At 34.1% G+C, this 177,253-nt stretch carries 173 protein-coding genes, 1 tRNA gene, 3 pseudogenes and 1 riboswitch; of the genes and pseudogenes, 86 read left to right on the top strand and 91 right to left on the bottom strand.

The genetic code is table 11. The features are described from left to right. From K0R77_RS13495 to K0R77_RS13455, 9 genes and pseudogenes are all read left to right on the top strand, one after another. Positions 1–406: RHS repeat-associated core domain-containing protein (locus K0R77_RS13495; RefSeq protein ID WP_300353292.1), on the top strand; the 406-nt coding region annotated here is incomplete at its 5' end. Further along, positions 351–878: a hypothetical protein gene (locus K0R77_RS13490; protein WP_300353289.1), complete on the top strand. Its 528-nt coding sequence runs from the start codon at positions 351–353 to the stop codon at positions 876–878. The genes K0R77_RS13495 and K0R77_RS13490, both read left to right, overlap by 56 nt. 9 nt (positions 879–887) lie before the next feature. After that, positions 888–1,328, top strand: coding sequence for a hypothetical protein (locus K0R77_RS13485; RefSeq protein WP_300353286.1), 441 nt, complete (start codon positions 888–890; stop codon positions 1,326–1,328). Between the two features lie 75 nt (positions 1,329–1,403). Further along, positions 1,404–1,586, top strand: a pseudogene (locus K0R77_RS13480) (RHS repeat-associated core domain-containing protein); the annotation flags it as partial. Between the two features lie 644 nt (positions 1,587–2,230). Then, on the top strand, positions 2,231–2,581 hold the full coding sequence (locus K0R77_RS13475) for a hypothetical protein (RefSeq protein ID WP_300353284.1): 351 nt from the start codon (positions 2,231–2,233) through the stop codon (positions 2,579–2,581). A 49-nt stretch (positions 2,582–2,630) separates the two neighbouring features. Next, positions 2,631–2,816, top strand: a pseudogene (locus K0R77_RS13470) (RHS repeat-associated core domain-containing protein); the annotation flags it as partial. After that, a complete protein-coding gene (locus tag K0R77_RS13465) occupies positions 2,814–3,497 on the top strand; it encodes a JAB-like toxin 1 domain-containing protein (protein WP_300353303.1) in 684 nt (227 codons plus the stop codon). The pseudogene K0R77_RS13470 and the gene K0R77_RS13465, both read left to right, overlap by 3 nt. Position 3,498: 1 nt before the next feature. Continuing rightward, a complete protein-coding gene (locus tag K0R77_RS13460) occupies positions 3,499–3,855 on the top strand; it encodes a hypothetical protein (protein WP_300353281.1) in 357 nt (118 codons plus the stop codon). Next, entirely contained in the window at positions 3,785–4,168 is a 384-nt protein-coding gene (locus K0R77_RS13455; protein WP_300353279.1) for a hypothetical protein, read from the top strand. The genes K0R77_RS13460 and K0R77_RS13455 overlap by 71 nt, the downstream gene beginning before the upstream one ends. 30 nt (positions 4,169–4,198) lie before the next feature. Here the strand turns inward: K0R77_RS13455 and K0R77_RS13450 are convergent, their stop codons facing one another. From K0R77_RS13450 to K0R77_RS13440, 3 genes are all read right to left on the bottom strand, one after another. Then, positions 4,199–4,420, bottom strand: a complete 222-nt coding sequence (locus tag K0R77_RS13450) for an XRE family transcriptional regulator (protein ID WP_300353277.1) — start codon at positions 4,418–4,420, stop codon at positions 4,199–4,201. A gap of 163 nt (positions 4,421–4,583) precedes the next feature. Continuing rightward, positions 4,584–5,753 (bottom strand): hypothetical protein, encoded by a 1,170-nt coding sequence (locus K0R77_RS13445; RefSeq protein ID WP_300353275.1) that lies wholly within the window; start codon positions 5,751–5,753, stop codon positions 4,584–4,586. 32 nt (positions 5,754–5,785) lie between these two features. Beyond that, a complete protein-coding gene (locus K0R77_RS13440; protein WP_300353272.1) occupies positions 5,786–8,356 on the bottom strand; it encodes a TonB-dependent receptor in 2,571 nt (856 codons plus the stop codon). A gap of 187 nt (positions 8,357–8,543) precedes the next feature. On the opposite strand from K0R77_RS13440, the gene K0R77_RS13435 reads away from it, so the two are divergent. From K0R77_RS13435 to K0R77_RS13425, 3 genes are all read left to right on the top strand, one after another. Next, positions 8,544–9,221: a response regulator transcription factor gene (locus K0R77_RS13435; RefSeq protein WP_300353269.1), complete on the top strand. Its 678-nt coding sequence runs from the start codon at positions 8,544–8,546 to the stop codon at positions 9,219–9,221. A gap of 46 nt (positions 9,222–9,267) precedes the next feature. After that, a complete protein-coding gene (locus K0R77_RS13430) occupies positions 9,268–10,299 on the top strand; it encodes an ATP-binding protein (RefSeq protein ID WP_300353266.1) in 1,032 nt (343 codons plus the stop codon). Positions 10,300–10,431: 132 nt separating this feature from the next. Further along, complete coding sequence (locus K0R77_RS13425; protein WP_300353263.1) at positions 10,432–11,037, top strand: hypothetical protein; 606 nt, start codon at positions 10,432–10,434, stop codon at positions 11,035–11,037. Positions 11,038–11,108: 71 nt separating this feature from the next. On the opposite strand, the gene K0R77_RS13420 is transcribed toward K0R77_RS13425, so the two are convergent. Further along, entirely contained in the window at positions 11,109–12,338 is a 1,230-nt protein-coding gene (locus K0R77_RS13420) for an FtsX-like permease family protein (RefSeq protein ID WP_300353260.1), read from the bottom strand. A 4-nt stretch (positions 12,339–12,342) separates the two neighbouring features. Between K0R77_RS13420 and K0R77_RS13415 the strand changes: the two genes are divergently transcribed. Continuing rightward, positions 12,343–13,539, top strand: a complete 1,197-nt coding sequence (locus K0R77_RS13415) for a DUF1343 domain-containing protein (RefSeq protein ID WP_300353257.1) — start codon at positions 12,343–12,345, stop codon at positions 13,537–13,539. 61 nt (positions 13,540–13,600) lie between these two features. On the opposite strand, the gene K0R77_RS13410 is transcribed toward K0R77_RS13415, so the two are convergent. The 6 genes from K0R77_RS13410 to K0R77_RS13385 all read right to left on the bottom strand — a co-directional run bounded on the left by K0R77_RS13410 (position 13,601) and on the right by K0R77_RS13385 (position 19,056). Next, complete coding sequence (locus K0R77_RS13410) at positions 13,601–13,807, bottom strand: hypothetical protein (protein WP_300353254.1); 207 nt, start codon at positions 13,805–13,807, stop codon at positions 13,601–13,603. A gap of 4 nt (positions 13,808–13,811) precedes the next feature. Next, entirely contained in the window at positions 13,812–14,420 is a 609-nt protein-coding gene (locus tag K0R77_RS13405; RefSeq protein ID WP_300353300.1) for a DUF3575 domain-containing protein, read from the bottom strand. 47 nt (positions 14,421–14,467) lie between these two features. Next, the gene (locus K0R77_RS13400; protein WP_300353252.1) at positions 14,468–15,643 is read right to left on the bottom strand and encodes a thioredoxin fold domain-containing protein; all 1,176 of its coding nucleotides are present in this window, start codon (positions 15,641–15,643) and stop codon (positions 14,468–14,470) included. 129 nt (positions 15,644–15,772) lie between these two features. Beyond that, a tRNA-Phe gene (locus K0R77_RS13395) sits at positions 15,773–15,845 on the bottom strand. Between the two features lie 108 nt (positions 15,846–15,953). Next, positions 15,954–17,795, bottom strand: coding sequence for a lysophospholipid acyltransferase family protein (locus K0R77_RS13390; RefSeq protein WP_300353249.1), 1,842 nt, complete (start codon positions 17,793–17,795; stop codon positions 15,954–15,956). 22 nt (positions 17,796–17,817) lie between these two features. Continuing rightward, positions 17,818–19,056 (bottom strand): aspartate kinase, encoded by a 1,239-nt coding sequence (locus tag K0R77_RS13385; protein WP_300353246.1) that lies wholly within the window; start codon positions 19,054–19,056, stop codon positions 17,818–17,820. Between the two features lie 237 nt (positions 19,057–19,293). Here K0R77_RS13385 and fbp point away from each other — a divergent pair, with 237 nt between their 5' ends. The 5 genes from fbp (at position 19,294) to K0R77_RS13360 (ending at position 27,281) form a co-directional block, all read left to right on the top strand. Further along, positions 19,294–20,310, top strand: a complete 1,017-nt coding sequence (fbp, locus tag K0R77_RS13380) for a class 1 fructose-bisphosphatase (protein WP_300353243.1) — start codon at positions 19,294–19,296, stop codon at positions 20,308–20,310. Continuing rightward, positions 20,311–21,315 (top strand): o-succinylbenzoate synthase, encoded by a 1,005-nt coding sequence (locus K0R77_RS13375; RefSeq protein WP_300353241.1) that lies wholly within the window; start codon positions 20,311–20,313, stop codon positions 21,313–21,315. Positions 21,316–22,018: 703 nt separating this feature from the next. After that, entirely contained in the window at positions 22,019–23,692 is a 1,674-nt protein-coding gene (locus tag K0R77_RS13370; RefSeq protein ID WP_300353298.1) for a glutamine--tRNA ligase/YqeY domain fusion protein, read from the top strand. 266 nt (positions 23,693–23,958) lie between these two features. After that, a complete protein-coding gene (locus K0R77_RS13365) occupies positions 23,959–25,122 on the top strand; it encodes an MFS transporter (RefSeq protein WP_300353295.1) in 1,164 nt (387 codons plus the stop codon). A gap of 128 nt (positions 25,123–25,250) precedes the next feature. Beyond that, a complete protein-coding gene (locus tag K0R77_RS13360) occupies positions 25,251–27,281 on the top strand; it encodes a TonB-dependent receptor (protein WP_300353238.1) in 2,031 nt (676 codons plus the stop codon). Positions 27,282–27,287: 6 nt separating this feature from the next. Here the strand turns inward: K0R77_RS13360 and K0R77_RS13355 are convergent, their stop codons facing one another. Both K0R77_RS13355 and K0R77_RS13350 read right to left on the bottom strand, forming a co-directional pair. Then, complete coding sequence (locus tag K0R77_RS13355; protein WP_300353236.1) at positions 27,288–28,280, bottom strand: S41 family peptidase; 993 nt, start codon at positions 28,278–28,280, stop codon at positions 27,288–27,290. A 51-nt stretch (positions 28,281–28,331) separates the two neighbouring features. Continuing rightward, a complete protein-coding gene (locus K0R77_RS13350; protein WP_300353233.1) occupies positions 28,332–29,294 on the bottom strand; it encodes a YpdA family putative bacillithiol disulfide reductase in 963 nt (320 codons plus the stop codon). A 126-nt stretch (positions 29,295–29,420) separates the two neighbouring features. Here K0R77_RS13350 and K0R77_RS13345 point away from each other — a divergent pair, with 126 nt between their 5' ends. Continuing rightward, positions 29,421–30,056, top strand: a complete 636-nt coding sequence (locus K0R77_RS13345) for a hypothetical protein (protein WP_300353230.1) — start codon at positions 29,421–29,423, stop codon at positions 30,054–30,056. Positions 30,057–30,083: 27 nt separating this feature from the next. On the opposite strand, the gene K0R77_RS13340 is transcribed toward K0R77_RS13345, so the two are convergent. From K0R77_RS13340 to K0R77_RS13315, 6 genes are all read right to left on the bottom strand, one after another. Further along, the gene (locus tag K0R77_RS13340) at positions 30,084–31,385 is read right to left on the bottom strand and encodes a glycosyl transferase family 1 (RefSeq protein WP_300353226.1); all 1,302 of its coding nucleotides are present in this window, start codon (positions 31,383–31,385) and stop codon (positions 30,084–30,086) included. A 91-nt stretch (positions 31,386–31,476) separates the two neighbouring features. Next, positions 31,477–34,020, bottom strand: coding sequence for a YfhO family protein (locus K0R77_RS13335; protein WP_300353223.1), 2,544 nt, complete (start codon positions 34,018–34,020; stop codon positions 31,477–31,479). Between the two features lie 61 nt (positions 34,021–34,081). Continuing rightward, entirely contained in the window at positions 34,082–34,303 is a 222-nt protein-coding gene (locus K0R77_RS13330; protein ID WP_300353221.1) for a hypothetical protein, read from the bottom strand. Between the two features lie 78 nt (positions 34,304–34,381). Beyond that, positions 34,382–35,428, bottom strand: coding sequence for a DUF6263 family protein (locus K0R77_RS13325; RefSeq protein WP_300353218.1), 1,047 nt, complete (start codon positions 35,426–35,428; stop codon positions 34,382–34,384). 17 nt (positions 35,429–35,445) lie between these two features. Beyond that, a complete protein-coding gene (gene rlmB, locus K0R77_RS13320) occupies positions 35,446–36,246 on the bottom strand; it encodes a 23S rRNA (guanosine(2251)-2'-O)-methyltransferase RlmB (protein ID WP_300353215.1) in 801 nt (266 codons plus the stop codon). Positions 36,247–36,336: 90 nt separating this feature from the next. Beyond that, on the bottom strand, positions 36,337–36,807 hold the full coding sequence (locus tag K0R77_RS13315) for a DinB family protein (RefSeq protein WP_300353213.1): 471 nt from the start codon (positions 36,805–36,807) through the stop codon (positions 36,337–36,339). 248 nt (positions 36,808–37,055) lie between these two features. Between K0R77_RS13315 and K0R77_RS13310 the strand changes: the two genes are divergently transcribed. The 10 genes from K0R77_RS13310 (at position 37,056) to K0R77_RS13265 (ending at position 45,681) form a co-directional block, all read left to right on the top strand. Continuing rightward, complete coding sequence (locus tag K0R77_RS13310; RefSeq protein ID WP_300353210.1) at positions 37,056–38,060, top strand: MoxR family ATPase; 1,005 nt, start codon at positions 37,056–37,058, stop codon at positions 38,058–38,060. A gap of 9 nt (positions 38,061–38,069) precedes the next feature. After that, positions 38,070–38,453, top strand: a complete 384-nt coding sequence (locus tag K0R77_RS13305) for a DUF2750 domain-containing protein (RefSeq protein WP_300353207.1) — start codon at positions 38,070–38,072, stop codon at positions 38,451–38,453. A gap of 2 nt (positions 38,454–38,455) precedes the next feature. Further along, complete coding sequence (locus tag K0R77_RS13300; RefSeq protein WP_300353204.1) at positions 38,456–39,322, top strand: DUF58 domain-containing protein; 867 nt, start codon at positions 38,456–38,458, stop codon at positions 39,320–39,322. Between the two features lie 50 nt (positions 39,323–39,372). Further along, entirely contained in the window at positions 39,373–40,269 is an 897-nt protein-coding gene (locus tag K0R77_RS13295) for a BatD family protein (RefSeq protein WP_300353201.1), read from the top strand. Next, complete coding sequence (locus tag K0R77_RS13290; RefSeq protein WP_300353198.1) at positions 40,262–41,254, top strand: VWA domain-containing protein; 993 nt, start codon at positions 40,262–40,264, stop codon at positions 41,252–41,254. Before K0R77_RS13295 ends, K0R77_RS13290 begins: the two co-directional genes overlap by 8 nt. Next, positions 41,254–42,261 carry a VWA domain-containing protein gene (locus K0R77_RS13285; RefSeq protein WP_300353195.1) on the top strand — a complete coding sequence of 336 codons (1,008 nt, stop codon included), beginning with the start codon at positions 41,254–41,256 and terminating at the stop codon, positions 42,259–42,261. Before K0R77_RS13290 ends, K0R77_RS13285 begins: the two co-directional genes overlap by 1 nt. Before the next feature lie 98 nt (positions 42,262–42,359). Then, entirely contained in the window at positions 42,360–43,100 is a 741-nt protein-coding gene (locus K0R77_RS13280) for a tetratricopeptide repeat protein (RefSeq protein WP_300353192.1), read from the top strand. Next, on the top strand, positions 43,100–44,836 hold the full coding sequence (locus K0R77_RS13275; protein ID WP_300353190.1) for a hypothetical protein: 1,737 nt from the start codon (positions 43,100–43,102) through the stop codon (positions 44,834–44,836). The genes K0R77_RS13280 and K0R77_RS13275 overlap by 1 nt, the downstream gene beginning before the upstream one ends. A 44-nt stretch (positions 44,837–44,880) precedes the next feature. Then, on the top strand, positions 44,881–45,483 hold the full coding sequence (locus K0R77_RS13270; protein WP_300353188.1) for a MarC family protein: 603 nt from the start codon (positions 44,881–44,883) through the stop codon (positions 45,481–45,483). Positions 45,484–45,486: 3 nt separating this feature from the next. Further along, complete coding sequence (locus K0R77_RS13265; RefSeq protein ID WP_300353185.1) at positions 45,487–45,681, top strand: hypothetical protein; 195 nt, start codon at positions 45,487–45,489, stop codon at positions 45,679–45,681. Positions 45,682–45,895: 214 nt separating this feature from the next. Here K0R77_RS13265 and K0R77_RS13260 read toward each other — a convergent pair whose 3' ends face one another. From K0R77_RS13260 to K0R77_RS13250, 3 genes are read right to left on the bottom strand one after another with little or no spacing between them, the layout of a single operon-like run. After that, positions 45,896–46,306: a hypothetical protein gene (locus tag K0R77_RS13260; protein WP_300353181.1), complete on the bottom strand. Its 411-nt coding sequence runs from the start codon at positions 46,304–46,306 to the stop codon at positions 45,896–45,898. A 13-nt stretch (positions 46,307–46,319) separates the two neighbouring features. Next, a complete protein-coding gene (locus tag K0R77_RS13255; RefSeq protein WP_300353179.1) occupies positions 46,320–46,877 on the bottom strand; it encodes a TlpA family protein disulfide reductase in 558 nt (185 codons plus the stop codon). A 30-nt stretch (positions 46,878–46,907) separates the two neighbouring features. Then, entirely contained in the window at positions 46,908–47,354 is a 447-nt protein-coding gene (locus K0R77_RS13250) for a hypothetical protein (protein ID WP_300353177.1), read from the bottom strand. Between the two features lie 216 nt (positions 47,355–47,570). On the opposite strand from K0R77_RS13250, the gene K0R77_RS13245 reads away from it, so the two are divergent. Beyond that, positions 47,571–47,927 (top strand): helix-turn-helix transcriptional regulator, encoded by a 357-nt coding sequence (locus K0R77_RS13245; RefSeq protein ID WP_300353175.1) that lies wholly within the window; start codon positions 47,571–47,573, stop codon positions 47,925–47,927. Between the two features lie 989 nt (positions 47,928–48,916). Here K0R77_RS13245 and K0R77_RS13240 read toward each other — a convergent pair. From K0R77_RS13240 to K0R77_RS13200, 9 genes are all read right to left on the bottom strand, one after another. Beyond that, positions 48,917–49,885 (bottom strand): chorismate-binding protein, encoded by a 969-nt coding sequence (locus K0R77_RS13240; protein WP_300353173.1) that lies wholly within the window; start codon positions 49,883–49,885, stop codon positions 48,917–48,919. Positions 49,886–49,909: 24 nt separating this feature from the next. After that, positions 49,910–50,782, bottom strand: coding sequence for an outer membrane beta-barrel protein (locus K0R77_RS13235; protein WP_300353170.1), 873 nt, complete (start codon positions 50,780–50,782; stop codon positions 49,910–49,912). Positions 50,783–50,792: 10 nt separating this feature from the next. Then, positions 50,793–51,899: an RNA polymerase sigma factor gene (locus K0R77_RS13230; RefSeq protein WP_300353167.1), complete on the bottom strand. Its 1,107-nt coding sequence runs from the start codon at positions 51,897–51,899 to the stop codon at positions 50,793–50,795. A gap of 4 nt (positions 51,900–51,903) precedes the next feature. Next, positions 51,904–52,965 (bottom strand): hypothetical protein, encoded by a 1,062-nt coding sequence (locus tag K0R77_RS13225; protein ID WP_300353165.1) that lies wholly within the window; start codon positions 52,963–52,965, stop codon positions 51,904–51,906. Between the two features lie 61 nt (positions 52,966–53,026). Beyond that, on the bottom strand, positions 53,027–53,482 hold the full coding sequence (locus tag K0R77_RS13220; protein WP_300353163.1) for a protease complex subunit PrcB family protein: 456 nt from the start codon (positions 53,480–53,482) through the stop codon (positions 53,027–53,029). Between the two features lie 112 nt (positions 53,483–53,594). Further along, a complete protein-coding gene (locus tag K0R77_RS13215; protein WP_300353161.1) occupies positions 53,595–54,029 on the bottom strand; it encodes a hotdog fold thioesterase in 435 nt (144 codons plus the stop codon). 46 nt (positions 54,030–54,075) lie between these two features. Then, the gene (locus K0R77_RS13210) at positions 54,076–54,669 is read right to left on the bottom strand and encodes a 1-acyl-sn-glycerol-3-phosphate acyltransferase (RefSeq protein WP_300353159.1); all 594 of its coding nucleotides are present in this window, start codon (positions 54,667–54,669) and stop codon (positions 54,076–54,078) included. Positions 54,670–54,969: 300 nt separating this feature from the next. Continuing rightward, positions 54,970–56,685: a PspC domain-containing protein gene (locus K0R77_RS13205; RefSeq protein WP_300353157.1), complete on the bottom strand. Its 1,716-nt coding sequence runs from the start codon at positions 56,683–56,685 to the stop codon at positions 54,970–54,972. A 12-nt stretch (positions 56,686–56,697) separates the two neighbouring features. After that, a complete protein-coding gene (locus tag K0R77_RS13200; RefSeq protein ID WP_047442550.1) occupies positions 56,698–57,027 on the bottom strand; it encodes a PadR family transcriptional regulator in 330 nt (109 codons plus the stop codon). 256 nt (positions 57,028–57,283) lie between these two features. On the opposite strand from K0R77_RS13200, the gene K0R77_RS13195 reads away from it, so the two are divergent. Then, complete coding sequence (locus K0R77_RS13195; RefSeq protein ID WP_300353151.1) at positions 57,284–57,874, top strand: HD family hydrolase; 591 nt, start codon at positions 57,284–57,286, stop codon at positions 57,872–57,874. A 68-nt stretch (positions 57,875–57,942) separates the two neighbouring features. Beyond that, positions 57,943–58,176, top strand: coding sequence for a hypothetical protein (locus tag K0R77_RS13190; protein ID WP_300353149.1), 234 nt, complete (start codon positions 57,943–57,945; stop codon positions 58,174–58,176). 61 nt (positions 58,177–58,237) lie between these two features. On the opposite strand, the gene K0R77_RS13185 is transcribed toward K0R77_RS13190, so the two are convergent. From K0R77_RS13185 to K0R77_RS13170, 4 genes are all read right to left on the bottom strand, one after another. Then, the gene (locus tag K0R77_RS13185) at positions 58,238–58,621 is read right to left on the bottom strand and encodes an acyl-CoA thioesterase (RefSeq protein ID WP_219971083.1); all 384 of its coding nucleotides are present in this window, start codon (positions 58,619–58,621) and stop codon (positions 58,238–58,240) included. Positions 58,622–58,733: 112 nt separating this feature from the next. After that, positions 58,734–58,915, bottom strand: a riboswitch (cobalamin riboswitch). A gap of 66 nt (positions 58,916–58,981) precedes the next feature. Further along, positions 58,982–59,803, bottom strand: coding sequence for a hypothetical protein (locus tag K0R77_RS13180; protein ID WP_300353142.1), 822 nt, complete (start codon positions 59,801–59,803; stop codon positions 58,982–58,984). Between the two features lie 9 nt (positions 59,804–59,812). After that, positions 59,813–60,475, bottom strand: coding sequence for an ATP-binding cassette domain-containing protein (locus K0R77_RS13175; protein ID WP_300353139.1), 663 nt, complete (start codon positions 60,473–60,475; stop codon positions 59,813–59,815). Between the two features lie 502 nt (positions 60,476–60,977). Beyond that, complete coding sequence (locus K0R77_RS13170; RefSeq protein WP_300353136.1) at positions 60,978–63,125, bottom strand: DNA mismatch repair protein MutS; 2,148 nt, start codon at positions 63,123–63,125, stop codon at positions 60,978–60,980. 330 nt (positions 63,126–63,455) lie between these two features. On the opposite strand from K0R77_RS13170, the gene K0R77_RS13165 reads away from it, so the two are divergent. From K0R77_RS13165 to K0R77_RS13155, 3 genes are all read left to right on the top strand, one after another. After that, positions 63,456–63,959, top strand: a complete 504-nt coding sequence (locus K0R77_RS13165) for a GNAT family N-acetyltransferase (protein WP_300353133.1) — start codon at positions 63,456–63,458, stop codon at positions 63,957–63,959. 78 nt (positions 63,960–64,037) lie between these two features. Continuing rightward, positions 64,038–64,670, top strand: a complete 633-nt coding sequence (locus tag K0R77_RS13160) for a hypothetical protein (protein WP_300353131.1) — start codon at positions 64,038–64,040, stop codon at positions 64,668–64,670. After that, a complete protein-coding gene (locus K0R77_RS13155) occupies positions 64,667–65,308 on the top strand; it encodes a uracil-DNA glycosylase (RefSeq protein ID WP_300353129.1) in 642 nt (213 codons plus the stop codon). The genes K0R77_RS13160 and K0R77_RS13155 overlap by 4 nt, the downstream gene beginning before the upstream one ends. On the opposite strand, the gene K0R77_RS13150 is transcribed toward K0R77_RS13155, so the two are convergent. The 3 genes from K0R77_RS13150 to K0R77_RS13140 form a co-directional block, all read right to left on the bottom strand. Then, positions 65,295–65,777: a hypothetical protein gene (locus K0R77_RS13150; protein ID WP_300353127.1), complete on the bottom strand. Its 483-nt coding sequence runs from the start codon at positions 65,775–65,777 to the stop codon at positions 65,295–65,297. The genes K0R77_RS13155 and K0R77_RS13150 overlap by 14 nt on opposite strands. Positions 65,778–65,782: 5 nt before the next feature. Then, a complete protein-coding gene (locus tag K0R77_RS13145; protein WP_300353124.1) occupies positions 65,783–66,277 on the bottom strand; it encodes a DUF456 domain-containing protein in 495 nt (164 codons plus the stop codon). Positions 66,278–66,349: 72 nt separating this feature from the next. Then, positions 66,350–67,525: a hypothetical protein gene (locus tag K0R77_RS13140; protein ID WP_300353121.1), complete on the bottom strand. Its 1,176-nt coding sequence runs from the start codon at positions 67,523–67,525 to the stop codon at positions 66,350–66,352. Positions 67,526–67,688: 163 nt separating this feature from the next. Between K0R77_RS13140 and K0R77_RS13135 the strand changes: the two genes are divergently transcribed. The 7 genes from K0R77_RS13135 to K0R77_RS13105 all read left to right on the top strand — a co-directional run bounded on the left by K0R77_RS13135 (position 67,689) and on the right by K0R77_RS13105 (position 75,070). Further along, complete coding sequence (locus K0R77_RS13135; RefSeq protein ID WP_300353118.1) at positions 67,689–68,951, top strand: mechanosensitive ion channel domain-containing protein; 1,263 nt, start codon at positions 67,689–67,691, stop codon at positions 68,949–68,951. Between the two features lie 57 nt (positions 68,952–69,008). Beyond that, positions 69,009–69,728, top strand: a complete 720-nt coding sequence (locus K0R77_RS13130; RefSeq protein ID WP_300353115.1) for a pyridoxine 5'-phosphate synthase — start codon at positions 69,009–69,011, stop codon at positions 69,726–69,728. Positions 69,729–69,736: 8 nt separating this feature from the next. Further along, on the top strand, positions 69,737–70,141 hold the full coding sequence (locus tag K0R77_RS13125; protein WP_300353112.1) for a hypothetical protein: 405 nt from the start codon (positions 69,737–69,739) through the stop codon (positions 70,139–70,141). A 6-nt stretch (positions 70,142–70,147) separates the two neighbouring features. Then, positions 70,148–70,942, top strand: a complete 795-nt coding sequence (locus tag K0R77_RS13120) for an alpha/beta fold hydrolase (protein ID WP_300353110.1) — start codon at positions 70,148–70,150, stop codon at positions 70,940–70,942. A 123-nt stretch (positions 70,943–71,065) separates the two neighbouring features. Then, positions 71,066–72,082: an NAD-dependent epimerase/dehydratase family protein gene (locus K0R77_RS13115; protein WP_300353107.1), complete on the top strand. Its 1,017-nt coding sequence runs from the start codon at positions 71,066–71,068 to the stop codon at positions 72,080–72,082. Beyond that, a complete protein-coding gene (locus K0R77_RS13110; RefSeq protein ID WP_300353104.1) occupies positions 72,082–73,842 on the top strand; it encodes a long-chain fatty acid--CoA ligase in 1,761 nt (586 codons plus the stop codon). Before K0R77_RS13115 ends, K0R77_RS13110 begins: the two co-directional genes overlap by 1 nt. A 169-nt stretch (positions 73,843–74,011) precedes the next feature. Beyond that, positions 74,012–75,070, top strand: a complete 1,059-nt coding sequence (locus K0R77_RS13105; RefSeq protein ID WP_300353102.1) for a diphosphomevalonate decarboxylase — start codon at positions 74,012–74,014, stop codon at positions 75,068–75,070. A 119-nt stretch (positions 75,071–75,189) separates the two neighbouring features. On the opposite strand, the gene K0R77_RS13100 is transcribed toward K0R77_RS13105, so the two are convergent. After that, complete coding sequence (locus K0R77_RS13100; protein ID WP_300353100.1) at positions 75,190–76,269, bottom strand: endonuclease/exonuclease/phosphatase family protein; 1,080 nt, start codon at positions 76,267–76,269, stop codon at positions 75,190–75,192. Between the two features lie 132 nt (positions 76,270–76,401). Between K0R77_RS13100 and K0R77_RS13095 the strand changes: the two genes are divergently transcribed. Genes K0R77_RS13095 through bla form a run of 3 tightly spaced genes read left to right on the top strand, consistent with a single transcriptional unit; the run spans position 76,402 to position 78,103 of the window. Further along, positions 76,402–76,839 carry a nuclear transport factor 2 family protein gene (locus K0R77_RS13095; RefSeq protein WP_300353098.1) on the top strand — a complete coding sequence of 146 codons (438 nt, stop codon included), beginning with the start codon at positions 76,402–76,404 and terminating at the stop codon, positions 76,837–76,839. Between the two features lie 7 nt (positions 76,840–76,846). Next, entirely contained in the window at positions 76,847–77,224 is a 378-nt protein-coding gene (locus K0R77_RS13090) for a VOC family protein (RefSeq protein WP_300353096.1), read from the top strand. An 18-nt stretch (positions 77,225–77,242) separates the two neighbouring features. After that, a complete protein-coding gene (bla, locus tag K0R77_RS13085; protein WP_300353094.1) occupies positions 77,243–78,103 on the top strand; it encodes a subclass B3 metallo-beta-lactamase in 861 nt (286 codons plus the stop codon). Positions 78,104–78,113: 10 nt separating this feature from the next. Here the strand turns inward: bla and K0R77_RS13080 are convergent, their stop codons facing one another. Next, positions 78,114–78,497 carry a DUF1634 domain-containing protein gene (locus tag K0R77_RS13080; RefSeq protein ID WP_300353091.1) on the bottom strand — a complete coding sequence of 128 codons (384 nt, stop codon included), beginning with the start codon at positions 78,495–78,497 and terminating at the stop codon, positions 78,114–78,116. After that, the gene (locus K0R77_RS13075) at positions 78,494–79,324 is read right to left on the bottom strand and encodes a sulfite exporter TauE/SafE family protein (protein ID WP_300353088.1); all 831 of its coding nucleotides are present in this window, start codon (positions 79,322–79,324) and stop codon (positions 78,494–78,496) included. Before K0R77_RS13075 ends, K0R77_RS13080 begins: the two co-directional genes overlap by 4 nt. Positions 79,325–79,411: 87 nt before the next feature. On the opposite strand from K0R77_RS13075, the gene K0R77_RS13070 reads away from it, so the two are divergent. Both K0R77_RS13070 and K0R77_RS13065 read left to right on the top strand, forming a co-directional pair. After that, positions 79,412–79,963: a DUF1543 domain-containing protein gene (locus K0R77_RS13070; RefSeq protein ID WP_300353086.1), complete on the top strand. Its 552-nt coding sequence runs from the start codon at positions 79,412–79,414 to the stop codon at positions 79,961–79,963. Positions 79,964–79,975: 12 nt separating this feature from the next. After that, positions 79,976–81,085 (top strand): 5-(carboxyamino)imidazole ribonucleotide synthase, encoded by a 1,110-nt coding sequence (locus K0R77_RS13065; protein WP_300353083.1) that lies wholly within the window; start codon positions 79,976–79,978, stop codon positions 81,083–81,085. A gap of 41 nt (positions 81,086–81,126) precedes the next feature. On the opposite strand, the gene K0R77_RS13060 is transcribed toward K0R77_RS13065, so the two are convergent. From K0R77_RS13060 to K0R77_RS13045, 4 genes are all read right to left on the bottom strand, one after another. Then, entirely contained in the window at positions 81,127–81,486 is a 360-nt protein-coding gene (locus K0R77_RS13060; RefSeq protein WP_300353080.1) for a hypothetical protein, read from the bottom strand. Between the two features lie 72 nt (positions 81,487–81,558). Then, positions 81,559–83,679 carry a cation:proton antiporter gene (locus tag K0R77_RS13055; protein ID WP_300353078.1) on the bottom strand — a complete coding sequence of 707 codons (2,121 nt, stop codon included), beginning with the start codon at positions 83,677–83,679 and terminating at the stop codon, positions 81,559–81,561. Positions 83,680–83,684: 5 nt separating this feature from the next. Further along, entirely contained in the window at positions 83,685–84,251 is a 567-nt protein-coding gene (locus tag K0R77_RS13050) for a hypothetical protein (RefSeq protein ID WP_300353076.1), read from the bottom strand. A gap of 110 nt (positions 84,252–84,361) precedes the next feature. After that, positions 84,362–85,270, bottom strand: a complete 909-nt coding sequence (locus K0R77_RS13045) for an EamA family transporter (protein ID WP_300353073.1) — start codon at positions 85,268–85,270, stop codon at positions 84,362–84,364. Positions 85,271–85,472: 202 nt separating this feature from the next. Here K0R77_RS13045 and purE point away from each other — a divergent pair, with 202 nt between their 5' ends. Beyond that, positions 85,473–85,976 carry a 5-(carboxyamino)imidazole ribonucleotide mutase gene (gene purE / locus K0R77_RS13040; protein WP_300353070.1) on the top strand — a complete coding sequence of 168 codons (504 nt, stop codon included), beginning with the start codon at positions 85,473–85,475 and terminating at the stop codon, positions 85,974–85,976. A gap of 54 nt (positions 85,977–86,030) precedes the next feature. On the opposite strand, the gene K0R77_RS13035 is transcribed toward purE, so the two are convergent. From K0R77_RS13035 to ahcY, 3 genes are all read right to left on the bottom strand, one after another. Continuing rightward, positions 86,031–87,569, bottom strand: coding sequence for a BspA family leucine-rich repeat surface protein (locus K0R77_RS13035; protein ID WP_300353067.1), 1,539 nt, complete (start codon positions 87,567–87,569; stop codon positions 86,031–86,033). A gap of 256 nt (positions 87,570–87,825) precedes the next feature. Continuing rightward, positions 87,826–88,218: an inner membrane protein YiaA gene (gene yiaA, locus K0R77_RS13030; protein ID WP_300353064.1), complete on the bottom strand. Its 393-nt coding sequence runs from the start codon at positions 88,216–88,218 to the stop codon at positions 87,826–87,828. A gap of 377 nt (positions 88,219–88,595) precedes the next feature. Then, positions 88,596–89,912 (bottom strand): adenosylhomocysteinase, encoded by a 1,317-nt coding sequence (gene ahcY, locus K0R77_RS13025; RefSeq protein WP_300353061.1) that lies wholly within the window; start codon positions 89,910–89,912, stop codon positions 88,596–88,598. Positions 89,913–90,071: 159 nt separating this feature from the next. On the opposite strand from ahcY, the gene K0R77_RS13020 reads away from it, so the two are divergent. Beyond that, positions 90,072–90,602 (top strand): HugZ family protein, encoded by a 531-nt coding sequence (locus tag K0R77_RS13020; RefSeq protein ID WP_300353058.1) that lies wholly within the window; start codon positions 90,072–90,074, stop codon positions 90,600–90,602. A 318-nt stretch (positions 90,603–90,920) separates the two neighbouring features. After that, entirely contained in the window at positions 90,921–91,535 is a 615-nt protein-coding gene (locus K0R77_RS13015) for a 4'-phosphopantetheinyl transferase superfamily protein (protein WP_300353055.1), read from the top strand. On the opposite strand, the gene K0R77_RS13010 is transcribed toward K0R77_RS13015, so the two are convergent. From K0R77_RS13010 to porU, 3 genes are all read right to left on the bottom strand, one after another. Then, positions 91,516–93,777: an FUSC family membrane protein gene (locus tag K0R77_RS13010; protein WP_300353052.1), complete on the bottom strand. Its 2,262-nt coding sequence runs from the start codon at positions 93,775–93,777 to the stop codon at positions 91,516–91,518. The two genes, K0R77_RS13015 and K0R77_RS13010, sit on opposite strands and share 20 nt — an antisense overlap. Before the next feature lie 181 nt (positions 93,778–93,958). Beyond that, a complete protein-coding gene (gene porV / locus K0R77_RS13005) occupies positions 93,959–95,122 on the bottom strand; it encodes a type IX secretion system outer membrane channel protein PorV (protein WP_300353049.1) in 1,164 nt (387 codons plus the stop codon). Between the two features lie 56 nt (positions 95,123–95,178). Further along, on the bottom strand, positions 95,179–99,072 hold the full coding sequence (porU, locus tag K0R77_RS13000) for a type IX secretion system sortase PorU (RefSeq protein ID WP_300353046.1): 3,894 nt from the start codon (positions 99,070–99,072) through the stop codon (positions 95,179–95,181). A gap of 164 nt (positions 99,073–99,236) precedes the next feature. Between porU and gldJ the strand changes: the two genes are divergently transcribed. Continuing rightward, on the top strand, positions 99,237–100,838 hold the full coding sequence (gldJ, locus tag K0R77_RS12995) for a gliding motility lipoprotein GldJ (protein ID WP_300353043.1): 1,602 nt from the start codon (positions 99,237–99,239) through the stop codon (positions 100,836–100,838). A gap of 61 nt (positions 100,839–100,899) precedes the next feature. Further along, positions 100,900–102,171: a UDP-N-acetylmuramoyl-tripeptide--D-alanyl-D-alanine ligase gene (murF, locus tag K0R77_RS12990; RefSeq protein ID WP_300353040.1), complete on the top strand. Its 1,272-nt coding sequence runs from the start codon at positions 100,900–100,902 to the stop codon at positions 102,169–102,171. Here murF and K0R77_RS12985 read toward each other — a convergent pair. Then, a complete protein-coding gene (locus tag K0R77_RS12985; RefSeq protein WP_300353038.1) occupies positions 102,164–102,775 on the bottom strand; it encodes an NUDIX domain-containing protein in 612 nt (203 codons plus the stop codon). The genes murF and K0R77_RS12985 overlap by 8 nt on opposite strands. Before the next feature lie 30 nt (positions 102,776–102,805). Between K0R77_RS12985 and K0R77_RS12980 the strand changes: the two genes are divergently transcribed. After that, entirely contained in the window at positions 102,806–103,195 is a 390-nt protein-coding gene (locus tag K0R77_RS12980; RefSeq protein WP_047442614.1) for a hypothetical protein, read from the top strand. A 144-nt stretch (positions 103,196–103,339) separates the two neighbouring features. Here K0R77_RS12980 and K0R77_RS12975 read toward each other — a convergent pair whose 3' ends face one another. From K0R77_RS12975 to K0R77_RS12965, 3 genes are read right to left on the bottom strand one after another with little or no spacing between them, the layout of a single operon-like run. Beyond that, positions 103,340–104,389 (bottom strand): anhydro-N-acetylmuramic acid kinase, encoded by a 1,050-nt coding sequence (locus K0R77_RS12975; RefSeq protein ID WP_300353032.1) that lies wholly within the window; start codon positions 104,387–104,389, stop codon positions 103,340–103,342. A gap of 9 nt (positions 104,390–104,398) precedes the next feature. Continuing rightward, a complete protein-coding gene (lptC, locus tag K0R77_RS12970; protein WP_300353030.1) occupies positions 104,399–104,995 on the bottom strand; it encodes an LPS export ABC transporter periplasmic protein LptC in 597 nt (198 codons plus the stop codon). Positions 104,996–104,997: 2 nt separating this feature from the next. Further along, the gene (locus K0R77_RS12965) at positions 104,998–106,290 is read right to left on the bottom strand and encodes a hypothetical protein (protein ID WP_300353027.1); all 1,293 of its coding nucleotides are present in this window, start codon (positions 106,288–106,290) and stop codon (positions 104,998–105,000) included. Positions 106,291–106,498: 208 nt separating this feature from the next. On the opposite strand from K0R77_RS12965, the gene K0R77_RS12960 reads away from it, so the two are divergent. From K0R77_RS12960 to K0R77_RS12940, 5 genes are all read left to right on the top strand, one after another. Beyond that, entirely contained in the window at positions 106,499–107,617 is a 1,119-nt protein-coding gene (locus K0R77_RS12960) for a DNA polymerase III subunit delta' (RefSeq protein ID WP_300353025.1), read from the top strand. Between the two features lie 289 nt (positions 107,618–107,906). Continuing rightward, positions 107,907–108,533 carry a TetR/AcrR family transcriptional regulator gene (locus K0R77_RS12955; protein WP_300353022.1) on the top strand — a complete coding sequence of 209 codons (627 nt, stop codon included), beginning with the start codon at positions 107,907–107,909 and terminating at the stop codon, positions 108,531–108,533. Continuing rightward, positions 108,517–109,830, top strand: coding sequence for a TolC family protein (locus K0R77_RS12950; protein WP_300353020.1), 1,314 nt, complete (start codon positions 108,517–108,519; stop codon positions 109,828–109,830). Before K0R77_RS12955 ends, K0R77_RS12950 begins: the two co-directional genes overlap by 17 nt. Positions 109,831–109,849: 19 nt before the next feature. Beyond that, a complete protein-coding gene (locus tag K0R77_RS12945; RefSeq protein WP_300353017.1) occupies positions 109,850–110,953 on the top strand; it encodes an HlyD family secretion protein in 1,104 nt (367 codons plus the stop codon). A gap of 117 nt (positions 110,954–111,070) precedes the next feature. Further along, positions 111,071–112,648 carry a DHA2 family efflux MFS transporter permease subunit gene (locus tag K0R77_RS12940; RefSeq protein ID WP_300353014.1) on the top strand — a complete coding sequence of 526 codons (1,578 nt, stop codon included), beginning with the start codon at positions 111,071–111,073 and terminating at the stop codon, positions 112,646–112,648. 124 nt (positions 112,649–112,772) lie between these two features. On the opposite strand, the gene K0R77_RS12935 is transcribed toward K0R77_RS12940, so the two are convergent. After that, complete coding sequence (locus tag K0R77_RS12935; protein ID WP_300353011.1) at positions 112,773–113,282, bottom strand: hypothetical protein; 510 nt, start codon at positions 113,280–113,282, stop codon at positions 112,773–112,775. A gap of 178 nt (positions 113,283–113,460) precedes the next feature. Here K0R77_RS12935 and K0R77_RS12930 point away from each other — a divergent pair, with 178 nt between their 5' ends. After that, the gene (locus tag K0R77_RS12930) at positions 113,461–114,012 is read left to right on the top strand and encodes a DNA-3-methyladenine glycosylase I (RefSeq protein ID WP_300353009.1); all 552 of its coding nucleotides are present in this window, start codon (positions 113,461–113,463) and stop codon (positions 114,010–114,012) included. 69 nt (positions 114,013–114,081) lie between these two features. Here K0R77_RS12930 and K0R77_RS12925 read toward each other — a convergent pair whose 3' ends face one another. The 5 genes from K0R77_RS12925 to K0R77_RS12905 all read right to left on the bottom strand — a co-directional run bounded on the left by K0R77_RS12925 (position 114,082) and on the right by K0R77_RS12905 (position 118,901). Beyond that, entirely contained in the window at positions 114,082–114,450 is a 369-nt protein-coding gene (locus K0R77_RS12925; protein WP_300353006.1) for a glyoxalase, read from the bottom strand. Between the two features lie 196 nt (positions 114,451–114,646). After that, positions 114,647–115,201 carry a hypothetical protein gene (locus tag K0R77_RS12920; protein WP_300353004.1) on the bottom strand — a complete coding sequence of 185 codons (555 nt, stop codon included), beginning with the start codon at positions 115,199–115,201 and terminating at the stop codon, positions 114,647–114,649. A 17-nt stretch (positions 115,202–115,218) separates the two neighbouring features. Next, a complete protein-coding gene (locus K0R77_RS12915; RefSeq protein ID WP_300353001.1) occupies positions 115,219–115,938 on the bottom strand; it encodes a hypothetical protein in 720 nt (239 codons plus the stop codon). 166 nt (positions 115,939–116,104) lie between these two features. Further along, positions 116,105–117,691 carry a patatin-like phospholipase family protein gene (locus tag K0R77_RS12910; protein ID WP_300352998.1) on the bottom strand — a complete coding sequence of 529 codons (1,587 nt, stop codon included), beginning with the start codon at positions 117,689–117,691 and terminating at the stop codon, positions 116,105–116,107. Between the two features lie 310 nt (positions 117,692–118,001). After that, positions 118,002–118,901, bottom strand: a complete 900-nt coding sequence (locus K0R77_RS12905) for a CorA family divalent cation transporter (RefSeq protein WP_300352995.1) — start codon at positions 118,899–118,901, stop codon at positions 118,002–118,004. Positions 118,902–118,979: 78 nt separating this feature from the next. Here K0R77_RS12905 and K0R77_RS12900 point away from each other — a divergent pair, with 78 nt between their 5' ends. After that, positions 118,980–120,002, top strand: coding sequence for a 3-oxoacyl-ACP synthase III family protein (locus K0R77_RS12900; RefSeq protein WP_300352992.1), 1,023 nt, complete (start codon positions 118,980–118,982; stop codon positions 120,000–120,002). 209 nt (positions 120,003–120,211) lie between these two features. On the opposite strand, the gene K0R77_RS12895 is transcribed toward K0R77_RS12900, so the two are convergent. From K0R77_RS12895 to pruA, 4 genes are all read right to left on the bottom strand, one after another. Continuing rightward, positions 120,212–121,372, bottom strand: coding sequence for a thioredoxin family protein (locus K0R77_RS12895; RefSeq protein WP_300352990.1), 1,161 nt, complete (start codon positions 121,370–121,372; stop codon positions 120,212–120,214). Positions 121,373–121,529: 157 nt separating this feature from the next. Beyond that, positions 121,530–121,787 (bottom strand): hypothetical protein, encoded by a 258-nt coding sequence (locus K0R77_RS12890; RefSeq protein WP_300352987.1) that lies wholly within the window; start codon positions 121,785–121,787, stop codon positions 121,530–121,532. An 86-nt stretch (positions 121,788–121,873) separates the two neighbouring features. Then, entirely contained in the window at positions 121,874–122,080 is a 207-nt protein-coding gene (locus K0R77_RS12885; protein WP_300352985.1) for a cytochrome C551, read from the bottom strand. Positions 122,081–122,257: 177 nt separating this feature from the next. After that, complete coding sequence (pruA, locus tag K0R77_RS12880; RefSeq protein ID WP_300352983.1) at positions 122,258–123,883, bottom strand: L-glutamate gamma-semialdehyde dehydrogenase; 1,626 nt, start codon at positions 123,881–123,883, stop codon at positions 122,258–122,260. 311 nt (positions 123,884–124,194) lie between these two features. On the opposite strand from pruA, the gene K0R77_RS12875 reads away from it, so the two are divergent. Continuing rightward, a complete protein-coding gene (locus K0R77_RS12875; RefSeq protein ID WP_300352980.1) occupies positions 124,195–125,208 on the top strand; it encodes a L,D-transpeptidase in 1,014 nt (337 codons plus the stop codon). Here K0R77_RS12875 and K0R77_RS12870 read toward each other — a convergent pair. The 3 genes from K0R77_RS12870 to K0R77_RS12860 form a co-directional block, all read right to left on the bottom strand. Next, on the bottom strand, positions 125,205–125,729 hold the full coding sequence (locus K0R77_RS12870) for a hypothetical protein (RefSeq protein ID WP_300352977.1): 525 nt from the start codon (positions 125,727–125,729) through the stop codon (positions 125,205–125,207). The two genes, K0R77_RS12875 and K0R77_RS12870, sit on opposite strands and share 4 nt — an antisense overlap. A gap of 1 nt (position 125,730) precedes the next feature. After that, a complete protein-coding gene (locus K0R77_RS12865) occupies positions 125,731–127,056 on the bottom strand; it encodes a PDZ domain-containing protein (RefSeq protein WP_300352974.1) in 1,326 nt (441 codons plus the stop codon). An 87-nt stretch (positions 127,057–127,143) separates the two neighbouring features. Further along, positions 127,144–127,782, bottom strand: coding sequence for an alpha/beta hydrolase-fold protein (locus tag K0R77_RS12860; protein WP_300352972.1), 639 nt, complete (start codon positions 127,780–127,782; stop codon positions 127,144–127,146). Positions 127,783–128,059: 277 nt separating this feature from the next. On the opposite strand from K0R77_RS12860, the gene K0R77_RS12855 reads away from it, so the two are divergent. Then, entirely contained in the window at positions 128,060–128,494 is a 435-nt protein-coding gene (locus K0R77_RS12855; RefSeq protein ID WP_300352969.1) for a hypothetical protein, read from the top strand. 69 nt (positions 128,495–128,563) lie between these two features. Here K0R77_RS12855 and tyrS read toward each other — a convergent pair whose 3' ends face one another. Beyond that, entirely contained in the window at positions 128,564–129,859 is a 1,296-nt protein-coding gene (tyrS, locus tag K0R77_RS12850) for a tyrosine--tRNA ligase (protein ID WP_300352967.1), read from the bottom strand. A gap of 149 nt (positions 129,860–130,008) precedes the next feature. Between tyrS and K0R77_RS12845 the strand changes: the two genes are divergently transcribed. Beyond that, positions 130,009–130,569: a sigma-70 family RNA polymerase sigma factor gene (locus K0R77_RS12845; RefSeq protein WP_300352965.1), complete on the top strand. Its 561-nt coding sequence runs from the start codon at positions 130,009–130,011 to the stop codon at positions 130,567–130,569. A gap of 109 nt (positions 130,570–130,678) precedes the next feature. Here K0R77_RS12845 and K0R77_RS12840 read toward each other — a convergent pair whose 3' ends face one another. After that, complete coding sequence (locus K0R77_RS12840) at positions 130,679–131,311, bottom strand: hypothetical protein (protein ID WP_300352962.1); 633 nt, start codon at positions 131,309–131,311, stop codon at positions 130,679–130,681. A gap of 108 nt (positions 131,312–131,419) precedes the next feature. Between K0R77_RS12840 and lipA the strand changes: the two genes are divergently transcribed. Next, on the top strand, positions 131,420–132,286 hold the full coding sequence (gene lipA / locus K0R77_RS12835) for a lipoyl synthase (RefSeq protein ID WP_047445627.1): 867 nt from the start codon (positions 131,420–131,422) through the stop codon (positions 132,284–132,286). A gap of 187 nt (positions 132,287–132,473) precedes the next feature. Here the strand turns inward: lipA and K0R77_RS12830 are convergent, their stop codons facing one another. Continuing rightward, a complete protein-coding gene (locus K0R77_RS12830) occupies positions 132,474–133,328 on the bottom strand; it encodes an AraC family transcriptional regulator (RefSeq protein WP_300352957.1) in 855 nt (284 codons plus the stop codon). Between the two features lie 131 nt (positions 133,329–133,459). Between K0R77_RS12830 and K0R77_RS12825 the strand changes: the two genes are divergently transcribed. After that, positions 133,460–134,656, top strand: coding sequence for an MFS transporter (locus K0R77_RS12825; RefSeq protein WP_300352955.1), 1,197 nt, complete (start codon positions 133,460–133,462; stop codon positions 134,654–134,656). 30 nt (positions 134,657–134,686) lie between these two features. On the opposite strand, the gene K0R77_RS12820 is transcribed toward K0R77_RS12825, so the two are convergent. Then, positions 134,687–135,067, bottom strand: a complete 381-nt coding sequence (locus tag K0R77_RS12820) for an STAS/SEC14 domain-containing protein (protein WP_300352953.1) — start codon at positions 135,065–135,067, stop codon at positions 134,687–134,689. A 108-nt stretch (positions 135,068–135,175) separates the two neighbouring features. Here K0R77_RS12820 and K0R77_RS12815 point away from each other — a divergent pair, with 108 nt between their 5' ends. Then, complete coding sequence (locus K0R77_RS12815) at positions 135,176–136,381, top strand: FAD-binding oxidoreductase (protein ID WP_300352950.1); 1,206 nt, start codon at positions 135,176–135,178, stop codon at positions 136,379–136,381. Between the two features lie 206 nt (positions 136,382–136,587). On the opposite strand, the gene K0R77_RS12810 is transcribed toward K0R77_RS12815, so the two are convergent. The 4 genes from K0R77_RS12810 to K0R77_RS12795 form a co-directional block, all read right to left on the bottom strand. Beyond that, the gene (locus K0R77_RS12810) at positions 136,588–137,781 is read right to left on the bottom strand and encodes a vWA domain-containing protein (RefSeq protein WP_300352947.1); all 1,194 of its coding nucleotides are present in this window, start codon (positions 137,779–137,781) and stop codon (positions 136,588–136,590) included. Between the two features lie 50 nt (positions 137,782–137,831). Beyond that, the gene (locus tag K0R77_RS12805; protein ID WP_300352945.1) at positions 137,832–139,427 is read right to left on the bottom strand and encodes a DUF4139 domain-containing protein; all 1,596 of its coding nucleotides are present in this window, start codon (positions 139,425–139,427) and stop codon (positions 137,832–137,834) included. 115 nt (positions 139,428–139,542) lie between these two features. After that, positions 139,543–140,472 carry a hypothetical protein gene (locus tag K0R77_RS12800; RefSeq protein ID WP_300352942.1) on the bottom strand — a complete coding sequence of 310 codons (930 nt, stop codon included), beginning with the start codon at positions 140,470–140,472 and terminating at the stop codon, positions 139,543–139,545. A 221-nt stretch (positions 140,473–140,693) separates the two neighbouring features. Continuing rightward, positions 140,694–141,269, bottom strand: a complete 576-nt coding sequence (locus K0R77_RS12795) for a hypothetical protein (RefSeq protein WP_300352940.1) — start codon at positions 141,267–141,269, stop codon at positions 140,694–140,696. Positions 141,270–141,401: 132 nt separating this feature from the next. On the opposite strand from K0R77_RS12795, the gene K0R77_RS12790 reads away from it, so the two are divergent. The 3 genes from K0R77_RS12790 (at position 141,402) to K0R77_RS12780 (ending at position 144,663) form a co-directional block, all read left to right on the top strand. Further along, a complete protein-coding gene (locus K0R77_RS12790; protein ID WP_300352937.1) occupies positions 141,402–143,183 on the top strand; it encodes a histidine kinase in 1,782 nt (593 codons plus the stop codon). A 57-nt stretch (positions 143,184–143,240) separates the two neighbouring features. Next, positions 143,241–143,975 carry a LytTR family DNA-binding domain-containing protein gene (locus K0R77_RS12785; RefSeq protein WP_300352934.1) on the top strand — a complete coding sequence of 245 codons (735 nt, stop codon included), beginning with the start codon at positions 143,241–143,243 and terminating at the stop codon, positions 143,973–143,975. 148 nt (positions 143,976–144,123) lie between these two features. Continuing rightward, positions 144,124–144,663, top strand: a complete 540-nt coding sequence (locus K0R77_RS12780) for a lipocalin family protein (protein ID WP_300352931.1) — start codon at positions 144,124–144,126, stop codon at positions 144,661–144,663. Positions 144,664–144,783: 120 nt separating this feature from the next. On the opposite strand, the gene K0R77_RS12775 is transcribed toward K0R77_RS12780, so the two are convergent. Further along, a complete protein-coding gene (locus K0R77_RS12775) occupies positions 144,784–145,260 on the bottom strand; it encodes a hypothetical protein (RefSeq protein ID WP_300352928.1) in 477 nt (158 codons plus the stop codon). 113 nt (positions 145,261–145,373) lie between these two features. Between K0R77_RS12775 and K0R77_RS12770 the strand changes: the two genes are divergently transcribed. The 10 genes from K0R77_RS12770 to K0R77_RS12725 all read left to right on the top strand — a co-directional run bounded on the left by K0R77_RS12770 (position 145,374) and on the right by K0R77_RS12725 (position 159,059). After that, a complete protein-coding gene (locus K0R77_RS12770; protein ID WP_300352925.1) occupies positions 145,374–146,624 on the top strand; it encodes a CinA family nicotinamide mononucleotide deamidase-related protein in 1,251 nt (416 codons plus the stop codon). A 190-nt stretch (positions 146,625–146,814) separates the two neighbouring features. Then, complete coding sequence (locus K0R77_RS12765) at positions 146,815–148,869, top strand: M13 family metallopeptidase (protein ID WP_300352922.1); 2,055 nt, start codon at positions 146,815–146,817, stop codon at positions 148,867–148,869. A 374-nt stretch (positions 148,870–149,243) separates the two neighbouring features. Continuing rightward, positions 149,244–151,337: a M13 family metallopeptidase gene (locus tag K0R77_RS12760; protein ID WP_300352919.1), complete on the top strand. Its 2,094-nt coding sequence runs from the start codon at positions 149,244–149,246 to the stop codon at positions 151,335–151,337. Between the two features lie 151 nt (positions 151,338–151,488). Continuing rightward, positions 151,489–152,025, top strand: coding sequence for a type VI secretion system contractile sheath small subunit (locus K0R77_RS12755; protein ID WP_300352916.1), 537 nt, complete (start codon positions 151,489–151,491; stop codon positions 152,023–152,025). A 21-nt stretch (positions 152,026–152,046) separates the two neighbouring features. Beyond that, positions 152,047–153,408 carry a DUF5458 family protein gene (locus K0R77_RS12750; RefSeq protein WP_300352914.1) on the top strand — a complete coding sequence of 454 codons (1,362 nt, stop codon included), beginning with the start codon at positions 152,047–152,049 and terminating at the stop codon, positions 153,406–153,408. Positions 153,409–153,695: 287 nt separating this feature from the next. Then, on the top strand, positions 153,696–154,742 hold the full coding sequence (gene mutY, locus K0R77_RS12745; protein ID WP_300352912.1) for an A/G-specific adenine glycosylase: 1,047 nt from the start codon (positions 153,696–153,698) through the stop codon (positions 154,740–154,742). Between the two features lie 228 nt (positions 154,743–154,970). After that, positions 154,971–155,528 (top strand): gliding motility lipoprotein GldD, encoded by a 558-nt coding sequence (gene gldD / locus K0R77_RS12740; RefSeq protein WP_300352909.1) that lies wholly within the window; start codon positions 154,971–154,973, stop codon positions 155,526–155,528. 73 nt (positions 155,529–155,601) lie between these two features. Further along, positions 155,602–156,525 (top strand): PfkB family carbohydrate kinase, encoded by a 924-nt coding sequence (locus K0R77_RS12735; RefSeq protein ID WP_300352906.1) that lies wholly within the window; start codon positions 155,602–155,604, stop codon positions 156,523–156,525. An 88-nt stretch (positions 156,526–156,613) separates the two neighbouring features. Next, positions 156,614–157,981: a peptidylprolyl isomerase gene (locus tag K0R77_RS12730; RefSeq protein WP_300352903.1), complete on the top strand. Its 1,368-nt coding sequence runs from the start codon at positions 156,614–156,616 to the stop codon at positions 157,979–157,981. Between the two features lie 88 nt (positions 157,982–158,069). Next, positions 158,070–159,059 (top strand): nitronate monooxygenase, encoded by a 990-nt coding sequence (locus K0R77_RS12725; RefSeq protein WP_300352900.1) that lies wholly within the window; start codon positions 158,070–158,072, stop codon positions 159,057–159,059. A 155-nt stretch (positions 159,060–159,214) separates the two neighbouring features. Here the strand turns inward: K0R77_RS12725 and K0R77_RS12720 are convergent, their stop codons facing one another. Then, entirely contained in the window at positions 159,215–159,580 is a 366-nt protein-coding gene (locus K0R77_RS12720) for a helix-turn-helix transcriptional regulator (protein WP_300352897.1), read from the bottom strand. Positions 159,581–159,805: 225 nt separating this feature from the next. On the opposite strand from K0R77_RS12720, the gene K0R77_RS12715 reads away from it, so the two are divergent. Both K0R77_RS12715 and K0R77_RS12710 read left to right on the top strand, forming a co-directional pair. Further along, a complete protein-coding gene (locus K0R77_RS12715; RefSeq protein WP_300352894.1) occupies positions 159,806–160,033 on the top strand; it encodes a hypothetical protein in 228 nt (75 codons plus the stop codon). Positions 160,034–160,078: 45 nt separating this feature from the next. Then, complete coding sequence (locus tag K0R77_RS12710; protein ID WP_300352892.1) at positions 160,079–160,915, top strand: GLPGLI family protein; 837 nt, start codon at positions 160,079–160,081, stop codon at positions 160,913–160,915. Positions 160,916–160,953: 38 nt separating this feature from the next. On the opposite strand, the gene K0R77_RS12705 is transcribed toward K0R77_RS12710, so the two are convergent. Then, positions 160,954–161,571: a hypothetical protein gene (locus K0R77_RS12705; protein ID WP_300352889.1), complete on the bottom strand. Its 618-nt coding sequence runs from the start codon at positions 161,569–161,571 to the stop codon at positions 160,954–160,956. 30 nt (positions 161,572–161,601) lie between these two features. Next, entirely contained in the window at positions 161,602–161,901 is a 300-nt protein-coding gene (locus K0R77_RS12700) for a rhodanese-like domain-containing protein (RefSeq protein WP_300352886.1), read from the bottom strand. A 105-nt stretch (positions 161,902–162,006) separates the two neighbouring features. On the opposite strand from K0R77_RS12700, the gene queG reads away from it, so the two are divergent. From queG to K0R77_RS12685, 3 genes are all read left to right on the top strand, one after another. Continuing rightward, positions 162,007–162,939, top strand: a complete 933-nt coding sequence (gene queG, locus K0R77_RS12695) for a tRNA epoxyqueuosine(34) reductase QueG (protein ID WP_300352884.1) — start codon at positions 162,007–162,009, stop codon at positions 162,937–162,939. A 373-nt stretch (positions 162,940–163,312) separates the two neighbouring features. Next, a complete protein-coding gene (locus K0R77_RS12690) occupies positions 163,313–163,996 on the top strand; it encodes a TIGR02117 family protein (RefSeq protein WP_300352881.1) in 684 nt (227 codons plus the stop codon). Further along, positions 163,971–164,654: a murein L,D-transpeptidase catalytic domain-containing protein gene (locus tag K0R77_RS12685; protein ID WP_300352878.1), complete on the top strand. Its 684-nt coding sequence runs from the start codon at positions 163,971–163,973 to the stop codon at positions 164,652–164,654. Before K0R77_RS12690 ends, K0R77_RS12685 begins: the two co-directional genes overlap by 26 nt. 350 nt (positions 164,655–165,004) lie before the next feature. On the opposite strand, the gene K0R77_RS12680 is transcribed toward K0R77_RS12685, so the two are convergent. The 11 genes from K0R77_RS12680 to K0R77_RS12630 all read right to left on the bottom strand — a co-directional run bounded on the left by K0R77_RS12680 (position 165,005) and on the right by K0R77_RS12630 (position 173,590). Then, a complete protein-coding gene (locus K0R77_RS12680) occupies positions 165,005–165,739 on the bottom strand; it encodes a hypothetical protein (RefSeq protein WP_300352875.1) in 735 nt (244 codons plus the stop codon). A 151-nt stretch (positions 165,740–165,890) separates the two neighbouring features. Beyond that, a complete protein-coding gene (locus tag K0R77_RS12675) occupies positions 165,891–166,262 on the bottom strand; it encodes a GxxExxY protein (protein ID WP_300352872.1) in 372 nt (123 codons plus the stop codon). A gap of 146 nt (positions 166,263–166,408) precedes the next feature. Next, the gene (locus K0R77_RS12670; protein WP_300352869.1) at positions 166,409–167,425 is read right to left on the bottom strand and encodes a bestrophin family protein; all 1,017 of its coding nucleotides are present in this window, start codon (positions 167,423–167,425) and stop codon (positions 166,409–166,411) included. A gap of 19 nt (positions 167,426–167,444) precedes the next feature. After that, the gene (locus K0R77_RS12665) at positions 167,445–168,071 is read right to left on the bottom strand and encodes a TMEM175 family protein (protein ID WP_300352867.1); all 627 of its coding nucleotides are present in this window, start codon (positions 168,069–168,071) and stop codon (positions 167,445–167,447) included. Positions 168,072–168,092: 21 nt separating this feature from the next. Continuing rightward, a complete protein-coding gene (locus tag K0R77_RS12660) occupies positions 168,093–168,770 on the bottom strand; it encodes a potassium channel family protein (protein ID WP_300352864.1) in 678 nt (225 codons plus the stop codon). A gap of 84 nt (positions 168,771–168,854) precedes the next feature. After that, positions 168,855–169,175, bottom strand: a complete 321-nt coding sequence (locus tag K0R77_RS12655; RefSeq protein ID WP_300352862.1) for a hypothetical protein — start codon at positions 169,173–169,175, stop codon at positions 168,855–168,857. A 159-nt stretch (positions 169,176–169,334) separates the two neighbouring features. After that, entirely contained in the window at positions 169,335–169,682 is a 348-nt protein-coding gene (locus tag K0R77_RS12650; RefSeq protein WP_300352860.1) for a DoxX family protein, read from the bottom strand. Positions 169,683–169,785: 103 nt separating this feature from the next. Continuing rightward, the gene (locus tag K0R77_RS12645) at positions 169,786–171,159 is read right to left on the bottom strand and encodes an aldehyde dehydrogenase family protein (protein WP_300352857.1); all 1,374 of its coding nucleotides are present in this window, start codon (positions 171,157–171,159) and stop codon (positions 169,786–169,788) included. A gap of 28 nt (positions 171,160–171,187) precedes the next feature. Beyond that, on the bottom strand, positions 171,188–171,874 hold the full coding sequence (locus K0R77_RS12640; protein WP_300352855.1) for a DUF2490 domain-containing protein: 687 nt from the start codon (positions 171,872–171,874) through the stop codon (positions 171,188–171,190). 136 nt (positions 171,875–172,010) lie between these two features. Continuing rightward, complete coding sequence (locus K0R77_RS12635; protein ID WP_300352852.1) at positions 172,011–172,760, bottom strand: type 1 glutamine amidotransferase domain-containing protein; 750 nt, start codon at positions 172,758–172,760, stop codon at positions 172,011–172,013. Between the two features lie 74 nt (positions 172,761–172,834). Further along, a complete protein-coding gene (locus tag K0R77_RS12630) occupies positions 172,835–173,590 on the bottom strand; it encodes an SDR family oxidoreductase (protein WP_300352849.1) in 756 nt (251 codons plus the stop codon). A 294-nt stretch (positions 173,591–173,884) separates the two neighbouring features. Between K0R77_RS12630 and K0R77_RS12625 the strand changes: the two genes are divergently transcribed. Both K0R77_RS12625 and K0R77_RS12620 read left to right on the top strand, forming a co-directional pair. Beyond that, entirely contained in the window at positions 173,885–174,484 is a 600-nt protein-coding gene (locus tag K0R77_RS12625; protein ID WP_300352846.1) for a DUF6624 domain-containing protein, read from the top strand. Between the two features lie 48 nt (positions 174,485–174,532). Beyond that, entirely contained in the window at positions 174,533–175,741 is a 1,209-nt protein-coding gene (locus tag K0R77_RS12620) for a serine hydrolase (protein WP_300352843.1), read from the top strand. 485 nt (positions 175,742–176,226) lie between these two features. On the opposite strand, the pseudogene K0R77_RS12615 reads toward K0R77_RS12620, so the two are convergent. Beyond that, positions 176,227–177,253: pseudogene (locus tag K0R77_RS12615) on the bottom strand (hypothetical protein); the annotation flags it as partial.

Raw genomic sequence — 177,253 nt, 5'->3', positions numbered from 1 at the left:
CAATGGCAAGGAGCTTCAGGAGACCGGAATGTATGATTACGGCGCAAGATTCTATATGCCTGACTTAGGAAGATGGGGTGTTGTGGATCCGTTGGCGGAGAAAATGACAAGATATAGTCCTTACAACTATGCATTTAATAATCCGATAAAACACACCGATCCTGATGGAAGAGAACCTTTAGATATAATTTTTAGAGGAACTGATAAGAAAGAATTAAGAATCATAGCTGCAGGACCGGATAAAGTTTATAATGTTCCTTTAAATCTTAAAGAAAATAAAACCATAGATATTGGAGCAAAAGATATTGATGTTAACCGCTTCGCCATAGGTTATACCGTACAAGCTGATATTGGAGCAGGAGCAAAATGCAGGTTTAGAAGCTTCTGTTGTTCAGTTTACAGATAAAACCTACGGTGGTTATAATTATGTTTATGCTGGAGGACATTTGGGTTCCTCTGGAGGAAACCAAGGAGGTCTTTCTGGTAGTGTTGGGGCTAGTCTTTTTGTAGCTTATAATAATTCTATAAGAGACATAGATCCAGTATCTTTTGAAGGGAAAACTATATCAAAAGGAGGTTCGATTGATGTGAAAGTAATTGCGGGAGGTGGTATTAATGCCAATCGTTTTTCAGGAACAGGAAATTGGACAGATCCAGGATGGTATGGATATTCTTTAGACGGAAGTATAGGAGTAGGTGGAGCGGCCAATTTAGGATCGGGTAATCTTTCGGTTTCTAAAACATACTTACTCAACCAAATGAAGCCAACCGCCCAAAGAGGTATTTTAGATAGAATTTCAAATGCTGGAAGTCCTATTGTTTCCGCTTTAAAGAATCCCAACCCAAGAAATATATATCATGCTCCTCAATTTGATTAAAAAAAATATATGAAATATTTAAGATTTATAATAATGTTTATTGTTTTTGTAGGAATGGTAATGTATTTAAAAAAAACTGGAACAGAGGAATATGTTGAAAAAAATAAAGTTTTAAAAAATGGGGTTGTACTTGAGGGAACTATTACAGATATAAAAATATCACGTAATCATAGTTTTGGTATATTAACCTTAAGCGTCAACAATTCAAATGTTAAAGATTTTTCAAAAAAATTAAAAGAAGGAATATATCCTTACAGGATCAAAGATAAACAGGCTGAAATTTACTTACCTATATTTGCTGAAAGACAGATTGGTGATAGCGTAAAATTAATTTCTGATAAGGAAATTATTTATTATAAAGGTGTAAAAACTAAAGATGAAGGAGAGGTTTACGTTATCACCAATTCTACAGATATTAATTTTGTAAAAGAGAATACAATATTTAAATAATTCCCCCGCTCCCCGCTCCCGCACGATTTTATCGTGTGGCAGATAATAAAAAACCTTGCATTTTGCGATGTTATTTACAATTATAAGTACAACGGTAAAGAACTGCAAGAGACCGGAATGTATGACTATGGCGCAAGATTTTATATGCCGGATATTGGAAGATGGGGTGTGGTTGACAACAAAGCTGAAAAATACTCGCCGATGTCTCCATATACTTATGCTGGAAATAATCCTATTGCGTTTATAGATCCAGATGGAAATGAATTAATTCTTTCGTTTGCTACGGCAACAGCGGAGCAATCTTATAAAGATTTAGTTAGAACCACATTAGTTCGAAAATATGAAGCTGTTTATACCCAAATTACTGGTACAAGTAATTATAAGGTAACTCTCAATATGATTAATAAAGATGTTTCGTTAACGAAAGAACAACAAGCTTTCTATAATAGCTATAATGATGTAGTTGGAGCAAAAGAAGTTGTTAGTCACGATGTTGTCGAAAATAGTGCTTTAGCAGATGGAGGTAATTTTCAAACAGGAGAATTAGACATAGCTGATGTATTAGAATTTGACAAAGCAGGAAAAGGAGGTACAAGCAGTGCGGGAGCTTTAATACACGAACATACTGAGCAATTGGAAAAGTCCAAAATGGGAATCGCAAAAGGAAGCGTAGGAAAAACAGAAACTGACGCTTCTGGAAATACTACATATCCTGATTTTAATAAAGCTCATGCAAAAGCATTTAAAAAAGAAGACAAGGTAAATGGGAATAAAAGAATAGAAACAACGGGTCCGATGAGTATCAATGTATTCGAAGAGAAAGATAAAACCAGAACCAATCAAGCTATTTGGCCAACTACTACTGGAGGAATAACAGTTCAAAAAAAAAACATTGCCATAATATGAAAAATATATTTTTTATTGTAGTATTATTACTATTGATTAATTGTTCTAATTCTGTAAAAAAAAGCAATAACGTATCTGTCAATGGAAGCTGTGTTGAAAATTTAGACTTTAAAGCAGAATATTTTAGAAGTATTCAAACTGTAGAAAATTACTTCTCTCAACAAGAAAGTCCAGAAAAAACTTATGATGCATTAAAATTTATTGCAAAATATTCTAAAGTTTCTTTTGAAGATATGCTAAACTATGCAAGAACTTATCCATATGCAACATATGAGAAAGACCGAAAAGGTTGGCTAGAATGGTATGAAAAAAATAAGTGTAATAATATACAGTTTAAAAAAAAATAACAACAACTAATTTATGATAATAAGTAACCTCGTATTTTATGAGGTTACTTACAATTATAAGTACAACGGGAAAGAACTTCAGGAGACGGGAACGTATGATTACGGAGCGAGATTTTACATGCCCGATATTGGAAGATGGGGTGTGGTTGATCCGTTGGCGGAAATGTATCAACCAATGTCTACTTATCATATGTCTGGAAATAATCCTATTTTCTATGTAGATTCTAACGGAATGAACTATGATGATTACGGAGTTGATCAGAATGGAAATGTTAGTCTAATTCAGAATACTGATGATAATTTTGATCGGCTTTATGTTGCAAAAAGTGATGAGAAAGGCAATACAGTAAAAGATGCAAAAGGCAACGCACAGAAAGCAATAGAAGGAGAAGGGAAAGAAAATAGGGACTATGTAAAAGTAAATAAAGAAAGCAAAGAAAGTGGAACGCTTATAAGCCAACTTTCGGGTAAAGATAGTAATGGATTAAGCCACGGAACAACCAATAATTTTACAGATGCCAAAAAAGTTTTCCAATTTGCAGCAGACAATAGTCGTGTAGAATGGTCAATTGGAGGGTTTAATATGGGAAGTAAGAAACCTACAGAATTTTTAGTTGGGACTACACATAGTGCAGATAGAGTGCAAGTTCCTTGGGCGTTTGGAGAAAAAGGACTTAACTACGAAAATAATATTTATTCTGGTCATACTCACCCATATTCAAGATATCCTCAACAACATGATCTAAATTTATCTAATCCTAATGCGTATAATTTTCTGTACTATACAGGTGTTGGAAATGGAACGAGAGAAAGTTATTTTATGCCGTTTAATATTAGCAAGGGCAAGGATGGTGAATTAAAATGGATTATGAAAAATGGGTATGGAAGTGTCAAACTACCTAATTTAATCAAATAATATGAAAAATATTATATTAATAGTTTTATTAATTGGAAACGCTTTATATAGTCAGGATAGATTATCATTTGTAAAAGATGCTACGATAAAGGTAGAGATGCAAAAGAGTATAGACTATTTAAACACAAGCACGTTAATTTCAAAAGATATTAAGAGTAAAGTTGTTTTTATCACTTTTGATTTTCATTATATATATGGTCAGGAAATAGAAGGATATGGGATTACCTATTCCACATATATTCCAACATTATTCTCTGAGTTAAATAAAAATGGACAATTTGAGGTAGATGAAAAGTTCGGAATTTTATTTTTTAACTATTCAAAAAAACATTGTTTTTGTATTTTTCAAAGGAGATAGATTTTTTGATCGAGATCAAATGAAACGATTGTCAAATGAAATTCAAATTAGTAAGGAAAATCTTACGAAATCCGAGTTTTTTAAATATGAAAAAGGAAAAAATGAACTTGCATTGGATAATGTAGAAAATTTCATATCCTTAAAAAAGAAAGACGATAAATTTGTTCCCATTCGAGTCAATACGTTTGATTTAAAAACGTTTATGGAAGTTTGGTACGGGTTAGATATAAAAGAAATTCCTGTTAGTCAGACAAAAGATAAAGGAACAAGTAAAAAGGATTCAAAATATAAGTTTCATACACATCCTAACTAAAAAAAACCTCGCAACTTGCGAGGTTTTTTGTTATAGAGCAGCTACATTTTTATTAAAGAAGTCTTTAAATTTTTTGGTGGTAAGCATTTTATCGATGATTTTAAAGACGGTGCTTTTGTCTTCTTCGTCGAGCTGTTGAATGAGTTCCATTTGTTCGAGAGTAGATTTATCTTCAATCACAATCTCTGTAGGAATTATATTTTCATTGTAATTAATAATCTGATCTGTAGTAAGATTAAAAAGTTTAGCCATTTTACTAAGTTCCAATATGCAAAGTAAATTCTTTTTTTATGTAAATAAAAAAATCTACAGGTGAATATAAAAGAATTTTTCACAATATCTTTGAAGAACAAAAAAATCCTTCAGGAAAATTTCCTGAAGGATTCAATTTAATATGAAGAAACTAATTACTTAATTAGATACCTGCCCAACCTGAAGCCCAAGATGGTGTTGCTGTACCATTTCCAGCTCCGTTAGCAGTAGTACTTTCAGTGTAAGTATTTGCTAATACAGTTACCGATGCACCTGCATTAGATTTTGCAGAAGCTTTTGTAGTTACTGTTTCAAATTTTACGTTAGTAATTTTGTTACCACCATTGAAGTAAGTTACAGAAGCATCATTCTCTACGTTGATCCCTGTTGTCCAATTAGATAAAACCAAGTTGTCAAAAGTTCCGTAAGTTCCAACTCTCAATTTTAAAGCATCAGCTTCACCAGTAGTACCGCCAATGAAAGTTGCATTTTTGATTGTAGGATTTGATCTAGGGTTTGCGTTGTTATCATTTGCGTTGTTATCTGCTTCGATACCTCTGTTACCTACACCTGAAGCTCTTCTTTTTGTGTAGATGTTAGTAGCTGTACCATTCCATCCTTCAGTCCAGTCAAAAGCATCATCTTCATTTCCTACAGAAATAATATTAGATACGTTTACTGTTCCACCGAAAAATTCGATACCGTCATCAGATCCGTTAATCATAGAAACGTTGTCTATTACTGTTCCATTACCAACTCCGAAAAGAGATAAACCGTTGAATTCTTTATCTGCCTGAAAAATTGCACCAGCATATTCAATTCTTACGTATTTAAGGATTCCTGAGTTATCAGAAGCATTTGTACCTCCGTAAGTAGCGTTACCAACTTCGGCAGTTGCGCTTGTACCCTTGTTAATAGGTGCTTTTCCACAGATTACCAAGCCTCCCCAGCTTCCTGGTGTAGGGTTGGGCGATGTAAATACAATTGGAGAACTTGCAGTACCATTAGCAAAGATTTTACCATCTTGTTCGATTGTAATATATGCCGAAGTACCACCAGAAGCTTCGATTCTTGTTCCTGCAGGAATCACCAAAGTACCACCAGCTTTTACAGCTACAGCTCCTGTCAGTTTGTATAATTTTGAAGGGTCTAATGTTACTGTTTCACCAGACTTTACTTCTCCTTTAAAATTGTTTGGGTCTGAAGCAATCCCAGTTCCTGGAGTCGTGATGATTGTGTCATCATCATCACCATCGCTACAAGAGTGAAATACAACAGCTGTAGTAGACATAATGAATGCAGCAGCTAATAATTTTAATGTGTTCTTTTTCATTTTACAATATTTTTATTAATTTATTTTTATAATTAGAATTCGTAAGAAACGCTAGCTCCTACACCAGCTCCTCTCTTATATTTTTTTGAAACAAGTTCTTTCCCCGATTCTGTATTGTCCTGTACTCTTGTGAAATAAGGATTAAGGAGATTTCTTCCCGTAAATGAGAAACCAAGACCGTTTCCTAATTTAAATTTCAATGTAGTATCTAAAGTGCTGAATGCCTTATCTACCATATTTCCTCTGCTTTGGAAACCTATTGCATATATGTTGTCTGAGATGTAAGAATAAGAAACTACAAAATCTGCTGTGTTTTTATTCCCGAATTTCTGCTCAACACCAAGATTAACGTTTGCCAAAAACTCAGAAGCTCCCTGTAGCTTATCTTTGTCTTTAAGGAAAGAAGTGGTGTAATTAGATTCTCCAATCCCAAGATTTTCTCTTCTTACTTTTTCACCATCCAAATCCATTTCAGTATTAAGGTAAGTACCGTTCATAAAAGTATAAAGTCTCGTTTTACCAGAGTCATAGATATCTTTTCTTATTTCGGCTTCTAAACCAAAGACTCTACCAGTGTCACCAACATTTACAACTGACGTTAAGTTAGCAGATGAGTTGATCGTTATTTTAGCAAGTGGGTTGTTAATTTGCTTACCGAAAGCTGTTAACGATATTAATTCATTTTTCTTTGGGAACCATTCCCATTTCAAGTCAACATTATAATTATCTGCCAAGTAATTAGATTGGTTACCTGCTAGTGTTTCATCTACATCTTCGTACTGATAAGGTGCTATTTCAAGTAAAAGAGGGTTTGTGTAAGTCTTTGATGCTGCCAATCTTAAATTATGCTGATCGTTGATGCTGTATTTGATGTTAAAAGCAGGTAATATTTTATTATAGTCTTTATCTCTGCTTCCTTCTTGTACTGCGGTATTATATGAAAGTTTCTGCATCAGGCTTTCGTATCTTACACCCGCCTGTACCGTTAATTTTTCGCTAAATTTGTAGTCAACATTTACATATCCAGCATGGTTAGTAACTTCTGATGTAAATGTCTGTGGAGCAAGTGCTGTATCAGGATTGAATTTGATATCTCCTCTGAATGTTACAATATCAAAAAATCCACCTGCCTGATAATTTGCTAAGTTAAAGAATGAATCATAGTTATTTGGATCCACATAATAAGTACCTTGTGCAGGTAAGATTCTAAAGTTATATTGAGTTGCTTTAAAATCACTGTCTTTATATCTTCCGCTATATCCTAATGTTATTTTTGCGTCACCTAGTTTGTAATCAGCATGCAAATCACCTACGAAATCATTTTCCAATAATCTGTCAAAATATCTGTTGTTAGCTCCAGGATTTGAGCTTGCAAAGAAATTATAGTTCTGCTGCTTGTCTAAAACAGTTACATTCTGCTGTCTATCTGGTCTTCTGCTATCAAGTCTGTTATAACCAATATTCCAACTTATTTTTAATGGCTCACTTAAAGTATGTTCACCTCTTAACTGATTAACAAGTAAATCATTCGTTCTGTAAGTAGCTCTTCTAAGTTGAGTTACATATCTTTCCTGATTCACGTCATTATCATAATAATCTCTGTTATATCCAGAATAGTTTCCTAATTTCTGCTCAGTTGTGTGAATATAGTTAGAAGATAAATTAATGTTATGGTTGCTATTTAGTTTGTAGTTGATGTTAATCAATCCCGTTGTATTGGTACTGTATTTAAACTCTTCAGCATCATTGTATAATCTTAATGGGTTGTCTTGTCCGTCATAAGCTCCACCTGTTGTTCCTGTGAAATATTCATAACTGTTATCAAAACCTCCAAATCCAAAAATGCTTAATTTTCCTTGATCACCTATTTTAAAATTAGTACCGAAATCAAAACTCAATGCAGAATTAAAAGGATTATTTACCTGCTGATCTTTCCATGATGTTTTGAATGCATAACCATTGTTGATTACCGCATTTTTAGATGGCTTATTTAATTGAGTAGAGCCAAAAAAGTTCGGCCCGTCCTGTAATAAATAATTATCTTGATTGATCGCATTAAAGTTAACAGAAGATCCTAAATTAACTTTGAAGTATGGTTTCCCGGTATATATTTTCGTTACGATATCTACATTGGCTCCCGACATATCTCCCCAAATTCTGGGATTGTATACTTTTTCCAAACCAATAAAATCGATCATATCAGTTTTGATGATACTCAAATCGATGTTTTTATACATTGGATCGTTAGAAGGGACCTGAAGCCCGTTGATGGTTGTTGAGTTGTTACGGTCACCAAGACCACGAATGAAAATTTGCCCGCTGCCTTCCTGTTTTTGGGAGCCTGTAGCTTTGGTAACTGCTATAGAAACGTCACCTACACCTTGTTTTTCAAGTTGTACAGAGCCGACTCTTTCAATAACTTCTACAGATTTTCTCTGCACACTTATGATATTTGCCTCACCTCCTTTTTTTGTTGTACCTTGAATGATAACACCTTCAATCTTTTTTTCTTTTTTTACGGTATCATTTTTCTCTTGAGCGTAAAATAAAGTTCCGGATGTGGTAAGGAACAAAACAGCGATACTCAGTTTTCTAAAATTCATTTCTTTTTTACTAATTACTTTCGGTGCAAAGGAATAAAAGATTAGAGGTTTATTTGGTTTAGTTAATTTTAAATTTTCCTTAACTAAATATTACGAAATAGCCTTTAATATTAAGTTTATGTGAATGAAAACTAATTATCGGTCATGTTGCTTAAATTTTGTTAACTTTGAATTGTAAAAATTGAAAATGAACCAAAAAAAGATTCTATTAATTGATGATGAACTGGATATTCTGGAAATTCTTTCATACAATTTAGAAAAAGAAGGCTATGACATATATACTGCCACAAACGGTAACGAAGGTATAGAAAAAGCCAAAGAAATTATCCCGGATCTTATCTTATTAGATGTCATGATGCCAGAAAAAGATGGTATCGAAACTTGTCAGGAACTTCGTAAAATAAAAGAACTTCAAAAGAGTCTTATTGTTTTTCTTTCTGCAAGAAGCGAAGAGTTTTCTCAATTGGCAGGTTTTCAGGCTGGAGCTAATGATTATATCGTAAAGCTTATCAAACCAAAAATTTTAATTTCTAAAGTAAATGCATTATTACAACTGACTTCTCAGGTCTCTGACAATGCAAAACTGATTGAAGTGGGAGATCTGATTATCGATAAAGATAACTTCAGGGTTTCAAAAAGCGGTCAGCAGTTTTTACTTCCGAAGAAAGAATTTGATTTGCTTTATCTTTTAGCTTCCAATACCGAAAAAGTTTTCAAAAGAGAAGAAATTCTTGAGAAAGTCTGGGGTAATGATGTCATTGTAGGAGAAAGAACAATTGATGTTCATATCAGAAGATTAAGAGAAAAATTGGGAATCAATACCATTCAGACTTTAAAAGGAATAGGATATAAGCTGATCGTTTAATTCAAAAAAATCCTACCTTTACTTATAACCCCTAAATTTTGTAAAATTGAAATTTTACAGACTCAGTTTCATTTCCTCATGTCTCTTGACTTTGGTGATGCTTATTTTAGTCATCATATTTGATGCACTTCATGACCGTTATTACCACAATTCGGTTTTCATAACCGGTATTGCGGTTAGTGTTTTGATTATGTTTGTGATCAATTACATTGTACTCGAATTGCTTTTTAATTATTATGCAAAAAAGCAGGTACGAAACATTTCTAAAATTTTGCCGGAAGAGATTGTTTATGACAATCAGGAAAACATTACCCTAAAGGAACTGGGCGAAAGGTTTTCTGATTTTAACCAGCAGAAAGTCACCGAAATGGAAGTGATGAAAAAAATGGAAAGCTACCGTAAAGAATACATCGGTAACGTTTCTCATGAGCTTAAAACACCACTTTTTTCAATTCAGGGATATGTTGAGACATTGAGTGAAGGTGGAGTGGAAAATCTAAACATCAGAGATAAATATCTCGAGAGAATAGGCATTTCAGTAGAAAGATTGATTGCCATTGTTAATGATTTGGATATGATTAACAGACTTGAAGCTGGCGAAATTAATCTTACCGTATCAAAATTTGATGTCAATATTCTCGTAAAAGAAATTTTTGACCTTCTCGATCTGGAAGCTGAAAAAAACAATACTGTTTTACAGCTACAGACTTTACACAGCCAGATCTTTGTGGAAGCCGATAAACAAAAAATTTCGCAGGTTTTCATCAATCTTATTTCAAACGCAATACATTATGCCAACAGGCAGGAAGCAAAGGTTGTTGTAAAAACCAGCGTTCTTAAAAATAAAGTACTCATCGAGGTTATTGACAACGGAATGGGAATCAAAGAAGAGCTTCTGCCAAGAATTTTCGAACGCTTTTATCGTGTAGAAACCAGCCGAAGCAGAAGACAGGGCGGTTCTGGTCTGGGACTTGCCATCGTAAAGCATATATTGGAGGCTCATAATGAAAACATTACGGTAGAAAGTGTATATTTGGAGGGAACTAAATTTAGTTTCATGCTCGAAAAAAGCAAATAGACCCTTAGAATGTAATCAAAAAAAAATTCTAAAAAAGTATTAAATATTCTTTTCTAAAATCTCATTTATTATATATTTGCAACAGAAATTGATCAATTAAATTAAGGCAAAAATAGAAATTGGAATAGTAGTATGGTTTACAAAATCCGTGTAATATTAGATACAAAAGAAGATATTTTCCGTGATGTTGAGATTAAAGGAAAACAAACACTCTGGAACCTTCATTTAGGAATCAAAAGTGCTTTCAACCTTAGTGGTGATGAGCTTTCTACTTTTAATCTCCTTGAAGAAGATGGTACGATTGTGAAAAGCGTTCCTTTGGAAGATATGAGTGATGAAGGTGATGGCGAAATTATGTCAGACGTTTACATCGATGAAGCATTCGAAGCAGCTGGCGACAAAGCACAGTTCCAGTATGGTTTACTAGATTTGTGGGAATTTTTCTGCGAGCTTGTAGAAGTGGTGGAGGAAACAAAAGGTGTTAATTATCCGATCACAGTGTACAGATTCGGGAATGCACCTCTGAAAGCTCCAAGCAAAAGTGGAAGCGGATCAGGTTCAAAAAATAAAAAATCAGCAATGCCTTTGTTGGATGATGATTTTGGTTTTGAAGATGATTTCGGCGGCAGCACCAGTTTTGCAGACGAGGATGATGACAGCTTTGATGATGACGAAGATGATGACTACAATGATGATGTCTTCGATGACGAAGATGACAGCGACGACGATAGAATCTGAAAAAAATACAAACCCTGAATTTTTTAAGTTCAGGGTTTTTTATTTATAAGAGTTAATTATTTTAGAACTAATTAACTGTATTTAATAGATTTCACAGGAGAAATTTTACTGATCAGATAACTTGGAATGATCAATGCCAATCCTGAAATCAATAAAATCCCTGCAGAGATTGAAAGAATTGCTACAGGATTTAAATCTACAGGAACTGTACTCACGTAATAATTTTCAGGATTTAGTTTAATGATTCCGAAAATTTTCTGAATTAATAAAAGTCCTAAACCGATTGCATTTCCGTAAAGCAATCCAGGAACCATAATAATCAACGTATAATTAATAAAAGTAGCTCTTATTTGAGCATTCGTAGCACCCAAAGTTTTCAGCAGACCGATTGAATTTGTTCTCTCAATAATCAAAATAAGAAGAACCATGATGATATTGATGATAACTACGATCAGCATAATGGAAATGATTAAAGCAATATTCACATCAAAAATACTGATCCAGTCATTGATCTGTGGGAATTTATCGGTTGCTTTTTCAGCATAATTTTTATAACCGATCAGTTTTTCAATTTTTGGAAAGTCTTTATCAATATCGTTTACATTCTTAAAGAAAATATCAATTCCGCCAATATCTTCCGGAGCCATATCCTGAATTTTTCTTACATGATTCACATCGCCGATCACAAACTGATCGTCAATCATTTTAATATCCGTTTTATAAATTCCAACGATCTGAAATTTTCTGTAGATCTGTTTCTGGTCTTCCTTTGCAAAGACTGTTACAATGCTGTCGTTGACTTTAAGATGAAGATCGTTCGCTATTTTTTCCGAAATGGTAACGCCATTGTTGTAACCTTGCTCGGTAATTTGGGGTGTTTTACCTGCAATCAGAAATTTTTTAAATCTTAAACTGTCAAAATCTTTTCCTATACCTTTAAAGATAATTCCGGCAAAGCTATGTTCGTTACGCATGATTCCTGTTACCATTGCATATTTCTGCACACTTTCCACGTCATCAAGTTCTTTCAGTTTTTTAATGTTTAAACCTTGATTATCGAGTATGGAAGTATTATATGAAGAATTTGAGCGGGTAGATTTTACGGTAATATGTCCGCTGAAATCCGCTAGTCTCTCTTTGATCGCTTTTTTTGAACCGAATCCTGTAGAAACAGTGATTAAAGAAACAATAATTCCTAAGGCCACCGAAAGTCTGCCGATGAAGATGATCACCCGTGATAGGTTATTTTTGTTATCTTTGGAAAACGCTATTTTTCTAGAGAAATATAAAGGAAATTTCAAGCTTATGAATTTAGATTTCAAAATTAAAACTTTAGTTCTTATTTGCCTAATTTTTTTAGGAGTATTCAGTCCATATTATTCTCAGACTCAAGATCAGGATTGTTTCAAAACCGGTGCAGACCGCCCGGAACTTTATTTACCATTATTAAAAGGTAAAACCATCGGAATTGTGACTAACCAGACAGGTTTGATGAAAGATAAAACTCATGTAGTTGATTATTTAGTAAAAAACGGAATCAAAATCAAAACAATTTTTGCTCCTGAACATGGTTTCAGAGGAGATGCAGATGCGGGTGAAAAAGTGAAAAATGGCGTAGATGTGAAAACAGGAATTCCTATCATTTCACTTTATGGGGCTAATAAAAAGCCAAAACCTGAGCAATTAAAAGGATTAGATATTGTTTTGTTTGATATTCAGGATGTTGGAGTTCGATTTTACACTTATATCTCTACTTTGACCTATTTAATGGAAGCCGGAGCTGAAAATAATGTTGAAATTTTAGTTTTAGACAGACCCAATCCGCATGACGGATACATTGACGGACCGGTTTTAAAGAAAAAATGGGAAAGTTTTGTCGGAATGCATGAAATTCCTGTTGTTTATGGTTTAACAATCGGGGAGTACGGAAAAATGGTTAACGGCGAAAAGTGGCTTAAAAATGGAGTGCAGGCGAAATATACTTTGATCCCGATGCAGAAATATCATAAGCAAAAACGTTACGCTATTTTAGATAAGCCTTCTCCTAACTTACCTAACGACAAATCGATCAATCTATATCCGAGCTTATGTTTCTTCGAAGGAACGCAGATTTCTGTGGGTAGAGGAACAGATATTCCTTTTCAGGTGTATGGTTCACCATGGACGAAAGATTTACCTTATCAATTCACTCCAAAACCAAATTTTGGGGCTAAAGATCCTTTTTTGAACGGAAAATTATGTTACGGTGAAAATCTTTCAAATTATTCTAAAGATTTAAGAGAATTAAATTTAGAATGGCTGATCAAAGCTTACAAAAATTATAAAAATCCTCAGCAAGATTTTTTCCTGAAGAATCTTTTCTTTGATACTTTGGCAGGAAGTGATGATTTAAGAAAACAAATCATTGCTGGAAAATCTGAAGTAGAAATCAAAGGCTCGTGGAAATCTGATCTTGAAAAATTCTCAAAAATCAGAAGTAAATATGTGATTTACGAGGATTAAAGATGTAAATTATCAGCTTTTCCGGGCGATTTTAAAATTCACAATCCACAATTTACTTTTTTTAATCAAAATTCTGTGGCGGATTTTTATCATCTTTCCCTTTATTAAAAATAAAAAGTCCGATTGACAAACCAATGACCCCTGCAAAAGCAATCATCAATGCTCGTTCTAATTTATCAGCTTCTTTATTCCCCAAATAATTCATAAAGAAAAGAATAGCAAAAGTAATTGCAGAGATAATAATGTGGTTTTTACCGAAAATTTTCATGATATTATTTTAATCTGTAAGAAATCATTACGCCGCCACGATAAGGAATAATCTCGCCGCTTCTGTTGAACCCATCCGCACTGTCATATCTTGCACCGGTTCCACGAACGTATCCTTTATAAAAATCTTGCGAAGTTCCAACTCCAGCAAAAATATCCATATTCCAATTATCTGCTAATCTAAACTGGTAACCTGCTTCGACTCCAAAAAGAAAAGAAAATCCTTTCTGATAAAGTTGAGAATTAATGTATTGACTGGGTATTCCTACTTGAGCATCTACATAAACGTTGTCGTTCCAATAATTAGGCTTTTGTACAATGTATGTTCCAAAAGAAACATTACCTCCTATATGCCATCCTTTAAAAGCTTCTTTAAAATAATATCTTCCTTCAATAGTTCCCATATAAATCTGTGCTTCATGTCCTGCAAAAGATTTCCAGGGAGATATTAAAACATCACCTTGTAGAGTAAATTTATTATTAAGCTGGTATTCTAATCCTGCATTAACTATTCCGATAGGAATAAGCAAAGCATTTCCTTTTATATAAAGTTTTTCAGATTTTGAATCATTTTCCAAGGTTTGATTTTCCTGAGCATGCATATTTATCATCAAAAATAAACTTAGTGCTGCAATAAAAAATTTATATTTCAAATTGTTTCCTATTTGATTTTATTTAATAATTCTTTTGCTAAAGTTGCGTCTTTTCCGGCTTGTTCAGCTATCGTTTTAGACATTTCTGCATAATTTTTAGCGATATCAGTAATGCCGAGATTAAAATAAATTTTTGCTAAAATATAAGTGTTTTCAGCAGTTTCACCTCTCATTACTGATTTTTCTGCCCATTCTGCTGCTTTCTTAAGAGAAGATTTTGTTCTGATGTGATCAGAGAAAATCCAGGCTGCTTTTAAAAGCTCGTTGGGTTCAAATGAATCAGCATTTTTATAATAATCCAAAGCTGCTTTTTCATATTCTGAGAAATTTGAATTTTGCTCATAGTAACTCAATTTTGTCTGGTTGAGTTTAAGAATCGCTGCTTCTTTTCCTACCAAAGGCTCTGCAGTTTTCATGAAGTAATCTTCATTGATTTTTTTATTCTTGTCGTCAATAGATTCCTGCACAACTTTAGCTAAAACCAATTGGTTATTAAACTCGTTATAATTTTCTTCAGGTAAAAATTTTATAATTTCAGCCTTTTGAGAAACAAAGGTTTTATAATTAACATCTTGTGTTGATTTTAAGAAATATAAAAGGAATCCTACATCTTCTTTTGTAAATTCGTCTGTCTTTTTTCTGTTTGCAAAATACCTTTCAGATGCCTGCTTTGCAAATTCATAATCAGTATTTGAATTAAGCTTCATGATGTTGATCAGAAAATCACGGTCTTTTTCTCCTTTGGCAAAACGTTCTTTCAGTGAGCCCTTTTTATTGTTGGGAGAATTAATGTCCTGCGCCATTGTCAGGAAAATACTTTCTTCCATATAGCCATAATTCTGAGAAACCAATTCACCATCTCCATTCAGGAATAAATAAGTAGGATAAGAACGTACACCGAATTTCTGCGCAACTTCTCTGCCTTCACCTTTTTCCATGTCGATTCTTGCATTGACAAAATTTTTATTGTAAAAATCACCCACAGATTTTTTTGTGAAAATATTTTTTTCCATCATTTTGCAGGGACCGCACCAGGAAGCGTATGCATCGATAAAAACGAGTTTATTCTCTTTCTTTGCTTTTGCAATAAGATCTTTCAAAGGAATATCCTCAAACTGAATTTCGTCCTGAGCAAATGTAAGTATGGTGATAAAAATAAATAATCCGGAGATGATCTTTTTCATTGCTTCTTCTAAATTTAATAAGCGAAGATACTTAATTTTGAGGGATTAGAATTGTTAAATAATTTTAAAAGTATGTAGGTTATATAAAAAACCACCTCTTAAAAAGGTCCTCTTAAAAAGGTGGTTTTGTGGTTTCTCCAGGAATCGAACCAGGGACACATGGATTTTCAATCCATTGCTCTACCAACTGAGCTAAGAAACCAATATATTTTTGTTTGTTCTACTTCGGTGTTTTAAAGTGATGCAAAAGTAGTAAGTTTTGATATATGAAGCAAGTATTAACGGTTTTTTTTTAACAAAAATTAAAAACTTACTGATTTTCAGGAGTATTATTTTCCTGCTCCTTCCTTATCTGTTCGCTCATTTCTTCTAATACAGGTTTTATCGTGCTTTCAGGAAGATCGCTTATTCTGATATACATCAATCCGTCAATAGCATCATTGAAGTTCGGATCTACATTGAATGCGATCACTTTCGCATTTTGCTTGATATATTTTTTAATTAAAACAGGCAATCTCAATTCCGGCTCAAGGTCATCGATGATTTTATCAAGTTTATTAAGATCAGATTCCATTTCATCGAAAAATAGATTTTTGTCTCTGTCACGGAGTTTCACTTTGTATTCGTTTCTCGGAGTAATGTACTGTGCAACAGCAGAATCGTAATAATTTGAACGCATAAACTCAATCATTAACGATTTTGAAAACTCTGAAAATTTATTGGAAATACTTACTCCCCCCATCAGAAATTTATGATCAGGATTGCGAAGGCAAACATGTACGATTCCCCTCCATAAAAGGAAAAGCGGAAGTGGTTTCTGCTGATATTCTTCACAGATGTATGCTCTTCCCATCTCAATAACCTTTTTGAAGAATGGGTGGATGTCTTGCTCAAACTCAAATAACGAACTGGTGTAGAATCCTTTGATTCCGTATTTCTTCATCACATCCTTGCCTAGAGCCATTCTGTAAGCTCCCGCAAGTTTTTCTGCAGCATTGTCCCAAAGGAAAAGATGATGATAATGCTTGTCGTATTCATCGAGATCAAAAGGTAAATTACTGCCTTCACCAACCGCACGGAAAGTCAGTTCACGCTGCCTCCCGATCTCTCTCATCACAGAAGGAATCTGTTCATAAGGTGTGAAATAAATCTCGTAATTACCATTACTGAAAAGCATTTTGTCGGTACCTTTCAGCTTGTTAATATCTTTTAAGATATCTTCTTTTGGAGTTTCATCGATAATATTCTGAACGATATTTTCTTCTCTTAATAGCTGAAATTTTAATGATAAATTTTTAAGGTTAATAACCTGTGCAAGAGATTTTCTTTTTTCATAGTAAGATTTCATCATATAAACCTTACGCCTCAGAAATTCTCCCAATTCTTCAATGGTTTCCATGTCATCCATTGCCTTTACGGTGATAGGTTTTCCTATTCTGATTCTGATGGGTTTTTCCCTGTCATTCATCATTTCTGCAGGAAGCAGTAAAGTCTGCAAATTTGGATGAATTTTTGAGACCTGATAAAAAAGCGTACTGTTTTTCGCATGGAAATACATAGGAACGACTGGTACTTTTGCCATTTTTATCAGCTTTAAAGCAGGTTTTTCCCACTCTTTATCAAGAATTTCTCCATAAGGATTGTTTTTGTTCGAAACTTCACCTGCAGGAAAAATTCCTACACAGCCACCATTTTCAAGATGCTTTAATGTTTCTCGCATTCCGGTCGAGCTGTTGCGGATTTCTTTCTTTCCTTCAAAGGGGTTTACAGGAATTACATAGGGCTCCATTGGTTCTATTTTCTCTAAAAGAAAATTACCCATCACTTTGAAATCGGGACGCACTTCTGACAAGACTTTGCACATCAGAATTCCGTCGATAGCACCAAGCGGATGGTTTGAAACCAATATGAATGGACCTGTCTTTGGTATCTTTGCCAAATCTTCAGAAAATGCGATATAACTTAAATTCCTTTCTCTAACAAATGAGTCGAAAAAATCTTTGCCTTCCTTTTCTCTTAACTTGTCATACAGTCTGTTTACTTCATTTATTTTGGCAAGGCTCATCACTGCGGACGCAATAGGATTCTTCAGAAATCCCAGTTTATTTAAGCCCGAAGCTTTGATTAAATCATTTTTCGAAATTAAGCTCATGTGTTTTTAGTCGTGATTAGTTTTATTGTGTTACCATTTGAAGCGTATTTTTTGCAATCTGCTCCAATAATACACTTTTTTCCTGGTAAAATTTACCGATGTTTTCCATTTTTGCATTCCTCACTGTAAATAAAGATACATTTTTTATTACATCAGTTTTAAATACTTTCTGAAGTTCTTCGTTCAGCTCATCAATTTTCAAAAATTTGTCTTCCAGACATAAAGCTAACGAAATTGCAGAGTTCTGCATTAAAGAAACTTTGATTTTGTATTTAGATAAATATCCGAAAACCAGACTCATATGATCTTCTGCAATAAATGAGAAGTCTCTTGTTGAGATTTTTAATAAGGTTTGATTTTCTTTTAAAATATAAGATTCTTCATTTTGATTTTTTTCAGAAGCTCCTACTTTTGTTCCGTCTTTTGTAGGATCTACGAAAGATTTTACATAAAAAGGAATATTTTTCTGCTGTAATGGCTGTAATGTTTTCGGGTGAATGATACTTGCTCCGTAATACGCCATTTCAATAGCTTCTTCGTAAGAAATATTGGAAAGCAACGAAACATCTTTGAATTTTCTTGGATCTCCTGTCATTACTCCCGGAACGTCTTTCCAGATGGTCATAGCTTCGGCATTTAAGCAATACGCAAAAATTGCAGCAGAATAATCTGAACCTTCTCTTCCTAAAGTTACTGTGAAATTATTATCATCTGAACCAATAAAACCTTGGGTTACATAAGAGATTGCAGGATTCAGTGTAGCGATAAATTCTTCTGTTTTCTGCCAATTAACAATTCCGTCTCTGTAAGAATCATCAGTTTTGATATAATCTCTTGCATCCAACCACTGATTGGTAAACTGAATGTCGTTCAGATATTCACTGACAATCTTAGTAGAGATCATTTCACCGCAGCTCACTACCTGATCGTATACGAAGTTGTAATTCGGAGACTTGTTTCTTCTTAAAAATGAAACAATATCATCAAAAAACAGATTGATTTCGTCAAAAACCAAATGATCGTTCTGGAAAAGCCCCTTAGCTATTTCAATGTGCTTCTGTTTTATCTTTTCAATTTCAGTTTGATAGTCTTCTTTTTTAAAATAGAGTTCTACTACTTTCTCTAGCTCATTGGTGGTTTTACCCATTGCCGAGATGACAAGCAGACATTTCTCAAAGCCCTGGCTTTTTAAAACCATTGACACATTTTTTACACTTTCGGCATCTTTCACGGAAGCTCCACCAAACTTGAAAATTTTCATTTAAGATTTAAAATAAAATTGTTAGATAAATAAAATTTTTTGAAACGTCAAAATTATAAATTTACGATGAGATATGAAAGAGCACGATTCGGTGATTAATAATTATGGCATAATTGTTTAAAATTCTAATGTTTAAAGGTTAATGTTTTGTAATTCAGTGATTTAAATGATTTTGAAGAAAATTCTTTCAGGTCGGATAATTTTTACGAAATTTGAAGCAAACGTAAAAGTATAAAAATGTCAGATCAACCATTACAGACCTTAGGAGAATTTTTAATTGATAAACAGGAAGATTTCCAGTATTCTACAGGAGAATTTTCACGTCTTCTAAGTGCGATAAGACTGGCGTCAAAAGTGGTCAACAGAGAAGTAAACAAAGCAGGAATTGTAGATATCACCGGTGCTGCCGGCAATCAGAATATCCAGGGAGAAGAGCAGCAGAAGCTTGATGTCATTGCCAATGATATTTTTATAACGGCATTATCGCAAAGAGAAGTTGTATGCGGTATTGCTTCAGAAGAGAACGATGATTTTATCGATATCAAATGTGGAGAAAACGGTCATCTGAGCAAATATGTGGTTTTAATCGATCCTCTTGACGGTTCATCAAATATCGACGTAAATGTTTCTGTAGGAACTATTTTCTCAATCTACCGACGAGTTACCGAGCCGGGAACACCGGTTCAGTTACAGGATTTTTTACAAAAAGGAATCAATCAGATTGCTGCAGGATATGTAATTTACGGTTCGTCAACAATGATCGTTTATACGACAGGGAACGGTGTTAACGGATTTACTTTAGACCCGTCTTTAGGAACTTATTATCTGTCTCATCCGAACATGACTTTCCCAAAAACAGGTAAAATTTATTCCATCAACGAAGGAAATTATATCAAATTTCCTCAGGGAGTAAAAAATTATCTGAAATATTGTCAGATGGAAGAAGGCGACAGACCTTATACATCAAGATATATTGGTTCTTTAGTTGCTGATTTTCACAGAAATATGTTAAAGGGAGGAATTTATATGTACCCGTCTTATTCTCAGGCACCAAACGGAAAACTAAGACTATTGTATGAGTGTAATCCAATGGCATTTTTGGCGGAACAGGCAGGAGGAAAAGCTACCGACGGTTTCAGGAGAATCATGGAAGTTGAGCCGACCGAACTCCATCAAAGAATACCATTTTTCTGTGGAAGTGTTGATATGGTAGAAAAAGCAGAAGAATTTATGCGAATTGACAGCGTAAAATAAATGAAAGCAGGATATTACAGATATTTATTAAAATTCAAACGCCCGAGTGGAACATCTCGTGGCGTTTTGTATGAAAAAGAAACTTTTATTCTGGAAATTTCAAAGGATGGAAAAAAAGGAATAGGAGAGTGCGCAATTTTCAGAGGACTGAGTTTTGATGACCGACCAGATTATGAAGAAAAATTGAAATGGTTGTGTGAAAATATTCAAAAAGATTCCGAATTTTTAAATCAAGAATTAAAAGAGTTTCCATCAATTTGGTTTGGATACGAACAGGCTGTTTTGAATTTAAAGCATGGGAGGAATTTGTATTTTCCAAGTGAATTTACGGATGGAAGATCTTCAATGATGATCAATGGTTTGATCTGGATGGGAGATATTGGTTTTATGGAAGAGCAAATCCATGAAAAACTTAAAGATGGATTTCATTGTATTAAATTGAAAATCGGTGTAGACTGGAAATCTGAACACTTAATTCTTCAAAAATTAAGAGAGAAATTTTCAAAAGATCAATTGGAGCTTCGTGTTGACGCAAACGGCGGATTTTCTAAAGATGAAGCTAAAATTGTACTGCGACAATTGGCAAACTTAAATATTCATTCAATTGAACAGCCAATAAAAGCAGTAGATTGGAAGGGTATGGCTGAATTGTGTGCCGAAACGCCGACTCCGATTGCTTTAGATGAAGAACTTATCGCAATTATTGATTTAAATAAAAAGAAAGACCTGTTAGAAACAGTTAAACCTCAATATATCATTTTAAAACCCTCTTTAGTTGGTGGTTTTACAGGTTCTGATGAGTGGATATCTCTAGCTGAGCAGAGAAATATTGGTTGGTGGATTACCTCTGCATTAGAAAGTAATATAGGTCTGAGTGCAATTGCACAGTACACTTTTACGAAAAATAGTCAAATGCCACAAGGTTTGGGGACCGGAAGTTTATTTACCAATAATTTTGAAACTAAATTAGAGCTAAATAATGATCGGTTGTTTTTTAAAGAATAAAGTAATTTTCTAATCTATAATTCAGGTTAAAATTAAACTTTGTGTGCTTAAATCACGTCTTTTCTGATGAACAATGCTTCCTTTATATATTCTAAAATATAAGAAAACTTTTTTTTAAGATTTTTCATAATATAGTTTGATTTAGTTTAAGGTAGTTGGCTAGTACAAATTTTGTGCCAATTTTAGTTATAATGTGTTTATTAGTGATATTTAAAATTTTCAAAGTTTAACCGCCTGCTCTTCCAAAATTTTGAAATAAAAGCATCGAAAACTTTGTAAGAAAGGTCAATATTCAATATATGCGAAGTAGACGATTTAAAATTGTCTATGAATGATTTTTTAAGATCAATAATTGTTAACAGTTTGTAATCTGAAATTTTTCTGTTGAAATAATCTTTTGCTTGGAGTTTAGGCTCTGCATAATTGCCAAAATTATATTTAGCGATCCTGATATTTAGGATTGAATATTCATCGCTAGATAAAGGTTCATTTTTTTTACCTTTATAACGAATGATCGTACGATTGCTGAGAATGTAGGCAGACATTATTAATAGTTTGTGAAAGTAGTTTGGTTGTATAAATTTCCGAAAAATTTTTTATTTGTAAATGAACTGAAGGTTAAAATATCGTTTTTTTTAAACCTTAAATTTTCTTAAATTTGCAGATTGTTGTATAAATTATGCAGCAACGTAAGTTTATTCTAATGGAAGAAGAAAAAAAGTCACTCAATTTTATTGAGCAAATTATAGAAGATGATTTGGCAAACGGTATGAGAAATGATCAGATCCGTTTCCGTTTTCCGCCTGAACCCAATGGTTATCTGCATGTAGGTCATACAAAAGCGATCTGCATCAACTTTGGTTTGGGTGAAAAATACAATGCACCCGTAAACCTTCGTTTTGATGATACAAACCCTGAAAAAGAAGAGCAGGAATTTGTAGATTCTATCATGAAAGATGTAGAATGGTTAGGTTTCAAATGGGATAAAGTTTTGTATGCATCTGATTACTTCCAACAACTTTACGATTGGGCCGTTCAGTTGATCAAAGACGGAAAAGCTTATGTAGACGAACAACCGTCTGAAGTGATTACCGAGCAGAGAAAAAATCCTGCTGAGCCAGGTATAGAATCACCTTATAGAAACCGTCCTGTGGAAGAGTCTTTAGATTTATTCGAAAGGATGAAAAATGGTGAGTTTGAAAGTGGTTCAATGTCTCTTCGTGCAAAAATCGATATGGTTTCACCAAATATGAATATGCGTGATCCTGTGATGTACAGAATTTTAAACAAACCACATCACAGAACGGGTACAGACTGGAAAATTTATCCGATGTATGATTGGGCTCATGGTGAATCTGATTATTTAGAGCAGGTTTCGCATTCACTATGTTCTTTAGAATTTGAAAATCACAGACCGCTTTATAATTGGTATCTGGAGCAGGTTTATGACGAATCTAAAGTAGCACCGAAGCAAAGAGAATTTGCAAGGATGAATGTGTCTTACATGATCACTTCCAAAAGAAAATTGCAGAGACTTGTCGCTGAAAACGTAGTTACGGGTTGGGACGACCCGAGAATGCCTACAATTTCCGGGATGAGAAGAAAAGGCTTTACACCGACTTCGATCAGGAATTTTATTGATAAAGTAGGAGTTGCAAAAAGAGAAAATCTTATTTCAATTCAGTTATTGGATTTCTGCGTGCGTGAAGATTTGAATAAAGTTTCAAAACGAGTCATGACAGTCGTAGATCCTGTAAAACTGGTCATTGAAAACTATCCTGAAGGAAAAGAAGAATGGTTAGAAACTGAGAATAATCCTGAACAGGAAAATGCCGGAACGAGAGAAGTTCCGTTCTCAAGAGAATTATATATTGAGCGTGAAGACTTTAAGGAAGAAGCGAATAATAAGTTCTTCAGATTAAAATTAGGCGGAGAAGTCCGTTTAAAATCTGCTTACATCATCAAAGCTGAAAGAGTGGAGAAAGATGAAAACGGAGAAATCACGACGATTTACGCAACTTATGACGAAAAATCTAAGTCAGGAAGCGGAACAGAAGAAAGTTTAAGAAAAGTAAAAGGTACTTTACACTGGGTTTCTGCGCAGCATGCAATTCCTGTGGAGGTAAGAATTTACGACAACTTATTTACTGTAGAGCAGCCTGATGCTGAGAAAGATGTAGATTTCCTGAATTTCGTCAACCCGAATTCTGTGTCTATAGTTCAGGGATTTGCTGAGCCAAGTTTGAAGGATGTTGCTGTGGGAGAACCGCTTCAGTTCCAAAGAATTGGATATTTTACCAAAGATCAGGACTCAACGGATACCAAAATGGTATTCAACAGAACCGTAACATTAAAAGACTCTTATAAGCCGGAGTAAAAATTTATTTATATCACTATAAATGAAACAGGGCTTAATTTTTTAAGTCCTGTTTTTTTTCGTCTGTTTGAGTGTTTTTATCCGCAAAGCGGTGAAAAATTTATCGAGAACCTGCGATAAAAAGACAACTCAGGAATCTCAAACTTCTTGATATGATTTTCTTTAAAAATCTACTCGAAGTGACGTTATTAATCATTAAAAGAAAAATTGTGAAACTTATACATATATATACAAGTTCATTTAAAGGACTTTCAAAAGAAAGCTGGATGTTGGCATTGGTAATGCTGATCAATCGTTCCGGCTCAATGGTACTTCCGTTTTTGGGAGTATATATGACTACACATCTGCATTTCAGTATAGAAAACACAGGAATTGTGTTAAGCTTTTTCGGAATCGGTTCAGTAATCGGATCATGGCTTGGTGGTTACATTACAGACAAAGTTGGAGAATACAAAGTGCAGTATGTCAGTTTATTGCTCAGTGTACCTTTATTTTGTTTAATTCCGATTTTTAAAACTGAAGTTGGAGTTGCTTTAATAATATTGCTTCAAAGTATTGTAAGCGATGCTTTCCGTCCTGCGAATTCTGTGGCAATTACAAAATATGCTAAACCCGAAAATATTACAAGAGCATTTTCACTCAACCGAATGGCGGTGAATTTAGGATTTTCAATCGGTCCCGCTTTAGGAGGAATTCTATCTGCAATTTCTTATGAGTTTTTGTTTTACAGCAATGCTTTAGCGGCTTTATTGGCTGGTTTACTCTATATTTCGTTTTTTTATAACAGAAATAAACTCGCAAAAATAAAAGCTAAAAAAGTAAAAGAAGTCATAGAAATTAAGAAAGAGAACTCACCTTATTTTGATGGTAAGTTTTTGATCTACTGTTTATTCTGTATGCTGTTTTCTATCTGTTTCTTTCAGTTATTCAGTACATTAACGATTTTTTATAAAGATACAGCCCATTTAAGTCAGCAAAATATCGGATTCATCTTGGGATACAGTGGTTTTTTAGTAGTTCTACTCGAAATGGGATTGGTACAGATCGCCGAAAAATATTTTAGTTTAGCGATTACCATGCTTATTGGGACATTTATTTGTGGATTTTCCTATGCAATGTTGGCTTTCGATTATAGCTTGATCGCATTACTCATTTCAATGACTTTGCTGTGCATCGGAGAAATCTGGACGCTTCCTTTTATGTCAACAATCACCGCTTTACGTTCCGGAGAAAATAATAAAGGAGCTTATATGGGCCTGAATGGAATCTCATTTTCAATTGCATTTATCATAACACCATATTTAGGAACATTAATTGCTGAAAAATTCGGGTTTAATATTTTATGGATCGGAACCGGAATTTTAGCAACCATCATTGCCATCGGTTTTTATTTTATTGTTCCGTGGATGATAAAGGACAAAAAAGTTTAAATTAAAATCAATTAAAAAAAGAAAGCCGTATGATATAATATCTGCGGCTTTCTTTTTATTTAAAATTAAACCGCAACAAATTCCAAAAACTGTACAATATTTGCTGATGCAAGTGTACAAACCATTTCATGACCAAATTATACTTTTTAGCATTCACTTTTTATACTTCACTAGTTCTTTCGCAAAAGAAAGATTCTGCGACATTAATTTCGGAAGTAAAAATTGATGCTTACAAAAAACCGACTTCATTCATTGCATCTACAAAATCGGTTTCTGTTGTTTCAGAAAATTTATTGAATCAGAATCCACCCGAAAGATTATTAGAATCTGTCAATCAGATTGCAGGAGCAAGAATGGAGGAACGCTCTCCCGGAAGTTATAGGATTTCTCTTCGTGGAAGCACTTTGCGATCGCCATTCGGAGTTCGAAATGTGAAAGTGTATTTGGATGATTTTATTCTTTCTGACGCATCAGGAAATACTTATTTTAATGTGATTTCTCCTGAGCTTATTAATAGAATAGAAATTTTTAAAGGTCCGGAAAGTGGTGATTTTGGGGCTGCAACCGGCGGAACGGTTTTATTACAAACACAGAATTCAGAAAACACTTCGGCTAATATTTCTGTTGGAAGTTATGGAACCTTTAATGAAAGCTTAAATTTTTCAAAACAATTTGGAAAACATTTTTTCCAGATTTTCCAGAATTATTACCGGACAGATTCTTACCGTGAACAGTCTGCGGTGGAAAGAAAACAGGTTTTCATAAAAGATAATTTTCAGTATTCAAAAAATGCTGAACTGAAAGCAATGATTCTCCTTTCTGATATTGATTATCAAACTCCGGGAGGACTGACCTTAGAACAAATGCAGCTCAATAGAAAACAGGCAAGACCAGGAACTGCAACTCTTCCCGGAGCAAAAGAACAGGATGCAGGAATTCGTAATAAAATGATTTTAGCGGGCATTTCTCATGAGTTGAAAATTATTCCAAATCTGTCGCATTTTGTTTTGGTTCAGGGTTCTTATGTTGACTTTGAGAATCCATTTATCACCAATTTTGAAAACCGTTTTGAGAATAATTTTGCATTGAGAACACACCTGAATTATTCTCAAAATTGTGAGAATATTGCTGCAGAATGGAGATTGGGTTTTGAAGGCGGAACGAATCATATTTTCATTAAAAACTTTGATAATAACAAAGGAATAGAAGGTAATCCTCAGAATTTTGATAAGCTTCAAAACAATTCAGGATTCTTTTTTGTTTCACAGAAATTAAATTTTAACAAAAAGCTGTTCTCGGATATTTCATTAAGTTTAAATTCAAATGCTTACGAATGGGAAAAGATTTTTCCAAGCTCTGAAAGTGGGAAAACGAAATTTAAAGATCAGCTTCTTCCTAATTTTGGACTGACGTATCTTATCGGAAAAGGTTTTTCGGTTCGCGGAAAAGTTGGTAAAGGAAATTCTGCTCCGACTAACGAAGAAATCCGTTCATCGAATCAGGAATTTAATCTAAATCTCGTTCCCGAATATGGTTGGAATAAAGAAGTCGGAGTAAGAAAACAGTTTGGAAATACATTATTTGCGGAAGCCAATTATTTTGATTTCAGAATGAAAGATGCGATTGTCAGAAGACAAAATGAGCGCGGACAGGAATTTTTTGTAAATTCAGGTGAAACAGTTCAGAAAGGTTTGGAAGTTCTTTTGGAATCTAAAAATTTCAATTTAAAGAATAATTTTTTCAGTAGCTTTAAATTCAGATTTTCAGGAAGTTTTTATCAGTTTAAGTTTAAAAATTATCAGCAAGGTGAAACAGATTTTTCTGGAAATGATTTAACAGGAGTTCCACAAACGACAGTCAACAGTTTATTAAGTTTTACTTTCTTTAATCAAATTTCAGTCGATTATTCTCATTTTTATACTTCAAAAATGCCTTTAAATGATGCCAATACTGTTTGGTCAGATTCAAATATTGTGGGAAATATCCAATTCAGATTTCCTGTACAATTTGAAAAAACAACAATGAATTTATTTTTTCAAGTTCAGAATTTATATAATACGGATTATGTTTTGGGTTTTGATATCAATGCTTTCGGAAACCGTTATTATAATCCTGCAGCTAAGCGAAGTTTTGTTTTGGGAGTGAAGGTTGATTTGTAATTCTTTTTATTCACCATCAATGTAGTCAAATGCCTTTTTCAGATAGGCTTCATTGTTTTTTGTTTCGTCAGTTGTATTTTCGATCTTGATATTTGGAGCAATTCCTTCGCCGATTTTAGAATATTCTTTTCCCGTTCTGTCAACGATATTGCCAATGGTTAATACAAGAAAAGATCCGTCCAATAATTTGTATTCCTGATTTCCCGATGTTAAGCCCTGCGTATTTGTTCCAATGATATTTACATTTTTTTGACCTACAAATGCAGCTGTGATGAATTCGGCAGAACTTCCTGTAACTTTATTTACCAATATTGCAATTGGTTTTTTTATGGTTTTGGGCTCATTCTGGGTCAACTGAAATAGTTGGGTTGCCGTTGAACCTTCATAAAACTTACCTTTTTTATAATTATAATATTCAATTTTTCCTTCAGCATCCTTTGTTCCTACTGCATTTTTACTATCTAAAAAAGGAGCAACAGCAGCATACATAGGATAAAGCATTCCTCCGAAATTTCCTCTCAGATCAATAATCCACCCTTTTGGATGATGTTTTTGTAAGTCATTAACTTTAGCGTAAAAAGTATTGATATACAAGTTCCAATCATCTTTGTTGAACGATCCGATGTCTGGTAAACTTATGTAGGCATACTGGTTTTTTAGCAACTCACCTTTAATTACCGGAAACTTCTGACCTGTTGCTTTGTAGCCCAACGTGTAAGCTCGTACTACTTCTTCAGGATAAAAATTAGAATGAGAATCGTTTAAAGAACTTAGTGCATTTTTAATAGCCGGATAAGTATCTTTAATGGTTTTTGCATTTGAAGATTCTTTTAAAGTTTTATCAAATATTTCATCCCAATTCAGCCTCGATTTATTGACCGATTTGTTTTTCATAATTTTCAGCGCTTTGGTAACATATATTGTAATGCTATCAGATTGAGCTAAAAGAGAATTTGAGGAAAAAAGTGTAATTAGAGTGATAATGATAAGTTTTTTCATATTGGATATTTAACAATTAAGGTACTTTACGATGGATTTACAATTAAAATATTACTTTGAAAGAATATCTCTTACAATCATTTCCGCATGAATTCTTGAATTTTCAATAAACCAGAGATGGGTGTCTTTTCCGCCACAAACTACACCCGCCAAATATAAATTCGAAATATTAGATTCCATTGTCTCTGGATTGTAAACAGGATTCAGACAATCTCCCTGAAGATCAATTCCTGAATTTTTAAGAAAATCAAAGTCGGGTAGATAACCGGTCATTGCTAAAACAAAATCATTTGCAATTTCCTGGGTTTCACCATGTTCATTCTTGAAAATAACAGAGTTTTCTTTAATTTCTAATAATTCAGAATTAAAATGAGCTTTGATACTTCCTTCATTAATTCGGTTTTCTATATCCGGTTTTACCCAATATTTTACGTTTTCGGAAATCTCCGAATGTCGAATGATCATCGTTACTTCAGCGCCTTTTCTATAGGTTTCCAATGCAGCATCTACCGAAGAATTACTTGACCCGACTACAACGATTTTTTGCTTGGCGTAAGGGTAAGGTTCTGTATAATAGTGTTGAACTTTACTTAAATCTTCTCCAGGAATGTTCATTAGATTTGGAATATCATAGAAACCTGTTGAGATGATGACGTTTTTTGCCAAATATTTTGATTTAGAAGTTTTAATTTCAAATATTTCTTCTCTTTTAGATACGTTTAAAACCTTCTCATACAAATTGATATTCAGTTTTTTCTGTCTTGCAATTCCCTGATAATATTCCAAAGCTTCTTGTCTTCCAGGTTTTGGAGCTGCAGAAATAAACGGAATTTCATTAATTTCTAACTTTTCGGCAGTCGAAAAAAATCTCATATACAGAGGATAATTGTAAAGCGAGTTAACAATTGTCCCTTTTTCGATAATTAAGTAGCTGAGATTGTTTTTTCTGGCTTCGAGAGCACAATTTAAACCGATTGGTCCGGCTCCGATAATGAGAATATCTAAAATTTCCATTTAACAAATTTACGAAAATACGTTAAGCAAAAGAGTTGGTTTTAATAGGAAAATAAATCACTCAAAAACACTTTTCGAACAACCCAAAGGTGGCATTGGTTTTGGACTTTTTGTGAAAATTTTAGAATGAGAAAACTTTTTGCAATACTTTTATTTTTATTTGCATTGTCATGTGAGAAAAAACAAGATAAAAATCCTGCAATTTCAACAGATAATCTCAAAAGATCAAACGAAAGAACCGATACAAAACAAGATGCTCTGTCTACAGAAGTTGCTTTGAAAAAAACTAATGATGAAGTTTTACAAGCTTTAAAAATTGGTTATTATGATATTTTTGCCAACTACATTCATCCACAAAAGGGAGTGAGATTTTCGATGTATGCTTTTGTCAACAAAAATGAGGACAAACATTTTTCAAGAGCAGATTTTGAAAAATACCAATCATCAAAAACTGTTTTTATCTGGGGATCGAGAGATGGGTCGGGTGAAATTTATAAAGCAACTCTTAATGCTTATCTTAAAGATTGGGTTTTCAAAAAGGATTTTACAAAATCTGAATATGCCTTCAATAAATTTCTTGGCGGAGGAAATTCACTCAATAATTTAAAAGAGATCTACCCAAATTCTGATTTTACGGAAAATTTTCTTTCAGGCTCAGAAAAAAACGGCGGAATGGATTGGAATTCTTTACGTTTTGTCTTTGAAGAATTTGACGGAAAATATTATATTGTTGCTGTGATCAATGACGAATGGACAATTTAAAATTCCATTTCTCTGAAAAATGAAATTTTACAGGATTTCAGAAAGTTGTTGGGTTAAATTTCTTCTCGAAAACTGCTCAATATTTCCAGTATTTTCTAAAAGATTTCCACTTTTCCAAAGATTAAATTTTTCAATTATGAAATTTTTTATAGCTTCAGAATCCTGATAGCTGAAATGTTTCCCGGCATTCGTTTCATCTAAAATTTTAGAGACATCGGCTTCATTAGGTCCAAAGGAAATAATGTATTTTCCTGTAGCCAGATATTCAAATATTTTTCCGGGAATAATTCCTTTTGAAGACTCATTCGGGAAGTTTGTAATCAGCAGCATTGAAGAATTTGCCATTTCATCAATTGCTTTATCGTGCGACAAATAGCCAAGATTGTCGATGTGATTTTTTAAACTTGAGCTTTCAATAGATTGCAAAATTTTATTATCAATCCTTCCCACAAATTTTAACCTGAAATTTTCAGCAAAATCTGCGTTTGATTTCACCAAATCATCAAGCGATTTCCAAAGATTTTCAGGGTTTCTCAATTGTTCTAAAACTCCGATATAACTCAATGTGAATTTCTCTTGTTTGAGACTTTGAGAGATTGAATGTTTTAGAGTCTTTTCAGCATCTGATTCATCAAAGCCATTTGTAATACAAACTGCATTGGCTCCGTTTTTTCTGAAATTTTCAGCATCGGTGTAGCTTGTTGCTAAAGTGATATCTGCATTTTTGAAAACTTCACTTTCCAGTTGACGGTGTTTTTTATCTGATTTATTCGTAAGTTTTAGATGTTTATAATAAGAAATTTCCGTCCACGGATCACGGAAATCGGCAATCCATTTAATATTTGGAAATTTATTTTTCAATCGTAAACCAATCAGATGTAAAGAATGTGGAGGTCCTGAAGTTACGACAACATCAATTGTATTAATCTTTAAATATTGCTCTAAAAATTTCACAGAAGGCTGCACCCAAAAAACTCTCGCATCGGGAATGAAAAAATTTCCGCGCACCCAAATGGATAATTTAGATTTCCAGCTTTGGTTATTTCCTACATCAAACTGCCCGGCTTTGAATTTTTTATTGCTTTTATTGAGTTTTTCTGCCAACTGATAAGGTTCCCAGATTTTAGTTTTAATAATTTCTAAGTTCTCAGGAATGTCTTTCACCAAACTCTCATCCAACAAAGGATAGCTTGGGTTTTCCGGAGTGAAAATGATTGGTTCCCAGCCAAATTCTGGTAGATATTTTGCAAACTTCAACCATCGCTGAACTCCAGGTCCACCTGCAGGAGGCCAGTAATACGTGATGATAAGGATTTTTTTTTGTTCCATATTCTTTTTGTCCTCCCGTAGGAATCTGGACAAAGTTTTTAAAGTAAATTTTTAAGAGTTGTTTAGATTCGTACGGGATGACAAACAAAATTTATACTTTTTCTGAAACTAAATTTTTTCTTTTGTCTTTTTTGCGATAAATAAAATATATTCCGAAACCGCTCAACACAATAAACAATCCGAAGCAAAGTAAAGAAATCCATTTTCCTGTAGCGATCACTTCAGGCTCAAAGATCATTCTGATGCTGTGTTCACCGGCAGGAACGTGTACTGCACGTAAAAGGTAATCTGCTTTGATGTAAGGAACTTCTTTTTCGTCAACAAACATTTTCCAGCCGTGAGGATAATAAATCTCTGAGATAATAGCTAACTGCGGAGTCTTTGATTGGGATTTAAATTCCAATTCGTTAGCTTCATACTTTGTTAAATTGATGGAAGCTGTAGAGTCTGCCTGAACTTGTTTTCCATTGAAATAAGCTTTATCAGAAGTGTTTATTACGGCCGTTTTTTTAGAATCAATATTTCCGAGTGATTTAATTTCTTCGTCCGGAGTATTGACAAATTTCAGATCAGCAACAAACCAAGCATTTCCATTCGCATTAGGATTAGGAACAACTTGTGGCTCTTGCGGATTTCCGAAAATCATGTATTTTGTATTCAGTAAATTCAGGATTTTTGGAGTTTTTACGCTATCTGCGTTTGAGATATATTCATTTAATAAATCATCATAACGTCTCAATCTTACTGCATGATAACCACCAATTGAGGATGTGAAATAAGAAGTATTGGTTTCGCTCGTCACACCTAAAATCTGATTGTAAACTCTGTAATGTTTTTTGTCTTTTTCAGCAATCGTTTCCAAAGTTTTATTTACCGGAATACTTGCTAAAATCGATTGTAAATTTGGATTATCTCCTACTTTTTCAGCTAAATAATCTGAACCTTCCGTTTGGAAAGGGTTTTCAGCGAAGATTTTATCAACATAATTTTCATCATTCAGATAACGTTTGTTGACCGTCCAAAGATCAAATAAACTTACTGCTCCGATGATAATCAAAGCAACATTCTGATTTAATTTCTGTTTTAAACTAAAGAATAAAACAGCTGCGGTAATTCCAACATAGAGCAATGTCTTTATCGCATCAATTCTGAATAATTTGAATCTTTCTTCCGTTAAATAATCCAATAAGAAAGGAGGTAAATAAGTCTTTTCATTATCGGTATGGAAACCTAATAATGATTTTCCGAAAAGAATAAATATTAAAGTTAAACCTAAAACTCCTCCGCTCACATAAGTAAGAACTTTCTTTTTATAATCTTCCTCTAATTTTGAATCTGTATAAAATCTGTAGAGTCCAATAATGGCAATTAAAGGGAATAATAATTCCACAACTACCAAAATAGAAGACGGCGCTCTGAATTTGCTGTAAAAAGGAATATATTCAATAAAGAAATTTGAAAGCGGCATAAAATTGCTTCCCCAGGCTAAAAGAATCGTCAGAATTGTTGCTCCTAAAATCCAGTAACGGTATTTTTTTGATGCAAAGAAGAACCCTAAAAGTGCTAAGAAACATACGATTGCTCCCTGATAAGCTGGTCCTGAAGTTCCCGGTTGGTCGCCCCAATAAGTAACGCTTCCGAAACCTTTGGAAATTCTGTCATATTCAGCTTGTGAAGTGACATTGTCTTGTACCAGCTGTTGTACTTTTTCCATCATTTCTGCGGCTTCAGGTTCCTGGCTTCCACCTCCCATTAATCTTGGGATAAAAAGGTTTAAAGTTTCCAGTTTACCATAACTCCACATCAAAATACTTTCTTTATCCATTCCTGAATTTCCTGCTGTGTGATTTTCGGTATTTAAAATCTGTTTTCCTCTTACTGTTTCTTTAATGTATTCAGAGTTGGCCATGATTCGCTGAGAATTCATGCCAACACCAATTGCTAAAGCTGAAGCAATAATTCCGGATGAGATCAGAAAATGCTTCATAGGAGTTTTCTTCAGAATGGCTCTGATTAATTCAGATAAAAATAAAAATCCTAGTCCCAAAAATAAATAATAGGTCATCTGAGGATGATTGGCGGCAACCTGTAATCCGAAGAATAGGGTAGTGACGATAAATCCAAGAACATACTTTTTTCGGATATAAACCAATAAAATTCCTGCTAAAAGTGGCGCAAAATATTCTATGGTATTAACTTTTCCGTTGTGTCCTGCTGCAATAATAATATAAAAATAGGTTGAAAGTCCAAAAAACGTGGCTCCCAGAAGTGCGTATTTCCAATTCCTGACAGCGACCATTCCCAAAAGGAAAAACCCTGAAAATAAAAGAAAAAGATAGTTGACAGGTCTCGGAAGAATGTTCAGATAGCTGTCTAATTTTTTTATAATATCACCCTCAAAACGGCTACCCATTTGATAAGTCGGCATTCCTCCAAACATAGAGTCACTCCAATACGTTTCTTTATCGAAGCTATCTCTGTAGTCGATAAGTTCTTTTGCACCACCTCGATACTGAACAATATCATGCTGGAAAAGTTGCTTTCCTGTAAATACAGGTGTGGAGTATAAAAATGCTAAAACTAAGAATGCAACGATGGAAATTGCAATGTAAATTAAGTTTTTATTTTTTGCCATTTTGGTTATCAGTAGATATTAAATTTTAGATGTTTTTGAGATTAAGAAAATACTTAATAAACTATCTTTTCTCTTTCACTTCCTCATAGTCCACAGTTTCTGCGTCCCACTTTACTTTTTTCTCAATATTTGTTTTTTTGGTTTCCTTTTCCTGATTGTTGTTAGGTCTGAAACCAGTATATTTATAAAATTTGTTGAAGAATATTCTTTTCAAAATATTCCAGACAAAGAAAATAATAATGGTAGCGAGAACTACCTCAAAAATACCTTTAATTAAAGACATAATTATTTATATTTAAAATTCAAGATTCAAAGTTTGATTATCATCTAAATAACGCTAAAACTCTCAAACCCTAAAACTCTATTTTGCTGCAGGATTCACCATCACAGAAGAATTTGAAACACTTTTCATGCTCTGAGACTGCTTTCCGTCTGAAATCGTTTCGATCTGAGTGGTTTTTACAGTAATATTCTGATTGGTAATCCAGCCTGTATTTTGGTCAAATTTAATGGTCCCATTTTGCGCCAGTTCGCTGCTCATGCTGTGTGTCATTTCACCCTGAGATTTTTTCTCTTCTTTTTTCGGAATTCCTCCCGTTACAGAAATTTCGGCAATTCCGTTTCCTACACTTTTCAGAACGTAGTTTGAGGTCACTTTATATTTTCCGCTTTCATCTGCGCTTTCACTTGTAGTCCATTTTTCACCGATCTTCACTCCTTTTTTCGGAATTATCGTCAGGTTTTTAGAAAACTGATCTTTTAAAACTTTTTCGTTAAAGCTTTGTTTAAGACCTGCGACAGCGCTTGCTTTTTGGTTGGCATCTTTTATAAGCGTACCAAGTGCATTTGAAATTTTTGTGTAGATAGCATCAAAACCTGTAATAGAGATCACATTTCCTTTGCTGTCCATCTTCATATTCAGTTTGTTACCGGTCAAGGCACGGTTTACATTCCAGATCATTTTAAGATTATCTTCTTTAGGAATTGCCTGTTTTGTATCTACAACAATGGTTTTTCCGTCTGCACTCTGAGAGTTTCTCTTCCCTATGAGGTTGATGGTGATGTCGTAAATTCCTCCTTTTACATCATTTACCGTAAAAGTCATTTCGTCTGTAGATTCGCTTGTTCCGTTCAAAGTTTTCCCTGATGGGTCAGTCATCGTTTTCACATCTCTCTGATAGGTTGTCAAAGGATATGTTTTTCCTTTTTCAAGTTTAAAAGATTGCGTAAAAACTCCTAAAGAATCTTTGATGGCAGGGTTTGCTTTTACTTCAGCCACAGAATCAGCAGGAACTTCTACCGTAATGGTTTTTCCGGTTTTAGGGTCTACTTTTGTGATGGTTGCCGTCTCTTTTTTACAAGAAACGATGGCTAAAGAGATCAGTGCTATTGCTGCTATATTTTTCATAAATAATTTTAATACTGTTAATTAATTTTCATCAATTTTTGTCTCATTGCTTCGTAAAGAATTGCTCCACAAGCTACAGAAACGTTAAGTGATTGTGTTTTTCCTTCTATCGGAAGTTTTATTTTTTCGTCTGAATGATGTAGAACCTCTTTTGAAATTCCGGTTTCTTCATTTCCCATTACGATAGCGCAAGGTTCAGTGAAATTAACATCGTAGATCAATTTTTGTGCTTTTTCAGTTGCCGAAAATACAGAAACTCCGCTTTGCTGTAAAAAATCTACAACGTGAGCTAAATTATTTTCCTTACAAATTTTGATATTGTACATTGCTCCTGCAGAAGTTTTTATCGCATCAGAATTGATTGGCGCTCCACCTTTTTCCGGAATAACAACGGCGTGAATTCCTACACATTCTGCTGTTCTGCAGATGGCTCCAAAGTTTCTGACGTCAGTCAATCTGTCTAAAATGAGTATAAAAGGCACTTTTCCTTCTTCAAATAATTCAGGAATAATATTTTCTATTTTGTGAAAAGGTACATCTGAAATAAACGCTACTATACCTTGGTGATTTTTTCTTGTAAAACGGTTCAGCTTCTCAACAGGAACGTAGTTGGGGCGGATTTTGTATTTTGCTAAAACAGCTTTCAATTCTGCATAAATTTCTCCTTGCAAAGCATTTTGCACAAAGATTTTATCGATTGTTTTTCCTGCTTCAATAGCTTCTAAAACCGGACGTAGCCCGAATATAAAATCATCTTTTTTGTTGGGTTCTGAATTTCTGAATTCAGGTTTTGGGTTTTTATGTTGAAAATCTTCCAAAATTTTATTTTTTATATTTTTTAATTGAATAAACTTTGTTATTCAAACTTATTTTTTGCTTAATTCTTTTTACTTTTTCTTGGCTCTTTTTTAGAATTTTTCTCCTAAAATTGCTCTTTTCTGCGCCATTGCATAACCATAATGCAGGCTTTCGTGCAAATTATTAAAAATAATTGCATCCTGAATGCTTTTCAAATCCATCCCAAAACTTGTGGTATAGGGTGTGTAGTCTGAAAAGAAATCACTGTCGTAATCTTTCATTAAAATCTTTGAAGTTTCGGTTAAAAGAAATTCAAGATCTTCCACTTCAGACTTCTGGACATTCAGATTGGGCATGGTTCCTTTTTTATAAGTTTCGATCCAGTATTTATCAATTCTGAAAGGATTTCCGCTCAGATAATAATGCAAAAGCTGCTGTGTGGCAACAGTATGTGCAATATTCCAGTACATATTGTTATTAAAACCATCGGGAATTAATAAGAGATCTTCATGAGAAGTGTCCTGCAAGATGTTCAAAAGGTTTTTTCTGACCTGTCTGTGAGCTTGAAAATGATAATTCATATTTCAAAAATTTAATCACCAAAAATAGTTTAATAAACTGAAAATGACAATTTTTGAACAGGGCTTTAAAGTAAAATTTATGTATTTTTATGATTTTAGAATTAAAAGAAATGCAATTTATGATTTAAGTCATTCCGAATCTGTCAGAGTGGCTGGAATATTTAACAAATTTTAACTCAAAAATGGCATTCATTGTGTTGATTAATGCAAGTATTTATTAGAAATTTACCAATTATTTAATTTAAACTATGTCAGATTCATATCAAGCAGAAGACATTCGTCAGCTCACGGAAAAAGTAAGAGAACAGAATTATTTCTTTTCACTTTTGAGGCAGGAAATCAACAAAGTAATTATCGGACAGGAATACATGATCGACCGGCTTTTGGTCGGACTTCTCGGTAACGGCCACGTTTTGCTGGAAGGTGTTCCCGGATTGGCAAAAACTTTAGCGATAAAAACTCTTGCAGAAGCTGTACATGGTGATTTTTCCAGAATTCAGTTTACTCCCGATCTTCTTCCTGCAGATGTTGTGGGAACGATGATTTATAATATTAAAGAAAACGATTTTTCCATAAAAAGAGGTCCTGTTTTTGCAAATTTTGTGCTTGCAGATGAGATCAACAGAGCTCCGGCAAAGGTACAGTCGGCTCTTCTGGAAGTAATGCAGGAAAAACAGGTGACCATTGGTGACGAAACAATGCATCTTCCAAAACCATTTTTAGTTTTGGCAACACAAAACCCGATCGATCAGGAAGGAACTTATCTTTTACCGGAAGCACAAAGCGACCGTTTTATGCTGAAATGTAAGATTGATTATCCGGAATTTGAGGATGAAAGAAAAGTAATGAGAATGGTTTCTACTTCACATCAGCCGGTGGTAAAGCCTGTTATTTCTTTAACTAATATTACCGAGGCAAAATCGATTGTCAATCAGATTTATCTGGACGAAAAGATTGAAAAATACATTCTTGATATGGTTTTTGCAACCCGTTTTCCTGAAAGGTATGGTCTTTCTGAATTGAAAAATTATATCAGTTTCGGAGCCTCACCGAGAGCGTCTATCAACTTGGCAATTGCTTCGAGAGCGTATGCATTTTTGAGAGGAAGAGCGTTTGTAATTCCTGAAGATGTAAAAGAATTGGCAAAAGATGTCTTAAGACATAGGATTGGGTTGACTTTTGAGGCGGAAGCCGAGGAGATTACATCAGAAGAAATTGTGAATAGAATTTTGGCTAAAATACAGGCACCGTAAATTTGAGTTATGCACGTAAAAGAAATTGAAACTGTTTCAAATTTAGAACCATTTGAGAGATATAATTATTTTATAAAAAAGATTGCTGATTTTGAAATATTATACTCATTAAAAAGTTTGGAAGGAAACTTTGCAATTTCTGAAACAAATAATAAATATATGTTTCCAATATGGTCTCATGAAGAATTTGCAAAATTAAACTTAAATAAAGAATGGGAAAATTTTGAAATTTGCGAAATTTCTTTGGAAGAATTGGAAGAGGGAATTTTCCATTTTATTTTGGAAAATAATTATTTGATAAATGTTTTTCCAATGAATAACAAAACTGGCTTTGTTGTTAATCTTGAAGAATTTAAAAGAGATTTATCAATAGAATTAGAAAATTATCAATAGAGATGTTACAAACGAAAGACATCATAAAAAAAGTAAAACAGATAGAAATCCGTACTCGAAAGAAGACGGAGGCTTCTTTGATGGGACAATATCACAGTGCTTTTAAAGGACAGGGAATGACGTTTTCTGAAGTTCGCCCTTACCAATTTGGTGATGAAATCCGTAGAATCGACTGGAATAAAACTGCACGTTTCCGTGAGCCATTCGTAAAAGTGATGGAGGAAGAACGTGAACTGACCATGATGATTTTGGTTGATATTTCTGCTTCAATGGATTACGGAACGAAGAATCAGCTGAAAAGAGAATACGTTGCTGAAATTGCCGCAAGTTTAGGATTTTCGGCAGCAGGAAATAATGATAAGGTTGGTTTGATTTTATTTGCGGATAAAGTTTATAAGGTTATTCCGCCACAAAAAGGAAGAAAACATATTTTGTCAATCATCAGCAATATTCTGACAGCAGATTATGTTCCGGCAGTTTCTAAAATTGATAAGGCATTAGAATATATGATGGGAATTTTCAAAAGAAAATCATTAGTATTTATGCTTTCAGATTTTGGAGATGCCTATGATTCTAAAATGCTTCGTGTGGCATCAAAGAAACATCATCTTCTGGGAATGAGAATTTTTGATGAAAAAGATAACGAAATTCCGGATGTTGGTTATACGCTTTTCCACGATGCAGAAACAGGAAAACAGGTTTGGGTCAATACATCAAATGCAAGATGGAGATATACTTTCGCCGAAGCGCAGAAACAAAAAGTAAGAGCATTGGAAGAAGATTTCGCCAACAGTTCGGCAAGCTTTATGAATATCAATACCGGCGATGATTATGCGAAATTATTGTATCAGTATTTTCAGAAGAAATAAATTTAGATTTAAAAATAAATTAGGCTTTTGCCAAAATTGATCATTGAGAATTGAAAAAATTATTATTACTTATATTATTTTTTGTCTGTGCAAATGCTTTTTCACAGATACTTTCATCGAATCTTGAAAAGAAAACTTTAGCTCTTGGTGAAGTCAACCGTTTTACCGTAAAAATTGACAACCTGAATAATCAGGAAGTAAAAGCTGCTGCCAAAGATCAGTTGTTACCTTTTCATTTTGAAGAAATTAAAGACAGCATCGGTGTGCAGCCCAATTCTTATGAAAGAAAAATTGAATTTTCGGTTTTCGAAGAGGGAACTTATACGATTCCTGAACTTGAATTTAAAGTTGGAGATAAAATTTTAAAAACGATTCCTTACGAAGTTGAAGTGGTCAACACTGCCCAAAAAGGTGACGTGATTAATGATATCATGAATAATAAAGATGTCAAACTGGATGTTACAGATTATTGGCAGCTTTATAAATGGTATGTTTTAGCTGCTTTGGCTTTGATAGCTTTAATAATCGCTATTTTTATAATTGTTAAATATGGCAGAAAATCAAAAGATTCTCCGGTTGTGGCAACCAATCAGACTTTAAAAGAACTAGATTCATTAAAAAAGAAAAAATATATCGAAGAAGGAAATTACCGTTCTTTTTATGTGGAGCTGATAGATATTTCAAGGGGGTTTATTGCAAAACAATATAGAATTCCTGCCGATGTTTTGTTAACCGATGATCTGATTGAGCTAATGAAGAAGAATAATACCATTTCGGAAGACAACGAAAAAGTAGTTGAAGATGTATTCTTCAGAGGTGATCTGGTGAAATTTGCCAAAACTTTCCCGGATCAGCAGACGATGGAAAAAGATTTTAACGAGATCAAAGACTTTGTGAAAAGATCATCAAAGGATATAGAATTTGAAAACCTGAGAAAAGATGTTTAATTTTGAGTTTTACAGTCCGTGGTTTTTATTTTTATTTCTTTTGTTTATTCCGTTATTAATCAGAGATATTAGCAGGAAAAAACTGAAAGGAATCAAGGTTCCTACTGTTCAGAATATGAATAGCAGCAACGGAATTTTACCTGTTCTTTTTTTACTTAAAGTTTCAAAATACATCATTCTTTCATGTCTTTTTGTAGCGATGGCAAGACCGAGAACGTTTACGATTTCTCAGGACAGAGACGACACGAAAGGCGTAGATATTATGTTTGCGGTAGACGTTTCATTAAGTATGTTGTCCAAAGATCTTTCACCCGACAGATTGACGGCACTTAAAGAAATTGCCATCCAGTTCGTAGAAAAACGTCCGAATGACAGAATTGGCGTAGTTACCTATGCTTCCGAAGCTTTTACCAAAGTTCCTGTAACTTCAGATCATCAGGTTGTCATTGATGAGTTTAAAAATCTCAATACTGCCGAACTTTATCCCGGAACAGCAATCGGGGAAGGGCTTTCTGTTGCGGTAAACCACCTTCGTACAAGCAAGGCAAAGAGTAAGATCATTATTCTGATGACTGATGGGGTGAATAATGTTGAAAATGCAATTCCTCCGCAAGTTGCAGCCGAATTGGCAAGAAATAACAATATTAAAGTATATTCAATCGGTGTAGGAACAAATGGTATTGCATTGATGCCTACTCAGGTTGATGTTTTTGGAGATTTGGTTTTTACCGAAACGCAGGTACAGATCGATGAGCCAATTTTGAGAGAAATCGCTCAGGAAACAGGTGGCAAATATTTCAGAGCTACCTCAAACAGCAGTCTTGAAGAAGTGTACAGCGAAATCAATCAGCTTGAAAAATCTGATGTAAAAGTAGCCAAGCTTTACAATTATCAGGAATATTTTAAAATTTTCCTTTGGGTTGCTTTGGGAATGCTGGTTTTTGATGCGTTATTGAGATGGGTATTATATAAATTTTTAAGCTGATGGAATTGTATTTAGGAAATTATTGGTACTTATTATTGTTGCTGCTTTTACCGGTCTTATCTTTTTTTCTCATTCGATATGTAAAATGGAAAAAGAAAAGAAAGGAGATTTTTGCCGACAGCCGTTTTCATGAAGCTTTATTTGAAAAAAAATCGGGTTTTATTAAAATTTTTCCGGCTCTGTATTTTATTGCGACATTATTTTTGATTTTCTCGATCATTGATTTGCTGAGCGGTTCAGAAGAAGTGACAACCAATCAGAAATTTAATAATGTGATTTTTATGTTGGATGTTTCCAACTCGATGAATGCAGAAGATATTGAGCCGAGTCGTTTGGTTGAAGCAAAAAATCTGGTGATTCAGACAATGCAGAAATTGAAGAATGATAAAGTTGGGATGATCATTTTTGCAGGTCAGGCAACTTCAATTATGCCTTTGACCACCGATTATAATTCGGCAGAAACCTATATTAATGGTGTTGAAACCGGTTCAATAAAAATTCAGGGAACAGACTTTCTGAAAGCTATGGAAACCGCCGTAGACAAATTTAAAAATATCAATAAAGGTGCAAGGAAAGTCATTTTATTGAGTGACGGTGAAGACAATGAGGGAAATGACAATGCAGCCATTAAATTAGCCAACCGGGAAGGAATTATAGTTACGTCAGTGGGAATTGGTTCTGACGAAGGCGCACCTGTTCCGGAATACGAATTCGGGCAATTAATGGGGTACAAAAGTGATATGAACGGACAAACCGTTATTTCCAAAAGGCAAACAGAAGCTTTAATGAAGATTGCAGAATCTACAGGCGGAAGCTACATCGACGGGAATAACATCAACGAAGCGCCGGATAGAATTGTAGAAGCTTTAAATAAAAAAGCATCTTCCACAGAAACTCTGGTCAAATCTCAAAATGCCAATCATTATTATCAGTACTTTCTAGCAGTTTCGATATTTTTTTTCCTGATCATTTTTCTCTTTAATCCGAAAAGAGATTTTAATATTTAATTTGCTTTTATTAAAATCTTACTCTGGTGAATACTTTAACCCAATTTTAACAAATAATAGACTGTTTCTTAACATATAAAGGAATAATTTTGCAAGTGATGAATACTAAAATTTTATTTTTATCGTTGATGATTGCTTTCTCGTTCTCAAACGTATTGTTTGGGCAGAAAAACTATAAAACTTTGGTATATGAAGGCAATCAGAAATTCAACGGTAAAGATTACGACGGTGCATCATCAAGATATATGGAAGCGGTAAAATCTAACGAAAAAGAATTTACAGCTCATTACAATTTGGGAAACGCTTTGTATAAAAGCAAAAAATACGAAGAGGCAAAAGCTGAGTTTGAAAAAGCACAAAGCCTTTCACAGACCATTCCCGATAAGGCGGCAGCCTTGCATAATCTGGGGAATACATACATGCAGATGAGTCAGCCCGAGAAGGCGGCCGATTATTACAAACAATCATTAAAACAAGATCCTTACAATGAAGCAACAAGAAAGAATTTTGAGATTGCCAAATTGAAGGAGAAAGAAAATCAACAAAAGAAAAATCAGGAAAGTAAATCCGGTAAAGGTGGCGGAGGTGACGACCAGCAGAAAAATAAAGACAAAAATGGTGATCCCAAAAATCAGGATCAGGGACAAGGACAGAAAAACGAAGGAGAAAGCCCGGAAGGTGACCAACCTGACAAGGATAAAAATAATCAGGGCAAAATGCCTAAAGATATTGAGAACGCCATATTGAATAAAGTAAGCGAAAAAGAAAAAGAAACCGCCAGAAGAATTTTAAACAAAAATTCTTATTCGATGCCGCAAAGCAACGAGAAAGATTGGTGATGAAACAAAAATTATTTTACATACTGTTGACTTTCGCATCCGTAATTGCTTACGGACAGGTAGAACTTACTATGAGACCTGATAAAAGTGATTACAACGGTAAAGACATTGTAAATCTTACCATTATCTTAGAGTTGAATGGCGATAATCTTGTACAGCAGAGTAAAATTCAGCTTCCTGATTTGTCTAAATTTAATATGATTGGCAATGGCTCATTTAGCCAGGCTGTAAGAGATCCTGAATCTAATGTTGCTGTAGAACAGTATGTTACCAGAATTGCACTTGAACCCAAACAAAAAGGTAAAGTAAGAATTGGTTCTGTACTGGTAACTGTCAATAATAAAATTTATAAAACCGAACCTTTTGATATCTTCATCCGTGATATTGAGAAAAAACCTGTCGCTAAAAATGCCGATAACGATGTCTATCTTAATATGGAAATTGAAGACAGAGAAGTTTATCAGGATCAGCCAACGGTTGCGGTTTTAAGGGTTTATTCGAAAAGTATTGATAACCTGAGAAAGGTAAAAAATATACATCTTCCCGAACAGGATAATCTGAATGTACATCCAATCAGCTTTCACAAATCTGAAATCGATCCTTCGGGTTACTCAAATATGCCTTCGCAGATACTTGCAATGTTTATTGTGTTTCCAAATGAATCGGGATACGTTGAAGTTCCGTCTGTTTCGGCTTCGGTTAATTCTTATGCCCATAAAAATAAAATTGTTTCCAACAAAGTAAAGCTGAATGTTAAAAAACTTCCGGAAGGTTCGCCGGAAAGCTTCAAAAATGCAGTAGGAAATTTTAAAGTGGATGTTTACCACGAAGCTAAAGAAAAGATTGAGGCCAAAAAACCTGTCAATGTTGTTCTGAAAGTTTCGGGTGAAGGTAATTTATCCGATATGGAATTGCCGAAAATTGAAACATCACCTGATTACGAAGTATTTGCCCCGAAAATCACATCAAGAGTGAAAGCAGGCGTAGAGGGGATGAAAGGGTATATTTTGGCTAATTATGTTTTAATTCCCAACAAAACAGGAATTCTCAATATCAAAACTGAAGAGTTTGCATTCTTTAACCCGGCAGATAAAGAATATGTCAATTTAGGACAGGAAACACTCAGTCTTACAGCATTTTCTCACGATCAGGTTTTGGAATCCCGTTCTACTGTCGAGAAAGTGAATGAGTATACCAATACGCTTCTGGAAACAGTAAACAGTCCGGTTTTGAAGACTACAACGTTTAAAGTAAAAGAAAAAAGCAAATTTAATTGGCGAATTCTTTTCATCAATTTTGGAATTCTTTTAGGATTATTCATTGCTTATTTGTTATTTAAAAATTGGCAAAAAAAACGTAATATAGTTAAGGAAAAATCAGCTTCAAGAGATCTTGGATCAGTCGCTGAAACCGAAAGAGAAATCAGAGAAAGTCTGAAAACTGATGTTGGAGATTACTTTACCTATCTTGAAAATCTAAAAGACAGTCAAAGCTTTGATCAGTTCTTCAAGACAGTTGAAGAATTGGATTCTGAAGTGAGAAATCAGTATTTCCAAAGTTCTAAAGATGATTTCAGACAGTTTCTGGAAAGTTACAAAGGAAGTTCTGTAGCAGAAGAATACAGAAATCTTTCCCAAAGAATTCAGATAGAAAAATATACTCCGGTAAAATCTGAAGAAGGAATTGGTGAACTTCTGAAAGATATTATCAATTTGTATTCTCAGATTAGTAAATAATCATTTTTTATTCATAATTTTGCGAAATTAATAATTATTGAATAATGGAGATTCTTCAGGATTTTTCTTTCAAAGAAACAATGACTTGTTTCATGGTGCTTTTTGCGGTGATCGACATCATCGGATCTATTCCTATTATCGTAAGTTTAAAGCAGAAGTTCGGACAGATTGAGGCTAAAAGGGCTTCAATTACGGCAGGATTGATCATGATCGTTTTTCTTTTTGTAGGAAATAAAATCCTGAAATTCATTGGGGTAGATGTCAATTCATTTGCGATTGCGGGGGCATTTGTCATATTCATTATTGCATTAGAAATGATTTTAGGTATCGAAATCAATAAAACGACCGAGGCGAAAGCCGCATCGATTGTTCCTATTGCCTTTCCATTGGTTGCAGGAGCGGGAACTTTGACGACTACCTTATCATTGCGTGCAGAATTTCATGACATCAATATCATTCTTGGGATCATTCTCAATACAATTTTCGTATATTTGGTGCTGAAATCAGCTCCTTGGCTGGAGAAGAAAATGGGAGAGGCGACTTTATCGATTCTTCAGAAAGTTTTCGGAATCATTCTTTTAGCGATTTCAATTAAATTGTTTACAGCAAACTTTGCACAATTGGTGCAGAATTATATAAATTTTTAGATCATGCAGAAGTTTTATAAAGTATTTTTAATTGTATTTATCATAATTATCGCTATCAATATTTATGCGATAGACTGGCATTCTGAGATTTCATCAGAAGACAATATGAAATTTGTAATTTCAATTATCTGTGGTGTGGTTGGGCTTTTCTTGCTTTTCATCATGAATACCTGGAGTAAAATCGGAGTAAAGAAATAATTATTTTTCATAATAAAATGTCAAAACCCCCTTTCAAATAGCTTTGAAAGGGGGTTTTGATAAAAGAGTAATCACCATTTAGTTTGTCATTCCGGAGGAATCTTTTGCATTACATCTTACTGTTGTGATTCCTCCGGAATTACAAAGTGAATGCTATCTATACTTGAAATTTATTAAAGAAATCCTTTCAGAATGACTTCTGAAAGGATTTCTGCTAACGATTGATCGTCATTAAAGCTTCTTCTGAAACTTTATATTCACCTTTTTGATAAGTATCTTTACTTGAAAGTAAAACTTCATAAGTATATATACCTTTCGGCAAGTTGTATGTGCACTCTTTTTCGTCTTTTTGAATGACGAATTCCTTTTTTACTTCTTCATCTTCTATTTTCCCGTTGAGCTTTATGGTAATTTTCTCATCCATTTTGTTCTTGAAACAAAAACTATCAACAGTTTTAGCATTTGGATCAACAGCTTTTGTTCCGTTTCCCTTTAAAGCCAAATAACCTTGCACTAAAATATTACCGATTGCTAAACCTTTGTCTAAACCGGACATTGTGGTTTGAGATTTTAAGTTGACATTGAAAAATAAAATCAGAAATAGAACGAAAACTTTGATTCTCATTTCTGCTAAAATCTTAGTTCTTCTGTAGTTCCGTATTTAAAAATCGAGATATATCATGATAATCAATTAATCCATTATATTCTTTGATCATTTTTTTATCTCTAAAAATTAAAGTTTTTGGAATATCAAAAGAGGTAACTTGTATAATATCTGAATTTGAAGTTTTGTTATAAAGAACATTCTCCAAAAGCTTTCTGTATCTGAGATTTTCAATAGTTACATCATTCCACTCAAATTTTTTAGAGGCTACAAATTGCTTTAATTTTTCAGTATCACTTTTGCTATCAATTGAGTAAGAAATAAACTCTAATTCATTCCTATTATACTCTTTTTTCAATTTGTTCAATTCAGGAATTTCTTCCATACATGGTTCGCACCAAGTTGCCCAAATATTTACTACTACAATTTTTTTAGAATTATAATATTTCTTGTAAAAAGGTGAATCTTCGAATTTTAACTTTTCATCATTGAATGTGATGGTCGTATTTTTTCCAATTTTTGAATTGAAAATTATTACTCCAAATAATACAATTGAAAGGATAAGTAATAACAGATAAATTGATTTTCTCATGATTTAGTTTATTAAATTTTAAATATTTTGCTATTTAGCCTTTTGTAAGTGAAAAGCATAATATTTTATACCTTCAAATTCAAAAACTTCATAAGCGGCATTTGTATCAATTACATAGTCTTCTCCTTCATAATCCCAAATTCCACTTTTGATAATTTTCATATTTTCAAGATCTTTAGAATCTTTTACATTCAATTCTTTCATTAATTCTTCTTCTTTTACGTATAAGTATTCTATTTTCCCGTCATCTTGATTTTCAGCATTTTTGCTCCATATCATTAGTGGTAAACCATCAATTTTTACTAAACAACCAGTTACATCTGTATCCACTGTTATTACACCAATCCCTACCGAAACATGAAATTTTTTACAGTAGATAACTTCTATTCTATGTTTCTTGTCTTTCTGAGATTGCCCAAATGCTAAACCTCCTGCTAAAAATGCAATAATGCATACAAATTTAAATAAATTTTTCATAATTTTTTAATTGTTAAATGTTTTTTAATTAATTTTTTTTATACATTTATGTTTTCGCGAGAACATTTTACAAAAGTAGAGTAGTGATTTGCTTTTTCAACAATCAAAACTGACAAAAGATTAGTCAATTGTTAACAATTCTTAGTCATTTTTGAAAATCGTAGTTTTGATAAGGTTAATAAAATTTAATTACCTTTGTTAAAAACAAATAGTAAGATGAAAATAGGTCAAAAACTAAAAGGAATGAGAATAGAAAAAGGGTTTTCAACTATTGAAGTTGCTGAGAAATTAGACATTTCAGAATCAACTTACAGAAGATATGAAAGCGACAAAAGCTTCCCTGACATTTTTATTTTAGATAAAATTGCTAAAATCTATGATAAAACATTAAATGATTTATTACCTGAAGGATTGACCGTAATAAACAATAATAACGGAGAGTATTCTAACAATGCAGGTTATATTGTAAATCAATATCTTTCAGAAAAAGTGATAGAACAATACGAAGAAAGGCTTAAAGACAAAGATGAGCAGATTTCTTTGCTAAAAAGTCTTTTAGATAATAATAAATAATGAATCTCCGCTTTTAATCATACGCTAAAATCAACATCATGTTTGTCATTGACTACGTCGAATCTTCGATTTCCGTAGGAATCTAAACATGGACATTCATTAATCAATATTCAATTTAGATTTTAAAAAGAACATATAAAAAGAATCCTCTTTCAATTTCTGAGAGAGGATTTTTATGTTTAGTGAGAATTACTTTTTGCGTACTAACGCAATCACAAAATCAATTATAATCAACATCATGTTTGTCATTGACTACGTCGAATCTTCGATTTCCGTAGGAATCTAAGCTGCTTTATTTTCAGTGTATTGAGATTCCTCCGGAATGACAAACCAACCGTTGAAAATTAAGTTATTACTAATTACAGACATTCTTAATAAATATTCAATTTAGATTTTACTTTTTGCGTACTAACGCAATCACAAAATCAATTATAATCAACATCATATTTGTCATTCCGGAGGAATCTAAACTGTTATGGACATTCATTAATCAATATTCAATTTAGATTTTAAAAAGAACATATAAAAAGAATCCTCTTTCAATTTCTGAGAGAGGATTTTTATGTTTAGTGAGTAATTACTTTTTGCGTACTAACGCAATCACAAATCAATTATAATCAACATCATGTTTGTCATTCCGTAGGAATCTAAGCTGCTTTATTTTCAGTGTGTTCAGATTCCTACGGAATGACAAACCAACCGTTAAAAACTAAGTTCTTACTAATTACGGACATTCTTAATAAATATTCAATTTAGATTTTACTTTTTGCGTACTCATGCAATCACAAAATCAATTATAATCAGCATCATGTTTGTCATTCCGTAGGAATCTAAGCTGTTTTATTTTTCAGTGTTGAGATTCCTCCGGAATGACAAACCCACCGTTAAAAACTAAGTTCTTACTAATTACAGTCATTCATTAATAAATATTCAATTTAGATTTTACTTTTTGCATACTACGACAAAGTCGGTGCGTTACTTAAAATCTATTAATTTATAAATGACAGATTTTTCAGAACCGCTTCAGATTTCAGTTCGGTTTCAATCCATTCTTTTTCCGGGTTGCTTTGAGCGGTAATTCCGCCGCCAACGAAAAGGTGTACAGCATTACTGTAGAGTTTTGCACAACGTAAATTCACAAAATATTGGATGAAATCATCGGTTTCAATTCTGATAAATCCGGCATATAATTCTCTCGGGAATTTTTCAAATTGCTCAATTTTCTCCTTACAAAAATCTTTCGGAATTCCGCAAACAGCAGGTGTCGGATGAAGCTCTTCGATGATGGCGTCAAGATCTTCAGGATTTACTTTCAATTTAAAATCGCTTCTCAGATGTTTGATGTTTCCCGAAATATGATCATGAGTTTCCGATTCGTAAATATCATTCTCTGAACTGAATTTTTCCAAAACGTTTCGGATGTAGGAGGAAACCGGTTTTTGCTCTTCGATCTCTTTTTCAGACCAGTTTTCAGAGACAGGGATTGTTCCTGCCAAACTCATCGTTTCAAACTCGTGGGTAGTTTTATTAAATTTTCCTAAAACTTCAGAAAAAGCGCCAATCCATGAGTCTTTACCATTAATGAAAATATATCTGAAGGCATTCGGATAAGCATGACAAAGGTGTTTAAAACTTTGGTATAAATTGATTTCATTAAAGTCTTTGAAAATTTTTCTTCTTGAAAGAACCAGTTTGGGCAGATTATTTTCTTTAATAACATGAATGACTTCCTCAAGTTTATTCAGATATTCTTTATGAGTTTCTGCAGAAAAATCAGCTTCTTCTTTAGCTAATAATTTGCCGGAGAATGTATCCTCTATATCATTTACCTCAATAATATTTCCATTGAAACTGATCTTTTCCGACTGATCAAACGACTGAAAAATGACTGCATTTTTATCTGAGTTTTCGTCTGTAGAATAGAGTTTTTCGTCAAAAGGAAATTTGAAGTAAATCATAAGTTGAATGCTTTATGAAAATCTTTATTTGGAAATAAAATAAGAAATTCCCAGATTCAGTTTTCGTTCAGCAAAGGTATTATTAGTCTTAAAAATGTCAAAATCAAATGAGCTGTTTTTTAAAGATAAGTTGTTTAAAGAATACTGATGATAATCTGCAGTAATCAATATTTTTGGCAAAATGCGATATTGCAGCCCGAAAGAAAACCCAATGTTGAATTGTTTGCTTTTAAAATCATCAAGTTTATTTAAAACATTGCTTTCAGGAACTAAAAATTGCATTTTGTAAGTGTTTTTACTCACTGCAAATCCTACGAACGGTCTGAATTTTCTCCATTCATACAAGACTTTTAGCTGTGCTGTATACTCAAAATGTTTATTATTAAATCTCTGAAAAAGCAGTGGCTTATTGTCTTCTGTGAAATAAAATCCGTTTAAATAGGTGTCTTCTTTGTTGGCATCCAGATCAAAGGTAGAATTCCAATGGTAAATATTGGCGGATAACATGAGATATAAATTTTTACTTACACTCTTAGAAATCCATATTCCTAAATTTTCCCCGAATTGTTGTGTGTCATTATTCAATTCCTTTGCCCAACTGCTGTTTTTAAAGCCGATTCCACCCTCAATACCATATTGAAAACCCTGGATAAAACTTTTTTCCCGAGTTGTAGTTGTCTTTACTTGAAAAATTCTGTTCTCTATGATTGGACCTTTTAGAGTTGGAAGAGAAATTTGTACGTCGTTTATTCTGCTTTTCACTGCTTTTTCTAAATAAATCGTATCGTAGATAATCACTTTTTCATAGACCACTACAGTATCTGCTTTCGTTTTTTGCGCCTGTATGATTTGCAACGATAATACGGTAAAAATGAAAATGATGTTTCTGAAAAGCATGTTTCTGGTATTAATTTTCTCTTTCGATAAAAATAGTGTCTCTCTGAATGACTTTTTTTACAATAATAACTTTTTTAGGTGAAATTTCAGCAGAATCTTTTGAAGGTACTTTTTTTTCTTTGGCAAAAGTTGCTTTTACAGCAGTTTCCTGATTTTTTATTTCTTGATTTAGATTCTTGATTTCGCTTGATTCCTGATTTTGAAAATTAGTTTTTTCAACAATCTCAGGTTTTAGTTCTGACGGAGAATCATTATTTAAATCGATTCCTATCTCATTTTTTATTGAAGATTGGGCTTCTGAAAATTTTTGTTTGAATACTTTGTTTTCTTCAAATGCTACGACCGAAATGATAAGAGTGATCAGTAAGGTAGCGGAAATAATCAGTTTTTTCCTGAAATTTTTATTGGTGCCTGAAAATGAAACAGTATTAGTATTCAAAGAAATATCATCAGAAAATGAAAGATTTTTTGACGGAGCAATTTTAAAATCTGCAAATTTACTTTGAAAAGTCTGTGCCCAAACCAATCCACCCAACCCCAGAAAAACCAATAATTGTGTAATCTTTTTATTGTTTTTCGGTGTATTTTGATTGACGAAATTGTTTAATAAATAATTCTGAACAGATTTTTTTGCTCTCAATAAATGTGATTTTGAAGTGCTTACATTGATGCCCAATAGTTTTGCAATCTCCTGATGAGAATTGTTTTCGATAAAATACAGATTAAAAACAGAACGGTGATGTAATGGCAGACTGTCGATAGACTTCAACAGTTCTTCTCTGGTGAAATCATAGGCTAAAACGTGATTTTTTTCTGTGGCAGAGTTATTCATTTCGATCAATGGTTCCGGGATTTCTGATATTTCTGTAGAGACGAAAATTTCTTTGGAGCTGCTTCGTAAGTACTGTAAAGCATTATTCACAACAATGGTTTTGAGCCAGCCAAATAAAGCTTTTTTATCTTTCAGCTGATGGCTTTTTTGCATAGCGATAATAAAACTGTCCTGCAATAGATCTTCTGCCGTCTGCAGATCTGTAATATACCTGCGACAAATCCCCAAAAGTTTTGGGGATAAATCGACATATATTGTATTCCAATCTGTTTTTGTTTTAGGCATTGGTTTAGTTTTCTACTACATAGATGGAGTTGAAAGTTGCAGTATAATTTATAGTTCCGTTTTGCAAACCGTTTATATTTTGAGATTCTACACCATTGATAAACACTTTTCCGTTGTAGGAATTATTTTGTATGTTATATTTTATCATGTAGATGTCATTATTAAGAACAAACAAATCCTGAATGAAAGGCAAAGCTGAAAACGTTGGATTAATTACCGTGCTATTTTTGAAATAGCTCATTCCGTTGTCATAATATGTTGTATATAAATCGTTTGTCGATTTGTCGGAAACAATTTTCCCGTAAAAAGGAAGTGATGCTGTATAATCACCAATTAATGTTTCTGCGTTTGTATTGATGTTTTTAGAATAATACTTAGAATTTTTCTTATAGAGAATGTGTAATCCGTTATTGTTTTTTGCAAAATTGAAAACGTAATCAGGATTATTCAGTGAATTGTATGTTGTATTCTTAAAATATCCCCTGTCAATGTTTTGATTATTATCTACAACCAAAGCAGAAACATAAACATCTGAACCGTTAATAAAAATACCTTCAGCAGATGGAATAAACTGACCTTTTCGAAGCAAAGTTTTCACACCGTTTTTCCAATAGCAAAGCTCATATCGTTCTAACGAACTTGCTGGGATTGGGTTTTCTACGTAACCGGCAAAATAGATGTCTCCATTATTTACTGCAAAGCCTGTTATATCGTGCTGTACGTTATTTTGAATATTCAGATATTGCTTGATTTCAGTCTTTACATTATCTTTCCAAAAATACTGTATTGATTTATGTGATACTGGATTGATCCCCATGCTTCCTGTCACATAAACATTGCTGTTTTCAACCTTAATCTCTATCGGAAGTAAATTGTCACCGTTAGTAAGATCAGTTTTTATATTGTTTTTCCAAAAGCAGGCTTTGCTGTTTTCCCGACCTGCAACATATACATCATATGATTGAGCAGTATTTTTTTCTGCGCCCTCACTTATATCGGAGTCATTGCTGCAAGAATTAAAGATTGATAAGATTAATAAAAGAAAAGGTAAAAGTAGTTTTTTCATAAGTTTTTGTTTAAAAGTTTATCTTGATAAGATGCAAAAAGATAAAAAGGTTGCAGTTGGTTTATTGAAATAAAACAGGTTTTGTACTTTTTGATATTTTCACAATATGATAGGGTTGTGTAACAACGGATGTTGCGTTTCCTGTCAGAAGTTTTTCAAGATCTACCACGATGCTTTGCGGGTTTTCATCCACCGTGATAATATCAACTGAATGTCCGCCATTTGGGAAAACTTCATCAAATACAGCAATAACCATAAACTGATTAAAGTCGATATTGGTTTCTGTAAAACCACCCGAAATATTATTAACAGAGTCTAAAGTATTAAGAAAAGCATTCCACTGCGTAGTGTTTGTAATCACTGTATTTTGCTGTGAAACATAGCTTCCAGAAAGATTTCCTTTGCCAATTGGCTGCGTAGCTATTGGAGTTTTATACTCAATGTTGTTTTCATTATCACTGCACGAGTTTAAGATAAAGAAAATCGAACAAAAGAACAGAAGTAGGTAATTTTTCATAATTGATAATTTTTTGGTTACAATTATAAGATGAAAAAAACTCAAAAGGTTGCAGCAAGTATATAAAAAAAGACTCAAATAATTTGAGCCTTCAGTATTTTTACTTTAAATATTATCTGTTAATGATGTTATTCGTCATTGTTGTATGATTGATCAACTGACCTTTTTCGTCACGTATTTCAATTTCAGAGACGTGCATGGTCTTTCCTTTTCGGATAAATCTTGCGACGGCAGTTACGGTTCCGTCTCTTTTACTTCTCAGGTGATTTGAATTGATATTTGTTCCTACTCCGAAATATTTGCTTCCGTCAATAAAAATATTAGAAAGGCTGGAACCCATTGTTTCTGCCAAAACACAACTTGCTCCGCCGTGCATAATTCCGAATGGCTGATGGATTTTTGGTGAAACCGGCATTGTTGCGGTTAATGTTTCATTCTCAAGATCAATATCGATGAATTGTATATCAAGGGTTTTTGCAAAAGTTTCTTCACCCCAATTATTGATAAATTCTAATATTTCTTCTTTTGTTTTGCCTTCTGTATACATTTTTATGGAATAAGTAATTTTGCTTCTAACTTCTAACTTCTAACTTCTAACTTCTAACTTCATCATTTCCTATGATATTAGGATTCCAGTTAGAAGGAATTTTCGGACCAATATCGTATTTAATATAATAATTCTGGATTTCTTCCATGATTTCAAGGAACGAAGCCGATGCTATTCTCTCATAAGGAATCGTATAACCAAGGTAGACGATGTTTCTTTTAAAATCTCCGGCTGCTAAAACGATTGGAACTTTCGCGGCTAAAGCCATGTGGTAAAAACCTTTTCTCCATTTCGGAACCCAGCTTCTGGTGCCTTCAGGAGTAATCACAAGACTGAAATCATCTTTTTTAAATTCATTTGCCACAAAATTGATCAGATCATTTTTCTGGCTTCTGTCGATACCGATTCCTCCTAAACCTCTCACAATAGAACCGTACCAAGCTTTGGTGTGGGCATCTTTGATGATGATTTTCAGAGGTTTTCCTAAAGTCCAATAGGCAAGGTTGCCCAGAAGATATTCCATATTGTGCGTATGAGGTGCTACAACCAGAATACAACGGTTGAGGCTGTTGACATCGCCCTGTAACACAACCTTCCAACCCAGCATTTTTAAAAGTAATTTGCCAATCAGCTTTTTCATGAATTTAAATTTAAAACAAAAAAGTATAACCAAACAATGGTTATACTTTACAAATATATTGAAATATTATGGCTCTTAAAATAACCCGCTGATTAAATCTGCGATTTTTATTGCGATTTCTAAAACTAATTGTACCATGATTATTGTTTTTTGTGTTGGTTAATTTTTTACGAAGATAAGACAATTTTAATATATAAACCACTAATTAATGAAGAATTTATAGTTTTTTTGAGAGTAGAAGAGTGTGGGTTTCAAACTGTTGCTATTCATCCACACCTTCCGCCACTCTCTCAAGTTTAATTATTTGGTTTTGATAGAAAATTCTTTTTTACCATCTTTTATTTTGATGTCGACATCTTTCATTTTCTCAATATCCATCTTCATTGTATCCATGATCTTGTCGGCTTGGTTCTTAGGATATTTCTTTCCGTTGATAATTACGCTGTCTTTATCATTTTCATTGTATTCGATAGTAGAACCGTTGATTGTAATCTTATTTTTTTCGATCTGAATATTTCCGTTCTCATCATCGTTCTCTTCTTCTTCATTATCGTTGATTCCGTTTCCGTCAGTATCACCGTCAAAATTCATTGAGTCCTTCTTTAGAGGAATTACCACTGCATTTTGAGGAATTACCAGTTCGTAATCAATATTGTAATCTCTGAAACGATGTTCGTAAGGATATTTGATATAATTCGGAAGAATCACTTTATTACCAACGATTTCCACAGGAACAGTTGCATTAAGCGGAATGTTATATCCTTTCGCCTCTTTTTTAATAATTAAATATGGCGTTTTGATATCTGCTTTTCTTGTTACATCAACATGAATCCAGTCTTTTTCATAAACTGAAATCTTGTCTGAAAATAAATCATCGTCGTATGCTGTGAAATTTTGAGGAATTACTACACTTTTCATGTCAACATAGATGGTGTCTGATAATGTATTGATTGCAACTTCTTCAGTGTCTTCTTTTTGTCCTTTCAGGAACATTTCTCTTTTTGCCATGCTCACTCCGAAATAAGTACCTAAAGCGATTACGGCAAGAAAAAGAAGTCCGATTACCCAACCGATATTTCTCAGCTTAGTTTTTGGAGAGAAAATCTTGATGCTTAATAAACTGAAGAGGATTGCTGGAATCAAAGAACCAACGATAATAAGCGCAGCTAGAACATTGTACAATCCATCGTCATCAAAAAAGAATTTCATTTCATTGGCTCCTGGAAAGTTTGAATCTATTCCGAAAAGACCGAATAAAACAAATACTCCGATGATGCTTCCGAATGCCATCAATGCAAAGAAGCCGCCTATTAAGTATTTTAAAATATTCCAAACTCCGCTTCCTGCATTGTTAATGTAAGGTTTGTTTTCGATATAAATCTCACCTGCTCTTGTCGTCGTTTCATTTGCAAATTGCACAATTTTACTAGATTCTTCTTTCAGATTATCAAAATTTAAAGGTTTACCTTTCATTTTTAAAAAGTCTGAAGCTGTTTCTGCTTTTGGTAAAACAGCCCAAAGAATAAAGTATAAGATAATTACGAGAAAAGATGATCCAGGTGCGACCCAAAGAAATATAAATGCACCAATCCAGATGAGTCTCATCCAAGTAATTTCCATACCAGAATAGGCTGCCAAACCTGCACAAACACCGGCGATCTTTTGTCTTTCAGGATCACGGAAAAGTTGTTTCTTGTCAGTGTAGTGAGTTCCTGAGCTGTCTCTTTTTGTATTTTTTTCAGAATAATAAGCTTCTTCCTGTTCTTCAATTTTTTCAGGAGAACCAATTTGAGCGATTACTCTTTCTACGTCTGTATCATTGATTACTTCGCGTTTTCCTAAAGAATCTCTGAAGATCTCAACCATTCTGATTTCTATGTCGTGCATTACCTCATCTGCTTCAGAAGCATCTAGTGAGCTTCTCAGTGCATTCAGATAATCGCTGAGCTTTATGTATGCGTGTTCTTCTATGGTGAAAGAAAAACCTGCGAGTCCTATTGAGAGTGTCTTGTTCATAGCTTTTGTTTTTTAAATTTTTTGAGTGATTTGGTTTACAGAATCTGTCAGTTCTTTCCAGGTATTTTGCAGTTCAGCTAAAAAAGTTTTGCCTTTTTCTGTGATTTGGTAATATTTTCTTGGCGGTCCTCCCGTAGATTCTTCCCATCTGTAAGAGAGAAATTCTCCGTTTTTCAATCGGGTCAAAAGAGGATAGAGGGTTCCTTCCACTACATCCAGTTTTCCTTTTTTCAGTTCATCTATTAAATCAGAAACGTACATTTCGCGATTGTTGATGAGGCTTAAAATGCAGAATTCCAGAATCCCTTTTCGCATTTGCGCTTTGGTATTTTCAGTATTCATCTTTATAAGTTTGTTAATTAGTTATATCAAATCAGTTTTTGTTTCTAGCTAGTTAAACTTTCTCTGATTCTACATTACAAAGATATGTAATTAAAATGGTAATATGCAATACAAAGTAGTGAAATTATTTTTAGTATTTACTTAAATATTTGATAATCAGTAGAATAAATTTAAATTCATATTTTTAAATAATTTATTTTTGTTCTATTCTTATTCTAAAAACTGAGATTTTCATGATAATTCTTATTTTTGAGGCATGAAAATTCAAAAAGAAATTGATTTTATCGTCGCAATTGACGCTTTAAAAAACGTACAAAGAAGAAATTACAATGCTGACGACTCCAGAAGGGAAAATACAGCCGAACATTCATGGCAGATTATAATTTTGGCTCAGATTCTTTTTCCCTACGCTAAAAACAGAGCAGATATCGATTTGTTGAGAGTCATCAGAATGCTTTCAATTCATGATTTGGTTGAAATTGAAGCAGGAGATACCTTTCTTTTTGACGAAGCCGCAATGGTTGGGAAATTTGAAAGAGAAAAAATTTCTGCCCAAAATATATTCGGAATTTTAGACGAACCTATTCGTTCGGAGTTTTTTAATCTCTGGCTCGAATTTGAGGAAGAGCAAACTCCTGATGCGATTTTTGCCTGTGCCATTGACAGAATAATGCCTTTCATTCTCAATTCACACACTTCAGGAAAAAGCTGGACAGAAGCTGCAGTAACCGAAAAACAGGTAAGGAATATGCTCGAAAATGCAATCAGCAGGGCTTCTGACGAAATGGGAGAGGCTTTTCAATTTTTAATGATCAAAAATCTTGAAACCGAGAAGGTTTTGAAATGAGTTTTTCTGAAAATTCCGGTTAAACCTAAAACTTTGGTGTACAGATTGTTGTATAGCTTAAAAAAGTTATGCAGACAAAAGATTATAACAGAGAAGAGCTAAACTACCATCAAAGTGAAAATAACTATACACTTTTGATCCCTAAAAAATTTTTGAATGTAAAAGATATTAACATTAAGAAAAAAAATCCGGACGGAAGTTTTTCTGATGCCCACGTAGAAATGCGGGAAGAAGAAAATAATATTCTGATCATCACTACGATTCCTATTGATATTCGGCTGGAAATTTCAGATGATATCTAATTTTTTAAAGTTTTTAAAAATAAGGTTTCGGCGGGCAAAGCCCGCCGAAACCAGCCTGAATTTATAGTATTTGAATTGGTTTCTTAAATTCATCAATCGCCACAAAAGTAAAATCACCTACGATAGCTTTTTCTCTTTCGTAAGAATACATTTGCTCGGTGTATATTTCCACATTGACTTTCATACTGGTTTTTCCAACGTGTGCTACTTTTCCGATTAGCTCGACAATTGTTCCCGCGGGAATTGGTTTTTTAAAATCGATTTTATCGCTGCTTACGGTTACCACTCTTTTTCTCGCAAAACGGGTCGCTGTAATGAATGCAACTTCATCCATCAGCTGCATTGCCGTTCCACCGAAAAGGGTGTCGTAATGATTGGTCGTGTTTGGGAAAACCGCTTTAAAGATTCGGGTCTCGGAAGCTTCAATTCTCTCTTCTGTAGTCATATTTCATTATTAATTAAAGCGAAAATGAAATATATTGAAACAAACAGACAGATCAGGAACAAGAAATTCCTGAAGTAAGCTATGAGATCAACAAACTTCAAATCGCGAAAGTTTTTTGTCTGTAGAAAATGGCAGGTCTCCTGACTTGTAACATCTTTATTTCCTTCCCATGCGTTTTGCACAGTGGTTTTTAATAAAGACTTTGGTTACTTTACAGTTGCGCGACAGTTCGTGACTTTCACACGATTCCCTTTTCATCTGCGGTTAGGCAGAACCAATTTCCCGGAAAATTATCAGCAAGAAGCATTATATCAAAAGCTAAAGACTTTCCGGATGCAAAAATAATGATAAATAGGTGAATTATTCAGGATTTTTAAAAATAATCTGGCTGATTACTTTTCCTTCCTTGATAGTCCAAAGCGACGTGTATCTATTCGCTCCGGAACCATTGATCATATAGAGGAAGATATGATCGTCGTCGATAGAAGTTACTCCGATGTTTTCAAAATCCATAGTAGGCTGGAACATATTTTTAATGGCTTCTCTCACAAAAACAGAACCTCTTCCGGGTTGCTGTACTCTGATCGATTTGATTTCGGTCATTCCTTGCGGCAATTCTTTATCAATTCCCCATGGTTTTACTTTATCGATGGTTTTGATGTTTCCGGCTGCATCTTTTTCCTGTTTCCGGTAGCTTGCATTTGACGGATAAATATCAATGACAACCTTACTTCTTTGTGCAGTAGGAATTTTAGGATTGTTATTGTCTGTGAAAATGATTGACTTCCCGTTTTTAGACTTTGTAGGAGTGTATTGTGGAAGCTGGTCGATAAAAGCGATACGGTCTTTATTGACCATACCTTCTTTCGTCAGACTGTCATATCTTACAAATGGTTTTTCGATTTCACCTTTTTCGGGATATTTGATCCAGATCCAGTCTGTTTCGCCGGGAGCAGGTTTCACATAAACAAAAACATCTCCTTTTTTCATTCGGATTTTGTCTACGATTTTTCGATAATCTTCTTTATGTACACGCACCATCGCATAACCTTCCGTGGCTTTTACCACTCCGAAAGGAACTTTATTCTGTGCATTAATTAATGAAAAAGAAAAAATACTGAATATCGATAAATAAATCGCTTTGTTGATGAAAGTCATTGGGAAAGAATATTTATAGTTCAAAGATATAAATTAAATGTTTTTCGGAAGATAATTATATCTTTTCAATTCTGTTAAATCTTTTATTGGTTTTAAATGGCTATCTGAAAGCAGATAAATACTTTCTGAAACATCCAGAACATCCAGATATTGATGATCTGAAATTAGGAAACCTTTATTTTGAGACTGTTCTTTGATGATATTTTTTATCTCGGAAACAACTTTCGGTGATAGACTGTGAAAAGGCTCATCAAGTAAAATAAATTCGGCTTTTGAATAAATGATTAATAAAACTTCCAAAACTCTGAGCTCACCACCGGAAAGCTGTCCAGGAATTTCATTAATGAAAGGTTGAAGCAATTCTGAATATAAAAGTTTTGCTGAATTTTCCTTATTGCAAAATAATCCGATGAGCTTTTTGATCTTAACATTTTTAGGTAAAAAAGAAAATTGTGGTAAATATGAGATTCTGTTTTTGTGATCAGATTGGTTTTTTAAAAGAATGTCATTGAATTTTATATGTTGAGTTTCACCTTTCATAATCCCGAATATAATTTTGAAAAGCGTTGATTTGCCGGAACCGTTTCTTCCCAGAATTCCTACAATTTCACCGGTTTTACAACCTAAATAAATATCCTGTAGAATTTTCTTTTCACCAAATGATTTTGTGATGCTGTCAATATGAAGCGTACTCATAAAAAACGTGTGATTATTTTTATAATTAAACCGAAAGATAAAGTTATAATCCAAAGAAATAATTTTGAAAACCCGAAATTAGCATAGAAATGATATTCGTTTTTAAATCTCAATTCATAAATAAAATAATGAAAGCAAGGAAGAAGCACAATAAAACACAATCCGAAACTTTCATAACTGATTCCTATCTGAAATGCCATCAATACAGAAAACAATACCGCCGGAATCAGCAGCTTTCGGTAAAAAATCCATAAAATTTTAAAATCGTTTAGCATTTTTCAAAAGTAATAAAAAAGAGAGTGCTTGTAAACACCCTCTTTTTTGTATTATGGGAAGTCATTTTTGAAATGCTACCTACGACTTCTATAAAAGCATTCGAGGATTGGGTGAAAAGCACGCCTGCATTTTAGAAAAGCTGGCGTCCATTTCGAAAAAGCTGGCGTCCGTTTTTAAAAATCACACATGCTTTTTTATTCCTCTCTAAAATGAGCTATTTCGTTCATTAAATTCTTTCCAATTCATCAGAACTGATCACGGTTTTAAAGCTTCCGTAATTGACAGTCACTTTGTTTTTAGAAATCGTTTCAATAGTTCCGACACTTGTACTTCCTGTAATTCTTACACGTTGTCCGATTTTCATCCACACAGCACGGTCGGTTTTACGTTTTTCCTCAATTTTATCGTTCGTTTCAGAAATTTTTTCAATTACATCTTCTTTTTTTAATTGTTGAGTGATTTTTCTTTTGACAATCTGAAGACGTTTTGTTTCATCTTTATCAGCCCCGATTTTTCTGAACTTTTCCTGCTCAAGAATTTTTACAAAATCTTTCACTACATCTTTTCGTGATTTTCCTTTTACGTAACTGTCGATAAAACCTTCAATCTTTGTCCCGAACTGAAGTTTTCTGTGCTCATCTTCATACAGTTTCTGGAAATTGAAAAGTTTTTGCTGAAGCTGCTCGTTCAGTTTCTGAAGATTGTCGCGTTTATCTTCCACAGAACCTTTCCTTTCGGCAAGATCGGTTTTCAGTTTTTCAACTTCATATTTTTCCTGTTGAAGTTTGACGATGGTTTTATCTAAATTAACGATGTCATGTTCCACTTTTTTCTTCGCAGAATGAATGATAAATCTTGGGATTTTATTCTTTTCCGCAACTTCAAAGGTGAATGAGCTTCCGGCTTGCCCGACCTCGAGTTTGTACATCGGTTCCAGAGTTTCCTCGTCAAAAAGCATTGCTGCATTAATAGCATTTGGAAGCTGTTCTACAACCAATTTGATGTTGGTGTAATGCGTAGTAATGATCGCAAAACTCTTTTTGTCATAGAAAAACTCAAGGAAACTTTCGGCTAAAGCACCACCCAGTTCAGGATCAGATCCTGTTCCGAACTCATCGATCAGTAAAAGTGTTTCCGGATCAGATTCACGGATGATTCCTCCCATTTTCTTTAATCTTGAAGAGTAGGTCGAAAGATGATTTTCAATAGATTGATTATCACCAATATCGGTCATGATTTTATCAAAGAAAAACATCTCGGATTTTGGATGCGCAGGAACCAGAATTCCGCTTTGAATCATCAGTTGAAGCAATCCTACAGTTTTCAGTGTAATTGATTTTCCACCAGCATTCGGTCCGGAAATACAGATGATTCTGTTATGCTCCGTCAAGCTTAATGTTTGTGGGAAAATAGTTTTATTTTCAGCTTTATTTCTCAACCATAGTAATGGATGATAAGCTTCTCTCAGCTTTAAAGTTTTATGACGGTTAATTTTCGGTAAAATACCATTCACCAACTCGCCGAATTTTGCTTTGGCTCTCGTTAAATCTAAATCAAAAATATAAATCTGATATCTCCAAAGCTGTGGCTGGAAAACCGCTAATTCTGCGGTAAGCTGCCTCAGGATTTTGTCAATTTCTTTCTTTTCTTCTTCCTGATCTTCACGGAGCTTGAAGTAATGCTTCACAACGCTGTCCGGCTGAATAAAAGTAATAGATCCTGTTTTTGAAAGTCCTAAAACTCTTCCCGGAACCCGTTTTTTATAAGCAGATTTTACCGCCAAAACTCTTTGGTCTTCAATAATACTTTCACGGATGTCATCCAGAAAATCACTCTGACTGTAATTGAATAAGACTCTGTTGAAATTTTCCTGAATTGCTTTTTTCGACACCTGAATTTCGGCTCTCAAGGTTTTCAGAATTGGTGAAGCTTCACTTTTTACTTCTCCAAAACGGTTAAAAACTTTGTCAACTTTATCAATGATTTCTTTTTTATATTCCAAAGCAGAAGCATCATTCATCAGATTCGGAAAAGTATCGGGCATCGTTGGGAAAAATTTCTGAAGTTTTCCTATTTGTTCGGTAAGGGTTTTTATTTTGATGAAAGCTGAGTTTTCGAGACGGTAATTCTCAATCAGCATTAGTTTCAGTTCGCTCTCAATATCTTCATATTCATCAAACGGGATCGCATTTGAACTTTCAAAACTCGACAGGTATTCTGAAGTTTTTTTCAGCGAAAGTTCAGCCTCATCAATTTTCATCGGACGAAGCTCAAGGATTTTTTCTCTCGTTTTCGGAGAATATGCAAAAGGAGCAATTTCCGCGAGTAATTGCGGAAACTCTAATTCGTTTAAATCTTCTTTATTTATATACACAGTGCAAATTTAGTGAGAAAATGTGAATGTGATGTTGTGGTGTTTGAAAATGAGTTTCTTTACATTTTATTTAACCACAAAAATTTCAAAATTTAATACATTAGTTTTTTTTAAGTTAAATTTTTACCACACAGTTTGTCATCCCGTAGGGATCTCGGCTTAGTATTAGAGAATAGATTGGAAAGATTCGAGTTTAGATCCGTACGGGATGACAAACTTTATGTTTAATTTATCTGGATCACAAAAATAAAAAATTAAATAAGTTTTATTTTCTAATGTATTTATAAAAAACTTTTTCTCTCATGGTTTAGTTTTTATTAAATTTGAGATATGAGAATAGAAACCGATCGTTTGACTTTAAAGGAAATTGATGAAAGCCATGTAGAGGATATTTTAAAAATCAGAAGCAATGAAATTGTCAATCAATTTGTAAAAAGAATTCCACCAAAAACAAATTATGATGCGCTTGACTTTATTTTAACGATCAAAAAAAGGATTCGGAATAATGAATCTCTCTATTGGGGAATCTCATACAATAATCAACAAAATCTCATCGGAACAATTTGTCTCTGGAATTTTTCTGAAGACCGAACAGAAGCAGAAGTTGGTTATGAATTATTGCCCGATCATCACCGAAAAGGAATCATGTCTGAAGTTTTGACTGCCGTTTTAAATTTTGGTTTTAATGAATTAAATTTGCAGGAGATTTTAGCTTTCACCAATAAGTTTAACGAAAACTCGAAAGGACTTCTTCTGAAACACGATTTTATTTTGCAAGAGGGAAGAACTGATGAGGGTTTTCCGGATAATTTGGTTTTTAGTTTGAAAAAATAATACTTTATTTTTGTCATTCTGACGAAGGATAAACCTTTATCTATTTTGGCTCTGGTTTTATATACATTTGCATATCTTATGAAAAAAATATTACTTTTATTTTTACCTGTTTTGTTTTTAGGACAAAATCAGAACCAATCACCAGATTTAATGAGTTTGGCGATGAAGAATATTCAAGATAAAGATTTCGAAAATGCAATTATTAACCTTGATAAGTCACTAAAAATAAATCCTAAAAACCTGGCTGCATTATATTTTAAAGGATACTTACAAATTATAATTGGTGAAAAGGAGAATGGTTGTAAATCTTTAACTGATGCAATTTATCTAAATAGTAATAGCGCAAAAGAGTTATTTCCAAATAAATGTTTGGATTATAATCCCAAACTTAATGCAGAAAAATTTAAAAATGGAAAATTCACTCTGCAAATTCTAGGATACTCTTCATTATATAATTTTGAAAGGAAAGACAACATGCAGTATGAAACCTTTGAAGGAAAGACTTACAACGGTAAAATAACATGGTATGATTATGGAGACTACACAGTTGTTCCCACAGGAGATAGTGTGGAATTATTGAAAGATAATCCTGAATTTTTGGTAAGAATTCTAAAAATTGAAGATGAGACATATTTATATGAAAAAATTGAGAATGAACAAATCCAATTTGGAATAGTAAAAAAGTTGACAAAAAACATAAAGATTAAATGACCTGGACCGAAATTTTAGCCCCAATAAAAAGCACACCTTACTTTACCAATCTTTGGGAAAAAGTAAAACAGGAATACGCAACCACAAAAGTTTTCCCACCAAAAAAACAGATTTTCAGAGCATTAGAAATTACGCCTTTTGATGAGGTTGAAGTGGTGATTATCGGGCAAGATCCTTATCACAATGATTTTCAGGCAAATGGTTTGTGCTTTTCGGTCTCCGAACAGGTGGCTGCACCGCCTTCGCTTAAAAACATTTTTATCGAACTGAAAAGTGATCTCGGAATTGAAAGAACTTCAAAAGAACTAGACGATTGGGGGAAAAAGGGCGTTTTATTATTAAATGCAACATTAACTGTTCGTGCACATTCTCCGAATTCTCATAAAGATCTCGGCTGGGAAACATTCACCAATTATATCATCAAAGAAATTTCAGACAAAAAAGAAAATGTAGTTTTCGTTTTGTGGGGCGCTTTCGCACAAAAAAAAGCCGAACTCATCGATCCGGCTAAACATTTTATATTAAAATCTGCACATCCGTCACCGTTTTCTGTTCACAGAGGTTTTTTCGGAAGCAAACCTTTCTCAAAAATTAATGAATATTTAGTTTCAAAAGGCAAGAAACCTATCTCTTGGTAGAATCTTCTCCGCCTTTCACAATGACGATTCCTATTCGGTATTTTCCGGAAAGTGCTTTTGCTCCTTCTCCTGAAGTAGGTGCAGGATTTACTTCAACCAGAGAAATTGTATATCCATTGAAAAAAGTTGATTTGTGATAGCTTCTTCCTGCATTTTCTGTCGTTGCTAACGGAATTGTCATTGGTCTTGTCGTTGTTCCCATAAATTCGATATTGGCAACGGCTGCCCCTTCCCAAACACAGGTTACGCCTTCCGGGCAACGGCTGTCTTCAGCAATGTTTTTGAAAGTGACATTCATTTGGTATTCGCTCAGAAATTTATTTTCTCCTTCAGTAAAGTAAATAATTTTTCCTTCCACATTCTTGTTGTTTTTTGTAGCCACTTTTTCAGCACTTTTTGTTTCTTTTTGAGTATTGCAGTTTGATAAGACCAACAAAGCAAAACCTGAAATTATAATTTTGTAAAACATATCTGTTAAATTAAATTAGTCGTCATATCCAAAACTACAACAAATAACATTGCCAAGCCTACTACAAGACTAAAACCTGTTCCGTAAATAAATCCTATGAAAGCTCCTTTTGTTGAGCGTAATGCTTTGTTCATATCTTTGCTGTCATGCAAAAGTTCACCAATGAAAACTCCGGCAAACATACCCACTAGAAATCCTAATGGAATAGGAAGAAAAATGCCGACAATGGTTCCGATAATTGATCCGATGCTTCCCCAACGCGTTCCGCCATATTTCCGGTTGGTTTTTGCAGGAATTACATAATTTAAAACCGCTGAAGCAAGCGTGAGAATGACAAATGCCCAAATATAGATCATCGACATATCTGAATCTGTTCCATATTTGTAAATCAAAAGTCCTCCAAGACTCAAAACCAGTCCGGGCAAAACGGGCAAAAAAGTTCCCAATATGCCTAAAACAAGTAAAATAATACTGATGATCGAAATTAAAGTATGATCCATAAAATTAATTTTAATAAAAAAAGTGACTTCTAAAAGCCACTTTTGTTAAGTATCAATTTTCAAGCCGATTTTCTAAAGATTAACAATCACGTATTGTAAGATTACTCCGGCATTACCAATGTTTCCTGAAGCGTGATTATGAAAAGTAGTGTAGTAAATATAACCACTTCCTGATGCGCCTGAACACGGACCTACTGTCGCTCCTAAAGCTACTAAGTAAGGAACTGCAACGGTAGGAACAGAAATGCTGATCTGAATATTTCCCGGAAGTGTAATACAAACGGTTGTAAATGCTGTATTTGGAGCATTTCCTATTGGTGTAGTCGGAATTCCTGTTGCGGTAAACTGATTGGTTCTGAGCATCAGTGCATCATTGGTAGTAGCATCTTTTACCAGAACTTCCCAATAGGCAGGATCGTAAGTAATGATTTTTTGCCATGCTCCCAAATCATAATCAATATTTAATGAGTTGAAACCCAGTGCTGCAGTTAAACCTGCATTATTTACACTTGCAGCAACTAAACCAGATGATCCCAGATTTTTTGAGCATAATTTTGAATCGGGAACAAAACCTCCTGAAACTCCACAATTATCTGTATTATTGGTTCCTCCGACAAGATAAGCAACATCCCAGTCTGAAGCATAAATACTTCCGCCATTAGCTACAAAAATTGCCAGATTGGCATCAATTGCCGGATAAAGTGCTTGATTGACTGTATAATTTCGTGAACCGCAGTTAAGAAAAACAATATCATATTGGGCAAGTGTATTGATATTGGCAAGATCAGCATTGGTGATTTCTGTTGCAGTGTATCCCAAGTTTAAAATGATGTCTTCAATCTTATCATACGAACCTTTCACATATGCAATTTTAGCAACCTGATTAAGTTTTGTCTGATTTGCATTGAGATTGACCGTTTCGTTGTCTTTAATCGTTGCAGAAATCTCTGTACGGAAATTGCTTCCATTTCCTGTCTGAATGTAAACGGTACGTGTACCAACGGGAGCTTCCAAAATAAAATTACCGTCAGAATCTGACAAGGTGTGGTAAATTTTGTATTTTTCATCAAATGTAAAAACTGAGGCTCCCCCAATTGGTTTGCTTCCGTTTTGTGACATTACTTTTCCGGACAATTTTCCGGTTTTCATAACAGTTGATGTGATCTCTGCCGGAGTTTCAGATTCGGAGCGACATGCTCCCAGAGATAATAGAATAATAAAAATTAAAAGAAGATTAAAGTTTCTCATAATAATAGTTTTATGGTTTAGACTACTAAATTAACAAATTTATTATTAAATATATCTAAATTTTCATTTTAATTTGTTGAATTTGTAATGATTTTAGAAAATAGTTATTGAAATTTGTTGTGGTAAAGGTTTTGCTGATTCTAATTTTATTAAATTTGCTATAATGAAAGACGAGTTAAAAGATACAAAAGATTTTTTGCAGAACATAAGCGATCAGATTCACTATTTTGTTAAAGATAATGTTTACTCTGACCTTGTTCTTACCGTTCAGATTTTACTTAAGTTTATCTTTTTGGCTGGACTTATTTACACGCTTGATTTTGTTTTCAAGCTTTTGGTAAATCTTATATTCAAGAGATTTTTTGATAAAGAAAAATATCCTGTTTTCAAATCTATCTATCAATCAAGAATCACAAATTCAATAGTTCATCTGTCTGCTTTGGCATTCGCCGGTTCGGCTCTTTTTTCCGTATTTTACAGACATCCCAAAAGTTTTACATTATTGGAAGTGATTGTGAATCTGTCAATCATCTTTGTGATTGCAGGAATGCTGTTTAGGGTATTAAATACATTCAGGAATTATTTTGTGATCAAGCAGGACTTTTATAAAATAATGGCTCTCAATGCTATTTCTGAATCGGTGAAAATTTTTGGTATTTTTATTCTGACTGTTATAGGCATTTGTACTGTATTTGGTATAAAAGGCGGTACAATTCTGGGAAGTTTGGGAGCAATCACAGCGGTTTTGGTATTGGTTTTCAGAGATACGATTTTGGGATTTGTCACAGGTCTTCACGTAGCAACTTCACGAAGTCTGAAAGTCGGTGACTGGATCGGAATTCCAAAATATAATATCGAAGGAAATATTCTGGAGATCAATCTTTTGACTACGAAAATCACTAATTTTGATAAAACAATTTCGTCAATTCCTACTTACGATTTGCTGACCACGGAGATCAAGAATCTTCAGGTGATGTCAGAATCCAACACGAGAAGAATTAAAAAATCAATTTTCTTTAATATCAATTCATTTAAATTTTTAAATAACGAAGAAATTGAACGTTTAAAAGAGATCAATCTGATCTCGGATTATCTGAATGAAAAAACTTCAGAGATCACATTAGAAAAAGAGAAAATAGAGCATAAAGATAAAATTATCAACGGAAGACAATTGACCAATGTTGGTGTTTTCAGATATTACACACAGAAATATTTAGAAAACGATCCCGAGATTGATAAAGAAAGCCCGATCATGGTTCGTCAGCTGGAGATTACCACCCAAGGTCTTCCAATGGAAGTTTATTGCTTCGCAAATGACTCGAAATGGGAAAAATTTGAGCAGATTCAGGCAGATATTTTTGATCACCTGCTGGTTGCTTCAAAAGAATTTGATCTTCAGATTATGCAAATCGGTTTGCCGAAATAAATTTTAAAATAAATAAGATTCAAGATAAGGAATATCTGAAATCTAATAGCTATAATAATGACAAAACTAAGCGTAAATATCAATAAAATTGCGACCATCAGAAACGCAAGAGGCGGAGAAACACCGAGCGTTACAGAAGCTGCAATCAAAATTCAGGAATTCGGAGCACACGGAATTACCATTCATCCAAGACCCGATGAAAGACACATCACAAGAAAAGACGTTTATGATCTGAAACCTTTGGTGACAACAGAATTCAATATTGAAGGAAACCCACACAGAGATTTTATCGATATAGTTTTGGAAGTAAAACCCGAGCAGGTAACTTTAGTTCCGGATGCCGATGATGCAATCACCTCAAATGCGGGGTGGGATACCAAAAAGCACTTTGATTTTTTGAAAGAAATTATCTCTGAATTTAAAAATGCAGGAATCAGGACTTCTGTTTTTCTTGACCCGACTCCTGAATTGGTGGAGTATGCTTTCAAAACAGGTGCTGACAGAATAGAACTGTATACCGAAGCTTACGCAAAAAATTATACAACCAACAAAGAACAGGCAATTAAGCCTTATTACGAAACTGCTGTCGTTGCCAACGAATTTGGTTTGGGAATCAATGCAGGTCACGATTTAAGTTTAGAAAATTTAAAATATTTCGCAGATAATATCCCGAATTTGTTGGAAGTTTCCATCGGCCACGCTTTAGTTTCTGAAGCGTTGTACATGGGCATGGAAAACACAGTTCAGGCGTATTTGAAGAGATTGGCAAAATGGTAATTTTTTAGATGAAAGAATTTTGCACACCTTTACCGGAAAATAAAAAACAGTACATCAAAGATGTAGGAACTGTTCTTGTAAATGATTATGGCAAAAAAGATTTCTACAAGCCGGGAGAAATAAAAAAAGCCAATCAAAAAACCTTGTGGGGTACTTCTGGAACAGATTTTTCTTGTTGGAGCATGTCTGTATTTTCTTCACATGAAGATTTTGATGCTTATCACAGAAGCGAAGGCGAAGTTTGTGATTATGTAGAAATGAAGCAAATCATGTTGGAAGGTATTTCAGGAAATAATTTTGATTTTAGTTTTTTGGAATATTCAGATTCAGACATCAATATAGACTCATCCTGGTTAGATTTAAGTGATATATTCGGAGCCATCGGAGATTTTTTCTCAGCATTTTTAGATTAATAAATAATGGAAAATAATATACTACATTCAAAAATATTCGGCGAAAATTTATCGTCAACACCGCTTTTAGTATTTCACGGTTTGTTTGGAATGCTTGATAATTGGGGGAGTTTCGGGAAAGAACTGGGCGAGTTTTTGCCGGTTCATTTGATTGATCTTAGAAATCATGGAAGAAGTTTTCATTCTGAAAATATGTCGCATGACAATCTGGCGAATGATATTGCTAATTACATGGATCATTATGGCATTGAAAAAGCTCACGTTTTGGGACATTCTTTAGGTGGAAAAGCGGTAATGCAGTTTGCGTTGAGCTATCCAGAAAAAGTTGAAAAACTGATCGTCGTTGATATTGGTCCAAAAGCATATCCTCCACATCATCAGGGAATTATTAAAGCTCTTGAAACGGTTGATTTTGATACTGTTAAATCAAGAAATGAAGTGGAAGCGGTTCTCAGTCAATATATTCCTGAAAAATCAACCATTCAGTTTTTAGCTAAAAATTTGTACTGGGAAGAAATTGGTGATACAAAGAAACTTAATTGGAGATTCAATTTGAAAACACTTTCAGAAAAATACAATCAGTTTGTTTCAAATGCGATTAAATTCGGAGTTTTTGAAGGTGAAACTTTATTTATTGCAGGAGAAAAATCAAATTATATTTTACCACAAGATGGTTTTGCAATCAAACAGCAATTTCCAAAAGCTCAATTTGTGAAAATTAAAAATGCTGCACATTGGGTTCAGGCAGATAATCCTGTGGAATTCAGTGAAGTGGTGAGGAATTTTTTAGGTTTAAATTAAATCAAAATTGATTTCAGAAATCACCCCAAGATAATAATATCATACAAATTCAATCAAATAACCGCATAAAATTTGCAAATTTGCAGGAATTTGTAATTCACTAATCAAGCAGGAAATAAATTCATGGTTTTTGTAACAGGAGCAACAGGAATTTTAGGCAGAATTGTCGTTTTGGAACTTTTGAAAAAAGGTAAAACGGTGCGTGCTGCAAAAAGACCTGCAAGTGATATTGATGAAGTGAAACATTCTTATCAATTTTATACAGAAAATCCCGAAGTTTTTTTCAATAAAATTGAATGGACGAATGTTGACTTTGACGATATTCATTCATTACAAAATGCCTTGAATGGAATTACCGAAGTTTATCATTGTGCCGCCAAAGTAAGTTTTCATCCGAAAGATGAAAAAGAAATGTATCACACCAATATCAAAGGCACAGAAAATCTTTTATTTGCGTGCGAAAACTCAAGCGTGCAGAAATTTCTTCACGTAAGTTCGATCGCAGTTTTGGATGGAATGAATGAAAAAGGAGAATTGGATGAAGGATCAGATTTCAATCCTAAAACAGAACATTCTGCTTACGCAATTTCAAAACATCTTTCTGAAATGGAAGTTTGGAGAGCTTCTGCGGAAGGATTAAATACAATCATCATCAATCCGGGAATGATCGTAGGAACAGGAAACTGGAAACAGAGTAGTGGTGAACTTTTTTCGACTTTTGAAAAAAACAGTTTTACATTTTCAGGCGGATCGGCTTATGTAGATGTTCGTGACGTTGCAAAGATTGCAGTTGATCTGATGGAAAAAGATCGATTCGGAGAACGGTTTATTCTAATTTCTGAAAGTAAAAAATACGCAGAAATTGGAAATCAAATCAGAAGAAAATTAGATTTAAAGGATGTGAAAATTCTTTCCAAATTTATTTTAAATATCGGAAGATGGCTCAACATATTTTTGGGTTGGCTGATTCCGCAGTTAAAAATGGCAACAAGAACCAATATCGAATCGGTGACTTCTTCAAGTATCATTTCAAATCAGAAAGTGAAAGATACCCTGGATTATGATTTTATTCCGGTTCAGGAAAGTATAGATTTCCATCTCAACAATTATATTAATGACAAAAAGCTGAATAAATTATAATGAATCTTGCAGAGGCAATAATCAATAAAAATGCGGAAAAGCATTCTTTCAAATCAGCAGTAGGTTTCAAAAAGAAAGAAGGCTGGAAAGAATTGAGTTGGAAAAAATTCAGCGAAATTATTTTTAAAACGGCAAACGCATTAAAAAATAACGGTGTTGAAGAAAATGACAAAGTCGCCATCTATGCAGACAATTCTGCTGAATGGATGATTTTTGATTTGGCAGCGATGTCCATCGGAGCCATTACAGTTCCTATTTATTCTACCAACAATGGCGAACAGGCAGAATATATCATCAACGATTCTCAATCCAAAATTATTTTGGTCGGAAATCAGGCGCAGTATGATGCATGTTTAGAAATTGTACAAAAAGAAAATAGTCTTCAGACTATCATTGTTTCTAAAAAAGCAGTTTGGGTAAAAAAAGAACATACTTTTTATTTGGAAGATTTTATTGCTAAAACTTCCCCGAAACTTGAGATTGTCAAAAAAGAATTTGACGATTTAGCAACCATTATTTATACTTCAGGAACGACCGGAACGCCAAAAGGTGTGATCCTGACCCACGGAAATTTTATTAAATCTTTTGATGCTCATTTTGAATATTTTAAGTTTAAAAACTTTGAAGACGAACTTTCATTGGCATTTTTGCCCTTGACTCACGTTTTCGAAAGATGCTGGAGCTTACTCTGTCTTTACGGCGGTGCAAAAGTTTATTTTCTTGAAGATCCGAAAGATATTGCTGCAACTTTGGAGGAAGTGAAACCGACGATGATGTGTGCTGTTCCGAGATTTTTCCAGAAAGTGTACGCTGGAGTTTTAGAAAAAGCCAAAGAAGGCTCATCATTTAAGAAAAAAATCTTCGATTGGGCTCTTGAAGTTGGAAAACAAACTGCAGAATTAAAAAGAATAGAAAAATCAGCTCCTTTAGGGTTGATGGTAAAACACTCTGTTGCCAATGCTTTGGTTTTTAATAAAGTAAAACAGAAAATGGGTGGAAGACTTTGGTTCATGCCGTGCGGTGGCGCTTCCGTTTCGCCTGATGTGACACAATTGTTTGAAGCAATGGGACTTCATATCACAGTTGGTTATGGTTTGACAGAAACTACGGCGACATTAACAGCTTTTCCTTTTACTCATTTTGAACATGGAAGCTGCGGAAAACCTTTACCGGGCGTAGAAATTCGTATCGGAGAAAATGATGAAATTCTGGCAAAAGGAAACGGAATTATGAAAGGTTATTACAATAAACCTGAAGAAACGGCAAAAGTTTTCACTGAAGACGGTTGGTTCAAAACCGGAGATGCAGGAAAATTTGACGAAAACGGAAACTTGTTTATCACAGACCGTATCAAGGATCTGATGAAAACCTCGAATGGGAAATACATTGCACCACAACAAATTGAGAATCTTTTAACCAATAACAATTTTATTCAGCAAATCGTTTTAATTGCGGAAGGACGACAGTTTGTTTCAGCGTTGATCGTTCCGAATTTTGAGTTTTTGGGAGATTATGCAAAAAAGAACAATATCTCCTCTACTAATCGTGATGAATTAGTTCAAAATAAAGAAATTATTGATTTTTATAAAGATAAGATTAAAGAATTGCAGCACGAGCTTTCAGATTTTGAAAAGGTGAAAAAGTTTACTTTAATGCCATCTGAATTTGAAATCAGCAGTGGAGAAATTACTCCGACATTGAAAGTAAAACGAAATGTAGTGCTGAAAAAATATGCAGATTTAATTGAAAAAATGTATTAGATCTTTTTAAATTATATATAAATCAACATAGAGTTTGTCATTCCGTAGGAATCTAAATTACGAATTTTGCATTGTTGAGATTCCTACGGAATGACAAACTTTGAATTTATTAAATTTTAATAATTAAATGAAACCTTGTGGTCAGAAAGACCATTTCAATAAGTAAACTATGGCAACACAAGACTTCTTAGGAAAAAAAATATATAATATCAGTTCAGAAACGGTTTCAGAAAGCTGTCCGTCAAATATTGCCCTGATCAAATATTGGGGGAAATACGACAATCAGATTCCGGCAAATCCGAGTATCAGTTATACTTTAAATCACTGCAAAACCAATACAGCAATAGAATTTCTGGCAAACGAAACGTTTTCTGTTCAGACTTTTTTATCAGGAAATGAAGAAGCAAAATTTGCCGGGAAAATTGAAAAATATTTTAAAAATATTGAACAGTATCTTCCGTGGATTTTAAAAGGAAAATACATCATCCGAACTGAAAATACATTTCCTCACAGTTCGGGAATTGCAAGTTCAGCTTCCGGTTTTGGGGCTATTGCAAAATGTCTGATGAAATTAGATGAAACTTTTTCACAGAAAAATTCAGAAGAAGAATCTTTAAGAAAAGCCTCATTTTTAGCAAGATTAGGAAGCGGAAGTGCTTGCAGAAGTTTGTACAATGGTTTGGTTGTTTGGGGTGAATCTGATGAGGTTGAAGGAAGTTCTGATTTGTTTGCTGTAAAATATCCTGATGCTGAAATTCATGATGTTTTCAAAGATTTTAATGACTGGGTTTTATTGATCCATGAAGGTGTAAAGAGCGTTTCCTCAACAGTTGGCCATGGTTTGATGAATACCAATCCTTACGCAGAAAGAAGATTTCAGGAAGCAAAAGAAAATTTTGTTCCGATGAAAGAAATCTTGAAAAATGGTGACTTGAATTCTTTTATAAAATTGATAGAACACGAAGCTTTAACGCTTCACGCCATGATGATGATGAGTGATCCCGCTTTTATTTTAATGAAAACCGGAACTCTGGAAGTCATTAATAAAATCTGGGATTTCAGAAGAGAAACTTCTTTATCATTGTTCTTTACCTTAGATGCGGGTGCAAATGTACATTTGCTGTTTCCAAATGATGGCTCAGAAGACAAAATAAAAACTTTTATTGAAGCAGAATTGCTGCAGCATACTCAGAAAAATGGGATGGTGAAGGATGTGATGAAGTTTTAATAGAAAGAATATTGATATAAGCGGACTTAGTCCGCTTTTTTATTGATGAATAATTTGACTTTTAGTCAAAAAAACTATTTTTTTTAATTTAGATTCTTCGGAATGACAAACAGTGTGTATTAATCCTCCTTCACAATAGCATCACGCTCTCCGTCTTCCTCTTTACCTTCTTCGATAATTTCTTCAGCTTCTTCTATTTCTTCAGAATCAGCTTCTTCCACACGTTTTTCCTGATCGTCATTGTGATGATCTATGAAGAATTCGCAATATACAGGAAGGTGATCCGAACCGAAATTTTCCAAAGTTTTAAGGTCTTTAATGAAAATGTCTTCACTGTGGAACATCAGGTCAATCGGGAATCTGAACAGACGGTATTTTGCATGGAAAGTAGAAACGAAAGAATGACCAACTCTTGGATCGATCAGATGACTCGTTTTTCTGAATAAAATAGACGATTTTGACCATGCCACGTTATTGAAGTCTCCAACTACGATCAAAGGTTTTTTAATTTCCTGAACACGTTTTGCAGTACTCAGAAGATCGCCATCCCTTTCTTTTGAAGTTTCTTCTTCTGTCGGACTCGGCGGCGGCGGATGAACTCCAAAAAATACAAACCTGAAACCATCTTTCGTTTTCAGATGCGCTTCAATACTTGGAATGTCATCGGCTACAAAAAAATGTGTTTTTGATTCTTCAATTTCCATTTTAGAATAGAAGTGCATTCCATAAGTATTTTCCAGAGTTACTTTATGCTGATATGGATAATCTTTTTCTAAAACCTGCAATGCTTTTTCCCAATCGCTATTGCTTTCCATTGTCAGGAAAATTTCCGGTTTATTTTTGTTGATGAGATTGATAAATTGATTGTAATCTTTATTAAACTGATAAACGTTTGCAGAAATAAAATGATATTTCTCTGATGAATTTTTACTTTGCGGATGCTTTTTTACCGGATAAAGTGGTGTATATCTTATTAATATAATTCCATGATAAATAAAGATTGCCAATAACAAACCCTGATAGTACCAAAAATGTTTGAAGCTGATAAAAAAACCAAAAACAAACACGATTAAACTAATGTATGTGATCTGAATTTTACCAAAATCAGGTACTCTGAAAATCCAATGTGAACTTGGGATTTTTGGTAACACCGTTAAAATCAATAATAAAGCGACAAAAATAAAATAAACTTCCCACATATTTTTTAAAATAACAAGTAAATGTAAGATATTTTGATACAATTTTGCCTCTGTTTTTATTTAAAATTTGTTAATAAAAGCTCTTCAGGAGCAATATATTTCTTACTTTTAAGGTTATAAAAATAGAGAAGTATGAATAAATATTTGGGAATTTTTATTTTGCTGAACTCATTGTGTTTCGGACAAACATCTGAGAAAGATTTGGTTAAACAAACCGTAGAAAATCTCTTTACCGGGATGAAAAATGCAGATGCCGAAATGATAAAATCTACTTTTTCAGAAGCTCCGATTATGCAAAGTATAACAAAAGACGGAGTTTTAAAAAATGAAAATATAGGTGATTTTATCACTTCTATTTCCCAACTTTCAAAAAATGATGCAGACGAGAGAATAACTTTTGAAGCCATTCATATTGACGGAAATTTGGCAAGTGTTTTTACTCCTTACGAATTTTATTTTAAAGGAAAATTCTCGCATTGCGGAGCCAATAGTTTTCAGTTGGTGAAGCAAAATAATATTTGGAAAATTCAGTATTTAATTGATACAAGAAGGAAAGACTGTGAAAAATAATTTAAAAATGAAAATTCATCATATCGCCATTATCTGTTCAGATTATGCGATTTCAAAAGCATTTTATACTGATGTTTTAGGGTTAAAAATTCTACGTGAAGTTTATCGTGAGGAAAGACAATCTTACAAACTTGATCTTGGTATTGATGATCATTATGTGATTGAATTGTTCTCATTTCCAAATCCTCCAGAAAGACCTTCAAGACCTGAATCCTGCGGATTGAGACATCTGGCTTTTTCAGTGGAAAATGTAAATGAAAAGAGAGAAGAATTAATTGAAAAAGGCTTAAAATGTGAAGAAATAAGGATAGATGAATTCACAGGAAAAGAATTTTTCTTTACCCAGGATCCCGATCAATTGCCGCTGGAATTTTATGAAATTTAAAAATAATCTAATTTATTAATGAAAAAATATATCGTTGTTTTGGCTTTTGCACTCATGAACTGTCAGTTTCATGCTCAAACTGTAAATGAACCTAAAAATCATCCTATAGAATGGTCACAACCTTATGAGCCTTTCCGGATTGCCGGTAATTTGTATTATGTGGGAACTTATGATCTGGCTTCATACCTTATAGTAACCAAAAAGGGAAATATTCTTATTAATACAGGATTGGCAGATTCTCTTCCAACAATTAAAAATAATATAAAGAAACTTGGTTTCAACTATAATGATACTAAAATATTACTGCTTACACAGGCGCATTACGATCATTTAGGCGCAATGGCTGCAATTAAAAAAGAAACCGGAGCAAAATTGTATGTCGACAAGGCAGATGCTGATGTTCTGAAAAGTGGCGGAAAATCTGACTATGAAATGGGGAAATATGGGGTTACATTTGAGCCAATCAATCCTGATTATGTTTTAAAAGATAAGGATTTTGTAACGCTTGGTGATACTAAATTGATGATGTTGCATCATCCGGGACATACGAAAGGCTCATGCAGCTATCTGCTCGAAACCAAAGATGACAAGAGAAAATATAAGGTTTTGATTGCCAATATGCCTACAATTATTATTGATAAGAAATTTTCTGAAGTTAAGCTATATCCTACAATTCAGAAAGATTATGAATATACTTTAAGAGAGATGAAAAAACTGGATTTTGACATTTGGGTGGCTTCCCACGCAAGTCAGTTTGATATGCATGAAAAACATCAGCCAAAAGATGTATATAATCCTGATGTTTTTATGAATAAAAAAGAATATCTCGACCAGATTGATTCCTTAGAAAAAGAATATCTTAATAAATTAAATGAATAAAAAAGATATATCAATGCGCATATCCGGTCACAAAACTGATAACCATAATGATTAAAACAATTGATGAGATCAGGACATAGAGATAGTCTTTTTCTTTAAGATAGCCTATCAAAGCAAAAATAATTCTCATCAGGGGAGTGAAAATAAGCATCAGAATTCCTAGTTGAATAATCGCCATTCCTTCTCCCTTACAAAGAGTTTCCCAAAAATGTCCCCAAACTTTTTCCGAAGAGGTCCCCATGTCGAGAAGTTTGTATTTTCTCGGCATTTTAAATCCTTCTGTAAAAAGTTTAACGAAACCTATAAGCGAAGTAATTACAGATAAAATAACGCCTAATCTCAGTAAGTTTCCAACGGAACGGTTCAGATCAACATCAGTGAAATTTTTTCTCATGAGAAATTGCTTCTTATACCGTTATACATCATATAAATTGAGAGAATCGTGATTACGATAGCAAAAAATGTTTTCAGTTTTTTTGTTTTGGAAACCATTAAAGTTTTGGATCCGATAAAACTTCCCACCACAACTCCTACCAAAACAGGAGCTACAATGACAGGGATAATTTCGCCTCTCTGGAAATAAATTAATGAACTGGCAACCGCCGTTACACCAATCATAAAATTACTAGTCGTTGTAGAAACTTTGAACGGTAATCTCATCATATTGTCCATTGCCAAAACTTTCAGCGCACCGGAACCGATTCCTAAAAGTCCGGACATTGCGCCTGCAAACATCATCATAAAAAAACCTGGAACTGTATTTCTTGCAGCATAGCTTTTCATTATGCCTTTATCCGGGAAAGTTCCGTATAATTTAAGCTTATCCTCCAAACTTCCTTTAATCAGCGATTCCTGATGATCAGGTTTTCCTTTAAGATTTAAAACTACGGTAAGAAGAAGAATACTTGCGAAAATAATTCCGATCGTATTAGGATTAAGCATTCCAGACACTAAGGCTCCAACGATCGCACCAGCGGTCGTTGCAATCTCTAAAAACATTCCGATTCTCATATTGGTAAAGCCCTCTTTCACAAAAGCTACGGCTGCTCCTGAAGAAGTACCGATCACAGAAATAAGTGAAGCACCGATTGCATAATGCATTGGAACACCGAAACCTAGCGTTAATAGGGGGATGATGATAACTCCTCCTCCTAAACCTGTAAGTGAACCCAGAAGACCTGCTGAAATAGCGCCAAGAAAGAGAATGATGATTTCTGACATGCTACAAATATAAAACTATTGGCGTTTTTGGGCAAACTTTAATGAAAGATTATTTTTTGACGTATTTTTGCAAAAATAAAATTCAAAATGAAATTATTTTATATCATTCTCGGTGCGACTCCAAAGGGAAGGAATATTGAGCAGCATGACATATTTTTCGGAATCGCAGAAAATCTTAAAGATTTAGTTTCGGATATAAAAAATTTCTGGACAGAAGCGGAAGGAAAAATTCATCTTGACGGTTATCAGGAAGTGAAATTTGCAGACGGATTTGAAGTGAAAATCGCCGAAAAAACTAAGCAAGCTCAGGAAAATCAGTTATATTTTGTGAATTTGGGAGGCTACAAAAGAGGTTTTTTTGAAGAATTTCATCAGCAGCATTTGATGGTAGGAACTTCAATGGGCGAAGTTGTAAAAAAAGTAAAGAAAACCGAATTTTACAAAACGATGGGTTTTGAAGATGCGGTAAGCCATATCGACGACAAGCATGGAGTAGATATCGACGATATTTTTAATGTCAATGATATTTTGCCGGAAAAAATGAAAGAAAAATATTCTATAATTCTTGAAAAAAGTGAAGAATTGAATCAGGAAAATTTTTCAAAAGTGGGATATTTGAAAATTGATAAAATAAATTAATCTAATAAAATAATGAAAATAGGAATTTTAGGAGGCGGACAATTGGGAAGAATGCTCATTCAGGAAGCTTTAAAATATGATGATGAATTTTATACTTTAGATCCGGCTTCGGATGCGCCTTGTCATAATATTTCATATTTTACACAAGGAAGTTTCAATGATTATGAAACCGTTTTAAATTTCGGAAAAGATAAAGACGTTGTAACGATTGAAATTGAGCACGTCGATGCAGATGCTTTGGCAGAACTGGAAAAGCAGGGTGTGAAAGTAGTTCCGAATGCTCAGATTATTAAAACCATTCAGCAGAAAATCCTCCAGAAAGAGTTTTATAAAGCACACGGTATTCCGAGTCCGGATTTTGAAATTATGGACGGAAGTTCAGATGAAATAAAAATTCAATTCCCTTTTGTGCAAAAATTAAATACAGGAGGTTATGACGGAAAAGGTGTACAGATTATCCGTTCGTCTGAAGATTTGAGAAACTTATGGACTGAAGATTCGGTTTTGGAAAATCTGATTGATATTGATAAAGAACTTTCTGTGATTGTTGCCATTAATGAAAATGGTGAAACCAAAACTTTTCCTGTGACAGAAATGGTTGCTGATCCGAAATTAAACTTACTTGATTTTAATATCTGTCCGGTTTTTTTAAGTGAAGATATTGAAAATCAAATCGATTCAATTACAGATAAGTTTTTGAAAGCTGTCAATTCTCCGGGGCTTTTTGCTATTGAATTATTTTTGGATAAAGAAGGAAAGGTCTGGGTTAATGAAACAGCTCCAAGGCTTCACAATTCAGGACATCAAAGTCAGGAAGGAAATGCCAATTCGCAGTTTGAGCAAATGTATCGTGTTGTGAAAAACTTACCTTTAGCCGATACGGACGCCATTATTTATAGTGGAATGCTGAATTTGGTTGGAGCAGAAGGCTTTTCAGGAAAAGTAATTTATGAAGGCATGGAAGAGGTTTTAAAACTTCCTGAAACCTACATTCACCTTTATGGAAAAACAGAGACGAAACCCGGCAGAAAAATGGGACATATCAATGTTTTGGCAGATTCCAGAGAGGAATTGATGGAAAAACTGGTAAAAGTTAAAGCAATGGTAAGAGTGATTGCTTAGAAATATGAAAGACTGCTGAAAAAAAAGCGGTCTTTTTTTATCTAATTACTGAAAATTTCAGGAAAATCAATCGTCCATTTCCTTTCCTGAGAATTCCATAGTAAATACGGACCATTGAAACCGTCAATGTAAACAAGCTCAAAATTTCCATTTTTATCAGATGTATAAATTGGGTTTGCAGACTCATCTTTTTTCAATCCTAGTTTTTCTAATGTTTGCCAATCATTATTTTCCGGCAGTTTTTGATTGGTCTTTTTATACTCTTCGATGCTATTGATCAGCTCATTTCCAAATTTGATGTCGGATTTTCTGGTGATTTCAATAGGTAAATTCCAATAGATTGCTATTGACAAGATGATAAGAACGATTAGCGATAGAGAGATAATGAGTGCTTTTTTCATATTTAAAATTATATTATATAGAACCTTCTAAAGTTTAAATATCATTACCAGAAAAAATTTCAGGTATTTAAACTATTTAAAAATCCTTTTAATCACATTCCCGATTTCCATAAAATCATCATGATTTCCCACTGAGCGTTTCTCAGCGTCATTTTTATCATATCCAGAGTAAGGGAAAATAAGGAGATAATTGTTGTCTTTCAGGCTTTTGTTGAGAAGATCGGGAATTAGCCTCATTCTCGGAATATAAGATTGCATTCCTCTTTTTGCCATAAAAAGAATCAGTGCCTCATCTTCTTTTAATTGAGCTGCCGTTTTTTCTCCATCTTTCCACGTATTCATAATTATAAATTCGGCTTCAATATTGGCTTTTTTAATGATCTTTTGAAGAATATTGAGAATGGTTTCGGGAGCATAAAAAACAAGCGTTGCGCCGGAATTTCTCGCAATATTCCAGACTCTTAAGAGTGAATGGAAAAATCCTGCTTCTTTGTGAGCATTTTCCGGAATCATCACTGCATATTTTTTGATGGTGGAAAGCGGTTGTGCAGCATGATAAACCAGAACATTCACATCATCATTCTGAAGATAACCGTTATAAAGATTATAAACAAATGAAGGTGAAAAACCCTTGTCGTCTTCAAGCCCGATAATTAAATCTGTGATTTTCTGTTCTTTAATGACATTATTAATGCCGTTTATGACATCGTTGTCATATCTTTTTAATGCCTGAAGTTTTACGTCGGCTGCTGCCGCAGTGTCACTTGCATGATGCAGTACTTTCTCTGCATTTTTCACAGAAGATTCGTTTTTATCTTCATTAATGATATTTAAAGCAAAAAAATCTTCGGTATTCGAATGTGCTTTAATCAAAATTCCGAGGTTGACCATTCTTTCAACAGTTTTGTCATAATTGATGGCCAAAAGTATATTTTCTTCTTCGTGATTATTGCCGGAAACCGTGTCTTCATTATCACTTTCTGCAATTTTTTGTGCACTTGCCATTGAGATAAATGAGGAAATGGTACATGAAATTAAAATTAAAAGAATGCTTCCGTTCAGAACGTGTTCGTTTAATAATCTTACGGGTTCACCGTTTTCACTTTCAGAAATAATAATGTTGTAACCCACCATTACAGAAGCTAAAGTTGCCGCTGCTGAAGCTGAACTCAAACCGAAAATGAGTTTTCCTTCTTCTTTTGAAAGCCTGAATGTTTTTTGTGTGGCTACAGCTGCCAAATATTTTCCGCCGATCGAAGCGAGGAGCATGATAGCTGCAACCAAAATGGTGTCCCAACTTTTAAAGAATGCCTGGAAATCAATCAACATTCCGACACTTATTAAAAAGAAAGGAATAAAAATGGCATTTCCTACAAACTCTACACGATTCATCAAAGAAGAAGTGTGTGGTATAAGTCTGTTTAAAGCCAAACCGGCAAAAAATGCTCCGATAATGGCCTCCATTCCGGCAAGCTCTGCAAGCAGTGCAGCCAAATAGATCATCACGAGTACAAATATATACTGCGATATTTTATCATTTACTTTTTTAAAAAACCAGCGACCAATCAGTGGAAAAAGAAAAAGTACGATCAATCCGAAAATAATGAATGATACCGAAAGTCTCACCCAAAAAGCCGTACCTACATCACCTTGCGACATCCCTACAATTATTGCCAAAACCAAAAGCGTCATCACATCTGTAATCATTGTTCCGCCTACAGTAATATTGACAGAGAGATTTTTTGTTATTCCGAGTTTACTTACTAAAGGGTAGGCAATCAAAGTATGAGACGAAAATAAACTGGCAAACAGAATGGAAGTGAGCATCGAAAAGTTTAATAAATAATATGCTCCAATAAATCCCAAAACGAAAGGTGCAGTAAATGTATACAGCCCGAAAGTGAGACTTTTCCATTTGTTTCGTTTAAAGTCGCCCATGTCGATTTCCAGTCCGGCAAGAAACATGATGTAGAGTAATCCTGTCGTTCCTGTGACTACAATACTGCTGTCTCTCGCAAGTACATTAAATCCGTTTGGACCAATGATGGCTCCTGCGATAATCAATCCCAGCAAATGTGGAACTTTTATTTTATTGAGTAAAAGCGGTGCTGCCAAAATGATGATCAGAACCAGCAGGAACTTCAGTACAGGATCTTCGATGGGAAGACTCAGGTTGTGTATGCTTAGAATCATAAGTGTTATTTTTGAATGCGGGTAAGCTCTACAGAAAACCTTGCAGTACAGTTATTATCAACCGTTACCGTTCGTATTCCTCTGATTTTGTTGGGTGAAATTTCGTTAAGCAAAATATTCATTTCTACATTTTTCTGGGCTGTAGAATCTGTTTTGTAGTTCAATTTTACTTCATTATTTTCAAATTTCCCAAGATAGGTTCTTATGAGATTATTGTTGTTGATGATTTTGGTTGAAAGCTGAATAGAATCGCTGTCAAATTCCCAGTTGTCGATGCGTTGATCTCCCACTGCATAGTCGCTGCAGTTAGATTCTGTGCAGATCACTTTTCCGCTCCATACTCCGGCAACTTCCTGGGGCCATAAAAGTATTTGTACAGAATCTTTTTTATTGAAAATACTGTCACGCATTTTTAATAAAGCCTGATATTCTGACTCTTTTTTTGCGAATAATTTTTCTTTTTCGAGAAGCTTTGTTTCTCTTTCCGTCAGTTGTTCCTGTTTTTGTTTATCATCACAGCTTACAGAAAGTAATAGGACCAACAGAAAAAGGAAGGGGTGTTTTTTTAGCATAATATCAAGAATTATTCTAAAAATATAGGCAAAAAATATGGAAATAAAAAACGGAAAATTGCTAAATCCAGCATTTTGGACAGAATGTCTAATGATTTTTTCTAAAAAAATTAAGACTCAATGCGCTGTCTTTTAAATAATTCGGGATTATAATTTATGATAAATACTCCGGCGATAATTAAAACTGCGGCAACGATAAATTTAGCAGAAATGATTTCATCTAAAATCAGCCAACTCAGGAAAATGGAGATCACCGTATTCACATAAGCCAAAATAGAAACCTGAACCGGAGAGATTTTGGTCAAAGCATAATGAAAAGCAAAAAAAGCTGATACAGAGCCGAAAATTGCTAAATAAAGCATTGCAGAAATACTTTTGATACTCCAGTTTCCGAAATGATAATCTTCTGAAAAAAGGAATGCAAAACAAAGCTGCACAATTCCTGCGAAAGCAAACTGGTAAAAAAGATTTAATGAAATATTTCTGCTCTGAATATTTAATTTTTTTGTAAAAATAGTTCCCGAAGCCCAACCTCCGATAGCGATAAAAAGATAAATGATTCCTAGTCGGTAATCGGGATTTGCCATGTCTGACAAGCCGTCCCAAAAGATGAAAAGAATTCCGCTGAAACACATTAATACCCCAAAAAAAGCCCTGAAGGTAAATTTCTGCAAACCAATCGCAACACTTCCAAGGAAAACAACGATAGGAGAACACGCACTAATTAATGAAGTAAGGCTGCTTGTAACATCTTCTTCAGCTACGGTTGTCATTCCGTTGGCGACAATCAACATTAAGGTGGAGAAAATCAATTGATACCCTAAATTTTTCCAACCGATCCATTTGAATTCTTTGCGATAGAGCAGGATCAAAAGCATGATAATCGCTGCCAAAAACTGACGGATTCCTGCTACAAACCAAGCCGGAATAGTTTCTACGGCAACACGAATCGCCAAAAAGGTTGTTCCCCAAACAATGGCAACGGTAAGAACAGCAAAAATAAGTTTGTAATCTTTCAAAATAGTGTGAAATGATGGTGTAAAGATATTTATTTTAATATGAAAAATGATGCCAATGTATTCTGAAAGTGAATATTTGAATCATCCTTTATTAATAAATCAGAGGTGTGAAATTCACGATTAACAATTGACTTACAAAGCAAAATTGACTTTTCTCTTTTTTAAAATTCTTATCTTTGAATAATCTAATAAAATTGAAGAAATGGTAGGAATTATCATGGGAAGTCAGAGCGACTTGCCAATTATGGAACTGGCAGCAAATTTTTTGAAAAGTTTAGACATTCCTTATGAATTGACGGTGGTTTCGGCTCACAGAACACCTGAAAGAATGTTTGACTACGCAAAACACGCAAAAAGAAGAGGTTTAAAAGTCATTATTGCAGGAGCGGGTGGAGCAGCACATCTTCCGGGAATGGTTGCAAGCTGTACAACTTTGCCTGTGATTGGAGTTCCCATTTTATCAAGTAATTCTATTGACGGTTGGGATTCTGTGTTATCGATCCTTCAAATGCCGGGCGGAATTCCTGTAGCAACTGTTGCCTTAAACGGAGCTCTCAATGCCGGAATTTTAGCTGCAAAAATATTAGGAACAGGAGACGAAAACGTAGCTGAAAAACTTCAAATCTACCAAGATACTTTGAAAGATAAGGTTTTGGGAACGGTAGATGATATCAAAGCCAAACATCCGAATCTTTACGATTTATAATAATTCAGATTTAATATAAAAAATGCCTCGTGATTCTGCGAGGCATTTTTGTTTTTATTTTTTAATGAATTTAAAAGTCTCAATTTTTTCTTTGGTAACAATTTGCAAAATGTAATTTCCAGGCTCTAGATTTTGGATATTGATTAAATCTTTTGTCAAAGCATCTTTGGTGATCATTCTTCCGCTCATATCTGTTATGATGTAGCTTTTTGCATCTTTGATATTTTGTAAATAGATAAAATTTTCAGCAGGATTAGGATAGATGGAGCCTGTGTTTTTTACTTGACTTTCGTGAGTAGATAATTTTCTGCATTCTCCTATCGTGTCACCACTTATAGTCCAGCCTTTGTTGAGAAGAATATTTCTTTTCGGATTGATATCGACTGAATATGTCAATAAAACGGGTCCAAGATTAATATTATTTGCTGTATTGGGATTATCTGCCCAACCTGCAAGTGTGTCGCTGTAATTGTCACAATCTAAGCCCGAACCTGTAAGAGCAACAAAACCATTGGTAAGCGCAGGAAGATTCCATATTTCAAGGCTTTGATTAAAATTTGTTGCTCCTTGAAATATGGTATTGAAATCTGTCACAACACTTGTATTCCAGCTATCCAATGGTTGATTGAATGCTGTACAGGCATGGAACATATGAGAGATGTTTGTGACTTTAGAAATATTCCAGTTATTCAGGGGCTGATTAAAATTTGGATTAAAATGAAACATCCACATCATGTTGGTCACGTTTGATGTATTCCAGTTATTTAAGGGCTGATTAAATGCCTGAGTTCCGGAAAACATATAGCTCATATCTGTAACTTTCGATGTATTCCAACTATTCAAATTTTGGTTAAATGCAACTCTGTTTTCAAACATATATCTGAAGTCGGTTGCGTTGGATGTATCCCACGAACCGATGGGAGCATTAAAAGTATCAGGAATCTGAAATAAGCTAACGTGTGAAAACATATTTCTAAAATCTTTAATGCCTGAGGTGTTCCAGTTCGCCATAGAAGCGTGTCCTGTTAACGAATTGGCATTATAAAACATATATGATGCGTCTTCTACGGAAGAAAGATTGGGAGAATCTGTTGCATTGATCTGTACATATCTGCAATGTGAAAACGCATTATGCATAGATTGCCACTGAATATTACCCCACTGTTCTATTGCAAGCAATTTGTCTGAATTACCGGGATATGTCCATAATGTCCCGGCTTGTGTGACGGTCATACTTGCAAATTTTATCTGGTTAAAAACTCCGTTTCCATTACTTACTTTCACTCTGTAAGTAGCCTGACCAGGATTTGGGTTAAGATGTGTACCGAAACTTATTAAAGTCTGACCTATCGAAGTTACATTGGTCAGTGTTCCGTTATGTTGTGGATAGTTTACTTCTTCCCACTGAATTGTGTAATTAATTCCTGTGCCCGGAAACCAGATCTGACTTGATGTAGATGGATTCTGACCGGTAACATTAGTGATGAAATTTGGATTAATACCGCTCGGTTTCCAAATGGTGATAAATTCATTTTGAGCTTGGGTAATCTGAATAGACAGTGTTAGAATGATAAAAAATATTAATTTTTTCATAGGATTAATTTTAAAAATTGGTGTTTAAGGAAAATAATATTCTAAAACTTATTTATTCTTTGATGAATTAAAAGTTTAAGCAATTTATATTATAAGTATTCCTAATGATAATAAATTAATTTTGTGATTTCGTTAATTATATATAAATGACAAATATAAGAATTTTTCAAACATATCAATATTTTGTGAAATAAATATTGCAAAATATAAATGCTCACCAATTTTGATGAGCATTGATGATTTAATTTTTTATTAATTAATCTTCCATCATATTATCACGGGTATTCTTCTGGACGGCAATTGCGCCAAAAAGGGCGAGCAAAAATGCAAATGCATAAAAACCTTTTTCACTCGGCAAAATGGTTGCATTAAATAGCCCAATTGTCAACAAAACTATAGATGATAATGTAGCAAACCAGCAGATTCCGTAGTAAATATCTGTGACTTTAATGTTTTCCATTCTGTCACGAACAGCTTTTTGCAATGAAACTACAGCAAATAACCCGTAAAGAAGAATTGTGAAATAGTATCCTTTTTCATTCAGTTGCATCTCTGCTCTTACCAAACCTACAATGTAACCGATCATTCCTGCGCCCAGAGCAACCCACGAAGCTGCGACGAATGCGTTTGATACTCCTTGCTTTTTCATTTATTATGTTTTTTTAATGTTAATTGATCCAAATATATTATTTTTTAATGAAAGTCTATGATTTATCTTGGTTTTTATCACTAATCTTTGATGAAATTTGACGACTCTCTCTGTAAAGATGTGCAACTTCATAGCCACGATAGAAGCGGCATCCTTTTTTTGCGGTTCCCGGAGCAAAGCGAAGGGAACCGCAAAAAAAGATACAGCGGATAGCGTGATTAAGCTCCTGATTGTATTTGAAATTTAGAGATTTGAGTGATGAGAAGTTTTGAGATTTAATTTATTCTGTGATAAAAAAACGCTCCAGAAAAATTCTGAAGCGTTCTACTATTCTTTATCAGCAATTACTCATTGCTGATTATATTATTTACTAATAACTAGTATCTGTAATATTCTGGCTTGTAAGGTCCTTTCACATCAACGCCAATATATTGAGCTTGTTCAGTAGAAAGAACTTCTAGCTCAACACTTAATTTTTTAAGGTGTAAAGCAGCTACTTTCTCATCCAAATGCTTAGGAAGCATATATACTTCGTTTCCGTAAGCTTCAGAATTAGTCCAAAGTTCGATCTGAGCCAGAGTCTGGTTAGAGAAAGAATTTGACATTACAAAACTTGGGTGACCTGTTGCGCAACCAAGATTTACCAATCTACCTTCAGCAAGAATGATTACTTCTTTACCTTCTTCCAAAGTATAGATATCAACTTGTGGCTTCACTTCAGATTTTGTGTGACCATAGTTTTCGTTCAACCAAGCCATATCAATTTCGTTATCGAAGTGACCGATGTTACAAACGATCGCTTTATCTTTTAATTTTAAGAAATGTTCTTTTCTTACGATATTGAAGTTACCAGTTGTAGTGATTACGATATCTGCGTTATCTACAACAGTATCTAGTCTTTTTACTTCAAAACCGTCCATTGCAGCTTGAAGTGCACAGATTGGATCAATTTCAGTTACAGTAACGATAGAACCCGCTCCTCTGAAAGATGCAGCAGTACCTTTACCAACGTCTCCGTATCCGCAAACTACAACTCTTTTACCAGCCAACATAATGTCTGTAGCTCTTCTTACAGCATCTACTGCAGATTCTTTACATCCGTATTTGTTGTCAAACTTAGATTTGGTAACAGAATCATTTACGTTGATGGCAGGCATTACCAAAGTTCCGTTTTTCATTCTCTCATATAATCTGTGAACTCCTGTAGTTGTTTCTTCAGAAAGTCCTTTGATATCTTTTGTGAATTCTGGGTATCTGTCAAATACCATGTTTGTTAAATCTCCACCGTCATCAAGAATCATATTCAATGGTTTTCTGTCTTCACCGAAGAATAAAGTCTGCTCAATACACCAGTCGAATTCTTCTTCGTTAAGACCTTTCCATGCATAAACAGGGATTCCTGCAGCAGCGATTGCCGCAGCAGCGTGATCTTGAGTAGAGAAAATATTACAAGAAGACCAAGTAACTTCAGCTCCTAAAGCCACTAATGTCTCGATAAGCACAGCTGTTTGGATTGTCATGTGAAGACAACCCGCGATTCTTGCACCTTTAAGCGGCTGAGACGGTCCGAATTCTTCACGGATAGCCATCAAACCGGGCATTTCTGCCTCAGCAAGAGTAATTTCTTTTCTTCCCCATTCTGCCAGAGAAATATCCTTAACTTTATAAGGAACGTATTGTGTTGTAGTACTCATATGTATGAATAAGTTTAAATTCAAATAATTAAATGCAAAATTACAACATATAATTAAGATAAAAAAACAATGTCTATGATAACCATCAGGAAATAGAATATGCAAGAATTTTATTTTTATTTATTCTAAATTATGTATTTTTGCAAAAATAAATCTATTATGAATCATACTCACACGCAGGAAGAAGCGCAAAGACAAGCAAAACCTGTTGCCCCAAAAGTAAAAGAACTGATCGCAAGAACTCAAAGTATCATTCTTGCAACGGTAGATGCAGAAGGAACTCCCAACTCCAGTTATGCACCGTTTGTAGAAATTGATAACAAATTTTATATTTTGGTTTCTTTCATGGCAAAACATACAAAGAATCTTTCTGAAGGTAGAAAAACCTCTATGATGTTCATCGAAGACGAATCTGCTACAAAACAGATCTACGCTCGTGAAAGATTAACGATCGAAGCAACAACTACTCAGATCGAAAGAGATTCTGAAATCTGGAATCAGGTTGTAGGTTTGTTGAAAGAAACTCACGGTAAAGTGGTAGATGTGATTTCTGAAATGAAAGATTTTATACTGATCGCATTAAATCCTGTGAAAGGAGCTTATGTAAACGGATTTGGAAGTGCTTATTTTGTAGATGAGAATCTCGAAATTATGCAACATAGAAACGATCAGAATCATCAATCGAAGTAGGATGCATGACTTGGGTGATGAAAGTTTACATTTGCACCTTAAGTTTTCAGCTTTTTAAATAATATTGAAATTCACTTAAGTTTTAGGATTTAAGTGAATTTTCTTTTCAAAGTGAATTGTAAAAATTTCTATGATTTCTCTTTGGTAGTCTGTTTGTCATTCCCGAGGAATCTAAACTAAATTTAAAAAAAACGGTCGAGATACTTTCAGCATAAAAAACTGTGCGATGAAAGATAACTCACTACCTGAAAAACTTCTATTATTAATCTCCGAACTTCCAGTCAAAAAAATTACTACTTTTACGCAATAATTTTAATTATGCCTCTTTACCGCGATTTTTCTGATGACAAAGCTACGATTCTCGTATGGAAATATGAGGAAGATGAAGAGTTGAGTCCTGATGAACTTCTGGAGCCGGAAAATATCGAAAAAGTAAAAGATTATCATCCGAAAAAATTACTTGAGGTATTGATGGTGAGAAAACTTCTCAAAAGTTTAAAGCCTGATTCAAAAATCTTATATAAAGAAAGAGAGCCATTTCTTTCCCCAAAAGATGCTGAAGTTTCGATCACACATTCTTTTCCGTTCGCTGCAATTGCCATTTCTAAAAGTAAAATAGGGATTGATATTGAAAAATTTAATCCTAAAATTTTAAGGGTAATAGATAAGTTTACTTACGAGAACGAGAGAGGTTTTATACCTTTTGATAATGAGGTCACTTTTTATACAATTATCTGGAGCGTGAAGGAAAGTATGTACAAAATTCACCATTCCAAACATTGGTCACTGAAAAAACATTACGAAGTAAAGCCTTTCGAACTTAAATATCTTTTTGATATCAGGTGCAGAGTACATGATGATCAGATTTCAGATGAGTTTAAAGCGAGAGTGAAGTTTTTTGACGATTATTGCTTTACGATTGTGGAAGAGTAGTGGTTTCTGCTCTGTACGTCTGAATTACTTTCCGCTGTTCTTTTGCGACGTCATAGATCAATTCCAAAACATCATGGATATTTTTGAGTTCCGTTAAATGTGAAATTTTATTCGGGTCTCTGCGGTCAAAGATTTCATTTTCTAAAAGTTCAGATTTTCTTTGAAGCAGTAAATTTTCAATCGATGAATCTTCCGGCTCAAGACGGCTTTCCATTTTTAATGTTTCTGTAATTTTTTCGCCATTCAGCAATACGGAAACCTGATTCATCTCAGCTTCTATTTTTTTTGTCCAGCTTTCAGAATCTATTTCCGGGTATTTTTTATTGTTTTTAGAATATTGTGAAAGTGAAGCTGTATAAGCTGTGATCAAATGTGATGTTGCCACAAACTGATGCACGACTTCCAGTTTTTTCTGCTGATTTTTGGGATCGGAAATCATTCTCTGAAAATTATCCGAAAGATTAGCCAATGAAATAATGGCATTTTTTCTTTTAACCTTATAATCTTCAATATCAAAATCTTCATTCAGAAATTTAGCCATTACGCTGTGAAAATAGGTGAGATTAGATTCTGCAGATTTTTTCATTAATTCTAAATTCTGTGTATGTTCCCAAACCGGAAGCACAATATAAGAAACCAGAAAAGCGATAATTCCTGCAATAATCGTATCAACAATTCTGTCTTTAAAAATGACATTAATGTTCCCCGGATTTAAAAAATTAAAACTCATAAAAACATACATCGTCATAAAGAGAACTGCCCAAAAATATCTTCCCTTCAATAAACTGAAGCATAAAATCATGCTCAGTAAAAGAATTGCAAAAAGGATAGCGTTGATATTGACAAAATATAAAATGGCATAAGCAATAACCGCACCTGCAACTGTACCGTAAAAACGAAGAAGGTTTCTCTGTTTGGTAATGGAGTAGGCGGGTTTTAAAATAGCAACAATGGTAATCAAGATCCAATACGTGTGACCAATCACTAAAAATGGTAAAAGAGAAACCAGATATCCTAAAAATAAAGCAACAGTAATTCTTATTGCATGACGAAAATGTGATGAGGTAAGCGAAATATTACTTTTTAAAACTTTAAAATTAATTTTCTCCTCATTCGGCATAAATTTTTTCAGATCAAGACCTGTTGAAAGGCTTTTTGCCAGTTTTACATTTTGGGCAAATACTTTGTAAATTTCGTTGATCTCTTTTGTAATCTCATTGATGCGCATCATGATCTGTCTCAAAATCATGAAATTTTCGAGATTATCGGGAGTCATTTGCTTATTTCTAAGCTCAAAATAATGAATGTTCAGATCCTGCGAACGAGCTTCAAGATTAAAAATAGGTTTTGCCCGGGTGCTGCTTTGAAGTGAAATTCCGATATTGGCAATTTCCTCGGAAAGTATATTTAAATAATCATGAATGTTAACTAAAATGGTAGAATCTTCAAAACTCTGCTGCAGTTTTTTGTAGTCACTTTCCGAAGTCATCAATTTTTCATGCAGATCCATTGAATTCAAAAATGTCAACATCAGAAGTCTGCTTATGGTGGTAGATTCGTTGACGATTGTTCGGGTTTTAAAAACCGTCTCACGGGTTTCTTCCTGAAGGTTTTTAATTTCTATCTGTTTTGCAATTACCTGAGTGTTTAATCTGTCAAAATCAGGATTTTTCTGATAAAAATTTGCTTTAATTTTCAAAAATTCGGCAAGCTGCAGATAATTTTCACCAATCATCTGACTGGCCAATTTATAAGGCTGAATGGTTGTTACAATTAAGAAAATCAATAAAAACCAGATACAGCCGGCCGCGAAAATCAGTAAACTTTTTAAAATATTGGCTCCCGTTAAATGTCCGTCTATAAAAATTGCGAGAACAACCAACGCCAAAGATCCGACTGCAGCAAGTCTCTGACCATAAACGCCAATCAGAGAGAAAAACATTCCGAAAATGATAATTTCCGAGATGACCAAAGGAATTATTCCTTTGACTAAACTTGCAATCGATGAGACGATCACGAAACAGAAAATAGCAAACGTTAATGAATTTCTTCTTCGAATAAATGGCCCGGGTTGATCTGTCAATGCAACGAAACTGGTCCCAAGAGGAAATAAGAAATATTCTTTGAGCAAGCCGAAATAGGAGAGTATCAAACACGGAATAACCGTTGCCAATGTAATTCTTATCGAAGAATATACATATTGACTGGTTACGATCTTTTTTAGCTCCGCAGAATAGTTCATACTACAAAAATAATTATTGAAAAACAAAAAGCCCCATAATTGCAAGACTTTTGTGAACATATTTTGTTAATGTTTCATTTGTAAGGTGGGTTGTGGATTTTCCTTCGGGACTGAATTGTTAATTTAGATCAACAAAAAAAGCTCCAATGAATGGAGCTTTTGTATCTTATGTTTGATATTCTTAGTTATCTACATTAGAAGTTTCTTCACCGATGTTCCAAGTAAGACCGAAACGTAGTGTATTGTCCAAAGCAGTATTGATTTTAGACATATTGATCAAATAAGAAATGTCTAATCCGAAAGAACGGTATTTTAAACCAATACCTGCAGTTGCAAATTGTCTTGCTCCCTGCACATCACTTTCGTGGAAATAACCTCCTCTTACAGCAAATGCATTGTCATAAGAATATTCCAGCGCACCACTGTACATGATTGACTCTGGATTTTTGAAAGATTTTCCGATTCCGGACATTACTCCTACGTTTGGTACAGCATAAATTGGTTGTCTTGTGTTCGGATCGTTTCCTACGAATTCTGATCCCGGTACTAAGATTTTTGAACCTTCAACGCTCAAACCAACTCTGTTTACATCATCCAGATACATATCATAACCAATACCCAATCTTGCCATGGTAGGAAGATAAGATCTTGATTCTTCATCTCCTGTATAATCTAATTTAGGACCTATGTTAGTCATAGCAAAACCAGCATTAACTTTACCATCATATCCTCCAAAGCTAGAGAACTTAGGTGAAGTATAGTATGCTGAAATATCTACTGCAAAGCTATTTGCAGGTTTAAGTGTCGTATCTGTGTTGAATCCACCGGCCAAATCTGAACGAATAAATCTACCAGTTACAGCTCCGGAGAAAGAATCAGAAAGTTTCAGACCGTACGCAATATCTACTGAGAATTCGTTTGGCTTAGAAGTACCGTTAGAAGTTACCTCATTTCCTACAAGTGATGTAAGGTCAACCTCACCCATATTAAAATAATAAATACTTGCGGAAATTGTAGATCTTTCTTCCTGACCTAAAAATTTATGGAAAGCTCCATACAGTAAAAATACATCATTTGTAAGTTTTCCCATGTATGGTGTGTAGTTGATACCTACAGAAGAACTTGTTCTGCTAAAAGGATATTTTGCTGCATTCCAAAATTGAGAAAAAGCATCCGGGGAAGTAACGACCCCTTGATCCCCCATACCACCCGATCTTGCATCTGGTGCAATTCTCAGGAATGGAGCTCCGGTTAATACAGGTCTTACCTGACTCAAATCCTGTGCATAGCCTAAAAACCCAGCACTCAAACCAATCCCCAAAAGCAGTTTAGTAGTTAAATTCATATGTTGTCTTTTATATATTATCAGTTTTTTATTGATATTCTTAATTTCTTATTATTTTACTTCAAAAGTACCATTTTTTCTACAGCTGTAGCACTCCCTTTGCATTTTTCTTGATTTTGACTTTTTGCAAATATCTTAAAAATATACGTACCTTTTGCAACTGTGTCACCAAAATCGTCTTTTCCGTCCCATTCTATTGCCTGACGAGGCGTTCTAAAGCCCTGTAGGAAGGGTTCTGCAACCACCGGCTGACTTAAAGTTCTTACTAATTTTCCTGTAATGGTGTAGATCTGAACATTCACATCTAAAATATCATCACAATTGTGCTCAAAATGGATATACGTTTTGTTTGTAAAAGGATTTGGCCAGTTTAGTGGTCTGTTGATTACTAAATGCTGATCTGCTTCATCTTTAACTTCAAAGTTTAACGTTTCTGTTGTCGAATTATTGTTTATATCCCAAACTTTAAATGTCAACTGATGCTGTCCTATTGCTAAGTTTCTGAAAGGATAACTTACATTTCCCTTTTGATAATCGGCCAAACTCGGATTAAGACATCCATTTCCTTCACCTGAAGCGAAGAAATCATTTAAAACAACGGTGTTAATAATTTGTCCGTCCAAATATACAGTAATATCGTGACCAATACCAGACCCTGTAGAATTTATTCCGGTATCATCTGTTACACAGGCAAGAAGCACAGGATGCTGATCGGTAATTCCACCGTTGGCAAAATTGGTGTTGTTCATATACAATTTTACTTTTGGAGGCTCGTTATCGTTGATTCCGTTAGGATTGATATCACCTACCTGAACTGCCTGATTGTTGAATACATCAATAGCTTTATTGTCTGCATATCCTAGTAATCTTCCTTCACCTACAGCATAATTGATGTCTTTAGGTACATAAAATTCTACTGTGAAAACTCCATTTACAGCAGTTCCTGAAGCTTTCACGATTGCGCTTCCTTCTTCTGTGTAATTTAATGTTGGACTTAAAGCTCCGTCATTATTCAAAGTTGCCTTATTAAGCCTTTTGTCAAAGATATTGATCACAACTCTTCCGTTAAATGTTGTATTGGTGGTACCATTGTTATTATTAATATGACCTGTTATTTTCACAAAATCCAATCCTCTGATCAATCCAGGAACCGGTGTTTCTATAGCATCAATCATCAATAATCTTTTTGGTCTGCTCAGTTTCATAGCAGGATCTCCAAGAAAATTTACTTTTAAATGATTGGAATCTGCACCCCTTGCTTTTTTAGCATTTAAATGAGAATCACCCAATGATACAAAATCATCATTGACCATTTTAAAAATATCTTTAGTATAATCATCCGTAAAAAGAACTCCATAGCCAACACCTACTGCACGGCTTGAAGTAATCATTGCAGCTGCACCTCCCTGTTTCAATTTCATCAGCTGTTCTCCGGCAGAAGATGTTCCCGGTTCATCCCAAAGCGTAAATTCACAGGTAATGGTTGATACAAATGGAAATCTGCTGTATACCGGAGAAAAATTATTGGCATTTTGAATTTCATCTAAAGTGAAAACTCTTTCCTGTGCCCAACCGTTGATCCCTCCATGTCCGAAATAGAAAAGATACAAACTGTTGCCCATATCATTTGAAATCGCCTGATTTACCTGAGGAAACCTTTGTCCACCGGCTGTACTTTGTGCCTGAAATGCATCAAGATATAATTTTCTTATATTATATTCCTTAAGAGTAGTTCCTGTTTCAAATATACTCGCCAAAGTATTGTTCATTGTTGTATGAAAGGGTGTTCCTCCCGGAAAATTATCATTGTCATCATCATCATCTACTACAAAATCAAGTTTCATCCTCCATTCTCCAAAAGGTGTTGACTGTCCCGATAATGAATTGTAGTATGCCAATGTCTTATCTATCATATTGGCGGCCTCTGTAGGGTTTGCTGCAGGAATTCTTCCTACAGGGAGATCAGGTAAATTGTTGGTAATGAAAGATGTTGTCTGAGGTTTTGTCATGACAATATAATCATCAGTGACAAAAGACGAGATAAAATCACTTGAACTTTCACTCTGATAACTTGATACAACATTAGAATTATTTGGAATTCTGTTTTTGTAGTCATAAGAGGTATCACCTAATATGAAAACATATTTTAAACTTCCAAGCGGAGTATTCAGTTTCGTGACAAAATCTCTGATTGCCGTAAGATCTCTGCTTCCACTGCCAAATTCGTTATAGATTTTTGATGGATCTACGATCTGAACATTAAAGCTGTTTTTTGTCTGGTGGTAATTTGCCAATCTCTGAGCCTGCGACATCATTTCTGGTGGTGCGATGATCAGATAATCTACATTTTGTAATGCAGAAAGATTTTGGTTACTGATTTTCTCAACAAATTGTGGAGTATATGCTGCATCTGCTCTGAATGCTACAAATTCATTATTAAAATTAGGATCTGCAGTTGTGTAGGCAAAATTAAAAGAACCTGTTCCGGCAGCTTTGTTTACTCTTCTGTTGGCATTGGTAATGTCGGTAACGTCCCACACCTGCTCCATTCCGGCTGTGTTGGAAATGCTGAAGCCATAATTGGTATTTGTCCCACTTTCAAGCGAGAAATCTCTGAAATTCATCTGACTTCCGTTGAATTTAAGATCTTCTTTATATTGAATTTCTATAAAATCTAAATAAAACAAACCGTTAGGATTTGTTGTAATGCTTGGTTTGTAATTGATAGAAATTTGATTTCCACTTAAATTACTGATCGTACCATCATATCTAAAAGGTCTGAAATCCAAATCATCAGATGCGGATGATAATGTAATTGGGTTTTGACTATTAATGTCAAATCCGATATTATTTCCTTGAGATCTATAACCAATGACCTGTGTCAGATATTTAATGTTATCTCCTCCCTGAATTGGAGAATTTAAATTAAAAGTCACCGTCTTATCAGTAGTAAATGGAGTTTCCTCTACCCAAGTTCTTCCAACTTTGATCAGATTCTTTTGGTCATTATTAATAACCTGATAATTATCATATCTTGTAATTGGAGCTGTCGCAGGTAAATTTAAATCAATATTCTGAACTCTTTTTCCGGCACCTTTGTCATAATTGATGTAGTAATAAGCAAAATCTTCGTAGATATTTTTCACGTTTTCACTCCTTTCAAATCTGGTGTCTCTCCGCTTAAAGCCATTTCCGTTACCCATGTTATAAAGATTATAACCATTTGGACCCTGTGCATAAAATAGTGCGTAATCAGCATCATTCCAAACACCATCATCTTCACCTACAACCTGAATGGAGTTTTCCTGCAATGCGCTGTATTTTATATCCTGATTATGTTCGGGAAGCATAATTCCTCCGTTTCCGTAAATTCTGAAGTTTTTAGGATTTACATTTGAAGGGTTGATTCCAATATCTCTTAAAAACTGTGCAGTGATTTTGAAAATTCCGGATTTATCAACTTTAATTTTATAAAAACCACCATTTGCTAAAGGATTTGCCGTTGATCCTACTTTCTGTGCACTAAAATTGGAAGGCAAATTAGAAGAAGTAAGTTCGAAAGAAGAAAGTCTTTGGATTCTTCCTTTTACATTTTTAAATAATCCTACAGTTGTGTTGGCAATTCTTTCGCCTTCGAGATAATAATAATTGATATCTGTAATATCATAATTGGGCAACAGATCTTTGTTGATGTCGAATAAATCTTTAGCTGAGACCGGTTCCCATACAAGATTGGTAACTCTTAACTGGCCTTCTCCTGTTTTTTGTTTGTTTTGGATGAAGATATTATTTTGGCTGTAAGAAAAACCCTCATTTTTAAAGTTGGGAAGATTCCTTTTTATGTCGCCAAAGTCTTCGATTTTTGCACCATTCCATTCTATGGTGATTCTTTGAGCCCAAATCGTTGATACAAAAGCAAATAGGAATAAAAGAGTTATTTTTAGTCTCATGTTTATTTTTGAAATTTCTAAATTACAAAATAAATGAAAATTTTATAATAAGTAGCGATACAATAAAATTAATTTGCAAACGTTTTTCAAAAAAATCAAATCTTTATTTGATTTATTGAATAATTTATTTTTTCTTTGTACTTTGAATAATATTTATATCGACTATGAAAAAACTAAAGTTGTTTTCATTAATAGCATTAAGTTCTACACTTGCATTAACCAGCTGTGGAGGGTCTAGTACCAGCAAAGGAGGCGGTACTAAAAAATTTGTCAGCAAGACAGGTTGGAAACCAAACGAAAAACAAGGTTGGTTTTTTGCAGGAAAGCAACAAAAGCAGAAAGGTTGGCCAGGAATGGTATATGTGGAAGGTGGAACTTTTACCATGGGATTAGTGAAAGATGATGTTATGCACGATTGGAATAACTCGCCTCGCAGAATGCAGGTAAGTTCTTTCTTTATCGGTGAAACAGAAATTACTAACTACGAATACCGCGAATACCTTACATGGTTGAAGTATGTATTTCCTCCAAGTGATCCAAGTTTCAAGGAAATCTACAATGGTGCCTTACCTGATACTTTATTATGGGATAATAAATTATCTAGAAATGATCTTAATGAGACTTATTTCAGAGATCAGAACTATGATTATTATCCGGTAGTAGGAGTTTCTTGGACACAAGCCAACAGATACTGTGAGTGGTTGACAGACAGAGCGAACGAAAAAGCTTTAATGCAAGCAGGTATTATTGCAAAAGATTTGTACATCAACGAATCTAATAACCAAGGTGGAACTGCATTCAATATGGACAAATTCAAATCGAATGATCCCGAAATGCAAGGATACATCAACCAGCAGAGAATGGCACAGAAATCTGGTATGAAAACGACCAACCAAAGATTGCTTGCTGCCAACAGATCTCCTAGTTCGGCAATGGTTACGAAATTCAGACTTCCTACAGAAGTAGAATGGGAATATGCAGCTCTTGGTATGGAAAAAAATAGAGAGTATAACAACTATACAGAGAAAAAACCACAGATCGATAAACTTAGAGGTACTAAAGGTAAAGATAGAGGAATGATTTTAGCTAACTTCAAGCAAGGTAGAGGAGATTATTCAGGACCTGCAGGTTGGAAAAATGATGGTGCTGCTCAAACATCTGATGTAAGACAATTCCCTTCAAACGATATCGGTGTATATGGTATGTTTGGAAACGTTGCAGAATGGACGGCTGATGTATACAGACCAATCATTGATGAAGACTTCACAGATTTCAATTATTACAGAGGAAATATGCCTCAAGCTATCGTAAGAAACGGTGACGGAACTTACAAAATGGTAGATGAAGGTACTATTAAATATGATACTTTAGCTGACGGAAGATTGGTTTACAAAAACTTACCAGGTCAGTTTGAAAGAGAAACAATCGGTGATTACAGAAACTATAGAGATGGTGACAGAATGTCTTCATTAGATTATAGAAACGCAAGTGATTCTTCTGCTGCTTACAATATGTACAACGCTCCTACAACAAGATTTGTAGTTGACGGAAACGGAAAAGTAATCTTGCAGAAAGATACTAAAGACAGAACATCAGCGATCACTAATGATATCAGAGTAATCAAAGGTGGTTCTTGGCAAGATTCAGCGTACTGGTTAGATCCGGGACAAAGAAGATACAAGAAAGAAGATTCTGGTTATGGATGGATTGGTTTCCGTGTAGCACAGGATGCAAGAGTTAGCGATAAAGCTAGAACAAGAAGATAATATTTCAAAATACTTATAAAAAACCTCCCGATTTTTCGGGAGGTTTTTTTATTTTTGATGAATGAATGTAGAACAGTTTTATCCTTTATTTTTAAAAGCGGAAAAAGTAACAATTGATAGCAGAAAAATCAATGCTGGTGATATTTTCTTTGCCTTTTCCGGAGATAATTACAATGCAGCATCTTTAGCTGAACAAGCAATAAGTGATGGAGCCTTAGCAGTGATTGTTGAGGACGAAAGTTTTGAAAATAAGGATAAAAATATATTCTATGTACCATCAACTTTAGATTTTCTGCAAAACCTTTCTATACATCACAGAAATCACTTACATATCCCGATTATCGGGCTGACCGGAAGTAATGGTAAAACTACTACAAAGGAGTTAATTCATGCCGTTCTTTCACAAAAATTCAATGTTCAGTATACCTATGGAAACTTAAATAATCATATCGGAGTTCCGCTTACGATTTTGTCGATAAAACCTGAGCATGAGATGGCGGTTATCGAAATGGGAGCCAATCATCAGAAAGAAATTGAGCTTTTATGCACTTTAGCAAAACCGAATTTCGGATATATTACCAATTTTGGAAAAGCCCATTTAGAAGGGTTCGGTGGTTTTGAAGGAGTTATAAAAGGAAAATCTGAGCTGTACGATTATCTTAAAAGTAATCAGCAAAACATTTTAGTGAACGAAAATGATCATATTCAGGTAGAAAAAACGACCGATTATCTTTCAAAAATAACCTTTGGTAAGATCACTTCTGATTATTTTTTTCAAATATTTTCGCATGAACATTTCGTCGGTTTAGAGTATCAGGATACAAAAGCATTATCACAGCTTACGGGGGATTATAATTTTACTAATCTTTGCGCTGCTACAAGTTTCGGACTTCATTTCGGGATTGAGATCAATCAGATAAAGAAAGCGATAGAAAGTTATACGCCTACAAATATGCGTTCTCAAATTGTAAAAAAAGGCAATAAAACTTTGGTGTTAGATACTTACAATGCAAACCCAAGTTCTATGACCGCTTCACTGTATAATTTCATCACATTTGAAGGTTCTAAAACGATTGTTATCGGGGATATGCTTGAGTTGGGAGAAGAAAGCACGGTAGAACATCAAAATATTCTGAAAACTGCTCACGATCTTGGTTTCAACGAAATCATCACTGTGGGAAAACACTTTAAGGCAGTCAATGATTCATCAAAATCGTTTGAAAATACAGCAGAATTGATTCAATACCTCAGTTCAAACAAAATTCAGTCAGAAAATGTTTTGTTAAAAGCTTCAAGAGGCATTTCATTAGAAAAAGCGATTGACTTTATTTAGCCTTCGTTGCCCAGAATTCTTTGATTATCAATTGAATATTTTTAAATGTACTTGGAAAAACTTCGCTCTCAATTTGCGAGGTGTTTTTCCATGCGACTTCAGTGATACCTTCTTCAATCTGAGGTTTTGAGGTATCTTCGCCATCAAAGTTCATTTCAAACCAATGGGTATATTTCAGTACTCTGTCGCCATTTCTCTCAATATAAATGTGGTAAGTTGTGTTGATAAAATCTAAGAGTTCTACATTTTGCAGGTTTGTTTCTTCTTCAATTTCCCTTACAGCAGATTCTTCACGGGATTCTCCTTTTTCCATTTTTCCCTTTGGCAGATCCCATTTCCCTAATCTTTTGATGAAAAGGATGTCCCCATTTGGTCTGTTGACGATACCGCCCGCTGCTTCAATGATTCTGAAAAGTTTTTTAAATTCTTCCCAAATTTTGTCAATCTGTTCTCCGTATACATTCAGTTCCTTTACCGATGTATTCTGAAGAAGATCAAGCGCAATCTCTAAAGTTGTGAAACTGTCATATTTCAGATTTTTTTCTAAGTCTTCAGACTGCTTAGAGAGTAATAATTTTTTTTCGTTCACAAAAACTTTATACATTTGTAGGAATTTAAATACAAAAATAAAAAAATGAATTTAGAAGGACGAAAAATTGTTGTCAATAAATCATCTAAAGAGTTGTCAGAGTTGCTAAAAACACCGGAAAACTACAAAGATTTTATGCCAGACGGTCTTCAGAAGTTTGAAAGCAGAGAAGATGGGTTCAAATTCGGACTTCAGGGAATGCCCGAAATCGCTTTAAAGATCGATGAAGTAACTGAAGAAAAGGCTGTTTTAAAGTCTGCAAGCTCAAGTTTAGACTTTGCTCTTACGGCAACTTTAAAGCCTCTCAGTGAAAATCAGACAGAAGTTCAGATGCTTTTTGAAGGAAAATTTAATCCTTTCATCAAAATGATGGTTGAAAAACCATTGCAGAATTTCATCAATACTTTGACAGATAAGATTGAAGCTTATAAATAAAGATCAAAACCTTCAGAGATGAAGGTTTTTTATGCAATTTTATAAAGCCATGTTTGTCATTTCGTAAGAATCTAAATATCGCTTACTGTGTTGAGATTCCTGCGGAATGACAAACATAGTGTGACATAAGTGGTAATTAAGATTTTATGCAATAATTCCGGAGCTGTGATCTTGGGAACTTCCTGTCGCAGAAGAAAGCACATTGATTTCATTGTTAATTCTCAAAACTCCCATAAAAGCAAATATCAAAGCTTCTTTGAAATCAATTATTTCTTTTTCAGGGATTACAATTTCTGAGTTTGTTTTTTCCTTTATTTTTTCAATTAAATAAGAATTGTAAGTTCCGCCGCCTGTAAACAACACTTTTTTCAGTTGATATTGATTAAAAATTCTTGAAATCTGTTCAGACGCATGTTCTGTAAATGTTGCTAAAATATCTTTTGAATCTAACTTTTTAAACAAAGGAAATATATTTTCATTACACCATTCAATTCCAAGTGATTTCGGATGAGAAAGGTTGTAAAATTCCAATGAATTTAGCTTGTTGAGTAATTCTGTATTTATTTTTCCTTTCCGTGCTAAATCTCCGTTTTTGTCGAAATTCTGATTACAGTTTTGAGCGATTTTATTTAAAATAATATTGACAGGTGCAATATCAAAAGCGATTCTTTTGTCATTAAATTTTAATGAAATATTTGAGAATCCTCCTAAATTCAGACAGGCATCATATTCTGAAAACAGTAGTTCATCACCAATCGGAACCAATGGAGCTCCATTTCCACCCATTAAAACGTCCTGTGAGCGGAAATCATAGACAACGGGTAATCCGTTCTCGATTTTAATGGCTCTTCCGTCACCAATCTGTAAGGTAAATTTCTTTTGAGGTTGATGAAAAACGGTGTGTCCGTGTGAAGAAATGAGGTCAATATTTTCAATTTGATGTTTTGAAATAAAATTCTTAACTTTTTTCCCCAAGTAAAAACCGTATTCTGAATGGAGTTCTAAAAGTTTTTCAGCAGATAAATGAATAGAATTTCTAAGTTGACCTTCTAAATCTTTTGTGTAAGGTATTGTTTCAGCCTTTAAAATTTGAAATTTCCAGACTGAGTTTTGTTTTTCAAACTTTGCCAGACAGATATCCAAACCGTCTAAGCTTGTTCCTGACATCAATCCGATTGCCTGAAAAGTTATCATTTTTAATCTTTATTTTTTAGATTCTGCAATTTTGGTCTTGCTGATATCAAGATCACCGGAATTGTTATAGAAAGTATATTCCGAAAAGTCGTCTTTTGCGGTCATTCCGTTGGCATGAACCAGGGTAGAACCGTCTTCCATTGTTGCGTAAACTGTATCTCTTGTATAGATTCTTTTCTTTCTCTGATCCCAAAATACACTTTGGGTCGCAAATCGTTGTCCGTCACTTGTTAAAATTCGGACATTTCCACGGGCTTCAAAAAACTGCTTGTAATCATATATTTTTGCATATCTTGCAGTAATATTTCCGGGGTTTTTCGGCTTTTTCTTGTCAAAAAATTCAATTTTCATTCCCTTTCTTGCCACCGTATACTGACTGTCTATCAGTTCATATTTTTCGATGATAGGAGCAGTAGCTCTTAAAGAAACAAATCCTGAATCTCTTTGGATGATTTTAGCATTTTTGATGATCTGCGAAGGGAAATTTTTACTTTGATTTTTATCTTGTTTGGTCAAATCTTCTTCGCAGGAAGTGAACACAAAAAATATAGCACAACTAAAAAGGTATGCTATATTTTTATATGATATGTTTGAAATCAAATTCATGATTAGTTGTACAGAGATTTTCTAAACCACTTATCAGCAAAATTGAATCCTACTTTTAAATTAACGTAATTCTGATTGATCAGATTGTTCTTCAGAGTTCCTCTTTTTCCTAATTCCACACCAATTTCAAGACCACTCATTCTTGTGATGCTGCTGGTTTTGAATGGAAGCATAACTCCTGCAGAAATTCCGAATTTGTTGATATCGTTTCCTGCAATCTTTAGATTTCCTTTTTCATAGAATGCGCCATAACGGTAAACCATTCTTGAAAAATAACTTCTGAAGTTATTGTAATTTGGCAAATACCAACCACCTGCAGATATTCTGTAAGAATCATTAAAGTCAAAAGTATTTCCGAAGTAGCTTATGGTTTCTCCTTTTTTATAATCTACCTGAGCAGATAAGAACCACTGGTTTTCGCTTCCGTAACCAACTCCTAAAGATGCCTGTAACGGAAGTAAGTTTTTAGAACTCGTGTTTTTTTGCTCTATGGTAGTCTGTGCTTCTTTTACATCACCGTCCGAATAGTAATAGGTACTGTTCAGATATTCTGTGGTCATATTACTTGTATTCCCAAAAGTAGCTGTCGCACCTAATGTAAACTTACGGTCTGTACTTGTATTAAGATTTTGATAGCTTGTCCCTAAAGTGAAATTAAAATTCCTGATACTGTTTTTAGTCTCATATCCGTTGATTAATTCAGCATCAGATCTTGTAACTTCATTCGTGTCATACAAATTTCCAAAATAGTAATTGGCGCGTGCACCAACTGCAAACTGAGAATTTATTTTGTATGATATAGCAGCTTGTGCGGTATTCAGAGTTCCGCTACCTGTAAAACGCTTTCCCTCAATGGTTTCTTGACCTGTTTGGGTATCTTTTATAGTTTCTGTATTAATAATGTCATAGCTTTTCGAGCTGTAAGGTTGATACAGTAATCCCATTTTTATTTTCGAAGAAATAGGAAAAGCCAATGAGATATTAGATAAATACGTAGAATGTTTTGTAGACTTTGTATTGTTATAATCAGTTTTAAAGTAATTATTCTCGTTTGTAGCTTCAAGTTTGATGCTTGTCAGTTCGAAATTGTTGTTGTTGGCAGGGTTTCCGAAATTAAAGTTACTTGTGAAGTCACTGATATAAGCAGTTGAGATACCTCCCATAGAGGAAGTTTCAATCGTATTATCATATTTTACATCACCAATTCCATAAGTCGCATAAGGTGAATTGCTCAAACTTTGCGCGTTAAGGAAGTACCCAACAGAAATGAATGATAGTACAAAAATTTTTTTCATTCTAGATTTTTAAAATAATGCGCAAATATCTTAAATATTAATGAATTGTAAAAATTTAGCGAGGTTAAAGTTTGTTAAGGGGATTTTCTGGTGAATAATCAATTATGAATCCGCTTCGCTGTCAATTTTTAAATTCACAATTCACTTGTGAAGCAAAATTGATAATTGACCAATTCCCATTTCCGTAAAATTCTTTTATCTTTGAAACATGAATTGGGAAAACATCGCCGGACAGGAAAATCTTAAAAAACTTCTTCGAGACAGCATTGCCGAAAACAGAGTAAGCCACGCCCAACTTTTCATAGGAAAAGAAGGTTACGGAACGATGCCGTTGGTTTTAGCGTATGCAAGAGAAATCCTAAAAGGTGAAAACGAGCACGCTGCTTCAAAGGTCGAGCACCTTAATCATTTGGATTTACATTTCAGCTTTCCCGTATTTACCGACAACAAAAATTCTTTAAGTAAAAATAAATTTGATCAGTTCCGGGAAATGATGTTGGAGTCGCCGTATGCAAGTTACGATGATTGGACGGCATTTTTAGATTCAGAAAATAAGCAGCTTTTTATTTCTGCAGATGAAATTGATGATCAGAATCAGAAATTTGCTCTAAAAAGTTTCGAAGGCGGAACCAAAATTCTCATCGTTTGGCGAGCAGATAAAATGAATGTTGCAGCTTCAAATAAATTCCTGAAATTTCTGGAAGAGCCACCGGCAAAAACAATCATTCTTTTAACTGCGGAAAGTACCGACGATATTCTCCCAACAATTATTTCAAGAACTCAGATCATTGAAGTTCCCAGAATTGCAGATCAAGATTTAATGAATCATCTAAAAAATCAATTCTCGGCTTCTGATGATCAGGCAAAAGCTGTTGCTCATGAAGCACAAGGAAATTTGAATGAAGCGATAAAACTTCTGAATGCCGAGATCAAAAATCCGGAATTTGAAAGACTATTTGTACAATGGGTTCGTGATGCTTTTCAGGTTAAAAAGAAACCTGAATTTCTTAAAAATATTATTATCTGGGCAAAAGAAATTGCAGGATGGAACAGGGAAAAGCAGAAGAATTTTCTGAATTATGCTTCCGAAATCTTCAGATTGGCTTTGCTGCAGAATTATCAGTCAGAAGAACTGGTGTACAAAAAAATTGATGCTAACGGATTTAATTGGGCTGGTTTTTCAAAATTTATCAGTGGTGCAAATATCATCAGTATCTTAGAAGAAATCAATGCTGCAGATCTTCATTTAACCAGAAACGGAAATCCTAAAATTGTCTGGACGGATCTGGGAATTAAGCTTTCAAGATATATTCATAAGAATTCATAAAAAATCTTGACACGATTATTGGATTTCGTTTTATTTTTTCAAATTTAACATAGATTTTTCTTTTTTTTCTAAATTATTCTCAAAGTTTGTCATTCCGTAGGAATCTAGACTCTTTTGTTTTTACTGTGTTGAGATACCTACGGAATGACAACGATTGTGTTTATTTACGCTTATACAAGAATAATTTTCAAAATTAATTAACCAAGATTAAAATTAAATTAAAAATCAATCAATCGTTTGATTTTATCAAAATCTTGTGTATCTTTGCCCCTTCAAAAATGAAAACGTAATGATTTCAAAAGAAGAAAATATATTATTTGCCGCTGAGAAGCTTTTTGCTGAACATGGTTTTCAGGGTACTTCAACGAGAGAAATCTCCAAAGCGGCGAACGTCAATATTTCAATGATTTCTTATTATTTCGGCTCAAAAGAAAAGTTGTATGAGAAATTAGTTGAGTACAGAATGACAGAAAGTCAGTTCTTTTCAAAAGATATTTTAGAAAGAACAGACATCAACGAATGGGAAAAAATAGAGAAGATTGTAGATCAGTTTTCAGGTAGAGTAAGACATCACAAATGTTTTTACAGAATCATGCAGAGAGAGCAGCTTCACACAGAGAATCCTCAGATTGTAGAGTTTCTTAAACAGACAAAACTCGGATTTATTTCTATGTATTCAAAAATTCTGGAAAGTGGTCTTCAAAAAGGAATTTTTACCAAAAATCCACCGATTTATCTTTTGCATTCTACAGTGAGCGGAACATTATTCTACGCATCCAATGGAAAAGAGATGTATAAAGAATTTTTGAATAATACCGAAGATGAAGAAGTTTTTGAGGAAAAATATTACACAGAGCTTAATAAACATATAAAATACATTTTAAAAGACCTTTTAGGTTATGAAGAGAATAAATAACTCAGTTATTGCTCTTTCCTTGTTCATAGGAATCGCAAACGCAAATGCTCAGGAGAAAAAGCAACTCAGCCTCGATGAAGCCGTACAGTTGGGAATCCAGAACAGCAAAAGTTTAAAAATAGATGCTGCCAAAATAGAAGAAGCTACGGCTGATCTTTTGGCTGCAAAGAACAGACAGCTTCCGGATCTGTCTGTTTCAGGAAGTTATCTTTACCTTCCGCTCAAACCTACCATCGACTTAAAAATTCCCGGAGTTTCATCTGCAGGAGGACCGGAAGTTCATCAGGTTGCTTACGGATCAGCTAATTTAAGTGTTCCGATTTACAGTGGTGGAAGAATCAAGTACGGAATTCAGTCTGCAAAATATTTGGTGGAAGCATCAAAATTAAGTACAGAAAATGATAAAGTAGCCATTGCTTATAATGTTGCACAGGCTTATAATAATTTATTTAAAGCCAATCAATCGATTAAAGTTTTAGAAGAAAATTTAAGTGCTTCTCAAAAAAGAGACGAAACTTTTCTTAAGCTTGAAAACAACGGAGTAATCGCAAGAAATGACCGTTTAAAGGCAAATCTTCAAACTTCAAACATTGAATTACAATTATTAGAAGCTAAAAACAATTACAATATTGCTAACATCAATATGGATTTGCTTTTGGGACTTCCCGAATCGACCGAAATTGAAGTTGATCAGCAATATATCGATGAAGCAGATGATGTAAAACCTGTTGATTTTTATTTAAATGAAGCCAGAGAAAACCGAAAAGATCTTCAGGCTTTGGAGCAGCAGAGAAAAGCAGCAGAATTGGGAACAAAATCTGCAAAAGCAGAGAATCTTCCTTCAATAGCGTTTACAAGTGGTTATGTTGCAGCAGATATTCCGAAATTTTTAACGATTTATAATGCAGTAAATGTTGGAGTAGGAGTTTCTTACAATCTATCAAATCTCTGGAAAGAAAATTCTGCATTGAAGCAGTCGAAAGCAAGAGAAATGCAGCTATCAGCAACCAATGAATTGTTGAATGACAATATTAAATTAGACGTCAACAGAGAGTTTCAAAACACCGATTACTCTAAAAAGAGAATTGCGGTTTTCGAAAAAGCGGCTGTTCAGGCTAATGAAAATTACAGAATTACTAAAAATAAATATGATAACGGTCTTGCTACAATGACAGAATTACTGGATGCAGATGCGGCTCAGATTTCTGCAAACGTCGGAGTGATCAATGCTAAAGCAGACGCAGCATTGGCTTACAGAAAGCTTTTACAGACTACAGGAACTTTAACAATTAAATAAACGAAGAACTATACCAACAATGGAAAATAATAATACACAAGCGACTGAACCTAAAAAGAAAAAAAGTTTAGTTTTCCCGATTATATTAGCGGTAATCGTTATCGTAGGAGGAATTTACGGTTACAGAACTTATTCTTACGGACAGATTCATGAAGAAACCGATGATGCACAAATTGCTTCAAACTTGAACCCTGTAATTTCTAAAATCTCAGGTTACGTTGCAGAAGTGAAAGTAAAAGATAACCAGTTTGTAAAAAAAGGAGATACTTTGGTTATTTTAGATGATAAAGATCAGAAAATGGCTTTGGAACAGGCTCAGGCAGCTTTGTCAACTGCAAAAAGCAATATTTCTTCTGCTCAGTCATCTACCAATGCAACTTCAAAAAACATCAACAGTTCTCAGGCAGCTGTAGCAACTGCAAATGCACAAATTGAAGCGGCTAAAGTAAATGTTTGGAAGACTTCTCAGGATTTGAAAAGATATTCGGTTCTTGTAAAAGACCATTCGATTACAGAACAGCAATACGAGCAGGCTTTAGCAGCAAAACAGTCTGCAGATAAGCAGTTACAGGTTTTGGTTGATACAAGAAATCAGATTGCACAGCAAACCGGTATCGCTTCTTCTCAAACTGAAGCAAGTTCTCAGCAGATTTCTGTTGCAGGTTCTGTGGCTAAACAAAGAGAAGTAGATGTGGAAAGTGCAAGATTAAATCTTTCTTACACTGTAATTGTTGCTCCTGAAGATGGTTTCGTAGGAAAAGTTCCGATTCAGGCAGGTCAGTTTTTACAGGCAGGTTCTCAATTGTTCAGCTTGGTTAAAAACGATCAGAAATGGGTCATTGCCAATTTTAAGGAAACTCAGGTTGCCAAAATGCTGGAAGGTCAAAAAGTAAGAATCGAGATCGATGCTTTTCCTGATACAGATTTTGAAGGAGTAGTAAGTTCATTTTCTCCGGCTACAGGTTCTACCTTCTCAATTTTGCCTCCGGATAATGCAAGTGGAAACTTTGTAAAAGTAGTACAGAGACTTCCGATCAAAATCGATTTTGTAAATCTTGACAAAAACATTGCAAAAAGATTAAGAACCGGTATGAATGTGAAAGCAGAGGTTTCTTTAAAGTAGATTAAATCATTAAAAGATTTGAACATTGAAAGATTACAGGACGTATAAACAATAATAATTATGCGAGTCGGTAATCTTTTAATCCTTTAATTTTTTAATCTTTAAATTAAATATCAAATGCAAGATTCATTAGTAGAATATGGAGCCCGAAGAGTGATCATTACGATCACGGCTATTCTTTGTGCTTTGCTTGAAATTGTGGATTCCACGATTGTGAACGTTGCCCTGAACGAGATGAAAGGTAACCTGGGAGCCACACTTTCCGAAGTGGGTTGGGTAATTACAGCTTATGCAATTGGTAACGTAATTGTAGTACCGATGACGAGTTGGCTTTCGCAGCAATTTGGCAGAAGAAATTACTTTGCAGCCTCCATCGTTATATTTACCATTTTCTCATTTCTCTGCGGAAACGCAGATAATATCTGGGAACTGGTGTTTTTCAGACTCTGTCAGGGAATAGGAGGTGGAGCATTGCTCGTAACCTCACAAACCATTATCACCGAATCATATCCGGTAGAAAAACGAAGTATGGCTCAGGCGATTTATGGTTTGGGAGTCATTATCGGTCCCACTTTAGGTCCGCCATTGGGAGGGTATATTGTAGATAATTTCAGTTGGCCATATATTTTCTATATTAATATTCCGATCGGGATTGCGGCTACTTTGATGACTTTACAATTTGTGAAAAGTCCGAAATTTTCCGAAAAGCGTAAAGCTTCGGATGTTGACTGGCTTGGAATTATGTTGTTGGCTTTAACGGTTGGCTCATTACAGTTTATTTTGGAAAGAGGTCATGAAGAAGACTGGTTTGAAAGCGGAATGATCGTAACCTTTACTACAACGGCAGTTTTAGGATTTATATGTTTCCTTTGGCGCGAATTGACATTTAGATATCCTATTGTAGAACTTCGTGTTTTGAAGAACGGAAACCTGAGAATTGGAACCGTCATGTCCTTTGTTTTAGGATTTGGTTTGTATGGTTCTACATTTATCGTTCCATTATATACGCAAAGTATTTTGGGTTGGACGGCACTTCAGTCAGGAGCATTGATGATTCCGGCGGCGTTGACGACCGCATTTATGATGCCGATTATCGGTAGATTACTTTCAAAAGGAGCAAAGCAGCAGATTTTGGTTTCATTAGGATTATTTATATTCTTTGTTTACAGTTTCTGGGGTTACAAAATTCTGACTCCCGATACAAGTAAGGATGCGTTCTTCTGGATGCTGATTGTAAGAGGAATGGGATTAGGATTATTGTTTATTCCAATTACTTCCTTGTCATTAAGTACCTTGAAAGGTCAGGAAATCGGACAGGGAGCAGCATTTACAGGAATGATGAGACAGCTTGGAGGATCTTTCGGAATCGCTGCCATTACTACCTTTATTGCCAATGCAAGCCAGAAATACAGGGTGAATTTAATTTCGCACTTAGATGCAGACAGTTTTGATGTTCAGCAAAGATTAGCAGGATTGAAAGCCAGTTTCATAGCAAAAGGAATGACTCCCGATGCAGCAATGAACGCTGCCTACAAAGTTATGGATATGACCGTAACGAAACAGGCAACCGTACTTTCATATATGGATGTTTTCTTATACTTGGGAATTGCATTTTTAGTTTGTATTCCATTTATTCTCTTCATCAGAGAGCGGAAGAGCAAAGAAAAAATAGACCTGAGTGAAGCAATGCACTAAAAATATAAACCTCTGAGATTTTCAGAGGTTTTTTTTTGTTAATCTTAAAAAAAAGTGTTGTCTGATTTCCAGACTTAGTAATGATTTGCTTTGTCTGAATTTGTTTAAAACTTAATATTAATTTCTATCTTAAACTTCTCACATTCACTTCAGGTTTTTCTCCTGCAGGAACAATAAAAATGGCATCATCACTGATTATATCTCCAGAATCAAAATAATAACTTCCGATCACAGGAAGAATATTAGTAACCGACTTTCCGGACTTATCATAAGAAGAATAACTTACATTGATCATCTGGGTTTTCATTTTAAGCTGAATCTTTTTTGATGTCAGTTTTGCTCCCGTAGCATTCATACAGTCGAGTTCTACAATTCCTGTATCTAAAACAATTTGCGGATAAGAAGTCAGACGAATGTTATAAGATTTGTCTGATGTGTTTTTTACCGAAGCCGAAACTTTGTAGCGGTCAAAAGCTTTTCCGCCAACCTGTACGCTTTCTTTATTGGTAATATTAAAACTGACTTTCATACCATTGACATCTACAGTTTCTCCGTCAGCAATTTTTTGAGCATGTACGAATGTTCCGAAGCTCACTACTGATAATATAAAAAGTAAAAGGATGGAATTTTTCATAATAATTTGTTTTTGGTGGTTTTTATGCTAAACGAAATTAGTTAAATTACTTATAGCTTGGCTTATAATTATAAAATTTTAAGCTTAAATTTTTCCCTGCTGACTAACAGTTGTCACAATCACATCTTATCTTTGCATATACTTTAAATAAATTTAACCAAAACAGAAATCTATTCTAATGAGTTATTGTTCAGTAATCGAAAGAATGCAGCCCGAAAGCCGAAAAGAACTGCATAAAAACTATCACGACAACCATTATGGTTTTCCGATTCATGATGATAATGAGTTGTTCGGAAGACTGATTATGGAAATCAATCAGGCAGGGTTGAGTTGGGAAACAATTTTAAAAAAGGAAGAAGGTTTCAGAAAAGCGTATGATAATTTTAATATTCAAAAAGTTGCCGCTTACACTGAAGAAGACAGAGAAAGATTATTAAATGACACCGGAATTATAAGAAATAAATTAAAAGTAAACGCTGCGATTGAAAATGCAAAAACCATTATCGAACTGCAAAAAGAATTTGGCTCATTTGAAAAATGGCTGGAACATCATCATCCGAAAAATTTACAGGAATGGATGAAACTTTTCAAAAAAACTTTCAAATTTACCGGCGGAGAGATTGTGAATGAATTTCTGATGAGCATTGGCTTTCTGAAAGGCGCTCATGCAGAAGATTGTGTGGTGAATGAGGAGATTTTGAAGTATGACCCGATGTGGAAGAAAGAATAATCTTCATAATTTGTCATTCTGACGAAGAAAGAATCTCTAGAATTTTATTTTCAAATTCAGTTTTTTCATTTACTTCATCTGATTTTTCAACCTTTCTATCAGCATCGTGATGATTCTTTTATTGAAAACTTTGCTGTCAGAGTGGTAAGTCTCCAGCTCCTCTAAGGTAAACATCCCTATGGTCATCCCAATGAAAGTGTTTTTCAGCACAGCATCTTTTTGCAGACTCTGTTCGATAAATACTTGCTTTTTAAAAGCCGAGAGTAAACTGAAATCTGCTTTTTGTCGTAATGCATAGTTTATAAACAGCGACAGATATAAATCATTCTGTAATTTTAAAATGGGACGTAGGGTTTGGTTTTGAAATATTTCTGCGGGAGTGGTTGTTTCTGAATTGGGTAGGTTTAAATTTTCTCTTAAATCTAATTTGGTAGTCATATTTTGTGTTGATTAATTTCAGTTAATAAAATACAAATCACTGTTTGCCATTCTGACGAAGGAAGAATCTTGGCTATTTTAATTGCCCAAGACTACATTAATTCTTCTTTCAGCTTCTTCTTTAGAAATCTAAACAACCGAATCGTTTAGTTCCTGAGCCTTGTAGAATTGCAATAAAGCCCAATACCGACAGATGTTATTCTGGATACTCTTTAAAATTTGCAATTATATTTTCAATATTTTGGAACCAATTAAATATTTTTAAATCTTCTATTATTTCTAATTCTTTCTCTTTTGGAAAAGGTTCAACATTTTCAATCATTCCAAATTTAAAGTCGGTTAGTTTATTAGAAGTAGAAATTAGAACAATTTTTTTTGATTTATATTTATCCCAAACACAAAATCCTTCAGCTGCTAATTGAGTTGAAATCATAATGTGATCATGCTCCATCTCACTACCATGAAGAACCATAGCAAAGACAATATCGTTAACTGTTCCGTATCTCCTAGCAACAAAATAACCATTTTTATCTTTGTAACGATCCCAAAACTCAAAAAAGGTTTGCCCAAAAACTCTTCTTTCAAAACGACTTAATGAGAGTAATTCCGTTGCGATTTTAATATTATTTGAATCACTTTTATAAAGAACTTCTCGTTTTACAAATTCGTCAACAAAATAGCTTACTTTATCTTCTTCCTTTTTGTTTTCAACTTCTTTCCGTGATAGATAATTTTGCCACTTTCCGTCCATTTGAAGAAATGAACCACTTACATCATTTGAATAGAAATTTTTACTAAAGTTTCTTCCATTAAAAAAAAGTCTGCTAACAAGTCAAGTTCACTACCAGAAAAAAGGATGGACTGTTTATTTTCGTTTATAAGAGAACTGTTATATTTAAAAAAAGAGTCATTGGTTTCCGTATCCCAATCTTCTTCATTTCCTAGCATCATAACAAATTCTTTCCCTATAAAAGTTGCTTCTCTTTTGACCAAATAACTTATGAAATCTGGTATTGTATCAAGTTCATTTACTAACCCAAGAAATGAATGCCAATTGAAAATATGACAGAATTCTTGATTTTTTGTTTCAATGCCACCAGGATGGAATAATGGTACAGTATTAAGATTTATAATTAAGCGATGAATACTATCATAGGAATTTGGATGGAAATCAAAAATCCCAGTTTCTGGATGACTAAATTTCACAAGAGAATTTTTATTTAGGAGTTTGCGTTCTGCGCCATGGATTTGTGAAACAGCTTTTTCAAGTGTAGATTTAAAGTATCTTTCATAATTTCCTTTAAAAGAATAGTTTTTAATGGATATTATCAAAAGATGGTTTTGAAAGCATATTAGTAAATCACAAATCTCCTTTTTGTCTCCAAAATCATCTTTTGGATTTGGAAAACACCAATATTTTAAATATGTATTAAATGCTAGTTCATTCACTGCTTGTTCTCCCTCAATTCCAATCTTGTTGCTATCCATGTTTTGTATTATTTTTACGAACTAATTTGAAATGAATAATCGCTCTACTCAATTTCTGGTGAATAAAAATCTTTTATTTATCACAAGATATAAATAATTGGTCAAAAATAAGTCTACTTTATCTTTAGGAAGTGATTTTGCTTTGTGAGATAAAATTCTTAAAAACTCACCCCACCGTCTTCGTATCCTCTTCCTTCAAAATCTTTTTCTCTTTCATGGCTACCATCATTCTTTCGCATTTGTATTTTGCCCAGTCAAATTGATTCAGGAAATCAAGGGCGGCGATAAATCCGGCGTTGAAGAGCTGTTCTTTTTCCTCTCTTTTCATAAAGAAATTGAGCCAGCTGCTCGTTCCGCAATTGACTGTTTTGATGCTGTAAAGATTGTAAAAAGAGTATTTGGTCAGAAATGTTTTGTCGTTAAAACCTTTTAAAGTTCCGATGATATTTCCGGCGTAAGAGAGGGGAGTTTTCAGAATTTGTTCACTTGTTTTTCCTTTTTCGCCTAAAATTTCAGAGTCACTCGTTAACTGTACCCCGAACAAAGGAAGTCTCGGATAGAAAATGTCATTCATGTGAAAAAGATCGATCGGGAAATTGGAGAGCGTACCGCCATCAATGAAAATCCCGACGGGATAAATGTCCTCTTTTGGGGTATTCATCCAGAATTTCCAGGCGTATTTTACAGAGTCATCGTCTTTATTAATGAGCTTCTGCATGGGTTCAAAAAAGAAAGGTACAGACATCGAAGCCCGCACAAACTCAGCCGGACTGATGTGTTTCAGCTCTTCTTCAGACCAATAGAGATTTGCCATTGTCGGGAGTTCAACTTTTATTTTAGCATTGATATCGGTAGTGATAACAACATATTCCGACTGCAAACCATAGAACGGATTGTTCTTGTAATAATCATTGTTTTCGGCGCTTTCGAAAAATATGCGATAACGGGTTTGGTCAATATGTTCGAGATTATTCATTTTGATATCTTCAATTCCGTTGAGCGCATTGGTATAATATTCCATGCTATTTCCGTAACGGTAGTTGAGATTCATCTTGTCTTCCGTCTGAATAAATTTCTGGTTGAGCTCGGCAACGGTTTTAATGCCGAATCCATTCATTACATCGGTCATCTGTTTCAGAAAAACATTTCCGGGATTGAGCCCGCTGTTGCTTTTCTGAAAATTCAGGTAGAGTTTTTTGATGATAAATAGGATGATAATTAAAGGAATGAGCGGTATTAAAAAATAAAGTTTTGCTTCCCTTGTGCTTTCTGAAGACAGAATGAATGGTAAACTGATCAATGCGACGGTAAGAATAATGGCAATAATTAAATTGATCCTGAAAAAGTTTTTATTATTGAGCATCGCATGAATGGTCGTTTTCACATAGCTTTTCCCATCCATAAAATCTGAAAAATCCCAGTTGAAAAGAATATCTTTGATTACATCGCTTTTCGCTTCTTCTTTGGTTTTACAGGCAGCAATGAGCATTGTATTGATCGCTCCGGCACTGGTTCCTGCCACTTTCAGAAAACGTATTCCGAAGATTTCCAGTGCGTAAAGATAACCGACCAGTGCACTTCCCCAAACTCCGCCGCCTTCCTGTACAAACTCCACATACTGATTTCCTTCAGCATCCAGAAGATCAGAAAATTCTTTGGTGGAAATGTTTTCATGCAAAGCGCTCAGCTTTTCTTTTGATTCCTGAGAAAGTGCTTCATCTTCAAGGATCTTTTGAAGGATTTCGGGTTTCATGATTTTGGTGTGGTGATTTTTGTTGGGTTTGAAAGAATTACTTAAAAAATATAAGCTCAGTTTGCTATTCCATAGGAATTTAAACTTTTAAAATTTTTGCTGTTGAGATTCCTACGGAATGACAAACATATTATATATTTTGATTTTCATGACTTTGGTTTGGTGTTTAGTTTCGATTAATTATTAAAAATCTACGCTAGTTTATCATTGACTTCGTCGAATCTTTGATTTCCGCAGGAATCTAGACTTTACAATTTTTGCTGTTGAGATTCCTACGGAATGACAAACACTATTTATAACTTAAAATGAATTACCATTGCTTTCTCCTAGCATAGATAAATGTACAAATCACAATCGCCGCCATAAGTCCTAACGTATAAAAATAGCCGTGTTTTGTATGCAGTTCGGGCATATTGTCAAAGTTCATTCCATACAATCCTGCAATAAATGTGATTGGTAAAAAATAAACAGAATAGATTGCTAAAACTTTCATCACCTGATTGGCTTTCTGATCAGAAAGTGCTAAAAACATTGAAATCAAGTTGGTAATCTGGATATTTAAATGATCAAAATCAGCGACAACATCTTTTTGCTTATCCTTTAAATCGACTACTTCAGAATCTTCGAGATCCAACAATTTAAACTTGTCAATTGCGTCATTTGAAATCGTTAAGACTCGAGAATTTAATCCTGATTTACGTTTTAATTTATACAGTCTCCGGATTTGGGTGGTGTGATTGGTATTTTTAAGGAAAATTTCATTTTCAATATTATCCATCGTTTCAAAAAGACTGATGGCTTCATCATCAAAACTTTTCATAATGACCAATGAAATCATCAGTGCTATTTTATGGGTATGCACTTTATCCTGACTTTCTGTAAGTGTTTTTTTGGTTTCCGCGATACTTTTTGCTTTCATCCTGTGCACCGTGATGATGGTTTTTTCTAAAAGGAAAATCCCTATTTTGGTACTGATGTCACTGATGGTGTTGAGGTTTTTACGCTCAAGCTCGGTGCTTTCACGCAAAAGGAAAAATTTCACATTTCCGTCTTCCTCATATTTGGGTAAATGATTGGGGTCTAAAGTGTCTTCCAAAAGGAGATTATTGATCTCATATCTTTCATGAAGGTACTTCATATCTTCGTCCGTAGGCGCTTCTACGTCTATCCACTCGCATCCCGAATCTCTGTAAATTGTATTGATAGGCATAAAGTAAAAATACTATAAATTTTAAAAAAACCTATGTGTAAAATAAAGTTTTATCTTTACCAAAATTAAACAAACTATATGATTAAAAGTACAATAAAAGGGATCGGATTTCATGTTCCGGATCATGTTGTCACCAATGATGATTTAGCCAAATTAATGACCACAAATGATGAGTGGATTACAGAGCGAACTGGCATCAAAGAAAGAAGACACAGAATCAATAGGAATGATGCACAGGAAACCACAGCATTTCTTGGTTTTAAAGCTTCTGAAAAAGCACTTCAAAAAGCTGGTTTAACGGCAAAAGATATTGATTATATTGTATTTGCTACACTTTCACCGGATTATTATTTTCCTGGCTGTGGCGTTTTGCTTCAGGATATGCTGGGTTGTGATACGATCGGTGCTTTGGATGTGAGAAATCAATGCTCTGGTTTTGTGTATGCAATGAGTGTTGCCAATGCTTTCATAAAATCCGGAACCTATAAAAATATTCTGGTTGTTGGAGCAGAAGTTCATTCTTTCGGACTCGATTTTTCTGATGAAGGAAGAGGAGTTTCTGTAATTTTCGGAGATGGGGCAGGAGCAATTGTACTTTCTGCAACTGAAGATGAAAATGCGGGAGATATTTTAGCTATGAATATGCATTCTGAAGGCAAATATGCAGATGAACTGTGTACACAGTTTCCGGGATCTAAATACGGATGGAGCGACAGAATGAGAAAAGAGCCTGAAAATGTAACTGATAAAGAAGTTTATCCGATTATGAACGGGAATTTTGTATTCAAACATGCGGTTACAAGATTTCCTGAAACCATGATGGAGGCTTTAAATAAAGCAGGAAAGACGGTTGAAGATTTAGATATGTTTATTCCACACCAGGCAAATCTTAGAATTGCTCAGTTTGTACAGCAGAAATTTGGTTTGCCGGACGAAAAAATTCATAACAACATCCAAAAATACGGAAATACAACCGCAGCGTCTATTCCGATTGCATTGAACGAAGCGATCGAACTTGGTAAAGTTAAAAGAGGTGATTTGGTGCTTTTATCCGCTTTCGGTAGTGGATTTACGTGGGGAAGCGTGTTGTTTGAATATTAATTGATAAGAAATACGTGTTGAAATTTTTAAGATTCGTTATTTCGAGTAGGTTTTTGAAGAAAACCGTATCGAGAAATTTTCACTGTGTAACCGAGGGTTCTCGATACGCTTCGCTACTCGAACTGACGATGATTTATAATGGGTCAGTAAATAAAAAATCCGCTGAAATTTATTTCCGCGGATTTTTTATGTTTTTAGATTAAAGCAGCTTATAAACTCTTTAATATTTTTTCTGTATCTGTGGTATCTTCGCCTGAAGCTTTTCCTAATGCGACAGACTTTTCTGCCCAAAGTTTAGCATTTTTCTTGTCACCAACTTTGTTGTAAAGATTAGCTAAAGTATCTGTATTAGCATAATTTTCATTTTTCTTTACAGATTCTTGAGCCCATTTCACAGCAGTTTCAAGAGAAGATTTTGTGTTGACGTTTTCAAAGAAATTCCATGCTAATGAATTTAATTCTTCTGAGCTTGCTGCAGAGTAATCTTTGTAAAGATCAAGAGTCATTTTTTCATATGTCGCAAAATCTTTGTCTTTTAGAGCTCTGTTTGATTTTGCTTTCTTTAATAGTTTTTCAGATTCTTCTTTTGTCAAAAACTTCTGAGTTTCAGCATAAAAATAAGCATCGTTCCATTTTTTTGTATCTGCACTATACGTTTTTTTCATGATCGTGGTCAGCTTGATATTTTTATCAACCATTTCGTAACGTTCAGCTGGGAAAACTTTGATGATTTCTTCCTTTTTGTTCTGAAAAATCTTATATAAAGGACTTTCTGTACTTTGTGTTCCTGAAAGAATCATCTGAACATCGTCTTTATCTAAAGTTGTTTTTGCACTGAAATAACGGTCTAAAACTCTTCCTGCAAAGTCTGCATCATTGTAAATCGTAAGACCTGCAAGGTTTTTAAGGAATTCAGGATCTTTTTCACCTTTTTCAAATTTCTGCTTCAGAGCTGTCAGTCTTTTGTTCGGATCTTCAGCATCTTTTGCAAACTGAATGAAATCATTTTCTTCTACATATCCTAAAGTTCTGTGAACTTCCTCGCCGTCACCGTTGATAAATAAATAAGTAGGGAAAGCTTTTACATTATATTTTTTTGCAAGCTCAATTCCCTCACCTTTTTCCATATCAATTTTTGCATTGATGAAATGTGCATTGTAATGATCACCAACTGGTTTCAGTGGGAAAATGTTTTTCACCATCAATTTACACGGTCCGCACCAAACTGCATATGCATCTACAAAAATTAGTTTATTTTCTTTTTTAGCTTTTGCTAAAAGACTTTTAAAATTACCTTCTTCAAATTTGATTCCCTGTCCGAATGCAATTACTGCAAAGAAAAGTAATGATAATATTGCTGTTTTTTTCATGAAATATTTTTATTGATGCAAATGTAATAATTATGTCAACATAAGGCTTTATAATTATCAATAATTCAATTCATAAAATTTAGTTAAAATCTTTAGAAATATCTGTATGAAATTGTCTTAAACTAAAAAAATCCACAGAATTTCTGTGGATTTTATCTTATCGTGAACCTCCTACTTTTGTGTTCGGACGTGATTCTTTGCTTTCGTAATCTGTTGGTTTTTTAATGGTATCGTTTGCTAAATTTGTAGTATCAGCAGCATTTTGTTCGGAGTTGGCTACTGCTGAATCTCCCATATCATTTCTGATCGAGTCTTTGTTATGGTCAGCTTTGAATTCTTCTCTATTCTCTTTTTTATCTGCACAGCTTGCAAAAACTAACAATCCTAAAACTGTTCCTATCCATAATTTTTTCATAGTAAATTTTTTAATGTTTATAATTCAAATATAAAAAAATCCGCAGAACTTTCATCTGCGGACTTTCCATTTTTACGTTAGACTTTTTATCTGGTTGCAGGAGCTGCCGTAGTATCTACTTTCATAGTATCTGCCGGCATTGTTGTCATCGTATCTGCTACAGGTGGCGCAACTTGCATTGTTGTATCTACCATTGTAGAATCTGTGTTACTGGATGACATTTGCTTTTCTTTTGTACCGCAGCTTGCTGCAATAAATCCTATTCCTAAGGTTAATAACAATAGCTTTTTCATAATATTTATTTTTTTATGGTGTATAACGGTATATTCAATAATTATTCCGAAAAGTTTTTGTTTTATTATTAATTAATTATAAAAATATTAAATTCTTGTTAAATTCTGATCAAAATAAAAGCCCCGGAATAAATTCCAGGGCTTTCTTTATTTTAATGAGCTGTTACTTATTAATAATTATCCTAAATATGGATATTTGTAATCCTTAGGAGAGACAAACGTTTCTTTAATGCTTCTTACAGATGTCCATCTTAATAAGTTCATTTTAGAACCTGCTTTATCGTTAGTTCCTGAAGCTCTTCCACCACCGAAAGGTTGCTGTCCTACAACTGCACCTGTTGGTTTGTCATTGATATAGAAGTTTCCTGATGCATTTTCCAACGCTTTGAACGCCTCTTCTGTTGCGTATCTGTCTTGTGAAAATACAGAACCGGTCAACGAATAAGGAGAAGATGAATCTACGATTTTAAGTGTTTCTTTCCAATCCTGATCTTCGTAAACATATACTGATAAGATAGGTCCGAAGATTTCTTCAACCATACTTTCGTATTGAGGATCAGTTGTTTCAATCACGGTAGGACTTACAAACCATCCTTTGGAATCGTCACATTTACCGCCAATAATTACATTTGCATTACTTGATAATTCGGCTCTTTCGATATACCCTTTACATTTTTCAAATGAGTTTTTATCAATTACCGCATTCACAAAATTAGAAGGATCTTCCGGAGAACCAATTTTAATTGAAGCGATTTGGGTTTCCATTACTTTTTTCACATCTGCCCAAAGAGATCTTGGAATATAAGCTCTTGAAGCAGCTGAACATTTCTGTCCTTGATACTCGAAAGAACCCCTTACTAAACCTGTTGCTACAGCTTCTACATTTGCAGAAGGGTGAGCAATGACGAAATCTTTACCACCTGTTTCTCCAACGATTCTCGGGTACGTTCTGTAGTTGTGAATATTGTCTCCGATCATTTTCCACATTCCCTGGAAAACTTTTGTAGATCCTGTAAAGTGAAGTCCTGCAAAATCTCTGTGAGCCAGAACTTTCTCAGCAGTTTCTTTACCGTCTGTAAATATCATGTTGATAACTCCTGCAGGAAGACCTGCTTCTGTTAAAACATCCATAATTACTTTTGCAGAATAGATTTGTTTGTCTGAAGGTTTCCAAACAACAACATTTCCAAGCATTGCCATACAAGCCGGTAAATTTCCGGAAATTGCTGTAAAGTTGAAAGGAGTAACCGCAAAAACGAAACCTTCTAGTGGTCTGTATTCTACACGATTCCAGATTCCCGTGTCAGAAACCGGTTGCTCAGAATACATTTCTGTCATGAATTCTACATTGAATCTCAAGAAATCGATGAACTCACAAGCAGCATCAATTTCTGCCTGATGAACATTTTTAGACTGTCCGATCATTGTTGCAGCATTGATTACATCTCTGTAAGGTCCTGCCAAAAGATCAGCAGCTTTTAAGAAAATCGCTGCGCGGTGTTCCCAACCTAGTTCGTTCCATTGTTTTTTAGCAGCCAATGCAGAATTGATGGCATCTTCTACGTGCTGCATTGTTCCTCTGTGATAAAACCCGAAATCGTGAGCGTGATCCTGAGGAGACTGAAGCTGTACTTTATCGTCAGTTTTTACTTCTTTACCATTGATAACCATTGGAATCTCAATTTTTTGTGCCCACATTTTTTTGTACTGAGCGATCAGAGATTTTACTTCCGGAGAACCCGGTTCGTAAGAATTTACCGGTTCGTTTACTGCAAATGGTACTTGCGAAATTGCTTTTGACATATTACGTTGTATTATTTTTATATAATTTGCTAATGTTACAAATTTACAACTTTTATTCAAGTCTGCTGTCAATTTTGGAAAGACTGATTTGGATGATTTTCTGCTTGAATTTATATTAAAAAAAACTTTTTCATTTATCTGAGATCAATAAATGTTATAATTAAAATCATTAATTTAATTCGTAAAATTTTTAATTTCAAATAAATACAAGATGTAGGGAAATATTTTTCTATTTTAAATATTTTTAGGTCTGATATTTGTATCTTTAGTTCAAACTCAATGACCTCTTTATATTTATGAAAAAATTATTTTTGAAACAATCACTTTTATACACTTTATTATTTGCGTTATTGCTTACTTCATGTAAGAAGGACAACGAAAAAATAGACGATCAACAACAAAATACTTCTTCAGGAACTTTATCAGACGATGAAAAACCAGATTCTTTAGCAACCAAAGCTGAAGTGAAAGAATCTGTACCTCCTGCCATACAGGAAAATGGTTTTTACAATGCATTTCCAATTCCAAAAGATAAAAAGCAAAGAGATTCTCTATATGCAATTTTCAGTAAAAAATATACAGAAAGAGAGCGATATGCAATTTTAGCATTAAACAGATTAGATTCAAAAAGCAAATGGAATTCCGATACATTGGTTGTTCCTGCAAAAATCGATACCACTTTGATGGCTTATTCACCTTTTCCCATGCAGCTTGACGTGTTGAGTGATGTGAAGAAATTTGTTGTTTTCTCTTATCCTATTCAGGCTTATGCGGTGTATTCCAATGGGGCTTTGGTGAAATGGGGACCTACAAGTATGGGTAAAAAAACTGCTCAGACAACGAGAGGTTTGATGTTTGCCAACTGGAAAAAGAAGTTAGCGATCTCTACCGTAAAAAGTGAATGGAAATTACCTTACAATTTTAATATTCACAATACAGGCGGAATCGGATGGCATCAATATGATCTTCCGGGTTATCCTGCTTCACATTCTTGTTTAAGATTATTGATGAATGATGCAAAATGGTTATATAATTATGCAGATACATGGATTTTAAATCCGGGCGGCGCAACCAAAAAAGCAAATGGTACTCCGGTAATCGTTTTCGGAGATTATCCGTGGGGTAAGAGAAAGCCGTGGAGAAATCTTTTAAACGACCCAAACGCAAACAATATTTCTGTTGAAGAAATGACGAATTTGATCAAACCTCATGTTGAGAAAATGGTTGCTGAGCAAACTAACAGAGAAAAAGTTGCAGATTCTATACAAGCCGCTAAAGCTATGGAAGTAAAGGCTCCGATTGAAGAACCGGAAGCTTCCAACTAGATTTTCTTTTCAAACTGAAGTGTAGATTCTTCAGCAAATTGTCTTAGTTTTTTCATCTCATTTTTGGCTTTAGCCTGCCCGAATCTTGCTGCGGCATATGTCGCAGCTATACAGAACAGCATGACAAAAGAAGCATTCAAAGCCCATGGATATTCGAAACTTTTGATTTGCTTTTCAACATAATACATGGTGAAAAATGTCATCCATAAAATTGAAAAAAGGAAATACAGAAACATAAAAAATGTCCATACAGCAGAACTTGGTCCAAAAACTCCGCGAATGACAGTTTGCTCGTCTTCAATTTCTGTACGAAGTGACAATCGGGGTTTCCAGTAATTATCGTATTCAGTTTCCACGCAAATTGTTGCCATCTCTTTGTTGATGTTTCCTGTAAATTCACCTTTGTGCTCAGCGAGATATTTTTTCAGATTCTCGGCATACGTTTCCTTGCTCAGATGAGTAAACATCTTGAATCTCGGGCGGTTTCTTATTTTATCTAATGTCGTTTCCTCTGTTTGCATATTATTCTTGGTAAGGGATTGGGTCTTCTAATGTAAAGCCGAGGCGAAGTTCCTGATTTTTTCTCAGAATAACCATATTTATTGTTTTCCCTTCATCAGATTTCATCATATCCATTATTTTATGAAGGGTCATTTCTGAGGTTTTTCTTCCATTGATTGAGATCAGCTGATCTCCTTTTTTCAATCCTCCTTTATCAGCCGGCGAATCTTTTCTTACACCCGCAATCGAAAATAAGGGTTTTAAAACAAATTTATATTGCAAACTGTTGTTAATTAATTCAACTCCCATTGTGCCATTGTCTTTCCTTTTAGTTTCAAGGTTTACAAGATCTTTTTCCCACTGCATACCGTCCTGCTGAAAATCTAAGCCACTCATATTAAAATGAAAAGGATCATTATAATTTCCGTTTTTCTTTAAATATAATTTTTGATTAGGATAATCAAAAGCTGCAGTAAATCTTCTCATGATTTCCCCACCTACCGAACCTTTTCTGTCACCGACTAAACTCACATGCTGAATCGAAAATTCGTCAGGCATCGCCGTTAATGGTTTTTCAAATTTAAAATCACCCAAATAAAAATTGTGAATCCTGCTTCTTTTACCATAAATATCTCCGTTGAAACCTCTTCCGAGAAAATCATCAATATTTGGTCGATTGTAAACAAAGTTTTTGATGAGAGTAGGGAAGAGCCATATTGCATCACTGTTTCCAAGATCTATTAAAAGTTTTGAGCTTTTTCTTTCATTCGTCATTTCGACATCAGTAAAAATGTAAGGTTTATTTCTTTCAATAGAAATCGGAAGTTCATCAGACTTTTTCACTTTTTTTCTGAACATTTCTCTATCCTGATAAACCGTAATTTTTTTTGATGCATAATCAATCACAACCGGATGATTTTTGAAAAAATGATATCCGATAATTCCATTCACAGGAATGCCGATGTGAGATGAAATATTAAAATCCTGATCCAGAATTATAAATAACGTAAAAGAATCATTAACGAAGTGTTTCCCGATCTTTCCAAGATTATGGTCAGATTTAAAGCCTTCTATGCTTTCGCTTCCTCCAAGTCCGGAAAATCGCATTTTTTCTAATGGTGAAAGCCTCATTTCTTTATTCTCAAGACTGAAAATGGTAGTTTCGGCAACTCCTGTGTCTAACATAAATGTGAATTCAGCACCGTTTACTGTGATTGGAATGAAAATTAAATTGTTGATTAGCTTAAAAGGAATCACCACTTTTTTAGCATCTTTTATTTCAAAACTATTTTGAGCACTTGTGAAAATGCTAAAAAAAATAATGAATAAAATTTGCCGAAGTTTCATCTAATGAAAGTAGTGAAATAATTCATACATAAATAAAAAACATTCTCAATTGATGAGAATGTCTTAATATTATTGATGAAAGCTCTTTTATTTTGAAAAGAATTCCATTAAATCTATATAGTTTTTTTGGTTGACTCCATGACCGCTCATATATTCTCTGAAAGTGAAATAACAGCTTAGATCATATAAAAGATCGGCAGCTTTTCTTCCCCATTCCATAGGAATGATCGCATCGTCAGTTCCGTGAGACACAAAGAATCGAAGTTTTTCCAGTTTCTTTTTGTCTTTCACAATGTCAGTTAACAATTTTTCTTCGGGATAGCTGCTCAGGCAGGCAACATAATTGAAAAGATCAGGGTATTTTAATGCCAAAGTGTAACATAAAATTCCACCCTGGCTAAATCCGCAAAGATGTGTTTTGTTTTCAGTAAGTCCGTATTTATTGGTGATTGCCATGATATTTTCCAAAACGCTTTCCAGTGCTTCTTTTGCCTGATCAATATCAATAAACTGTTCAGGGTTATTAAAATCGATGTTAAACCATGAGTAACCCTCAAATTGAGTTGTTTTGGGAGCTCTGAAACTCACCAGAATCCAGTCAGTTGGAAGACTTTCTCTGAAACTGAACAAATCTTGCTCATTGCTGCCATAGCCATGAAGCATAAAGAGAATAGGTGTTTTCGAATTGATATTCTCAGGTTCTCTTACAATGTAATCTAAATTCATATGATAGGAATCTATTTTTTAATTATTTGGAATCGCTTTCTTCTAAGGATATTTCTGCTTGTCTTTTTCAGCGATTTTAAGGAGCAAAGATAATTAATAATGATTTATTTTAATTTTAAAAGCTTGCTTGGAAGATTTAAATTTTAAAATTTGTCTGCCTCAGAATCTTTTATTGATTTGATATTGTTTGTAAATCTTTATTGGAAAATTTTCATAAAAGTTATTTTTATATTGATAAAAAACCTATATTTGAAACATTAAAAATCTATTTGGAGAAATGAAGCAAATTTACACATCAAAAAAATTACATAGACTTTCATTTTTAGTAGTCGCATTATTTTCAGTTATTTCATTTATGAATTCTTGTAAAGAAGACGACGAAGACGAGTTTCAGGAACATTTGGTGCAATTTGAAGTAAAGGCAACAAAGGGAACAGGATCGGGAGATCCGGTTTTAAGAACAATCATTACACAGGTTGGTGTAAGCTCGAATACTATTTTTGATCCACCGGGAGTAAGTTGGAAAAGTGATGAGTTTTTTGTGAATTCCAGCCAGTCTCAGCTTAACTTAGATGCAAATGCAGTGTTACCAAATCCAGATTCTCAATTGATTGTTACTCTTTATGTTGACGGTGTAGTTGCTAAATCTGATACTGCTACAGGATCAGGAACACAGGATGCATCTATTGATCACAGCTTTTTAGAATTATAAGAAAAGATTAAAATAAAAATAAGAAAAACCGCCAACAGGCGGTTTTTTGTTTTGTATATCTTTAAAGAATCAAATCACTTTGATAATAAAATAATTCTTTTTTCCTTTTTGAAGAAGCAAAAATTTTCCGTCAATCAAGTCTGTTTCGTTAGCGGTGTAGACTTCATTTACTTTTTCTTTGTTTATAGAAATGGCATTTCCTTTCAATTCTCTTGTTGCTTCACTTTTAGATTTAAGAAATCCTGATTTTTCAGAAAGTAAATCAAGAATGTTTACTCCCAAAACATCAGCTTTTTGTATCTCTTTTTGAGGAACACCATCAAAAATTTCTAAAAATATTTCTTCATCAAGGCTTACCAAATCTTCCGCAGTAGACCTACCAAAAAGAATTTCAGAAGCTTTTACAGCTCTTTCATATTCTTCTCTACCGTGAACCCAAACAGTAACTTCCTCAGCTAATTTCTTTTGAAGTTTTCTTTCGTGTGGAGCGGTTTGATGTTCTTCAATTAAATTTTCAATTTCTTCTTTTCCTAAAAAAGTATAAAATTTAATAAATCTTTCAGCATCAGAATCTGTCGCATTCAGCCAAAACTGGTAGAATTTATAAGGTGAAGTTTTCTTTTTGTCTAACCAATAGTTTTCTCCGCTTTCAGATTTTCCGAATTTTGATCCGTCTGCTTTTGTAATCAAAGGTACAGTCAGTGCAAATGCTGTTCCCTGCGCTTTTCTGCGGATCAGTTCTGTACCTGTGGTAATATTTCCCCATTGATCAGAACCTCCCATTTGAAGCTTTACGCCATTGTTTTGATATAAATGAAGGAAATCATATCCCTGAATTAATTGGTAAGTAAATTCTGTAAAACTCATTCCGTCAACACCTGCTTCTCCGGAAAGTCTTTTCTTCACAGAATCTTTTGCCATCATATAATTGACAGTGATGTTTTTTCCAACATTTTTAGCAAAATCAAGGAAAGAAATTTGTTTCATCCAATCATAATTGTTCACCAATTCTGCGTTGTTGGTTTCATTCCCTTCAAAATTTAAAAATCTTGAAAGTTGGTTTTTCAGGCAGTCAACATAATGCAAAAGGGTTTCCTCATCAAGAAGATTTCTCTCTGCGGATTTTCCTGAAGGATCGCCAATCATTCCTGTTGCACCACCAACCAAAGCAATCGGCTTGTGACCATGCTGCTGAAAGTGAGCCAGAATTTTGATCTGAATAAGACTTCCGATATGTAAAGAATCTGCGGTAGGATCGAATCCGATATAGGCAGTGGTCATCTCCTTATTCAGTTGTTCGTCGGTTCCGGGCATCATGTCAGAAAAAAGACCTCGCCATTTCAGTTCTTCAATAAAAGAGTTCATATTTTTTGTTTAAAATTTAAGGTGCAAAGATAAGTAAAATATGGAATGTTAAATAACAGACTGTTCTGCAACTAAGTTTAAATCTCTAAAATCCAATTTCTTTTAATTTTTAATTCTTTAATCTTTTAATTTTAATAAATTTGTTAGTAATGAACCCCGAACAATTATTTTCCCTCATTCAAAAGGCAAAAGATAAAGACCAGAAAGCGCAGACAAAGCTCATCAATGTTTTCTGGCTGGATGTTTTTTCTTTTGTAATGAAAAAAGTACGTGATGAAAATGATGCTGACGAGATTACCGTCAATGTTTTTTCAAAAGTTTTGTCAAAACTCGATATGTACGATCCTCATTTTCAGTTCAAAACCTGGATTTTAACGATAGCTCAAAATACAATTATTGATTTTTGGAGAAAAAGAGCCAGAGAAAATCAGGATCCAACAGAAAATTTAGAGGAAGTTAAAAACCAATATGCAAAATCTCCGGAAGAATTGATGATTTCGGATGAAGAACAGAAAAAAATCATCAAAACCATTGAGTCATTAGATGCTAATTATCAGGATATTATTAAGCTCAGATTTTTTGAGGAAAAAAGTATCAAAGAAATTGCAGAAGAATTGGGGATTTCTGTTGCCAATACAAAAGTTCGTGTGATGCGTGCAAAAAAAGTTTTAGCGGAATTGTTGAAGAATAATGATTTTGAAGATAATTAAAGTGAAATGATTACAGTTTTATTTATAAAGTTTGTCATTCCGGAGGAATCTCAATAAAGTATTAAAAATAAAGTTTAGATTCCTTCGGGATGACAAAATGAGTTTTAAATTATAAATATACTTTTTCTTTAGTCTTAGGAAGTACAATTTCTCTTTGTTTTTCCTGATTTCTGTTTTGAAGATTAATTTTCAATCCCTTTTTAATAAAAGTTTCCTTTTTAGATTTACCATATTCAGATGTATTTTCAACTTCTTTTTCAAAATTAAGTTGCCCAGTAGAAAGATTAAATTCTACAGTTGAAAAATATTCTTCAGGTTTTCCAGAGGTAGAATCATAACCAATTAATTCAAAACGTCCGTTTTGAAATCTGTATTTATCTGTATATCCCCATTTCCAACTGCTTCCGCCGGCTTGGGTTATTTCCAAAATCCCTTTTTTTATTTGGGTGTCCTGATAAGGATCGCCCATCATTCCGCCACCATTACTTTCAAGAATTGCTTTTGTAGATTTTTCCAGAATTGTCCATTTTCCATTAATTTTTTTCAAAATCTGGATTTCACGGATATTTCCCATGTCGGTCGTATCTTTTGTATTATAAATAATCACTTTTTCAGGGATTTTATCACCGTCTAAATCACCGTCAATCGATTCTATTATCGTTGAACCTGCGGGTTGAAATTCTTTTTGGGCGAAGCAAAATGTACTGAAAATAATTGATAGAAAGCAAAATGTCGTCTTCATGAGAAAAAATTGTGGTTTAAAATTACGAAATTATATGTTTCATCAATGTCTGTCTTTGATTGTTTCGATAAAAAATTCACTAACTTTGAAGCTCAATTTGAGAAATAAATGGAGAATTTAGTTCAAGATACTACTGTTCAAAAACCAAAATGGATTCGCGTAAAACTTCCCACAGGAAAGAATTACAGGGAATTAAGAACTTTGGTTGATAAATATAAATTAAATACGATTTGCCAAAGCGGAAGCTGTCCGAATATGGGTGAATGTTGGGGAGAAGGAACGGCAACTTTCATGATTTTGGGGAATATCTGTACCAGAAGCTGTGGATTTTGTGGGGTAAAAACCGGGAAACCAATGGATGTCAACTGGGACGAACCAGAAAAAGTAGCCCGTTCGATCAAATTAATGAAAATCAAGCATGCCGTTTTAACTTCTGTTGACCGAGATGATTTGAAAGATATGGGATCAATTCTTTGGGGTGAAACCGTAAATGCCGTAAGAAGAATTTCTCCCGGAACTACGATGGAAACCCTAATTCCTGATTTTCAGGGATTGACAAAGCATTTGGACAGAATGGTTGATGTAGCACCGGAAGTGATCTCTCACAACATGGAAACTGTAAAACGTCTGACAAGAGAAGTAAGAATTCAGGCGAAATATGAAAGAAGCCTTGAAGTTTTAAGATACTTAAAAGAAGCTGGACAAAATAGAACGAAAACAGGATTAATGCTTGGTTTGGGAGAAAATAAGGATGAGGTTTTTCAGACTATTGAAGACATCAGAAATGCGAATGTAGATGTTATTACAATGGGGCAGTATTTGCAGCCGACTAAAAAACATTTACCTGTGAAAAAATTCATAACACCAGAAGAATTTGATGAATTCGGTGATTTTGCAAGAAGTTTAGGTTTCAGACACGTTGAAAGTTCGCCTCTTGTAAGAAGTTCTTATCACGCAGAGAAACATATTCATTAAAAAAATATAAATCGCTTCATTTTTGGAGCGATTTTTTTATGGTTAAAGATTAAATAGAGTCAAAGATATGTTTGTCATTCCGGAGGAATCCAGACAATGATTTTCCCAAAAAGATCTCGAATACATAAGCTTAGATTCCTACGGAATAACAAACTGGAGAAATTTGTTATTTAAATTTTATTTAAAATTAATCTTCAATCTTATTCAAATGCTTTTTCTTAAAAGCAGTCGGCGTTTCTCCGATGTAATTTTTAAATAATTTATTGAAATAGGAGAGACTTTCAAAGCCTACCTGAAAAGAAACTTCACTAATGCATAAATTCTGCAGCAATAGCATTTTTGCCTGATTGATTCTGTAATTATTCACAAAATCTGTAAACGTCATATTGGTCTGCTTTTTAAAATATCGGCAAAATGCAGGTGTACTCAGGCTTACTATTTCGGCAATCACATTCACGTTCGGGTTTTTATCATAATTTTCGCTGATATAGTCATAGATGGTTCCCATTCTTATTTTATCATTTAAAAACCATTTTACACGGGTATCTTCTTTATTCAGCTCTCTCACTTCGGTTGACTGAGAGAGAATCTGCAAAACTTCCATCAGGGCAATGAAAGATTCAAAATGATTTTTTTCTTTAATTAAATAAAGTTTTTTTGCAACGATTTTTTTTGTCTCTCCGAAAAAGGATAACCCTAAATAGGAACGGTCTAAAAGCTTTTTAATATCATCAAATTCAGCAACAGGAAGAATGATTTCCTGCATGAAATTTTCTTTAAGCTGCAATACGATTTGTTTATATTCGGTTTCAATTCCGTAATCAAAATTAAGGTGCGGAACATTGGAACCTACCAAAAGAAGATCACTTTCCATAAAGGCAGAGATATCTTTGCCTACATGACGGATTCCGTTGAGGGCTTCCACATAAACCAGTTCAATTTCAGGATGATAATGCCAGAAAAAGCGGTGTCTCATCGATGGTTCAAAAATTTTGAAAGACTTATTTTCTTCAAAATGAATGTCTTCTTTCTGAATTTTCATTAGGTTCTATTTTGATTAATTTGATTCTGTAAATTTATTCAAAATTGTCAATACAGAGCAAGAATCAATCATTTCAGAACAAATAAAAACCATTATTTCTCTCGAATTTTGCATTTTGAAATAGGAAAGAGATGTTTGATAAAAGAATTTTGCCATTGGCAATTGGTGGTTTGGCGATCGGAACTACAGAATTTACGATTATGGGATTGCTTCCCGATATTGCAAAAACTCTGCAGATTACTATTCCGCAAGCGGGACATTTGATTGCGGCGTATGCTTTTGGAGTTGTTATTGGAGCGCCTGTTTTAATTGGCTATTCTGTAAAGTTTCCACCTAAAAAAGTTCTGATTGTGCTTATGGTTATTTTTACCATTTTTAATGTACTTTCAGCAATTGCTCCCGATTATAATTCGATGTTGATCATCAGATTTTTGTCGGGTTTACCACATGGTGCATTTTTCGGAGTAGGAACTGTGGTTGCTTCAAGAATGGCAGGAAAAGGGAAAGAGGCACTGTATATTTCGTTAATGTTTACCGGATTGACTGTTGCCAATCTTGCAATGGTTCCTCTAGTTACTTACATAGGTCAGGAATTTCACTGGCGTTGGTACTTTGCAATTGTGGGAGTGATTGGTCTTGCTGCTTTATTGTCTTTAAAACTTTGGCTTCCTGCAATGGAAAAAAAAGAAGACAGTCATTTCCTGGAAGAATTAAAATTTCTGAAAGGCAAACAGTCGTGGTTGGTTTTAATGATCACAGCAATTGGTTTTGGTGGATTGTTTACATGGCTCAGCTACATCACACCTTTAATGACCGTTGTTTCAAAAATTGAAAGCAGTTACATGGCTTACGTAATGATTCTTGCAGGCAGCGGAATGGTTGTAGGGAATTTGGCAGGAGGTTTTCTTTCAGATAAATTAGGTCCCGAGAAAACCTGTGTATTATTACTTTTTCTGATGATGTTTTCTTTATCGGGAGTATTTTTCTTTTCAGAATATCAAAGTATTTCTTTGGTTTTAACCTTTATCTGTGGAGCATTGTCGATGTCGGTTGCAGCTCCTATTAACATGATGATGATGAAAGCTGCGCCAAAAAGTGAAATGATGGCCGCCGCTTTTATGCAGGCAGCATTCAATATTGCCAATGCGATGGGTGCATTCTTAGGCGGAATACCTTTAGAACATGGTTTACCTTATAATTATCCTTCGCTTGTCGGAGTAGGGATGACGGTTATTGGGTTGGTAATAAGTATTGTTTATATGTATTTATACGGGGTAAATTCAAAAGAAAAAGAAATTTCTGTAGAATGTGCTACCTGTGATCAATAAAAAAGAGAAGCAATGGCTTCTCTTTTGTTACTAACTTTCAACTTCATTTCCGTTTTGACACCAATATAGAGCGTTATAAAGGTTTTCTTTCGGAAAAGATTTAAATTCTCCAGGCATCAGAACGCTGAAAATATCAGTAAAATTCTGTACACCTTCTTTGTCTGTTACAATAGCTGCTCTGTTCCATTTGGCAATGTTTTTTATTCCTAAAAATGCATCCTGAAGCCATGCTCCCATTGTGAAATTACTTAGATCAGTATCCAAGTAAAGTAAATAGTTCAATTCATCAAACTTTTCCACTTTACTTTTCACATACGGAATCACGAGGTTTTCAAAATCTTCTTTGGTTACATCACCTGTTGCATTGAAAGCTGCTACATTTTCCGGAGCATCATTAATAATTGATATCATATTTTAAATTTTAAATGGTTGGGTGATTTTAATTTATCAATAATTAAACCAGAATCACAGAATTACCCATTAAGGCGCAGTTATTGATTGTGTTTTGAAAAATATTCTATGGACCTGAAATCTAACGAACCTTTCTGGCTTTTAAAAAATGGGCTTATTTCTTCCTATCCTTCCCTGAAATCTGATGAAGAATGTGATGTTCTCATCATTGGTGGCGGAATTACAGGAAGCCTCATTGCCCACCAAATGATAAAAGACGGATACAAAACTATTTTAATTGATAAACGTGAAATCTGCAACGGTAGCACCTCAGCAACAACTTCAATGCTACAGTATGAAATAGATACTCCGTTATACGAATTGATTGAAATGATTGGCGAAAAAGGTGCGGTAGAAAGTTATAAAGCTTGTTCAAAATCAATAGATGATCTTGAGAAACTGACAAAAGAAATAAAGGCAAGATCAGGTTTTAAACGGAAACAATCTCTTTACTTCGCTTCAAAAAAGAAAGATGCAATATGGCTTGAAAAAGAATATGAATTGAGAAGAAAAGCAGGATTTGATGTAACCTGGTTGGGTGATGAAGATATTGAACAAAAATTTGGTTTCCAAAATACATATGGTGGAATTTTATCAAAGCAGGGAGCAAGTATTGATGCCTTTAAATTCGCTCATGAGTTACTGAGATTTAATGCCAATAAGGGTTTGAAAATTTTTGATAAAACAGAAATGAAATCGATTAAATACTTGAGAGATCATAATCTTGCATTGACGACTGACGGTTTTAATATCAAAGCAAAAAAAATAATTTATTGTGTAGGATACGAAAGTAAAACAATGATTAAAGAACATTTTGTTGATCTGAAAAGTACTTTTGCAATTGTTTCTGAAATTGATAAAGCCCAATTTAAAAATATTGAGCACACGCTCGTCTGGAATACTGATGATCCTTACATTTATATGCGTTCGACTGATGACGAAAGACTTTTGATTGGCGGCGGTGACGAAGATTTTTCTGATCCTGAAAAACGAGACGCAATGTTGCATAAAAAAGAAAAAGAAATTCTCAAAAATCTTAAAAGAATAAAACCTGATTATCATTTTTATACCGATTTTGTCTGGGCTGGAACTTTTGGTGAAACCAAAGACGGACTTCCGTACATCGGTACACATGAAAAGTTCAAAAACTCCTATTTTGTTTTAGGATTTGGAGGGAACGGAATTACTTTTTCGGTAACAGGAATGGAAATGACTTCTGCTTTTATGAAAAATAAACAACACAAACTTTCTGAATATTTTAAATTTGGGAGATAATTTACTTTAAATTTTTCCGGGTTAAAAAAAATCACTGAAAAAGTTTCGGGGCTAGGCTTTGCCTAGCCCCGAAACAAAAAATAATAAACTAAGCATTTTATTTACAAATCTAAGTTTGTACCCAGTACCAAAATAGAACTGTTATATCTTTCGATACTAGAGTTTGAGTCTAGCACGTCTACCAATTCCGAATTTCAATTTTAAAACTAAAAACTATACCCGTTCTTCTTACCAAGTTCCAAAATAGATTTCTCGATTGCCTTTCCCAAATCATCACTTTCAGAACTTCCACGTTTTTTCGTTTCAGTATCGATGAACTCTTGTCTTTTTCTGGCGAGAATTTCAATTTCTCTCTGAATTTTATCCCGGTCTGCAGATTTTTGAGCTACAATTTTATTGATTTCATCTTTGCTTTTACCTTTCAGTTCATAGGGCAATTCTTCTTCTTTTATTGATGAAATGTAGCTTTTGTCTTTTTCAACTTTATCCACCAGATCCCAATGGTCGTTTTTGTAAGCATTTTTCTTAGACTTACTTACGGCTCTTTCTACAGCATTAGAAGCAGATTGAGATTCTGCATTCACGTCCTGAACAGCCTGTTTGTTTTTCATTTCAGAACCTCGACTTCCGTAAGAAATATAGGTGTCATTCAGTTTTGAATTGTATTGTGAAATTTTCACATCATATGGTGTTTCAATATAAATCACTTTTCGGTCGCTGTCGATATTGAAAAATTTTCCGTCACCAAGATTGGCTCCGTTTTGCCAGAATGTTTGAATTCCTTCATCACGGCTTCCGCAGAAAATTGTATTTGTGTAAATGTTTTTACTTTTCGCTTTGGCAATCACATCTTTGTAACTGATTTTTCCCTGATCGAAAGGTTCGTTTCCGGCAATATAAATCAGCTTCATGCTTTTTTCATTTCCGTCCCAATTCAGATTCATTGAAGCATCACGAATTACGGCTCCACAATATTCGCTTCCGCCATTGGTTCTTAAAGCAAAAAGTTTTTCTGAAACCAGATCTAAATCTTGAGTCAATGCTGTAACCTGTCTGATATAATTTTCATCTTTCAAACCGTCATTTCCATATTCATATAATGCAATTTCTACTTGAGGAGCTTGTCCGTTGTACTTTAAGGTCGTTAAAGTATTGACGATATTCCATAGTCTGGATTTTGCCTGATCGATCAATCCATCCATACTATTTGACGTGTCCAAGAGCAATGCGACCTGAATTTTATTATCTTTTGAAACTGTTATTTGCGGTTCTGAGGAAATATTACTTTCCATCACTTCTCTGTCGTTGGCTTTATTACTACAACGAATATCTGAGATTTTTCCTGCGCTTAAAAAAGCAATTGCACTTGTTGTTAATGTTAAAAATTTTAAGGTATTCATACTATATGTTTTTAATAATTAATATTTAATTTTCTCTAAGACTCTAAAACTTATCTGCTGTAATACTGAATCTGCATCTCCTTCGGATATTTTACTTCATAAGAGAAATTGATTTTATCTGAAACTCCGCTTGTAATTTTTCTGTTCCAGAGAATACTTCCGGTTTTCTCATCATAAATTCCATTGCCGATTTCTAAAGATTTTACTGTAATTTTTGAGTTTTCGCTTAAAGGAAGTTGGTCAAGAATTTCAAGTTCGATATTTTCTTTGGTATTATTTCTCACCGAAATTTCATAAGATTCTGTTTCCCATTTATTGGAGTTGAAAGTTTTCTGTGAAGTTTTATCTTCGAGCTTGATTCTTTTTACAACAATTCTTTCGTCAACTCCCAGAGAAATTGGGAACTCTTCTTTTACATAAGTGCTTGTAATATTAGTTTTTCCGATATAATTATCTTCAAAATAAATATTCGCTTCACCTGAAATCAAATTTAGATTCTGCCAGTTTTTCACAAATGCCATTAGGAAAACCTGATTGTTCAGCTTCGGAACGGTGTGATATTTATACGTTGCATCGACTTCTTTCTTATCCAGAATCACATATTGTTCTTTTTCCTGACTGACGATGGTTTGGTTAAATTTCAGTTCATATAAAACATTCATCTGATTATCAGAAACAGTTGCCACAGGAATCTGACTTGGTGCTGCAACTTCAGCACGCATTTGATAAGAGTTGGTAAGAGCGGCTTTTTCTTTTTTTACATAACCCATTGTTGCGTCATCGTAATTGTGAGCTGTATATTCTGCAACATACAGCGGTGACAAAATCGGTCTGTCCTGATTATAAGACGGTCTGTACGTCGAAACGAAAAGTTTTACGTTGTTCCAATCTTGTCCGGTTTTCTGATAAATCTTTCCTTTGTAGACAATTTCCAAAGGTTTTTTCGTTGACAAAGCTCTCAAATCATAAGACGGAACCCAACCTGCATTAGAAACAATATAACTCACTCCAAGATTCAGATTCATCTCGTTTTCAGCAAGAATTTCTAGAATAAGTTCTTTCTTATTTTGATTTTTGTGAGTCTGTTCTTCAGAAAATTGGTTGTTGATTTTGGCAATGCTTTCATCCAATACAGTTTTTTGTTCGTTCAGTAAAAACACCTGATTATCAATTTCCAGCATTCTTTTTCTGTAAAATTCTGTAAGTTTTACCAACTGTTCCTGTGGCGTAGATTTGTCGTTGGTAGAGACTTTTAAATTATCATTAATGATATTTTGTTCGCCTGAAAGATTTTTAATCTGAATATTCAGCAAATTGACCTGTCTTTGAAGTTTTTTCTTTTCATCATCCAGTTTTTTTTCTCCATCCGACATTTCATCATCTTTCAGATAATTGCTTTGTGGAGTGATGGAGAGAAGTGTCGTATTTTTCTCAAGATTGATTTTGTAGGTGTTTTCGTCCAAATCATTCGGAAGATTGATGATTTTAACTACATTTCTTCCTTTTTGAAGATTCACATTTGTGCTTCCAAAAACTTTAGCACCTTGTAGAAAAACAGTTGCCTGTTTTACGTCGATTTCTTTTCTGATTTCCTGAGATTTTAAAAAGGAAACCGAGAGAATTAGTATTAAAAAATAGTGTCGCATTGTTTATTATTTTTTGATTTCTAAAGTAAAATTACCGTATATATCGAATGAGATTTTACAGACTTGGTGAAAATGAGTTCTGACTTGGTGAATCGATTATTTACTGCGATTACCATTAATCTGTCAAAATGTGAAATTGGTTCTGCAATGCATTCATTTTGCTATAATTAATAACTTTAGCATTAATTATTTCATTATTGAAAGAAAAAATAATTGTATTGTCTTTCTTATTTTTCACGAATAAATGTTTGGAAACATGATGTTGATCATCTTCGAGAATAATTTGATTATCAAAAGAAATATCATAATGATAAACGATCATTTTTTCCGAAGATTTTTCCCTAAAAATCAGGTATTGGTCTTTATGGAAAAATAAATATTGATATTTGCTTTCGTGAGAAGTTACATGATAGGCTCCGGCTAAATTCAATGAGTTTTTTTTATCTTCATTATTGAAATGTGGTATTCCTATTTTGATAAATAAAATTCCTAAAATCAGTATTTTAATAAAAGCTTTAAAAGGCAGAAATATAGCTTGATCAAAAAAAGCTTTTTTTGGAAGACTGATAATTTTCAGAATGAGTTTCCATCCTTTTTCTCTCACAAGAAGTAAGCTCATTAAAAGTAAAATCAACGAAAAGAATTTCACTGAAATATCAAACCCGATATTGATGATGAAAATTTGACTAAAACAGATAATAGCCAATAATAATCCGAAAAACTGAGAACGCTTGAATAACAATAAAATTCCAGTAAAAAACTCAATAGATCCAATAATCAAATTGTAGACTTTTGAAGTTCCTATTGTACTCCAGAATAAAATATCTTTATCTAAATTTCCAAATCTTGTAAACAAAATATTAGATTCAGGTTCAGGAAATTGGGTTTTAAAAATTTTGTCTGTACCGTATTTTATCAGAATTACAGAAATATATAAAACGCATAAATATTCTATGATCAATAAAAAATTATTTCCCCATTTCTTCTTTATAATGAAACTGAAAATGGAAGATGTGAACAACAAGATGATGATTAAAACCAACATTGAACAGCTGTCTGAACTGTAATCAATTCTGACATTATTTTTGTTGAAAAAATATTCTAAAAGAAATTGAGTGAAATCTCCAAATATAAAATGAGTAATTTTTAGCTGAAAATCATTCAAAAAACTCAACGGAAAAAAAAGAATAAATTGTAAAAAGAAAACACCAAAAAAAGCAGTAATCTTTTTTAAGATAATTGATTTGCGGTACACTTTTTAAAATTTTAACGATGTTTTTTATAAATATAAAGAGACGCAAAAACGGCGATGCTTACAACCAACAAATACATCATTTCCTCTTTTGATTTGGAGCTTTTAACTTCCGCAGATTTTATGGATTTTTTAGAAGGAATTGATTTGTATTTTTTCGTTTTGCTATCATACTTAAGAAAGACGGTACTGTCAATATTATTTTGAAAGTAGTAATTTTTCTTGAGTATTTTTTTTACACTATCAATATTTTCGCTTGAAAAAATCGCATGATTATAAACTGTATCTCTTCCGGCTTTCCATTTTTCAGTATTTCCGTTTCTTCTGTTTTTGCAGAATAATGAAGTGACCATGACGCTTTTTTTGCCATCGATGATAATTACACTATCTAATTTTGAATTGGTCACAAATCTTTCCGGCGCCATTCCAAGATTGGAATAATTGGTGTTGTAGCTGTCTTCTACAATACTTTTTTCAAAATATTTTATATCACCACTATGGCTTTTATATGAAATTAATTTGGTTTGAGATTGCAGAGTATAGCTCCAAAATAACAGAACAAAATGAATTAAAAATGATAAATTTTTCATGATAAATAAGTTTAAAATTATGATACAAACTTAGCGTCATAATCACGGGCTGAAAGAGCAAACTTGGTGAAACCTATTTTTCACTTGGTGAATAGTTGTTTGACAAATTATATATATGTATATCTTTGTTTTATGAAAATATTTCAGGTTTTTGCGCTTCTTTTTTTTATGACTTTTGGGAATATGCTGTATTCTCAGAATACAAATGTTGTAAAAGAAGTTCAGGCAGAAACTAAAAAACTGAGTAAAGCCGTTGACAGCAAAAACGAATCTGCACAAGCAGAATCTTATTACAATATAGGAGAAACCTTTTTCAACGACGGCAATTTTTCTAAAAGTGAAGAATATTTTATTAAATCAAAAAACATCTACGAAAAGCTGAATGACAAGCAGAATCTGGAAAAAGTAACCCGAAAACTGGCTCAATCTCAGGAAAATCAAAATAAGCTTAAATCTGCGGTCAGTAATTATGAAAAAGCATCAAATATTGGATATTCAAAATCGAAAAAAGTTTTAAATTCCAATGATGCTTCAAGACTTTCATCGCCGGTGACAGAAAATAAAGCAGAAGCCATCCAGAACAATATTCAGATCAGCGAAAAGGAAAATAATAAAGAAGATCTTGCAGCTGGTTATAGCCAAATGGCAGATGTTAATATTGAAAATAAAAATATTCCCAAAGCTGAGGAAAATCTCAATTATGCGTATAGAATTTCAAAAGATCAGGCTCCGCAACAGGCTTTGGCAATCAATCAGAAACTAACTGATTTTTATGTTGAAAATAAGAATTTCGATAAAGCTATCGAAGCGAAAAAATCAGTTTTAAAAGAAGATTTCGTCAAAGATAATTCTCGGAAAAAAGTAGAACAGATTCAGGAATTGGCAGAAATTTACATCAAGAAAAATGATCCGAAAGAAGCGATTATTTTATTAAAAAACGCTTACGATATTGCTTTAAACAAAGGTCATACTTTGGAAGCTCAGAAAAGTGTGAAAAAACTCGACAGCTTATATTCTATTTCTGAAAATACTGCCGCTTCTGTGAGTCTTTACCGTGATTTTTTAGGAAGACTTCCCGATTTGGTTTCAAAAGACCGAAGTTTGGTTGATAACAAAATTCTCGAAGATACCGAACAGCGAATTTCACAACTCGAACAGGAAAAAAAGCTAAAAGATGAACTAATTCGCAAGAAAAATATTTTTAATTACAGTTTAATTGGAGCTTTGCTGATATTGTCAGTCTTAATATTTTTTATATTCAGAACCTTGAAAAAAGTCCGGATCAAGAATAAGAAAATTGCTCTACAATCATTGAGAAGAGAGATGAATCCTCATTTTATTTTTAACAGTTTAAATTCTGTCAATCAGTTTATTGCCACAAATAATGAATTGGAAGCCAACCAGTATTTAACAAAATTCTCAAAACTGATGCGAGGCGTGATGGAAAATTCTGCGGAAGATTTTATTCCGTTTCAGCAGGAATTAGATTTATTGCAGAATTATATGGCTTTAGAAAAAACCCGTTTCGCAGACAAATTTGATTACGAAATTTTTGTTGATGAAAATTTAAACCAACAAAATCTTCAGATTCCCGGAATGATGGTTCAGCCATTTTTGGAGAATGCAATTTGGCACGGATTGCGTTACAGAACTGAAAAAGGATTTTTAAAACTTAGTTTTAAAAAAGAAAATCAACATCTGAAAATCACCATCGAAGACAACGGAATCGGAATCGAAGAAAGCAAAAAACAGAAAACCATTCACCAAAAAAACCGGGAAGGTCGTGGAATGAAAAATACGTTGGAGAGAATCAGACTGCTCAATGATTTATATAAAAAAGAGATTTCGTGTTCCATAAAAGATTCTGAAAATGGTGTTATGGTCGAAATTACGTATAAATTAATCAGTTATTAAATTGATTTTTCCAAGAGTCAGCTTTGAACTCGAACTTTAAACCCGAAACCTGCAAACATGAAAATAAAATCAGTAATCATAGATGACGAAAAAATTGCAAGAGATGTTCTCAGAAATTATCTCACAAAATATTGCCCGCAAATTGAGATTTTGGGTGAAGCGGAAAATATAAAAGATGCCGTTCCTTTGATTGCTGAAAAGCAGCCGCAATTGGTTTTTTTGGACGTTGAAATGCCTTTCGGAAATGCTTTTGACGTCTTGGAAGCAACTAAAGAATTTTCTTACGAGACAATTTTTATCACGGCTTTTTCGCAATATTCTTTACAGGCTTTGAATAAATCTGCAAGCTATTATATTTTAAAACCAATTGATATTCAGGAGTTGATTTTGGCGGTCAATAAAGTTGCTGAAAGTATTGAAAAGAATGAAGAACTCAACCGAAATAAAATTCTTCTCGAAAATTTAAAACTAAAGCCCGAAAAACAACAGTTGATTCTCCCCACTTTACAAGGTTTTGACGTTGTTAAAACAGAAGATATTGTTAGGCTTCAGGCGGATGGGAATTTTACTCAGGTTTATCTCATAGATAATTCTAAAAAAATGGTTTGCAGGTTTTTGAAACACTTTGATGATTTACTTGAAAGTCCTTTTGTAAGAGTTCATCGTTCGCATATTATCAATACCAATTTTGTGAGATCTTATCACAAAAGCGGTACCGCAACATTATCTGATGACACTGAAATCGAAGTTTCCTCAAGTTTCAAAGATCAGTTTTTGAAAGTTTTTTCTTGAAGTTTTTTGGGCAGCTTTTCCGCCTTCCGCTCCCGCTTTTTTGTTTCACAAAAAGAGCTCCGCTCAAGTCGGGCTGCAACGATTCGATGTTAAAATTACTGTGAAAGGCATCATTTTTGAATTTTCATACCAACAAAAATATGTCAATATGAAAACTTTTCAGAAAATAGCCATTCCGGTTTCTTTAGCTGTTGTTGGTTTTTTAATATTCAATTCCTGTTCAGTAGGAATTCCGAAAGGAGCAACGGCAATCAAAAATTTCAACTCAGAAAAATATCTTGGTAAATGGTACGAAATTGCCCGTTTCGATTACAAATTCGAGAAAAATATGGATAATGTGACTGCAAATTATTCATTAAATTCTGATGGATCGATTAAAGTTCAGAACAGGGGTCACGATTACGTCAAAAAAGAGTGGAAAGAATCGATCGGCGAAGCAAGATTTGTAAATGATAAATCTGAAGCAAGGTTAAAGGTTTCTTTTTTCAAACCAATTTGGGCAGGTTACAATGTTATCGATATTGATGATGATTATCAAAATGCATTGGTTGTAGGAAACAGCACAAAATACATCTGGATTTTATCAAGAAATAAAGAAATTCCAAATAGCATCAGAGAAAGATTTTTAGCAAAAGCTCAGAAATTAGGCTACAATACAGATGATTTGATTTGGGTAAAACATAATTAATCGTCATTACCATGAGCGAAGTAATTTGGAAAAGGTATACATACAATTTGTCATTCCGTAGGAATCTAAATAACAATTATATTCTACGCTTAGATTCTTACAGAATGACAAACTAAACAATCAATTCAAATTTTTATACTCTTTCCACTCCAAAAAACGATGATCAATAATCTGCTTCATTAGATCATAATTTTCATAAGTGTCTTCAATGTGATAAAAGGTTTCATATTCAAAATCATTTTCTTCAGCCACACTGTCAAAAATATTGATGTAGTCTGTAGCAAATGAACTGAATTTATCTCCGAAATCCGTCTCATCAACATAATAATCTTTCGCAAAAGCGTTTCCCAAATCATTCAGATCATATTCAGAAAATTTTCCGTCTAGGGCATCGATGACAAATTCTGCACCTGTGATTTCACGTTTTTTTAAACTTTCAATTTCATTTTCGTGGTCTTCATTAAGTTCATCGGAATGTAAATTGTTGTTAATGCACCAATTGAGAAACATTCCGATGTGGGTTGCGCTGTTTTTCTCAGGAATTCCTTCTGGGAAATCTCCGCCATAATGCCATGAGGCATCATCATATTTAGTCATAATCTTTATTATAGTAGTCGACAGTTCAAATCAAAGATATAAAAAATCATTTTCTTTTGTTCACTATCGAGATTTTCACGTCATTTGTAGGGAATTTATTCAAAATTAAACGCATGCAAAACGCAGTTCTTATAACCATTGGTGACGAAATTCTTTCCGGAAATACCGTTGATACCAATTCAAATTTTATTGCAACCGAACTCAAAAACATAGGAGTCAAAGTGGTACAGATTTTTACCATTTCAGATGAAATTGAAATGATTAAAAATACTTTAAGATCAGCTTTCGAAATCGGAGATTTAGTCATTACCACAGGAGGTTTGGGTCCGACAAGAGATGATAAAACCAAAAAAGCTTTAGCCGAATTTTTTGATGATGAAATTGCATTGGATGAAGTTACTTTTGAACATCTAAAAGGATACATGGAACGACGTGGTCGCATCGAAATTTTAGAAAGAAACCGCGAACAGGCTTTTGTTCCGACAAAATCTACCGTTTTTCAAAATCATTATGGAACTGCACCTTGTATGATGATGGAACAAGATGGAAAATTGTCTTTCAGCTTACCGGGCGTTCCTTACGAGGTAAAACCTTTGATTAAAGACCAAATTGTTCCTTATTTAAAAGATAAATATAATCTCAATTATATTTCTACAAGGATTGTTTCCGTGGTTGGGATTCCCGAAAGCATTTTGGCTGACCAAATCGAAAGTTGGGAACTCTCTCTACCGGAAAATCTCGCTTTATCTTATCTTCCCGTTGGAACAAGGGTGAAACTGAGACTGACAGCAACCGGAACTGATGAAAATCTGCTGCAATTCCAACTTGAAAATGAAATTCAGAAATTATTTCCGATTATTGGTGAGAATATCATTGCAACGTCTGAAGATAAAATTGAGAAGATTTTAAGTGAAATTTTAACCCAAAAAGGATTCACAATTTCAACAGCCGAAAGCTGCACAGGTGGAGAATTATCTCTTTTATTAACTGCAGTTCCCGGAAGTTCAAAATATTTTGTAGGTGGAATTGTAACGTACGCAACACAGAAGAAAATCGATCTCCTTCATGTTTCGGAAGGCACAATTGAACGTTTTACTGTCGTAAGCGGAGAAGTTTCACGTGAGATGGCAGAAGGTTGTCAGAATTTATTTAAAACAGATATTTCGCTTTCCACCACAGGAGTTGCCGGTCCCGGAAAAGGTGAAGATGGCAAAGATGTCGGCCTGGTTTATTACACGATCAAAGTCAAAAATGAATCTGAAACTTTCAAACTTTATCTTCCGCATCTGGAAAGGCAGGATTTTATCTATTTTGTGTCTCAGAAAATCATTCAGGATCTGGTCGGAATTTTAATCCGTAAATAAAAGGAATTCAGTTATTATTTTTTTGGAAATTCAATTCATAAAATAAAATTAACTTTACCGTAACAAAATTTAAATTAAATATACTTATTGTATAAAATATTATCATAATGAAATCGCTATGTTTTACTGTGAATAAAATCACAAAAATATTGGCGATTGCATAAGACCTTAAAAAAATAAAAGTTTTCTTATGAAAAAATTAACGCTTTCTTTGTTTTTATTGGCAGGAATTTGTTCGCAAAATACGCTGAACGCTCAGGCTAAATCTACCAAAACAGCAATTACAACCGACAAAGGCTTAGACCTCAGTTTGATGGATAAATCTGTTCGTCCGCAAGATGATTTCTACAATTATGTGAGCGGAACGTGGATGAAAACTGCTAAAATTCCTTCTGATAAACCAACATGGGGAAGTTTCAACAAATTAGCAGACGATACAGACAACAACTCGATGACGATTTTAAATTCTCTTCTTAAAGATAAGTTTGCAGACGGAAGTGAAGGTAAAAAAATTCAGGATCTGTATGCTACATACATGAATATGCAGAAGAGAAATGCTGACGGAATCAAGCCTATTCAGGAAAACATCAGTAAAATTGATGCGATTAAAAGTCTTACGGATTTACAAAATTATTTGGCATCTGTTACCAAAGACGGCGACAATACATTCTACAGTTGGGGAGTATATTCAGATTTGAAAGATTCTAATATGAATGCGGTTTACCTGGGTGATGCTGCATTGGGAATGGGAAGAGATTACTACCAAAAAGTAGATGTGAAAAACACTGAAGCTCTCGCAGAATACCAAAAGTATGTTGCTTCAATGTTGAAGGAATTAGGCTACAAAAATGCTGACGCAGCTGCAAAAGGAGTGGTTGATTACGAAAGAAGTATCGCTAAAAACTTGTTGACAAACGAGCAAAGCAGAGATAATACACTTCAGTACAACCCAAAAACGATTGCTGAGCTTTCTTCTTTAGTAAAAAATGTAGACCTTGCTTCTTATCTTAAAAAAGTTGGCGTAAATACAGACAGGGTGATCATCGGTGAAATCGGATATTACAAAAACTTTGATCAGTTGGTGAATGAGAAAAATCTTCCAGTAATTAAAGATTATCTTAAATTTCACATGATCAATGGTGGTGCTTCTTATTTAAGCGAAAAATTAGGTGATACAAAATTTGCTTTTTACGGTAAATATTTAAGAGGTCAGCAAGAGCAGAGAGCTTTGAACAAAAGAGGGTATGAGTTGATCAACGGTTCTTTGGGTGAGGCTTTTGGTAAATTATATGTTGAAAAATATTTCCCGGCTGAAGCTAAAGCTCAGATGGTTGAACTGATCGATTATTTAAAGAAAAGCTTCGCAGTTCACATTAACGGTTTGACGTGGATGTCTTCTACTACAAAAGAAAAAGCAATGACCAAACTGAATAAATTTACAGTAAAAGTTGCTTATCCTGATACCTGGAAAGATTATTCTAAATTAAACATCGTCCCTGAATCAAAAGGTGGAAATTTATATGCAAACCTTCAGAACATTGCAGAATGGCAGTACAATAAAGATTTGGCGAAAATCGGAAAACCTGTTGATAAAACAGAATGGGGAATGACTCCACAAACTGTAAATGCTTATTATAATCCGGTATATAACGAAATCGTTTTCCCTGCTGCGATTCTTCAGCCGCCATTCTTTAACCCAAATGCTGATGCAGCTGTAAATTTTGGTGGAATCGGTGCGGTTATTGGTCACGAGATCAGCCACGGTTTTGATGATTCGGGTGCACAGTTTGATGCAGAAGGCAACCTGGTTGACTGGTGGACTCCAGAAGACAAGGCAAACTTCGAAAAAGCTACAAAAGCTTTGGCTGCTCAATATGATAAGTACGAACCTGTAAAAGGAACTTTCGTCAACGGAACTTTCACCAACGGTGAAAACATTGCAGATTTGGGTGGTGTAAATATTGCTTATGACGCATTGCAAATGTATTTGAAAGATAAAGGAAATCCTGGTGTAATCAGTGGCTATACTCAGGATCAGAGATTCTTCTTAAGCTGGGCAACTGTTTGGAGAACTTTATCAAGTGAGAAATATATGGTAAATCAAGTGAAGACAGACCCGCATTCTCCTGGATATTTCAGAAGCTTTGGTCCGTTAACCAATGTTGATGCTTTCTACAAAGCATTTGATGTAAAACCTGGTGATAAATTATACAAGAAACCGGAGGAAAGAATTAAAATCTGGTAATCAATAAAAAAACCGTTCAGAAATGAACGGTTTTTTTATTTTAAATTTTAGTAAATAAGAAGCATTTTCAAATAAATTAAATTTTTAGTTCGATGTAAGTTCAAAAAAATATTCATATTGTTTGTCATTCCGCAGGAATCTCAATGATGATAAAATTCGATATTTAGATTCTTACAAAATGACCAATCTTATTATAAAGTATAAATAAAAAAATAAATTTTTGAAACTAAAATTCAATCAAAATATTATGAAAACTTAACCTGATTACTCCAATTTAGAGTTAATATCAGCCAGATTAATCTATAAAATCATCATATTGATTTAACATAATTTCTTATATTTGATCAAACTGATTACAAATCAAAATTAATTTAATGAAAAAACTAAATATTGCAGTACTTGCATTCTCAGGTATTGTATTTTTGAATTCTTGTGGAACAGCAAAAAATATGGAAACTTCGAAAGCCGAAACAACAGTCGTGGTTACAGAGCCGGTAAAACAGGAAACTAAAGAGGAGGGACTCAACTTATCTTACATGGATACCACGGTTCGTCCGCAGGATGACTTTTTCAGTTATGTGAACGGAAATTGGGTGAAAACCACTCAGATTCCTTCTGATAAAGCAAGTTGGGGGTCTTTCAATGCATTGCGGGAAAATGTAGATGATGCTTCTTTAAATATTTTAAATAAGATTTTAACTGAAAAATATGCAGAAGGTTCTGAAGGTCAGAAAATTCAGAATCTGTACGCTTCATTTATGGATGTCAGTAAAAGAAATGCAGACGGTTTAAATCCAATTAAAGGAGATTTGGCAAAAATTGATGCCATTAAAAATGTAAATGATCTTCAGAAATATCTTTTAGAAGCAACAAGATTAGGCGATAATTCGTTCTATGGATGGAGAGTAGGGGCAGATATGAAAAATTCTAAAATGAATGCTGTATATCTTGGCGGTCCGGATCTTGGTTTGGGGAGAGATTATTACCAAAAAGTGAATGAAGCCAACACCAAAACTCTGGCAGAATATCAAAAATATGTAAGTCAGTTATTTGGAGTTTTAGGGTACAAAAATTCTGATGCTGCAGCAAAAAACGTGGTTGATTTTGAAAAGCAACTGGCCAATTACCTGCTTACTTTAGAGCAGAATAGAGACGCAAATTTAAGGTACAATCCTAAAAATGTATCTGAATTATCCGGTTTGGTGAAAAATGTAAATCTTGCAAAATATTTAAAAGATGCAGGCGTAAATACAGATAAAGTGATCATTGGTGAAATGAAATATTACCAGAATATGGATCAGTTTATCAATCAGAAAAACCTTCCGTTGCTGAAAGATTATCTTAAATATCATGTAATTAACGGGAATGCAAGTAATTTGGGAGAAAGTTTAGACAATATCCGTTTTGATTTTTATTCCAAATACCTACAGGGACAAAAAGAGCAGCGAGCAATGGATAAACGAGGTCTTGCTCTTGTCAATGGCGTTTTGGGAGAAGCTTTCGGGAAATTATATGTAGATGAATATTTCACTCCTGAGTCAAAAAAGCAGATGGAAATCTACATCGATTATATTTTAAAATCGTTTAAAACCCATATCAATGATATGGATTGGATGTCTCCTGAAACCAAAGTCAAAGCTCAGGAAAAACTGTCTAAATTCACAGTCAAAATTGCTTATCCTGATCAGTGGAAAGATTATTCTAAATTAAAGGTGGAAGCTCCTGCTCAAGGGGCAACTTTATATTCAAACTTACAGAACGTTTCGGCTTGGCAATATCAGAAAAGTCTTGAAAAAGTAGGAAAACCAGTCGATAAAACAGAGTGGGGAATGTCTCCACAAACGGTAAATGCATATTACAGCGGTTCAAACAACGAGATTGTTTTCCCTGCTGCAATTCTTCAGCCTCCTTTTTATAATCCGAAAGCCGATGCAGCAGTTAATTTTGGTGGAATCGGTGCCGTTATCGGTCACGAGATTTCTCACGGTTTCGACGACAGCGGTTCAAGATTCGATGGTGACGGAAACCTGAATAATTGGTGGACAGAACAGGACCGTAAGAATTTTGATGCAAAAGTCGGACAATTAGCAGCTCAATACAACGCTTATGAACCTGTAAAAGGAAGTTTTGTTAACGGTAAATTCACAAGCGGCGAAAATATCGGTGATTTAGGTGGAGTAGCGGTCGCTTACGACGCTCTTCAGATGTATCTTAAAGACAATGGAAATCCCGGACTGATCAGCGGATTTAATCAGGATCAGAGATTTTTCATGAGCTGGGCAACAGTCTGGAGAACCAAATCTACAGATCAGTATATGATTAATCAGGTGAAAACAGATCCGCATTCACCCGGTTATTTCAGAGCATTCGGACCTTTGGTAAATCAGGATGGCTTTATGAAAGCTTTTGAGATCAAACCTGGAGATAAGCTCTATAAAGCTCCCGAAGAAAGAATAAAAATCTGGTAGGATTTTAAACAAATGTTAATACGGAAAACGCATCGAAAGATGCGTTTTTTTATTTATTTTTCATAGCTTAGTGATACCAAAAGTTTAATAATCATTCAATTATCTGTGGTAATTTTGATTTATTTAAAGAAATATCATTACAAAATTTTGTATGTTACAGTTTTTTTATAAATTTAAACAATGGATTGGTCAAAAATTTGCTAATCCAAACCAAAATCAACAATCTCAAAATAATAATAATATGGCAATGTTTAATTACGGTGTTGGCGGTAACGAAGTCAAGGTCGACGCTAATGAAGCTATTCAGGAAATCCAGGAAAACAAATCCCTCATCGTAAGTCAGCTTACAACAGATGAATCTTATGTTCCCGAAATTGTAACAGGACTAAAAACTGTAGACGACGTCTTCAGACATTTTCAACCCGCAGTTGCTGTACAGCACGAGACAGAAGATGGAAATGTAGTTGAAGAAGAATTCCGTTTTCAGAATCTTGCAGACTTTACTCCCAAAAATCTAGTTCAGAAATCAGACTATCTGCAGCAGCTCAGTATGGAGCAGGAGCAGTACAATAAAATTGTACGTCAGCTGAAAACCAATAAAATTTTGCGAAATATGCTCGAAAATGAGCAGACAAGAGCTGCATTTATTGAAGCCTTAAAGGAAGTGGCACAAGAACTTGAAAAATAATAAACACCTACACAAAATATTATGGATAGTAAGTTACAGGCTGCAGAAAGCCAACAGCATAATCAACAGCAACAATCTGGAAAGCCAAAAGGAAGTCCTGTTGAAGAATTAAATAAGATCGGTGGTTTTGGCTTTATAGAATCTGTTGTAGATGGAATTGCCAATATGAACCCGACCAGAAAAGCAAGAAAAGAAATTTTCCTAAACGATGGAAATAAAGCAGACGAAAGAAAAGAACTTCTTCAGAAAATCAACCTTTGGGTTGAGCTTTTAGGAAGCAACGAATCGGCAGAAAAAATGGCAGATACCTGCAAAACAAAAGCACAGGCTGCCGAACAAAACTTAAAAACAAATCTAAAAAATACACTTGATTCAGTTCGTCAGTTAGAAACAAACTACAGAACGGTTGCACAGTTTTATAAAAATACCGAGCTCGATAAAGTCGATAATGTAAGCATCGTCAATGCAAGTCTTGAGCAGGTTTCAGATTTGGATAACCCTTTGTTTATTGAAGCAATTGCTGAAGAATTTAAACAATATTATGACCGTTTGGATCTTCGTGATAACTACTCAATTTTAGCAATTCCGGGATATTTAGGATCAAATAAAGTCATCGAAAAATGGGCGAAAATCTGTAACGAGAACAAAGTAATGATGGTTACCGATTTTGCGAATCTCGACAAACCGGATGATGTGGTAGATTTATTCCACTCTGCAAATCTTACGGGTGGTGAATTGCACAGAAGTAATGTGATCATGACGTGTAACTGGCTTGTTGGCCGTGGAAGAGCTGAAGAAGTAGGTGAGGAAGAAAATGTAGAACTTCCGCCGTCAACTTCATTGGCAGGAAAAATTCATAAAACATTAATGTCTCAGGTTGCCGCAGGTAAAAAACACGGTAATATCAACGAGGTAGACGCTGTAAAATTCGAGTTGAAGAAAAGTGAAATTTCTCAGTTAGAAAAAATGGGTCTTGTGCCGATGGTGAACGAATACGGTAAAATCATGGCATTCTCGGCTAAAACATTGTTTACAGGAGATAATATCGGTCTTCAGACCTATTCTGTAGTTCGTGTTTTCGATTATGTAACTAAAGTTTTATTAGATTTCTTAAACAGAAGAGCCTTCGAAAACTGGAACGCAAGAAACGAGGACGATTTGAGAAGACAGATCGTAACATTCTTAGACGGTATTAAAGGCGCAGATAAATTGATCGAAAAATTCAAAATCGTTCGTTTTGAACAGGATAAAGTCAATAAAGACAGAGTTTGGTTAGACATTCGTCTGACTCCATATTTCCCGACAAAAAGTTTTGTGATAAAACTGGATGGTCATAAAGGAGATGACGGTAACGAATGGGATGCTGAATATATTCAGGATTAATCATTTTAAAATAAATACAAAACCGATGTTCAAAAAGCATCGGTTTTTTTGTTGGGTAAATTTCAGATAAACTTTCAAAACTTTTCGGCTCCGTAGGAGCGAAATGTTTGTAGTACAAAAAACGTTCGCAAAAAGCGAGCTCCGTAGGAGCGATAAATTTGTAGCTTTTAAAAAACATTCAAATCCTTCATTTGAATTTCATCCTATTTATTCAATTTCATATTTTAAAATCATAAAAACACGACAAATAATAATTTATCTTTGCGAATATAAAATGAGACGGCTTTTTGGAAAATAACAAAAAAACATCAGACTTTCTTCACATCGGGAACAAACTTTTGAAATGGTATGATACAAATGCAAGAGATTTACCCTTCAGAAATACAAAAGATCCCTACAAAATCTGGATTTGTGAGATTGTCTTTCAGCAGACCAGAATTGCTCAGGGATTAAATCATTATAATAATTTTATTAAAAGATTTCCCGATGTTCAGACTTTGGCAAAAGCTGAAGAAGATGAGGTTTTATTATATTGGAAAGGTTTAGGTTATTATTCACGAGCAATTAACATTCACAAAGCTGCACAGCAAATCATCAATGATTATAACGGAATTTTCCCTTCTGAATATGAAGAAATCTTAAAGCTAAAGGGTGTTGGTAAATATACAGCGGCTGCGGTTTCAAGTATTTGTTTTAATGGAAAAATGCCGGCTGTTGACGGAAATTTCTACAGAGTTTTAAGCAGGATTTTTGCGGATGATTTTGATATGTCAAATTCCAGAGCATTTAATTATTTTTCAGAACTGGCACATTTGATCATGCCGGAAAATGTAGGTGATTTTAATCAGGCGATGATGGATTTAGGCTCTGAAATCTGCAAACCAAAAAATCCTTTATGTGGAGAATGTCCTTTAAACCAAGATTGCCTTGCTTTTTCGTTAAATAAAACCTCGGAATTTCCTGTTAAAACCAAGAAAGTAAAAGCACAGGATTTAGAATTAAAATACTATTTTGTTCACAGAAACGGAGAATTTTTAATTCAGCAGAGAAAGGATGATTTCATCTGGAAAAAACTGTTTGAATTTCCACTTAAAATTTCGGATGAATTGATGCCTTTTATTAAAAGCATAAAAACCGTTAACCATAAATTAACTCACAAAAATTTAAGCATAGAAATTTTTAATGTTGAGATTGATTCAGAAGAGGTTTGGAGAAATTTTACTGTTGAAAATGATTATATTATCACTGATGTTGAAAGTTCTCACCAAAGATCGTTTCCGAAACCTTTAGAAAATTATATTCAGAATTATGATGTGGCGTATAAGTTTTTGTGATAGTTGAAAACACGGAAATATCCATACAGTTTGTCATTACGCAGGAATCTAAGCAATGATTTTAAAATAATAATTTGAATAACAGAGTTTAGATTCCTGCGGAATGACAAATTTATTTGGTGCTTTTTAAAAGTTTAAACCAAATTCCTATCAAATCAAATTTCAAAACTCATTGAAATGCTGAAATTTGTATCATAAAATCTAAAATGTAATTTGTATTTTTGCAAAATGATTAGAAAAGTCATTTTTATTTTCGCTTCATTGCTCCTTATTTCTTGTGAGAAAGAGACTCAACCGAAACCTTATGGTGAATTGAGATTAGAATATCCCACACCGAAATATCAGAAATTTGACAAAAATTGTGCTTACACTTTTGAATATTCAGATTTTGCCAAAATTGTTGACGCAAAAAAACCTTGCTGGTACTACATGAATTACCCGAAGATGAAAGCAAAAGTTTTCATCACTTATTTTCCGGTAAAGGATGATTTTGCAGATCATGTGAGAGAATCTGAAAAAATGGTTTACGAACACACCATCAAAGCAAGTTCAATTGATGCCAAATCTTTTCAGTATCCTGAAAAAAAAGTTTACGGAAATTTTTATGAGCTGAAAGGGCAGAGTGCTTCTAATCTTCAGTTTTACGCTACAGACAGTACAAAACATTTTGTAACTGCCTATTTATATTTTGATACACGTCCAAAGCCGGATTCTCTGGCACCGGCAGTAGATTATATCAAAAAAGATATTAAGCATATGCTGGATACTTTTGAATGGAAGAATTAATACTTAAAAAAAATACATTGGTAATAAATCGTAAAGATTGCATATAACCATTATAAAAAAATATAAAATACATATGAAACTTTTAGTTGTAGGAAGTGTAGCATTTGATGCAATAGAAACACCATTTGGGAAAACAGATAAAATTTTAGGAGGAGCTGCCACATATATCGGGATTACTGCATCAGTAATGGGAGTAAAATCAGGAATTGTTTCTGTTGTGGGAGGAGATTTTCCTCAGGAGCATTTAGATATGTTTACAAAAAGAGATATCAATATCGAAGGAATTGAGATCGTAAAAGAAGGAAAAACTTTCTTCTGGTCTGGTAAATATCATAATGATCTGAATACGAGAGATACTTTGGCAACTGAAGTCAACGTTCTTGAAAATTTTGATCCGAAAATTCCTGATTCAATGCAGGATGCAGAGATTTTACTTTTAGGAAATCTTCATCCGGGTGTTCAGTTATCTGTACTTGAAAAAATGAATCAGCGTCCGAAGCTTGTTATTCTTGATACCATGAACTTCTGGATGGATTCTGCAATGGATATTCTGAAAGAGATGATCGCTAAAACCGACGTGATCAGTATTAATGATGAAGAAGCAAGACAGCTTTCCGGTGAATATTCTTTGGTAAAGGCAGCGAAAAAGATTCATACGATGGGTCCTAAGTTTGTGATCATCAAAAAAGGTGAGCATGGTGCAATTCTTTTCCATGATGACAAAATATTTGCCATTCCTGCGCTTCCGTTGGAAGAAGTCTTTGATCCTACAGGAGCGGGAGATACTTTTGCAGGAGGCTTCGCGGCATATTTAGCTAAAAAAGGTAAATTCGATTTTGAAACAATGAAGTCTGCATTGATCGTAGGATCTGCGATGGCTTCTTTCACCGTAGAAAAATTCGGAACAGAGAGAATTGAAGAAGTAAGCGAAGCTGATATGTTCAGCAGATTGCGAGAATTCAAAGAATTGACGACTTTTGATGTTGAGCTGCAATAATTGAAGCTTTTTTAAGAAATATTTATAATAAAAAATTGAGTGTAATTCGTTAAGAATTATAAATTTGCAACTCGTTTAAAATAGTAAAATGATAAATAAATTAAAAATCGCTTTTCTTTTTGGAGTTTTTGCATTGTTGTTTTCAACAAATGTACAGGCTCAGCTAAAGCAAGGTCAGTTGATAGATGGTATTGCGGCAGTGATTGGCGATGAAATTGTTCTCGAATCTGATGTGGAGGAACAGATGAATTATGCAAAACAGCAAGGTGCTGGTACGGCAAATAAATGTGAGTTTTTAGAGAATCTTATCAATAACAAATTTCTTGTTTTTGAAGCTAAAAAAGATACACTGATCGAAAACCGTTCTGCGGCAATCAAGGAACAGGCAAATGCTAAATACAACCAATTGCTTTCTCAGTTTCCTGACGAAAAATCAATGTTGACGGCCTACAAATTCAGAACTGGATATGAGATGAAGAATGCTATCGAAAAGATAGATACCGATACTTATTACGGTCAGGCAAAATATCAGAGAATTACAGAAAAAGCAGATGTTACTCCAAATGAGGTGACAGATTTTTACAATATGTACAAATCTCAATTGCCGGAAATTAAAGATGAAGTTTCAATTTCCCAAATTGTTATGAATCCTAAATTGACGGAAGCCCATAAGGATGAGCTCATTAATAAGCTGAAAAAAATAAAACAGGATATTGCAGGCGGAGAAAGTTTTGAAAGCCAGGCAAGAATTTATTCTGAAGATCCGGGTTCTGCACCAAACGGAGGTTTGATGAAAAACGTATTCAAGGGTCAGATGGTAAAGCCTTTTGAGGCTGCTGCTTTAAATCTTCAGGAAGGAGAGATTTCAGATCCTGTGGAATCTGAATTTGGATATCACATTATTCAGTTAGTAAAAAAATCAGGAAAAGCTTATGATGCAAGGCACATTCTTCTGATGGCAACACCTACTGATGACGAAATGAAAACTGCAAGAAAAAAGCTAGATAGTATCAGAGGTTTGATCTTAGCTGAAAAGATAACTTTTAAAGATGCTGCTTTTAAATTTTCTGATGATAAAAAAACAAAATTCAACGCAGGAGTAATTGCAGGAGCTGACGGTTCAAATAAAATAGAAAGAGAAAGCGTTCCCGGAACGATCAGTTATGAATTGGCTGGTTTGAATAAAGGAGATATCACCTCAGCTTTTGATGATAAAGATGAGAGAGACAGAAAGGTAATAAAGATCGTGAAGATTGAAGATGTAATTCCGTCTCACCAGATTACTCTCGAAACAGATTACGACAGAATAAAGCAGATGGCTCTGAGAAAAAAACAGGGCGAGATGGTTGAGAAATTTGTTAATTCAAAAATATCTACAACCTTTATCTCCATCGACGGTCGGTATGACAATTGTGATTTTAAAGGAAACTGGAAAAAAGAATCCATTAAAAAATAAAACAAAACCTTCAGAATTTCTGGAGGTTTTTTTGTGTAATAATCATTCAGAATTATTACAGAATCTCAGTTTTTAGTATTTTTACCGTATGAGCAATTTTATCGATTTCAATTCAGCCAAAAAACTTCATGATATGCAGGAAAGCAAAAACAGAATTACCGAACTTTTTAATATTCAGTATCCTATCATCCAGGCAGGAATGATTTGGCATTCGGGATGGAAACTTGCATCCGCCGTTTCAAATTGTGGAGGTTTGGGTCTGATTGGTGCGGGAAGCATGTATCCTGATGTTTTAAGAGAGAATATTCAGAAATGCAAAAAAGCTACAGACAAACCGTTTGGAGTGAATGTTCCTATGTTATATCCAAATTTGGATGAGGTGATTCAGATTATTATTGAAGAAGGCGTAAAAATCGTCTTCACATCTGCAGGAAATCCTAAAACTTATACAGAAACTCTTCAGAAAGAGGGGGTGAAAGTTGCTCACGTAGTTTCTTCTACTAAATTTGCCATGAAATGTGAAGATGCCGGAGTTGATGCTGTCGTTGCTGAAGGTTTTGAAGCCGGAGGTCACAATGGAAGAGACGAAACCACCACTTTTTGCCTGATCCCTAATGTGAAAAAACATATTTCTAAGCCATTAATTGCTGCTGGTGGAATTGCTTTGGGTTCGCAAATGAAAGCCGCAATGATTTTGGGTGCAGACGGAGTACAGATCGGAAGCCGTTTTGCTGCTACCGTTGAAGCAAGCGCACACGAAAACTGGAAGAAAAAAATTACCGAACTCAATGAAGGCGATACCCATCTTACATTGAAAGAATTGGCTCCCGTAAGAATGGTTAAAAATAAATTCTTTAACGAGCTTGAAGAAATTTATAATGTAGGAAGGAATTCCGAATCTCTGATTGCTGCATTGGGAAGAGCAAGAGCAAAGCGAGGAATGTTTGAAGGGGATATGGAAGATGGCGAACTGGAAATCGGTCAGGTTTCTGCTTTGATTGATGAGGTTTTACCTGTTGAAACGGTTTTTGCGAATCTTCTGAAAGAGTTTGAGGAAGTCAGGATACCTTCTTTATAATAATAGAAATAATGCTTTCTGATTGGAAATGATACATCTTGAAATTAATGCTCTGTTTGTCGTTCCGGAGAAATCTCAACAGATTTTTCACTGAATTGCTTAGATTCCCCCGGAATGACAAAGAAGATGTAAATTATATTGATTAAGAAAACTTTTTATTCAGATTTTAAGCGTTTAATTTCTTCTTTTAAATCCTGAATTTCCTTTTTCAGAAGATTTATATATTCCTGTTGATTTTCAAGAATATAATCAGGAATGTTATGAAAATAGTTATTACTAGCTGAATAATTTCCTGAATTATTGTCGTAATTGTTTATATGCACATTGGGATCTTCTTCTTTTATATTTTCAACATTAGTATCCAATGCTTTGGCTATACGTTCCCATTCTTCATCGGAAATTTTAATATCTCCTTTTTCTCTTCTTTGATATTGAGATTGTGTCATGTGTAATATTTTAGCCATGTTTTCCTGAGTATATTTTGCCTTACGAGCCTGAATAAGCTTCTTTTTTACCATCATTGAAATTTTGTGTACTACAAATATATTATTTATGTTCTGATATTCACATAAAATTCACATAAAAACCTTGAAATTATTTCGGTGCAGATTTATATTTTTGAATTGTCAATAGTGAAAGAATATTATTTTGTGTTTGGATCCTGTATACATAAAATAATTAAGCTGATCAGCAAAATACTTCAAGATCTATAGGATATAACAAAGTATTAATTAAAAATTAACAAGATGAAAATTCTTAAAAAACTTTCAAGAAATAACTTGAAAACAATCGAAGGAGGTACTCTTCAAGCATCTTTCGACATCAGTGCAGCAAATGATTGCCACGTACATTATGCTAAAAATCCAGATGGTTCTAAAGGAAAAATACTATCTTCGGGAAAAGGCCCATGTCACGCGAAGGCAGGTCAAATTTGTGAAACATACTCTTCAGGATCTGACGGTAAATGTTATTAAAATTGGAGTGGCATGACTATCATGCCATTCTTTAAAAAAATCATTATGAAATATGTATTCAAAGCTTTTGTTGTAATTAATATCTTAATGAGTATCATTAGTTACTCTCAAAAATTCAAGATAATTTATAATCTTAAATATAAAACAGATTCTACAGAAAATACAGTGTCAACAAAAAAAATGCTGTTAGAAGTTACTGATAATATTTCAAAATTTTACTCATATGATTTTTATAAAAGAGACTCAATTTATACCGAAAATATAAAATTAGGTAAAGAGATATATAGACCTATGCTTGAATCTAGTTTCTTTGTTATAAACAACAAAAAAGAATTTACTACAACAAAATTCTATAACTTTCCTCCAAACAGCATCATATATAAGGTAATTGAAAATAAAGATAATCTTAATTGGAAAATTACCAATGAAACAAAAAAAATTGGTAATTATAGATGTCAAAAAGCAACTTTAAGATACAAAGGAAGAAATTGGATAGCGTGGTTCACTGATGAAATTCAATTAAATTTTGGACCATATTTATTTGAAGGATTACCTGGTGCGATTTTGTATTTAGAAGACACCAAAAAAAACTATATATTTGAATTTGATAGTCTTAAAGAAGAAGTAACTACTACTAATAATATTTTCAACGATTTAATAGCAGTTAAAATTTCTAAAAAAGAATTTGTAAAAATAAGCTTGGCCTATTATAATGACCCGTATAAAGAAATGCGAAGTGAAGAAGCAATGATAGAAAATTCTACAGGTGAACTTATCAAACCTAATATTAATCAAATGACAAAAGAAAAACAAGAATTTATTATGAGAAATAACAACCCTATTGAAATTTCTGAAGTAATAAAATATCCAACGTATAAATAAATTCTGTCGTTAAATATAACAGAGCATTGTAAACAAGATTAAAAACTTTTCAGTTCTAATGCAATATTTTCTCTCGCCGAAAATTCATATTTATCAATAAAATACTCAGTTTTAAAAATACTTTCGAGCTCCAAAAAATGCTTCAAAACCTTTTTTCTTCCCGGTTTGTAAAGAAAACCAGGATAAATAGAATATTCTATTCTGATGTTTTGGGTATAATCTAAATAAGTTTCAGGGTCTTTTCCCAAAACAGACAAATCTGCATCCAGTAAATAATTGATGTCATTGTTTGGTGACTTCTGATGAGGTTTTGTTGCTAAAATCTGTTCTGAAATTTCAGCAAGATCAGTTTTATTTAAACCTAACTTTTGAAGTCTTGATTCAGCAAATTCTGCACTTTTTTCCTCATTCAGTTTTGAAGTTGGATCATAAATCACGTCATGATAAAAAACAGAAAATGAAATAGTATTAAAATTCCGGATTTTATCTTTCACCAATTCCAATTCAGAAAATATATTTTCCAGATGAGTCAGGTTGTGATAATGTCGTCCTTTTTCAGAATATTTCTTTTCAATTTCTGTCCAAAGATTTCCAATGAAAATATGATCTTCATTAAATTGTAGACAAAGGTTGGTGAAATTTTCTTTAAGACTCATGATTAAGAGATATTAAATAAAAAAAGGAACTTAAAAAGTTCCTTGAGTTGCTTCCAAATGTGCTTTCAGCTCAGCCCATCCGCCGCCGTTGTAGCCTTCTTTCAAACCCTGAGATTCAAGAAAATCTAAAGCTTTCCCGCTTCTGTTTCCGCTTCTGCAGAATAAAACTACTGGTTTTTCAACAGATAAAATTTCTTCTTTTCTATCTTCTACTTCACCCAATGGGATATTTTGAGCACCGTCAATACTTCCGTCCATCTCAAGTTCCATGGGTTCACGAACGTCGATTAAGTGGTAATTTCCTGATTTTAAAACTTCTGCTAATGACATAATATTTGTTTATTTAGAGTTAAATGAATAAATGGAGTGTGAATTTTTCACAAATCCAAAGAGCAACAAATTTATAAAATAATCTTAGTTTTGCAATGTAAAATAATGAATTCAACTGCCGAAAAATATTCTCAATTAATAAAAGCCAAAGCCAAAAGTTTTGGGTTTCAGAATTGTGGTATCTCAAAAGCAGATTTCCTCGAAGATGATGCCCGACATCTTGAAAAATGGCTCAAAAACAATTTCCATGGTGAAATGAAATATATGGAAAATCATTTCGACAAAAGACTCGACCCGAGATTGCTGGTGGAGGGTTCAAAATCCGTCATTTCTCTTTCATATAATTATTTTCCTGAAGAAAAGATTTCGACTGTAGAGAATTATAAAATTTCCAAGTATGCTTATGCGGAAGATTATCATGAAGTGATCAAAGAAATTCTTCGTGAGATGGTTGTCGAATTACAACAGGAGATCGGCGATTTTGGTTTCCGGGTGTTTGTAGATTCTGCGCCGGTTTTAGAACGAAGCTGGGCAAAGAAATCGGGAATCGGTTGGGTGGGGAAGAATGCCAATTTAATTACAAAACAAAGCGGTTCATTTTATTTTCTGGCTGAAATTATCTGTGATCTGGAATTGATTGCAGACAATGAGACGACCGACCATTGCGGCAGCTGCAGAAAGTGTATTGATGCCTGTCCTACAGATGCAATTGTTTCTGATAAGATTATTGACGGAAGCAAATGTATTTCCTATGCAACGATAGAACTGAAGGATGAGATTCCGGATTATTTCAAAGACAGAATGGAAGACTGGATGTTCGGTTGCGATATCTGTCAGGATGTCTGTCCGTGGAATCGTTTTTCGGCTCCGAATCTTCAGAGCAGATTTAAGCCCAACGAATTTTTAAAAAACTTTAAAAAAGGAGAATGGAAAGAGCTTACTCAAGAATTATTCTCAGAAGTATTCCGAAAATCTCCTGTAAAAAGGACCAAATTTGCGGGCTTGAAGAGAAATATCGAATTTTTAGACCGATCCTGAATTGTATTTTGAGCTAAAATTATTGGTTAATTATCCTGTTCGGAATTTTCGGTTCCAAAAATAAAGAGGGTTGTTGATCATGCCTTGAAGTTTTAGCTTAAGGAGATAGAAAGATCATGGCCGGTAAATTTAAAAAAAGCCTTTCCTATAAAAGAAAAAATTGACTTTCAGGAGATAAAATCTCTCAAAAATCAACGTTTTTTTGGTACCCTTTTAGGAGCTGTTTTTACTCTTACTTTGAATCTTTTCTGAGATTTCGTGTTTTTGTGCATATTGTGAAAGTTTACTATCTAAATTTACTGATTTTTCCGATTAAAACAAATACTTTTACGAAAAATTGAAAATTAAATTTTATTAATCAAGATTTAGAAACATGACCGCTAAAATTATATTGATTTACATTTTAAAAACCTTAGGAATTATCCTCGGAATTGTTGTGCTGTATGTTCTTTTGGGACTTGCGCTTCCTTTCATAGAAGTTTCGGCTAAAGAGGATGGCGAGAAAAAAGAAATTCCTATCTATATTTACACCAATGGCGTTCACACAGATATTGTAATGCCTGTAAAAAACGATCTGTACGACTGGAGTTCTAAGATTCCTTTTGCCAACACGAAATCTAAAAGAACAGATTACAATTACGTAGGAATAGGGTGGGGCGACAAAGGTTTTTATCTGGATACGCCAACTTGGGCAGATCTGAAATTTTCAACCGCTTTTAAGGCAGCTTTCTGGCTTAGTGAGTCTGCAATGCATTGTTCTTACTACAAAACGATGACAGAAGCTAATGATTGTAAGAAAATTATGATCAGCAGAAGCCAGTATAAAGAATTGGTTAAATTTATCGATGCTAAATTTGACAGAGATAAAAACGGTAATTTTATTTTTATTCCGACCAATGCTGTATATAGTGATAATGATGCTTTTTACGATGCACAGGGAAAATACAGTTTTCTCAATACATGCAATACCTGGTCAAACAATGCCTTAAAAGCTGCCGGACAAAAAGCTGCATTATGGACTCCAACTGATTATGGGATTTTTCTACATTATAAATAAATCTGTGAGAATTATTCGTCTATTTTTCCTCGTGTTTATTTTTTCGTCTTGTAAAAATGAGCCGAAAAAGATTGTTGATGCCATTATTTCTAAAAATGAAATAGTCACAGAAATACAAAAGCCTGAATTAAACATAATTAAAACAAAAAATAAAGCGAAAGAAGCCTTTGAATTTTGTAAAGCCAGAAAGATGAATACCGATTTCTGTATCTTAATTGATATGAGTCTGCATTCCGGAGTGAATCGTTTTGTGGTTTGGGATTTTAAACAAAATAAAATTTCAAAGAAATATCTGGTTGGTCATGGCTGCGGGACAAATTCGTGGAGTCATGATGAATCAAAAGAAAATCCAAAATTCAGCAATGAAGATGGCAGCCATCTTTCATCATTGGGAAAATATAAACTTTCAGGAAGAGGTTATAGCGATTGGGGAATCAATGTTAAATATCTGATGCAGGGTCTTGAAGAAACCAATAGTAATGCTTTGAAAAGGTTTATAGTCTTCCATTCATGGAATTTGATGAGTGACGAAGAAGTTTTTCCAAACGGTTCACCGGAAGGGTGGGGCTGTCCTACGATTTCCAATAATGCGATGCGGGAAATTGATCCGATGATCCAAAGATTTCAAAAACCGGTTTTGATGTGGATTTATCAATAGGATTTACTTTCGAATAAACACGCAATTTATAGATTGGTGATGGGAGACTAAGGAGATATAGTTGTATTGTTTATAAATGAAATTTTTGGTCTTAAAAAACTGTATTTGAATCATATTATTCAAATACAGTCAGTGAATTTAATAGCTAATCTCTTCAATGTTATTACAGTAATCATTTGATTTTTTCATTATTGCATTTATTTGAGCTCCAATTACCAATTATTGTTTATGACAGATAATAAGGCAGTTGATATATATGCCAATATAATTCCTGTTTCCAGCACTCCCGTAACTAAAAATCATCAGATTGCTTTAATCATTAAATTTTTTTGAACACATATAATAAATAATCATTCATAATATTCCATCATCAGACTTTTGCGCTCCATTGTTTCCAGATCGATATATTCAAATTTTTTATACTGGCAGAATGATCCCATATCCTTATCGCCATTGATGAAAATCGCTCCAATAAGAATTACATACTTGCAAGGATAATTTGTTTTGCTTACTAATGTTTCAATACGTTCATTAATAGCTTCATACATAACTTCAGTAGCTTCAAATATTTGATTTTTAGCCGATTTTATTCTGTCTGCCTGTTTCAAGAATATTTGTTCGATGGTGTTCATTTGATAATCCAAATCAGTAATGTTTCCTGCTTCAATCTGGTTGTTCAGCAACTTGCCCAAAGCTCCTTTTAATGCTCCGCAACAAGCAGAATTTTCGCTTTGCCCAATTCTATGGATTTCACCAATGGTTCCATCTTTTGTAATCCCGATATGTGGTGCATAAAACACTACAACCGCACCATCTTCCGGAACGTGATGTGCGAAGGCATTCATCCCCGTAACGCCTGCAAACGGATAACCATTCAAGCCTCCCATATGAAAGGGTCCTAGCATTTCATATGCTCTTGGCGGATATTGAATGGCATTCACATCATCGCAACACATACTGTCGGCGTGCATCAGTTGGTTGGGTTTTAAGCCTAATTTGTTTTCGATTACGTCTAATAATTTGTTGACGGTATCTTCGGTTGTTTTAACGTTTGGATACCATTTTTGTACTGTTTGTAAACTCATAATAGTTGTTTTTTTAAATTTTTTTTAATTGCCACAGATGCACAAATTTTTTGTTTTAATGATCTTATCTGTGCATCTGTGGCTTTTTTTCTTATTTACATTGCTCAATAACACACCAAGATGTATTTCATCCGTGCATCTGTGACATATTCTACAAAATCAATCTTTTATAATTCAATTTTAATTCTCCGAAGTTTACTATCAATGCAATTTTGTTCTGTGAAACTTTTAAATAATTGATAGCTTGTGCAATGTGCTCATTTGCAATATCTTTTGTTCCTTTAATTTCTAAAATAACTTTATCAAAAACTACAAAATCAGCGTAAAATTTATGAGGAAGAATTATGCCTTTGTAATTTACTTCATATTGCTTTTCTCTTTCATAAAATATTCCAGCTCGGCTAAATTCAATTTCTAGAGCATCTTTGTAAACAATTTCTAAAAACCCTGCACCAAGGGTATTATGCACCTCCATACAAATGCCTATAATTTTATAAGTTTCTTCTTTTAATAGAAATTCCATTTTTTAATTTTTTTTGCCACAGATGCACAGATTTTTTTATTAATGCCCTCTGCTGATTTCTTTGTTTTAAATTTCTAATACAACATTTTTTTGCCATAAATGCACAGATTATTTTTGAAATCTTCATCTGTGAATCCGTGGCTTTTTTACAACACAATGTTATTCTGCGTTGCAATCGCCGGTGGCAAATCTTTTTCGCCCAGCATTTCCCTTAAATCAATTTCTATATTTCTGCTAATCTGTGTAATCGGAATATCGTTTGCACTGCCTTCAAAAGGGTTTTCGGTGCTTTCGCCTATTTGTTCTAAAACCAAAAAGACCCAGCCCAAAATGATACTGAAAGGAATGGTCAACCAAACAATATTTTCTCCAAAATCTTTAATCATTTTTGAAAATTCACCAATGAACCCAAACGGCAACAGGATACAAAATAAGTTGGTAAAATAAATATTGATGCTCGAAAACTGACGTGGATAAGGGAAATTTTTAATCCGTTCGCACTTGCCTTGTTGGTCGTACAAATCTTTTAATTGATTTTCTAAGGCTACATAATTGTAATCGGAAATCACGCCAGTTTCATTCAATTTTTTGAATATGGATGACTGTTGGACAATGATTTGAGTAGCCCTGTTTTTGGTCGACAAAATATATTGGCGTTCTTCTTCATTTAAAAACGGTTTTAATTCTTCATCCAAACTGCTTTCCCATTCAGGAACTTTATAATAGTTGAGATACTCACGGTTATAGCTCTTGGTTTTTACGTTTTCCCAGCTTTTTGTTTCCCGAAGTTGAAATCGCAATGCGGTGAGCCAGGCAAAATGGCGGTAAATAATTTCCTGATGAAGTTGTTTTTCGAGCGTTTTATCTTCTGAACGGATAAAATCTTTCACCATTATCCCAAAAGCTCTGCTACTGTTGATGATTGCACCATAAATTTGTCGGGCTTCCCAACTTCGGTTATAGGTTTGGGTATTTTTAAACCCCGAAATGAAAGCGGTTGCCGTACCCAACAACGCCACCGGAACCCACGGAATTGCCAACCATTTTATGTCTAAAAAATAAAATAATGCGGTTGGAACAACGCTCAATAAAAGCATTCTGTAAATCTTCGTTCTCGTCCACGGGATGAAGTGTAGGAGTTTGTAATGGCTTGATATGTTCACGATTTTAAATTTTTAGCATTTAAGCGTCTTGTTTTTTGTTTCCGATAAAGGCAAAAGCCTGATTAAGCTGAATAGCAATAATGGCTATAATACTTAAATAAATATTGATAAAGCACAACAAAGCTCCGGCAAAATAGAGTATCTGTGACCAAATCATCCGCCTTTTTAAAGGACTATAAACTGTTTCCTTCATCTCTTCCGAAATAAAGTTGTTTTTTCTGGCATATTCCCAATTGATGTAGAGCATCGTTCCTAAAAGAAAAATATTTAACCAATACAAAAAGATTGAAAACTTAGAAGAAATATGATCGCCCAAAAAAGCGGTAGAAAATGGCAAAACAGAGATGAAAAGCAGGAACAATAAATTAAACCAAGTGATATTCCTGTCGCTGTTTTTGATATATTTAAACTGTGCAGATTGACCTACCCAAAATATTCCGGCAGTAATAAAACTTAAAAAATAGACCAGAAATTTCGGCATCAGGTCCAAAAAACCTGACATCAGTTTTTTATCGGTAATTTTTTCGTGAAACTCGGGCACTTTTATTTCCAGTACCAAAAGGGTCATCGCCACAGCAAAAACGGCATCGCTCAACGCTTCAATCCTACCTGTGCTTTGTCCTGCTAATTTATTGTAAGGTGTCATTTTTTTTAATTATTAATTGATTTAATCTGCCTTGTTTGAAAATTTACTTAAAAGAATACCCACCAAAATCACACTGTAAAACTGTCCGGCAATGCCGATAAAAGAAGTGATGAGTTTGGTAACGTGATTATTGGGTGTAATGTCGCCAAAGCCAATGCTGGTAAAGGTTATCGAACAGAAATAAACCAAGTCGGTATAAATGGAAGCAGGCGAAGAGGTATCCATTCCTTTAAAAGATTGTGGGTTTTGGTACATAAAATACTGCAACATAAAAACGGATATTTCTATCAATAAAAAATAACCGCAAACAGATGCCGAAATAATATCGGTGTTGATGTATCCTGGTTTTAGCAAAAACCGCAGTAATTCTATAAACAGAAAGGCAAAAAATATAACATAGTTGATATTCAGTAAAGTAAAATACCACGGAATATCTTTAAAAAACGGTATCCCGATAGGCAACAATAGCACCACAATAAATTGAATATTACGGAACCAATGTCTCCAACTGTGTTTTCCCGTAAACATAAAAATGCTTCCCAGTCCCAAAACCAGCATATTGATGGGCCAAATTACCCTCGTGTAAAAATCTAAATCGGTAATAAAAATACCGATAAACAGATGTTGGGTTAATGCAAAAAGCAATAATTCGTACTTTCGTTTTTGTAAAACAGCAATGGTTTTATTCACTTCATTCATTTGGTTTTTTTGTTTATTTATTATGCCACAGATGCACAGATTAAAAATGATTTAGAAATCTGTGCATCTGTGACAAAAGATACTTTAGTTTGCCTGTCCAATATCTAACTTATAAAATTTACCATCGGCATTTTGGTGGAATTTAAAAAAGACAGGAAAAGTGCCCCATTGTCCGGCTTTGAAGTTTCCTTTGATGTCCTTTCCGTCGTTTGTTACAGTGTCAATGGTTAAGAAAATTTCTTTTCCGCAGGCATCTTTTACATAACCTTGAAAATTCCGTGGATTTCCGTCATCGGTCATTGTTGCATCTGCTGTGAATAATGAAAGAAAAGTTTTGCTGTCGCCACTTTGCCACGCATCGAATGCTTTTTTTACGGTTTCGTTTGTCAATTTACTTGTATCCATTTTGTTGTTTTTTTGAATTGTTTTTGTTTCTGATTTTTGAGTTTTGTTTTGTCCGCAAGCTGTAAGCGATGAACAAATCAAGAAGAAAATAATTGTTTTTAATTTCATTTTAGTGATATTTATGTGCCACAAATGCACTAATAATTAATCTCTTAAGTATTAGTTTTTCAGTGGATGCTGTAGGTAAATGATAACCAGATTTAGCAATAGAAAAGGTAATTCTATAGCCACACCTTTTAAATCCTTATCTAACAAATGAAGGCAGATGATTAATAAAATGCCCGTTGCCATTAAGAAATTGCCATAAACAAATGTTTTGGGAAACAGAATTAAGATGGCTGAAACGATTGTAACCGCTCCGTTTATCATTAGTGCAGTTTTGGAAAAATTCCATTTGCTGAACATTTCTACCATTTCAGGCTTGCCCGAAAGCATTGCATAGCCTTGTTTGAAGCCCATAAAAACGGCTACGAGAATTAAGGCGGAGTTAATAATTTTTAGTATCATAGTTTTTGAATTTTATTGTTTATTATGAGTTGTTTTTATTAGATTAATGTCACGGATGCACAGATGTTTTTATTAAATCTCATTCGTGCATCTGGCAATCTAATCATCCAAAAACACTTAAATTTTTAGCAATATCTTTTCCTTCATAAGGCGGAAAAACATCCAGTTCTAAATCGGGATTGCCTATCAACATTGCTTTTGTATTGCTTAGTGCGTCAAAACCTGCCTTGCCATAATATTTCCCCATTCCGGCATAACCCACACCGCCAAAAGGCAAGCTGTCTATCCAGCAATGCAGATTGGTTTGATTGATACAACCGCCTCCAAAAGAAACCGAATTGATGAAATAATCGATATTCGCCTGATTTTTGCTGAAGAAATATGCCGCCAAAGATTTGGGTTTGCGTTTGATGATTTCTACAATTTCTTTCAAATCTTTATACACTAAAATGGGAAAAACTGGTCCAAAAATTTCCTGTTGCATCGCGGGATCGTCCCAAGTGCTCGGATACAAAATAGTTGGTTCTACATATCTGGCTTTCACATCAAAACGTCCGCCCAAAACTACTTTTTCAGGAATGATATACGATGCCACTCTTTCGGTATCGTGTTCGCTAATCATCCTTGCAAAATCAGGGCTTTGACTTGGGTCTTCGCCATACATTTTGATGGTTGCTTTTTTCAGCTTATCAATAAATTCATCGGCGATACTTTCGTGTACATACACATAACCCGGAGCGATGCACCACTGTCCGGAAATCGCCATATGTCCCCAAAGAATTCGGTCAACCGCAATGTCAAGGTTAGCCGTTTCATCTACAACCGTCGGGTTTTGACCGCCCAATTCTAACACGATTGGCGTTAGGTTTTCGGCAGCAGCTCGCATTACCACTTTGCCCACGGCAGAACTTCCTGTAAAGAAGATGAAATCAAAAGGCAACTCCAATAATGCGGTAATTTCCTCTCTTCCTCCTGTAACGATATTTACAGCTTCGGGTTCAAAATATTTTGGAATTAAATCTTGAAAAAGTGCAGCGACAGTAGGTGTTGTATTGGCTGGTTTCAGAATAACCGGATTTCCTGCCGCCAAAGCCGCAATTGCAGGGTCGAGCAACAATAAAATGGGAGCATTAAATGGCCCAATAACCAAGGTTACGCCAAAAGGTTCTTTGTAAATAACACCTTTGTTGCCCGTTTCTTCCAAGCCTTTTGGGATAGCAACCTGTTCCGGAGCCATTAGTTGTTTCAGGTTTTCTTTGTAATATTTGATGTTGCCAAGCGGAACCGTAATTTCGAACAATTGCTCAAATGGCGGTTTGTTGAAATCGGTTTTTAAAGCCTGACAAAAAACATCTTGGTTTTCTGTAAGCATTTTTTCCAGTCTGTTGAGTTGGTCTATCCGCCATTCGTGGGTTTTGGTGGCATCGGTATAAAAAAATTCTTTTTGCGTGTCGAAAATTGATTGGTATTCGTTCATAATTTTATGTTTTTTGCTTGTCTAAATGTTAATTGCTGAATTCAGTTTTAAAAAAATTCTCTAAAGGCACGGTAAAAACTAACCAGCCTAAAATCCTATGGCCACTTGCTTTGTCACTTTGTAGCATACACATTACTTGTGGTGTGAGCCATTTAAAAAGTTTTATGTCGCTACCTAAAACCATTCGATTTCGTACAAATTGTCCATTATCAAGACTGAAATACACTTCGTTGTGCAAAAAAACGCTGACTTGTTTTTTAAAAAGTTCGGTTTTGTGGATCACTCCTAATCGGTTTCTATAAAATGAGAGGTTGTCACCCCTCCTAAATCGGTTGAAATACATATTTCGGTCAGCAATCGTCCAGTTTTTTGCAATGGGAAAAGATAGTGTAGCCATAGCCAATAGTTGGTTTTCTACTAATGTACTGCCGTTATCCAAATCTACATTTACGTGAGTATAGCCGGGTGTAAGCGTTAAATATTTGTTTATTCTAAAATTTGGCAATACCAAAAGCGCTTTTACTTTATCAGTAGGGCTAAAACCACCATAAATGAGCAATTTATTATTTTTAGGAATATTCATACTGACACCAGCTACTAAAAATGAACTGACACCATCAATATCCTGAGCCTTTAGATGCTGTGCCGAAAAAGCAAACAGCATCATAGTTAATGCTGCTGTTTTAAATGTTTTTAAGATAGTTTTTAATTTCATTGTAAATGGAATCCTAAAGTTTAAGAATGAAATGAATATATTTACAATAAAATCACTGTAATTATTGCATATTTCTAAACCAAAAAGGGAAATAATCTCTGGTCATTTTCCTTTTTACATAAAGAAGATTAAACTTTTATTCAGACAATGCTTCAATAACTAATTCCGATGCCAAAAAGCTACTGTGTTGTTGTTGGGCTGTGATTAGTCTTCCATCTCTGATTGCAAATGGCTCCAATGGTCCTGCAACTTCAAAATTGGTATTCGGGTTTTTTCGGGCTTCGGTTTCGATGGTGTAATCGTTTACCGTCATTCCAAACATTTCGTTAATCATATTTTCTTCGCTATCTGCAAATCCGGTCCAGGTTTTGCCATCTGCCAAAAGTGTTCCGTCGCTTAATTTTGTCCATAGCAATAAAGAAGTTCCGTGACAAATCAAACAAGTAATTTTTCCTGCTTCATAAAAATCAGCAATGAGTTTGTGCAGTTTTTCATCATCTTTAAAGTTAATCAACGGAGCACCACCGCCCGATACACAAACCGCATCATAATTGTCAACGTTTATATCAGAAATAGGAATAGTGTTGTCCATCCATTTGCTAAATTCTTTGTGATGCACAAAACCGATACTTATCAGGTCGTTTGGATAAGCACCTTTTGGGTTTTCTGGGTTGCTATGGCCGTCAAAAACTACTTTTCCGCCCCAAGGAGAAGCCACATCCACATCATAACCTGCATTTACAAAATCGAAAAACGGACGTGTCATTTCTTCAGCAAAAAATCCAACTTCCATTCCGTGAAGTTGTGCGGGATTTGAAACCAAGCACAAAATCTTTTTTTTAGGAAAAGTATGCTTGGGTTGTTTTCTTATTACATTGTTGCTCATAATTTGTTTGAATTTTAATTAAGAAAAGAAAAAAAACGGCAATTAAGTTTGCTTAACTGCCAGTTTTCAATAGATTATCTTGTAGTGTAACCACCATTAGCAAAGATCGTTTGACCAGTGATCCACCAACCTTCTGTTACCAAGAATTCTACCAATGGAGCAATATCCTTGATGTCTGTCAAACCTCCTAAAGCAGCTGCAGATTTATGATAAGCTACAGCATCGTCGCTTTCCTGACCATAGAAAAAAGGTGTGTCCATAGGACCAGGAGCAACCGCTGTTACGGAAATCCCTCTGCTTCCAAATTCTTTAGAAGCCGCTCTCGTAAAATGCTCTACAGGGGCTTTTGCGCCAGCATAGGTAGAATAAAGCCCTGTATAAGCTGCCAATAATGAAGTTACGATCGTACAGATCTTACCATTATCGTTCAATTTTTTCCCAGCTTCTTGCAAAAAGAAATAAGCTGACTTAGAGTTAACTCCGAACATGGTATCATATTCCGCTTCAGTAGTTTCTGTAAAGGGTTTCTTAAGCACCATCCCAACAGTATTGATAGCGATATCTATACCTCCGAACTTAGCAATAGTCTCATCAAAAAATTTGGTGATATTTTCTACTTTGGTTAAATCGCCTTGAAACAAAAATGCTTCTGCACCCAAAGCTTGCACTTCTGCTAAGGTTTTTTCGCTTTCAGCTCTTGAACCTTCACTGTTATAGTGTATTGCTAGTTTTGCTCCTTTTGTTGCAAAATCTTTACTTAACAATCCACCAAGGTTTTTTCCACCTCCGGCAATTAATACTACTTTACCTTTTAAATCGTTTCTTGACATTGTATAAATTTTATATGTTTTCATACAAAAGTCAGCAATGGAAATCATATTTGTATGGTGAACTTTTCGGAAGATGTGAGAATTTCGGAATTCCTTTTGTTTTTTTTTAATTCATATCAATTGAAATATAGCCTGTAATCATGATAAAATGCAATGACTAATTAAAAAGATTGTAGCTCTTGAGAATTATAAAATAGTTTGAAATAATATTTAATTAATTTAAGTTTAATTCAAACAGATTCCGATGTAGTGGTAGTTTTTATTGTTAATTTTGAAAGAAATAAAAGTTGATAAATGGATCACAGAAGTATTTCTGACATCATAATAGCGTTGAAAAACGCAGATCTGGAGCTTAGGGAAAAATTGATTGCGAGTGGAAAACTTGGGGAAGGTTATAACGAAGAAATGGCCAAACTGCACAACAAAAACGCTGGAAAACTGGATGAAATCATTGACGACATAGGATATCCTACAGTTGAAAAAGTGGGAAAGGAAGCAGCTTACGCAGCCTGGCTAATTATTCAACATTCGATAGGACAGCCTGACTTTATGAAAAAGTGTGTCAGACTTTTAGATGAAGCGGTGAGAAAAGATAAAGCCGATCCACGAAATTTGGCGTATCTGACCGACAGAATAGCTGTATTTGAAAATAAACCTCAATTGTATGGAACTCAGTTTGACTGGGACGAAAATGGTGAATTAAGTCCGAATCTCATTGACGAATTAAACAAAGTAAATCAAAGGAGAAAATCCATTGGATTAAACACCATAGAAGAACAGACGGAAATTATCAGAAGACAAGCCGAAAATGAAAACCATCAGCCTCCAAAAGACTTTCATTTCAGAAAAAAAGAAATGGAAGATTGGAAAAAATCTGTAGGATGGACAAAATAAAATCAACATAAATCGGCAACTCATTTTATATTAAATCATTAATTATTTATGAAACAAATTAAACCTACACTCACGACAATTTTTTTATTGATCGCAATGATTTGCAGTTACAATCTTCCGGCTCAGAGTGTTGCGAAGAATTATCAGTCTAAAAGCAAATCCATTGACAGCCTGATAGAAAAGAAAATGGTTAATGCAGGAATTGTAGGTATTGGTGCTGCAGTTATTATAGATAAAAAATTAGTCTGGACGAATGGCTATGGCTACGCTGATAAAGAGAACAAAATTCCCTTTACAACTTCCACCATTATGAATATTGCTTCCATAAGCAAAACTTTTACAGGATTTTGTATCATGAAAGCAGTAGAAGAGGGGAAGGTTTCTCTGGATGAAGACATTAATAGATATTTGCCTTTTAAGGTTATAAATCCTAATTTTCCCGATGAAAAAATTACATTAAGGCAATTGACAACACATACGTCAAGCCTTGCAGACCGCTATCCGTTTTATACCGACAGTACATACTACTATAATGGTCAAAAGCCTGAAGCTTTAGGTGACTTTTTGAAAAACTATTTCTCAGAGGGAGGTAAACATTATTCAAAAGATAATTTTCTAAATGCGAAACCCGGTACAAACCGTGATTATTCTAATATTGGAGCCGGTTTGGCAGGATATATCATTGAGTTAAGAACCGGGAAAAAGCTGAATGAATATAGTAAACAGTATATTTTTAAACCTTTAAAAATGGTAAATTCAGGCTGGAATTTGGCGGAAATCAACATGAAAAATCATTCCAGACTTTATGAGAAGAAAGGCAGCAGCATACAGTCAATAGCTTTGTACGAAGGGACTACTTATCCTGATGGAGGTGTGCGTACTTCGGTGAATGAATTGTCAAGATTTTTTATTACGCTGTTGAATGACGGTAAATATAACAACACAGTTTTACTGAAAAAGGAATTGACAACAGAAATGCTCAGATTTCAATTTACTGAATCTGATAAACCTGACAATGTAAAACTGGACAAGCTGAATTCCGGGATTTTCTGGGCAACGAAAATGGGTGGAAAAAGGATTGGACATAATGGTTCCGACCCTGGAGTGCGAACATTTATGCTTTCAGATTTAAACAAAGAAATTGCCGTAATTGTATTTTTCAACACCTCATTAAGTGAAGCTGAAGAAGATGTTTTTTTCGATATTTATGAAGATTTATATAAATATGGTTTAGAATTAAAAAATAAAAAGCAGTAATTGGTTGAGGAATGTGTGACATCCAATCAGTGGTTTGCTGTGGTGATGTTTTAAAAAACCACCCCGTCAAAAATTTTTAATTTTTGCCACCCCTCCAGAGAAGGGGAATTTAGCACCGTGAAATGAAAGGGAATTTAGCACTGCGGAAAGGGATATTTTTTTTGTGAAGAAAATCTCTATGCGTACATAATTCCCCTCTTCCGGAGGGGTGCCCGAACGGCGGGGTGGTTTTTGTGTAGTTTTTAAAGGGTGGTTTATGAATACCTCTTATGAAAAACACCTGCCTGGTCTTAGAGACCCGACAGGTGTTTGTGTTTAAAAGTAAGATTAGTTAAGCTGCGAGATTAATCTTGGATTAAATCCCACATTCTATAATCCTTATTTAGACAAGCTCAGTATAAAAAAACCGGAACAATCAAATGTTCCGGTTTTTATTATTAAGATTTCGAAACCTTGACAAGGCTGATGACAAGACTAAACACTTATCAATTAAGCTTCAATACAGTAACGTGATTATTTATTGGCACATTAGTATAATCAGCAGCCTGCAAATAGTATGTAGGACTAGGATTAAGTGTCCCAACCAAACCAAGCGCATAAAAAGATATAAAACCATCACTTGGCATATCTACAAGGAAAGAAGTGTTCAGCATCTCCCCATAATAGGTTTGATACATGCTAGTACCATCATTTCTCTTGACCTCAAAAATACAGTACTCTCCGGCATCTACATCATGGGTAATAAATATCATATATTTACCTGCCTGCAGATTCAGATTGCCGCTGCTTGCAGAGACACCTGCTCCTATATCATTGGAGATAATACTCCCGGTAAGATTTTCTTTGGATGCTGTTGCTCCAACAACTGATGTATTGGCAATACTTTGGGTTCCACTAAAATGTACTACAGCCGTTTTGTTGCCCATACTCAATGCCTGCCAAGTACCAACACCGTTAGCATCTGAGGTTAATACTCTCCCAGCCTGCTGCGTACCGTCTACTATACGAACGGCTCCTGCCGTTGGATTTGTTACGTGCAGTTTGTTTGTTGGGGAACCGGTACCAATACCCAAGTTACCATCCGGATCAAGTCTCATTTTCTCAGCAGCTGTTGTACTTGCTGTGGTGAAAAATCGAAGGTCATTTCTACGGTTTGTACCGTCTCCTAGATAATTGGACATAATTTTTGAGCCGTCACCGTTTGTAAAGCCAGTTGGCGAATAATAATCAAAAAGGTAAGATGCGATGACATCTCCATTCTGTAAAGGTTGCTCACCGCCTTTTGATCCTCTTGAACTTCTAAGATTAATTTGAGCTCCTTTATCACCTACCGCACCAACATATTCAGTGAGCATAATTCCTGAATTAGGACCCACAGTAGTTGCTCGTTCTATCTCCAAAGGTCTTCCCGGCGCATTAGTCCCAATTCCCACATTACCATTGTTTAAAACTACAACGGCATTTTTTGTAGTACCAGAGACTCCGTTACCTACAATAAACAATGAATTATCT

Source organism: Chryseobacterium sp. (assembly GCF_029240215.1).
Lineage (GTDB): Bacteria > Bacteroidota > Bacteroidia > Flavobacteriales > Weeksellaceae > Chryseobacterium.
This window is presented reverse-complemented; position numbering and strand designations above follow the sequence as displayed.

Coding starts and splice junctions, on each gene's coding strand:
- K0R77_RS12765 (WP_300352922.1), top strand. CDS start 146,815: ATGAAAAAATTAACGCTTTCTTTGTTTTTATTGGCAGGAATTTGTTCG.
- fbp (WP_300353243.1), top strand. CDS start 19,294: ATGTCAGATCAACCATTACAGACCTTAGGAGAATTTTTAATTGATAAA.
- K0R77_RS13060 (WP_300353080.1), bottom strand. CDS start 81,486: ATGAAAAAAGCACTCATTATCTCTCTATCGCTAATCGTTCTTATCATC.
- K0R77_RS12660 (WP_300352864.1), bottom strand. CDS start 168,770: ATGAATGAAGTGAATAAAACCATTGCTGTTTTACAAAAACGAAAGTAC.
- K0R77_RS12890 (WP_300352987.1), bottom strand. CDS start 121,787: ATGAAAAAATTATGGATAGGAACAGTTTTAGGATTGTTAGTTTTTGCA.
- K0R77_RS13410 (WP_300353254.1), bottom strand. CDS start 13,807: ATGAAAATTTTCGGTAAAAACCACATTATTATCTCTGCAATTACTTTT.
- K0R77_RS13475 (WP_300353284.1), top strand. CDS start 2,231: ATGAAAAATATATTTTTTATTGTAGTATTATTACTATTGATTAATTGT.
- pruA (WP_300352983.1), bottom strand. CDS start 123,883: ATGTCAAAAGCAATTTCGCAAGTACCATTTGCAGTAAACGAACCGGTA.
- K0R77_RS13445 (WP_300353275.1), bottom strand. CDS start 5,753: ATGAAAAAGAACACATTAAAATTATTAGCTGCTGCATTCATTATGTCT.
- K0R77_RS13095 (WP_300353098.1), top strand. CDS start 76,402: ATGAATAAATATTTGGGAATTTTTATTTTGCTGAACTCATTGTGTTTC.
- K0R77_RS12940 (WP_300353014.1), top strand. CDS start 111,071: ATGCAAGATTCATTAGTAGAATATGGAGCCCGAAGAGTGATCATTACG.
- K0R77_RS12625 (WP_300352846.1), top strand. CDS start 173,885: ATGGATCACAGAAGTATTTCTGACATCATAATAGCGTTGAAAAACGCA.
- K0R77_RS13115 (WP_300353107.1), top strand. CDS start 71,066: ATGGTTTTTGTAACAGGAGCAACAGGAATTTTAGGCAGAATTGTCGTT.
- K0R77_RS13485 (WP_300353286.1), top strand. CDS start 888: ATGAAATATTTAAGATTTATAATAATGTTTATTGTTTTTGTAGGAATG.
- K0R77_RS12630 (WP_300352849.1), bottom strand. CDS start 173,590: ATGTCAAGAAACGATTTAAAAGGTAAAGTAGTATTAATTGCCGGAGGT.
- K0R77_RS13015 (WP_300353055.1), top strand. CDS start 90,921: ATGCCTCTTTACCGCGATTTTTCTGATGACAAAGCTACGATTCTCGTA.
- K0R77_RS13050 (WP_300353076.1), bottom strand. CDS start 84,251: ATGCTAAAAAAACACCCCTTCCTTTTTCTGTTGGTCCTATTACTTTCT.
- K0R77_RS13130 (WP_300353115.1), top strand. CDS start 69,009: ATGACAAAACTAAGCGTAAATATCAATAAAATTGCGACCATCAGAAAC.
- K0R77_RS13020 (WP_300353058.1), top strand. CDS start 90,072: ATGAATCATACTCACACGCAGGAAGAAGCGCAAAGACAAGCAAAACCT.
- K0R77_RS12830 (WP_300352957.1), bottom strand. CDS start 133,328: ATGAAAATTCAGAAAGAAGACATTCATTTTGAAGAAAATAAGTCTTTC.
- K0R77_RS12805 (WP_300352945.1), bottom strand. CDS start 139,427: ATGCGACACTATTTTTTAATACTAATTCTCTCGGTTTCCTTTTTAAAA.
- K0R77_RS12935 (WP_300353011.1), bottom strand. CDS start 113,282: ATGAAAAATTCCATCCTTTTACTTTTTATATTATCAGTAGTGAGCTTC.
- K0R77_RS13370 (WP_300353298.1), top strand. CDS start 22,019: ATGGAAGAAGAAAAAAAGTCACTCAATTTTATTGAGCAAATTATAGAA.
- K0R77_RS13155 (WP_300353129.1), top strand. CDS start 64,667: ATGACCTGGACCGAAATTTTAGCCCCAATAAAAAGCACACCTTACTTT.
- K0R77_RS12710 (WP_300352892.1), top strand. CDS start 160,079: ATGAAATATGTATTCAAAGCTTTTGTTGTAATTAATATCTTAATGAGT.
- K0R77_RS12655 (WP_300352862.1), bottom strand. CDS start 169,175: ATGGATACAAGTAAATTGACAAACGAAACCGTAAAAAAAGCATTCGAT.
- K0R77_RS12665 (WP_300352867.1), bottom strand. CDS start 168,071: ATGACACCTTACAATAAATTAGCAGGACAAAGCACAGGTAGGATTGAA.
- K0R77_RS12815 (WP_300352950.1), top strand. CDS start 135,176: ATGGACCTGAAATCTAACGAACCTTTCTGGCTTTTAAAAAATGGGCTT.
- K0R77_RS13270 (WP_300353188.1), top strand. CDS start 44,881: ATGGAGATTCTTCAGGATTTTTCTTTCAAAGAAACAATGACTTGTTTC.
- K0R77_RS12915 (WP_300353001.1), bottom strand. CDS start 115,938: ATGGATAGCAACAAGATTGGAATTGAGGGAGAACAAGCAGTGAATGAA.
- K0R77_RS13250 (WP_300353177.1), bottom strand. CDS start 47,354: ATGAAAAATTTATTTAAATTTGTATGCATTATTGCATTTTTAGCAGGA.
- K0R77_RS12910 (WP_300352998.1), bottom strand. CDS start 117,691: ATGAAACCCGAAATCCTTCAAAAGATCCTTGAAGATGAAGCACTTTCT.
- K0R77_RS12985 (WP_300353038.1), bottom strand. CDS start 102,775: ATGTATAAAGTTTTTGTGAACGAAAAAAAATTATTACTCTCTAAGCAG.
- K0R77_RS12790 (WP_300352937.1), top strand. CDS start 141,402: ATGAAAATATTTCAGGTTTTTGCGCTTCTTTTTTTTATGACTTTTGGG.
- K0R77_RS13160 (WP_300353131.1), top strand. CDS start 64,038: ATGAAAAAAATATTACTTTTATTTTTACCTGTTTTGTTTTTAGGACAA.
- K0R77_RS13090 (WP_300353096.1), top strand. CDS start 76,847: ATGAAAATTCATCATATCGCCATTATCTGTTCAGATTATGCGATTTCA.
- K0R77_RS13165 (WP_300353133.1), top strand. CDS start 63,456: ATGAGAATAGAAACCGATCGTTTGACTTTAAAGGAAATTGATGAAAGC.
- K0R77_RS12700 (WP_300352886.1), bottom strand. CDS start 161,901: ATGTCATTAGCAGAAGTTTTAAAATCAGGAAATTACCACTTAATCGAC.
- K0R77_RS13400 (WP_300353252.1), bottom strand. CDS start 15,643: ATGAAAAAGATCATCTCCGGATTATTTATTTTTATCACCATACTTACA.
- murF (WP_300353040.1), top strand. CDS start 100,900: ATGAATGTAGAACAGTTTTATCCTTTATTTTTAAAAGCGGAAAAAGTA.
- K0R77_RS12905 (WP_300352995.1), bottom strand. CDS start 118,901: ATGCCTATCAATACAATTTACAGAGATTCGGGATGCGAGTGGATAGAC.
- K0R77_RS12895 (WP_300352990.1), bottom strand. CDS start 121,372: ATGAAAAAAACAGCAATATTATCATTACTTTTCTTTGCAGTAATTGCA.
- K0R77_RS13100 (WP_300353100.1), bottom strand. CDS start 76,269: ATGTGGGAAGTTTATTTTATTTTTGTCGCTTTATTATTGATTTTAACG.
- K0R77_RS12870 (WP_300352977.1), bottom strand. CDS start 125,729: ATGCAAACAGAGGAAACGACATTAGATAAAATAAGAAACCGCCCGAGA.
- K0R77_RS13255 (WP_300353179.1), bottom strand. CDS start 46,877: ATGAGAAAATCAATTTATCTGTTATTACTTATCCTTTCAATTGTATTA.
- K0R77_RS13200 (WP_047442550.1), bottom strand. CDS start 57,027: ATGAATACTGAAAATACCAAAGCGCAAATGCGAAAAGGGATTCTGGAA.
- purE (WP_300353070.1), top strand. CDS start 85,473: ATGGTAGGAATTATCATGGGAAGTCAGAGCGACTTGCCAATTATGGAA.
- K0R77_RS12860 (WP_300352972.1), bottom strand. CDS start 127,782: ATGAATTTAGATTACATTGTAAGAGAACCTGAGAATATCAATTCGAAA.
- K0R77_RS12685 (WP_300352878.1), top strand. CDS start 163,971: ATGGGATTTTTCTACATTATAAATAAATCTGTGAGAATTATTCGTCTA.
- K0R77_RS13325 (WP_300353218.1), bottom strand. CDS start 35,428: ATGAAAAATATAGCAGCAATAGCACTGATCTCTTTAGCCATCGTTTCT.
- K0R77_RS12770 (WP_300352925.1), top strand. CDS start 145,374: ATGCAAAACGCAGTTCTTATAACCATTGGTGACGAAATTCTTTCCGGA.
- K0R77_RS12920 (WP_300353004.1), bottom strand. CDS start 115,201: ATGGACGGAAAGTGGCAAAATTATCTATCACGGAAAGAAGTTGAAAAC.
- K0R77_RS12705 (WP_300352889.1), bottom strand. CDS start 161,571: ATGAGTCTTAAAGAAAATTTCACCAACCTTTGTCTACAATTTAATGAA.
- K0R77_RS13435 (WP_300353269.1), top strand. CDS start 8,544: ATGAACCAAAAAAAGATTCTATTAATTGATGATGAACTGGATATTCTG.
- K0R77_RS13460 (WP_300353281.1), top strand. CDS start 3,499: ATGAAAAATATTATATTAATAGTTTTATTAATTGGAAACGCTTTATAT.
- K0R77_RS13110 (WP_300353104.1), top strand. CDS start 72,082: ATGAATCTTGCAGAGGCAATAATCAATAAAAATGCGGAAAAGCATTCT.
- K0R77_RS12750 (WP_300352914.1), top strand. CDS start 152,047: ATGGATAGTAAGTTACAGGCTGCAGAAAGCCAACAGCATAATCAACAG.
- K0R77_RS13215 (WP_300353161.1), bottom strand. CDS start 54,029: ATGTATACAGAAGGCAAAACAAAAGAAGAAATATTAGAATTTATCAAT.
- K0R77_RS13140 (WP_300353121.1), bottom strand. CDS start 67,525: ATGAGAAACTTTAATCTTCTTTTAATTTTTATTATTCTATTATCTCTG.
- K0R77_RS12635 (WP_300352852.1), bottom strand. CDS start 172,760: ATGAGCAACAATGTAATAAGAAAACAACCCAAGCATACTTTTCCTAAA.
- gldJ (WP_300353043.1), top strand. CDS start 99,237: ATGAAAAAACTAAAGTTGTTTTCATTAATAGCATTAAGTTCTACACTT.
- K0R77_RS13145 (WP_300353124.1), bottom strand. CDS start 66,277: ATGGATCATACTTTAATTTCGATCATCAGTATTATTTTACTTGTTTTA.
- K0R77_RS12980 (WP_047442614.1), top strand. CDS start 102,806: ATGAATTTAGAAGGACGAAAAATTGTTGTCAATAAATCATCTAAAGAG.
- K0R77_RS13225 (WP_300353165.1), bottom strand. CDS start 52,965: ATGAAAAAACTACTTTTACCTTTTCTTTTATTAATCTTATCAATCTTT.
- K0R77_RS13290 (WP_300353198.1), top strand. CDS start 40,262: ATGTTTAATTTTGAGTTTTACAGTCCGTGGTTTTTATTTTTATTTCTT.
- K0R77_RS13080 (WP_300353091.1), bottom strand. CDS start 78,497: ATGAGAAAAAATTTCACTGATGTTGATCTGAACCGTTCCGTTGGAAAC.
- K0R77_RS13385 (WP_300353246.1), bottom strand. CDS start 19,056: ATGAAAATTTTCAAGTTTGGTGGAGCTTCCGTGAAAGATGCCGAAAGT.
- K0R77_RS13465 (WP_300353303.1), top strand. CDS start 2,814: ATGAACTATGATGATTACGGAGTTGATCAGAATGGAAATGTTAGTCTA.
- K0R77_RS13310 (WP_300353210.1), top strand. CDS start 37,056: ATGTCAGATTCATATCAAGCAGAAGACATTCGTCAGCTCACGGAAAAA.
- K0R77_RS13185 (WP_219971083.1), bottom strand. CDS start 58,621: ATGACTACAGAAGAGAGAATTGAAGCTTCCGAGACCCGAATCTTTAAA.
- K0R77_RS12760 (WP_300352919.1), top strand. CDS start 149,244: ATGAAAAAACTAAATATTGCAGTACTTGCATTCTCAGGTATTGTATTT.
- K0R77_RS12800 (WP_300352942.1), bottom strand. CDS start 140,472: ATGTTGGTTTTAATCATCATCTTGTTGTTCACATCTTCCATTTTCAGT.
- K0R77_RS13365 (WP_300353295.1), top strand. CDS start 23,959: ATGTTGGCATTGGTAATGCTGATCAATCGTTCCGGCTCAATGGTACTT.
- K0R77_RS13240 (WP_300353173.1), bottom strand. CDS start 49,885: ATGATTTACTTCAAATTTCCTTTTGACGAAAAACTCTATTCTACAGAC.
- K0R77_RS13195 (WP_300353151.1), top strand. CDS start 57,284: ATGAAAATTCAAAAAGAAATTGATTTTATCGTCGCAATTGACGCTTTA.
- K0R77_RS13210 (WP_300353159.1), bottom strand. CDS start 54,669: ATGAAAAAGCTGATTGGCAAATTACTTTTAAAAATGCTGGGTTGGAAG.
- K0R77_RS12780 (WP_300352931.1), top strand. CDS start 144,124: ATGAAAACTTTTCAGAAAATAGCCATTCCGGTTTCTTTAGCTGTTGTT.
- K0R77_RS13205 (WP_300353157.1), bottom strand. CDS start 56,685: ATGAACAAGACACTCTCAATAGGACTCGCAGGTTTTTCTTTCACCATA.
- K0R77_RS12820 (WP_300352953.1), bottom strand. CDS start 135,067: ATGATATCAATTATTAATGATGCTCCGGAAAATGTAGCAGCTTTCAAT.
- K0R77_RS13300 (WP_300353204.1), top strand. CDS start 38,456: ATGTTACAAACGAAAGACATCATAAAAAAAGTAAAACAGATAGAAATC.
- porV (WP_300353049.1), bottom strand. CDS start 95,122: ATGAATTTAACTACTAAACTGCTTTTGGGGATTGGTTTGAGTGCTGGG.
- K0R77_RS13190 (WP_300353149.1), top strand. CDS start 57,943: ATGCAGACAAAAGATTATAACAGAGAAGAGCTAAACTACCATCAAAGT.
- lptC (WP_300353030.1), bottom strand. CDS start 104,995: ATGAATTTGATTTCAAACATATCATATAAAAATATAGCATACCTTTTT.
- K0R77_RS13035 (WP_300353067.1), bottom strand. CDS start 87,569: ATGAAAAAATTAATATTTTTTATCATTCTAACACTGTCTATTCAGATT.
- K0R77_RS12810 (WP_300352947.1), bottom strand. CDS start 137,781: ATGAATACCTTAAAATTTTTAACATTAACAACAAGTGCAATTGCTTTT.
- K0R77_RS13265 (WP_300353185.1), top strand. CDS start 45,487: ATGCAGAAGTTTTATAAAGTATTTTTAATTGTATTTATCATAATTATC.
- K0R77_RS13280 (WP_300353192.1), top strand. CDS start 42,360: ATGAATACTAAAATTTTATTTTTATCGTTGATGATTGCTTTCTCGTTC.
- K0R77_RS13375 (WP_300353241.1), top strand. CDS start 20,311: ATGAAAGCAGGATATTACAGATATTTATTAAAATTCAAACGCCCGAGT.
- K0R77_RS12885 (WP_300352985.1), bottom strand. CDS start 122,080: ATGAAAAAGCTATTGTTATTAACCTTAGGAATAGGATTTATTGCAGCA.
- tyrS (WP_300352967.1), bottom strand. CDS start 129,859: ATGAACTCTTTTATTGAAGAACTGAAATGGCGAGGTCTTTTTTCTGAC.
- K0R77_RS12840 (WP_300352962.1), bottom strand. CDS start 131,311: ATGAAGACGACATTTTGCTTTCTATCAATTATTTTCAGTACATTTTGC.
- K0R77_RS12865 (WP_300352974.1), bottom strand. CDS start 127,056: ATGAAACTTCGGCAAATTTTATTCATTATTTTTTTTAGCATTTTCACA.
- K0R77_RS13340 (WP_300353226.1), bottom strand. CDS start 31,385: ATGGAACAAAAAAAAATCCTTATCATCACGTATTACTGGCCTCCTGCA.
- K0R77_RS13285 (WP_300353195.1), top strand. CDS start 41,254: ATGGAATTGTATTTAGGAAATTATTGGTACTTATTATTGTTGCTGCTT.
- K0R77_RS12730 (WP_300352903.1), top strand. CDS start 156,614: ATGATAAATAAATTAAAAATCGCTTTTCTTTTTGGAGTTTTTGCATTG.
- K0R77_RS12620 (WP_300352843.1), top strand. CDS start 174,533: ATGAAACAAATTAAACCTACACTCACGACAATTTTTTTATTGATCGCA.
- K0R77_RS13070 (WP_300353086.1), top strand. CDS start 79,412: ATGAAATTATTTTATATCATTCTCGGTGCGACTCCAAAGGGAAGGAAT.
- K0R77_RS12795 (WP_300352940.1), bottom strand. CDS start 141,269: ATGAAAAATTTATCATTTTTAATTCATTTTGTTCTGTTATTTTGGAGC.
- K0R77_RS13330 (WP_300353221.1), bottom strand. CDS start 34,303: ATGTCTTTAATTAAAGGTATTTTTGAGGTAGTTCTCGCTACCATTATT.
- K0R77_RS13335 (WP_300353223.1), bottom strand. CDS start 34,020: ATGGCAAAAAATAAAAACTTAATTTACATTGCAATTTCCATCGTTGCA.
- queG (WP_300352884.1), top strand. CDS start 162,007: ATGAATTCAACTGCCGAAAAATATTCTCAATTAATAAAAGCCAAAGCC.
- K0R77_RS13230 (WP_300353167.1), bottom strand. CDS start 51,899: ATGCCTAAAACAAAAACAGATTGGAATACAATATATGTCGATTTATCC.
- K0R77_RS13415 (WP_300353257.1), top strand. CDS start 12,343: ATGAATTTAGATTTCAAAATTAAAACTTTAGTTCTTATTTGCCTAATT.
- K0R77_RS12975 (WP_300353032.1), bottom strand. CDS start 104,389: ATGATAACTTTTCAGGCAATCGGATTGATGTCAGGAACAAGCTTAGAC.
- K0R77_RS13055 (WP_300353078.1), bottom strand. CDS start 83,679: ATGATTCTAAGCATACACAACCTGAGTCTTCCCATCGAAGATCCTGTA.
- K0R77_RS13135 (WP_300353118.1), top strand. CDS start 67,689: ATGAAAGACGAGTTAAAAGATACAAAAGATTTTTTGCAGAACATAAGC.
- bla (WP_300353094.1), top strand. CDS start 77,243: ATGAAAAAATATATCGTTGTTTTGGCTTTTGCACTCATGAACTGTCAG.
- K0R77_RS13345 (WP_300353230.1), top strand. CDS start 29,421: ATGAGAAAACTTTTTGCAATACTTTTATTTTTATTTGCATTGTCATGT.
- K0R77_RS12715 (WP_300352894.1), top strand. CDS start 159,806: ATGAAAATTCTTAAAAAACTTTCAAGAAATAACTTGAAAACAATCGAA.
- K0R77_RS13425 (WP_300353263.1), top strand. CDS start 10,432: ATGGTTTACAAAATCCGTGTAATATTAGATACAAAAGAAGATATTTTC.
- K0R77_RS12725 (WP_300352900.1), top strand. CDS start 158,070: ATGAGCAATTTTATCGATTTCAATTCAGCCAAAAAACTTCATGATATG.
- porU (WP_300353046.1), bottom strand. CDS start 99,072: ATGAGACTAAAAATAACTCTTTTATTCCTATTTGCTTTTGTATCAACG.
- K0R77_RS13065 (WP_300353083.1), top strand. CDS start 79,976: ATGAAAATAGGAATTTTAGGAGGCGGACAATTGGGAAGAATGCTCATT.
- K0R77_RS13305 (WP_300353207.1), top strand. CDS start 38,070: ATGCACGTAAAAGAAATTGAAACTGTTTCAAATTTAGAACCATTTGAG.
- K0R77_RS13355 (WP_300353236.1), bottom strand. CDS start 28,280: ATGAAAAAACTTATCATTATCACTCTAATTACACTTTTTTCCTCAAAT.
- K0R77_RS12690 (WP_300352881.1), top strand. CDS start 163,313: ATGACCGCTAAAATTATATTGATTTACATTTTAAAAACCTTAGGAATT.
- K0R77_RS13220 (WP_300353163.1), bottom strand. CDS start 53,482: ATGAAAAATTACCTACTTCTGTTCTTTTGTTCGATTTTCTTTATCTTA.
- K0R77_RS12950 (WP_300353020.1), top strand. CDS start 108,517: ATGAAGAGAATAAATAACTCAGTTATTGCTCTTTCCTTGTTCATAGGA.
- lipA (WP_047445627.1), top strand. CDS start 131,420: ATGGAGAATTTAGTTCAAGATACTACTGTTCAAAAACCAAAATGGATT.
- K0R77_RS12930 (WP_300353009.1), top strand. CDS start 113,461: ATGAGTTATTGTTCAGTAATCGAAAGAATGCAGCCCGAAAGCCGAAAA.
- K0R77_RS12955 (WP_300353022.1), top strand. CDS start 107,907: ATGATTTCAAAAGAAGAAAATATATTATTTGCCGCTGAGAAGCTTTTT.
- K0R77_RS12925 (WP_300353006.1), bottom strand. CDS start 114,450: ATGACTACCAAATTAGATTTAAGAGAAAATTTAAACCTACCCAATTCA.
- K0R77_RS12640 (WP_300352855.1), bottom strand. CDS start 171,874: ATGAAATTAAAAACTATCTTAAAAACATTTAAAACAGCAGCATTAACT.
- K0R77_RS13360 (WP_300353238.1), top strand. CDS start 25,251: ATGACCAAATTATACTTTTTAGCATTCACTTTTTATACTTCACTAGTT.
- K0R77_RS13440 (WP_300353272.1), bottom strand. CDS start 8,356: ATGAATTTTAGAAAACTGAGTATCGCTGTTTTGTTCCTTACCACATCC.
- K0R77_RS13260 (WP_300353181.1), bottom strand. CDS start 46,306: ATGAGAATCAAAGTTTTCGTTCTATTTCTGATTTTATTTTTCAATGTC.
- K0R77_RS13010 (WP_300353052.1), bottom strand. CDS start 93,777: ATGAACTATTCTGCGGAGCTAAAAAAGATCGTAACCAGTCAATATGTA.
- K0R77_RS12775 (WP_300352928.1), bottom strand. CDS start 145,260: ATGACTAAATATGATGATGCCTCATGGCATTATGGCGGAGATTTCCCA.
- K0R77_RS13245 (WP_300353175.1), top strand. CDS start 47,571: ATGAAAATAGGTCAAAAACTAAAAGGAATGAGAATAGAAAAAGGGTTT.
- K0R77_RS12785 (WP_300352934.1), top strand. CDS start 143,241: ATGAAAATAAAATCAGTAATCATAGATGACGAAAAAATTGCAAGAGAT.
- yiaA (WP_300353064.1), bottom strand. CDS start 88,218: ATGAAAAAGCAAGGAGTATCAAACGCATTCGTCGCAGCTTCGTGGGTT.
- K0R77_RS12945 (WP_300353017.1), top strand. CDS start 109,850: ATGGAAAATAATAATACACAAGCGACTGAACCTAAAAAGAAAAAAAGT.
- ahcY (WP_300353061.1), bottom strand. CDS start 89,912: ATGAGTACTACAACACAATACGTTCCTTATAAAGTTAAGGATATTTCT.
- K0R77_RS13350 (WP_300353233.1), bottom strand. CDS start 29,294: ATGGAAATTTTAGATATTCTCATTATCGGAGCCGGACCAATCGGTTTA.
- K0R77_RS13390 (WP_300353249.1), bottom strand. CDS start 17,795: ATGAGCTTAATTTCGAAAAATGATTTAATCAAAGCTTCGGGCTTAAAT.
- gldD (WP_300352909.1), top strand. CDS start 154,971: ATGATTAGAAAAGTCATTTTTATTTTCGCTTCATTGCTCCTTATTTCT.
- K0R77_RS13315 (WP_300353213.1), bottom strand. CDS start 36,807: ATGAATTATCATTTTCAAGCTCACAGACAGGTCAGAAAAAACCTTTTG.
- K0R77_RS12675 (WP_300352872.1), bottom strand. CDS start 166,262: ATGGAATTTCTATTAAAAGAAGAAACTTATAAAATTATAGGCATTTGT.
- K0R77_RS12720 (WP_300352897.1), bottom strand. CDS start 159,580: ATGATGGTAAAAAAGAAGCTTATTCAGGCTCGTAAGGCAAAATATACT.
- K0R77_RS13075 (WP_300353088.1), bottom strand. CDS start 79,324: ATGTCAGAAATCATCATTCTCTTTCTTGGCGCTATTTCAGCAGGTCTT.
- K0R77_RS13125 (WP_300353112.1), top strand. CDS start 69,737: ATGAAAGAATTTTGCACACCTTTACCGGAAAATAAAAAACAGTACATC.
- K0R77_RS13275 (WP_300353190.1), top strand. CDS start 43,100: ATGAAACAAAAATTATTTTACATACTGTTGACTTTCGCATCCGTAATT.
- K0R77_RS12735 (WP_300352906.1), top strand. CDS start 155,602: ATGAAACTTTTAGTTGTAGGAAGTGTAGCATTTGATGCAATAGAAACA.
- K0R77_RS12755 (WP_300352916.1), top strand. CDS start 151,489: ATGTTACAGTTTTTTTATAAATTTAAACAATGGATTGGTCAAAAATTT.
- K0R77_RS13150 (WP_300353127.1), bottom strand. CDS start 65,777: ATGTTTTACAAAATTATAATTTCAGGTTTTGCTTTGTTGGTCTTATCA.
- K0R77_RS12900 (WP_300352992.1), top strand. CDS start 118,980: ATGATTAAAAGTACAATAAAAGGGATCGGATTTCATGTTCCGGATCAT.
- K0R77_RS12855 (WP_300352969.1), top strand. CDS start 128,060: ATGAAGCAAATTTACACATCAAAAAAATTACATAGACTTTCATTTTTA.
- K0R77_RS13120 (WP_300353110.1), top strand. CDS start 70,148: ATGGAAAATAATATACTACATTCAAAAATATTCGGCGAAAATTTATCG.
- K0R77_RS12960 (WP_300353025.1), top strand. CDS start 106,499: ATGAATTGGGAAAACATCGCCGGACAGGAAAATCTTAAAAAACTTCTT.
- K0R77_RS13450 (WP_300353277.1), bottom strand. CDS start 4,420: ATGGCTAAACTTTTTAATCTTACTACAGATCAGATTATTAATTACAAT.
- K0R77_RS13175 (WP_300353139.1), bottom strand. CDS start 60,475: ATGAGTACGCTTCATATTGACAGCATCACAAAATCATTTGGTGAAAAG.
- K0R77_RS12645 (WP_300352857.1), bottom strand. CDS start 171,159: ATGAACGAATACCAATCAATTTTCGACACGCAAAAAGAATTTTTTTAT.
- K0R77_RS13105 (WP_300353102.1), top strand. CDS start 74,012: ATGGCAACACAAGACTTCTTAGGAAAAAAAATATATAATATCAGTTCA.
- K0R77_RS12845 (WP_300352965.1), top strand. CDS start 130,009: ATGAACCCCGAACAATTATTTTCCCTCATTCAAAAGGCAAAAGATAAA.
- K0R77_RS13235 (WP_300353170.1), bottom strand. CDS start 50,782: ATGCTTTTCAGAAACATCATTTTCATTTTTACCGTATTATCGTTGCAA.
- K0R77_RS12680 (WP_300352875.1), bottom strand. CDS start 165,739: ATGAGTTTACAAACAGTACAAAAATGGTATCCAAACGTTAAAACAACC.
- K0R77_RS12825 (WP_300352955.1), top strand. CDS start 133,460: ATGTTTGATAAAAGAATTTTGCCATTGGCAATTGGTGGTTTGGCGATC.
- K0R77_RS13455 (WP_300353279.1), top strand. CDS start 3,785: ATGAAAAGTTCGGAATTTTATTTTTTAACTATTCAAAAAAACATTGTT.
- K0R77_RS12965 (WP_300353027.1), bottom strand. CDS start 106,290: ATGAAAAAAATTTTTGTACTATCATTCATTTCTGTTGGGTACTTCCTT.
- K0R77_RS12650 (WP_300352860.1), bottom strand. CDS start 169,682: ATGATACTAAAAATTATTAACTCCGCCTTAATTCTCGTAGCCGTTTTT.